The following is a 228,196-nucleotide window of genomic DNA, read 5'->3' as shown; positions in this document are numbered from 1 at the left end:
GGCCCCCGCGCAAGCTCTACCGCAGCAGCGACGGACGCTGGCTCGGAGGCGTGGCGCGAGGGCTAGCCGGACATCTCGGCCTGCCTGTGACCTGGGTGCGGCTCGTGTTCGCCGGCCTGTTCCTGGCCGACGGCCTGGGTGCCCTCGTCTACGCGGCGTTCTGGTTCGTCGTCCCGCTCGGCGTGGGAGGCGTCGACAATCAGCGGCCTCCGGCGATCGCCACCGAGACCTCACCCGACGGCCGCCGTCGGCTCGTGGCCCGCAAGCCCGACCGCGGCCAGATAGTCGCCCTTCTCCTCATGGTCGTCGTGGCCATGGTCTTCGTCGGCAATGTGAACCTGGGGGAAGGCGCCCGGGCCTATCTCTGGCCGACCGTGCTCGTCGCCGCCGGCGTCGCCCTGGTCTGGCGCCAGGCGGACAACGCGCGGCGGGCCCGCTGGGCCGAGGTCGGCCGTCGTCGGCGCACGATCACACTGCTGCGCTCCGTGGCCGGTGTCCTGCTGGTCACCGCGGGGGTCTCGGGGATATTCGTCCTCCAGGGCTCGGCCGCCCACCTCGGCTCGGTCCTGCAAGCAGCGCTCGCGGTCCTCGTGGGCATATCGCTGCTGGCCGGACCGTACCTCGTCCGTATGACCCAGGACCTCTCCGAGGAGCGCCTGATGCGCATCCGCGCCCAGGAGCGCGCGGAGGTCGCCGCCCATGTCCACGACTCGGTGCTGCACACGCTGACGCTGATACAGCGGAACGCGGACAAGCCGAACGAGGTCCGCCGCCTCGCCCGCGCCCAGGAACGCGACCTGAGGAACTGGCTGTACAAGCCCGAGGGCACCGGAAAGGACGAGGACGACGAGCCCGACACCCTCGCCGAGGCCGTACGGCGGAACGCGGCGGAGGTCGAGGACAAACACGGCGTCCCCATAGAGGTGGTGGTCGTCGGCGACTGCCCCCTCGACGAGGGGCTGACCGCGCAGATGCAGGCCGCACGCGAGGCGATGGTGAACGCCGCCAAGTACGGTGGCGAGGGCGGCGCCGTGCAGGTCTTCGCCGAGGTCGAGGGAAGGACGGTTTTCGTGTCCGTCCGCGACCGCGGCCCAGGCTTCGACCTTGACGCGATACCCGCCGACCGCATGGGCGTCAGAGAATCGATCATCGGCCGCATGGAGCGCAACGGCGGCACGGCACGGCTCCGCGCCGTGCCGGACGGCGGCACGGAGGTCGAGCTGGAGATGGAGAGGGCGGAGACGACGTCATGAGTGACGCGAACGGGGCGAACGACCTTGCCGCACAGGGCGGTTCGGGCACAGCGCCGAACGAGGGCCAGGGCGGTTCGGCCACGCGGGGCACAGGTTCGCCCGAGAACCTGCCCGGCGGGCCCGACCGGCCGGCGGCGCCCGACCAACCCACCATGCCCGACCGCACCACCCCGTCTGCCGCCCCCGCCGCCCCCGCGGCATCCGGCGCGGCTGCCGCACCCGTGCCGACCGGGCCCGGTCGGCATGTCCGGGTCGTGCTGGTGGACGACCACCGCATGTTCCGTACGGGGGTGCAGGCCGAGATCGGGCAGACGGACCGTACGGGGGTGGAGGTGGTCGGCGAGGCCCCCGATGTCGATCAGGCGGTCTCGGTGATCACGAGCACGCGGCCCGAGGTGGTGCTTCTCGATGTGCACCTGCCCGGTGGCGGTGGTGTCGAAGTCCTGCGCCGCTGCTCGGCGTTGATGGCGGATGCTGAGCAGCCCGTCCGCTTCCTCGCCCTGTCCGTGTCGGACGCGGCGGAGGATGTGATCGGGGTGATCCGGGGTGGCGCGCGCGGCTATGTCACCAAGACGATCACCGGCTCCGACCTGGTCGACTCCATCTTCCGGGTTCAGGAGGGCGACGCGGTCTTCTCTCCCCGCCTGGCCGGCTTCGTCCTGGACGCCTTCGCCTCCACCGACGCCCCGCCCGTCGACGAGGACCTCGACCGTCTCACCCAGCGTGAGCGCGAGGTGCTGCGGCTCATCGCCCGTGGCTATGCGTACAAGGAGATCGCCAAGCAGCTCTACATCTCGGTGAAGACGGTGGAGTCCCATGTCTCCGCCGTCCTACGGAAGTTGCAGCTCTCCAACCGCCACGAGTTGACGAGATGGGCGACGGCACGCCGCCTGGTGTGAGGTCGGGGCGCCCCCGACGCCGACGTGCCGGTCGTGCGGCTGCCGGGGAGAGACGGCGTCGTAGGCGACGGCGGTTGCCGGGGCGGTGCGGTCCGCGTGGTCCCGCCGGCGATGGGCAGCCGCACGACCGGCACAGGGACGCCTCCCAACGGTCCCACTCGGGGCACCTGGCCAACGCCACCGCCCACCAACGCCACCGGCGACCGGCCACCCGGCACAGAGCCCCGCTCAAGCCACCCGCGTAGCCCCCACGTACGGCATCTCGTCCAGTGGTGCCACGCGTACCGGGGCCGAGGGGTTGGGGGCGTGGATCATCTGGCCGTTGCCGATGTAGATGCCCACGTGGCTGATGCCGGAGTAGAAGAAGACGAGGTCGCCGGGGCGGAGTTCGGAGCGGGCGATGCGGGGGCCGGCGTTGATCTGGGAGTAGGTGGTGCGGGGGAGGGAGACGCCGGCGGCGCGGTACGCGGCGAGGGTGAGGCCGGAGCAGTCGAAGGCGTTGGGGCCGGTGGCGCCCCAGACGTACGGGCTGCCGATCTTGGAGTACGCGTAGGAGACGGCAGCGGCGGCGCGGGAGTTGGGGGCGTCGGCCGTGGTGGAGGCGGGGGAGACGGGGCCGGAGAGGCTGCGCTGGGCCGTGGTGGAGGAGCGTGAGGCGTGTCCCGTGGTGCCGTCCCGGGAGTCGAAGCGGGTGCGGTCCTCGGTGGTGAGGCGGCCGAGCAGTTGACGGGCGTCGGTCAGTTTGGAGGTGACGGTTTTCTTGTGGCGTTTCAGTTCCGTCTGACGGGTCTTGAGCGTGCCCAGTTCGACGCGGGCGGCCCCGCGCAGCCGTTCGATCTCCAACAGCTGTTTCCGTACGCTCGCCACGTCCGCCGAGTGGCGGCTGCCGACGCGCTCGGCGAGGGCGGCGCCGTCCAGGTACTGGTCGGGATCGGCGGAGAGGGCGAGCTGCCAGGAGGGGTCGATGCCGCCGCCCCGGTACTGCGCCGCGGCTACCGAACCGAGTTCGTCACGGGCGGTGTTGAGCCGCTCGGTGCGGCGGGCGGCCTGGTCGCGCAGTTCCTCGAGGTTCTCCTGCGCCTTGTCGGCCTTCTCCTTCGCGCCGTTGTACTTCTCGGTCGCGACCTCGGCCTGCTGGTACAACTTGGCCACCTTCGCCCTGACCTGCTCCGGCGTGAGCTGGGGGTCGGCGTGCCCGGTGCCGTCGAAACCGGTCGCGGTCGCCGCGCCCGCGAGGGCGATCGTCGCGGCCGTGCGGGCCGTCTGGCCGCCGAGCGAGCGCTGTCTGGGCTTGCGGTGCGCTGCCACGTGGAGTCCACGTCCTCTCCGTACGACCGCCGTCCGCAGTACGAACATCGTCTGTCCGTACGGACCGCCTGGGGGGAGCGGTTACGCGTCCGGCGGCGGCCCGCACAGGGGGAGCGGGACGCCGCCGGACCTTTCTCGGCGGTGGTGGCCGACTGCCGCCCCTGGCCCGGGCGGCGGTGGGGAGCCGGTCACCTGAGGGAGGACGCTAAACCTGGCTGTGAGGGCTCGGTAACGCGTTGTACGGAAGTGGCGCGCACCGACAATGAGGTGACCGTATGTGACCGGAATCCTGGCCTGGCGCCGTCGACTTCACGCTGTGCGATGACCGATGCGACGATTTCGGACCGGGCGGGGGAAGGGCGGTGCTATGGAGCGCATATATGCAAGATCATTCGGGATCGTTCGGGGGCGCCGTTGGCGGTGTCCGGGAGGGCCCGCCCCGGTGCCCGAGGAGTCCCGGGCCCCTCATTAGGCTCCGCGCATGGACGTACTCATCCACATCCTCGTGGCCCTCCACATCATCGGCATCGCCTCCCTCCTGGGTGGGTTCCTCACCCAGATGAAGGCCATGGGGCAGGGCACCGCCCGCTTCGTCCCCGCCATGCTGCACGGCGCTCTCACCATGCTCGTGACGGGCATCCTCCTGGTCGGCCTCAACCAGGCCGACGACCAGCCCGTCAACAACATCAAGATCGGCATCAAGCTCGCCCTGCTGATCGTGATCCTCGGTCTGGTCTATGTGAAGCGCGACGAGGAGACGGTGGAGAAGCCGCTCTTCGCCCTGGTGGGCGCGCTGACCACGGCGAACGTCTTCATCGCGGTGCTCTGGACCTGAGAGGAGCCGCTCGGCCGAGCCCGTGGGACGGGCCCGGCCGGGGTCACGCCGGCCGCACCACGCTGTGGATCGAGGACTCGCCGTCGTAGAAGATCGACTCCTCGCGGACGTAGGTGCCCGGCTTGGGGGCGTGGATCATCATGCCGTTGCCGATGTAGAGGCCGACGTGGCCGATGTTGTCGTAGAAGAAGACGAGGTCGCCCGGCCTGGCGTCGGCCAGGGGGACGGTGGTGCCCGCCTCGACCTGGTCGTAGGTGGTGCGCGGGAGGTCCACGCCGGCGGCCTTCCAGGCGGCCTGGGTGAGGCCGGAGCAGTCGTAGGAGCCGGGGCCGGTGGCGCCCCAGACGTACGGCTTGCCGATCTGCGCGCGGGCGAAGGCGAGCGCCTTGGTGGCCTTCGAGGCGTACGTGGAGTCCTCGACCGGAGCGGTGGTCCCGGTGGTGCCCGGTGACGTCTCCGTGCCGGTGGCGGTCCCGCCCTGGGTGCCCTGGGTCTCCTGGGCGTTCTGGGTCTCCTGGCTCGCCTGCGCCGCCTGCTGCCGCGCCAGCTCCTCCGCCTTGCGGTCGGCCTCCTCCTGCTCGCGCTGTTCGATCGCGGCGAGCCGGGCCTTCTCCTGGGCGGTGAGGGTGGAGAGCAGTTCGCGGGCCTCGGCGAGCTTCGCCTGGACCTTGGCCTTGCTGGTCTTGAGGGCGTTCTGCGACTCGGTGAGCTTCTCGAGGCTGTCGCTCGCCGTCCGGCGCTGCTCCGCCGCGTCGGCCTGCTCGGTGACGTACGCGTCGACCGCTTGCTGCTGACGGCCCGTCAAGCGGTCCATCAGCTGGTTCTGGTCGAAGTAGTCCTGCGGGTTGTCCGCCAGGAGCAGCGAGGCCTGGTCGGGGGTGGCCGCGCCGGTGCGGTACTGGGCCGCCGCGAACGAACCCAGCTCCTCCCGCGCCTCGTTCAGCTTCTCCGTGCGCTTGGCGACGTCGTCGAGGAGGGTGTCGACCTTCTTCTTCTGCTTGGTCGTCCTCTCCTTGGCCGCGTTGTAGTTCTCGGTCGCCGACCCCGCCTGGCGGTAGAGGTCGTCGACCTTCTTCTCGACCTCCTCCAGGCTCGGCCTGTCGTCGGTGGAGGGTGCGGCGGTGGCCGTCTGGGAGAGCAGTGCCACGGAGGTCAGGGCGGCCGTGGCGAGAGCGGGGGTGCGTATGCCCGCGCGCGTCCGGCCGGCCGGACGCGGCTTGCGGTGCGGCGCCATGGTGCGGCGTCTCCTTCCGTTGTCCGCCTACCGAGTTAGCTGTCGGGTTCGGGCGCAAGCTTCGGAAGGTTGCCCTACGGCCCTCGCCGCGTGCGGCGGTCGGGTCGATTCACCCCGGAGGTCGGTGGGTCCCCGGCTCCGGCGCCGGGAGAGGCGTGCCGGACTCGGCGGAGGCCGTGCGGCCCGGCGACGTTCGCCGGTTGTGTCGTACGGCCCAAGAAGAAGCTAGCCAACTCGTGTGGTCCGTGTGAAGGTTGATGTTCGATATGCCCGATACGTTTTCGTGACCTTAGCCTCTTTCGTGCGACAGGCGGTACGCTCGATCGCTCACCGTCGTGAGGTGGGCGCGGTGAGTGGTGGGGTGTGGACTTCCCGGGGCGGCCTCTCGCTGTCAGTGGGGGCGCCTAGACTCGGAGAGCGATGAGCAGCCTCTTTGACGACAGCTTCCTGGCGGACCTCCAGGCCCCTCGCGGCCACGCGGAGGAGCCCCCGCCGCCGCCCGAGGACGATCACGTACCGGAGTCGCTTCCGGACGATCTGTTCGGCGGGAAGTTCGACGTGCCACCGGACCGTGACGAGTACTACCGGGACGGCGCCCCGCGCCCCGCCCTCGACGCGGCGGCCCTCCTGGACGGGCTGAACGAGAACCAGCGCGCGGCCGTGGTGCACGCCGGATCCCCCCTGCTCATCGTCGCCGGCGCGGGCTCCGGCAAGACCCGGGTGCTCACCCACCGCATCGCCCACCTGCTCGGCGAGCGGCAGGTCCACCCGGGGCAGATCCTCGCGATCACCTTCACCAACAAGGCCGCCGGCGAGATGAAGGAGCGCGTCGAGCAGCTCGTCGGCCCGCGCGCGCACGCGATGTGGGTCATGACCTTCCACAGCGCGTGCGTCCGGATCCTGCGGCGCGAGTCGAAGAAGCTCGGCTTCACGTCCTCCTTCTCGATCTACGACGCCGCCGACAGCAAGCGGCTGATGGCGCTCGTCTGCCGTGATCTGGACCTCGACCCCAAGCGCTTCCCGCCCAAGTCCTTCAGCGCCAAGATCTCGAACCTGAAGAACGAGCTGATCGACGAGGAGGACTTCGCCGCCCAGGCCGCCGACGGCTTCGAGAAGACCCTCGCCCAGGCCTACGCGCTCTACCAGTCCCGCCTCCGCGAGGCGAACGCGCTGGACTTCGACGACCTGATCATGACGACGGTCAATCTGCTGCGCGCCTTCCCGGACGTCGCCGGGCACTACCGCCGTCGCTTCCGTCACGTCCTCGTCGATGAGTACCAGGACACCAACCACGCCCAGTACGCCCTGGTCAGAGAGCTGGTCGGCACCTCCGAGCACCCGGTCGACGTACCGCCCGCCGAGTGGGACGTGCCTCCGGCCGAGCTGTGCGTCGTGGGTGACGCGGACCAGTCGATCTACGCCTTCCGCGGTGCGACCATCCGCAACATCCTCCAGTTCGAGGAGGACTACCCGAACGCGACCACGATCCTGCTGGAGCAGAACTACCGCTCCACGCAGACCATCCTGAGCGCGGCCAACGCGGTCATCGAGCGCAACGAGTCCCGCCGCCCGAAGAACCTGTGGACCAACGCGGGCGCGGGCGCGCAGATCACCGGCTATGTCGCCGACACCGAGCACGACGAGGCCCAGTTCGTCGCCGACGAGATAGACCGCCTGACGGACGCGGGCGACGCGAAGGCCGGCGACGTCGCCGTCTTCTACCGGACGAACGCCCAGTCCCGCGTCTTCGAAGAGGTGTTCATCCGCGTCGGCCTGCCCTACAAGGTCGTCGGCGGCGTCCGCTTCTACGAGCGCAAGGAGGTCCGGGACGTCCTCGCGTATCTGCGGGTCCTGGCCAACCCGGAGGACTCAGTCCCGCTGCGCCGCATCCTCAACGTGCCCAAGCGCGGCATCGGTGACCGTGCCGAGGCGATGATCGACGCCCTCTCCCAGCGCGAGAAGATCAGCTTCCCGCAGGCGCTGAAGCGGGTGGACGAGGCGTACGGCATGGCGGCCCGGTCGACCAACGCGGTCAAGCGGTTCAACACGCTGATGGAGGACCTGCGGACCGTCGTCGAGTCCGGCGCCGGACCGGCCACCATCCTGGAGGCGGTCCTCGAACGCACCGGTTATCTGGCCGAGTTGCAGGCGTCCACCGACCCGCAGGACGAGACGCGCATCGAGAACCTCCAGGAACTCGCCGCCGTCGCCCTGGAGTTCGAGCAGGAGGCCGGTGCGGGGGAGGGCGGGGCCGAGGGCGAGGCCGTGGGTACCACCTCGGCAGGGCTCTCCGACTTCCTGGAGCGGGTGGCGCTGGTCGCCGACTCCGACCAGATCCCCGACGAGGAGGAGGACGGCTCGGGCGTGATCACGCTCATGACCCTCCACACCGCCAAGGGCCTGGAGTTCCCGGTGGTCTTCCTCACCGGCATGGAGGACGGCGTCTTCCCGCACATGCGCGCCCTCGGCCAGACCAAGGAGCTGGAGGAGGAGCGCCGCCTCGCGTACGTGGGCATCACCCGTGCCCGGGAACGGCTCTACCTCACCCGTTCGACGCTGCGCAGCGCCTGGGGCCAGCCCTCGTACAACCCGCCGTCCCGGTTCCTGGAGGAGATCCCGGCGACCCATCTGGAGTGGAAGCGCACGGGTGCCTCCGCGCCGGTGTCCTCGGGCCCGGCCGCCGGGATCGCGGCGTCGCTGTCGTCCTCCCGGTCCCGTTCCTCGGCCTCCGGCGCGTCCGGCTTCGCGACCCGCCGCGGCAGCGAGAAGCCGGTGGTCTCCCTCGCCGTGGGCGACCGCGTCACCCACGACCAGTTCGGCCTCGGCACGGTCGTCGGCGTCGGGGGTTCGGGAGCGAACGCGGAGGCGACGATCGACTTCGGCGACACCAAGCCCAAGCGCCTGCTGCTGCGGTACGCGCCGGTGGAGAAGCTGTAGCGGAGGGAGCCGCGCCGCGCGACGACGGCGGGCCCCTGCTCGGCAGGGGCCCGGTCTTCGTGTCTGTGCGCTGCGCCCGTGAGGCGTGACCGTTACGTCGGGTCCAGTCCGTGGCTGCGCAGCCACGGGAGCGGGTCGATGGCGGAGCCGCCCGCCGGGTGGACCTCGAAGTGCAGGTGCGGACCGGTCGAGTTGCCCGAGTTGCCCGAGTAGGCGATGGTGTCGCCGGCCTTGACGGTCGTACCGGAGGCGACCTTGTACGTGGAGAGGTGGCAGTACCAGGTCTCGGTGCCGTCCTTGGCGGTCACGATGACCATGTTGCCGTAGGCGCTGTTCCACTGGGTGCGCACGGTGCCGTCGGTCGCGGCCATCACCGGGGTGCCGTACGAGACGGGGAAGTCGATACCGGTGTGCAGGGACATCCAGTTGACGCCGGACTGCCCGTAGTACGCGCTCAGCCCGTGCTTGGCGACCGGCAGCGCGAACTTCGGCCGCAGCCGCTCCTTGCGGGCGGCCTCGGCGGCGGCCTTCTTCTGCTCCAGCTCCTGCTGGGCCTTGAGGTCGATGCGCTCCTGCGTCCGGCTGGCCCGGTCGGCGAAGTCGTCGGCCTCGGCGGAGAGGCTCTCCAGCTGGGTGTCGAGCTGGTTGTTGGCGGTGGACGGCTTCACGGCGGTGGCGTCCGACTTGACCGACGCCGTCGTCTCCGTGTCGTCCGACGTGGCACCGACCGAGGCGGCCGCGATCCCCGCGACCCCCATGACACAGGCCGACGGAACGGCCACGGTCAGCAGGGCGGAACGTTTGGCCGGAGCCTTCCGGCGCGACCGCGATGCCGCGCGGGTGGCGGCCCGGCCGGGGCCGGCGCTCCTGGTGGCCGCCGCGGTGACCTCTTCCTCCCCGTCGAGGAGAGCCGCGCGGTCCGCGCCGTCGGTCTCGGACTCGCCGTCCGCCGACCGGTGTTCGTCGTGGTCGTACGGGGCGATCTGTTCGAAGGTGGCGGTCGCCTGCTGGTGGAAGTCCGCGGCCTCGGCCGAGAGGTCCACCACGACGGTCTGCGGGTGATCGTGGGCGTCGTACGACTCGGGGGCGCCGCCACCGTGCTCGTCGCCGACGGGGGTGCCGTCGCTGTTCCACTGGGTGGCGTCGAAGGCGCCCGTGTCGAAGTGCTGGGTGCCGATCCACTGCTGGGTCTGGTCGGTCTGCCCCAACTGGTCCGCGTCGTCGGACTGTTCGGGCTGGAGCCAGCCACTCGCGTCCCACTGGCCGCTCGCGTCGGGGCCGGTCGGCTGCGTCGGGACCTGGGAGAGGTGCTCGTAACCGGACGACCAGGACGTCGAGTCGTAACTGCCCGTGTCGTACGCGGCCTGGTGCTGTGCGGCGTACGGGTCGTAGTTCAGCGTCTGGTGGCTGCCCGTCGACCACTGGGTGGCGTCGTAGGAGCCGGTGCCGTTGTCGTTGCCCGGCATGTCGCCGAAGAGGGGGTCGACCGCGAAGGTGCCCGTGGCGTTCGCCGGGGTGCCGGTTTCAAAACCGGTGGCGGGGTAATCGCCGTACGTGGTGAAGTCGCCGTAGCCGGCTTCCTGGTGGCCGTACGACGCGTACTGCGCCGGGTCGGCTTCAGAAGCCGGAGTCGGGGGTGTTGCGGTCCCCGACGGGTGACGATCGTTCACCAACTTCTCTTTCGCCTCGACGACAGGGGCTGGCAGAGCAGTGCGGTGACTGTACCCGGCGGTATGCGGGCGCGACAATCTTCAACGGGTTTCGCGCGCGCAGGAAACGGGCATTCGAGCGTCTTTCGGCGGTCTGTGGGCACGACTTTGGCCTGGCGTTCGAAGGTTGTTCGATAGTCGACCACGGTGTGCGGCATGCGGGACGCCCGTGGGGACGGGGGCGAGACGTTTCTCCGGGTGATCGCGGGTCGAGTGTGGGGCGCATGGTTGCCGTCGGGAGGGGTGTCGCGAGTCGGGCGCGTGGCGGGGGCGCGTGGGAGTGCGCCGCGTTTATCGCCTTACGTCCGTGTTCTCCTCGCCTGTGGCGAGCGTCACTGTCGCGCTTCGGTTCAGGCCACCGTGAGGCCGCCCGGGCGGGCGGCGGTGCGGGTGCCCGTCCGCGAGGTGTCGAGGGCCTCCCGGACTCCGGTGGCCACGGCGGGGTGTACGGGCAGCGCGAGGTGGCCGATCCCGGTGACCCTGATGTTCTGCGCCATCAGGTCCGGATGGTCGACGCAGGCGCTCTCCGGCGGAGTCATCACATGGTCGAAATCGCTCCAGAACGCCACGAAATGGGTACGGCAGCCCGGCGCCGGCTCCCGTAGTTCCTGCATGACCTCCGAACCGGGTCGCATCTGCCGGACGATCGGATGGGCGTCCGCCAGCGGCACGGCCCGGGTGCCACCGTGCGGGGTGCCGAGCGTGACGAGCGTGCGGACGCGGTGGTCGCCGCCGAGCCGCTGCACGTAGTACCGGGCTATCAGCCCGCCCAGGCTGTGGCCGACGACATCCACCCGCTCCTGGCCCGTGCGCTCGCAGATGTCCTCGATGTGCCGGCCGAGCAGATCGGCGGCCGCGCGGATGTCGCAGGTGAGGGGCGAGTAGTTGAGCGACTCGAGGTGGCGGCCGCCGTGCTGCGCGAGGGAGCGGCGCAACAGGACGAAGACCGAGCGGTTGTCGATGAAGCCGTGCAGCAGGACGACCGGGGGCTTCTCCTCGGTCGGGAGCCGGGGTGCGTCGGACGGGGGGAGCTGGGGGGTGATCCTCCGCTCCTGCGTCATCCCCGACGGATAGAGCAGCAGATGCCCCGCGAGGATCGCCAACTCCAGGGCGGTCGCCTTGAGAAGGGCCGCGGAGAGGCCTGTCAGCCGGGTCGGCAGGAACCGCTCGCAGAGCGGAACCAGGGGCGCTATCGCGCTGGTGACCTTCATGCCCGACCTCCCGTCGGCAGACGGGAGGACGCCTCTGTCCCCCGTGTGCCCTAGTGGAGATGACGGCGGTGCGGGCGGCGGACGGCGGGTGCGATGCGACGTGACGCGGTGCGTGTGGCATGCGCGACGTGCGGTGCGTGTGCGGCGTGTGAGGCGCCGATCACGCGACGCGGGGTCCGGCCCTCCGGCTCCCCGCTGCCCTGCCCTCTGCCGTCTGCCGGGTACCGATCCGTCCCGCCACCGTGGCCTCCCGCGGACGGTGGGTCGGTGCGGCCCCTTCCGACGACTCTCCCTTGCGCATGCCTCCCCGTGGCGCGCACGCCACGGGGAGCCTCTGGCCGGCGGCCCCCGGAAACGGTCCGGATGCCGCGATCACCTCCGTGATCACCTCGGTCCCCGCGACGCGTGAGCCGCGGAATCCGGGAGCAGTGCGCGGCGAACGTGTCCCACCGTGTGATTTCCCCCTCGCTCTCCACCGCGAAACTGCCCGGTTGCGGGATCCTGGAGATAACGTTCGTTCACTTCCCCGGTGTGCGGTGTGGGTAGGTGTTCCATGGACCCGGGCCGAGATGTGTGCGGTTCGCCTGGTTCGTGCGGCAGATTCCGCCGCGTTCGTCATGGGTTGGTGCAGTCGTTTCATGGAGGCAGTGATGGGTGTGGCAGCCGGTCCGATCCGCGTGGTGGTGGCCAAGCCGGGACTCGACGGCCACGATCGCGGGGCCAAGGTGATCGCGCGGGCGCTGCGCGACGCCGGTATGGAGGTCATCTACACCGGCCTCCACCAGACTCCCGAACAGATCGTCGACACGGCGATCCAGGAGGACGCCGACGCGATCGGCCTCTCCATCCTCTCCGGCGCCCACAACACACTCTTCGCGGCCGTCATCGAACTCCTCAAGGAGCGCGACGCCGAGGACATCCTCGTCTTCGGGGGCGGCATCATCCCCGAGGCGGACATCGCTCCGCTGAAGGACAAGGGCGTGGCCGAGATCTTCACGCCGGGGGCGACGACGGCGTCGATCGTGGAGTGGGTACGGGCGAACGTGAGGCAGCCGGCCGGGGCGTGAGGGGGCGCGGCGTGCGTGGTCGGGTGCGGGTCCGGTGGGGCTTCTCGCGCAGTTCCCTGCGGGCCTGAATCCTTCAGGGGCGCGGGGAACTGCGCGACCAGCCCCGACTCACCCGCACCCGACCACGCGCCCAGCCCGCTCCCGTCCTAGTCGGCGGCGGTCCCCTCCACCCGTGCCAGCTCCGTTCTCATCGTCGCTCGTAGGCGCAGTGTCGTCGCCAGCCGCTGGAACGCCTCGGCCCAGTACCCCCCGGCGCCGGGCGCCGCATCCTCCGCGGCCTCCGGGGTGGCCGTCAGCGGTTCGAGACGGACGGTCTCCGCAGGGTCGAGGCACCGCTCGGCCAGCCCCATCACCCCGCTGAAGCTCCAGGGATAGCTCCCGGCGTCCCGCGCGATGTTGAGGGCGTCCACCACGGCCCGCCCCAGCGGCGGAGCCCACGGCACCGCGCAGACCCCGAGCAGCTGGAACGCCTCGGACAAGCCGTGCGTGGCGATGAACCCCGCCACCCACTCGGCCCGCTCCTCGCCCTCCAAGGTCGCCAGCAGCTTCGCCCGTTCGGCCAGCGACACCGCTCCCGGCCCGCCGGCCTCCGGCGTGGACGGCGCCCCCAGCAACGCCCGCGACCACCCGGGATCCCGCTGCCGCACCGCCGCCCGGCACCACGCCCCGTGCAGCTCGCCCTGCCAGTCGTCCGCGACCGGCAACGCCACGATCTCCTCCGGCGTACGCCCCCCGAACCGCGGCGACCAGGCCCCGAGCGGCGCCGCCTCCACCAGCTGGCCCAGCCACCACGACCGTTCTCCCCGGCCGGCCGGAGCCTTGGGCAGCACCCCGTCGCGCTCCATGCCGGGGTCGCACTCGTGCGGGGCCTCGACCACGATCGTGGGCACCCCGGGCGCCGTGGACGCGCCGCCGGTGCGGTCGACGGCCACGCATGCGGTGGCCCGCTTCGCCATCCGCCGTGCGAGCGCCGAGTCCGGCAGGGCCGAGAGCAACTCCGCCGCCGTGGCACGCACGTTCCGGCTGCGGTCGGTCAACGCCGCCTCCAGGAAAGGCTCGTCCGCCGCCCCCAGTCCCGTACGGAGTGTGTCGAGGAACATGAGCCGGTCCTCTGCCCGCTCCGTCGACCACGTGGACGACAGCAACGTACGTGCAGAGGCGGCGTCCCGCGCCCGTACCGCCGTGAGCAGGGCGACGCGCTCCGCGAACAGGCCCTCCTGCCACAGCTGCCGGACCCGTTCGGGCTCGTCCGGGCCGGGGAGCGCCGCGCCGCCGCCGGGCGCCGCGCGCAGGGCGAAACGCCAGTCGGGGTTCAGCCGGGCCAGCCACAGGGCCCGCGCACCCGCGAAGGCCAGCACGGCCGGACGTAGATCCGTACGGCCGCGGGCCGCGTCCAGCAGGGCGGGCAGGACCTCCGGAGGCGCCGCGTACCCGTAGGCGTTGGCCAATGCCAGCCATTGGGGGAGGAGTTCCATCAGATCGGGTGCCGCGCCCCGCCGTCCGCCACCGGTGCCGGGCCGGTCGGTCAGCAGCGTCGTCAGCCGGCGCGTCGCGGCCGGCGGCAGGGGCGGACGCGGGTCCGCAGCCGCCGGTGCGGGCCGCGCCGCCGCCCGCACCGGCCGTATCCCCGCCCTGCGCCGTACGGTCGCCACGGCCGCCGCGTCCAACAGCGCGACCGGCGCCTCCCGGCCCGAGACGGCCCCCGGGGGCGTACGCCGGTCCGTCCCGAGCAACGCGGTGGTGACCAACTCCTCCCAGGCGAGCGCGGGCGCGGCCGCCGTGGGGGAGGGAGAGCCTGTGGTGCCGGTCATGTGGGGTCCTTCCGTACGGCGACGGTGCGGTGCGGCCGAAGGAGCGCGGCGGGGCCGAGGAAGCGAGCGGGCCGCCGGCGGGGGAGGCGGGGAGCGGCCGTGAGGGCTTTCCCTGACGGTCCGCCAACCGCCCTGCCACAGCTGCCGTGTGCCGTAGGGGTCTCGTTCCGCCGCCCGCCGTCTCGGCTCAACACAGCGGCACCGCCTGTCCTGTGGGCTTCTGCGCGCCGTCTCGCTCGGCGGGCCATGCCGTCAGGGGCGTGAAGCCGTGGTGGCCGCACTCGCCGAAGACCGTCAGCGGTGCCCCGCCGGAGAGCGCGACGAGGCGCCAGAGGCCGGGGCGGGAGCGGGCGGACGAGGTGAGAGGAAGCGCGAGATCGCTGTCGGCGTCGATCAGTTGCCAGGAGTCGCCGTCCGGGGCGGGTATCACGCGGGTGAGCGTGACCGGGTACGAGTCGAGCCAGGGGTCGTCCTGGAGGGCCGTGCCGTACCGGGCCGCCGCCTCGGCCGGGGTGATGCCCGGCGGTCGCACGGACGAGGGCTCGGGCGCGGTGTACCGCTCGCCCAGGGCCGCCCGCAGCTGTCCCGCACCCGGGTACGCCGCGACCTCCGCCTCGACGGCGAGCCCGACCGGGAGCGACAGCTCGGGGGCGCGGCCGGCGGCTCCGTAGGAGAGGAGCAGTGCCGTACGGCCCGACCCGGTGCCGTACAGCCAGATGCGGCGGGTGGTGAGGCGGGAGTCGGAGGTGTCGTACTGGGCGAGGGTGAGCCAGTGGTCGCGGACTGGTGGGCCGTCCGGGGAGCCGGACAGGCCGATCCGGGAGCGGACCGTGGCCGCGAGGCCCTCCGGGAGGTCTTCGCGGCGCAGCCAGCCCTGGTCCAGCAGATGGAGGAGCGCGCACTCCTCCAGGAGGCGGACCGGCCACCCCGGGCCCGAGCCCGGTATGGCGCCCAACTCCCGCACCCGAGACGCCAGTCCGGGCGCCTGGGCGTCGACCATGCGGGCCGCCGTCTCCTCCCAGAGCGCGTATCCCGCCTGTTCCGCGGCGGCCAGACCGCCGCGGAACAGGTCGGCCAGGCGCTGTTCGAGCTCTGTCGCGCCCGCCGTGATCCGGTCGGCGCGCCGCTCGGCTCGGCGACGCGCCGCCTCGGGGTCAGCGGACGTGGCCCCAGATGCCGCGTCCGTCCTCGTCGCCCTCTCCGCTGCGCGCGTGCGGCGGCCGGCAAGCCACTGCTCCGCCCAGTCCGGCGCCTGCCCAGGAGGCACCGCGGTGTCGTCGCCCGCCCAGAGCAGGAGCAGCCCCAGCGCATGCTTGCACGGGAACTTCCTGCTCGGACAACTGCACTTGTAGGCGGGCCCGGTGGAGTCCGCGACGTCGATCACTGTCTGATACGGCTTGCTGCCACTGCCTTTGCATAGTCCCCACACCGTCCCCACGTCCGAAGTGCCCGCCGCCGACCAGGGTCCGGCCACGGCGAGTTTGCTTCCGGCTTTGCGCGACGCTGCGTCAGGCGCCAATGCCAGCACCTGCTCAGCTGTCCAGCGCACCCCCTGCTGAGTCATGTTCCGAAGGTAGATCCCACCACTGACAATTGGCTTGCACGATCCAATTTCCCCAGGTCAGACTGGATTGTCAGTGGCGTGGTGCAGTGTGGTCAGCAGATCCGAACCGGCCGAGCTGGAGGGGGACTCAGCCATGCCTGCGTCTGCTGGAACGACCACTGCCGACCCGAGCCACAACCAGTCCGCGCCCGCGAACACGGACACGAGCGCGCACCCGGACACGCGTGAGGACGCGCGCCCGGGCACACCTCCGGACGGCGAGGTGCTGCGGGCGCACGCCGAGCACGCCTACGCCCATGAACTGACCGCGCTGGCCGCCCAGGACGACCGGCCGCGGCCGGCCCGCTGGAAGCTCTCGCCGTGGGCCGTCGCCACCTATCTGCTCGGCGGGACGCTGCCTGACGGCACGGTGATCACACCGAAGTACGTCGGACCGCGCCGCATCGTCGAGGTGGCCGTCACCACGCTCGCCACCGACCGCGCGCTGCTCCTGCTGGGCGTGCCCGGCACCGCCAAGACCTGGGTCTCCGAACACCTGGCGGCGGCCGTCAGCGGCGATTCCACACTGCTCGTGCAGGGCACGGCGGGCACACCGGAGGAGGCGATCCGGTACGGCTGGAACTACGCGCAGCTGCTGGCCCACGGCCCGAGCCGCGACGCCCTCGTGCCGAGCCCCGTCATGCGGGCCATGGCGGAAGGCATGACGGCGCGGGTGGAGGAGCTGACCCGGATCCCGGCCGACGTCCAGGACACGCTGATCACGATCCTGTCCGAGAAGACGCTGCCGATACCGGAGTTGGGGCAGGAGGTGCAGGCCGTCCGCGGCTTCAACCTCATCGCCACGGCCAACGACCGCGACCGAGGGGTGAACGACCTGTCGAGCGCCCTGCGCCGCCGGTTCAACACCGTGGTGCTGCCGCTGCCGGAGAGTGCCGACGCCGAGGTCGACATCGTCTCGCGCCGCGTCGACCAGCTCGGCCGGTCGCTCGACCTGCCGGCCGTGCCCGACGGCGTCGACGAGATCCGCCGCGTCGTCACGGTCTTCCGCGAGCTGCGCGACGGGGTCACGACGGACGGCCGGACGAAGCTGAAGTCGCCCAGCGGCACGCTCTCCACCGCCGAGGCGATCTCCGTCGTGACCGGCGGACTCGCCCTCGCCGCGCACTTCGGCGACGGCGTCCTGCGGCCCTCCGACGTCGCCGCCGGCATCCTCGGCGCCGTCGTCCGAGACCCCGCCGCCGACCGCGTCATCTGGCAGGAGTACCTGGAGGCCGTCGTCCGCGAGCGCGACGGCTGGACCGACTTCTACCGCGCCTGCCGGGAGGTGAGCGTGTGAGCGAGCGGGGGGAGGCAGCGGCTGCGGGCGGCGGGGGCGGTCCCTTGCTGCTGGGCGTGCGGCATCACGGGCCGGGGTCGGCCCGGGCGGTGCGGGCCGCGCTGGACGCGGCGCGGCCCGGGGTGGTGCTGATCGAAGGACCACCCGAGGCGGACGGACTGATCCCGCTCGCGGCCGACGAGGACATGCGGCCGCCGGTCGCGCTCCTCGCCCACGCGGTGGACGAGCCCGGCCGGTCCTCCTTCTGGCCCTTCGCCGAGTTCTCCCCGGAGTGGGTGGCCATGCGCTGGGCCCTGGCCCACGGCGTACCGGCCCGCTTCATCGACCTGCCGGCCGCGCACTCGCTGGCCCGCTCGCGCGAGGAGGACACCGACGCCGAGCCGGGGGAGTCGACCGCGCCGCCCGGGGAGGAACCGCTCCGGGGCGACCCGCTCGCCGCGCTCGCCGAGGCCGCCGGGTACGACGACGCGGAGCGGTGGTGGGAGGACGTGGTCGAGCACCGGGGGACGGGCGGGGACGCCTTCGCGCCGTTCGCCGTGCTGGAGGAGGCCATGGGGGCGCTCCGGGAGGCGTACGGCACCGGGGGACGCGCTCGGGACCTGGTGCGCGAGGCGTACATGCGCTTGCAGGTCCGGGCCGCGCAGAAGGAGTTCGGGGACGACGCAGTGGCCGTCGTGTGCGGGGCCTGGCATGTGCCTGCCCTGCGGCAGAGGCGGACCGTGGCCGCCGACCGGGCGTTGCTGAAGGGGCTGCCCAAGGTCAGGACCGACATGACCTGGGTGCCGTGGACCAACCGGCGACTGGCCCGCGCGGGCGGATACGGCGCGGGCATCGACTCGCCGGGCTGGTACGGACACCTGTTCGGCGCGCCCGACCGCCCCGTGGAGCGGTGGCTCACCAAGGTGGCCGGACTGCTGCGCGAGGAGGACCGGATCGTCTCCTCCGCGCACGTCATCGAGGCGGTACGGCTGGCCGAGACGCTCGCCGCGATGCGCGGCCGCCCGCTGCCCGGCCTGACCGAGACCACCGACGCCGTACGCGCGGTGATGTGCGACGGCTCGGACGTACCGCTGTCGCTGGTACGGGACCGGCTGGTCGTCGGGGACGTGCTGGGGGAGGTGCCGGAGTCCGCGCCGGCGGTGCCGTTGCAGCGGGACCTCACCCGGCTCCAGCGGCGGCTGCGGCTCAAGCCGGAGGCGCTGGAACGGGAGTTGGAGCTCGACCTGCGGAAGGAGAACGACGCCGAACGCAGCCGGTTGCTGCACCGGCTGCGGCTGCTCGGCGTGGCCTGGGGCGAGCCGTCCACCTCGCGCGGCAGCACGGGCACGTTCCGGGAGACCTGGCGGCTGCGCTGGGAGCCCGAGCTGTCCGTGCGCGTCGCCGAAGCCGGGGTCTGGGGTACCACCGTGCTCGCCGCGACCACCGCGAAGGCCGAGGCGGACGCCGTCACGGCCCGCTCCCTCGCCGACATCACCGGCCTCGCCGAGCACTGCCTCCTCGCGGAACTCCCGGACGCCCTGCCCGTGGTGATGCGCGTCCTCGCCGACCGCGCCGCCCTCGACGCCGACGTCGGCCACCTGGCCCAGGCGCTCCCGGCCCTCGTCCGCTCCCTCCGCTACGGCGACGTCCGCGCCACCGACACCCGCGCGCTGGCCGAGGTCGCCGCCGGGCTCGCGGAACGCGTCTTCGTCGGACTGCCGCCCGCGTGCGCCGCGCTCGACGCGGAGGCCGCACAGGAGATGCGCCGCCATGTCGACGCCGTGCACGGCGCGGTGGGGCTCCTGGGGGACGCCGTGCAGGGCGAGGGCCCGGCACGGGACGACGCCGTGCAGGGCGAGCGGGCGGCACGGGGTGGCCGCCTGCGATCCCGCTGGCACTCGGTGCTCCGCGTCCTGTCGGTCCGGGACACGGTGCCCGGTGTCGTTCGAGGGCGGGCCGTACGACTCCTGCTGGACGACGGGGCGTTGGCGCAGGACGAGGCGGCCCGGCTCATGGGGCTCGTGCTCTCGCCGGGCACGGCACCGGGCGACGCGGCGGCCTGGATCGAGGGCTTCGTCGGCGGAGGCTCCGGTGGCGGAATGCTGCTCGTCCACGACGAACGGCTCCTGGGATTGGTGGACGCCTGGCTGACCGGCGTGCCGGGGGACGCGTTCACGGACGTACTGCCCTTGCTGCGCCGGACGTTCTCGGAGTACGAGCCGGGGGTGCGCCGCACGCTCGGCGAGCTGGTCCGCCGCGGGCCCGGCCGGCGGGTGAGTGCGGCGGCCGGCGGTGACGGCACGGCGGGTCACGCGGACGAACTCGACAGTGACCGTGCCGATGCGGTGCTGCCGGTGGTGCGGCTGCTGCTGGGCCTGGACGACGAGCCCGAGGGCGCTCGGGGAGATCACGGCGATCGGGAGGACGCCGAGCGGGAGAAGACCGGCGACAACGACCTTGTGGGGGTGGCGGGATGACGAGTGACGGACTGCGCGAGCCGGGGCGGGTCGTGGGGGCGAGGGACGGCAGGGACGGGCACGGTCATGTGCGGCGGCGCGGGCCGGGCGCGGGCGACGGGCCGACGACCATCACGGTGATGCCTCTCTGGGTCCGGTTCCGTACGGGGGTGCGGCGATGACGACAGCGCGGCCCGAGGTGGATGTGGCCGCCGAGCGGTTGCGGCGTTGGCGGCTCGTTCTGGGTGGGGAGTCGGCGGACGGCACCGGGTGCGCGCTCGGGGGGCGGGACGCGGCGATGGACCAGGCGTTGACCGCCCTGTACGGGAAGGGCGACAGGTCGGGGGCGGGGCAGAATCGTTCGGCGGGGCTCGGGGCGTCGGCGCCGTCCGTGGCGCGGTGGCTGGGGGACATCCGGACGTACTTCCCCTCCTCCGTCGTCCAGGTGATGCAGCGGGACGCCATCGACCGGCTCGGACTCTCAGCGCTGCTGCTGGAGCCGGAGATGCTGGAGGCGGTCGAGGCCGACGTCCACCTCGTCGGCACGCTGCTCTCGCTGAACAAGGCCATGCCGGAGACGACGAAGGAGACCGCTCGGGCCGTCGTGAGGAAGGTCGTCGAGGATCTGGAGAAGCGGCTCGCGACCCGCACCCGGGCCACCCTCACCGGCGCCCTCGACCGCAGCGCCCGCGTCAACCGGCCGCGCCACCACGACATCGACTGGAACCGCACGATCGCGGCCAACCTCAAGAACTACCTGCCGGAGTACCGGACCGTCGTACCCGAGCGGCTCATCGGGTACGGCCGGGCCTCGCAGTCGGTGAAGAAGGAGGTCGTCCTCTGCATCGACCAGTCGGGATCCATGGCGGCGTCCGTCGTCTACGCCTCGGTGTTCGGGGCGGTGCTGGCGTCCATGCGGTCCATCAGCACCCGGCTCGTCGTCTTCGACACGGCCGTCGTCGACCTCACCGACCAGCTCGACGACCCGGTCGACGTCCTCTTCGGCACCCAACTCGGCGGCGGCACCGACATCAACAGGGCCCTGGCGTACTGCCAGTCGCAGATCACCCGGCCCGCCGACACCGTCGTCGTGCTGATCAGCGACCTCTACGAGGGCGGTATCCGCGACGAGATGCTGAAGCGGGTGGCGGCGATGAAGGCGTCGGGGGTGCAGTTCGTGACGCTGCTCGCCCTCTCCGACGAGGGCACGCCGGCGTACGACCGCGAGCACGCGGCGGCCCTCGCGGCGCTCGGCGCACCGGCGTTCGCCTGTACGCCCGACCTCTTCCCGGAGGTGATGGCGGCCGCGATCGAGAAGCGGCCGCTGCCGATACCGGACCGTGCGTGAACGGCGGCACGGGTGGTGACACCGGCGGCGACCGTTGCGGCAGGCGGTAACCGGACAAGGGAGATTGAAAAGCGGACATGAGAACGCGTCGGTGACAGGGGGGTTGCGCGACGCACGGCGTCCCGTGCGAGGATCGGCGACACTTCACAGCCTTCACACGACTGTTCGCATCTCGCGCATGTTCACCCCGTACTCCGCCGTTCCGCCGCACCGGAGGATCTTCCCGTCGTGACCTCAGCGACCCCGCTTCCCGGCGCTGGTGCCGGTGCGGCCCTGCGCGGGGCCGCCGGGTGCCGTCTGGTGCGGGTGGCGCTGTTGTTGGGTGGGCTGTTCGTGCTGGGCGTCCTGTGCGGGGAACGGGCGAACGCCGCTGACGGCGCGCCGACTTCGCCGCCACCGCTCACCGCCGTCACCCACCACGTCCTGCGGCCGGCCACCGGGCACACGGCCCGACCGGCCACCGAGCACTCCGCGCGACCGGTCACCGAAACCGTCGGCCAGCCGGTGCCTCAGCAAGCTGTCCGGCGGTCCGTGACCGAGGGAGCCCTGGAGCCGGTCGTCGGAGAAGTCGTGCGGCCGGTCGTCGAGAAGGTCGTGCGGCCCGTCACCGCATCGGTCGTGCGGCCCGTCACGGACGGTGCCGCGGTGCCCGTCACCGAGGGCGTCGTCGTGCCGGTGGGGGACCTCGTCGAGTCGGTGACCGAAGGGCTGGGCGGAGTGACGTCGCAGCTGCCGTCGGTGAGTCTGCCGTCGCTGCCCGGGGTGGTGCCGGGGCTTCCTGAGCTGCCGCAGTCGCCGGAGCCTCCGGATCTCCCCCATCTCCCCCATCTCCCCGATCTCCCGGGGGTGCCCGGGTGGAGCACCCTGCCGGTGGAGTCGCTGCCCGTCGGCGAGGGGCCGCAGGAGTCGGGGCCGACGGAGGCCGAGAAGCCGGACCAGGTCCCGGACGGTGACGGCGGGCGTGACGTCGGGCGTGACGCCGCACGGGTCTCCGGCCAGGCCCGCGGCCCGTTACCCGTCGCGTACGGGCCGACCGTCGTGGTCGGCGGTGCGGTGGCTGTGCCGGCACCTCACCGGACCGCCGGCGCCGACGTAGGCGCCGACGATTCGCCTGGTGTGCGTACGCCCGTGCGACAGAGCCAGGACGGGCTTCCGACGGGCGCCCTCGGCCGGCACTCCGCCGTCGACAACGGCGGGCCGCGGCACGCCGAGCCGCACGCCCTCGCCGCCCTCCCCCACACGCCGCTGGGCCTCGTGCCAGGCGCTCCCGTGGCCGACGCCGCGGGCGGGACCCGGGAGCGGCACCGGGACGTCCCCGTCTTCCCCGGCTAGGAAACGGGCTCCTCACACCGCCGGGCCTGTGGCTCCGCGCGGGCCGACCACGTCCGCCGCCCGTCCGGGCGCCCCTCCGCAGCGCGGGGGAGCGCCGGATCACGAAGACGCGGAAACGACGTCACCGGTCGCGCTCCGCGCCGCACAGGTCACCCCGGTCCCCCTTTCGTCCACCGCGCGCCCCTACGCCGTAGCGGCCCTACGCCGTAGCGATCTCCAGGTCCGTAGGAGACGCGGTCACAGTCGACCGACCCTCAGGCGATACCCGGACGGCCGAAAGCCGTCGGCCCGGTCCGCGCGGATGCCGAGGGCGGTGACGGTCGGTCTCCCTTGGGGAGGAGATCGCCCGTCGGGGCCCTTCGACATAGGTGAAGGGCCCTCAGGGACCTCACCGGACGTACCCCCGTCCGGTGAGGTCCCGCACGCGCGGCACGCCGTGCCAGTGAGCGCGGCATCATGTGACAGGTATCACCGCTCAGGTGTGACCCGCGATTTAGGGGGCTCCCGGAAGCAGCGATAACCTGCGAGACGGACATGCCGCGCGCTCGGACACCGTGTGCGCCTCCCTTGTGACTCTCGGCGGACGTCACGTTGCCCTTCGCGGCACGCCCACGCATCAGACGAACCGCGATCACTGATAGGGACGGAAGCGCGTGGACCTGTTCGAGTACCAGGCGAGGGACCTCTTCGCCAAGCACGGTGTACCGGTGCTGGCCGGTGAAGTCATCGACACGCCTGAGGCGGCGCGCGAGATCACCGAGCGGCTGGGCGGCAAGTCTGTCGTCAAGGCGCAGGTGAAGGTCGGTGGTCGAGGCAAGGCCGGCGGCGTCAAGCTCGCCGCCACCCCGGACGAGGCCGTCGCCCGTTCGACGGACATTCTCGGGATGGACATCAAGGGCCACACGGTCCACAAGGTGATGATCGCCGAGACCGCTCCGGAGATCGTCGAGGAGTACTACGTCTCCTACCTCCTCGACCGCACCAACCGCACCTTCCTCTCCATCGCCTCCGTCGAGGGCGGCATGGAGATCGAGGAGGTGGCGGCCACCCGCCCCGAGGCCGTCGCCAAGACCCCGATCGACGCCAACGTCGGTGTGACCCCCGAGGTCGCCCGTGGCATCGTCGAGGCCGCGAACTTCCCGGCCGAGGTCGCCGACAAGGTCGCCGACATCCTCGTCACCCTGTGGAAGACCTTCATCGAGGAGGACGCCCTCCTCGTCGAGGTCAACCCGCTGGCGAAGGTCGCCTCCGGCGATGTCATCGCCCTCGACGGCAAGGTCTCCCTGGACGAGAACGCGGACTTCCGCCACCCCGACCACGAGGAGCTCGTCGACCACGCGGCCGCGAACCCCCTCGAGGCCGCCGCCAAGGAGAAGAACCTCAACTACGTCAAGCTCGACGGTGAGGTCGGCATCATCGGCAACGGCGCGGGTCTCGTCATGAGCACCCTGGACGTCGTCGCGTACGCCGGTGAGAACCACGGTGGCGTCAAGCCCGCCAACTTCCTCGACATCGGCGGTGGCGCCTCCGCCGCCGTCATGGCGAACGGCCTGGAGATCATCCTCGGCGACCCGGACGTCAAGTCCGTCTTCGTCAACGTCTTCGGTGGCATCACCGCCTGTGACGAGGTCGCCAACGGCATCGTGCAGGCGCTGCAGCTGCTGAAGGACAAGGGCGAGGAAGTCACCAAGCCCCTCGTCGTCCGCCTGGACGGCAACAACGCCGAGCTGGGTCGCAAGATCCTCTCCGACGCCAACCACCCGCTGGTGCAGCGCGTGGACACCATGGACGGCGCGGCCGACAAGGCCGCCGAGCTCGCGGCTGCGAAGTAAGGGAAGAGGGACAGAACAGCCATGGCTATCTTCCTGAACAAGGACAGCAAGGTCATCGTCCAGGGCATGACCGGTGCCACGGGCATGAAGCACACCAAGCTCATGCTGGCCGACGGCACGAACATCGTCGGTGGCGTGAACCCCCGCAAGGCGGGCACGAGCGTCGACGTCGACGGCACCGAGATCCCGGTCTTCGGCACCGTCGCCGAGGCGATCGAGAAGACGGGCGCGAACGTATCCGTCCTCTTCGTGCCGCCGGCCTTCGCCAAGGCCGCCGTCGTCGAGGCCATCGACGCCGAGATCCCGCTCGCGGTCGTCATCACCGAGGGCATCGCGGTCCACGACTCCGCCGCGTTCTACGCGTACGCCGTGTCGCAGGGCAACAAGACCCGGATCATCGGCCCGAACTGCCCGGGTCTGATCACCCCCGGTCAGTCGAACGCCGGCATCATCCCCGGTGACATCACCAAGCCGGGCCGCATCGGTCTGGTCTCGAAGTCCGGCACGCTGACGTACCAGATGATGTACGAGCTGCGGGACATCGGCTTCTCCTCGGCCGTCGGCATCGGTGGCGACCCGGTCATCGGTACGACGCACATCGACGCGCTCGCCGCGTTCGAGGCCGACCCCGACACCGACCTGATCGTGATGATCGGTGAGATCGGTGGCGACGCCGAGGAGCGTGCCGCCGACTTCATCAAGGCCAACGTGAAGAAGCCGGTCGTCGGTTACGTCGCCGGGTTCACCGCGCCCGAGGGCAAGACCATGGGCCACGCCGGCGCCATCGTGTCCGGCTCCTCCGGTACGGCCGCCGCCAAGAAGGAGGCCCTGGAGGCCGCCGGCGTCAAGGTCGGCAAGACGCCGACCGAGACGGCGAAGCTCGCGCGCGAGATCCTCAACGGCTGATCTTCGGCTCGGCCGAGCCTTCTGTGGGCCCGCACCCCTGTTCGGGGTGCGGGCCCACTGGCGTGTCCGGGCGTAGCGACCGCGTCGGCCGCGCCGCTCAGCCGGCCTCCGGTCGGTGGGTCTCCGCTCAGAGGGCCGCGGGCCTCCGGTCAGTGCGGTTCGGGGTGCAGGCGTTCCGGGCCGGCCGTCGCCTCCGATCTGAGCTTGGCGCGGAGCTTCTGCTCGGTCTTGGAGAGGGGGCCCGGGGCCGCTCTCGGGGGGATGCCCTGGACCGGGGCGCCCGGGGGGACCGGGGGCTCGTAGTGGTCGGGGGCGGTGTGGAGGGTGAGGGCGGTGGTGGTGAGCAGCAGGGTGGTGAAGGCGATCGCGGCGTGGATCCAGCGCCGGGCCCGCAGATCGGCCCGGGCGCGGAGGGCGAGCGGCTTGGTCGGGCCGGGGCGGACGCCGGCCGGGAGCGCGGCGAGGAGGCGGTTGAGGTCGTCGGGGGCGACCGGCTGGGGGAGTCGTGCGGTGACGGTCGCGCGGGCGTAGAGGAGGCGGCCGGCCGCGGCGGGTGTGCTGGCCTCCGTCTCGGCGGCCGTGTCGGGCAGGTCCAGGCCCACGCCGTCGTAGAGGAGCAGGGTCCGGCGGTACGGGGGCGGCAGTTCCAGGAGGGCGGTCAGCAGGGCGCGGCCGGTGGGGTCGGCCGGCGGTGGTTCGCGGCGCTGGAACGGGCGGGGGTGCACACGGCGCCACGGGGAGAGGGCGTAGTCGTGGGCCGCGGCCCGCACCCAGCCCGCCGGGTCGCGGTCGACCGCCACCTCCGGCCAGCGGTGCCAGGCGAGCTGGAAGGCACGCTCCACGGCCTCCTGGGCGAGCCGACGCTGCCCGGTGAGCAGATAGGTCTGCTGTACGAGGGTGGGGGCGCAGTACGCGTAGAGCGCGTCGAAGGCCTGGGCGGGCGTCAGGCGGGGCCGGGTCGGGGCCGCGGCGGCCGGATCGCCGGTGTCGGGGCCGGTGCCCAGGGGCTGCTGGTACCACTCGGTCCCGCGCTGGGCGTACGGCTCATCGGTGGCGGCTCCGGGGCCGGCCCCGGGCGCGGTCACCGGATCGCCTCCCGCCGTAGCGGCCTCCGTCGGACCCATCCGCGTACGAAAAAACACATAAGCACATATTGAGCGACACGTGCAGAAAACGTCCGTTACGCCGGTAAAGCGCGTGTCGTTGGGAGCATGGCCGACGTGACGCACGCGACCGACCCGAACGACCCGACCGCGGGGCCGGGCCACCCCTCCGACCACGGCTGGCATGCCTCCTCCACGGCACCCGGGGTGCCCCTGAGGCAGGGGGCGCCGACGGCGTCCCTGTACTCGTCGTCGCCGCGCTCGCCGCTGTCGCCGTTGCTGCGGCGGGCCCGTCGCCGATCGTCCAAGCTGCTCTCCGGGGTGCTGGGCGGGGTCCTCGCGGCGGGCCTCGGATGTGCGGTGTTCACCGCGCTCGTGACCGTGCTGTGGATCAGTTCGCCGTACCCGGACAGCGGGCCCGGCGGGGCGCTGCACGTGGCGGCGGCCCTGTGGCTGCTCTCCCACGGCGTGGAACTCGTCCGCACCGACACACTCTCCGGCGCCCCCGCCCCGGTCGGGCTCGTCCCCCTCCTCCTGCTCGCGCTGCCGGTGGTCCTGCTGCACCGTTCGGCCCGCGACCACGCGGGGGACGGCTCCGGGGTGAGCGCACGGGCGACCTGGGCCGGACTCGTCATCGGCTACGCCGCCGTCGGTGCGGTGGTCACGCTGTACGCCTCCGGGGGCGCGCTGCGCCCGTCGTGGCTGTGGGCCGCGCTCTGCGTGCCCCTGCTGGCGGCGCTCGCGGCGGGCACGGGGGTGTGGGCGGCGCGCGGGCGCTCCCGGCTGCCCCTGCCCGCGCTCCTCGGAGGCGCCCCGGGGACCGAAGGGCGGCGGCAACTGGCGGCCACCGCCGGGCGGGCCGCCGGGGCGGGGGTGCTCGTGCTGACCGGCGGGGGTGCCCTGCTGGTGGCGGTCTCCCTGGTCTGGCACGGAGCGGCGACCCGTGACTCCTTCCTCCAGCTCACCGAGGGGCTGTCCGGGCGGTTCGCCGTCCTGCTGCTCTGCGTCGCCCTCGTCCCGAACGCGGCGCTGTGGGCGGCTGCGTACGCGCTCGGCCCCGGGTTCGTGCTGAGCGCCGGGCACACCGTCGCGCCGCTGAGCGCGGCCGCTCCCGCCCCGTTCCTGCCGTCCTTCCCGTTGCTCGCCGCCGTTCCGGCGGGCGGGGGTGCCCCGGTCTACTGGGTCGTGGGGGCGGTGCCCTTCGCCGCGGGGGTGACGGTCGGGTGGTTCGTCGCGGCGCGGGCCGCCGCCGACCGGTCGGCGCGGTGGTCTGTGCGGCGTACGGCCGCCGCGGCTCTCCTCGCCGCGCTGCTGTGCGTCGCCGCGGTCGCCCTCCTCGTCCACCTCGCCGGCGGCCCCCTCGGCGTCGCCGCGCTCACCGACTTCGGCCCGGTGGGGTGGCGAGCGGGCGGCGCGGCCGGCGCGTGGGTGGGCGCGGTGGGGGTCCCGGTCGCCCTGACGGCCCGCTGGGCACGGACACGCGCCCCCAAGCCCACGGCTACCGCGTCGACGACGGGACGGCGCACGGGTGCGGGGGTGCCGGGCGCCAGGGGGGCTGGTGGGGCGAGTGCGGTGGGGGCGACGGGGGCCGAGACCAGGCGGGAGAAGGGGCCGGAGGGCGGGTCCGGGCGGGAGTCGGCGTCGGGTGTGCCAGGGGCCGGGACGGGGCGAGAGTCGGTCTTGGGTGTGCCGGGGGTCGAGACGGGGCGGGAGTCGGCGTCGGGTGTGCCGGGGGTTGAGACAGGGCAGGAGGGGTCCGTCGGGACGCCTGCGGCTGAACCGCGGACCACGACGGTTTCCACGCCTGCCGTCGGCACCGGCTCAGGAGACGGCCCCTCCGACGCCGTGGCGCCGTACGACGCCCTCGACCCGTACGCGAACAAGCCCGCCGCCCCCACGACCCCGCCCGTCTGGGACCCGGCTTCCCGCGAGGCGCGCTGGGCGGCGCTGCGCGAGGCGTTGACGGCCCGGATCGAAGGCGAACGAGCTCCTGAGCCCGCCCCGCCCCCGGCGCGTGCTTCGGGCCCGAGCCCCACCCCCGCATCAGGGCCCACCCCCGCATCAGGCCCCGACGCGGACCCCGACCCCGACCCCGACCCCGACTCCGACCCCGGCCCCGACCCCGTATCCGTACCCACCACCGGCTCGTCGTCCGACGGCGTGGCGGGGCTCGACACCGGCACCACCCAGGACCCTTCCGAGGGCGCGGTCTGACAAGGCGAAGGCGCCGCCCGTGCGTATCGGCGGCGCCTTCGTGGGCGTATCGGCTGGTGTGCCGGGCGGCTACTGCGCGCCCAGTACCTCCCGCAGCGGGCCCTCCGGGAGGAGGTCCTTGCAGGACTTGGCGGAGACCGTGGTGAGGGAGTCGTCGACGCAGGTGTAGTAGTCGCGGTAGACGAACTGCGCCGTGAAGGTGACGGCGACGATCGCGAGCGCGAGCGTGGAGGTCACCAGGCCGCTGATGGCCGCCGTCCGCTGCGGGCGACCGCTCGGCTCGGGCGCCGCCGGGCGCGACGGATCCGGCGTGGACGGCTTGGCGCGCAGCGCGCTCACCGCCCAGTACACGGCCAGCGAACCGAGCAGCAGGGCCACGTACGGCCAGGCGAAGAGCGCGAAGAAGAAGGCCCACATGCCGCAGAGCAACGAGTACCGTGCACGGCGCTGGGCCGGGTCCGTCGGGTCCCAGCGGAGCCCGCTGCCGGGCCCGCCCTCCGGACCCTGGCCGGAACCGCCGGGCCCACCCGGTCCGCCCTGGCCACCGGGACGCTCACCGAAGGGTCCACCGGACGAGCGGCCGGGCTGCCGGTCGCTCCACTGGCTGCCCCACGGCGAGTGACCACCACCGCGCCCCGCTCCGTCGTCGGAACCCCGGCCGTCGGGCCGGCGCGGCTGCCACGGCCGGTCGGGCGCGCCCTCGGGCGGCGGCGCGAACGGATTGTCGTCCGAAGAGCCTGAACCCTGGCCCCGCCCGGGCTGCCCGGACTCGGGGGTGTCCTCGCTCTCGCGCGGAGGCGTGGGCGAGGAACTCCGCTCGCGCAGCAGGAGCGAAGGAAGGCGGAGGCTGCGGTCCGGCATCAGGAGTAAGTCTTCCCCTTGGTGAGTACGGCGATGAGTCAGCGGTGAGTCAGCGGCGAAGTCTGGCGAGAGAGGCTGAGAGAGGCTGGTGGTGAAATCTACTGGTAGGGCATGAGCTGTCACTCCGTGAACGCCCCGCACACCGACCGCGTTCCCGAGCCCACTCCCGGCAGACGCTACCTCCCGGCCACGCCCCCGTCCCACGGGGGCCGTCCGATGTGCCGGTATCGTTGCTGCCGGTCGGCCGCTTCGTAGAGTTCCCCGTATCGGGGGACGCGAAGCATTCGTATGAATGCACAAGCGCGCAGTACCCGTGTCACCCGACGAACCCGTAGAAAGGGCCCCACCGTGGCCGCCAAGCCCGTGGCCAAGCGCCTCGTCGTGCTGGTCTCCGGATCCGGCACCAACCTCCAGGCGTTGCTGGACGCCATCGCGACGACCGGCGCCGAGGCCTACGGCGCCGAGATCGTGGCCGTCGGAGCCGACCGCGGCGGCGTCGAGGGGCTCGCCCGCGCCGAGCGCGCCGGACTGCCGACCTTCGTCTGCCGGGTCAAGGACCACGAGACGCGCGAGCAGTGGGACGCGGCGCTCGCCGAGGCCGTCGCCGCGTACGAGCCCGATCTCGTCGTCTCCGCCGGGTTCATGAAGATCGTGGGGAAGGAGTTCCTGGCGCGGTTCGGCGGCCGGTTCGTCAACACCCACCCGGCTCTCCTCCCCAGTTTCCCCGGGGCCCACGGCGTGCGGGACGCGCTCGCCTACGGCGCCCGGGTCACCGGCTGCACCGTCCACTTCGTCGACGACGGCGTCGACACCGGGCCGATCATCGCGCAGGGCGTGGTGGAGATCCGGGACGAGGACGACGAGAGCGCTCTGCACGAGCGCATCAAGGAAGTCGAGCGAAGGCTGCTCGTCGATGTCGTGGGGCGGCTCGCCCGCAACGGCTATCGCATTGAGGGACGAAAGGTAGTTATCCAGTGACCGCCGAGAGCAACGCCAAGCGGGCCATTCGCCGTGCGCTTGTCAGCGTCTACGACAAGACCGGCCTCGAGGACCTCGCGCGTGGGCTGCACGAGGCCGGTGTCGAGCTCGTCTCCACCGGCTCCACGGCCGCGAAGATCGCCGCCGCCGGCGTCCCCGTCACCAAGGTCGAGGAACTCACCGGCTTCCCCGAGTGCCTGGACGGCAGGGTCAAGACCCTGCACCCCAGGGTCCACGCGGGCATCCTCGCCGACCTCCGGCTGGAGGACCACCAGCGCCAGCTCGCCGAGCTGGGCGTCGAGCCGTTCGACCTCGTCGTCGTGAACCTCTACCCGTTCCGGGAGACCGTCGCCTCCGGCGCCACCCCCGACGAGTGCGTCGAGCAGATCGACATCGGTGGCCCCTCGATGGTCCGCGCCGCCGCCAAGAACCACCCCTCCGTCGCGGTCGTCACCAGCCCCGCCCGGTACGCGGACGTCCTCGGCGCGGTCAAGGACGGCGGCTTCGACCTCTCCACCCGCAAGCGGCTCGCGGCCGAGGCCTTCCAGCACACGGCCGCGTACGACGTCGCCGTGGCCTCCTGGTTCGCGTCGTCCTACGCGCCCGCCGACGACTCGCAGTTCCCCGACTTCCTCGGGGCCACCTGGGAGCGCGCGCACACCCTGCGCTACGGCGAGAACCCGCACCAGCCGGCCGCGCTGTACGTCTCCGGCACCGGCGGTCTCGCCGAGGCCGAGCAGCTGCACGGCAAGGAGATGTCGTACAACAACTACACGGACACGGACGCCGCGCGCCGTGCCGCGTACGACCACGACGAGCCCGCCGTCGCGATCATCAAGCACGCCAACCCCTGCGGTATCGCGGTCGGCGCGGATGTCGCCGAGGCGCACCGCAAGGCGCACGCCTGTGACCCGCTCTCCGCGTTCGGCGGTGTGATCGCCGTCAACCGGCCGGTCAGCAAGGAGATGGCGGAGCAGGTCGCGGAGATCTTCACCGAGGTCATCGTCGCGCCCGACTACGAGGAGGGGGCCCTGGAGGCCCTCGCCAAGAAGAAGAACATCCGCGTGCTGAAGGCGCCGGGCGCGCCCGCGGCCCCGGTGGAGCTGAAGCCCGTGGACGGCGGTGCGCTGCTCCAGGTGACCGACCGGCTCCAGGCCGACGGGGACGACCCGGCGAACTGGACCCTGGCCACCGGTGACGCCCTCTCCGCGGAGGAACTGGCCGAGCTGGCGTTCGCCTGGAAGGCATGCCGCGCGGTGAAGTCCAACGCGATCCTGCTCGCCAAGGACGGCGCGTCGGTCGGTGTCGGCATGGGGCAGGTCAACCGCGTCGACTCCTGCAAGCTGGCGGTGGAGCGGGCCGGCGCCGAGCGCGCGCGGGGCTCGTACGTCGCCTCGGACGCCTTCTTCCCGTTCCCCGACAACATCGACGTCCTGGGCGCGGCCGGCGTCAAGGCCATCGTCCAGCCGGGCGGTTCGGTCCGTGACGAGCTGGTCGTCGAGGCCGCGCAGAAGGCCGGCATCACGATGTACTTCACGGGGACGCGGCACTTCTTCCACTGAGGTGCCCCCTGAGGTGCTGAGCTGAGAGCGCGCTGCGCGGGGCCCGTCGGACGACGTTCCGACGGGCCCCGCGTCGTACGCGTCCGCGGCGGCCGCACCGCTACGTCGTGCCGCGCAGTGCCGCCCAGGTGTCGGGCCCCACCTGGCCGTCGACCTCCAGCCTCTTCGCGGCCTGGAACTGCTCGACCGCCGACTCCGTGTCCTTGCCGAACTTGCCGTCCACGCCCGAGCCGCCGACGCTGTAGCCGCGCTTCTGGAGCATGCACTGCACCTGTACGACGCGTTGCCCCTCGTCGCCCCGGTCGGTGAGTTCGGTGCCGGAGTAGTACGTGCACTGGGAGATCCAGGCGGGGGTGGCGGGTTTCGTCGCGGTCTTGGTGGCGGTGGGGGCGGGGGTGGGCGCCGCCGAGCCGCCTTCACCGCCCGAGGAACCTTCGGCGCCGGGGGTGGGGCCGGCCGTGTCGCCGGGGGTGGCGTCGGCCGTCTCCCGCGAGGGCCCCGGGGTCGGGCTCGCCCCGTCCCTCTTCTCCTTGTCCTTCTCGGCGGAGGGCGACGGCGAGTCGGAGGAACCCGGCAGGGGGGCCGCGGCCTTCCCGTCGGGCGCCGTGGTCGTACCGGCGGTCGGCGCGGCGGACGCGGAGTCCTCGACGGGCGCCCGGGTGACGAAGTACGCCCCCACGGCCACCGCGCACATCGCCGACGCGGCCACGACGGCGAAGTACGCCCCCTTGCGCCGCCGGGGTGCCACCGACGTGACGGTGGGCCCCTGACCTCCGCCCGAGGTCGGCGGCGCTCCGTACGGGCCGGGCGCCGGCGCGTGCGGCCCGTACGTCCCGGCCGGTGCCGGGACGCCGTACTCACCGGGAGGTGTGGAGGCTCCGTACGCACCGGCCGGGGTGGGGGTTCCGTACGCCGTGGCCGGCGGTGTCGGCGGCCCGTACGTCCCGGCCGGTGTCGGTCCTCCGTACGGACCGCCCGGTGTTCCGGCGTGACCACCCGGGAGGCGGGGCGCGGGCGTGTCGACAGCACCCGGCGCATCGGCGGCCCCCTGCGCCTGGACCCCGGCCGGTACGGCCGCCGAGGGCTTGGCGCGCCGGGTCGGGAGGCGGAGGTGGGCCGTCTCCCGGACGGTGGCGTGGGCCAGGGACGCGCAGGACTGCCGGCGGGCGAGGAGGCGGGAGTGCAGGGGGTCGGGCCAGGGGCGACCGGTGTCGGCGGCGGCCTCGGTGAGGTGGGCCGGGGTGGGACGGTCGGCCGGGTTCTTGGCGAGGCAGGCGGTGAGCAGGGCGGCCAGCGAGGGGTCGGCCGAGGCCAGTTCGGACATCAGCGCCGGCTTGGGTTCCTCGAAGGCAACCCGGTGCATGACGTCGACGCCGGTGCCGTCGCCGAACGGGGCGTGGCCGGTGACGGCGTACACGAGGGTCCCGGCGAGGGAGAAGATGTCGGAGGCGGCGTCGCAGCGGCCGTCCCTGAGGTACTCCGGCGACATGTACGCGGGCGTGCCCACCCGGCTCCCGGTGATGGTGATCGCACTGCTGTCCACCGCCTGCGAGATGCCGAAGTCGATGACGTGGACGCCGTCGGCGGAGACCAGGACGTTGGAGGGCTTGAGGTCGCGGTGGACCACCCCGGCCGCCGCCAGCGCCGACAGGGCCCGGCCGAGTTCGCCCACCAGACGCCAGACCGCGGCGGGCGGCAGCGTGCCGCAGTCGCGGACCGCGTCCGTGAGGTTGAGGCCCGGCAGATACTCCGTGGCCATCCAGAGGAGTTCGCGCCCGTGCTCGTCCTCGGGCTCGAAGCCGGTGCCGAGCAGCTGGGGCGCGTACGGCGTACGGATCCGGTCGTGCACGCCCGCCTCGCGCTGGAACCGGCGCCGGAACTCCGTGTCCTCGGCGTACTCCGGCCGGATCACCTTCACCGCGGCGAGCCCGGGGCCGTCGTCGGCCGGCCGGGCCAGATACACCCGGCCCATTCCGCCGCTGCCGAGCAGCCCGAGCGGTACGTACGGCCCGAGGCGCGCGGGGTCCGACGGCCGCAGCGGGCTCGCGCCGGTCGGCTCCAGCGCGAGGTCACCCGACGCCGGGGCGTGCGGCGGCGGTCCGGGCCGCTGGTCTGACATGGGTCCCCCGGGTGGTGTTCTCTCTGGTCGTGCGCTGCCTCAACGGTCCCATGGGCAACAGGAGTTGACGAGAGACTACCGCGCGGGCCCAGCCGTGTACGGCCCGCCGGAGCATGTCCGGCGGGCCGTACCGAAGGGCGGCTCGGATCAGCAGTTCTTGCTGACGACGTCCTTCCACGTCTTGCTCTTGCCCGTGTAGGACTTGCCGTTGAAGTGCACCGGCTTGCGGTGCTTCTCGGTCGGGACCCCGTTGGTCCGGTACCGCTGCTCGTAGTGCAGGTGGGCGTGGTTGCCGCTGTTCTTGCCGGTGGCCCCGATGCGGCCGATCTGCTTCTTCGCGCCGACGGTCTGGCCCACCTTGACGTACTTGGTGGCGCTGTCCTTCAGGTGGTAGTACGCGGTGTACCAGCCGCCGCCGTGATTGATGATGATCATGTTGCCGGCGCCGGAGTCCTTGTAGGCCTTGACGACCTTGCCCTTGTAACCGGGGTAGACGGGCTTCCCGGAGGAGCCGGTGTTCCCCTTCACCACCATGTCGATGGCCGGGTTGTGGCCCCAGGTGTCGATCCGCCAGTGCGTGTTGCACTGGAACGGCATCTGGAACCTCGGCTTGGCCGCCGCCGCCACGTCACCCGCGTCGGACGTGGACGTGGACGCCGGTGCGGCCGCGGCCGAACCCCCGGCCGTCAGGCCGAAGGAGAGCGCCACGGCGGTCGCGGCGAGCGCGACGGCCGTCCTGCGCCGCGCGGGCGTGTCGGTGGCCGTCGCGGTTGTCGTTGTCGTCGTCATCTTTTCCCCGTTTCCCCGTGTTCCCCGTGGTGTTCTCGTGGTTCTCGCGGTGCGCGTGATTCGTGTTGCTGTCGTGCTGTTCGCTGCGAACGCCTCAAGCATCCGGGTCCGGCCCGCGTCCCGGTACCTCGAAGGTCATAGGGTCGGCCGGGGCGATGGGGTCGGCCGGTCGGTGGCCCGTCGTTCAGCACGACTCCACCCACTCGTGGGAGCGGAGCACCAGGCCGCCCGGGTAGTTGACCTTGGCGTTCTCCTGGACACAGCCGAACGGTTCCTCGCGGTTCGGCTCGCGGAACAGTTCGACGTCGGCGTGCGGGTCGCCGGAGTAGCCGTTGTTGAAGACCGACCTGGGCCGGGTGTCCTTCGCCCAGTCGCAGGTGATGATCCCGCCCAGCCAGTCGTCGTCGTACTCGTACCAGGCGCACATCTCGCCCTGTCCGTCCGCCTCGGTGAAGAAGCAGACGTCACCCCGGTCGCAGCGCTCGTAGCCCTGCGGGGCCGGTTCGCGCAGGGCCAGCAGGCCGGCCGTGGCGAGGGACACGACCGTGAGCGCGGCCAGTCCGCCGAGGAGGGCCGGATGGGGGCCGCGCCTCGGCCGCAGCCGGGGGAGGCGCGGGGAGCGTGCCGCCCCGGCCGCCGTCTCGACGCGGCGGAGCAGGGACGACGCGGTGTGCGGGGCGCGGGCGGCGTGGGTCGGGGCCAGGCAGTCGGTGACGATCTGCCGCCAGGGGCCGGGCAGTTCGGGGGAGAGCCGTAGTTCCTCGCGGCCGCTCGCGTAGCGCAGGACCGCGTCCCGCCGGGCCGGCGGGGCGGCGCCCGGGAAGGGTGGACCGCCGGTCAGGACGAGATGGGCGAGGACGCCGAACGCCCAGATGTCGGCGGTCGGGCGGGTCCGGTGCCCGTGCTCGCCGACCTCGGCCCAGAGCAGCTCGGGCGGGGTGTAGTCGGGAGTGCTGAACGCCGGGGAGTAGGCATGGGTGCCCTCCAGTTCGGCGGCCAGGTTGAAGTCGGCGAGCCGTACCGAACCGTCCGCCATCAGCAGCACGTTGGCGGGCTTGAGGTCGCCGTGCACCCAGCCCGCGTGGTGGAGGTGGGCGATTCCCTCGCAGATCTGGGCGAGGAGCGAGGGCCCGCCCGGCAGGGCGACGGCCCGCTGTCCCCGCGCCCGTGCGGCCAGTTGGTCGATGAACTGGTCGAGGGAGCCCTCGGCGCGTTCCAGTACGAGGACGGAGGCGCCGTCGAGCAGGGGTTCCGACGGGTCGTCCACGGTGAGCGTCTCGTACATGCGGATGAGGCGCGGACGGCGCAGCCGGAGCAGCAACTCCTTCTCGCGTTGGGCGAGTTCCTGGAGGTGGCGCAGCTGGCGCGGGGTGCGGGTGCCGGTGGGGTGGAACTTCAGGGCGGCCTCGGCGGGCAGTCCCTCGGCCGGTTCGGTGCGCCGCGCGGCGTACACCGTTCCGAAGGCCCCGGAGGCCAACGGCTCACGGATCTCCCAGACGCCGACGCGGTACCCCTTCGGCACCGGCACGGCGTACGGCTCCCGTGTGCTCATCGGTCCGCACCGGCCTTCAGCACCGTCAGGTCGGACTCGCGGACGAGGTCGAAGCGCAGGGCCAGGGAGACCAGGCGGTCCTTCTTGCCGTTGAGGCGGGCGCCGCCGGGCGGCGCGGACTCCGGGGCCGGTTTCAGCCGCAGCTTGACGGCCAGGTAGTCGATGTTCCACTGCACGGCGGTGCGGGACACCGACGGCCAGCCGGGGCGCAGCAGTTCGACCAGTTCGTCGGCGGTGGCGAGCGCGGCGTGCGGTTCGCCGCGCAGCCGTGGGGCGCACAGGGCGGCCAGCACCTGGAAGTACCGTTTGCCCCGGTCGAGCGGGAACGCGGACGCGGTGGGCGAGCCGTCACGGGGGCCGGCCTGGTCGAGGAAGTCGTGGCGCGGGGCCCAGACGTCGAAGCTGAGCAGTTCGCTGCCCGCGGGCAGCACCACCCGCGAGAACTCGAACGGCACCGGCGCGTCCAGCCGCCCCGGCGCGACCTTGATGTGTTCGCCGGCGCCCTCCGGGTTCTCCACCACGTACGTCTGCGCGCGGCTCAGATTGCTGAGCGTCCAGTAGGCGCCCGTGGCCGTGATCTCCCCGGCCTCCCGGGACACGCCCTCGTGCGCGATGGTCAGATGCGGCGTGCCCGGCCGCCGCGTACGGCCGAAGGGCAGGGACTCGCCGGGTGCGAGCCGGACCTGTTCGCCCGGTCGTCCTCCGTCGACGGGCACGGGCACGGGCACGGGCACGGGCACGACGATGATGCTGTGCATGACTGGTTCCTCCCCCGAGGCAGACATGGACGCGTCAGAGTACGGGCCGGGGAGGCAAACACCACAGGTCCGGCGTAAGCGGCGTTTCCGTGACACCTGCGACGGCGGTATGCGGAATGGCCGATACCCCGGTGCAGAGGCGGGCGTTCCGCTGCGAGGGTCGAGGGGCCGGTCCAATCGCTCGGGACTCAGGGGGTCAGTCATGCGCAACAGGTCGGGGCGGACACGCCGGGGCGCCGCCGTCGGGGCGGCACTCGCGGTGGCGCTCGGTACGGGGGTGGGCGGCGCCGCGGCCGCCGAGGACGAGGCCGTGGTGATCTGCCAGGTCGGGTACGTGTGTCTCCAACCGCTGCTGGGCACGCAGCCGGTCCTGGTCAGGGAGGGCGAGCGGGCCACGTTCGACCCGGCTCTGCGGGTCACCGAGGTCACCAACATGACCCGCGTCACCTACTGCGTGACCGGCGGTTTCAGCTACGCGCTCCGGCCCGGTGGGACGCAGACCTGGGACAGCTCCGTGAACACGGTGGGGCCCATGCCGGTGCCCGGCGCCTGTCTGGCGTGAACGCGCCGAAGGGCCGTGCCCCCGGTGTGCGGGGGTACGGCCCTTCGCTGTGTTCGGCGGTTCAGTTCAGTAGCGCGGGCGGTTGAACCACGCCTTGCCGGCCGCGTTGCCGACGAAGACGGCGATCAGGATGCCCAGCACCAGGTGGACCAGGCCGATCAGGAAGAACGGGAAGACGCCCAGGACGGCCGTGATGATGCCGAAGACCAGTGCGGCGACGCGTACGCCGTTGCCGCCGGACTTGAACTTCACGGCCAGCATGATCGCGTAGACGAGCCAGGCCACCGCGAAGACGGCGATCGCCACCATCTGGCCGGTGGGGATGTTGCCCAGCGCCTCCGCCAGGGCCGGGTCCTCGGTGCTGTCGCTGGCCGCCGCCACACCGATCGCGCCGATGCCGTACAGGAGCACGCCGACGACCTGGAGGCCGACGATGACCCAGAGCATGATGCGGGCCGCGTTCACCGAGCTGGGCATGGTCTCGGGCGCGTTCGGGTAGCCGCCGTAGCCCTGGGAGACCGGCGGGGCGGCCGGGTAGCCGTACCCCGGCTGCTGGGGCTGGTTCTGCTGCGGGTAGCCGTAGCCCTGGGCGGGCTGCTGCTTGGGCTGGCCGTACGGGTTGTTCGGGTCGCCGAAGCTCATGGCGGGGTTTCCTCCGTTGCCTGGTGCGGGGACGCGCGGCACGGTTCGGAGGAATGCCCTGCTCTGGTAATGGTCACGCCCCCCGGCAGTGCCCGCGGCACTGTGTCTCAATCGTTTTATATGCCCGCCCGGATGTCCAGGGCGATTCGCCGGGTGTTGTGCAAGTGCAACACATCCGATCTTGCCCGGGAACGGACCGCGATCCGGCTCGGCACGGGTCGGAGGGCGTCCGCCTGGTGACCGGATTGGAACCCGGCGCCGGTCATCCGCGAAGATTGGGGCCATGAGCGCCCAGATTCTCGATGGCAAGGCCACCGCAGCCGCGATCAAGTCCGATCTGACCGCCCGCGTGGCGGTGCTGAAGGAGAAGGGCGTCACGCCCGGACTCGGCACGATCCTGGTCGGGGACGACCCCGGCAGCCAGAAGTACGTGGCGGGCAAGCACCGCGACTGCGCGCAGGTCGGCATCGCCTCCATCCAGCGCGAACTGCCCGCGACCGCCACGCAGGAGGAGATCGAGGCGGTGGTGCGGGAACTGAACGAGGACCCCGCGTGCACCGGGTACATCGTGCAGCTGCCGCTGCCCAAGGGCATCGACGAGAACCGCATCCTCGAACTGATGGACCCCGACAAGGACGCGGACGGACTGCACCCGATGAACCTCGGGCGCCTCGTCCTGAACGAGCCCGCGCCGCTGCCCTGCACCCCGAACGGTGTCCTCACCCTGCTCCGGCAGTACGGCGTCGAGATCAAGGGCGCCGAGGTCGTGGTCGTCGGGCGCGGTGTCACCATCGGGCGCCCGATGCCACTGCTGCTGACCCGACGCAGCGAGAACGCGACGGTGACCCAGTGCCACACCGGCACGCGGGACCTGGCCGCGCACCTCAAGCGCGCCGACATCATCGTCGCCGCGGCGGGCTCGGCCCACCTGATCCGGCCCGAGGACGTGAAGCCGGGCGCAGCCGTCCTCGACGTCGGTGTCTCCCGCTCCGCCGAGGGCAAGATCGTCGGCGATGTGCACCCCGGTGTCGCCGAGGTCGCCGGCTGGATCTCCCCCAACCCCGGGGGTGTCGGGCCGATGACCCGCGCGCAGCTGCTCGTCAATGTGGTCGAGGCGGCGGAGCGCAGTGTCGGCTGACGGCAGGGCGAGGGGGACGTCCGGACCACCGGGGTCCCCGTACCGAGCCGGACCACTCGGGGCGTCGGCCGCCGGCGTCCCCGGAAAGACAGCGGCCGAGCCCGCCGAGCCGCACCGCGAGAACGGCGCGCGCGACGGGGCGGCGCCGTCGGAGAGGGCACAGATGTCGAGGACGACGGAAACGACCGGCTCCGCCGCGGTGAACGGGCCGGCCGGGGCCACCGAGACGGTGGCGCCGGCGGACGCGGCTGGAACCACCGGGCCCGCCGAGGCGACCGGGTCGGCTGCGCAGGCGGGGGCGGCTGGCGTGGAGGGGGCGACCGGGGCGGCCGAGGCTGGCGGTGCCGCAGAGCCGACTGGGGCGGCCAAAACCGCCAAGGCTGCTGAGACGACCGAGGCTGCTGAGGCGGCCGAGGCGGCCGAGGCGGCTGAGGCGGCCGAGACGACCGAGACGACCGAGACGACCGAGACGACCGAGACTGCCCGGTCCACCCCGCCCTCCGGGGAATCCGGGTCGAACACGGCTGCCAAGGCAACCCAGCCCTCCGGCGACGCCGAGTCGGGCAGTGCTTCCCGGGCTTCCGGGGCGGGTGAGGCCGGCGGTGGGCCGGAGTCCGGGGCGGGCGCCGGTGAGATCGAGGTGTCGGATCACATCAGCGTGCCCGGGGCCGATGGGAAGCCCGTGCGTGGCACCCGGCGGTTTCCCATGTTCACCAAGGACACCGCGCCGCCCGAGGGCGGTGGCCGGGCCGCGTCGCGCGAGGCGCCGGCCCCTGTCCGGCAGTGGCCCATCCTCGCCGTGCTGAGCACCGTGGCCCTCGGGCTCCTGCTCACCGCGCTGGACGCGTTCCGGGCCGGCACCATCCTGATCGGCGTCGCGCTGCTCGCCGGTGCCGCGCTGCGCTGGGCCGTCCGGGACGTCGGCATGCTCGCCGTCCGCTCCCGCTTCACCGACATGGCCACGTACATCGTCCTGGGCACCACCATCGTGCTGCTCGCGCTGATGGCCCAGCCCAGGCCGCTGCTGGAGATCCCGTTCCTCAAGGACACGCTGCACTTCACGGTGGGCGACGAGGAGACCGGCTGAGCCCAACCGCCTCGCCCCCGGCCCCGGCACGGTGCGACGGCGGTCCGTCCCCTCCCCCGAGTAAGGACGGACCGCCGTCGCACTCCACGTTCCTGCACGGCGAACAACCTGTTCAACACCTGGCAGGCCGCTGTGTCACGGAAGTGACCATTCCGCCAAGGTGTCCGCATCAGGCCACGGCGACGGCACCCGGACGTCATCCGGGCATGGCAGCACAACGCCGGAGCGTGGGCCCTGCCACGCGCCCCCGTCGCGCTCCTCGCTTCGCCTCACGCCTCCGCCCCCGTCACTCCACGCCCCTCCAGGACACCCAGGCCCACGCTCCGAACGTCACAGCTCCGACGCCCGTACTGGTGGGAACCGGTGCACCCACGACCGTCGTCACCTGCTCAGACCCGCCCTCGAGCCGAGGAGGCAGCCCGATGAGCGCCTGGCAGCCGCTGCCGGACGAACTCCCCCCGGAGGTACAGCACTTCGTCGAACAGCTGCGCCTGCTGAAGGACCGCACGGGACTGAGTCTCGTCGCACTCGGCGCGCGCACCGCGTACAGCAAGTCCTCCTGGCAGCGGTACCTCAACGGCAGCCAGCCCCCGCCCCGGCAGGCGGTCGTGGCCCTGTGCCGGGTCGCCGGGGAGGACGCCGAACGGTTCGGGGCGCTCCGGGAACTGGCCCTACGGGCCTGGCCGCGCCCGGCCCCCCAGACGGTGCCGCCGGCCCCGCCGTCCGACCCCGGCACCGCGGGGGAGCGGGCGGAGAACGCGGCGGAGGCCTACGAGGACGACCCCACGCTCCCCTGGTGGGACACCCCCGCCGACGAACCGGCCCCCCGCCCGCCCGGCCGCATCGCCCTGTACGCCGCCCTCGCCGTCCTGGTCGCCCTGCTCCTGGTCGCCGCCGCGCTGATAGGGGCCGTCACGCTGTCGTGACGACCCCCGTCGGCGGCCGGGGCGCCCGCGGGCACCGGCGGCACGCGCCGTCACCGGTCGGCGCCGGTCGGCCCCTCAGCCGCGCCAGTCGTACGCGGCGACCTTCCACTTCGAGCCGATCCTGACGTAGTAGTCCCCGTCGAGGCGCTTGAAGTCCACCTCGTGCGCCAGGCCCGCGTACGTCACCCCGCCGTCGCCGGCCGGCCCGTCGAGGAAGCCGTCGGCCTGACCGAAGGTCTCCTTGCCGACGATGCCGTCGACGTCCTCCAGGTCTTCCTGGGCCTGCCAGTACTTGGTCGCCGAGCGGGTCTTCCAGCCGAAGACCCCGTCGATGTCCCACGCGGTGAAGGTGTGCAGAGTGCCGCTGGAGTCCTTCCACTTGGCGCCGTCGGCGTACAGGACGCTCTGCCACAGCCGCGTCGCGTTGCTCTCGGAGTGCGAGTTGACGGACAGCGTGCCCTCGTCGCCCCAGTCGTTGTACGCGGCACCGGAGCCGTCGACGACGTGCGGCGAGGACGCCGCGGCGAGCGGAACGGCGGTACCGAGCGCGAGCCCGGCCGAGGCCGTCACGGCGACGGCCGCGAGCAGCAGCCTGGCCTTGAGTTGCATGTGATCCCCCTGGTCCCCGTTGACCTGTCGACGTTCACTGACGCACACGTCCCCCGTCGGTGTGTACGAGGCGCACGAGCCCCTGTTCGACTCGGGTGACCGTGCCTGTGTGATCGGTGTGTCGATGTGTTGACAAGTTCGAGGATGTGCGGCCGACCCGCTCGACACCAGGGCTAACGTGGGCATTTGGGATGGGCCGGGACGTCCCGTGCCTGGACCTGCGATTCCGCCCGGAAATCCGGGATGCCGGTGGGACACTGGACCGCAGACCGTTGGGGGGCGTGCGACGGCGTATGAGCAGGTCCGAAATGCTCCCGCGCGCCCCTTTTCGGGGAACTGGCATCCCCGCTGGGCGCATCCCAGTGGGTAGGCCAGAACGGGGCTTCGGAGAGGGCCCCGGGTCGTACGGAGAGACGTACGGGGGGAAGAGGGGGAAGTAATGCCTCGTTGGAGGGCCTTGCCGGATGAACTCGATCCACAGGTCAGGGAGTTCGCGGGCCAGCTCCGTCGGCTCGTCGACCGCGGTGGGCTGAGTGTCGCCGCGGTGGCCGACCGCACGGGCTACAGCAAGACGTCCTGGGAGCGGTATCTCAACGGCAGACTCCTCGCGCCGAAAGGCGCGATCGTCGCGTTGGCCGAGGTGACCGGTACCGATCCCGTCCATCTGACCACCATGTGGGAGCTGGCCGAGCGGGCCTGGAGCCGTTCGGAGATGCGCCACGACATGACCATGGAAGCGATCCGTATCTCGCAGGCCCGCGCCGCCCTCGGCGAGACGGGCGGTCAGGCCACCGTCAAGGGCGGCGGCGGCCGGAACGCCCGAGCGGGCCGCAGCGTCACCGCGACTCCGGGCGTGGCGGGCCCGGCGGGCGTCTCACCGACCGTCCCGGTGCAGCCGCGCTCCCCGAGCGATCGCATCCCGCGCGCGCCGTACGGGGGTGCGCACACGCCGTCCACCTCGTCGCCGTCCGCTCCCTCCGTGTCCTCCTCCGCCCCTCCGTACGGCGGGGCCGGTGGGGCCGGGGCGGTCGCCGGGGGCGCGTCCCGCATCAGCTGGGGAGCGGCGCCGTCGCAGCCGTCACCGTCGTCGGTCTCGTCGGGGGCCGCCCCGGGCTCCGCCCCGGTGTCGTCGGCTTCGTCGGTGTCGTCGTCCCGGGGCCCGGCCGGTGCCGCGGGCTCCGGTGGCGTCCGGGCCGGCGGTGACGCCTCGGCTCCCTCCGGTGCCTTCGGGCCGCCGCCGGGCGGTGGCGGCCGCCCCGACGAGGGCGACTCGCAGCCGAGACGGCGCGTGACGATGTTCCTCGCCGGAGCCGTCGGCGCGCTCGTCGTGATCGCGGCGGCCTTCTTCCTCACCAACGGTGACGGCAAGGACCAGGCGGAGGGCACGCCGTCGACCTCCCCGTCGACCTCGCTCGGCGCGAACCCCGACCTCCCGGCCGGCGTGAAGTGCAGCGGCAAGGACTGTGCCGGCAAGGACCCCGAGACCATGGGGTGCATCGGCAACCTCGTCCGGACCACCGACGAGGCCACGATCGGCACCACCCGGGTCGAGGTCCGCTACAGCAAGGCCTGCCAGGCCGCCTGGGCGCGCATCACGGGCGCCACCCAGGGCGACGAGGTCCAGGTCACGGTCGGAAAGACCAAGCAGACCGCCGCCATCGAAGCCGCCGGCGACAACATCGCGTACACGCAGATGATCGCCGTCAAGGACGCGGGCGAGGCCACGGCCTGCGCGACGCTGGCATCGGGGCAGAAGGGCTGCACGGGGTAGCGGGCCGTGCGGGAAGAGGCCGGTGAGGGAGTGGTCCGGCGCGCGCCCCCGGAAGGGGCGCGCGCCCGTCACGTTCGGTCACCACTCCTGCCGGAAAAGTAATCACGGCGTAAGTGGAATGTTCGACGAACTCCGGGGCAGGCGGAGAGTACCCCCACGGGAGTCCGGCCCGCCCGGGAGACGCGCACCGTCTTCCCGGCCCGGCACCCCCACAGGCGGCCGCCTTGGTCCCACCCCCCGGACCGGCGGCCGCCTCTTTCGTGTGGTCCTCCCCGCGGCGCGACTTGTGGGGTGGGCCACACGAACCCCGGCCGTCCGGGATCCCGGATGCGCGATAGCCTGACCACCGATCTCTTGATGCCGAGAGATCGATCATTTGTACGTCCCGCAGGGGCAGGGACGCCCCACCGCCAGCTGTCATACGGAGAACGCCATGACCCGCACTCCCGTGAACGTCACCGTCACCGGCGCGGCCGGCCAGATCGGTTACGCCCTGCTCTTCCGCATCGCCTCCGGCCAGCTGCTCGGCGCGGACGTGCCGGTCAAGCTCCGCCTCCTGGAGATCACGCCGGCGCTCAAGGCCGCCGAGGGCACCGCCATGGAGCTGGACGACTGTGCCTTCCCGCTCCTTCAGGGCATCGACATCACGGACGACCCGAACGTGGCCTTCGACGGCGCCAACGTCGGTCTGCTCGTCGGCGCCCGCCCCCGCACCAAGGGCATGGAGCGCGGCGACCTGCTCGAGGCCAACGGCGGCATCTTCAAGCCGCAGGGCAAGGCCATCAACGACCACGCGGCGGACGACATCAAGGTCCTCGTCGTCGGCAACCCGGCCAACACCAACGCCCTCATCGCCCAGGCCGCCGCGCCGGACGTCCCGGCCGAGCGCTTCACCGCGATGACCCGCCTGGACCACAACCGCGCGCTGACCCAGCTGTCGAAGAAGACGGGCGTCCCGGTCTCCGAGATCAAGAAGCTCACGATCTGGGGCAACCACTCCGCGACCCAGTACCCGGACATCTTCCACGCCACGGTCGCCGGCAAGAACGCCGCCGAGGTCGTGGGCGACGAGAAGTGGCTCGCCGAGGACTTCATCCCGACCGTCGCCAAGCGTGGCGCCGCGATCATCGAGGCCCGTGGCGCCTCGTCGGCCGCCTCCGCCGCCAACGCCGCCATCGACCACGTCTACACCTGGGTCAACGGCACCGCCGAGGGCGACTGGGCCTCCATGGGCATCCCGTCCGACGGTTCCTACGGTGTGGCCGAGGGCCTCATCTCCTCCTTCCCCGTCACCGTCAAGGACGGCACGTACGAGATCGTCCAGGGCCTGGAGATCAACGAGTTCTCCCGCGCCCGGATCGACGCCTCGGTCCAGGAGCTGGCGGAGGAGCGCGAGGCGGTTCGCGCGCTCGGCCTCATCTGAGCAGCCCTCCCGGGGACGACCTCCCCTTAGCTCACCCACGCAGGCCCTGTCCCGGTTTCAGCCAGGACGGGGCCTGTTCGGCGTGTTCGCCGCTATCGTCTGCCTACGCACGTCATGAGGAGCCGACGTCGGCAAGGGGGACGGGATGACGCGCTGGGACCCGCACCAAGGGCGCTGGGTGGACGAGCCTTCCGGAGGGGGCGGCAGCCCCTGGCCGCGCACGGCGGCCATCGTCGTACTGGCCGCGCTGCTCGGCGGCGGCATCGGATTCGGGGTGTGGTCCCTGGCCCGGGACGACGACCCGACCCGCACGGCGGCCACGGACACCTCCGCCTCCACGCCCCCGCCCTCCGTCTCGGCGGCGGGCTCCGAGGACGGCGGGACCACCGCCCCGGCCACCCCGAAGCGGTCGGACACCGGGGACGAGGACGACGCGGGGGACGGCGGTACGGTCCAGGGCGCGGACGGGGGCGAGGACGGGAGCGACGGCGCGGATGGCGCCCCCGGCTATGTACGCTCCGACGACCCGGCGGGCTTCACCGTCTACGTGCCCTCCGGCTGGGACCGGACCGCGAAGACGCCGGCGGGCAAACCCCCCGTCGTGACGTACGAGTCCCCGGACGGCAGCCGGATCCTCCAGCTCTTCCAGATCAGCGAGGGCAGTCCCGCCGAGTCCATGGAGCTGGCCGAGAACGAGAACTACGGCTTCGCCCGCCTCCCCGGCTACCGCGTCATCGACCGCGCCACCGCCGACGACGACAGCTTCGCCGAGGTCGTCTACCGCTTCGACGGTGACGGCGATCTGGGCCCCCGTCAGGTCGTCGACCACCGCTTCCGCACGGCCGACGACCAGATCTACGGCGTCCGCCTCAGCGCCCCCGAGTCGACCCCGCTCGACACACTGCGCAAACCGGTCACGATGGCGGTCGACTCCCTGTGCCCGGCGGGAGCGACCTGCGTACAGGGGTGAGCACGGGGGCGGCCTTCCGGAACACGAGCGCCCCGTGCGCGTCCCCGTCGTGGCCCTCCACCTGCACCTCCACCTCGACCTGCTTCACCTTCTCCGCAGGTCGCGGAAGAACTCCCGGACGTCCTCGACGAGTGCCTCCGGGGCCTCCAGGGAGAGGAAGTGGCCCCCGCGGTCGAGTTCGGTCCACCGCACGATGTCGTGGTCCCGCTCGGCCCAGCGCCGGACCGTCACATCGTGCGCCGAGACCAGCACGGCGGTGGGTACCTTCGCGCCCCCACCGCCCGCCTCGCCCCAGGAACTCGCGGAGATCTCCTCGTAGTAGATCTGCGCGGCCGACGCGGCCGTGCCGGTGAACCAGTACAGCGAGACGTTCGTCAGCATGCGGTCCCGGTCGACGCTGTCCTCGGGCAGCCCGTCCTCGGGATCCGTGAGTTCCTTGAACTTCTCGACGATCCAGGCCAGTTGCCCCACGGGGGAGTCCGTGAGCCCGTACGCCACCGTCTGCGGCCGTTTGGAATTGCACTGGAGATAGCCGTCGTTGAAGTCCTGCATGGCCTGCCAGCGCCGCTCCTCGACCTCGCTGAGGCCGTCCGTCTCGCCCTCCGCCCCGGCGGGGAAGGCGATCAGGGCGTTGACGTGGACCCCGACGACCCGGTCCGGTGCCTGCCTGCCCATCTCGGGCGCGATCCACGACCCGGTGTCGTACCCCTGGACCCCGTACCGCTCGTACCCCAGACGTGACATCAGCCCCGTGAGCACCGTGGCCGTGCGGGCCGCGTCCATCCCGGGCCCCGCCAGCGGTGTGGAGAGCCCGAACCCCGGCAGTGACGGAACGATCAGGTGAAACGCGTCTGCCGGGTCCCCGCCGTGCGCCCGGGGATCCGACAACGGGCCGATGACGTCCAGGAAATCCACCACCGAGCCCGGCCATCCGTGCAGCAGCAGCAACGGCGTGGCCCCCGCCTCCGGTGACCGCACATGCAGAAAGTGCACGTTCTGTCCGTCGACCTCGGCCGTGTACTGGTCGTACGCGTTGAGCGCCGCCTCCTGCGCCCGCCAGTCGAAGCCGGTGCGCCAGTACTCGGCGAGTTCCTTCAGATATCCGCTCGGCACGCCCCGACTCCAGCCCACACCGGGCAGTTCGTCGGGCCAGCGGGTGTCGGCCAGCCGTCGGCGCAGGTCGTCGAGCCGGTCCTGCGGGACCGCGATCCGGAACGGGGTGGGAGCGGGAGCGGAGGTGGAAGTGGGAGTGGGTGCGGGTGTGCCCGGGGCTGCCAGGCCGGGGTCGACGTCGAGGTGGGGCTCGGACGAGGGAAGGGCAGCTGCTGTCGGCTTCGTCATGGCTCCGACGCTACGAACCGGTTGGGTCAGCTCCGGTCCTAACTCTGCGGCACCCTCATGACCATGCTGGAGACCTCCGGACGACTGCTGAAACTGCTCGCCCTGCTGCAGAGCCACCGCGACCGTGACCGCTCCGGCGCGGAACTCGCCGAGCAGCTCGGCGTCAGCCGGCGCACCCTGCGGCGGGACGTCGAGCGACTGCGTGACCTCGGCTACCCCGTGCACGCCGCTCGGGGCGCCGCCGGATACCGGCTCGGCGCCGGCGCGAGCCTGCCGCCCCTGCTGCTCGACGACGAGGAGGCCGTCGCGGTCGTGGTCGGACTGCGCACCGCCGCCGAGGGCACGGTGACCGGCATCGAGGAGGCCTCGCTGCGCGCGCTCGGCAAGCTGGAGCAGGTGTTGCCGTCCCGGCTGCGACACCGGGTGACCACCCTGCACCACGCCACCGACCGGGCCGGTGCTGCCCCGGCCCCCAAGGTCTCGCCGGACACCCTCATGGCCATCGCCGAGGCCTGCCGCCGCCACGAACGCCTCCGCTTCGACTACACCAGCCCCCACACCTCCACCCCCGATCCCCACCCTCACCCTCCCCGATCCACCGCCGCTCCCACCGCCACCGCCACCCCCACTCCCGCCCGCCGCGTCCGCACCGTCGAGCCGCACAGGCTCGTCAGCTTCGACCGGCACTGGTATCTCGTCGCCTGGGACCTGGACCGCGCCGACTGGCGCACCTTCCGCGTCGACCGCCTCGTGCCGCGCACACCGACGGGACCACGCTTCGCCCCGCGCGCTCTGCCCGACGGCGACGCGGCGACCTATCTCGCGCACCGCCTGTCCTCCCGGGCCTGGCCCTTCCGGGCCACCGTCACCCTGCACGAGCCGGCCGCGTCGGTCGCCGAACGGCTCTGGCCCGGCATGGGCGTCCTCGAACCCCTCGACGACGACCGCTGTCTGCTGCACCTGGGCGCCGAGACCCCGCGCGACCTCGCCTGGATGATCACCTCGGTCGACACCGACTTCACCCTGGACGCATCGGCCTCCCCCGAACTCGCCGACGTCCTGCGCGCCCAGGCCGTCCGCTCGCTGGCGGCGATCCGCCGCCCGTAACCGTCGCTCCGCACCCGGTTGGCCCTCTGCGGGAGTCGATCACTAGTCTGAGCGCCGGCAAAGCGCACATAAGTGGGTGGCCGGTTCTCGCGTACGCATCGCGGGCCGGCCCCGGTACAACGGGACTCACGAGTCCTACGGGGGAGCACACATGGGAGAACAGCGCAGGCGGCTGCGGTCCAGCACGGTCGTACTCGGGGGAATGGGCGTCGTCGCGGCGGCCCTGACCTCCTGCGGTTCCGATCCGGACCGCCGCTGCGTGGACCGCGACAGCTACGACTACGCCAACGGCTACAAGATCATCGCCGACAAGAACTGCAACTCGGGCTCCAGTTCCTCCTCGTACGGCAAGAACCGCAAGAGCAACAGCAGCGGCAACCGCAGCCAGTCCGGCTCGGTCGACGCCGCCTGGTACTACGACGCGGACGTCAGCGGCGGCCGCGCCGACTACGGCACCTTCAGCCGCAGCGAGGCCGTCGACCGGGACGGCTTCGGCTGCTCGGGCGACGGCGACGGCTCCGGCTCCAGCGGCGGCTGAGCCGGCGGACGAGGCAGCACCATGGAACGCCGCACCATCGAACCCCGTCCGGGCTGGCAGGAGACCGTCGAGGAACAGGGCCTCATCTATCCCCTGACCCGCCACCCCGACGGCTCCCTGCGTCCGTACTGGGACGAGAGCGCGTACTACGTCTTCTCGCTGCCCGAGGTCGAGGCGCTGGAGGAGGTCGTCGAGGAACTGCACGGGATGTGCCTGGCGGCGGCCGAACACATCGTGACCGAGGACCGCTTCGCCGACCTCGGCATCACCGACCCACGCCTCGCCGGCCTCGTCGCCGAGGCGTGGCGCCGACGGGCCGAACTGCCGTCCCTCTACGGCCGCTTCGACCTCCGCTACGACGGGACCGGCCCCGCCAAGATGCTGGAGTACAACGCCGACACCCCGACCTCGCTCGTCGAGGCGGCCAGCCCTCAGTGGTTCTGGATGGAGCAACGCTTCCCGGGCGCCGACCAGTGGAACTCCCTCCACGAACGCCTCGTCGACGCCTGGAAGAAGCAGGCTCCCCTCCTTCCGCCGGGCAGCCCCCTCTACTTCGCGCACTCCGCCGGCGACGAACTCGGCGAGGACCTGATGACGGTCGCCTACCTGAAGGAGACCGCCGAACAGGCCGGACTCGCCACCGACTGGATCTCCATGGAGGACATCGGCTGGGACCGCCTCTCCGAACGCTTCGTCGACAAGAAGCTCCGCTTCATCCGCAGCATCTTCAAGCTCTACCCCTGGGAGTGGCTCACCACCGACCGCTTCGCCCCCCATGTCCTCGCCACCCTCGACAACGGCGGCGGCACCGGGACCACGATGTGGATCGAACCCGCCTGGAAGATGCTCCTCAGCAACAAGGCCCTCCTCGCCGTCCTCTGGGAGCTGTTCCCCGGCCACCCCAACCTCCTCCCGGCCTATCTCGACGGCCCCCGCGAACTGGCCGCCACCACCGGCTACGTCGCCAAACCCCTCCTCGGCCGCGAGGGCGCCGGTGTCACCCTCCACGCCCCCGACACGGCCGTCGTACTCCGTGAAGAGCCCTGCTGCTACCAGGAGTTGGCACCCCTCCCGGCCTTCGACGACAACCACGTCGTCCTCGGCGCCTGGGTCGTCGAGAACGAGTCCGCGGGGCTCGGTATCCGCGAGTCCTCGGGCCTGGTCACCGACGAGTACGCCCGCTTCCTCCCGCACGTGATCCTCTGACCCACGCCCCCTCCTCCCGTCGTTCGAATGGTGGACGTCCCGGCCCGCCGCTCCCTGCCGCCCGATAGGGTGGACAGCGGGTCGTGACTGGCGCGCTGGGATGGGATGGACCATCAGGGAGCGGCCCGGGGAAGATGAGTGCCGTGCGCCTGGGCCGTACCGTGAACGCTGAACGCAACGTCCGGAGGTCCCCATGTCAGCCGAGCCCCTCTCCCACGAGTCCACCGCCTTCCGTGCCGCCCTCGATGTGATCCGCGCCGTCGAGCCGCGGGTGGCCGACGCCATCGGCCAGGAGGTCACCGACCAGCGCGAGATGCTCAAGCTGATCGCCTCCGAGAACTACGCCTCCCCGGCCACCCTCCTGGCCATGGGCAACTGGTTCAGCGACAAGTACGCCGAGGGCACCATCGGCCGCCGCTTCTACGCCGGCTGCCGCAACGTCGACACCGTCGAGTCCCTCGCCGCCGAGCACGCCAAGGAACTCTTCGGCGCCCGCCACGCCTACGTCCAGCCGCACTCCGGCATCGACGCCAACCTGGTCGCCTTCTGGTCCGTCCTCGCCGACCGCGTCGAGGTCCCCTTCCTGGAGAAGGCCGGCGCCCGCCAGGTCAACGACCTCTCCGACGCCGACTGGGCCCAGCTCCGCCAGGCCTTCGGCAACCAGCGCATGCTCGGCATGTCCCTGGACGCCGGCGGCCACCTCACCCACGGCTTCCGCCCGAACATCTCCGGCAAGATGTTCGACCAGCGTTCCTACGGCACCGACCCCGCCACGGGCCTCATCGACTACGAGGCCCTGCGCGCCTCCGCGCGTGACTTCAAGCCGCTGATCATCGTCGCCGGGTACTCCGCCTACCCCCGTCTGGTGAACTTCCGGATCATGCGCGAGATCGCCGACGAGGTCGGCGCCACGCTCATGGTGGACATGGCGCACTTCGCGGGCCTCGTCGCCGGAAAGGTCCTCACCGGCGACTTCGATCCCGTACCGCACGCCCAGATCGTCACCACGACCACCCACAAGTCGCTGCGCGGCCCGCGCGGCGGCATGGTCCTGTGCGACGACTCCCTCAAGGACCAGGTCGACCGAGGCTGCCCGATGGTCCTCGGCGGCCCCCTTCCGCATGTCATGGCCGCCAAGGCCGTCGCCCTCGCCGAGGCCCGTCAGCCCGCCTTCCAGGACTACGCCCAGCGCATCGTCGACAACTCCCGCGCCCTCGCCGAGGGGCTGATGCGCCGTGGTGCCACCCTGGTCACCGGCGGCACCGACAACCACCTCAACCTGATCGACGTCGCCACCTCCTACGGTCTCACCGGCCGCCAGGCCGAGGCCGCGCTGCTCGACTCCGGCATCGTCACCAACCGCAACGCCATCCCGGCCGACCCGAACGGCGCCTGGTACACCTCCGGCATCCGCATCGGCACGCCCGCGCTGACCACGCGGGGGCTGGGCACCGCCGAGATGGACGAGGTCGCCGGCCTCATCGACCGCGTCCTCACCACCGCCGAGCCCGGCACCACCAAGTCCGGCGCCCCCTCCAAGGCCCAGCACGTCCTCGACGCGAAGGTCTCCGACGAGATCTCCCGTCGCGCCACCGACCTCGTCGCCGGCTTCCCGCTGTACCCGGAGATCGACCTCGGCTGACCCGGTCGACCCTCTGACCGCCGCCCCGGTGGCGGGCGCCTCACGACCGCCGCCGCTCAGGCGTCCAGCAGCTCCTGACGGGGCTCCCGCGGCGGCCCGGACCCGTTCCGGGCCGCCGCGCGGCGCAGCAGGGCCGTGGCACCGCCTGCGCCGAGGAGCAGGCCCAGGGCCAGGGCGGGTATCGCCCAGTGGGCGCCGTCGGCCGGACCGGGCGCGTCGGCCGCGGACCTGACCTCGGCGGCTGCCCCGGCCGTCACGCTCGCCCCGGCCGTCGTGTCGCCCGCCGGCGGCTCGTCCTGCTCCGGGGCTCCGGGGGCCGGATCACCTCGGGTCGGGCCCACGATCTCCAGGCCGGAGAGAAGCCTCCGCAGCTGGTCCGGCTGCTTCGCCCTGTGCCAGACGCCGACGCCCGGGGAACCCGACGGCTCTTCGCCGGTGAGGAGCGTCGTGTGGATCCAGATGCCCTTGGTGTCCGGCGCGGCGGTGTAGACCCGGTCCAGCCGCCATGGCGTCACGTCGTGGAGCATCCACGTCACGCTGACGGTGCTTCCGATCCGCTGTCCCCATATCTCCTCCCGGCCCCACTCCGGGGCCTCCTCCCGGCTCCGGTCGAGCTCGCCGCCCGTACGGGCGAGGAGCCGCTCCAGGTCGTCGTACTCCTCGTGTGTGCCGTACAGCGAAGCCGTCCGCTGGCTGGTCGGAGAGACCAGCAGGACGCTGGTCGGCCCGCCGGCCGCCGAAGGCGGAGCCCCCAGCAGCACCAGGGCCAACGCCGTCAGCAACGCGCCCACCCCCGCCGTCAGTTGTCGCAGTCCACGCATCCGACACCCCCCGATCGATTCCGGTGCGGCCCTTCCGCACTCGCGGTGTCATTCCTGGTACACCGCTCGAACCGCCGGGGTTCCCATCCGGCCGGGACCGATCAGTCCAGCGAGTTCGCGATCTCCCGCGCCCGTGTCTTCGACTCCACGCCCTCCAGCCGCAGCGTGAACGCGTCGTCGTGGACCCACAGCAGGGTGGGCCCCGCCGTACGCTCGGAGCGGGTGAAGCGGGAGCCGTCCTCCGAGGTCATCCAGAAGCGCAGCAGGTGCGGCTCGGGGAACCACAGCGCGTCGTACGCGACCCCGTCCAGCGCGACCCACTCGACGGCCTGCTCACCGGCCACGGTCTTGCCGTACTCGGGGGCCAGCCGGGCCGCGTACTCGTCGAGCCGGACGGTCCCTCCGCGCTCGTCCCAGCAGAGGGTGATCACGAAGCGGTCCTTCGGCGCGCGGGTGACGGACACCACGTCCGGACGGCCGAGCGCGCCCGGCACGAGCGGAGCGAACCCGGCCCGCCGCCCGGCCTCGGCGAGCGAGACAGGCTCCGGGCAGCCGGGCACCCTCGCGCGCGGCGACGGTGTCGCCGACGGGTCGTACCGCACCTCGACCCCGCCGAAGCGGAACCAGTCGGCGACCGCCGCCCGCACCGGAGGGGTGAGAACGAGGGCCGTGAGCAGCCCGCACAGCGCGGCGATCAGCGCCCGCCACCGTGTCCGGGCCCACCGGCGCACCGCCCGCAGCCGCTCCCCGGGCCCCGGCGGCTCGGGCACCGGCGTGGGCACCCGCTCGGCGAGTATCTGCTGGAGGACGCGCTCGACCATGGTCTCGTCCCCGTCGCTCCCCGGCCGGTCCAGCGCCCGCCCGAGCGCCCGCAACTCCCCGGGCAACCGGGCGTCACGCACCTCACCCTCAGTGTCCCCACCGCCCGGCCACCGTCCTCGACCCCACGCCTCGGCACGACCCAGGCCCTCGCCCGGTCCCCACTCCTCGTCCCCGCCCGGTTCACGCACGCCCCTCACCCCCTCCCCCCTTCCGGCCCATCGCTTCCCCCGGCTCGCATTCCGGCAGGAGGCGGCTCAGCTTGCGCAGCGCTCGGCTCAGGCGGGATTTCACCGTGCCCCGGGGCCAGCCCAGGGCGGCCGCCGTCTCGGGCTCGTCCATCTCCAGCAGGTAGCGGTAGGTGACGACCAGCCGGTGTTCCTCGCTCAGCCTCTCCAGGGCGCCCAGGAGCGCGACACGCCGCTCTATCTCCAGCGCGGCGACCGCCGGGTCGGCCGAGGGCGGTATCAGCGGCTCGGCCTCGACGAAGGCGGCCTCCCGGTCGGCCAGCGACCGCTGGCGCCCCGCTGTCCGCACTGTGTTCCTCGTCTCATTGGCCACGATCGACAGGAGCCACGGCCGGAACGCGGCACCGTCCCGGAAGCGGCCCAGTGTGCAGTAGGCCTTGAAGAAGGCCTGCTGCACCACGTCCTCCGCGTCCGCACCGGCGCCGAGCGCCCGCGCCGCCCGCAGCGCGATGCCCGTATGGGCGCGCACCAGCTCCGCATAGGCCTCCGGCTCCCCGGCGCGTACGCGTGCGATCACCGCGGCCTCATCGACGATGCGGCCCCCCTCCCGCGTTCTCACATCATGGGTACACCGCCCGGACCGGATCGGTTCCCACCCGTGTCACATCTGTTTCCGGTCGGTTCCGGAACGCCCCCCGACACCTGAGAGAATGGTGAGCATGGCCTCTGACCGACCCCGCGTGCTCTCCGGCATCCAGCCCACCGCCGGCTCGTTCCACCTCGGCAACTACCTCGGCGCCGTCCGCCAGTGGGTGGCCCTCCAGGAGTCCCACGACGCGTTCTACATGGTCGTCGACCTGCACGCGATCACCATCGCGCAGGACCCCGCGGACCTGCGCGCCAACACCAGGCTCGCCGCCGCGCAGCTGCTCGCCGCCGGTCTCGACCCGGAGCGCTGCACGCTCTTCGTCCAGAGCCACGTCCCCGAGCACGCGCAGCTCGGCTGGGTCATGAACTGCCTCACCGGCTTCGGCGAGGCCTCCCGCATGACCCAGTTCAAGGACAAGTCCGCCAAGCAGGGCGCCGACCGCGCGAGCGTCGGCCTCTTCACGTACCCGATCCTCCAGGTCGCGGACATCCTGCTCTACCAGGCGAACGAGGTGCCGGTCGGCGAGGACCAGCGCCAGCACATCGAGCTGACCCGTGACCTCGCCGAGCGCTTCAACGGCCGCTTCGGCGAGACCTTCACGATCCCGAAGCCGTACATCCTGAAGGAGACGGCGAAGATCTACGACCTCCAGGACCCCGCGATCAAGATGAGCAAGTCGGCGTCGACCCCGAAGGGGTTGATCAACCTGCTCGACGATCCGAAGGCCACCGCCAAGAAGGTCAAGAGCGCGGTCACCGACACCGACACGGTGATCCGCTTCGACGCCACGGAGAAGCCGGGTGTCAGCAACCTGCTGAGCATCTACTCGACCCTCACGGGGACGGGTATCGCGGAACTGGAGCAGAAGTACGTCGGCAAGGGCTACGGTGCGCTCAAGACGGACCTCGCCGAGGTCATGGTCGAGTTCGTGACGCCGTTCCGGGAGCGCACCCAGCAGTATCTGGACGATCCGGAGACGCTCGACTCGATCCTGGCCAAGGGGGCCGAGAAGGCGCGCGCGGTCGCGGCGGAGACGCTCGCCCAGGCGTACGACGCGGTGGGTTTCCTGCCCGCCAAGCACTGAGCCGCACCACCTCTGCCCCCGAGCGCCTGCCGCACCACCCGTCGCACCACCGACAGCGCCGCACATCACTCCCGCTGCGCCTGCCCGGAGGACCGCCGTGGCCGTACAGTCGATAGCCGGTACGACGGACAGCCGGTACGACCGACAGGCCGTACCACCGATCGTCCGTACGACCGACAGGCTGTACGACCTACTGTCCGTACGACCGGCGACAGGCACGACGGACCGTGGCTGACAAGGACTACGACAACTCGCATGACACGACGACAGGAGACGACGTGGGGACCGTAACGATCGGTGTGTCGATCGCGGTCCCGGAGCCCCACGGCAGCCAGCTCCAGGAGCGGCGCGCGGGCTTCGGCGACGCCGCGGCTCACGGCATCCCCACCCATGTCACGCTGCTGCCGCCGACCGAGGTCGAGGACGCCGACATCCCGGCGATCGAGCAGCACCTCCGGGAGGTCGCGGCGGCCGGGCGGCCCTTCCCCATGCGGCTGTCCGGCACGGGCACCTTCCGCCCGCTGTCGCCCGTCGTGTACGTGCGGGTCGTCGAGGGCGCCGAGGCCTGCAGCTGGTTGCAGAAGCAGGTCCGGGACGCCTCGGGGCCGGTGGCACGCGAGTTGAACTTCCCGTACCACCCGCATGTCACCGTGGCGCACGGCATCGCCGAGGAGGCGATGGACCGGGCGTTCGAGGAGCTCGCCGGGTACGAGGCGCAGTGGCCGTGCACCGGGTTCGCACTCTACGAGCAGGGGTCTGACGGGGTCTGGCGCAAGCTGCGGGAGTTCGCGTTCGGCGGGTCCGTGGTGCCGCCGCAGGCGGGGGCGCCGGTCGGGGACACGACGCTTCCCGCGCGCTGAGGTCGGTCGCGGGGCGGTGGGGGTTGTTCGCGTGGTTCCCCGCCCCCCTGAAAACAGGGGGCTCGGCCCTCCTAGAGCGGCAGGCGACGGAAGAGCGTCCTCGGTACGTGCCTCAGGGCCGTCATCACCAGGCGTAGCGAACCGGGGACCCAGACCGTCTCCGAGCGGCGGCGCAGGCCCAGTTCGATGGCGGTGGCCACGGCCTCCGGCGTCGTGGCGAAGAGGCTCTCATGGCGGCCCGCCGTCATGCTCGTGCGGACGAAGCCGGGGCGGACGAGCATGACGTGGGCGCCGGTGCCGTGGAGGGCGTCGCCGAGGCCCTGCGTGAAGGTGTCGAGGCCGGCCTTGCTGGAGCCGTAGATGAAGTTGGAGCGGCGGGCCCGCTCGGCGGCGACGGAGGACAGCACCACCAGGGAGCCGTGTCCCTGCGCCTGGAGCGCCCGCGCGCAGACCAGGGCGGACGAGACGGCGCCGGTGTAGTTGGTCTGCGCGACGCGCGCGGCGGAGACCGGGTCGCGCTCGTCGTTCGCCTGGTCGCCGAGGACCCCGAAGGCGAGCAGGACCATGTCGATGTCGCCCTCGGCGAAGACCTTGCCGAGGATCGCCTCGTGGGACTCGGGGTCGAGAGCGTCGAAGGTGATGGTGTGGGTCTCCGCGCCGAGGCCGCGCAGATGGGTGGCCGCGTTCTCCAGGGCCTGCGACGGGCGCCCCGCCAGCCACACCGTGCGGGTGCGGCGGGCGATCAGCCGGCGTGCCGTGGCGAGCGCGATGTCCGACGTACCGCCGAGGATCAGCAGGGACTGGGGGGTGCCGAAGGCGTCCTTCATGACAGCTCCTGGGTGTGGGGGACACAAGGGGTGCACCGCGCTCACGGCACGGCGTTCACAGGCCGAGACGGCGGGCCAGGTCCGAGACGAAGACCCCGCCCGGGTCCAGCTCCTCCCGCAGCGCGCGGAATTCGGGGAGCCTCGGATACATCGAGGCCAGCAGTTCGGGCCGAAGACGGGCGTCCTTCGCCAGGTAGACGCGGCCCCCGGCGGCGGCGACCTCCTCGTCGAGCGAGTCCAGGAAGGCGCCGAGACCGGGCAGGCTCGCCGGGATGTCCAGGGCGAGGGTCCAGCCGGGCATCGGGAAGGACAGCCAGCCGGGGTCGCCCTCGCCGAACCGCTTCAGGACGGCGAGGAAGGAGGGGCAGCGGCGCGCCGAGATCCGGTCCACGATCCGGCGCAGGACCTCCTCCCGGCCGTGTCCGACGACGAACTGGTACTGCACGAAGCCGGACCGGCCGTAGATCCGGTTCCAGTGCGGGACTCCGTCGAGGGGGTGGAAGAAGGTGGAGAGCCGCTGGAGTTCGTCGGTGCGGGCCCGGGGCGCCCGGCGGTACCAGAGCTCGTTGAAGAGGCCCACGGCCGTACGGCCGAGGAGGCCGTCGGGGACGAAGGAGGGGGCAGCGGGCAGGCGGGGGGTCCGAAACTCCAGCGGATCGGCGGTCATGTCCCGCCGGCACCGGAACGCGTCACCGAACGAGGAGCGGCGGCCCCCACGCGCGCGCGTGGACGCCCTCCCCACCGATCCTGACGACGGTGCCCAGCCCATCGATCCTGACGACGGAGCCCCCGCCGATCCCGAGGACGGGGCCCAGCCCGTCGATCGCGACGACGGATCCCAGCCCGTCGACCGTGGCGGCTCCAGTGCCTCCAGTGGCGCGTGGTCGCCGCGTGTGAGGACCGCCCGGCCCGTCGCGGCGCCCCTGGCGAGCAGGTCGATCCAGGCGACCGAGTAGCGGTAGTAGCGGTCGGTGGCGGTCAGGCGGGCGAGGAGGTCGTCGAGGTCACGCGCGCGCTCGGTGTCGACGGACATCCAGGACGTCTCGACGGGCAGGAGGCGGACGGTCGCGGTGAGGACGACGCCGGTGAGGCCCATGCCGCCGGCCGTGGCGTCGAAGAGCGGGGTGCCGGGGACGACCGTGTGGATCTCCCCGTCGGCCGTGAGCAGCTCGAAGGAGAGGACATGGCGGGAGAACGACCCGGAGACATGGTGGTTCTTGCCGTGGATGTCGGCCGCGATGGCACCGCCGACGGTCACCTGACGGGTCCCCGGGGTCACCGGCACGAACCAGCCGAGGGGGAGCAGGACCTCCATCAGCCGGTGCAGCGAGACGCCCGCGTCGCACAGCACGGTGCCGCCGTCCGCGTCGATGGCGTGGACGCGGTCGAGGCCGGTCATGTCGAGGACGGCGCCGCCCGCGTTCTGCGCCGCGTCCCCGTACGCCCGCCCCAGCCCCCGGGCGATCCCGCCCCGCGCCCCGTGCGCCCCGCACGCCCGTACGACGGCCGCGACCTCCTCGTACGTACGCGGGCGGAGCACCCGGGCGGCGGTCGGGGCGGTGCGGCCCCAGCCGGTGACCGTGACAGGAGCGGCGGGGCCCGGGCCGGGGGGCGCGACGGGGCGGCGGGGTCCGGCGGGCGGGGGAGCCGGGGATGTCGAGGCGGCGTCGGCTGGCATGCTCGCGACCGTATCGCCGCGTACCGGGAGGAGCCGGGCGCATCGGCACGCCCGCTCTGTCGCCTCACCGAAATGGGTGATTAGTGGGATGTCGTTCAAGATTGCCGTAGCTCCGGGCCGGTCACCTAGAAGAGTGGCGTCGCATGGATGAAGTTGACGTCGTCGAAGATGTGCGGGGGCTGGACCGGCGGCTGCTCTCCGCGCTGCACGCCCGTGGTGCGGACCCGCGTGTCGCGAGCGCCGCGCGCGGGCTGTCCCGGGTGGGGGAGCACGGTCTGTTGTGGCTCGCGGCCGGACTGGCGGGCGCCGCCGTCGACCGGGAGCGGCGTCGCGTGTGGCTGCGCGGCACGGCACTGACGGCCGGGGCGCATCTGGCCAGCATGGGCGTCAAGCGGGTCGTACGGCGGCCGCGCCCCGCCCATGTCCAGCCCCTCGTCCGCACGGTCGGACGGCACTCCTTCCCCAGCTCGCACGCGAGTTCGGCGGCGGCCGCGGTCGCCGTCGTGGCCCACGGAGCCCCGGGCGCCGCCGTGCTGCTGTCCGCCGCCGCGCCGCTCGCCGCCGCGATGTGCCTCTCCCGGCTCGTCGTCGGCGTGCACTACCCGTCGGACGTGGCGGCGGGGGTGGCGCTCGGGGCGCTCACGGCACGACTGGGCGCGCGCTGGGTGGTGAGCGGCGATGGCTGAGCGCACGGTGGCGGGACGCACGCCGACCGGGCGCGCGACGGCCGGCCCCGCGACGGCCGGCCACGCGGTGACCAGCGACACGGCGGCCGGTCACGCAACGGCCGGTCACGCAACGGCCGGTCACGCAACGGCCGATGGCGCCACGACCGGCCACGCGCCGACCGGCCACGCGCCGACCGGCCACAGAACAGCCGACGGCACCACGACCGGCCGCACCACGACCGGCCGCACCACGACCGACCTCGCGACGACCGGCCGGACCGCGACCGGCGCCACGACGGCCGGCGCCACGCCGACCCTCCGCACCACCGGCCCCATGACAGCAGGGCGCGCCGTCTTCCCCGGGCGCCGGGCGATTTCCGGACACGCGCCCCCGACGGCCGGCATCCTCCGCGGCCTCCTCCGCGGGCTCCTCCGGACCACCCGCCCCCGGCAATGGATCAAGAACACCCTCGTCGTCGCCGCGCCCGCGGCCGCCGGGGAGCTCTTCACCCACCGCGCGCTCGTCCAACTCCCCCTCGTCTTCGCCCTCTTCACGGCCTGCGCCGCCGCCGTGTACCTCGTCAACGACGCCCGGGACGCCGACGCCGACCGCGCGCACCCCGTCAAGCGCCACCGCCCGGTCGCCTCGGGGCAGGTGCCCGTGGCGGTCGCGTACGGGGTCGGAGGCGCCCTGGCCGTGCTCGCGCCGGCGGCCGCCGCCTGGCTCTGCTCGCCGTACACCGCTGCGCTGCTGACGGCGTACCTCGGTCTCCAACTCGCCTACTGCGTCAGCCTCAAGCACGTCCTGGTCGTCGATCTCGCGGTCGTCACCACCGGGTTCCTGATGCGGGCCATGATCGGCGGGATCGCCCTGGGCATCCCGCTCTCGCGCTGGTTCCTGATCACCACCGGTTTCGGCGCGCTGTTCATGGTCGCCGCCAAGCGGTACTCGGAGGCCGTCCAGCTGGCCGACCGGGCGGGCGCGACCCGGGCCCTGCTCGCCGAGTACACGGCCGGATACCTCCGCTTCGTCTGGCAGTTGGCCGCCGGTGTCGCCGTGCTCGGCTACTGCCTCTGGGCCCTGGAGGAGGGCGGCGTCCCCACCACGAGCGTGCTGCCCTGGCGGCAGCTGTCCATGGTCGCCTTCGTCCTCGCCGTCCTCCGCTACGCCGTCTTCGCCGACCGGGGCACCGCCGGCGAACCCGAGGACGTCGTCCTGCGCGATCGTGCCCTCACCGTCATCGGCGTCGTGTGGCTGACGATGTACGGGCTCGCGGTGGCGGACTGGTGAGCCGGTCACGGTGAGCTGTTCACGGTGAGTCGGTCGTGGTGAGCCGTCACGACCGTGGCGGGAGTGATGCCGTCAAGAGGGGATCCGTGAACTGGTGTGGGGGTACCCGGTATCGGGTGTCGACGACTGGGGCAGAGTTCGGATCATGGACTGGCTGAAAAAGCTTCCCGGGGTGGGTCCGCTGGTGGAGCGTCTGATGACGACGCACGCGTGGCGGTCGTACGAGCGGCTGGAGCGGGTGAAGTGGACCCGGCTGGCCGCGGCGATGACGTTCATCAGCTTTCTCGCGCTGTTCCCGCTGCTGACCGTGGCGGCGGCCGTCGTCGCGGCGACCCTCGGCAAGGACCAGCAGCGGGAGTTGGACGACCGGCTCGCCGAACAGGTGCCCGGTATCTCCGACCAGCTCGACATCGCCGGCCTCGTCGACAACGCCGGCACGGTCGGGATCATCGCGGGCGCGCTGCTGCTGTTCACCGGCATCGGCTGGGTCGGCGAGATGCGCGGCTGTCTGCGCGCGGTCTGGGAGAAGGAGGACCCCGAGGAGAACCCCGTCGTCGCCAAGGGCAAGGACGCCGGCCTCCTGGTCGGTCTCGGCGGGGCGGTCCTCGTCTCCCTGGCCGCTTCCGCCGCCGCCTCCTGGGCCGTCAGCCGGTTCGCCGACCAGCTCGGCATAGACCGCGACGGCTGGGGCGGTTTCCTGCTCCGCCTCGCCGCGTTCGCCGTCGCCGTCCTGGCCGACTTCCTGCTCCTCCTCTACGTCCTCACCCTGCTGCCCGGCGTCCAGCCGCCGCGCCGCCGTCTCGTCGTCGCCGCCCTCATAGGAGCCGTCGGCTTCGAACTCCTCAAGCTCCTGCTCAGCGGTTACATCCAGGGCGTCGCCTCCAAGAGCATGTACGGCGCCTTCGGCGTCCCCATCGCCCTGCTGCTCTGGATCAACTTCACCACCAAGCTCCTGCTGTACTGCGCGGCCTGGACGGCGGAGGGCAGCAAGGAGAGCGCGCACACAGGGGACCTGGCACCCCCGGCCGGGAACGGCGCCCCATAAGGGGCGCGGTGAACTGCGCGACCAGTCACGACGAGACCCGCACCCCGCATCCCCCACCAGCGAGGCGGACGCTCCCGGGCCGCCGCTACTTCTTCGCCCGCAGCGGCCACTTCCGGTTCACCAGGAACACCGCTCCGGCCACCAGCACCAACACGCCCCCCATGATCCCGAGGGCGATCCCGACCCCGCCGCCCCCGCCGGAGGCCCGCGCGGCGACCGACTTGCCGCCTGCCCCGCCGGAGGCGGACGCCGACGCGGTGGCACCGGGCTGCGCACTCGGCTCGTCGGCACCCCCGCCGGAGGTGTCCGCGCTCTTGGGCGGCACCAGCTCACCCACCGGCGTCACCTTGCCGGCCGCCTTGAACCCCCAGTCGAGGAGGCTCGCGGTCTCCTTGTAGACCTGGTTGTGCTCCTCCTTCTCCGGATGCATGACGGTGACGAGGAGGACCCGGCCGTCGCGCTCGGCGACCCCGGTGAACGTGGCGCCCGCGTTCGTGGTGTTGCCGTTCTTCACACCCGCGATGCCCTGGTAGGAGTCGAGGCCGCTGTCCCCGGTGAGCAGTCGGTTGGTGTTCTGGATCTCGAAGGACGAACGGCTCTTCTTGCCGTTCTTGCCCTTCTTCGTCTCGCCGGGGAACTTCGCCCGGACGGTCGAGCAGTACTCCCGGAAGTCCTTCTTCTGTAGCCCCGACCTGGCGATCAGCGTCAGATCGTAGGCGGACGACACCTGCCCCTTGGCGTCGTACCCGTCCGGGCTGACCGCGTGCGTGTCCAGGGCCTGGAGCTCCTCGGCGTGCGCGTTCATGTCCGCGACGGTCTGCTTCACCCCGCCGTTCATGGCCGACAGGACGTGCACCGCGTCGTTGCCGGAGCGAAGGAAGACACCGAGCCACAGATCGTGGACGGTGTACGTCTCGTCCTCCTTTATGCCGACCATGCTGGAGCCCGAGCCCACGCTCGCCAGATCGGCGGGCACGACCTTGTGCTCGTCGTCCTTGTTGAACTTCGGCAGCAGCGTGTCCGCGAACAGCATCTTCAGGGTGCTCGCGGGAGCCAGCCGCCAGTGCGCGTTGTGCGCGGCCAGCACCTCGCCCGACTCGGCGTCGGCGACGATCCAGGAACGGGCGCTGATGTCCTTGGGCAGCACGGGCGCGTCGCTGCCGAGACTGGCCTGGGTGCCGGGCTCGCCCAACAGTTCGCCGCCGACGGTCGACATGGTCGCCGGGGGTGTCGCGGACGGCGAGGCGCTCGAACTCGGTGACGGCTTCGCCGCGAAGGCCGGGCCGGCCGTCAGCATCGGCAGGGAGGTCAGGGAGAAGGACAGCAGGGTGGCTGAGGTGACCAGCAGGGGGCGCCTGGCGGTCTTCTTGGAGGCGGGCACGATCGAGAAAGTACATGGCTCCGACCGGTAAATCCCACTGCAGCGCTCCGTGGCGCTCACACTCCTGCTCACGCCCCCGCACGCACCCCGGCGCGATACCGGGACGGTCGGCGGCGATACTGAACCCATGAAGCTCAGCCGCCCCCTCTCCTGGTTCCTGCTCGCCTTCGGGGTGTGGAGCTGGGTCATCTGGATCACTTTCGTCAAGAACCTCTGGAAGGACGGCAGCGGGCTCGCGTTCGACGACGCGGGTGATCCGACGGCGTACTTCTGGGTGCATCTGACGCTCGCCGTCGTCTCCTTCGTACTGGGGACGGCCATCGGGGTCATCGGGTTGCGCGGACTGCGGGCCCTTCGCCGGGCCGCCGCAGGGAGTGCCACGTGATGATCGCCGTCTTCGTTCTGGTGCTCCTGCTGGTGCTGACCCTCTTCGGGGCGCTCCACTGGTACGCGTGGCGCCGCCTGGTGCGTGACACGACACGCGGACCGGGCCCGGCCAGACGCGTGGGCACGGCGGTGTTCGTCGCGGGACCGGTGCTGATGATCGCCGGCTTCGCGGCCGAGCGCATGCACGCGCCCTTCTGGCTGCAACAGACGCTGACCTGGCCGGGCTTCATGTGGCTCGCCTTCGCGCTGTACATGCTCCTCGCCCTTCTGGTGGGGGAGCTCGTACGGCCCCTCCTGCGCCGTGCGGTGGAGCGGCGCGCTCCGGAGCCCGCGGTGCGCGAGCCGGAACCCGCGGTGCGCGAGCCGGAGCCCGTCCCGGCGGGCGCGCAGCCCGCACCGTCCGCCGACTCCGCATCGCCCGCCGACTCCGCGGAGACCGCCGAGCCCGGCCGGCCGGCCCCGCCCCACTCGGCGGAACGCCCGCCCCACTCGGCGGAACCCCCGGCCCCGAGCACCCCCACACCCTCGGCCGATCCCTCCCGCCGCCTCTTCGTCTCCCGCGTGGTGGGCGGGGCCGTCGCCGCCGCGGCCCTGGGCACGGTCGGCTACGGCACCTACGGCGTCGTACGCGGTCCCAGGCTCAAGCGGGTCACCGTGCCGCTGGCGAAGCTGCCGCGCGCCGCGCACGGTTTCCGGATCGCGGTGGTCAGCGACATCCACCTCTCGCCGATGCTGGGCCGCGGCTTCGCGCAGAAGGTCGTCGACACGATCAACTCCACGCAGCCCGACCTGATCGCGGTGGTCGGCGACCTGGTCGACGGCGACGTGGCGGACCTCGGCCCGGCGGCGGCACCGCTCGCCGGGCTGAAGGCACGGCACGGCAGCTACTTCGTCACCGGCAACCACGAGTACATCTCCGGCGCCGAGCAGTGGGTCGAGGAGGTGCGCCGGCTGGGCCTGACACCGCTGGAGAACGCCCGCCGCGAACTGCCGTACCTCGACCTCGCCGGAGTGAACGACATCGCGGGCGAGGACGAGGGCCAGGGCCCCGACTTCGCCAAGGCGCTCGGCGACCGGGACACCTCACGGGCGGTGGTGCTGATGGCCCACCAGCCCGTGCAGATCCACGACGCCGTCGACCACGGCGTCGACCTCCAGCTCTCCGGCCACACCCACGGTGGCCAGATGTGGCCCATGACCTATGTCGCCCAGGCCGCCAACCCCACCCTCGCGGGGCTGGAGCGCTACGGCGACACCCAGCTCTACGTGAGCCGCGGCGCGGGTGCCTGGGGGCCGCCGGTGCGGGTCGGGGCGCCCTCGGACATCACCGTGGTGGAGCTGGCCTCGAAGCAGGCGTGACGGTTCGTCATGCGTCAGGAAGGCTCCCGCTCCTGGTACGGGAGCCTTTCGGAAACAAAGGGGCGGCAGACTTACTGAGTTCTTTCTCAACTCAACAAAACCTGTCTTCCGTCAACACAACCGACTGTGGTTAGGTGATCCGCGCCACCGCGGAACCACTGTGCGTAGTGGGCCGGGTGGGGTCCTTGGAAGGGGCGCCGATGCGGTCGGTTCGCTTGCGGATTCTCGCGTCGCTGCTGGTGGTGGCGATCGCGGCGATCGGCGGCTGGCAGTTGCTGCCGGCCCAGCGGGACGGGAACAGGACGATCGTCGTCGGCACCACCGACAAGGTCACCTCGCTCGACCCGGCCGGCGCCTACGACGCCGGGTCCTGGGCCCTGTTCAACAACGTGTTCCAGTCACTGCTGACCTTCGAACCGGGCGGCGCCGCACCCGTGCCGGACGCCGCGCGCGGCTGCGGGTTCCTCGGCGACGCGCTCACCGTCTACCGCTGCACCCTGCGGCCGGGCCTGACATTCCCCAGCGGACGCGAGGTCACCGGGAAGGACGTCAAGTACTCCTTCGACCGGGTCAAGCGCATCAACTCCGACGTGGGACCGGCCGCGTTGCTCGCCACCCTCCGGTCGGTCAGCGCGGACGGGCTGTCCGTCACCTTCCACCTCTCCTCACCGGACGCCACCTTCCCGTTCAAGGTGGCCACCGGCGCCGGGGCGATCGTCGACCGGACCAGATACCCCGTCAACCGGCTGCGCACGGACGGCGGCGCCGACGGCACCGGCCCCTACACCCTGACGTCGTACCAGGACGGGCAGGCCCGCCTCACCCCCGACGAGAACTACCGGGGCGCCGCCGAGGGCGCCCGCAGCCCGGTCCTCATGCGGTACTACGAGAACTCGGCGGCGCTGCGCACGGCGTGGAAGGAGCGCCGGGTCGACGTCGCCACGCGCACACTGCCCCCCGCGACACTCGCCGCCCTCTCGCCCAGCGACCCCGGCCAGCGGGTCGTCGAGGCCGACAGCACCGAGACCCGCAACCTGGTCCTCAACGTGCGGGCGGGCTCGCCGTTCCACGACCGCCGGGTGCGGCAGGCGCTGGCCGCGCTGATCAACCGCGAGAAGCTGGTCGCCGAGGTCTACCGGGGCACCACCGAACCCCTGTACTCGCTCATCCCGGCCGGCATCACGGGCCACACGACCTCGTTCTTCGACGCGAACCCCCGCCCCGACCCGCAGCGGGCCCGCCAGCTGCTCGACGAGGCCGGCGTCGGCATGCCGGTGCGCTTCACCTTCGGCTACGCCGAGGGCAGTGGCTCGGCCGCCGCCGAGGCCGCCGAGCTGAAGGAGCAGCTGGAGGCGAGCGGGCTGTTCTACGTGACGACCAAGGCGTACGAGTGGACCGCCTTCCAGAAGCGGTACGCCGAGGGCAAGCTGGACGCGTACGGGGTGGGCTGGGTCGCCGACTACCCCGATCCCGACACCTTCAGCGGGCCCCTCGTCGGCACCGGCGGCTCCCTGGACAACGGCTACGGCAGCGCGCGGGCCGACCGGCTGATCAAGGACAGCCGGCGCTACGAGGACCGCAGCCGGGCTGCGACGGACTTCAAGGAGCTGCAGGAGGTCGTGGCCCAGGACGTGCCGTTGATCCCGCTGTGGCAGCGCAAGGAGTACGTGCTCAGCAGCGAGGACGTCGGCGGGGCGCAGTACCTGTCCGACGGGACCGGTGTCTTCCGGCTGTGGCGGCTGGGGTGGATATGACAGACGCCGCGTGACAGCTGACGCGAAGTCGCGGGCCGGACGTTCGCGGGAGTGACACGGCGTGCCCGCCCCACGCATCGTTCTGTGTCGGGGGCGTGTCCGGGGTGAGGAGCGAATGTGCTGAGACGCAACTCCTTCCGGCTGCCCCGCCATCCGGCGTCCGTGGGGCTCGCCCGGCTGCGCGTGCGGGAACATCTGATCGACTGGGGGCACAAGGAGGGCTCCGCGGCCCTGGAGGACGTCGTCCTCGTCGTCTCCGAGCTCGCGACCAACGTCGTCCGCCACGGCCCCCTGCTGGAGCGGGAGTTCGAGGTCGCCGTGACCGCGCTGGCGGACGGGACCTGCCTGGTCGAGGTCTCCGACGAGAGCATGACCGTGCCCCGGATCAGAGAGGTGGGGGACTGGGAGGAGACGGGGCGGGGGCTGCGGCTCGTGGAGCACCTCGCCGCGGCCTGGGGGGTGTGGAGCCGGGGACGGCACGGGAAGACGGTCTGGGCGCTGGTGGGAGGGTGACCGTCACTTTCAGGCCATCACCCGGGGCCGTGCTCACCCCGCGGTCGCCCTGGCTGTCGGCGGGGCTGGAGCGGAGGCTGCCGCATCTGGCGGTGGAGCCGAGGGAGGAGGAGCCGTCGCCGGTGCCGCATCCCGCCGGTACCGCCTCCGTGGTCCACGGGTTCGTCCGCACGCCGGACCGTGAGCCGCTGGCGGAAGTGGAGGTGACGCTGCTGTCGCGCGGCGGGCGGGAGTTGGACCGGGTGAGGTCCCTCGCGGACGGTTCGTACATCGTCGCCGGGCCCGGGGCCGTATCTGCTGGCGACGACCACCTCACCGCCGCACGTCTCGCGAGCGCGTCAGGTGGTCGTGGGGGAGGGGCCGCTGGTGTGCCACGTGGAGCCGGCGGGGGTGGCTGAGGGGGAGGTGGACGTGGTCAATTAGTTTTCGGCTGACCTGCCTTGAGGATCGCCTCGACGTCCAGGGCGACTTTGGCGCCGATGGACTCGGGCAGGGTGACGGTCTCGCCGGGGGCGTGTACGCGGTGGCTGGCGTACGTGTCGCCGGCGGGGTCGGTGAGTACGTGGAGGCGCTGGTGCTGGCGGTTGACGATGACGTAGACCGGGATCTTCGCCTGGGCGTACGCGGTGACCTTGGCGCGGAGGTCGTTCTGGTAGTTGCTGGAGGTGACCTCGAGAACGAGACGGAAGGCGATCGGGTCGTAGCAGTTGTTCTCGACGAGGTGATCTTCGATGTCGGCGTCGACAACCACGAGGTCGGGGATCGCGTAGTCCTCGGCACCACCCGGCAGCCAGAGCCCGACACCCTCGGTCACCTCGGAATCCCCGTCCCCCAGCCCTGCGGCGATGAAGGGACCCCGCAACCTGGACAGAGCACGGGCGTGGGCGAAGTTGGCGGGCGGCGTCACGACGATCGTGCCTCCGATGATCTCGACGCGATACCCCGGAAGGCGGTCCATGACCTGGTTCGCCTCCGCGATGAGCGGACGGTCGCCATGGGGCCGCTCGACGGATGCTGTGGACATCACGTGCCTCCTGTGGGCTGGTGTCGAGGCCATCATCGTAGGCAGGAGCGGGACCAGGTGTCCCGTTCGAGTCCGATCACCCGAAAGTGATCACTCCGCCGCCCGCGCCTCGCCGCCCGCCCCCGCCGCCCCCCTCGTCATCCCCGGCAGGAAGTCCGTGAACAGCTCGTGCACCTCGCGGACGAGGGGGCGCAGGGCGCGGAACCGGGCCAGCGAGACGCCGCGGGTGGTCAGCCGGGCACCGCGCTCGGCCAGCCGGTAGCTGCGGGCGCGCCCCTCGCTCCGGTCGAAGACCCAGTACAGGACGAGCCCCATCAGGGAGAGCCACATCAACTCGGGGAGGATGTCCCGGAGTTCGTCCGGGACCTTGGCCTTGGACCCGGCGAGCACCTCGCGGTGGATGGCGATGGACTCCTCGCGCGGCCCCTGCGACTCGGGGGAGAAGGGGCTCAGCGGGCTCTGCGGATCGGCCGCGTTCTTGAAGAACTGCGCCGCGAACTCGTGGTACGGCTCCGCCACGTCCAGCCACGCCTTGAGCACCCCGGCGATCCGCGCCTCCAGATCCTTCTCCCGCTCCAGCACGGGCCGCACGGCCACCAGGTGTTCCGCGCCGATCCGGTCGTAGAACCCCTGGATCAGGTGCTCCTTGCCGGCGAAGTAGTAGTACGCGTTCCCGACGGAGACCCCGGCCTCCTTCGCGATGGCCCGCATCGTCGTCTTGTCGTACCCGCGCTCCTGGAAGAGCCGCAGCGCGGTCTCGAGGATCAGCGCGCGGGTCTGCTCGGACTTGGCGGTGCCCCGGGGGCCGGTTTGCTCCGTGCCGCCCCCGGGGCCGCCGGCCTCCGCGTCTAGCTGGTCGGCAGAGGACTCTGGGTTGGGGCTTTCGTTCGCTGCGGGCACGGGCAGAGCCTAACGAGTCGGGCAGGTACCGGAGTCGCAGTCACCCGGAGGCCGGTACACCCACCCGTACCGCCGGTCGTACGCCCAGCCCTTCAGCTCGGCGCCTCCGCTCCCGCAGCCCGAGCCGGGCTGCCGGTGGGCGCCGCGCCACTTGGCGGCGGTGAGTACGGCGGTGCGCGCGAGCCTGGCTCCCGCCGGGGTGCTCAGCCGGTGCGCGAGCGGCCGGTGCTCGCGCAGAGCCCACAGACACACGATCCAGGCGGCGGCCCCCCGGTACACCTGCCCGCCGTCCCCCACGAGCGTGATCTCCTCCAGCGTCGCCCCGTGATCGAGCGACGGGAACAGCCGCCGCGCCTCCTGCGAACCCGCCGCCACGAAGGTCAGCGGAACCAGCTGCCGCTGCCTTCCCAGCCACTCCCGCAGGAAGGCGCACAGCCCGCACCCGGCGTCGTACAGCACGGTGAGCCCGAGGACCGGGACGCGCTCGGCGCCCCGGTCGACGGCGGCCGGTCCGGCCACGGCGCTCATACGCGCCCGGTCGGGGCGGCCCAGCCCTGCGGCGCGACCGGCGGCAGCTGCTCCCGTTCCATGACGCCCCGCCGCCGGAACCTGTTCAGCACGAACACGTTCCCCAGGTGCAGCCCCCCGAGGACGAGCAGCACCACGCCGAGCTTCGCCGACACCGCCTCGAACACCTCGCGTGGGCTGGTGATGGCGCCGTCGGCGTTCAGATACAGCGCCACGAAGCCCAGGTTCACGAGATAGAACCCGACCACCAGGAGATGGTTCACCGCGTCCGCGAGCGCCTCGTTCCCCCGCAGCACGTCCGAGAGGAAGATCCGCCCGTTCCTGCTCAATGTGCGTGCCACCCACACCGTCAGCCCCACGCTGACCAGCGCATAGACGACGTACGCGACGACCGTGAGATCCATGTCCCCACCCCTCAGTGGCATTCTTGAACGCGTTCAAAGCGTCCTGGGGGAGACTGTAGCGCTGTTTTTGAACACGTTCAACCGGTCATCCGGTGCGGGCCAGCTCCGGCCGCTTGCTGTAGTCCGTGAGCCCGATGACGTTCCCCCAGGGGTCCGCGAACTCGACGGTCCAGCCGGTGGCGACGGAGAACGGGGCGTCGAGCGGCGCCACTCCCGCCGCCGCGAGGGCCCGCGCGGCGGCCCGCGCGTCGGGCACCTCCAGCCACACCCGCGCGGACGCCCACGCGGGGGGCCGCTGCCGCAGTTCCTCCTCCACCCGCAGCAGCAGCCCCGGCGTCTCCTTGCCGACCTTCAGCCCGGCGATCCCGGCCTCGTCCAGCCGGAACGCCACGCCGAATCCGGCCCGCTCGTAGAAGGAGACGGCTTCGCCGAGGTCGCCGACGGGGAGCAGGACGTTGTCGAAGCCGAGCAGGTCGTACGACTCATTGTCTGACATGTCGTCAGATTAGATCGACGGAGTCCGTATCGGTGGGAGCGACAGCCCTCGCGCCGTCGGCCGAAGCGCCCTGACGCGACGAGGGGCTCAGCAGGGTCACCCCGTGCTGAGCCCCTCGCCCGGTACTGCGGTCAGCCGATGGCGATGCGGGTCTTCCAGTAGCTCGCGGGAGCGACGACCTCCGTACCCGAGCCCGCCAGGACCGTCCTGCCACCTGCGTAGAAGCGCACCGAACCGTCGGAACGCACCGTCCACACGTCGGGAACGCCGTCCCCGTTCGCGTCCGGGATCCCGATCAGCAACGGGATGTTGGCGTTGGACCAGCCGGCGGAACCGTACTCGAGGTCGGTGCCGCCGGAGGAGTCGGCCCCGGAGGACAGGGAGTCCAGGTCGGTACCGCCGCCGCTCGCCGCCTTGCCCTTGCGGAGCATGAGCTGGGCGTGGACGTCCGTGCGGTACACCATGTCCGTCACACCGTCTCCGGTGATGTCCAGGACGGTGACGATGTCGCGCTCGGTCCAGGCGGAGCCCGACAGGCGGATCGCCTGGTCGATGGTGGCGCCGTGGTACCCGGTGAGGGCCCAGAGTTCGTCGCCCGCGGTGGCGAAGAAGTCGGTACGGCCGTCGCCGGTGGCGTCACCCGTGGACACGATCTGCGTCAGCGAGGCCGGGCTGGGAGCCCCCTCGGGCAGCAGGATCTCCACGCGCTTGTCGATGTTGACGGCGCCGTAGCCGTCGCCGGGATACACCCACAGCTTGCCGCCGACGCGCACCACCAGGTCCTGGAGGCCGTCACCGCCGTAGATGTCCCCGTTGTGGGTGATCAGAGCGCCCTTGAAATGGCCGGAGGGCGCGGCGACAAACGGTGGCAGGTCGTCGCCGTTCGGATCCTTGGCCGGGTTGGACCGATAGGCGCCGGCCATCGAATAGTCCAGGTCACCGGAGCCCTTGGTGAGGTCGTTGGTCGCCTGGGAGGGGTACAGGGCCAGGTTGCCGGCGTCGGTGACGACCATCAGGTCCGGGAGCTTGTCGCCGGTGAAGTCACCGGGCGAGTCGGCCTGGTCGCGGGGGCTGACGTAGAAGAAGTACTTGGTGGGTTGCGACACGTTGCCCGCGCTGTCCACTGTCCGCACATACAGGACGTTGGGACCGGCGGTGGGGGGCTTGGCGTTGGTCAGGGTCGCGCCGACGGTGGTCGCGGTGCCGGCCTTGCGGTCCAGGTGGAAGGGATAGCTGGGCGCGTTGAAGCCGTACTCGTACCGCACCACATCCGTGTTGAGGGCACGCACGGTGAAGGTGCCGGCCGTGCCGAACTTCTTGGTGCTCCACTTCGAGTCGTCGGCGCCGCTGCCGAAGCCGTTCTCCTCGGTGTCGGCGTTGGGGAAGTCCGTGGAACCGACCTTGGGCGATTTCGGCGCGGCGGTGTCGAGGACGAAACGGCACGGCGTCTTGGCCGGGGAGAACGAGGAGGACGCGTCCGCGTCGTCCCAGGCTCGCACCCGCCAGGAATAGAGGGTGCCGTTGGTCAGCTTGCTGGTGGGGAACTCGTCGGTCGTCCTCAGCGCGGTGTCCTTGTCCGCTCCCACGGTGACCTTGCCGGTCTTGCCGAGAAGGTCACCGGTGGTCGCCCACTTGCCGTGCGGCCACAGGTCGAAGTCGAGGTACTCGAGATTCCTGTCCTTGTCGGACGCCTTCGCGGTGAACGTCAGACTTCCCGATCCCATCCGGGCGTAGGGCTGGGTGGTGGTGCATTTGGCGTCGGGGCCGAGGTCGAGGGAGGTGGGAGCGCTCGGTCTGCGGTTGTAGACGAGTTCGAGCGCAGGCGGGTGTTCGCCGTTGGCCTGGAACTTCTTCCATGCGTACTGGGAGTTCTCGTCCCGGGCGCGCATCCCGAACGTGATGCTGTCCCGCCCTTCGTCGGCCTTCTTCTGTGCGGCCGATCGCACGTTGAAGGCCTCCCAGGCGTCCCGGCAGCCGGACTTGTAGCCGTGCGCGAAGCTCTTGGTGGTGATCTTGTTGCCGTCGTGCAGCTTGGGCGCGTTCTTCCAGTTGGTGCGTCCGTTGACCTTGCCGGTGAGGTGCACGCTCATCGAGCGGGCGCTGCACGACCAGGAGTACGTCTCCAACATGTACAGCTTCGCCGACTCGATCTTCGTGCCCTTGAGGTCCTTGTCGAAGTCCATGTTGAAGTACGAGCGCGACGTGCCCCAGGTGTCCGACTCGAAGCCGACCCTGGCCTCGTGCGTACCACCCTTGTTGAAGCCCTTGCCGTTGTAGAACGTGGCGTTGGGGTGTCGGCTGTACGCGGTGGTCCAGTCCTGGATGTCTTTCGTCACCGACGGGTCGACGAAGACCGGGTACGTGGTCGTCGGGTCGGCGAGAAAGTCCTGGTCGGGTGTGAGGAGCCAGTTCGACCCGCGGAGGTCGGTCTCGACGAGTTCGCCCCGGGAGTCGGGGGAAGGGCCGTCGAGTCCGGGCAGGCTGAGGGTGGCCGCCGAGCCGGTCCGGGAGGGCTCGGGTGTCGGCTCGGCCGGGGCGGACGGCGGCGGGGAGTCCGACGGAGTGGGCGCGGGGCCGTCGGTGGCCACCGGGAGCTCTTCCGGGTCGGGGTCGATCTGCTCGTCCGTCTCGACGAGTTCTTCCTCGGTGGTACTCGCGTCACCGCTCGGCGTGGGGCTGGACGAGTCGACGGGGTCCGGGCTCTCATCGTCGGTCGGTTGGGCAGAGGCGCCGACCGAGCCGTCGGTGACCGCCGGGGCGCCGCTGCTGTCCCACATCAGCGGCGTCGGCGACAGCGCGACCTCTTCGCCGTCCGCGTCCTCGGCGGAGAGAACACCGGTGATCGGGTTCAGCCGGAACGACAGGTCCGCGGAGGTGATGCCGTAGGTGAGCTGCTTGGTGCGCGGATCGGCCGCGGCCTGCCGGTTCTTGAGGACGAGCAACTGCGCGAAGCCGTCGTCGTCGGCCGTGAGGACCAGATCGGCACCCGGGAAGATCTCCGGGTACAGGGCGCGGGAGCCGTCGATGATCGGTGCGGGGACCGTGCCGGGCCAGGTGAGGTGGATGTCGTGGCCGTCGACGGTCAGGGTGACGAGGGTGCTCGACTCGGCGGCAGCCGCCTTGACCCCCCTGAGCAGGGAGACCCGGTGGACCGCGGACCGGGAGGTGCGCTGCCCGCCGTCGCGGGCCGCCTCGGAGCCGGCCGAGAACACCATCTCGGTGTTGGTGGCCTTCGGTGCCCACCCCTTCTCGGTGCGGTGGAGGTCGTAGTCGATGTCCTTCCACGCACCGTCCACCTTGGCTCGGACGGGGGAGGAGTAGAGCTTCTTGGTCATCTTGCCGTCGGGTCGCGCCCAGGTGGTGGACCGCGTGGTGCGCAGTGCCGTGACCTCGACGGACTTTCCGGTCTTCGAGGCCCGCGTGAGCGCGGCGGTTTCGGTGACCGTCCTGGCCTTGGGGCCGTCACTCGACGTGCCGCGTGAACCAGGTTCGTCCAGGCCGAGTCCGACGAACGTGATGCCGGTGGCCGCGAGCACCGTGGTGAGTACGACGGCGGTCGTCCGTCCGCCGGGCACGCGACGCCGGTTGCGCTCCTTGCGCGTCATCGGGCGAGTTCCCCTTCCCCCCTTGGAACCGGCGCGGGACAGAGCTCGGCCGGGCCAGCCGATGATGGCTCAAGAGAGGGCTGCCGTCACGCTTCGCAAGCGGGGGGAGCCGATTGAGTCCGACAACAGAAGGATGCGTAAAGGAGGTTGGTGGCGAGGGGCGATAACGGTTCTGTGAGCGGGCTATTTTGGGGTATAGCGCAGCAGAATGCATCGCAACTACCGTACTTAGCTGCGTAATTGCGAAGAGAACCAGCGAATTGCACGCTAGATCACAGAGGGGTGACGGATTCCGAAACCTCGGGTAAACGAAGATTCGGGCTTCACTTACCGTTACGTTGCGCTACATACCGTGACGATCATCACATCCGCACAGACGATCTAGCGGAACTCCACAAGAGCGACACAGAATCTCCCGCATCTGATACGCCATCATGCGTGGTCCGTTCCTGGTCCCGCCTCGAATGGTCCGGGGGGACCTCGCCGTGTTCGGTCGCTTCTTGCCTGTCCGCTCGCGTCGGCTGCGCCGGGTGCGCGCCGCTGTCGTGCCCACTGTCGGGGCGGCACTTCTCGTAGGTCTTCTACCGGCGCAGTCGTTCGCGTTGCCGCCCGATCCGGCCGTGGCCGAGAAGGGCCGTGAGAGCCTCAGTCTGGAGACTCTCGACCAGGACGAGACCGTTCCCGGAGCAGTCTCCGAGCCCGACCTGGAGACCCTGAAGGTCGACGTCCCCCCGGACCAGCAGCAGGCCGGGACGGGGACGGTCACCGCACCTGCCGCGGGGACAGAGTCGGTCGACCTCGGCTCGCCCGCGACCGCGACCCCCGCCTCGGCCCGCACGACCACGGCTGCCCGACAGGTCGCCATGACTCCCGCAGGAAAGCTCCCCGTGAGCCTCGGGCAGGCTCCGGACCAGGCCGCGCCCACCGGTACCTGGCAGGTCCAGGTCTACGACCGCGCGGCCGCCGTGTCACAGGGAGTCGACGGCACAGTCGTGGCGGTCCAGGCCCCGGCGACCGGCTCCGTGCCGATCGCGGTCAAGCTCGACTACGCGAAGTTCAAGAACCTCTACGGCGCCGACTGGGCCTCTCGTCTGCGCTTCGTCCAGTTTCCCGAGTGCTACCTGACCACGCCCGACGTCGAGGCCTGCCAGGAGTACGAGGAACTGGAGACAACCAACGACATCGAGACCCAGTCGATCACCGCCACGGTCGACACGGCGGCGGACGGAACCGTCACTCCGGCGTCGGCGAAGACGACAACGGGCGACGGATCGGCGATCGCCCAGGCGGCCTACCGTACTTCGGGCGCAGGGGTCACACCGGTCGCCGCGACCGGCGATACGGCCGTCGTCGGGGCGGTCGACTCCGGCGGCGGCGCCGGCGGCACGTTCAAGGCCACCCCGCTGTCCGCCAGCGGCAAGTGGTCGGCGGGTGGCTCGTCCGGTGCGTTCACCTGGACGTACCCGCTGACGGTCCCGGCGGCCCCCGCCGGCCCGGCACCGAACATCGAGTTCACCTACAACTCCCAGACGGTGGACGGCCGTACGGCCGTCGCCTCACCCCAGGCCTCCTGGATCGGCGAGGGCTGGGACTACGACGCCGGGCACATCGAGCGCCGTTACCGCGCCTGCCAGGACGACCGCAAGAAGATGAAGTCCGGCACCGCCAACAACACGGCCAAGAAGGACAAGACGTCCGACCTGTGCTGGGTGTCGTACAACGCGGTGATGTCCCTGGGCGGCAAGACGACCGAGCTGGTGCGCGACGCCGCTTCCGGCAGCAACCCCGAGACCGACACCGAGATCTACCGGCCCGAGAGCGACGACGGCACCCGGATCGAGCACCGCGTCGGCGGCACCAACGGCGACAACAACGGCGAGTACTGGATCGTCACGACCACGGACGGCACGAAGTACTACTACGGTCTCAACCAGGTCGGCGGCGGCCACGCCGACACCGACTCCGTCTCCGCCGTCCCCGTCTTCGGCAACCACCCGGGTGAGCCCTGCCACGCCACCACCTTCGCCGACTCCCGCTGCGGCGCGGGCAAGAAGCAGGCCTGGCGCTGGGGTCTGGACAAGGTCGTCGACGTGCACGGCAACACCCTGGTCGTCACCTGGAAGCAGGAGACCAACTACTACGCCGTCAAAAAGAAGTTCAAGTCGCCTGAGCAGTACGACCGTTACGCCTACCCGAAGACCATCGAGTACGGCATGCGCTCGGACCTCACCACACCGTCCGCGACCGTTGAGTTCGGTGTGGCACAGCGCTGCCTGAAATCGGCCACGGCCTGCGACGCGGCGAACTTCGCCAAGACCTCCGACCCGGGCGCATACCGTCCCTGGTGGGACACCCCCGGAAACCTCAACTGCAAGTCGACGTCGAAGCTGTGCCCGGCCTTCCCGTCCTTCTGGACGCAGCTGCGCCTCGACTCGGTGACGACGAAGGCCGCCCGTGCCGGCCAGTCCGGCCTGGGAAAGGTGGACACGTACGAGCTCCACCAGTCCTTCCCCGCGGACTGGTACTACTCGTCGCCCGGCCTCTGGCTGAACTCGATCACCCGTCGCGGCTTCGCTCCCGGCGACACTACCGGCACCCTCCAGCACAAGGACGGCGTCAGCTTCGGCGAGTACACGGTCGGCTCCTCGTCACCCTTGAGGAAGCGCCTGAGGGACCGTCAGCTCCCCAACCTGGTGTCGAGCGGGCCGAAGGACCAGCGCCCGCCCTTCACCCGTCCCCGCATCGGCACGGTCGCCACCGAACACGGCGGCGACATCGAGATCGAGTACAAGGGCGGCTGCGCGAGCGAGCCCTCGGAGGACAAGGGCAAGAACAACGGCACCTGCTATCCCGTCCGCTGGTCACCGGACGGCGACGAGAAGAAGCCGGCGAAGTCCTGGTTCAACAAGTACGTGGTGCACTCCGTGACGGAGAACGACAAGGTCACCTCGCGGGGCAAGCTGATCCACACCAAGTACAACTACTCGGACCCCGCCTGGGCGAAGTCCGACGACGAGTTCACCCGCCCGTCCCTGCGCACGCACAACGTCTGGCGTGGCTATCGCCAGGTGGCGGTCACCAAGGGCAGCAAGACCACCTCCTCGACAGGAGCGCCGCAGCCACAGTCGTACTCCGAGACGCGCTACTTCCAGGGCGTCGGCGGCGAGGTCAAGGACTCCACAGGCAAGTACACGCTCGTCGCCGACGACGAGCCGCAGTACGCCGGCATGACGGCGGAGAGCCTCACTTACCTCGACTCGGACAAGGGGACACCGAAGAAGCGCACCCTCAACTACCCCTGGTCGAAACAGACCGCGTCCCGGTTCCGTGAGGCCGAGGACGGCGCCGACATGGATCCGCTGCTCGCCCACCGCAGTGGTGTGAAGCGCACGGACGAGATCCAGAAGGTCGACGACAGCTGGCAGGCCGTCCGAACCCTGACGACCGTCGACGACACCTACGGCATCCCGATCCAGGTCGAGACGGCGGTGGTCAAGCCGGACGGCTCCGGCGAGGCCTTCTCCGACCAGATCTGCACCAAGACGTCGTACGTGCACAACACGTCGGCCTGGCTGATCGGCCTGCCGAAGCAGCAGCGCACCACGGGCACGACCTGCGCGGCCCATGACATCGCCGACCCGGCCACGAAGCTGATCAGCGCGACCCGCACCACCTACGACAACCTGTCGTACGGCGACGCCCCGACGAAGGGGCTGGTCACGGCCGCCGCCGGTGTGGACGGCGCCGGGACCTCGTACTCGGTCGTCACCAAGACGACGTACGACCCGCTGGGCCGGGTCCGTACGGTCACGAAGCCGGGCGCGGGGACGACGGAGATGCAGTACACCCCCGGCGACACGGGCGGTCCCGTCACGTCCGTGAAGGCGATCAACGCCAAGGGCCACGCCGTCACCACGACCTTTGACCCGGGTCGCAGCCTGGCCCTGACGGTCACGGACGCCAACAGCCGGGTCGTCCGGAACGAGTACGACGCACTCGGTCGATTCGTACGGGGGTGGTCCCCGTCCCGTTCCTCGGGCGGCAAGTCGCCGAACGTCGAGATCGAGTACCAACCGGCGATCGCCACCTCGAAAGAGTCCCGACCCGCCGCCGTCACGACCAGGACGCTGAAGGACGACGGCACTTACAGCCGTCAGGTGACGATCTTCGACGGCCTGATGCGCCAGGTCCAGACCCAGGCGGAGGCGCACGGTCCCGGCCGCGTCGTCACGGACACCACCTACAACGATCACGGCTTGGTCGACGAGCAGACGAGCGCCTACCTCGCGAAGAACGAACCGGCCGGCGAACTCTTCTCCCCCAAGTCGAAGTCGCTCGTCCCGAGTCGGGTCAAGTTCCGGTACGACGGCCTGGAACGGCCGGTGAGCGAGTCGAAGTACCACGACGAGAACGTGGTGCACGCGACGAAGACGGAGTACGGCGACACCAGCACGTACGTGGACCCGGCGGGTTCGACGTCGCCGCGGACCCGGACGCACACGGATGCCCTCGGCCGGGTCAGTTCGATCGTCCACTACAAGGACGACAGCACGACCGCCGGACGCGTGACCACCTACGGGTACGACGCCCGCGGTCAGCGCACCAGCGTCACGGATCCCGCCGGCAACGAGTGGACGTACACGTACGACGCCCGTGGGCGAGTGACCTCCACGACCGACCCGGACGTGGGTAAGACGGACACCTGGTACGACGAGGCCGACCGCCCGAACAAGGTAAAAGACGCGGAGGAGCGGACGACGTACACGGAGTACGACGAGCTGGGCCGCATCAAGTTCGTCCGCGAGAACTCCGAGACCGGCACTCCGGTCAAGTCGTTCACGTACGACTCGCTGCCGGGCGCCCTCGGCCAGCCGGTGGCCTCCACCAGGCACACCGTGAACGGCGACTACATCAGCCGCGTCACGGGATATGACAGCGAGTACCGTCCGACGGGCACCGAGACGGTGATCCCGGCCAACACCATGACGACGGGGGTCTCCGGGACGTACGCGTACAAGTACACGTACACGCCGACCGGAAAGCCGCAGACGGTCACACTCCCGTCGGTGGGCGGACTGGCCCAGGAGAAGGTCGTCACCCGCTACAACAGCGACGGCCTGGCCGAGTCGACCTCGGGCCTCGCCTGGTACACGTCCGACATCACCTACTCGCCCTACGGCGAACCCCTTCGGACGGTGTCCGGCTCCCAGCCGAACCGCGTCTGGACAACCAACTTCGTCGACCCGTACACCGGACGTCTCCAGCGCACGGTCGCGGACCGGGAGACGGCCGGCCCGCACCGGATCTCTGACAGCCACTACGCGTACGACAAGTCCGGCCTCATCACGTCGAACGCCCGTCAGCTGTCGGACGCTTCGGGTGACACCTGGGACACGCAGTGCTTCACGTACGACGTGATGGGTGAGCTGGTCAACGCCTGGACGTCGAACGTCACGCCCACCGGCAGCGGCACGGGGTGCAAGTCGGCGGACGGGACGACGTGGGGCCCGCGGACGGACTACGCGGCCTCGTCGGGGCCGGTGGCCGACGCTCCGGACACGGCGACCGACGCGTCCGCCCCGGACACCTCGCTGAAGTCGACGCTGACGGCCACGGCCCCGGCGGCGAACACGATCGGCACCGGCGCCACCGCCTACCACCAGTCCTTCACCTTCGACTGGCTGGGCAACCGGGCCACCCTGACCGAGGCGAACCCGGCAAACCCGGCGGACGCGACCAAGAACGTCACCTACACCTACGGCTACAACCCCAAGCAGCCGCACACGATGACGTCGATCGACTCCAGCCCGGCGGGACAGGGCAGCACGTACACGTATGACGCGGTGGGCAACACGAAGCTCCGGGAGCTGCCGGCCGGGGCCCAGGACCTGAAGTGGACGTCGGAGAACAAGCTCGACACGATCACGGTCGGCGGCAAGAAGACGACGTACGTCTACGACGCCGCGGGTAACCGCCTCCTGGAGAACTCTCCCTCCGGTTCGACCCTGTACCTGGGCGAGACGGAGGTGACGACGGGGAGCTCCGGTGCGGTGACCCGCGCTTCGCGGTCCTACGCCCAGCCCGGCGCCCCGGTGGTGACGCGCACCGCGACGAGCGGCTCGACCACGGGGCACCAGCTCTCGGCCCTTCTCGCGGACCACCTGGGCACGGCGAACACGGCGGTGGCGCTGTCGAGCGGCCAGGCGGTCACCCGCCGAGCCGCCAAGCCGTACGGCGAACTCCGCGGCCCGAAGCCGGCGTCCTGGCCCAACAAGCGCGGCTACATCGGCGTCGGCATCGACGACACGGCCACCGGCCTCACCCACATCGGCGCCCGCGAATACGACCAGAACTCGGGCCGCTTCATCTCGGCGGACCCGATCATCGACATCGCGGACCCGTTGCAGATGAACGGGTATGCGTACTCCAACAACAGTCCGGTTTCCAAGTCCGACCCCACGGGTCTGTGCCTGACCTGCGGTGTTGGATATCCGATCGGCGGAACGGGGAGCACCAAGGACAACCCCAAACGCTTTGTGGGTGCTTCGCAGGGCGCTTCTCAGGGAGGGGGCGGGGTCGGCGATCCGGGCTATTCCGGTGCTGGCTACACCGGACAGCTACCTAAGGCTGCGAACGGCGATGCGAACCAAATAGTGCGCATCCAAAAGAACTGGTATTTGACCATCTATCCGGGCATCTACCTGCCTGTCGGGCACAAGGACATCGATCGAATTGCGCGGGAGATACGTGAGCAGATGACGGAGTCGTGCAGCGGCTTCGACTACTACTGCAACGCGCCGCGTGAGGATGGCACTGACCCCGGGGCGTGGGCCCGCACAGTGGCGAAGATATATGCCTGCCCCAAGAGCTGTGATGGTGGAAAGCTGTGGCTCAATCCCGGTGACATGGGGGCCGCTGCTGCGGCAAGTAGCCTAGCGGGACTGGGTGGTGGTGGCGCGAGGGGCCTTAGTGGAGTACTCGCGAATGCTCAGAAATCTCTTGCAGGTAGGCGCCTTACTACCGGGCAGATATTCGACTCCAATGGCAAAACGATCGGGGGTGAAATAACTAGCGGTGGAGACGATTTGGCCAAGCGCGCCCAGGAGTATCTGTCAAGCTCCCCCAATATTCGAAATCTTCCCAAGGGGGCGAAATATGCCTCGGCTGATCATGTTGAGACAAAATATGCGATGATGATGCGAGAAAAGGGGATCAAGAATGCGCATGTGATGATCAACAACGACCACGTTTGCGGAGCTCCGCTAGGCTGCCAGGTGGCAGTTCGTGCGATTCTTCCTCAAGGTTCGAGTATGACTGTGTATTATCCTGGCACTGGCGGTCCAGTCACGTTGCGAGGGTTGGCGGATCAGTGATTCTTAATGCTGTAATCCATGGTGTATATCATTACGCTCGGACGCGGTCGGAGATGGCCGAGTTGATTGCGGAGGTGACAGAGAATCTCGCTTCGGAGAGAGGATATTCTGCTCAAATAAGTCCTGGCGAGAGTGCGTGCTTCATGTTTGCAGATGGCCGGCATACCGCAGACACCGTTTCTTGGTGGCCGGATAACTTTCTGCAGATTTCTGTCAATTCGGTGACGGGGTATGGTGGACTTATTTGGTATGTTGGTGAGGAGCGGGCCGAAGCCTCGATGGATGCCATCTCGGAGCATGTCTGGGTTTCTGACAATCCGGAGCCGCCCGAATTTGACCCTCGAGTCGTTTCTGATCCCGGTTTTCCGCTTTTCTTCGATCGGCGGAGTGTTCTCCCGGTCTCGCAAGTGCGCGCGGCGCTAGAGGAATTCTGTCGTGCGGGGACAGGTAGCCGACCCGAGTCGATTGGCTGGGTTCGAGGTGAGACATCCGGGCGGCGACTCAACTGAATCTCTTAATTCGATGCGTCGGCGATGGTGTCGACGGGTGAGATCAAAACGGCGCGAGAGATCGCGTGCGGTTGGGGGATATGCCTCGTCGTGTCGTGTGCAGCAAGGCGGTGAGTTCTCGGGGCTGGAAGGTAAGAGCGACCGTGGGGTTGTCGGACTCGCGGAGGTGGATGGTTCCGTCCGGGGTGGAGGCGACTTCGAGGCAGTTGTTTCCCTCGCTGCTGTAAGACGACTTCTGCCAGTGGAGGGTGGGCACTTCGGATCCTTTCAGAGGTCGTTGATGATCTCGCGGATCAGGTCTTGGGAAGCGGACTCCTTGAGGGCGACCGCTTCGAAGCGGGTCATGAACGTGCGGTACTTCTCCAGCTGGAGGTCAGCGTGGAGGAATACGGACCCATGTTCGGCGTCGAGTTGCACGGTGTCCAGCTGAGGGACAGGGCCGTCGGCATAGAGGACAGTCTGCCCGGCGCCGGGGAAGATGCCCGCTGCGTACGGGATGACCAGCACGGTCACGTGGTCCAATTCGCTCATCTGCATGACCTGCTCCAACTGTCCGCGCGTCACGTCTCGGTCGCCGAATCGCATGCGCAGAGCTGCCTCGTGGATGACCGCGGTGAACGGGGTCGGGTTGGCCGCGAAGAGGATGCCCTGGCGCTTGATGCGGTGGGAGACGCGGTACTCGATCTCTGGTGGGGACAGCTGCGGGATGGACTGCCGGAAGATCAGGCGCGCGTAGTCGATGGTCTGGAACAGGCCTGGGATGTGCGCGACTTGGGCGGTGCGGATCGCCGTTGCGTGGTATTCGAGCTCGGACAGGTCGAGCAGGCCGGGCGGGAGGGTCTCGCGATACTCGTCCCACCAGTTGCGGGCCCGGCCTGCGGTCATGGCGGCCAGGGCCTCAATGTATGTCTCGTCCGAGCAGCCGTAGCTGTGGGCGAACATGCGAACCCGGTCCGCGCTGACCCCGAAGCGCCCTGCTTCGATGGAGCTGATGCGCGCCGAGTTGACGTTGAGCAACTCCCCTGCCTCGCGGGAGTTCAGGCCGGCGCGTTGCCTCAGTTTGCGCAGCTCAGCGCCTAGACGCTGCTGTCGTTCCGTCGCTGCTGCCCTTGGCGGCATGCTGCCCGCCTTTCACTCGTTGGGGTAATGGTTTGCCGTAATGGGTAGCAACCCTACTCCTGAATCTCTACTTTCAGTGGTGCAACAGCTACTTAAAGTAGCGATGGGTTTCAGGAAGTGCACCGCCTTGCCCGCCCAGAGCGCGCGTATGGCGGCAGAGCCACCGCCCACGCCACCCGAGTCATCCGTCCATCTCGGCCCCCTTGTGGCCCCTCCGTACATGCCATTCATCCCCTCCGTGCCTCACAGAGGAGTTGCGTCCATGACCGAACTCGCCCGCAGGGCACTCTTCGTAGACGCCCCATTGGCCAACGACTGGGAGTACGCCCTCCGAATCCCCCACTCGCCCCTTGGCCCTCGCATCGTTCGCGCCCACGTGCGAGCCGTGCTCACCTGCTACGAGGCCGGTCCCACCGTCCTCGACAATGCTCAACTCGTCGCCTCTGAGCTGGTCACGAACTCCCTTGCTCATACGAGGGATTCGGTCGCCGTACGGCTCCTACGTGCCGATGGGTGCCTACGGCTGAGCGTGTGGGACAGCAGCCCATCTCTGCCGCGAGAGAGGCCAGGGCCGGCGGCCGACGCCGAGAGCGGGCGGGGGCTGTGGCTGTCGAGGGCGTGTGCCGACGAGTGGGGGCAGCATCTTGTGGTCAACGGGCGGCGTGACGGCGGTGGCAAGGAGGTGTGGGCGGAGTGGCGTTTCCCGGGCGTATAGGCGAGGGGGCCGTCCGTTCACAGAGAACCGGCGGCCCCCTTAGTCAGGCCTTGCAGCTGCCCACCCGTCGGCTGCTCACCGCGAGGTCGTCCAACCTCATCTCGAACGCCGCCGGTGCCGGGTTCGCCTGGTACAGCTGCCAGCCCAGCTTCAGCTTGTCGAAGGTGGGGAAGACGAAGTCGTCCGTCGTGCCGCCATGGTTCTTCGTGGAGACGGTCAGGTCGGGCTGTTCCAAGCCGTCGAAGTAGACCGTGACGCGGTTGTCCGTGGCGTCCAGGTGGAATTCCACGCACTGCCACTTGCCCGCGACCGCCGGGGCCGACGTCTTCCAGTTGGTCCAGTCGCCCGTCGGGCCCAGGTCCGAGCCGACGCCCCAGAAGTTGCCCTTGTCCGTGGGGGCGTACTGGCCGCCGAGAGGGCGGACCAGGGTGGGGGAGTCGGGGCCCGAGGCTTCGGCCAGGGTCCAGTGGGCCCAGTCGGGGGCCGTGGGGAACTCGGTCACCCGCAGTCGCATCCGGGCCCAGAAGCTGTTGCCGCGCGGGGCGAGGTCGGAAAGGACCATGAAGGCGCGGCCGTTGCCCTCTGTGCGGATGCGGAGTTCACGGCCGTCGTTGTCGGAGCTGGGCGCGACGGTCAGGGTGCCGTTGGAGGTGTCGGTGGTCCAGCCTCTGCCCTTCGTCACCGGGCCGAGGGGGAGGCGGTCGAAGTTCTCCCGGACGAGTGTGCCTCCGTATGCGCCGCCGTATGTGCGGCCGGACGTGTCGTGCGGGGCGGGCGTCGCCGAGGCTGTGGGGGGTGTCGCGATCAGGATCGCGGCCGCGGCCGTAAACGCGGCTGCGGCTTTCCTCAGGAGGTTCATGGGGTCAGTGTGTGATCAACCTCCCCATCCGTCACGGGAGTTGGGTGCGATCCGGCCAAGCGGAGACGCTTGGCGCCCGCTGGGCGGTGCCCGGAAGACCGCGCTCGTGGCCCTGCTGAACCAAATGGAGTAGTGCCTGGTCAGCGACCTGTGTCGTACAGTACGCGCACATGTCAGGCCCTGGGGGGTTCGGGGCGAGGGCGACGGGTGTCGAGGGAGGGGAGCCGCGCAGGCTGTGATCCGGCCCTTCGGTTCGTGGTGGAGGGTGGGCGTCGATGGTGGGTGCGCGGAGAAGACGGATGACGGCCGTGGCGGTCGTCGCGATCGGGCTGCTGCTCGGCGGATGCGGTGAGCGGCCCGCCTGGGCGGAGCGCAGGCCCGCCTACGGCGACCTGCGGGAGCTGCCGGAGGAGCTGGACGCCGACGGCACGACGATCCGTGTCGGGGATCCGCACGCGCTGGTCACCCTCCGCCTCTACGAGGACATGCGCTGCCCCGTCTGCGAGGAGTTCGAGCGGACCGGCGCTCCGGCCGCGCTGGAGCGGACGCTGGCGCGCAAGGTGGTGACCGAGTACACCCTCGCCTCCTTCCTGGACGACAAGCTGGGCGGCAGCGGCTCGAAGAAGGCGGCGAACGCGCTGCGGGCCGCGCTGGAGGAGGGCAAGTTCGCCGAGTACCACGCCGTGCTCTACGAGAACCAACCCGAGGAGATCGTCGACGGCTTCACCGACGCGTATCTGCTCGAACTCGCCGCCGAGGTGAAGGGGCTGCGCGGTCCGGCGTTCGACTCCGCCGTCAGGACCATGAAGTACCGCGACTTCGTGGCGAGGTCCCAGAAGGCCTTCGACCGGGCGGCCTCCGGTACGCCCACCGCCGACATCAACGGGAACCGGGTCCGTGAGGCGTACTCCGGGGTCCTCTACGAGGAGGTGGCGTTGGGCCGGCTGCTCGACGCCGTGGAGAAGGACCCGGAGGGGTGGGAGGAGTACGGGCCCATGTCGGAGGACCTGGGCTGACTGTCGGTCCGGAAGCGCGGCCTGACTGTCGGTCCGGAAGCGCGGCCTGACTGCCGTCCGGCGGTGCGGGCTGAGCGTCGGTCCCGCCGGACGCTGCTGGAGCGGCTCGTGCCGCGGCTCGCGATCGCCGACCGGTGCACGCTGGAAGGGCGGTTCCTCCAGGTCGAGGGCGCACTGCACACGTACCGGATCCATCTCGGGTCCGGCAACGTCCTGATGTCCCCGAACGACCGCTATCCGTGCATCGTCCCCAGGTCGACCGTCACGGGCGGGAACGGAACCACGCAGACCGGCTATCTCCCTTTCGAGGGCGACCGTATGCTCGCAGTCATCCTCAGCAAGGCGATGCTGCTCGCCAAGGACTCGGAGATCACGGACCCGACCATTGTCAGCCAGCTGTGAGACGTCTGTGACGGTCGACGACGAGGCGATGTGACTCCGCCCACATGCGGGAGCCGGCGGGTGCCCGGCCGAAGTAACAACTTCTCTCCGGGCCCTTCCCTCCTGCAATATGACGGACAGCCCATAGTGAGTTTTTCAGCCGCTCAAGCAAACAACACGCAGGAGTCAGTACCGTGACCGAGCAGCCTCAGCAGCCCGCTCAGCCCCCGCAGCCGCCGCAGCCCGGATACGGGTACCCGAACGCCGCCCCCGGCCAGCCGGCCGCGGGCCCGTACGGGGCTCCGCAGGGCGGCTACCAGCAGCCGGGCGCGGGCCAGCCCGGCTACGGCTACCCCCAGCAGGGCGGCTACCCCCAGGGTGGCTACCAGGTGCCCCCGACGCCGGGCGGCGCGTACACGGGTGACCCCAACGCCCCCTACGGCTACGACCCGTACGGCCGTCCGTACTCCGACAAGTCGAAGATCGTCGCGGGCATCCTCTCGCTGTTCCTGGGCGCTTTCGGTGTCGGCCGCTTCTACATCGGCCACGTCGGCCTCGGCGTCGCGCAGCTCCTCACCTGCGGCGGCCTCGGCATCTGGTCGCTGGTCGACGGCATCATCCTGCTGACCAGCAGCAACACCACGGACTCCAACGGGCGTGTCCTGCGTGGCTGAGCGCGGCCTCAGCACCCTCCGGCATCCGGCGGCGGCCCCCCTCGCGGTGGCCGCCGCCGGGCTGGCGGGCGCCGCGTACCTGTACGGCACCAACCCGCACGAGCCCGGCCATCTGCTGCCCCAGTGCCCGTTCCGCTATGTCACCGGGCTGCTCTGCCCCGCCTGCGGCGGCACCCGCATGGTGTACGACCTGATGCACGGACAGTTCGCCGCCGCCTGGCACGACAACCGGGCGCTGCTGCTCGCCGCGCCCTTCGCCCTCGTGCTGCTCGGCCGCTGGTCCGTCGAGGGGCTGCGCGGCCGCCGCTGGCGCCCCGAACTGAAGCCCCGCACCCAGGCCCTGATCCTGGGCATCGCGGTGACCTGGACGATCGTCCGCAATCTGCGCTGAGTCGGCCCGCGCTGACCCCACGCGGCACCCGTAAATCCCTTACGCCCGCTTTATGTTGCTCAGTTGTCGCAAGTTGGCTGGAATCGGATCACGGAATCGGAACGATCGCCGGGATCCACTCCCATCCGCCCCTCGCGTCTCATTACGCTGCAACGGCTACAGGGGGGATGACGGGGGATCACGTCGTGCTCGATCGTCGGCCGGTGTTCGCCGTGCCCGATCGCCGAAGGTTGTCCGCAACGCCTTCTCTCCTGTGATCGCTCCCGGAGCAATCCGCTTCGGTATCTCAGTCAGTACATCCAGGAGTTACTTCCATGACCGTCCCCACCCCTGACGCTCCCTTCGGCCACGACCCGCAGGGTCGCCCGTACTCCGACAAGTCGAAGATCGTCGCCGGTGTTCTGCAGCTCTTCCTCGGCACGCTCGGCATCGGTCGTTTCTACGTCGGTTCCGTCGGCGTGGGTGTCGCTCAGCTCCTCACCTGCGGTGGTCTGGGCTTCTGGTCCCTGATCGACGGCATCCTGTTCCTCACGAGCAACGACCGCACCGACTCCCAGGGTCGTGTCCTGCGCGGCTGATCAGGCCGCGGATCGCCCCCGAGGTGATCGACCGAAGGGCCTCGTCCGCCGCGGAGCCATCCCCAAGGCTCCGCGCGGGGACGGGGCCCTCGTGCGTGTGTCCCGCCGCCGTGGAGACCGGCTACGGCAGTCTCCGCAGCGGCGCCCCCGAGCCCGCCGTATTCCGTCGGCCGGAGCGCCCCGACCGCTGACGCGCGCCCGGTGGCGCCCCAAGACGGGTCACGGAGGGGGACGATGACGGCCTCGCAGATCGTCGGCCGGCTCGCCGCCGCCCACCTGCCCGTCGCCGCCACCACGGGCACGGCGATGCGGGGGGAGGCGCTGGAGGCCGTCGCCGCCCGCGGCTTCATCGAGAAACGCGGCCGCGCCACCGACCGGTGCGCGTGCCGTACCAGCAGCGTTCACGAACGGCGGTGGTACGCCGACGCGCACCTCGCCGCGTACTTCCTGGACGACCTCGACCTGAACCCCCTCCTCGGTGAACGGCTGCGCCATGCCGACCAACAGCTCCTGGAAGCGCTCGCCCGGGGCGAACCGCATGGAGGACATCGCGGCCGACGCCTGCGGCCACTGATCGCCCGCCACCCGCTGGGCCTGGGAACTCGGTTACTGCCGACGGTAGCCGCGGCCCGCGACGGGCGAAGGTGGAGCGGACGGGGGACAAGGGGGGCGGCCACGGGGGACGCCGGAAAGACGGAAGGCCCGCGGACGAGTCCGCGGGCCTTCCGGCGCGAGATCCGGTGCGGGACACCGGTGGAGGACGCCGGTACGCCGACCGGCGGTGGATCAGAAGCGGCGCGTGATGAGCGCCCGCTTCACCTCCTGGATCGCCTTGGTGACCTCGATACCGCGCGGGCAGGCGTCCGTGCAGTTGAACGTCGTCCGGCAACGCCACACGCCGTCACGGTCGTTGAGGATCTCCAGCCGCTGCTCACCGGCCTCGTCGCGCGAGTCGAAGATGAAGCGGTGGGCGTTGACGATCGCGGCCGGGCCGAAGTACTGGCCGTCGTTCCAGAACACCGGGCACGAGGACGTGCACGCGGCGCAGAGGATGCACTTCGTGGTGTCGTCGAAGCGCTCGCGGTCCTCGGCGGTCTGGAAGCGCTCGCGCGTCGGCTCGTTGGTGTCCTTCGTGATCAGGAAGGGCATCACGTCCCGGTACGCCTGGAAGAACGGCTCCATGTCCACGACCAGGTCCTTGAGGACCGTGAGGCCCTTGATGGGCTCGATCGTGATCGGCTTCTCGGGGTTGATGTCCTTGATCAGCGTCTTGCAGGCCAGACGGTTCTTGCCGTTGATCCGCATGGCGTCCGACCCGCAGATGCCGTGGGCGCAGGAACGGCGGAACGTCAGCGTGCCGTCCACGTCCCACTTGATCTTGTGCAGACCGTCGAGGACGCGCTCCTTGGGGTCGATCTCCAGCTGGAAGTCCTGCCAGCTGGCCTCGGCCGAGACCTCGGAGTTGAAGCGACGGACACGGAAGGTGACCGTGATGTACGGGGAGTCGGCGAAACCGGGCTCGGGGCTGCCGGCCGCGTCCGCCTTGTCCAGGGTCGGGGTTGCCATCAGTACTTACGCTCCATCGGCTGGTAGCGGGTCTGGACGACCGGCTTGTAGTCGAGGCGGACGGTCTCGGAGCCGTCGTCGCCGACCTCGCGGTACGCCATGGTGTGACGCATGAAGTTGACGTCGTCGCGGTTGGGGTAGTCCTCGCGGTAGTGACCGCCGCGGGACTCCTTGCGGGCGAGCGCGGAGACGGCCATGACCTCGGCCAGGTCGAGCAGGTTGCCCAGCTCGACGGCCTCCAGCAGGTCGGTGTTGAACCGCTTGCCCTTGTCCTGGATCGCCACGTTCTTGTAGCGCTCGCGCAGCTCGGCGATCTTCTCGACGGCCGTCTTGATCGTCTGCTCGGTGCGGAACACCATGACGTTGGCGTCCATGGTCTCCTGCAGCTCGCGCCGCAGCTCGGCCACGCGCTCGTTGCCCGTGGACGAGCGCAGCCGCTCGATCTGCTCGACGACCAGCGACTCCGGGTTCTCCGGCAGCTCGACGAAGTCCGCCTTCTGGGAGTACTCGGCGGCCGCGATGCCCGCCCGGCGCCCGAACACGTTGATGTCGAGCAGCGAGTTGGTGCCCAGACGGTTGGCGCCGTGCACGGAGACACAGGCGACCTCACCGGCGGCGTACAGGCCGGGGACGACGGTGGTGTTGTCGCTGAGGACCTCACCCTCGACGTTCGTCGGGATGCCGCCCATGGCGTAGTGCGCGGTCGGCTGGATCGGGATCGGGTCCGTGTAGGGCTCGATGCCGAGGTACGTCCGCGCGAACTCGGTGATGTCCGGGAGCTTGGCGTCGAGCTGCTCCGGCGGGAGGTGCGTGAGGTCGAGGTAGACGTGGTCGCCCTCGGGACCGCAGCCGCGGCCCTCACGGATCTCCGTGTAGATGGAGCGGGAGACGACGTCACGGGACGCGAGGTCCTTCATGACCGGCGCGTACTTCTCCATGAAGCGCTCGCCGTCCTTGTTGCGGAGGATGCCGCCCTCACCGCGGGCGCCCTCCGTCAGCAGGATGCCCATGCGCCAGATGCCGGTCGGGTGGAACTGGAAGAACTCCATGTCCTCCAGCGGCAGCCCGCGGCGGTACACGGCGGCCTGGCCGTCACCGGTCAGGGTGTGCGCGTTGGACGTCACCTTGAAGAACTTGCCGCAGCCGCCGGACGCGTAGATCACGGCCTTCGCCTGGAAGATGTGGATCTCACCGGTGGCGAGTTCGTACGCGACGACGCCCGCCGACTTCTTGACGCCGTCGACCTCGGTGATCAGCTGGTCCAGGACGTAGAACTCGTTGAAGAACTCCACGCCGTGTTTGACGCAGTTCTGGTACAGCGTCTGGAGGATCATGTGGCCGGTGCGGTCGGCCGCGTAGCAGGAGCGGCGGACCGGGGCCTCGCCGTGGTTCCTGCTGTGACCGCCGAAGCGGCGCTGGTCGATCGTCCCGTCGGGCGTCCGGTTGAACGGCAGGCCCATCTTCTCCAGGTCGAGGACGGAGTCGATGGCCTCCTTCGCCAGGATCTCGGCGGCGTCCTGGTCGACCAGGTAGTCACCGCCCTTGACCGTGTCGAAGGTGTGCCACTCCCAGTTGTCCTCCTCCACGTTGGCGAGCGCGGCGGCCATGCCGCCCTGCGCGGCGCCCGTGTGGGAGCGGGTGGGGTACAGCTTGGTCAGCACGGCGGTGCGGCTGCGCTGCGTGGACTCGATGGCCGCGCGCATACCGGCGCCGCCGGCGCCGACGATGACGGTGTCGTACTTGTGGATCTTCATGATCGGTTGCCTCAGCCCCGTGCCTAGCGGATGTTCGGGTCGAAGGTGAAGATCACCAGCGTGCCCAGCAGGATGGTGAACACCGTGGCGGTGTAGAGCAGGCCCTTGAGCCACAGCCGCGTGTTCGGGCGCTCCGCGTAGTCGTTGATGACCGTGCGCAGGCCGTTGGCGCCGTGCAGCATCGCGAGCCACAGCATCAGCAGGTCCCAGGTCTGCCAGAACGGGGACGCCCAGCGGCCCGCGACGAACGCGAAGCCGATCTTGGAGACGCCGCCGTCGAGGACGAGCTGGATCAGCAGGTGGCCGATGACCAGGACGACCAGGACGATGCCGGACAGACGCATGAAGAGCCACGCGGCCATCTCGAAGTTGCCGCGGGTCGACTTCGGGCTCTTCTTGGTGCGCTTACGGGGCGGCTCGATGAGGGGGGCCGGGTTGTCGGGGCTGTAGCCCGACAGTTCCCCGGTGCCCTCGACGGGGCCGATGCCGGATGCGGTGGTTTCAGTGGCGGACATCTGTCTCAGCTCCCGAAGACTTCACGAGCGGCGTGGCCGAGGACGGGGTACAGGGCCCCGATCATCAGGACGAGCCAGATGCCGACGACGGACCAGAGCATCGTCTTCTGGTGTCGGGGGCCGTTGGACCAGAAGTCGACGGCGATGACCCGAAGACCGTTGAGCGCGTGGAAGAGGATGGCGGCCACGAGGCCGTACTCCAGCAGCGCGACGATCGGCGTCTTGTACGTGGCCACGACCTTGTCGTAGGCGTCGGGGGAGACACGTACGAGAGCGGTGTCCAGCACGTGTACGAACAGGAAGAAGAAGATGAGGACGCCGGTGACTCGATGAGCCACCCAGGACCACATTCCTTCCCGGCCGCGGTACAGCGTTCCAGCCGGCACGGAAGAACCCTCCGGGAGCGGGGATTGGGGCCGGCCGGCTTGCTTGTCGGTCTGACCCGGCCGGGTACGGTCCACCGGCCCCGGCCATGGTAGCGACGTCGTTGCGCTTGGCTTAAGCCGGGAGGGTTGGTGTGATCAAACTGGCATACAAAGGTGCACGTAAGGGTGAGTAGCGGGCGGCATCCGGGCCGGTCGCGCGGTTTCCCGTGGCCCTAGAGGACCGCATGGCTCCCCGCGCCCCTGAGGAGGTGGCCCGTCAGGCGTTCTCGCGCCAGGCGGCGCAGCTCCTCCCCGACCACCACGCGCTCCTCCTCCGGGTCGTTCGAGAGGCGGGAGCGGATGCCCTCCAGGGTGCGGTCGAGGAGTTCGTCGGGGTGGGCGGTGCCGCGGGCGATGACGAAGACGTGGCCGAAGCGGGCCTCGTACGCGGCGTGCGCGGCGTCGAGGGCGGTGTGGGCGACGCCGTAGATGTCGTCGGGGAGGACGGGGAGGGTCTCGCCCGCCAGCGCCTCGGCCAGGTCCGCCGCCGTGAGGTCGTACGCGGCCTCGTCGGAGGCGGCGAGGAGGGCGTCGACGTCGGGGTAGGGGCGGTGGTCGGTGAGGCGGTGCGCCCAGCGCAGGCTGCGGAGGCAGCCGAGGAGGTCCTGCCGGGCGGTCTCGGCGGGAGCGTGGTTGAACCGCTCCAGGGGCGAGAGGCCGGGAGTGGGGGCCTGCTCCGGAACGGCGACCTGGCCGGGGAGGTGCGGGAGACGGTGCGGAGGCAGCGTGGGTCCTCGGCGGTGCGTAGGGGTCGGCTGGGCAGGCTGTGCGAAAGGTGCCACCACGTTATCGAGGCGGTTCATGGGCTGTCCGTTCGATGCCCGAAATTCACCCGGACGGGAGAGTTTCGGAACCTGTGGTGGACGGTTCGGGCGGTGGGACGTCGTAGGTTCGAGAAGGGGGCTCGGTGGAGAGCCGGGTGTGGGACCGGGGGCAGAGCGTGGCGAGAGGTGTGTGAGATGTCGTGGACGGTGAGCGGGACCAGGACCGGTACGGGGACCGGGGGCGTGTCGTGAACCGGGGCCGGCGCAGGGCACCCCGCAGGAAGACGGCGATCACGTCGAAAGGGTTGCTCCTGGGCACGGGAGTCGTGCTGGCGGGCGGCGCGGTCGCGGTGGCCGTGACCGTGTGGCCGGGCGACGGGACGTCGACGTCCGGTGGATCGGGCCCGTCGCCGGAGCAGACGGCCGTGGGCGCCCCCCGGACCACCCCCTCCGCGTCCCCGTCGCCGTCGCGCACCTATCCCCTGTCGGCGAAGCCGCGGACCGTCCCCGCCGTCCGGCAGCACGAGGCCGCCCGCGGCCCCGGCTGGAAGCCCGCCGACGGGGGCCGGGTCGTCGTACGGAACGCCGCCCTGGCCGACGAGGGGCGGCTGACCGCCGGGGAACTGGGCCTGACGTACGCGGGCGAGACGCGGCCCCGGGACGGTGACGTGGAACTGGCGCTCACCGGGGCGGACGCGCCGCGGTCGGAGGCGTACACGCTGACCGTGAAGGACGGCCGGGCGCGGATCGCCGCGCCCGCCGAGGCGGGCGTCTTCTACGGCACCCGCACCCTGAAGCAGGAGGTGCGCGGCGGCGGTACGGCGCCGGAGGGCGTCGTCCGGGACGAGCCGGCCAAGCCGCAGCGCGGGTTCATGCTCGACATCGCGCGCAAGCACTTCACGGCGGGCTGGATCGAGGACCGCGTCCGTGAGCTGGGCGACCTGAAGTACAACCAGCTCGGTCTGCACTTCTCCGACGACCAGGGGTTCCGGATCGAGTCCACGAGCCACCCCGAGGTGGTGTCCCGGCAGCACCTCACCAAGGCCCAGGTGAGGAAGATCCTGGACCTCGCGGAGAGCCGCCACATCGAGGTCGTGCCCGAGATCGACTCGCCGGGGCACCTGGGGGCCGTGATCGCGGGCAACCCGGGGCTCCAGCTGAAGAACGCGCAGGGCGAGGCCGCGAGCGGCGCCGTCGACATCTCCAACCCGCGTTCCGCCGTGGTCGTGGACGAACTGCTCGACGAGTACGCCGACCTGTTCGACGGGGCGGACTGGCACCTCGGCGCCGACGAGTACCGGGCGCTGATGTCCTCGAACCCGGAGGCCTCGTATCCGCAGCTGGCCGCCGCCGCGCGCCAGAAGTACGGCGCCGGCGCGACCGTCGCCGATCTCGCCACCGGCTGGCTGAACGACCGCGCCGCGGTGATGCGCGGCCACGACCGGACCGTACGGGCCTGGAACGACGGGTTCTTCCGGGGCGGCTCGGTCCAGGCGGACAAGGCGATCCAGGTCGCGTACTGGACGGGCAAGGAGATCGGGGCCCGGCCGCCGGTGGAGTATCTGAGCGCCGGTCGCCAGGTGATCAACTACAACGACGAGTACCTGTACTACGTCCTCGGCGAACCCAACCAGTTCGTCTACCCGACCGGGCAGCGCATCTACGAGTCCTGGACCCCACGGGTGCTGCGCGGCACCACCGCCGTGCCCGCCCAGTACGACTCCCAGATCCTCGGCGGCTCCTTCGCCGTCTGGTGCGATCTCGCGAACAGGCAGACCGAGGCGCAGGTCGCGGCGGGCGTCCGGATGCCGCTGCGGGCGCTTTCGCAGAAGCTGTGGGACCCGGGGAAGCCGGCCCTGACCTGGGCGCAGTTCCGGGAGCTGGCGGGGAAGGTGAGCTGACCCTCCGGGGGCGGAACCGGGTGGACGGGCGGGACGGGGGAGTCGTAGGGTCCGCCTGTTCTTGTTGCTGCGCGTGAGGTTCTGGGGAGGAATCCGCGCTTCCATGGCCGGTCGGGGGATCTGAATGACGTGCACGCGCTGTCGGCAGTTCGACGCGGCGCCCGGGGGAGAACTCTGCCGGGCCTGCGAGGCCGAGGACCAGCATCCGGATGTGGGTGCGGGCCTCCCGAAGGCTCCGCCTCCGGGTGTCGGTGTGCCCCTGGGCCCGCCGCCCCTGTTGCAGTCGCCGGTGGGGCTGGGGCGGGCGGTGGCGATCCTGCTCGGGGTGGTCGCCGTGGCCGACCTGGTCGCGGTGTGGGCGGATCTCTCGCTCCTCGACGTGATGAACCGGATGCTGGCCGACGACTGGAGCGTTGCTCTGGAGCGTGATTCCGACCGGGCGGACGGGCTGATGGCGCTGGCCGCCGCCCTCCAGACGTTCACCTACCTGGCCACGGCCGTCGTCTTCTTGGTCTGGTTCCACCGGGTGCGGGTCAATGCCGAGGTGTTCGACCCCTTCGGGCATCGGAAGAAGCGAGGCTGGGCGATCGGCGGCTGGTTCGTTCCGGTGGTGAACCTGTGGTTCCCACGCCGGATCGCCGTCGACTGCTGGGAGGCGAGCGGCCCCTGGGGGAAGCCGAGGTCGCACGCGCTCGTCAACACCTGGTGGACGCTGTGGCTGCTCAGCCTCGTCGCGGGGGAAGTGGGCGACCGGGCGTACCTGCGGGCGGAGACGGCGGAGGAGTACCGGCCGGCCGCCCAGCAAATGCTGTTCGCGGACTCCCTGGAGATCGTGGCCGCCGTGTTCGCGGCCCTCTTCGTCCTCGCCCTCACCCGGATGCAGGACGACAAGGCGCGGAGCGGGCCGCGTGATCCGGAGCCGGTCGCCGGGCTCTGAGGCGTAGGCCGTCGCCGGTTTCTGTGCCGCAGAGCGTCTCGGTCCGGTCGGTCCGTCTCGGTCCGGTCGGTCCGTCTCGGTCTGTCTCGGGGCAACCGTGCGGATTGCCCGATTCCGGGGGCGGACCGCCGTACGGCTGTGGTCTATTCCCGGTATGGGGTACTGGGGGTACTACGTTGTCGGCAGGAGCGAGCGGCCGCTCAAGGAGCTGGACGCGCTGGCCGGAGCCGAGGCCCTGACGTTGTGCATGACGGCGGACGAGGGCTGGCAGATCTGGGCGTACCCGACGGGCGCGCCGGGCGCCGAGGCGGCCGGGGGCTCCGGGGGCACCGCCGATGTCGGCAACATGAACACGCTCGCCCGGGAGACGGGGGCGCCAGCGCTGTTCGGCTATGTCATGGACAGCGACTGCGTGGTCGTCGAGGCCGCCGGGCCGGAGAGCGGGGCGTGGACGACGTGTCTCGCGCGCCGCGCCATGGCCGCGTATCTGGGAGACGGGGACGGGCTCACCGTCGAGGACTACTTCCTCGAACCGCGCGACGCCGCCGGGCGCGCCGTCGCCTGGGCCGCCGAGGCGGGGCGGGACGTCGTCGAGCGGTCCCTGGTCGAGGTGTTGACCGCGGAGCCTGGACCGGCGGACCCCCTGGCTGAAAACATTCTGTTCCGGTTGCTCGACCGGCTCGGGGTCGTCCCTCTGTGACACTCCCGCGTCGTCGCACGCAGTAAGGGGAAGTGCGGGCTCCGTATAACCGGGGCGCGATCGAGCGGGATCTAGGGGAGGCGCGATGAGCCTGGTGGAGCTGATGGCCCAGGCCGACGAACGTGGTCTGGCGGCCGGGGGTCTGGCTTGTTTGGACCGCTGCGTACCGCTCCTCGGGGGCGACGACGAGGTCCTGCGTCCGCTCTGGGCGGGACTCGTGGACGAGGGGGAGGAGTGGGGCGAGCGCCTCGCGAAGATACGCGGCGAACTGGCACCACCGGGCCCGCCCGAAGCCGGCTCCGGCGTGAGCGGCGGTGAGGAGATCGTCGTGCTCGCCCGCGGGATGCTCGACGCGGTTCCCGAGGAGCCGTCCGGCGAAGGGCTGCGGGAGTGGGCGGAGGTGTGCTCCGTCGCCGCCCTGCGGATCCATCAGCTGCTCGACCCGCTGGACGCCGGGAACGCCGCCTCCGTGGCGGCGTGCCGCGAGGGCCGCACCGAGGGTGCCTCCCATCTCGTCGCCGCCGAACTGCGCCGTCAGATCGTGGTGTTGGAACTGCTCGCCCAGCACGGCGCGGCGGGACTGCGGCAGGCGCTCGGGGTGGCCACGGAGGGGCGGCGGGTGCTGCGGGCGGTCGTGTCGCGGCGCGCGCGGGGGGCGCGGCGGTAAACCTCGTTTCCTGGCGGGTCCTGTGGGTGTCCTGGGGCCGGGTGTGGCGGTCCTGCGCCGGTGTCGAGGACGGGCCCGAATCGCGAAACGTCTCGTGCCGGGCGGGCGCTTTCCCGAGTGTGAGCGCACAGCAGACATTCAGTTCGGTCGGTACCACCAGCGCACCGGGGAGCCGTGGGAACCGGCCCGGTAGCGCGGCGAAGCCCCTGCGGTGGGCGGCCGACGCGGTGGCGATGATGCGGGAAGGGGCGCGGGTGCGCCTCGACTACTCGACGCAGAGCCTGTGGCGGGTGGACCGGATGATCGAGGAGATCCGCCGGGAGGGGGCGCCGTACGCCGCCGTGGAGGGGGCGTTGCGGGGTTTCGGGGCGTACGGCGGAGAGGTCGTCGTGCGCTGGGCCGGCGGTGAATGGGTCGAGGCGGAGGGCGGCTACTGGGTGCGTACCCGGGACGGCCGCTTCTGGGACCCCTTCGACGAGGCCCGCCGCTGCTTCACGGGCGACGGGTCACTGCGGCTGCTGTGCCACGACGCGATGCCCTCCGGGTGAGGGCGGTTGTTCGTCTGCGGGTGCGCGGGGCTTCTCGCACAGTTCCCCGCGCCCCTGAAAAGCGGGGGCTGCGCCCCCTGCTTCTCATCGGAGGGCCCCCACCGGACCCGTACGTGGGATCACGGCGTCAGCAGTTGTCCCAGGCGGCTTCCCGTCGGCGCTCCCAGTTGCGTCACCCCGTAGTACACGGACCGTGAAGCCACCGGCACACCGCCCACCGACGGCACGAACAGGACCGTTCCGTTCCCGGTGTCCTCGCCCTCCACGCCGACCAGCACATCGGCATACCCGTCCCCGGTGACATCCGTCCCCGACACCGCCGACCCGAACCGGTCCCCCGCCTCGGTGGAACCGGCGACATCCGGCGCGTCCTGCGAGAGCGCCAGCGACCCCGCCCCGCTCACCCCGGCCGCGGCCCCCTTCAACAGCCACACCGACCCCGCGTCGGCCCGGTTCTTCCCGTCCCGCGTGATGTCCTCGCCCGGCGCGCCGGTGAGCACGTCGGCGTACCCGTCGGCGTCGACATCGCCGACGGACACCGTCGAGCCGAAGCCGTCCGAGGTCTCGGAGGCACCCTCCACCCCGGCCGTGGCCTGGTGCACCGTCCGCGTCCCCGTCGCACCGAGGCCGGTGGAGGTGCCGGGGACCACGGTCACCTGACCGCCCGCGTTGCCGCCGGACTCGGAGGCGTACGGCTGCCCGACGACCAGGTCGTCGTACCCGTCGCCGTCGATGTCGCCCGCCCCGACGGCTCGCCCGCCCTTCACGGTCAGCGTTCCGACCTTCGTCAGCCCCAGCGACCGGGAGCCCTTGAACCAGACGACCCGGCCGATGCCGGACGCGTCACGGTAGGTGAGGGCCACGTCGGCGTAGCCGTCCCGGTTGAAGTCGCCGGTCGCGGCGTCCGCGTACGCCAGGGACCCGGTCGCCGTGGTGAGGTCCCCGGCGACCTCGTGGCCGTCGCCGAAGCGGGCCGCCCAGTTGCCGCCCGTACCGGTCGCGGCGGTGAACACGTCCGCCCTGCCGTCCGCGTTGAAGTCCCCGGCCGCCACCGTCGCGCCGAACCGCGCGCCGGCCGGCTCGTAGTCGTCGCCGAGGGCCATCGTGTCGGCGTCGGCGGTGAACGACGGCCCGTAGAGGATCGTCACCGCGCCCCGGTCCGCGTGCCCGGTGGTGTCGTCCTCGCCGGGCGCGCCGACCACGAGATCCGCGTCCCCGTCGCCGTCGACGTCGCCCCACGCGGTCGCCGCGCCCCACTGGTCGCCGGACTCGGCGGCGCCCGGCACACCCGCGCTCGCCTGGTCCAGCCGGAGCCTCGCGGTCGCCACGGGGCCGTTCGCGCCGCCCGGCACCAGGGTGACCCAGCCGCTGCCGACCCGGGGCGTCGGCGTCACCAGGTCGCTCACGCCGTCCCCCGTGTAGTCGGCGGTCGGGATCGCGGAGGAACGGCCCGCGGAGGCGGCGTAGCGACGTATCTCGGGGAGTTCGGAGTAGAGGCCGGCTCCCGGGGACGTGAGGGACGCCGCGTCGCTGCCGCCGGAGATCACGTCCAGCTCCGCGGACTCGCCGTGCGTGTACACACCGGTGTCCTCGGACGCCGTGAGCGTCACCTTGCCCGTGGGGTCGCCCGCGTACTGGCCCAGCTTCCACGCCGCCAGCCGTGCCACGGACTCCACGGCCGCCCGGCTCGGCCCGCCGCCGTCGAAGTCGCCGAGGACCGCGATGCCCGTCGACTCCCCGTCGAACCCGGGGGTGTGGGCGCCCCGCACCGGCAGGTCCGCGCCGCCCGCCCGGCCCTCGTAGATCCGGCCGCACTTGTCGACGACGAAGTTGTAGCCGAGGTCGCCCCGGCCGGCCGTCCCGATGTCGTCCGCCATGAGCGCGCGGATCAGGGCGGGCGACTCGGCGCAGCTGTAGTCGTCGGTGCCGCCGGTGTCGTGGACGAACACCGCGCCGATCCGGTCGACGTACTCGGCCGTCCCCGTCACGGCCGACTCGTCCGCGCCCCACGCCGCCCGGCTGACGATCGGGGGACGGGTGACGGTCGAGGGGCGGGCGGTGGGTCCGTCGGCGGCGGCGGTACCGGCGCCCGGCCCGACCACCGTGTACGACACCAGGCCCGCGCCGCCGGCCACGACGGCCCCCAGCGTCCGCCAGACCCTCCGCTTCGGCCCCACCGGCTCCGACACATGGCTCCTACGGCGACTCAAATACCCCACCCCTGTAAGAACGGTACGAAGACACCACCCGGCACACGGGTGACCCTTCTATTCAGCGCACAGGGGTCCGCGCAGATCGACATCGGGGGGTGCGGGTGTGCCCTATGTCACGGAGGAGGCCGGTGTTTCCGCTTCCGGGTGATGTGGGCCGCCCCGCGGACGCTCTCCGGGGGCGCGCCCGGGCCGCAGTGACACTTCCGCGAGCCGCGACGCAGAGGAGCGTGGGGGCTTGGCGGCGGTCGGGACGGCCCCCGGGACGGCGATCCCGGCACTGATGTGGCGCTGTCACGGACAGGTGTGGAGCCAGGGAGGGGAACCTCGGCGCGTGCAGGCGTACGACGCGGAACTGGGCGCGGCCGTCGCGCGGGCCCAGGCCGGGGACGAGGCCGCGTTCGCGGTGGCCTACCGGCTCGTGCAGCCCGGGCTGCTGGGGTATCTGCGCGGCATCGTCGGGGACGACGCGGAGGACGTCGCCTCGGACGCCTGGCTGGAGATCGCGCGGGACCTCGGCCGGTTCAAGGGCGACGGGGCGGGCTTCCGGGGCTGGAGCGCGACCATCGCCCGGCACCGGGCCCTGGACCATCTGCGGCGCCAGCGGGTCAGACCCCGGGCGACCGCGCTGGAGAACGACCTGCTGGAACTGCCGGGCGCGCACAGCACCCAGGACCAGGCGCTGGAGAGCCTCTCCACCGAGCAGGCCCTGGCGCTGGTCGCCCGGCTGCCCCGCGACCAGGCCGAGGCCGTCCTGCTGCGCGTGGTCGTCGGCCTGGACGGCCCCGCCGCCGCCCGCGTCCTCGGCAAACGCCCCGGCGCGGTCCGTACCGCCACCCACCGGGGCCTGAAGCGTCTCGCCCAGCTCCTCCGGAGCGAGGGTGTGACGGATGACGGCCCCCGGACGCTGGGGGAGTCGAGATGACCGACAGCGACGTCGGGACCCATGGGTGGAGGGAAGGGCGCGAGATGCCGTCGGGCAGGACGGAGCCGGAGATGAGCGACCGGCCTGACAACGGAGAACGGCACGACACCGTCTCCGCTGCCCCCGACACCGTCTCCCCTGCCCCCGTCCCCGCGCCCCCTGCGGCCACGGGCACCCCGTCCGCCGCGTTCCGTGAGGGCGCCTCCGTCGATTCGCTCCTCGCCGCCGCCGTGCGCGCGGCCGCGTCGGACGACCGTGCGGGGGAGGCGCGCGCCGTGGCGGCCTTCCGGGCGGCGCGGGAGAGCGGGGGCCGTACGGCCCGTACCCGGCGGCGCGACGACTGGCGGCCGAACGCCCGGCGCCGCGTCCAGCTCTCCGTCCGCACCACCCTGGCGGTCCTGCTGGCCAGCCTCACCCTCGGCGGAGCCGCCTTCGCGGCGATCGGCTCGGCCACCCACGGCGACAAGGGCGCCGACCGTGACTCCGGGGAGTACGGACACCGTGAGCGTCCCGCCCGCCCCGGCGGCGCCCCGACCCCGCCCGGCCCCGCGGACGTCCCGCGCCCCGGTACCGCGAGCCCGGACACCTCCGCCCCGGCCGAACGGGGTGGCGCGTCCCGGAGCCCGGACGACTCCCGCCGACAGGCCGACCGACGCGACGAAGGCAAGCCCTCCGACGACAGCCGACGCCAGTCACCCCGGCCCGCCGAACCCAACGGGCCGAACGAACCGAACGGGCAGAGCGAGGAGAACGGGCAGAGCGAGGAGAGCGGGCAGAACGGGCCGACCGGTTCGAAGGCGCCCGACGAGGCGGGGCGGTCGCACGTGTCCGGCGGCGATCGACCGGAGCCGACGGCCGGGGACGAGGACGAGATCGAGGGCGGCGCCCCGCAGAACGCGCCGCAGAAGGCCCCGCAGACCTCGCCGCAGAAAGCCGCCGGAACGAAGTAAGGCCGGCGTGCTCGCAAGACCCCCGTACTCGCAAGACACCCGGCCACTCCGCCGATGGCAACGGTCGGGGCCGCCACCCCCCACAGGAGAGGCCCCGACCGTCGCGCGGCACGGGCCGCGCGGCGACCCGTACTACCTACAGCGCCGCGTCCCCGTTTTCTGTCACACCTCGCCGCATCACGAGTTAGTTGCATGTTCTACGGACATGGACGCCCAGCGGTTTCAGGCCGTAACGTGCCATTCGCGCCGGATCGTGGATGGCGGAAGACGACCACAACCATCGACGGCCCGGCACCGCACGATTCATTGAGGACCACGAGAGCGAGAAACCCGGTCCGCGAGAGCGGCGCCGGTCGAGGCGCAAAGAGGGGCGCGCGCGGGTGCTGGGGGACGACGCGGAGCTGACCGCCGCGGTGCTTGCGGCACAGGACGGGGACGAGACCGCGTTCCGGACTGTGTACCGCTCGGTGCACCCACGGCTGCTCGGGTACGTGCGGACGCTGGTCGGCGATCCGGACGCGGAGGACGTCACCTCCGAGTCCTGGCTCCAGATAGCCCGTGACCTGGAGCGGTTCAGCGGTGACGCCGACCGGTTCCGCGGCTGGGCCGCGCGGATCGCCCGCAACCGGGCCCTCGACCACATACGGATGCGGGGACGCAGGCCCGCGATAGGCGGCGACGAGACCGAGCTGACCGGCAGGGCCGCCGAGTCCGACACGGCCGGCGAGGCGATGGAGGCCCTGGCCACCGGCCACACGCTCTCGCTCATCGCCCAGCTGCCGCAGGACCAGGCGGAGGCGGTGGTCCTGCGGGTCGTGGTCGGCCTCGACGCGAAGACCGCCGCCGAGGCCCTGGGCAAGCGCGCGGGAGCCGTACGGACGGCCGCGCACCGGGGGCTGAAGCGGCTCGCCGAACTGATCGGGGAGAATCCGGAGACGGCCGGCGAGGCCGACCCGGAGACCGGCGATCCGCTGGACGCCGTGCCCCCACCGAGAGAGCCGCGTGCACGCGCGGCTTCGTCCGCCGGTGTGACGCATATGCGTTCGCGGACGCAGAAGGATGTGTGATGGCCGACGAGCAGTACAGGTGGCTCACCCGCGACGCCGCGGAGCGGCTGCTGCGCGGGGAGCCGCTCGAAGCCGTCGACGCCGACACCCGTGACCGTGCCGCCCGGCTCGCCGAGGCGCTCGGCGCGCTGACCGCCGAGGTCGCTCCGGGGGCCTCGGGGAGCGCCGAACTCCCCGGCGAGGAAGCCGCGTTGGCCGCCTTCCGCAGCGCGCGAACAGCCCGCACGGCCCGTACGCCCGGCTCGGCCGCCGCCCCCTCCGCGTTCCCGCCCGACGGCGGGCGGGCTGCCGAGACCGGCCGTGGCAGCCGTACGCACACCGCCGCCGATGCGGGACTCGTCCACCTCGGACGGCCCGCGCGGCCGGGCGCCGGGTCGGCCGCGCGCCGGGCCCGCTGGGGCCGGCCCGTACGGTTCGGGCTGGTCGCGGCGGTGGCCGCCGGGATGCTCGGCGGGGTCACGGTGGCGGTCGGCGGCGGCGCGCTGACCGCGTTCCACGACGACCGGCCGGAACCCTCCGCCACCGTCTCCACCGGCGGGTCCCCGGACCGGCCGCTGCTGTCGCCGTCACCGGACCCGCAGGACGGCGAGGGCCGCCGGCGGGCGTGGGGCGACATGAAGCCCGAGGAGACCCCGGACGGCTCCGCCCGGGGCGAGGGCACCGGCGGTACCGACGAGGACGGGTGGACCGGCGACGGCGGGAAGAACGACACCCCCGACCAGGAGTGGTGGAACAAGGTCCTCTCCGCCTGCCGTGACGTACGCGACGGCAAGGAGCTGGGGTCCGACCGTCGGCGCGACCTGGAGGACGCGGCGGGCGGCAAGGGCAAGGGACAGCTGAAGCGGTACTGCGAGGGCGTCCTGGCCGGCGGCTCCGACAACCCCGGCACGAAGAAGCGGCCGGGCGGGGGCACCGGGGCGGGCCGGAGCAGCGGGGCCGGGGCCGGTGCGTCGGACTCCGGTGACGCCGACGGCTCGGCCGGCGGCGGTGCCGGCAAGCCGCGTTCCGGCAGCGACCCCGACGAGGACGACGACTCCCACCCCGGCAAGGGCCGCCACGGAAACGGCACCGGCACCGGCACCGGCGGCGGTGCCGGCAAGAACCGTCCCGGGCACGGCAAGGGCGGCCAGGGGCATGGCAACGGCAAGGGCAACGAGGGCAACGGCCACCGGAGTCAGCTCGCCGCGGCGGCGCGGATCGACCTCGCCGTCCGCGTCACCCCCTCCTGACCTGCGCTTTCTCCGCTGTTACGAATTCTTTCGCGGAACGGGTAACACTTTTGGCCGCCCCGGCGCAGTAATGAGTGAGCCGACTGGTCATCGGCCGTCGCACAGAGCCGGGGTTCCCCCCGTACCTACGGCTCGTGCACCTCGGCGCGGGCGGGACACGTTCCCCCGGTCCCGCCCGCGCCCCATTCCCCCGTGGTCCCCCGTGACCCCGTACTCAGGCTGACGCGGTGGACACCCTCCCGCTATGCCTCATGTGACGCACGTCACGACATCTCGTGGGCGCCCCTCACCCCTCACCAGTACACGACGACCTTGTCGCCGTTCCTGACCTGCTCGAACAGTCGCGCGATCGCCGCCTTGTCCCGGACGTTGACACAGCCGTGCGAGGCCCCGTAGTACCCGCGGGCCGCGAAGTCGGCGGAGTAGTGGACGGCCTGGCCGCCGCTGAAGAACATCGCGTACGGCATCGGGGTGTCGTACAGGGTCGACCAGTGGTCGCGGGACTTGAAGTAGACGCTGAAGAGCCCCTCCCGGGTCGGCGTGAACTCCGAGCCGAACCGCACCTCGACCGTCGTCAGCGTCCTGCCGTCCACCATCCAGCGCAGTGTGCGGCTCGTCTTGCTGATGCACAGCGCCCGGCCCGTCATACAGCGCGGATCGGGTGACGCGGCCGGCTGCCCGCCGTACGCGTACAGGTCCCACTTGCCGGGCTCCCGCGTCATGTTCAGCAGCCGCGCCCAGGTCACGCTGTCCGTCTTGCCGGTCCGCGGGAGCCCACGCTTGCCCTGGAAGCCCTTGACCGCCTGGACCGTCAGGTCGTCGTACGTCCCCGTGGGCCCCGTGAAGAGCCACGCGATCTGCCGCAGCCGCGCCTGCAACTCGCGTACGTCGAGGCCCTCGTCGCCCTGGGACCAGAGCACCGGGGGCGGGGGCGAGGGCCTGGGGGAGGGTGGGGGAGCGGGGGAGGGCGGCGCGGTCGTCGGGGCCTGCCCGGGCGCCCCCTTCCCGTCGCCCTCGTTCCCGCCCGCGGCCCGGTCGCCGCCGTCGACGCCGTCGCCGTCGTCCTGCTTCGGGGTGCCGTTCGGCGTGCTGCTCCCGTCGATGCGTACGGGCTGGCGCTGGCCGCCGTGCACCTCGATCCCCTGGGCCGTGCAGGCGCCGGCCATGGCGAGTGCCGCGATCGCGGCCACCGATCTCCGCATGTCCTTGATACGCATCGGGGTCCCCGTCGTCTCATGATCGCCGCGTCCGGTCGCTCTCCCGGACAGGTTGCCCGGACGTGACCCTTCGCGAACAAACGGGCATGGTTGTGAGCAAGGTCCCGGCCAGGGGCACTCCACCGGCCCAACGGCCGCCGCTGCAGTCCGCCGGCGAGGCCGTCGGGCTCATGAGTAACAAGCGAGCATCCGAGCGACGAGCAAGACGGAGGCACACACCATGACGCGCGAGTCGGAGTCCGGGCTGCCCATCGAGCCGTTGTACGGGCCGGAGGTGCTGGAGGGCTGGGATCCGGCGGAGCGGCTGGGGGAGCCGGGGGAGTATCCGTTCACGCGTGGTGTGTACCGGTCGATGTACACGGGGCGCCCGTGGACGATGCGGCAGTACGCGGGTTTCGGGACGGCGGTGGAGTCCAATGCCCGCTACCGGCAGCTGATCGCGAACGGCACGATGGGGTTGTCGGTCGCGTTCGACCTGCCCACCCAGATGGGCCACGACTCCGACGCCCCGATCGCGCACGGTGAGGTCGGCAAGGTGGGCGTGGCGATCGACTCGGTCGACGACATGCGGGTGCTGTTCGACGGTATTCCGCTGGACAAGGTCTCCACGTCGATGACGATCAACGCCCCGGCGGCCGTGCTCCTGCTGCTGTACCAACTGGTGGCCGAGGAGCAGGGCGTCAGCGCGGAGAAGCTGACCGGCACGATCCAGAACGATGTGCTGAAGGAGTACATCGCGCGCGGGACGTACATCTTCCCGCCCAAGCCCTCGCTGCGGCTGATCGCGGACATCTTCCGGTACTGCGGGGCCGAGATCCCGAAGTGGAACACGATCTCGATCTCCGGGTACCACATGGCGGAGGCGGGGGCCTCGCCGGCGCAGGAGATCGCGTTCACGCTGGCCGACGGGATCGAGTACGTGCGCACGGCGGTCGCGGCCGGGATGGACGTGGACGACTTCGCACCCCGGCTGTCGTTCTTCTTCGTCGCCCGTACGACGGTCCTGGAGGAGGTGGCCAAGTTCCGTGCGGCGCGCCGGCTCTGGGCGCGGGTGATGCGCGAGGAGTTCGGGGCGAAGAACCCCAAGTCGCTGATGCTGCGTTTCCACACGCAGACGGCCGGGGTGCAGCTGACGGCGCAGCAGCCCGAGGTGAACCTGGTGCGGGTGGCGGTGCAGGGGCTGGCGGCGGTGCTGGGCGGGACCCAGTCGCTGCACACCAACTCCTTCGACGAGGCGATCGCCCTGCCGACCGACAAGAGCGCCCGCCTCGCCCTGCGGACGCAGCAGGTGCTGGCGTACGAGACGGATGTGACGGCGACGGTCGACCCGTTCGCCGGCTCCTATGTCGTGGAGAAGATGACGGACGACGTGGAGGCGGCCGCGGTCGGGCTGATGCGGAAGGTGGAGGACCTGGGCGGCGCGGTGGCGGCCATCGAAGTCGGGTTCCAGAAGGGCGAGATCGAGCGCAGCGCGTATCGCATCGCCCAGGAGACCGACTCCGGTGAACGGGTCGTGGTCGGCGTCAACCGGTTCCAGCTCGACGAGGAGGACCCCTACGAGCCGCTCCGCGTCGACCCGGCCATCGAGGCCCAGCAGGCGCAGCGACTGGCCCGGCTGCGCGCGGAACGCGACCGGTCGGCGGTGGACACCGCCCTGGCCGCGCTGAAGAAGGCCGCGGAGGGCACGGACAACGTCCTCTACCCGATGCGTGAGGCGCTGAAGGCCCGCGCGACGGTCGGCGAGGTCTGCAACGCCCTTCGTGAGGTCTGGGGCACCTACGTCCCCAGCGACGCCTTCTGATCGCTCGCGCTCGCCCCGCGGTCGACTGTGATCGGCCGCGGGTCGCCCTCCCTCGTCTTTTCGCCACCTTTTCGTCGGGCTTCCTCCGGGCATGTCGGGATGTCGGACCCCCGTGCGACACTCCTTTGCATGTTCGGCGTCATCGACCTCCCCACCTATCTGGCGGGCCTCGTCCTGATCGTGCTCCTGCCCGGGCCCAACTCCCTCTACGTGCTGTCCGTGGCCGCCCGGCGCGGCATACGGACCGGGTACCGGGCCGCCGCCGGCGTGTGGGTCGGGGACACCGTGCTGATGACGTTGTCGGCGGCGGGGGTGGCCTCGCTGTTGCAGGCCAACGCCGTGCTCTTCGGGATCGTGAAGTACGCGGGCGCCGGCTATCTGTCATGGCTGGCGCTCGGGATGCTGCGGGCCGCGTGGGGGATGTGGCGCAGCCGCCGGGAGCGGGTCGTGGAGGGGCCGGGCGAGGAGGTCGCCGAGGGGGAGCGGCCGTTCCGGCGGGCCGTGGTGATCAGTCTGCTGAACCCGAAGGCGATCCTGTTCTTCGTCGCCTTCTTCGTGCAGTTCGTGGACCCCGGGTACGCCTACCCGGCGCTCTCCTTCGTGGTCCTCGGCGCCTTCGCCCAGCTCGCCAGCTTCCTCTACCTGAGCGCGCTGATAGTCAGCGGCACCAGGCTGGCCGCCACGTTCCGCCGCCGCAGGCGGCTGTCGGCGGGGGCCACCTCGGCGGCGGGGGCCCTGTTCCTCGGGTTCGCGGTCAAGCTGTCACTGGCGAGCAGCGCGTAGGCGGACTGCCCTCCTGATCGCCCGCGTCACCACCGGGGGCAGCAGGTCCACGGCCAGCCTGCGGGCCGTGCTGCGGGGTGGTCGGCGCCCGGCCGGGGGCCGGGGTGCGGGTGTCGTCGCGGCGGGGGCCGGCGGGGCGGGGGTCGGCGGCTCGGTCCAGTAGCGGGACTTCGGGAAGGCCGGGGCCTTCATGCCCCTGGACTTGAGGCGCAGGATGCGGTGCCCCGCGGCCCGCTGGTCGCTGAGGTGGCAGTCGTCCCGGTCCGCCACCATGGCGAGCAGCGCCTCCTGGAGCGGCTCGGGGTCGTCCCAGGTGCCGTAGAGCTTCTGCGTGCTGAGACAGACGGGGTTGAGGCCCCGGTTGAGGACGGCCTCCCACGCGGCGATGGAGACGCCCGGCGTGTGCTCCGAGCGGAAGTCGTCGAGGACCACCAGCCCGCCGGGGAGGAGTACGTCCCGGGCGGCGGTGATGTCGGCCTCGACGTGCTCGTACAGATGCGAGGCGTCGATGTGCACGAACCGGCACGAGCGCGGCTTCACCTCGCCCGGGACGATCGAGCTGGGGCCCTGGAGGACCCGGGGCAGCTCGTCGTGGAAGGAGAGGTAGTTCGCCTCGAAGGCCCGACGGGTGAGCGTGCTGCGGTACGACTTGGTGGCCTCCGCCGCGTTGGCGTCGTCCGGTGCGTCGCTCTCGAAGAGGTCGCAGACCGTGTAGGCCTCGCCCTCCTGGAGATGCCGGCCGAGGAAGATGGCGCTCTTGCCCATGTAGACGCCGACCTCCAGGAGGTCGCCCCTCTCGCCCCTGGCCTCCTGGCGGTTCAGGAACCAGTCGAAGAGCAGTTGGTCGAGCACCGGGAACCAGCCGGGGACGTCGTCGAGTTCCCGGGGGAGTCGGATCGTGCCGTGTTCTGAGGTCATTTCAGAGGTCATGAGGACGGACCTTCTTGCGTCGACGAGGCGAACAGGCGAACGGGCCTGGAACCCATGAGATGCCTCCGGCCCGGTCAAGGATGCTGCGGAGCCTCTCCGTGCAGGGGTTTTCGAACCCTCGGGCCGGATGAACAGTGAGCCAATTCCGGGTTCAGGGACCGTTCAGCGGCGGCGTCCACCGAGTGACGCCCGCAGCAGCGGCTGCAACGGACGTTCGACCCACTGGTGCAGCAGCCGGGCGAGCCCCAGCATCAGCGCCACGGTGAGCGCGACGGTCAGGGCCGACGGCACGCCCAGCCTCTGGTGCAGTACCTGCACCACCGGCCAGCCCAGGTGCTCGTGCACGAGGTAGAACGGGTACGTCAGGGCCCCCGCGGTGGTCAGCCAGGGCCAGTCGACCCGGTTCAGCAGGCCGAGCGCCACGGCGCCCACGGCCACGAAACCGACGGTGACGGCGAGGACGATGCCGAGCTGGGAGCGGTAGGAGAAGTAGTCCGCGTTCGGGGCGTGCCACATCGCCTCGACCGTCTGGTACTGGCTCAGCAGCAGACTGAAGACCACGATCAGCCAGGCGGCGGTGTCCCGGCGGTCCCGGTGCACCAGATACAGGCCCATGCCACCGATGAACAGGGACGCGTACTCCGGCATCAGGACCATGTCCAGCAGCGGTTCCCCCGCGCCCTGCGCGACCACCGAGGCCAGCGTCCAGCCGCCGCAGAACCAGAGCACCCGTCTGCGGGTCACTCCGGGCAGCACCACGCACAACGCGAACAGGACGTAGAAGCGGACCTCCGCCCACAGCGTCCAGCACACGCCGAGGACGCGGTCCGCGCCGAGCGGCATCTGCAGCATCGTGAGGTTCACCAGGAACTCACTGACCGACACCCGCGCGAAGGCGACCCCCGGCAGCGCGAACACCACCGCCACCAGGATCACCGCCGCCCAGTACGCCGGCAGCAGCCGAGCCGCCCGGGAGGCGAAGAACGCCTGCACCGAACGGCCCCAGCCGCTGGCGCAGATCACGAACCCGCTGATCACGAAGAAGGCCTGCACACCGGCCCAGCCGTAGGCGAGCCAGCTGTGGGCGGTGGGGAACTGCACGGAGGGCGACGCCCCCCAGGCCTTCGCGATCTCCCCGTCCCGCCCGCCGTAGTGATAGGCGGCGACGGCGAGAGCGGCGATCAGCCGTAGCCCGTCGAGCGCGTAGAGCCGGGGCGCCGATCGACGGTCGCCCGCTGCGGCGCCCCCGAAGGGGCGCGGGGCTGCATCGATGTGCGGCTCCGCCGCGGGGCGCGACCGGCCCCCACCGGCCCGCACTTGAGACTCGACACGATCGTCGGTCTGCGTAGAAGAGGTCACCGCAGAGCTCATCCCAGCGTCGCCCGCTTGAGCGACCTGGCCCGCCGAGCGACTCGTCGCACCGTCGCGTTGCGCGGAATGAACGCGAGCTGCACCGGGATACCGCCGGGCAACCCCAGCGAGGTCAGCCGCCGCCGCTTGAAGTACCGCAGCGTGTGGGTGCTCAGATGCCGCGTCAGATACGCCTCGGTCTCCGCCCGCAGCGACGGATAGATCTTCGACTGCATCGCGAACCCCACCGCCCGGACCAGGCCGTCGAGGTCGGACACCTCGATGCCCGGCCGCTGCGCGGCGACCGCCGCCGCGTCCCCCAGCTCCGGCAGCAGCGCGTCCACGATCGTGACGGGCACCCGGTTGCTGTTCTCGTACGGGGCGAGCCGGTCCAGCAGCGTGCCCGTGCCGACGCGGGCGACCGGGAGGTCGTACAGCGCGGAGGCGGTGAGCAGGGCCGTCGAGAAGCAGCCGACGACCAGGGCCGGACGCATCCGCTGGTAGAGCACCTCGGCGAGCACCGGTGTGTCCAGCACGGTCAGGTCGGCGCCGAGCCGCTCCGCCTCCTTCTCCAGGCCGCGCGACCAGCGGGCCGGGGCACTGGGGTGCGGCTTGAACACGACCTCGGTGTGTCCGCGCGCGACGGCACCCTTCAACATCCGTACGTGGAGGGCCTCCTCCTCCTCGGCGGTGAGGATGCCGAGCGCGGAGAGGTACTGGCCGAGCAGCAGCGCCGGCTTCTCGATCGCGGGCAGCTCGTCACCGGTGTCGACGAGTTCGGCCAGCACCTTCACGAAGGCGTCCGTCGGCACGATCTCCGCCTCGACGCCGAACTCGGTGAGCAGCAGCGGCTTGAGACCCGGGACGAGGTCCAGGTGGAGCAGACGGTCGATCCGGGTGCCGACCAGCGGGTCGATCTTGTTGCGGGTGGGGCCGTAGCTCATCAGACCGTCGGCGTACACCGTCACGGGCGCGCCGGTGAAGATCTGGGCGAAGCCGAGCGCCGGGTGGACCTGGATGGACTCCACGGCCAGTTCGACGTCGTCGTCGCCGAGGTTCCACAGCAGCCGCAGGTGCCGCTCCCACAGCGGGACGTCGTCCGTGCGTGGGGACCAACCGCCGGGGTGGAAGGGGGAGATGGTCTCGTTCCAGGAGATCACCTCGTCGAAGCGGGAGCGCAGCCGCTCGAAGCCGGGCATCTCGTCCGGGCCGGGGGCCGTCTCCGGGGTCGCCGCGTTGTTGGAGACCAGCAGGATGCGCCGGGAGGCGGGGCGGAAACACTCGGTGTCCAGGGCGGCGGCCAGCGTGGCCGCGCCGTACAGCGTGGACGCCATGAAGATCTGCGTGGTCATGCGGCGACCCCCGTCGCGGCGGGACGGCGGCGCAGCCGGCGCAGCCGGGTGGCACGTTGGACGTCCATGGAGTCGAGGGCGTCGTCGAGCACGTCCTGCGGCATTCTGCGCAGCGCGACCGCGCTCATCGACTTCAGTTTCCGTGCCACCGCCGGCTCGAACCTTTCGATGGATCCCAAATGGTGGGAGATGATCGCGCAATAGGTGCGCACGGCCTTGGGAAGAAGTCTGTCCGCGTCCCGGTCCTGTGCGGTCTCCGCGATGACCTGGTCGAATGCGCGAATGAAATCGAGCTGTCGTACGTCGCCGATCTGGGTCAGCGAAGAAGCCACACCGCGCCGGTAGAAGACGCCCAGCAGCCCCACCGTGGCGAAGGATTCGGCCTCCCGGTGGAGCTTCCAGATCCACGGCCGGTCCTCGGCCGTGCGCAACCCGTGGGTGAAGTGCAGCACACCCCTGTCGACCAGCCGGCGGTGGTAGATGCCCGCCCAGGCGAACGCGTAGTCGACGGAGGTCGAGCGGTCGGCGGGCAGGATCGCGTCGCGCGGGTTCATCACCACGCCCCGCCGCCCGTTGGGCACCCGGTGGATCGAGCGGGCCCGCGCGGTGCACTGGACATGGTCCGTGCGCACGAAGTCGCAGCCCAACTCCTCGATGGCACCCAGCAGTTGAGGGTAGTAGCCGGGGGCGAGCCAGTCGTCCCCGTCGAGGAACGTCAGGTACTCGCCGCGGGCCTTGTCGATGCCCGTGTTGCGCGCGGTCGCCAGTCCTCCGTTCTTCTCGTGTCTGACGTACACCGCCCCCGGCAGCTCGCGCTCCGCGCGCGCGAGAATGTCCGGTGTCTCGTCGCGGGAACAGTCGTCGACGAGAATGAATTCGAAGTCCTCACGAGCGTTGGCTCCGAGGCTCTTCAGGGTGTCGGGCGCGTATTGCTGCACGTTGTAGAACGGCACGATGACGGAGAGCTTGACCACCCCCGTGACGTTAGGCGGCCCTCCGGCATTCGTCTTGACCAGCTGCTTGATGTCAGGTTAACGACGCGTGGCGGAACCGTGAACCAGATGATTTCCGGTGCCATTCGCTTCTCGATTCGCCGTTCGGCGATGTGCTGTTAACCCTTTGTTGCATTCGGGTTGGGCCGTTCAACGGAATCGCTTCCTAGCGTCTTCGATGTGCCAGCAAGTGCTAAGAACGGCCTGCGAGTCGCCGTACTCGCGGATTCCGACACCCGGTGGAAATGGGGCGCGCTCACCGCGAACCGTCTCGCTCCGGAGGATGCGGACATCCGCCTGGACGGCTTCCTCCTGCGTGGCCGAGCGACCCCCACCGCCCGCCAGCTCCAGGAGGTCGGCGTCCGCCCCGACTCCCTGCGCGAGGTGACCGGCCTCGAGTTCCTGCGCGCCATGAAGGAGGCCGCGTACGACGTCGTCCTGCTCTCCCTGGTCGGCGGGGGCGTCCAGGCGATGCTGCACGGCCTGCGCCGGGTCTGGGACGGGCGTTCGAAGCGGCCCGTGGTCGTCACCGGGTACGTCGGTGTCGTCTACGAGAAGCTCGCCGACGGTCTGCTGTTGCGGCACGGCGCGGACCTCGTCCTCGCCAACTCCCGCCAGGACGCGGAACGGTTCCGCGCCGTGTACGAGGGTGTGGGCGCCGACGCCTCCTCGGTCACCGAGGTCGCGCTGCCCTTCCTGGGCGGCAGGCCGTACGCCGGCCCCGCGGACCCGTCCGCGGAGCAAGGGCGCAGGCCCTACACGGTCGTCTTCGCCGTACAGCCGTCCGTCCCGGACAACCGGCGGGACCGCACGTATCTGCTGAACCGCCTGGTCCAGCACGCGAGGCTGCACCCGGACCGCCAGGTGCTGCTGAAGCTGCGCTCCAAGCCCGGCGAGCACACCACGCACATCGAGGAGCTGCCCTACCAGAAGCTGGCGGAGAAGCTGCCCGGCGGTATGCCCGCCAACTTCCGCCTCGCGTACGGGAACATGGGCGAGGTCCTCGACACCACCGACCTGCTGGTCACCGTCAGCTCCACGGCCGCCCTGGAGTCGCTGCACCGCCGGATCCCCACCGTCGTCCTCACCGACCTCGGGATCCGCGAGACCCTCGGCAACCACCACTTCGTGGGTTCCGGCTGCCTCGCCTCCTGGGACCAGCTGGACGCCGGGTACGAGCCGGCGCCGGACCCCGAGTGGGTCGCCCGCCAGGGGGTCGTAGCCGGGGGCACCTCCCGGACGAAGTCCGGGGGAGGCTCGTACGGCACCGCCTTCGACACGGCCCGCGCCCGCATCGCGAAGCTGGTCGCGGCGCCCGAACTGCCGCCCCTCGCGCCGTACTACACGCCCGTCACCGCGCCCGGCTACCTCCCCGGCATCCTCGCCCGCCACCACCTCGGCCCCGACGGCGCACCGCTGCCGGGGGCGCCCGCCGCCGCCGACCGGCAGGCCGGCCCCGTACGGCAGATCGTGCGCCGGGCCGCACGCGGCGCCTACCGCCACGGGGTGCAGCGCGTGGCGCCCGTCATCCGCCGGATGGGGGAGCTGTGAGCCGCCGCCCCTCCGCCTCGCAAGAGCCGCAAGGAGTCCCCGACATGTCCCACCCGGAAGCGGGCCAAGCGCCATCCGCCCGCCGCGTCCTCGCCGTGATCCCCGCGCGCGGCGGCTCCAAGGGCGTCCCCGCGAAGAACCTCGCCCCCGTCGGCGGCGTCCCGCTGGTGGCCCGCGCGGTCCGCGAGTGCCTCGCCGCCCGGCTGGTGACGGACGTCGTCGTCTCCACCGACGACCACGCCATCGCCGCCGCCGCCCGGGAGTCCGGCGCCGAGGTGGTGCTGCGCCCCGCCGCCATCGCCGGCGACACCGCCACCTCCGAGGCCGCCGTCCTGCACGCCCTGGACGCCCAGGAGTCCCGGCACGGCGTCACGGTCGACGTCGTGCTCCTCGTCCAGTGCACCAGCCCGTTCATCCTCCGCGAGGACATCGACGGCGTCGCCCGGGCCGTCGTCGAGCACGGCGCCGACACCGCCCTCACCGTCGCCCCGTTCCACGGCTTCATCTGGCGGGACACGGCGGACGAGTCCGCCGACGGCGAGGCGAACCACGCCGACGAGACGGGTGAAGTCACCGCGGGCGGCTACGGCGTCAACCACGACAAGTCCTTCCGCCCCCGCCGCCAGGACCGCCCCCAGGACCTGCTGGAGACCGGTGCCGCCTACGCCATGGACGCGGCCGGACTGCGCAAGCACCAGCACCGCTTCTTCGGCCGTACGGAGCCCGTCCGCACCGACCCCGCCCGGGTCCTGGAGATCGACGACCCGCACGACCTCGCCCGTGCCCAGGCCCTCGCCCCACTCTTCGACGCCGACCGGCCCGGCGCCCTCCCCACCTACGACGACATCGACGCCGTCGTCCTCGACTTCGACGGCACCCAGACCGACGACCGGGTGCTGATCGACTCCGACGGACGGGAGTTCGTCTCCGTGCACCGCGGCGACGGCCTCGGCATCGCGGCCCTCCGCAGGAGCGGCCTGAAGATGCTCATCCTGTCCACGGAACAGAACCCGGTCGTCGCCGCACGGGCCCGGAAGCTCAGGCTCCCGGTCCTCCACGGCATCGACCGCAAGGACCTCGCACTGAAGCAGTGGTGCGAGGAGCAGGGCATCGCGCCGGAGCGCGTGCTCTACGTCGGCAACGACGTCAACGACCTCCCGTGCTTCGCCCTCGTGGGCTGGCCCGTGGCGGTCGGCAGCGCCCACGACGTCGTACGCGGCGCCGCACGCGCGGTCACCACCGTCCCCGGCGGTGAAGGCGCGATCCGGGAGATCGCCGGCTGGATCCTCGGTCCCTCTCTCGACTCTCTCGACCCCCTCGACAAGTAAGGAACTGGTCCCACCATGAGCACCAACTCCCGTCTGCGCACGTTCGGTTCGAAGACCGCCGGCCCGGGTCACCCCGTCTACGTCGTCGGTGAGATCGGCATCAACCACAACGGTGAGCTGGAGAACGCCTTCAAGCTGATCGACGCCGCCGCCGAGGCCGGCTGCGACGCCGTCAAGTTCCAGAAGCGCACCCCCGAGATCTGCACCCCCCGCGACCAGTGGGACATCGAGCGCGACACCCCCTGGGGCCGCATGACCTACATCGACTACCGCCACCGCGTGGAGTTCGGTGAGGACGAGTACCGCCAGATCGACGAGTACTCCAAGGAGAAGGGCATCGACTGGTTCGCCTCCCCGTGGGACACCGAGGCCGTCGCCTTCCTGGAGAAGTTCGACGTCCCCGCCCACAAGGTGGCCTCCGCCTCGCTGACCGACGACGAGCTGCTGCGCGCCCTGCGCGGCACCGGCCGCACGGTCATCCTCTCCACCGGCATGTCGACCCCGAAGCAGATCCGCCACGCGGTCGAGGTCCTCGGCTCCGACAACATCCTGCTCTGCCACGCCACCTCGACGTACCCGGCGAAGGCCGAGGAGCTGAACCTCCGCGTCATCAACACCCTCCAGGCCGAGTACCCGAACGTCCCGATCGGCTACTCCGGCCACGAGACGGGCCTGCAGACCACGCTCGCCGCCGTCGCCCTCGGCGCCACCTTCGTCGAGCGCCACATCACCCTCGACCGCGCCATGTGGGGCTCCGACCAGGCCGCCTCCGTCGAGCCCCAGGGCCTGACCCGCCTGGTCCGCGACATCCGCACCATCGAGGCCTCCCTCGGCGACGGCGTCAAGAAGGTCTACGAGTCCGAGCTCGGCCCCATGAAGAAGCTGCGCCGTGTCACCGGCGTCGTCGCCGAGGCGGAGATCGCGGTGGCGGCGGGCGAGCCGGTCGGCGTCTGACCCCGGACCCCTGTAGATCCGTACTCACGGAAGCGACGGACACGTCGATGAGCCCCCGCACCGGAACCGCCGGCCCCCGCACTCTCGCCTTCGTCGAGAGCCCGGTACAGCTTCTGAACGTGCTGGAGTGGGCGCACACCCACGCCCTCGGCACCCCCGAGGACCCCGCCGCGGGGCCCTTCGGTTCCGGTGGCGCGGGGCTCACCGTGGTGGTCCTGTCGCCCAACGACCCCATGACCCGGGGCCAGCTGCGCCGGATGGCGGAGCTGGCCCGGGACGAGGGCCACGACGTGCGCTGGGAGGAGGCGCGCGGCGGCACCGCCGCCCCCTTCCGCACCGTCGGCGGCCTCGCCCCGCTGCTGCGCGCGGCGAGCCGCATCGTCCTGGGCGACCCCTTCTCCCGGTACGTCCAGCTGCTGCTGACCATCACCCGGGCACCGGACGTGGTCGTCGTCGACGACGGCACCGCGACCATGGAGTTCGTCTCCCAGCTGGCCCGGAGCGAACGCCTCGTGCGCTGGCACCGCAAGGGCGGCCGCCCCGGCCCCCGCGACCTGATCTTCGCCCCGGTCTCCGCCAAGGCCCGCAGGCGCCTCACCCCGGCCGCCGGCCGTCGCGTCGAGGTCTTCTCCTCCATGCCGATCGACGAGACCCCCGAGGGCGTCTTCGTCACCGCCAACGCCTTCGCCTGGACCCGCTCCCGCTTCGGTCCGCCCCGCATCACCAAGGGCGCCGACCTCGTGGGCACCTCCCTGGTGGAGACCGGAGTGGTGGACGGCGACCGCTATCTCGAAGCCGTCCGCTCCCTCGCGAAGACCCACGGCGCCACCCGCTACTTCGCCCACCGCCGCGAGAGCGCCGAGAAACTCCACACCCTCGCCGCGGAGACCGGCCTGGAGATCGTCCGCCCCGACCTCCCCCTGGAACTCATCGCCCGCCGCGGCCCCATCGGCCGGACGATCCTGAGCTTCCCCTCGACGGTCGTCCACACCCTGCCCCTGGCCCTGGCAGGGACGGACGTGCGCGTCGCCGTCTGCGACATCGACCCCGGCTGGCTCACCGAGAACGCCTCCCCCCGCGCCCAGGGCTTCCTGTCCGGCGTCACGGGTACGGCCCGGGACGTCCACCGGCTGTCGTCGGTGGCCTCGGCCTGAGGCCGGCACGACCCGCCGGGGCCGTGATCCCCGTCACCCTCGGCACGCGTACACCACCCGGTCGATCTTCCGGTCGCGGACACTCCCGTACACCCGCACAACCGCAGGCCACCGCACCCGTTCCACCCGGTCGCAGCAGTGTTCCGGCCGCATGATCGAACACATGACGTAGCCGACCGGTCGCGCGGTGGTGACGGTTCCGGCACCGTGGGACGACGGATACGTGGTAAGGGTGGAGTGTGGGAATCGTCCGGGCACCCCCGGACGTTTAGACGATGGGATTCGCGGGCAAACCCGGCGCTCCCGTCTCCGAGGGCCACCCGCACCGAAAGACGGACGGGTATACCCATCCCTGCCAATACGTATGCGTTGTGCGGCCGGAAAACTTCCCCTTACAGGCTGATTTTTTGTTGATCGAGGGTTAGAAGGTCGCCCGATCGCCCTACCCTTCAGAGGGTGAACCAACTGATGTCCCGAGAGTCCGAGGCCGATCTGCCAGGGGAAGCCGAAGCGTCGCTCCCCGGCACGTTGCCGGAAGCCCTGCGTGCCGAACTCGTCGCGTTCCGCCGCGACTTGCACATGCACCCGGAGCTCGGCAACCAGGAGTTCCGTACGACCGCCGCGATCAAGGCCCGCCTGGAGAAGGCAGGTCTCAGGCCGCGCGTGCTCGACAGCGGAACCGGACTCATCTGTGACATCGGCGACTGGAGCGGCGCCGACCACTCCGCGCTCGCGCTGCGCGCCGACATCGACGCCCTCCCCATCCCGGACACCAAGGTGGACTGCGACTACCGCTCCACCGTCCCGGACCGCGCCCACGCCTGCGGCCACGACGTGCACACCACCGTCGTCCTCGGCGCCGGCCTCGTCCTCGCCGACCTGCACCGCAAGGGGGAGCTGCCCCGCCCCGTCCGGCTGATCTTCCAGCCCGCCGAGGAGGTGCTGCCCGGCGGCGCCGCGGACGTGATCAGGACCGGCTCCCTCGAAGGAGTCGGCCGCATCATCGCCGTGCACTGCGACCCCCGCGTCGACGCGGGCCGCATCGGCCTGCGCCACGGCCCCATCACCTCGGCCTGCGACCGGCTGGAGCTCTCCCTGGACGGTCCGGGCGGCCACACCGCGCGCCCGCACCTCACCACCGACCTCGTCACCGCCGCCGCCCGGGTCGTCACCGACGTGCCCGCGCTGGTCGCCCGCCGCTTCGACGCCCGCGCCGGACTGGTCGTGACCTGGGGACGCATCGAGTCGGGCCACGCGCCGAACGTCATCCCGCAGCACGCCGAGCTCTCCGGCACCGTGCGCTGCCTGGACATCAACGCCTGGCGGCAGGCCCCCGACCTGATCCACGAGGCGGTCCAGGAGGTCGCGGTCATGCACCGCGCCAAGCCCGAGATCAACTACATCCGGGGCGTCCCGCCGGTCGTCAACGACCCGGTCGTCACCGAGCTGCTGCACGACTCGATGGTGGCCCGCCGCGGCGTGAAGTCCGTCGAGGACACCGAGCAGAGCCTCGGCGGCGAGGACTTCTCCTGGTACCTGGAGCACGTCCCCGGCGCCATGGCCCGCCTCGGCGTCCGCCGTCCGGGCGACCTCACCGTCCGCGACCTCCACCAGGGCGACTTCGACGCCGACGAGCACGCCATCACCGTGGGCGTCGAGCTCTTCACCGCCGCCGCCCTCCTCGACGCGCGCATGCGCGTCCTCGACGCGGCCGCCCGGTAACCCCTCCGGCCCGCTCGGTTTGCGCCCCGCCGGCGCTCACGGCAGCCTGGTGCGCGTGTCCGTACGAGCCCCGTACGGACCGCGCGCCTTCACGCTGAGGTCACCCCTGGTACACGGATCGCGAGGGACGGCGAAGGCGCGGCGCCCGACACATCCCTTTCGATCCCCTGGTTCACGAGGGCGTAACGGCCACCGGCACGAATGGATAACGGCCGGTCGAAACCCCGTTCCCAGGAGTGTCTACGCGCGTTAATGTGCGCCGAACTGAGCACCCGGCTGCGGGGCTTTGGAGAAGATGGGGAACTTCAAGATGCGTCGGATTTCCAAACTGACCCGCGTCGCGGTGGGGGTCGCGTCGCTGGCGCTGGCCGCCACGGCCTGTGGTGGCACGAGCAGCGAGAGCGGCGGCGGCAGCGAGACCAGCAAGGGCGAAAAGGGCCTCGCGATCGCGTACGACATCGGCGGCAAGGGCGACCAGTCCTTCAACGACGCCGCGTACGCGGGCCTGCAGAAGGCTCAGAAGGAGTTCGGTTACCAGACCGAGGACATCGAGCCGACCGAGGGCGAGACGGACGCCGACAAGCAGCAGCGTCTGGAGTCCCTGGCCAAGCAGGGCTACAACCCGGTCATCGGCGTCGGCTTCGCCTACGGCCCCGCGATGGAGGCCGCGTCCAAGCAGTTCCCGGACACCACCTTCGGCATCGTCGACTCGGTCGTCGAGGGCGACAACGTCGCGTCCCTCGTCTTCGCCGAGCAGGAGGCCTCGTACCTCGCCGGTGTCGCGGCCGCCAAGGCCACCAAGACGAACACCGTGGGCTTCGTGGGCGGCGTCGACATCCCGCTCATCCACAAGTTCGAGGCCGGCTACAAGCAGGGCGTCGAGGACACCAGCGGCGGCAAGGTCAAGGTCCTCTCGCAGTACCTGACCCAGACGGCCGAGGAGGGCGGCTTCTCCAGCCCCGACAAGGGCAAGGCCGCCGCCGAGGGGCAGATCGAGAAGAACGCCGACGTGCTCTACGCGGCCGCCGGCCTCTCCGGTCAGGGTGTCATCGAGGCCGCCGCCAAGGCCAAGGTCTGGGCGATCGGTGTCGACTCCGACCAGTACAAGCAGGAGGCCCTGGCCCCCTACAAGGACTTCATCCTCACCTCCGCCCTCAAGGACGTCGGCGGCGCGGTCTACGCCCTCGCCAAGTCCGTCGAGGACGGCAAGCCCCTCAAGGGCGTCCAGACCTTCGACCTGAAGGTCGACGGCGTGGGCCTCGCCGACTCCAACCCGAAGATGGCCGAGATCGCCGGCCTCACGGACGCGGTCGCCAAGGCGAAGAAGGAGATCATCGACGGCACGATCAAGGTCAAGACCGAGTAACGGTCACAGGTCTGCAAGTGCTGACGGGCGGGGCGGGTGTACACGTACACCCGCCCCGCTCACTTGTCCCGCCGGTCAGGGGCAGCGGACCTCAAGGGGGGCGGGGCTGAATCGATGTGCGGCTCCGCCGCGTGGGCGCGACCAGCCACAACGCACCCGCACCCGACACTCCACCCCCAACACCCCCGCACCGCACCAGGACACCCTTGCAACACGGCCCCATAACAACGTGGTCCACCAGGCTTCACCCGGAGGGTCTACGCGCGTTACTCTGCGGCGAAAGCCATATAAGGCGCCGATGCTGTGAAGCACTACTGGTCAGTACCCTGATCCGTACCCCCGGCGCTGTACGACAGGAGCACCACAACATGCGCCGGGTTCCCCGCCTCGCGGTCGCGGGCGCAGCGACCGCCTCCCTCGCCCTCGCCCTCTCCGCCTGCGGCGGTACCTCGACGGACGCCTCGTCGTCCGCCGACTCCAAGGGCGACCTGGGCCTCGCCATCGCGTACGACGTCGGCGGCAAGGGTGACCAGTCCTTCAACGACGCGGCCTACGCGGGCCTGGAGCAGGCGAAGAAGGAGTTCGGGTACAAGACGCAGGACATCGAGCCCACCGAGGGCGAGACGGACGCCGACAAGGAGCAGCGCCTGGTCTCCCTGGCGAAGCAGGGCTACAACCCGGTCGTCGGCGTCGGTTACGCCTACGCGACGGCCGTGAAGGCCGCCGCCGAGCAGTACCCGGACACCACCTTCGGCATCGTGGACGACTCCACGGTCCAGCTGGACAACGTCGCGGACCTGGTCTTCTCCGAGGAGCAGGCCTCGTACCTCGCCGGTGTCGCGGCGGCCAAGTCCACGAAGACGAACACCGTCGGCTTCGTGGGCGGCGTGGACATCCCGCTGATCCACAAGTTCCAGGCGGGCTTCGAGCAGGGCGTCAAGGACACCAACCCCAAGGCCAAGGTGCTCACCCAGTACCTCACCCAGACGGCCGAGGAGGGCGGCTTCTCCAGCCCTGACAAGGGCAAGACGGCCGCCGAGGGCCAGATCGAGAAGAAGGCCGATGTCATCTACGCGGCGGCAGGCCTGTCCGGTCAGGGCGTGATCGAGGCCGCCGAGGTCGACCAGATCTGGGCGATCGGCGTCGACTCCGACCAGTACAGGCAGGAAGCCCTCGCGAAGTACAAGGACTTCATCCTGACCTCGGCCACGAAGGACGTCGCCAAGGCGGTGTACAACCTGGCGAAGTCGGTCGAGGACGGCAAGCCCACGACCGGTATCGTCAGGGGCGATCTGAAGACCGGCGAGGTCGGCCTCGCCGACTCCAACCCGAAGTTCAAGAGCGACACCGAGCTCCAGGAGGCCATCGCCACGGCCAAGGAGAAGATCATCAGCGGCGAGATCAAGGTCAAGACCAGCTGATCCAAGGTCGAGACCGACCCAGCACACCATGAGCAGCCGGGCGGCCCCAGGGGGGTCTCGGACGCCACCGAGGCCCTCCCGAAGTCGCCGGTAACCGCGGGGTTACGTCCGCTCAACGGGGCACGGGGAGTATCGCTCCCTGTACCCCGTTGTCCCGGTGCGTCGCCGCCCATTTTCGATGCCGTAGGGGCGCTACGCGCGTAGACGACCCCCCTTTCCCAGGAGAGTGCGCCATCAACGCGTCCAGCAGCCCTCCGGCCGACGCGGCGGTCAACGACTCGGTGACCGCCGTCGAACTCGCCGGGATCACCAAGCGATTCCCCGGCGTCGTGGCCAACCACGACATCCACCTGACCGTCCGCAAGGGCACCGTCCACGCCCTCGTCGGGGAGAACGGCGCCGGCAAGTCGACCCTGATGAAGATCCTCTACGGCATGCAGAAGCCGGACGAGGGCACCATCGCGGTCGACGGCGAGCAGGTCTCGTTCTCGTCCCCCGCCGACGCCATCGCGCGCGGCATCGGCATGGTGCACCAGCACTTCATGCTCGCCGACAACCTCACGGTCCTGGAGAACGTGGTCCTCGGCAGCGAGAAGCTCCACGGCATCGGCGCCAAGGCCCGCCGCAAGATCAAGGAGATCTCCGAGCGGTACGGCTTCGGGGTCCGCCCCGACGTCCTGGTCGAGGAGCTGGGTGTCGCCGAGCGCCAGCGCGTGGAGATCCTCAAGGTCCTCTACCGGGGCGCCCGCACCCTGATCCTCGACGAGCCGACGGCCGTCCTGGTGCCCCAGGAGGTCGACTCCCTCTTCGTCAACCTGCGCGAACTGAAGGCACAGGGCCTGGCGGTCATCTTCATCTCGCACAAGCTGGGCGAGGTGCTGTCCGTCGCCGACGACATCACCGTCATCCGGCGCGGCACGACCGTCGGCACGGCCGTCCCCGCCGAGACCACCCCGCGCCAGCTCGCCGAGCTGATGGTCGGCAGCGAACTGCCCACCCCGGAGACGGCCGAGTCGACGGTCACCGACCGCCCCGTCCTGACCGTCAAGGACCTCCGTCTGGAGGCCGTCGGCGGCAAGGCCCTGCTCGACGACATCAGCTTCACCATCCACGCGGGCGAGGTCCTGGGCCTGGCCGGCGTCGAGGGCAACGGCCAGACCGAGCTGGTCGACGCCCTCATCGGCCTGAAGGCCGCCGACTCCGGCACGATCTCGCTCGCCGACGAGGAGATCACCACCTGGGCCACCCGCAAGCGCCGTGAGCAGGGCGTCGGCTACATCCCCGAGGACCGCCACCGGCACGGTCTGCTCCTGGAGGCCCCCCTCTGGGAGAACCGTATCCTCGGCCATGTGACCGAGCGGCCCAACGCCAAGGGCGTCTGGCTCGACCCGAAGGCCGCCCAGGAGGACACCCGCCGGATCGTCGCCGAGTACGACGTCCGCACCCCCGGCATCGACGTCACGGCCGCCTCCCTGTCCGGCGGCAACCAGCAGAAGCTGATCGTCGGCCGCGAGATGAGCCACAAGCCGCGCTTCCTGATCGCCGCCCACCCCACCCGCGGTGTGGACGTCGGCGCGCAGGCCCAGATCTGGGACCAGATCCGCGAGGCCCGCCGCGAGGGCCTGGCCGTGCTGCTGATCTCCGCCGACCTCGACGAGCTGATCGGCCTGTCCGACACCCTCCGGGTGATCTACAACGGCAAGCTGGTCGCCGACGCCGACCCGGCCACCATCACCCCCGAGGAGCTGGGCTCGGCCATGACCGGCGCCGCCACCGGCCACCTCGAACACGAGGAGACCCCCGAGTCCCCGCAGCCCCCGGCCGACGGTCCGTCGAAGACCCTGGACGCCCCGGAAGACGAGGCCCGCTGATGAAGAAGTTCGACAAGGAGCGCGTGCTCCTCGCGGTGGCCGGACCGGTCCTCGCGCTCGCCGTGGCCTTCGTGCTGACCGCCATCGTGCTGCTGGCCTCCGGCAAGAACCCGGTCGAGCCGTTCACGATCATGTTCGAGCAGGCCACGTTCTCCGACATCCAGGTCCGGATCATCAACCAGGCCTCGCTGTACTACATCGCCGCCCTCGCGGTGGCCATCGGCTTCCGGATGAACCTGTTCAACATCGGTGTCGACGGCCAGTACCTCCTCGGTGCCATGATCACCGCGATCGTCGGCGCCCACGTCGACCTGCCCGCGTTCCTCCAGATCCCGCTGCTGATGCTCACCGCGATCAGCACCGGCGCGTTCTGGGCCTCCATCGTCGGTGTCCTCAAGGTCACCCGCGGCGTCAGCGAGGTCGTCTCCTCGATCATGCTGAACGCGATCGCGACCTCCGTCATCGGCTACCTCTGGCTGCCGAACGTCTTCGGCGTCAAGGTCGGCAACAACAACACCACCGGCGAGATGGCCGAGTCGGGCTGGGTGCCCGGCATCGACCTGGGCAAGGCCGGCGAGATCTACGGCCTGGTCCTCCTCGCCGTCCTCCTCGGCATCGGCTACTGGATCGTCATCAACCGCACCCGCTTCGGCTTCGACCTGCGGGCCTCCGGCGCCTCGGAGTCGGCCGCCGCGGCCAGCGGTGTCGACCCCAAGCGCATGATCCTCACCGCCATGCTGATCTCCGGCGGTGTCGCGGGCCTCGCGGGCCTGCCGATCCTGCTCGGCGACACCCACACCTACAGCCTCAACTTCCCCACCGGTATCGGCTTCCTCGGTATCGGCATCGCTCTCCTCGGCCGCAACAGCCCCGTCGGCATCGCCTTCGCCGCCCTGCTCTGGGCCTGGCTCGACAAGGCCTCCCCGGAGCTGGACTTCCACGGCTACGACAAGGAGATCGCGGTCATCATGCAGGGCCTGATCGTGCTCTCGGTCGTCGTCTCCTACGAGACCGTCCGCGAGTGGGGCCTGCGCCGCCAGCAGCGCCGCGTCGGCGCCGAGCTCGCCGCCGGGAACGTCCTCGGCGCGGACAACAACACCACGAAGGAGGTGGCTGGCCGATGACCACGAGCACCACCGCGACCGACCTCAACCAGCCCTCGCTGGAGCCGACCGCCCCCACCGGGCGCAAGATGTCGCTGCCCGTGCTGCTGCTGGTCATCGCCGGCGTCCTGGCACTCACCTCGATCGTCCGCATCATCACCGGCGCCGACGGCATCACCAACGTCAGCCAGATGTCCACCGCGCTGGAGCTGGCCGTCCCGATCGGCCTCGCCGGCCTCGGCGGTCTGTGGGCCGAGCGCGCGGGCGTCGTCAACATCGGCCTCGAAGGCATGATGATCCTCGGCACCTGGTTCGGTGCCTGGGCGGGCTTCCAGTACGGCCCGTGGACCGGCGTCCTGGTCGGCATCGCCGGCGGCGCGATCGGCGGTCTGCTGCACGCCTTCGTCACCGTCACCTTCAACGTCAACCACATCGTCTCCGGTGTGGCGATCAACATCCTCGCCCTCGGCGCCACCCGCTACCTCGCCCCCCTCGCCTTCGAGGGCCACCAGGGCGGCTCGGCCAAGCAGTCCCCGCCGGTCGAGTCCATCGGTGACTTCACCGTCCCAGGACTGTCGGACGCGCTGACCGAACTGAACTCCAAGGGCTGGTTCTTCGTCTCCGACCTCGCCGGCCTGCTCGGCGGTCTGGTCACCAACGTCTCGTGGCTGACCCTCGTCGCCGTCGCCCTCATCCCCGCCACCTGGTGGATCCTGTGGCGTTCCGCCTTCGGTCTGCGGCTGCGCTCCTGCGGTGAGAACCCGGTCGCCGCCGAGTCGCTCGGGGTCAACGTCTACAAGTACAAGTACCTCGCCGTGATCATCTCCGGCGGTCTGGCCGGCCTCGGCGGAGCCTTCCTCTCCATCGTCGCCAACCCCTTCTACCTGGAGGGCCAGACCAGCGGCCGCGGCTTCATCGGCCTCGCCGCGATGATCTTCGGCAACTGGATGCCGGGCGGCCTCGCCCTCGGCGCCGGCCTCTTCGGCTACACCGACAGCCTCAACCTGCGCGGCGGCTCCGAGAACGTCCACGCCCTGCTGCTGCTCGGTGCCCTCCTGCTGGTCATCGGCGCGATCTGGCAGGCCGTGCGCAAGAAGTACGTCGCCGCCGCGATCACCTTCGTCGTCGGCGCCCTGGTCTTCACCTGGTACGCGACCACCAACGAGGTCCCGAACCAGGTCGTCGCCGCCACGCCGTACGTCATCACCCTGATCGTCCTCGCGCTCTCCGCCCAACGCCTGCGGATGCCGAAGGCGGACGGACTGCCGTACCGCAAGGGACAGGGCAAGTGACCGCCGGCGCACCGGTCGAGGCCGACTGGGACGAGCTGCGCGCGCTCGCGCGGGACGCCATGTCCCACGCGTACGCCCCGTACTCGGGCTACCCGGTGGGCGTGGCCGCCCGCGTCGACGACGGCCGCACGGTCTCCGGCTGCAACGTCGAGAACGCCTCGTACGGTCTCGGCCTGTGCGCCGAGTGCGGACTGGTCTCGGAGCTGCAGCGCACGGGCGGCGGGCGGCTGACGCACTTCACCTGCGTCGACGGCAAGGGCGAGATCCTCGTGCCCTGCGGCCGCTGCCGACAGCTGCTCTACGAGTTCGGCGGCCCCGGACTCCTCCTGGAGACCCCGGCGGGGATCGTCCCCCTCTCGGAGATGCTGCCACAGGCCTTCGGCCCGGACCATCTCACCAAGTGACTCCCGTGCGGCCCCTCCTGACGAACGGTCGGAGGGGCCGCACACTTCCCAGACTCTGGAAGGACAGCCATGACGTCTCTGTCGATGGATGCCATCTCCGTCATCCGCACCAAGCGGGACCGCGGCGAGCTCAGCGACGAACAGATCGACTGGGTCATCGACGCGTACACCCGTGGCGAGGTCGCCGACTACCAGATGGCCGCCCTCAACATGGCGATCCTCCTCAACGGCATGGACCGCCGCGAGATCGCCCGCTGGACGGCCGCGATGATCGCCTCCGGCGAGCGCATGGACTTCTCGTCCCTCTCCCGCCCCACCGCCGACAAGCACTCCACGGGCGGCGTCGGCGACAAGATCACGCTGCCCCTGGCGCCCCTGGTGGCGGCCTGCGGCGCGGCCGTCCCCCAGCTCTCCGGCCGGGGCCTCGGCCACACCGGCGGCACCCTGGACAAGCTGGAGTCCATCCCCGGCTGGCGCGCCCTGCTCTCCAACGAGGAGATGCTGAACGTCCTGGACGAGGTCGGCGCGGTCATCTGCGCGGCGGGCGATGGCCTGGCCCCGGCGGACAAGAAGCTCTACGCCCTCCGCGACGTCACGGGCACGGTCGAGGCCATCCCGCTGATCGCCTCCTCCATCATGTCGAAGAAGATCGCGGAGGGCACCGGCTCGCTGGTCCTGGACGTGAAGGTGGGCACCGGAGCCTTCATGAAGACCATCGAGGACGCCCGTGAGCTGGCGTCGACGATGGTGGGCCTCGGCACCGACCACGGTGTGAAGACGGTCGCCCTCCTCACGGACATGTCGACCCCGCTCGGCCTCACCGCCGGCAACGCCCTCGAGGTCCGCGAGTCGGTCGAGGTCCTGGCGGGCGGCGGCCCGGCGGACGTCGTGGAACTCACCGTCGCCCTGGCCCGCGAGATGCTCGACGCGGCCGGAGTGAAGGACGCCGACCCGGCGAAGGCGCTGGCCGACGGCTCGGCGATGGACGCCTGGCGCCGCATGATCGCCGCCCAGGGCGGCGACCCGGACGCCCCGCTCCCCACCTCCCGTGAGCAGCATGTGGTGAAGGCGACCGCCTCCGGCGTCCTGACCCGTCTCGACGCGTACGACATCGGCATCGCCGCCTGGCGTCTCGGCGCCGGACGCGCCCGCAAGGAGGACCCGGTCCAGGCCGCGGCGGGCGTCGAGCTGCACGCCAAGCCCGGCGACACCGTCACCGAGGGCCAGCCCCTGCTGACGCTGCACACCGACACGCCCGAGCGCTTCGACTACGCCCTGGAGGCCGTGCGGGGGTCGTACGACATCGGGGCCCCCGGCACGGCGTACACGCCGACCCCGATCGTGCTGGACCGCATCGCCTGAGACACGGCAGCGTCCCGGGCGAGCCGCGCCCGGGACGGCCGAGCCCGAGGGACCCGGGCAGCCCACGGCGGGGGTGGTCGCCTCCGCGATGAGTTCCGGGACTCTTCCCGGTCTACAGATCGTGGACGCGACGACACCCGCCGTACTCGTGCTGCCAGGCCCCGTCACCCGGGACGAGGTGCCTCGGCTCTGTGCCGAGGTACGCGCGCGACTGGAGGGGACCGGGGGCGGGATCGTGCTCTGCGACGTCGCCGGAATCGGCCCACCGGGCCTGGCCGCCGTCGACGTACTGGCCCGGATGCAGCTCACCGCCCGCCGGGCCGGGGGCCGGATACGGCTGCGGGACCCCGACCCGGCGCTGCGCGCGCTACTGGGCCTGGTCGGGCTTGCCTTCGAGGTGGAGGGGCAGGTCGAAGAGGGGGAACCAGCGGGCGGTGTCGAGAAAGCAGTGGAATCCGGCGATCCGGCCCGCTGAGATCTCCAGCACCTGCACGGCCCACGCGCTGAAGCCGCCCTTCTCCGGATCCGGTTTGTACTGCGCGAAGCCCGGCAGCCCGTTGACCGCGACCGGCACCAGATGGGATCCGGCGCAGGGCGCGCCGAGGGTGGTCATGAACCCGGTGATGTCGCCGGTGCCGGTCAGCCACAGGTCGAACGGCGGCATCGTCATGACCGCGTCCTCGTGCAGCAGGGCCGTCAGCGCCGCCATGTCGTACCCCTCGAAGGCGGCCACATAGCGCTCCAGCAGCTTCTGCTGGTCGTCGTCGAGGGGGTCGGAGACATCGGCCGGCGCGACCTTCCCGTCGCCCTCGGCGAGGGTCGCGCGGGCCCGCTGGAGCGCGCTGTTCACCGAGGCCACGGACGTGTCGAGCAGCTCGGCGACCTCACTGGCCCTCCACGCCAGCACCTCACGCAGGATCAGCACCGCCCGCTGCTTGGACGGCAGCTTCTGCAGCGCCGCGACGAACGCCAGCCGCACCGACTCCTTGGCCACGGCGGCCTCCGCCGGGTCGTCGGTGGTCGGCAGCACCCGGGCGTCCGGCACCGGCTCCAGCCAGGTGTTGTCGGGGCGGGGGGAGAGGGCGGCCTGCGCAAGCGGCGTCGAGTCGGTGAGGTCCATGGGCCGTGCCCGCTTGTTCCCCGCGGTCAGCATGTCGAGGCAGACGTTCGTGGCGATGCGGTAGAGCCACGACCGCAGGGAGGACCGCCCCTCGAACTTCTCGTAACTCCGCCAGGCCCTGATCATCGTGTCCTGCACGGCGTCCTCGGCCTCGAAGGACGACCCCAGCATCCGATAGCAGTACCCGGTCAGCTCGACCCGGTGTTTCTCCAGCCGGACGTCCAGTTCCGCCGTCGCCGTACCGTCGCTCATGGCCAACCCACCCCTGTGGCTCACTCCGTCGCGCGCACCCTTGCGCACCACCTCGGAAGCTACCGCAGCCCACTGACAACGGCCCGGCGAAGGGGTGAAGGAGCAGGTCAGGGGTTCGTGGGCCCCGGGGCGAAAAGCACGGGGCGCAGCCCCTGCTTTTCAGGGGCGCGGGGAACTGCGCGAGAAGCCCCACCGGACGCGCGCCGACCCACCAACCCCGCGCGGAGCGCGAAGCGAAAAACCTCAGTGAACCGGCACCGGCGCCCGCCGAGCCGCACGCGACCCCACCACAGTGATCCCCACGACCCCCACCACAGCCAGCAGTCCCAGCGAAACCGTCCCGCCCCAGCCGCCCGCGTGGAACGCCACCGCACCCAGCGTGCTGCCCGCGCTGGAGCCCACGTAGTACGCCGACTGGTACAGCGCCGACGCCTGCGCCCGCCCCTCCTTCGCCGTGTGGCTCACCGACGACGACGCGGCGGCGTGCCCCGCGAAGAAGCCGGCGGTGATGAGGACGAGGCCGAGCAGGACCAGCGGCAGCGCGTCGGAGAGCGACACCAGCAGTCCGGCGGTCGTCGTGCCGCCCGCCAGGTACAACGCGCCCCTGCGCCCCAGCCGGCCCACCAGCTTCCCGGCGGTGGACGCCGACACCGTCCCCACCAGGTACACGAGGAAGATCGACCCGATGACGCCCTGCGGCAGCGAGAAGGGAGCCTCGGTCAGCCGGTAGCCGATCACCGTGTACACGGCGCCGAAGACCGTCATGAACAGCGCGCCGATCGCGTACAGCCGCCGCAGCAGCGGGTTGGCGAGGTGCGCCCGGACCGTGCGGGCCAGGACCCCGGGCCGCAGCGACCCGGCGACGAAGTGCCTCGGCGCGGGAAGCAGCAGCCGGAACGCCACAGCGCACCCGACCGCGATCACCCCGAGCACGCCCAGCGCGACCCGCCAGCCCCACTCCTGGGCGACCCATCCCGTGACGACCCGCCCGCTCATGCCGCCGACGCTGTTGCCGGCGACGAAGAGACCGATCGCGGTGATGAGCGCCTTGGGCCGCACCTCCTCGGCGAGGTAGGCGGTGGCCGAGGCCGGCACCCCGGCCAGCGCGGCGCCCTGCACGGCCCGCAGCACCACCAGCGCTCCCAGCGAGGGCGCGAAGGGGATCAGCAGCCCGACCGTCACCGCGACCGCCAGCGAGCCGGTCATCACCGTACGTCGCCCGAACCGCTCCGACAGCGCGCTCATCGGCAGCACGAACAGCGCCAGCGCGCCCGTCGCCGCCGACACCGTCCAGCTGGCCGCGCTCGCCGTCGTCCCGAAGCCGTCCGAGACCAGCGGCAGCAGCGCCTGTGTGGAGTAGAGGAGAGCGAAGGTGGCGACACCGGCGAGGAACAGCGCGAGGCTCATCCGCCGGTAGCCGGGCCCGCCCGGGGCCACACGGGAATCGACGGGGGTGCTGACTGATCCGGCGCCCACCCTGGTGGACGCCTCGGTACTCGCGGAAGGCATGCCTCGAAACTACGTACGCCGTTCCTCATCCGTCCAATGCATGGAACGGTCATAATCGTTCCCGTGATGCATCAGCAGAGGTCAGGGCCGCGGCTGTCACCGTCCGGTGACACAGAAGACATCGAGCGCACCGAGCACACCGAGGACATCGAGGACATCGTCCTGCGCCTCGCCCCCCGCCTCGCCTACTTCGCCGGGGTCGCCCGCACCGAGCACGTCACCCGTGCCGCGCAGGAGATGCAGGTCCCGCAGTCGACGCTGTCGCGGGCGATGGTCCGCCTGGAACAGGACCTGGGCGTCGACCTGTTCGCCCGCCGAGGGCGCACGGTCTCCCTCACGCACGCCGGCCGCACCTTCCACGCCTCCGTCGAGCGCGCACTCACCGAGATCGAACGCGCCGCCGACGAGGTCCGCGCCGACGCCGACCCCGCCACCGGCAAGGTCGCCTTCGGCTTTCTGCACACCATGGGCGCCGAGACCGTCCCCGGCCTCCTCCAGGCCTTCCGCGCCGAGCACCCCCGGGTCCGCTTCAGCCTCGTCCAGAACTACGGCGAGGCCATGCTCGAACGCCTGCGCGCGGGCGAACTCGACCTCTGTCTCACCTCACCCGTCCCGGACGCCCCCGACCTGGTGGCCCGTCGGCTCGACGAACAGAAGCTGCGCCTCGTCGTCCCCGCCGACCACCGCCTCGCCGCCCGCAAGCGCGTCCGCCTCGCCGAGGCCGCCGACGAAACCTTCGTCACCCTCGAACCCGGCTACGGCATGCGCCGCATCACCGACGACCTCTGCAAGGAGGCCGGCTTCAAACCCCGCATCGCCTTCGAGGGAGAGGAGGCGGAAACACTGAGGGGCCTCGTGGCGGCGGGCTTGGGCGTGGCCCTCCTGCCCCCACCCGCCGTCCCACGACCGGGCGTCGTCGAGCTGACGGTCACCGCCCCGAGAGCGGCCCGCGAGATCGGCGTGGCCTGGCTCGACGGCCACCCGGACACACCCCCGGTGGCGGCCTTCAAGAAGTTCCTGCTGTCGAGAAGGGGCCGCCTCCTCCACGACTGACGCGAGCCGCAGCCGCGCCCCTCCAGAGGGCGCGGGGAACTGCGCGACCAGTCACCCACGGCCCGCAGCCGCGAGACGACATCAACCAGCTCGACGCGAGCGCTGCCGCCCGAAGCCGGAGGCAAGCGGCATCCGCAACCCCAGCGGCGGCGGCGCCGCGAGCGCGTCCTCCACAGGCCGGGCGAACGCCCTCCCGAACAGCACCCCCATCACGAAGTCCGCGGCCAGCGCGTGCACCTCGTCCCGGTACTGCGTCAGCCCGTGGCGATCCGCGTGCACCTCGAACCGGCAGATCCCGGGGTTCGTCTTCTTCGCCCGCGCCGCGAACCGGAACGACAACTCGGGATCCACCCGCTCGTCGTTGGTCCCGTGCACGATCAGCACCCGCCGCCCGGCCAGCTGTTTCACCGGTTCGGGCGGCGCCGCGACATCCTCCTCGGGCAACCAGGGAGCGATGGCCAGCACGGAGTTGACGGCCTCGTGCCCGCCCGCGTGCAGCGCGGCCCGCGCCCCCATGTGGAGCCCGGCCAGACACACCGGGACGTCTCCGTAGCGCCGGACGACCTCGTCCACGGCCCACTCCGCGTCCCGCGCCAGCCGCGCCTGCGACCCGTTCCACCCCCGGTAGCGGTAGTGCACGACATGCGTGGCCAGTCCCTCCGTACGGCCCGCGCGGGCCAGCCGGCGGCCGAGGGCGCGTACGGAGGCCGTGGCCATCACGGAGGAGGGTCTGCGGGTGGATGCCTCGTCGCCAGCCGGCAGGAGCAGGACGACCCCGCCGACCGTGCTCGGCTCCGGGCCGATCGTCCGCCCAAGTCGGGGCGTACGTACCGGCATTGCTTGCTGCGCCATGACAGAACAGTGTCAGAAGAGATGGTGTACGCCACCCGTCGTGTGGGTCACCGTTGGGTATCGACGACACCGCCCGACAGGCGCTCTACGCGCGTAGGCTTTATCGTACGAAAATGACGAACCAGACCGACCCGACCGGTAACACCCCGGACTCGGACCAGATCCGCCGGGCGCCCAAGGTTCTGCTGCACGACCACCTCGACGGCGGCCTGCGCCCCGGAACCATCGTCGAGCTCGCCCGCGACTGCGGGTACCCCCACCTCCCCGAGACCGACGCCGACCGCCTCGGCACCTGGTTCAGCGAGGCCGCCGACTCCGGCTCGCTGGAGCGGTACCTGGAGACCTTCTCCCACACCGTCGCCGTCATGCAGACCCGCGACGCCCTCGTCCGCGTCGCCGCCGAGTGCGCCGAGGACCTCGCCGCCGACGGCGTCGTCTACGCCGAGATCCGCTACGCCCCCGAGCAGCACCTCGAAGGCGGGCTCACCCTCGAGGAGGTCGTCGAGGCCGTCAACGAGGGCTTCCGGGAAGGCGAGCGTCGGGCCAGGGCCGACGGCCACCGCATCCGCGTCGGCGCCCTGCTCACCGCCATGCGGCACGCGGCCCGCGCCCTGGAGATCGCCGAACTCGCCAACCGCTACCGCGACCTGGGCGTCGTCGGCTTCGACATCGCGGGCGCCGAGGCCGGTTACCCGCCCACCCGCCACCTCGACGCCTTCGAGTACCTCAAGCGCGAGAACAACCACTTCACCATCCATGCCGGGGAGGCCTTCGGGCTCCCCTCCATCTGGCAGGCCCTGCAGTGGTGCGGCGCCGACCGGCTCGGCCACGGCGTCCGCATCATCGACGACATTCAGGTGCACGAGGACGGCTCCGTGAAGCTCGGCCGCCTCGCCTCCTACGTCCGAGACAAGCGCATCCCGCTGGAGCTGTGCCCCAGCTCCAACCTCCAGACCGGTGCCGCCCGTTCGTACGCCGAGCACCCCATCGGACTGCTCCGGCGACTGCACTTCCGGGCCACCGTGAACACCGACAACCGGCTGATGTCCCACACCAGCATGAGTCGCGAATTCGAGCACCTTGTCGACGCTTTCGGTTACACGCTCGACGACATGCAGTGGTTCTCGGTCAATGCTATGAAGTCAGCATTCATTCCTTTCGATGAACGACTGGCCATGATCAATGACGTGATCAAGCCCGGATACGCCGAGTTGAAATCCGAATGGCTGTTCCGTCAGACCGCCTCCACCAGCGGTTCTGTAGGCGAACAGGGCTGAACAACGGCATCGGGAAGCGGTCGCGCCGACGGCGACGCGGCCGCTTTTCGATGTTTGCCTCCGGCGGGACTTTGGTGTTTACGTTTCGGCACCGCTCACCACCCGTCAAACGCATTCCAAGGACGCATTCAACATGAAGCAGTCTGCTGCCAAGACCCTCGGTGTCGCCGTCGTCGGTGCCGCCATCGCCGCCGCCGGCGCGGGCGCCGCGAACGCCGCACCGGGTGCCCCCGACGCCTCCCAGGCCCTGGGCACCGTCACCCAGGCACTGCCCGTGGAGAACGTCACGAAGGTGCTGCCGGCCGCCTCCGGCGCCCTCGCCCAGGGTCAGAGCGCGCTCGGCGCCGGCCTCGAAGCCGCCCAGCCCGCCGTCACCAACGTCCTCGCCGAGGGCCCCACCGCCCCCGTCGCCGGACTGCTCGGCGGCCTCCCCGTCGGCAAGACCCTCCCCGCCAAGGGCCTCGGCGTCAACGGCCTGCCCCTCGGCGGTGGCGCCGCCTGAGGCGCGTCATCACAGCCGTACGGGGCGCACCCAACGGAGGGTGCGCCCCGCCGGTGTGCGTGTCACCAGGCCGCGCGGGCCTTGCCCTCGGCGGGGAACAGGATCCACAGGGCTATGTACAGCAGGAACTGCGGGCCCGGAAGCAGACACGACACCAGGAAGATCACGCGCATCGTGGTCGCGGAGGTGCCGAAGCGCCGTGCCAGCGCGGCGCACACTCCGCCGATCATGCGGCCTTCGGTGGGGCGGGCAAGGCGGCTCATGGGGGCTCCTTCGTCAGCGTAGGGCGTCGACCGCGGGCCGACGGTGGGACGGGGCCTCCAAGCGGCCACCGCTCTCTTTTCCACACCTTCGACGCTACGGTGACGAAGCGGACGAAGCGTCCCTCTACGGGGCCATCCCGACCCTGGGAATCGTCGGGGTCCGACCCTGAGGCAGCTCCTCGGGGCGCGACCGGTCCTCCCGCACCCGGGTCGCGGCCCTCCGCCGCAACGCCGACCTGACAGCCGGGACGACCGCGAGATGGGCGAGTCCCACGCCGACCGAGTTCAGCAGGATCGAGTCGATGTCGACGACCTGGCCGGGCACCCCGGTCTGCAGCAGCTCGATCGCCAGCGACAGCAGCGCCCCCGCCGCGACCGACCGCGCCAGCGAGGCGAACGGTGACCCGGCGAGCCTGCCGTGCAGCATCGGCAGCAGGACGCCCAGCGGGGCGAGCAGCGCCAGCCCCTCACCGATGCGATGGGCCGCCTCCGGCCAGCCGAGCGCCAGATCCGCTCTGATTCCGGCGAACGGCCGCAGATTCGCGGGACTCATCCAGGTGACGTCCAGCGGACGCAGCGTGATCCAGGCAACGACCGCGAGATGTGCGACGAGGAGGACACCCCCCGCCGCACGGACACGGACCCCGGCGCTACCGCCGTTCGTACCTTGAGGCTGCACGCCCCCCAAGACGCGGCCCCTGGCACGATCGGTTGCACCTTCTTTTTTTGGGGCTCGGTTCGCCTCCGGGGCGCAGAAGCCTGTGTCGAGAGCGCGACCGTGCTCGACCCCTCCTTCGTCGGGGCCCGCGCGCGCTCACGCTCTCGACACAGGCGCGCCCCTTCGGCTCACTCGCCGGCCCCTGTTGCAGTGGCCCTGCCAAGGCGCTGTGGGTCGGAGAGGCGCCCGGCGCGTGAAGCCGGGCCGGTGGGCGTCCGTCAGGAGCCGTTGATCTCCTCGGAAGGCGGGTTGCCCTCGCCCGGGTCCGACTGGGTCTCCTGGGTGCACTCGTAGCGGCGCAGGGACTCGGCGCTCGTGCTGCCCAGGACCACCGAGCCGTTGTCGCCGGCCGCGGCGGAGTCGGCGAAGGTGCAGACGATCTGGGCGAGGGCGTACCTGGGGAGGGAGTCGGGGGAGGTGGACAGGCGGAGCGTGTCCTCGGGGTCGCCGGGGGAGGGGCCCGTGACCGTCAGGCCGGGCGGGACGGCCGTGCTGTAACCGGCCTCGTCCTCGACCTCACTGGGGTCGCCGGCGAGGGCGTCCAGCAGGCCCTGTGCGACGACGACACGCCGCTGGGCCTCCCCGGCGCTCTCGGCCACCTGCACCGAGCGGTTGACGCGGACCAGCGCGCCGGAGCAGAGCAGGAACACCTCGACCGGCATACCGGAGGGCGTCGCCTGGGTCGCCAGGTCCGTCGCCGACAGCTCGCACGGGACCATCGACGGCGCCGGCCCGAAGTCCGTCGGCACCTGGGTGGCGCGGATGCCGCAGCCCGCGAGGAGACCGGCGAGCGCCCCGGTCGCGGCCAGGACCCGGACGCGGCGCCCGCGCGAGCGCCGTATCTGTACGTCCGGCACGGGCGTCCCCCGGGGTACGGCGTCCGCTCGTCCTCGTGCGCCTCGTATCGTCACTTCCCGTCCCCCTCGGTGTCCTGCGTGCCGCCGTCGCTCTCGCCGTCCCGTTCCTTCGCGACCAGGGAGGCCGCGTCGCGGGGCAGGCGGAGGGTGAACACGGCGCCGCCCTTGGGGGAGTTGGCGGCGGTGATCTCGCCGCCGTGGATGTGGGCGTTCTCCAGGGCGATGGACAGGCCGAGGCCGCTGCCCTCGGAGCGGGGGCGGGAGGCGCTCGCCTTGTAGAAGCGGTCGAAGACGTGCGGGAGGACGTCCTCGGGGATGCCGGGCCCGTGGTCCTGCACCTCGATGAACAGGTTCTCGCCCTCCGTACGCACCGAGACGCGCACCGGGGAGCCGCCGTGCTTGAGCGCGTTGCCGATCAGGTTCGCCAGGATCACGTCCAGACGACGCGGGTCCAGGTTGACGATGATGCCGCGCTCGGCGTCCAGGTCCACCGCGTCCAGCCAGGCGCGGGCGTCGATGCAGGCGGTGATCTGGTCGGCGATGTCCACGTCGTCGAGGACGAGCCGGGCCGTGCCCGCGTCGAAGCGGGTGACCTCCATCAGGTTCTCGACCAGGTCGTTCAGGCGCCGGGTCTCGCTGACGACGAGCCGCACCGCCGGTTCGATCATGGGGTCGAGGCTGCCCGTGTCGGCGTCCAGCTCCTCCTCCAGCACCTCCGTGACGGCGGTGATCGCCGTCAGCGGCGTACGGAGTTCATGGGACATGTCGGCGACGAAGCGGCGGGAGGCCTCCTCGCGGGCGCTCATGTCGTCGACCTTCTTCTCCAGGGACTCCGCCGCGAGGTTGAACGTCCGGGAGAGGTCGGCCAGTTCGTCCGTGCCGGAGACGCGCAGCCGGGTGTCGAGCTTGCCCTCGCCGAGGCGCCGGGCGGCCACCCCGAGGCGTTGCACCGGCTTCAGCACGGTCGTCGCGGCGGCCTGCGCGAGCAACGCCGAGCCGATCAGCGACAGGCCCGTGGCGATGCCGAGGGACCAGGCGAGGGAGTTGAGGTCCTTCGCCTCCTCCGCGAGTGACTTGCGCATGTAGCCGGTCGGCCCGCCGCCGATCATCTTCGCGCCGCCCACCAGATACGGGGTGTCGCCGTCGATGACCCGCTGCCAGTACACGTGGTACGCGTGCTTGTTGCCCGAGGTGAGCTTCTGCCGCTTGTTGACGGCCTTCTGCAGCGACGCGGGCACGTCCTCCAGCGAGAAGCCGGTGAGCGCGTTGTCGGTCGAGGACCCGGAGACCTCCTCGCCGTCGGCGCCCCGGGCGATCAGCAGCACGCTGGAGCGCTCGCCGCCGTCGGCCATCTTCCGTGCCGCGACCCGCAGTTGGTCCTGCGTCGGGTTCGGGCGCAGGGTGCTCACATGGCTCTGCATCTCGCGCTCGAAGTCGTTGAGCGCCGCGTCCTGCGCACGCGTCTGCACGGCCTCGCGGTTGAGCCAGTACGCGATGGCGGACGCCGACACGGCGGCCGTGAGCGCCACCAGACCGAAGACGACCACCAGACGCAGCCGCAGACTGGTGAACCGGATCCGGGACTGCACTGTCCTGCGAGCCGCGGCCCAGCCGCGGATCCCCCCTGGAGCCTTCGTCACTGAGGCGTGTCCAACCGGTAGCCCACGCCGCGCACGGTACGGATCAGGGTCGGCGACGACGGCACGTCCTCGACCTTGGCGCGCAGCCGCTGCACACACGCGTCCACCAGACGGGAGTCGCCCAGGTAGTCGTGCTCCCACACCAGACGCAGCAACTGCTGCCGGGACAGGGCCTGTCCCGGGCGACGGCTCAGCTCCAGGAGCAGCCGCAGCTCGGTGGGCGTCAGTTGGAGGTCCTCGCCGTTCTTCGTCACGGTCATCGCCGCGCGGTCGATCACGAGGGAACCGAAGGTCGCCGCGTCATTGGCCTCGCGCTCACCGCGCCGCAGCACCGCGCGGATCCGGGCGTCCAGCACCCGACCCTGCACGGGCTTGACCACATAGTCGTCCGCGCCCGACTCCAGCCCCACCACGACGTCGATGTCGTCGCTGCGCGCGGTGAGCAGGATGATCGGCAGCTGGTCGGTGCGCCGGATCCGCCGGCACACCTCGAAGCCGTCGATGCCAGGCAGCATCACATCCAAAACGATCAGATCCGGCCGCTGTTCGCGCAGCAGCTTGAGACCATCCTCGCCGGTGGCGGCGGTGGCGACACGGTGCCCCTGGCGCGTCAGTGAGAGCTCCAGGGCCGTGCGGATGGCGTCGTCGTCCTCGATCAGCAACAGGGAAGGCACGGGCTCATTCTGGCCCATGGCATGGCGCCGAATCGACCGTTGGAGCGCTCCCACCCGACACCCGCACACGATCGTGCCGTTCGCGTAGCCGTACGACTCTTCTCTGTGATCGACCTGTGCCCCCGCTGGGCCGCGCCCAGGGGTCCGGCCCCTGTGACAGGTCTGTGACAGTCGGCGGACAGAGCCATGAAAGTGAACCGGCAATCTTCTCGGCACAGGCAAGAAAGCACGCCGAAGACCGGAACTCCACGACGGGGGGCGCGAGATGAACACGCTGCACAGCACCAGCACTAGCGCAGTTGTCACGCGGCTCCACGACGTCGTCGTCCGGAACGCGGAGAAGTCCGGTGCCGTGAGCGGGCGGGGGTGCGCTCGCGGCACCGGGCGTCAGCACACGACGTTCATGTCGGTCGTTGACGCACACGTGGGGGGAAGCACCACGGGGGCGACGGGGGTCGCCCACGGGGGAACGGGGACCGCGTACGGGGAGGGCACGGGGGAACGCCGGTCTGTGTCGGAGGCGGAGTTCACCGCCTACGTCCAGGAGCGTCGTGCCTCCCTGTACGCAACCGCCTACCACTTGACCGGAGACCGCTTCGAGGCCGAGGACCTGCTGCAGAGCGCGCTGTTCTCGACCTACCGGGCGTGGGACCGGATCAGTGACAAGGCCGCGGTCGGGGGCTACCTCCGCCGCACCATGACCAATCTGCACATCAGCGCGTGGCGCCGCCGCAAGCTGAACGAGTACCCGACCGAGGAACTGCCGGAGACCGCCGGTGACACGGACGCGATGCGCGGCACCGAACTGCGCGCCGTCCTGTGGCAGGCGCTCGCCCGGCTCCCCGAACTCCAGCGGACGATGCTGGTCCTTCGTTACTACGAGGGCCGCACCGACCCGGAGATCGCGGAGATCCTCGACATCAGTGTCGGCACGGTGAAGTCCAGCATCTGGCGGTCCCTCCGCCGGCTGCGCGAGGACGAGGTCCTCAGCTTCGGCCGTGACGAGGAGGAGTCCTTCGGGGAGCTTGTCGCCTGAGGGTCTGTGGGGGGGAGTAAGTAACGGGGGAAAAGCGGGGGGAGCACGGGGGAAAGCGGGGGGTACGGGGGAACGGGGAATGTCACGGTGGCGCGGGGGAGCGTCGGTGTGACGCGTGGGGGGATCACGGGGGAAGCGGGACTGGAGGGCCGGGGGGTCCGTCCAGTCCCGCTTTCATGTGCGCCTCACGTCCGCCCCCGGGGCGGGTCCGTGTTCGGGCGCGGGCTCAGGCCGGCGCCTTCGCGACGCGGCCCGCCGCGGCCGCCGCCAGACGGCCCAGGGCCTCGTCGCGGTCGCACGGGTGGGCACCCAACTCCGTCTGCCGGGCCACGATCGAACGCTCCAGCCGCATCAGCCGCCAGCCGCGCCGCAGCAGGAACGGCACCGACTTGCGGCCCTCCCTGAGGTCGCGCAGGAAGCGGCGGCGGAACGTCTTCACCGGACCTCGGGTCAGACACAGCGCGTCCGCCAGCAGGCCGAGTTCACGGCAGCGGCCGACTATCTCGGCGGCGAAGATGCCCTCGGCGATGAACACCGGTGTCCGCCCGATCCGCAGGGCCTCCGCGCCGGTCCGCGCGCTGAGGGAGATGTCGTACGCCGGGACGGTCGTCCGGCTCGTGCGGCACAGTTCCTCGATCGCCGCGACGGCGGTGTCCGCGTCCCACGACAGAGGGTGGTCCCAGTCGATGTCCGTGCTGCCCTCCACCTGCGGCAGTGTCGGGTCGTGGCCCTCCTTGTAGAAGTCGTCGAGCCGCAGCACGGGCAGGCCGGAGCGGGCGGCGAGGAGGGACTTGCCCGAGCCGGACGGACCGGACAGCAGGACGACTCGGGTCGGTATCGGAGGATGCGAACTCACGAGAGTCCAGTGTGAGGCATCGCGCGGCTCCCGCCGAGACGGCGGGTCGCCCTTGGAGCGCACATCACACCTCAACTACCTTACGTGTTGCCATGATTACTTTCCGGAGCGGGAAGTGATCGTAAAAAGAGAAGGTGACAACGCTGATGGCTCGACACTCGGCCCTCCAGAACTCCACCGCCCGGCGCGCGTTGCTGGCCGCCGCCACCGCCGGGGTCGCGCTCGGCGCGGGCGCGGGTACGGCCGCCGCCGCGGACGACGCGGCCCCGGTCGTCGACGTGCTGCGCACCCGGCCCACGTCGCTGGGGAAGATCGACCCGCAGGCGGGCCTCCAGGCCCTGACCGGCACGGTCGGTTACGTCACCGGGCCGGTCGCGGGGCTCAAGCCCAACCCGCTGGCGGGCACCGGGGTCGATCCTCTCGACAACGGGGTGGGCACGCAGCTCGCCGACTTCCGGCCGCTGACGTCGACGACACTGACCGGGCCGGTGGCCCAGGCGCCGTCGGTCGGGAGCATTCCGCTTCTGGGGCCGGTGGTGGGTGGGTTGAAGGGCTGAGGGGAGTCGAGGGCTTCGACGGACGGGGGAACCGCGCGGGCCGTGGGACGGTACGGGCCGTCCGTGGCCGGTCGCGCAGTTCCCCGCACCCCTCGCGGGACTCTCCCCTCAGTACGCCGAGCCCGAAGCCCCCAGGGAGCCTGTCGGGTGCCAGACCGTCTTCGTCTCCAGGAACGCCGTCATGCGGTCGATGCCGGGTGTGGCCGACCAGTCGTCCACAGGCTGTGGACGCAGGACGCGCTTGAGGTTGTCGGCCGCGGCGATCTCCAGCTCCTTCGCCAGGACCTCGTCCGCGCCGGCCAGGTCGATCGCGTTGACGTCCTGGTGGGCCGCGAGGGGCGTCGCGATCTCCGACGTACGGCCCGAGAGGACGTTGACCACGCCGCCGGGGACGTCGGAGGTGGCCAGGACCTCGCCGAGGGAGAGGGCCGGGAGCGGGGACTTCTCGCTCGCCACCACGACCGCGGTGTTGCCGGTCGCGATCACGGGGGCGAGCACCGAGACCAGGCCCAGGAACGACGACTCCTGGGGGGCCAGGACGGCGACCACGCCGGTTGGTTCGGGGGAGGAGAGGTTGAAGTACGGGCCCGCGACCGGGTTCGCGCCGCCGACCAACTGGGCGATCTTGTCGGTCCAGCCCGCGTACCAGACCCAGCGGTCGATCGTGGCCTCCACCTGGGCCGCCGCCTTCGACTTCGACAGGCCCTCCGCGTCGGCGACCTCCGAGACGAACTGTGCCCTGCGGCCCTCCAGCATCTCGGCGACGCGGTAGAGGACCTGGCCGCGGTTGTACGCCGTCGCGCCGGACCAGCCGCCGAACGCCTTGCGGGCCGCGACGACCGCGTCACGGGCGTCCTTGCGGGAGGAGAGCGGCGCGTTGGCCAGCCAGTTGTCCTTCGCGTCGGTCACTTCGTACACCCGGCCGCTCTCGGAACGCGGGAACTTCCCGCCGACGTACAGCTTGTAGGTCTTGAAGACGCTCAGGCGGTGCTGCTCGGTCTTGTCGGTCTTGTCAGACATCGAGGTACGCCTCCAGGCCGTGGCGGCCGCCCTCGCGGCCGAAGCCCGACTCCTTGTAGCCGCCGAACGGCGACGTCGGGTCGAACTTGTTGAACGTGTTGGACCAGACGACGCCCGCCCGCAGCTTGTTCGCCACGGCCAGGATCCTGGAGCCCTTCTCGGTCCAGATGCCCGCCGAGAGGCCGTACTGGGTGTTGTTGGCCTTGGCGACCGCCTCGTCCGGGGTGCGGAAGGTGAGGACGGAGAGGACCGGGCCGAAGATCTCGTCGCGGGCGATGGTGTGCGCCTGCGTGACGTTCGTGAAGAGCGTCGGAGCGAACCAGTAGCCGGAGGTGGGCAGTTCGCAGGCCGGGGACCAGCGCTCGGCGCCCTCCGACTCGCCGCGCTCGACGAGCGAGGTGATCCGGGTCAGCTGCTCCTCGGAGTTGATCGCGCCGATGTCCGTGTTCTTGTCCAGGGGGTCGCCGAGGCGGAGGGTGGAGAGCCTCCGCTTCAGGGAGTCGAGGAGTTCCTCCTGGATCGACTCCTGGACGAGGAGGCGGCTGCCCGCGCAGCAGACCTGGCCCTGGTTGAAGAAGATGCCGTTGACGATGCCCTCGACGGCCTGGTCGATGGGGGCGTCGTCGAAGACGATGTTCGCGCCCTTGCCGCCCAGTTCGAGCGTGAGCTTCTTGCGGGTGCCCGCGACCGTCTTCGCGATCTGCTTGCCGACCGCCGTGGAGCCGGTGAACGCCACCTTGTTCACGTCCGGGTGCGCCACCAGGGCCGCGCCCGTGTCGCCGTACCCGGGGAGGATGTTGACGACGCCCTTCGGGAGGCCCGCCTGGCGGCAGACGTCCGCGAAGAAGAGGGCCGAGAGAGGGGTCGTCTCGGCGGGCTTCAGGACCACCGTGTTGCCGGTCGCCAGGGCCGGGGCGATCTTCCACGCCAGCATCAGGAGCGGGAAGTTCCAGGGGATGACCTGGCCCGCCACGCCGAGCGGCCGGGGGTTCGCGCCGAAGCCGGCGTGGTCGAGCTTGTCGGCCCAGCCCGCGTAGTAGAAGAAGTGCGCGGCGACCAGGGGGAGGTCGGCGTCGCGGGTCTCCTTGATCGGCTTGCCGTTGTCGAGGGTTTCGAGGACGGCCAGCTCGCGGGAGCGCTCCTGGATGATGCGGGCGATGCGGAAGAGGTACTTCGCGCGCTCCGCGCCCGGGAGGGCCGACCACTTCTCGAACGCCCTGCGGGCGGCCTGCACGGCGCGGTCCACGTCCGCCTCGCCCGCCTGGGCGATCTCGGAGAGGACCTCCTCGGAGGCGGGGCTGACCGTCTTGAAGACCTTGCCGTCGGCGGCCTCGGTGAACTCGCCGTCGATGAACAGGCCGTAGGAGGGGGCGATGTCGACGATCGCCCGGGACTCGGGGGCCGGTGCGTATTCGAATGCGGAAGCCATGGGGATCAGTCCACCGTCACGTAGTCGGGGCCGGAGTAGCGGCCGGTGGCCAGCTTCTGCCGCTGCATCAGCAGGTCGTTGAGGAGCGAGGACGCGCCGAAGCGGAACCAGTGGTTGTCCAGCCAGTCCTCGCCGACGGTCTCGTTGACCAGGACGAGGAACTTGATCGCGTCCTTGGTGGTGCGGATGCCGCCGGCGGGCTTCACGCCGACCTGGACGCCGGTCTGGGCGCGGAAGTCGCGGACGGCCTCCAGCATGAGGAGGGTGTTGGCGGGGGTGGCGTTCACCGCGACCTTGCCGGTGGAGGTCTTGATGAAGTCGGCGCCCGCGAGCATGCCGAGCCAGCTGGCGCGGCGGATGTTGTCGTACGTCGAGAGTTCGCCCGTCTCGAAGATGACCTTCAGGCGGGCCGAGGCGCCACAGACCTCCTTCACCGCGGTGATCTCCTCGTGGACCTTGAGGTAGTTCCCCGCGAGGAACGCGCCGCGGTCGATGACCATGTCGATCTCGTCGGCGCCGGCGGAGACGGCCTCGCGGACGTCCGCCAGTTTCACCGCGAGGGGGGCGCGGCCGGCCGGGAAGGCGGTGGCGACGGAGGCGACCTTGACCGTGGAGCCGGCGACGGCCGCCTTGGCGGCGGGCACCATGTCGGGGTAGACGCAGACCGCGGCCGTGGCGGGTGTGGTGCGGTCGGTGGGGTCGGGGAGGACCGCCTTGGCGCCGAGGGACCGGACCTTGCCGGGAGTGTCCGCGCCTTCCAGGGTCGTCAGGTCGACCATGGAGATGGCCAGGTCGATGGCGTACGCCTTGGCGGTCGTCTTGATGGAACGGGTGCCGAGGGAGGCGGCGCGCGCCTCCAGGCCGACCGGGTCGACGCCGGGCAGCCCGTGGAGGAAGCGGCGCAGCGTGCTGTCGGACGCGGTGACGTCGGCGAGAGCGTGGGGTGCAGCTGTGGACATGGTCACCAGACGAGCATATCTACGCGCGTAGCGGGTGTACAGCCCTCGGAATGTTCGAACGGGCGGGTGCGGGGGTGCTTGTCGGGTGGCGGGCGCGGGTGGTGTGTGACTGGTCGCGCAGTTCCCCGCGCCCCTCACGGGGCGCGACCTCGACTGCGGACAGATGTGCGGCGTCGGGCAGAATCGGACGTATGAGCACCTCGGATCAGGCCTCCGCGTCGACGCCCGGCAAGCCCGGTACGCCCGGCAGGCCCGTGTACAAGGACCGGGTGTACCGGTCGCCCGCCGGGCTGGCCGGCGGGGTGTTGCTGCTCGGGCTGTTCGCCTGGCTCGGTGGGGACGCGATGGTGTCCGGCGAGGGGCGTACGCCCTGGCTGGCGCTGGCCTCGCTGCTGCTCGCCGCGCCGCTGGTGGTCGCCTTCTCGCTGCGGCCGGCCGTGTTCGCCAACGAGGACCGGCTGCGGGTGCGCAATCCGTTCCGGGTGATCGAGCTGCCCTGGGCGAGCGTGGTGTCGCTGCGGTCCGGTTACACCAACGAGGTGATCGACGAGAGCGGCACCAAGTACCAGCTCTGGGCGATCCCCGTCTCGCTGCGGGGGCGCAAGAAGGCCGCCCGGCAGCAGATGCGGGAGGACCGTCGGGCCGCCAGGGGGGAGGGCGGCGGCCGGACCGCGCCCGCGCGGGCGGAGGCCGATCAGGTCATGGCCGATCTGCGGGACCTGTGCGAGGCGCGGGCGAAGGCGGCCGGATCGCAGGGAGAGCCGAGTGTGCGCTGGGCCTGGGAGATCGTGGGGCCCGCCGCGGCCGGCGCCGTGCTGCTGGCGGTGCTGATCGCCGTGGGGTGACCCCGGTGCGGCGGGCGGGGTGTGTGACATAGGGCTCCGGGAGTCCGTTCGGCCGAGGAACTCCGGACGTCTGTTCTATGGTGGCGCTGCTCGTGTGTCCCGCCTTCACAGCCTGGTTCGCTTGGATCGTGTCGGACCCGCGCGCGGCGCATTGACGACGGCGGCCGGAGTGTCCAGAGAACGATGAGTACCGAGCTTGAGTCCCAGGTCCCGCCCGGGGGCTCCCCGCCGCCGCGTCCGCTGCCCGCGTACGCCGTGCCCGAGGGGTGCGTCGCCTGGAGCGGGGAGAAGGTGGAGGTCTGGGCCCGGACCCGGCCGCCCCTGTGGGTGCCCGCGCGGACGCGGCCCCTGCAACTGCTCGCCGTCGTCCCGGGCGGCCTGATCGTCGGCTTCTGGCTGGCGAACTTCGTGGAGCTGCCCGCCGCCCTCGCCGCGCTGGTCCCGCTCCAGCTGGTGTGGACCCTGGTCAGGCCCGAGGTCGTACGGTTCTCGGCGCCCGCCCTGCTGCTCCTGCTGGCCTGGTTCGGCGGCCCGCACGACGTGCCGGCCCTGGTGGGGATCGTCGCCGCGACCTTGACATGGGCCATGGCCGAGATCCGGCTGAGCAAGCGCCGGCTCCAGCGGCAGTGGGCCCTGGCCGCCGCCGAGGGCGTCACCGCCACGGTGCCGGACGAGGCCGGGCCGGTGCGGCGCGGACGGTTCCTCATGGGGTTCGGGTGCCTGCTGACCGTGGTGGGAGCGGGGGTGCTCTCCACCGTCTCCGGCTGGGACGTCGCCACCGACCGGCACGAGGTCACGCTCGTCCTGTGGTTCGTGGTCGGCTGGGGGCTCACCTCGCTGCTCTCCGGCCGGCTGGGCCGCGGGCGGGCCGCCGCCCTGCGGGGCGCCCCGGTGCCGGTGTTGCGGGTGCTCGTCCGGGACGGCGCCGACGGCGACGCCGAGGTCTTCGCCGCCGACGATGTGGACGCGCTGCGGCCGTTGTTCACCGTCGCCACCGAGGAGTGGTACGGCGACGAGGACGTTGACGAGGACGAGGAGGAAGAGGGCGAGGAGCGTGAGGGTCCGGAGGCCCGGGACGCGCTTCTCGACGCGGTCGACGATGACGACGATCAGCCCGGGCCGCTGCGGGAGGCCGTGCTGTACGGGCCGCCCCACGACGGCGCCGAGATCGTGATCGTCAGTGCCGCCGAGACTCCGGAGGAGCCGGTCGGAGCGGAGGCCGCCGAGGGCGGTGCGGCCGTGGAGCTGGTCGTGGAGTCGTCCGACGGGCCGGTGCGGCCCCTGTCCGACCGGGTCGTACGGCACCGGGCCGCCGCGCAGCGGGCCAGGGCGAAGCGGCACACGGTCCACGAGGAGCTGCGGGCCACGGCCGTCACGGAGAGCCGGGCGCGGCTGGGGGACGAGCCGGTGCCCCTGCGGCGCTGGCGCGCGGGCTGGGCCGACTGGGCGGCCGCCCTGTTCATGACCGTCGCGATGGCCGCCGTGGGGCTGTACCCGGACGGACTGACGCAGTACGTCCTCGGTGGGGTCCTCGGTCTCCTGGGCGTCCTGACGCTGCCCCAGATGCTCACCTGGCGGATCACGGCCGACCGATCGGGGCTGTGGCTGAGCGGCTGGAGCCGGCCCCGGCACGTCGGGTGGGACGACCTCGCGACCGTGCGGTGCGCCGGCGCCGTGCTGACGGTGGACAGCCGCAGGGCGTCGTTCCCGGCCTGGAGCGTCCGGGCGGAGCGCTGGCGCTGGCTGGAGCGGAAGCTGCGGCTCGTGCACCCCTACGAGAGGACCGCCGCCGAGATCACCGCCATGTGGCGGGAGCCCGCGCTGCGGCCCGAGGGGGAGTACGCGGGCCGGAGGCTGCCCCTGTGGCCGCTGAGTGCGGCGCTCGCCGTGGTGTGGGCGGTGGTGTTGGTGCTGGTGCCGTAGGGCGGTGCCCCGGCCGGCGTCGGCCCTGGACGTGGCGAAGGCCCCGGTCGGTGATCCGGCCGGGGCCTTTCGTGGGCGCGGGGCGGGTCAGATGCCCGCTGCCGCCGAGAGGTCCCGCTTGATGCCGGCCAGCAGGTCCGTCGCCTTCGCGCGGGCCGCCGGGAGGTCGGCGAGGTCGGCGACGGGCACCACGACCTCCAGGTAGCACTTGAGCTTGGGCTCCGTGCCGCTCGGGCGGACGATGACACGGGCGCCGTCGAGCGTGTAGCGCAGCCCGTCCGTGGGCGGGAGCCGGTCCGTGCCCCGGGTCAGGTCCTCGGCCTTGGTGATGGCCAGACCGGCCAGAGCGGTCGGCGGCTGCTCGCGGAGCCGGTCCATCGCGCGGGCGATGAGCGAGAGGTCCTGGACGCGGACCGAGAGCTGGTCGGTGGCGTGCAGACCGTGCTCGACGGCGATGTCGTCCAGCAGGTCGAGCAGGGTGCGGCCCTCCTCCTTCAGCCGCGAGGCGAGTTCCGTGATCAGCAGCGCCGCGGTGATGCCGTCCTTGTCGCGCACGCCCTCGGGGTCGACGCAGTAGCCGAGGGCCTCCTCGTAGCCGTAGCGCAGGCCCTCGACGCGGGCGATCCACTTGAAGCCGGTGAGGGTCTCCTCGTAGGGGAGGCCCGCCTTCTCGGCGATCCGGCCGAGGAGGGAGGAGGAGACGATCGACTCGGCGAAGGTGCCCTGGACACCGCGTGCGACCAGGTGGGCGGCGAGGAGCGCGCCGACCTCGTCGCCGCGCAGCATGCGCCAGTCGGCGCCGTCCTTCACGGCGACGGCACAGCGGTCGGCGTCCGGGTCGTTCGCCACGATCAGGTCGGGGTCCGTGTCGCGGGCCTTGGCGAAGGCCAGGTCCATCGCGCCGGGCTCCTCCGGGTTGGGGAACGCGACCGTCGGGAAGTCCGGGTCCGGGTCCGCCTGCTCGGCGACGAGGACGGGCTCAGGGAAGCCGGCCCGGGCGAAGGCCGCGAGCAGGGTGTCCTTGCCCACGCCGTGCATGGCCGTGTAGACCGTGCGGGCGGTCCGGGGGGAGCCGGGGGCGAGGACCGCGTCCGTGCGGGCCAGATAGGCGTCCAGGACGCTGTCGTCGAGGGTGTCCCAGCCGGACTCCGGGCGGGGGACGTCGTCGAGGGAGCGGACGGCGTCGATCTCGGCCGCGATGCCGGCGTCGGCCGGGGGCACGATCTGGGAGCCGTCGCCCAGGTAGACCTTGTAGCCGTTGTCGCGCGGCGGGTTGTGGCTGGCCGTGACCTCCACGCCGGCCACCGCGCCCAGGTGCCTTATGGCGAAGGCCAGGACGGGCGTGGGCAGGGGGCGGGGGAGGACGGCCGCGCGCAGGCCCGCGCCGGTCATCACGGCGGCCGTGTCGCGGGCGAAGTCGGCGGACTTGTGGCGGGCGTCGTAGCCGATGACGACGAGGCCGCCGGTGGCGCCCTGCTTGTTCAGGTACGCGGCGAGGCCGGCGGCCGCGCGGATGACGACCGAGCGGTTCATGCGCATGGGGCCGGCGCCCAGTTCGCCCCGGAGGCCGGCCGTGCCGAACTGGAGGGTGCCGGAGAAGCGGGTGGTCAGTTCCGCCGTGTCCGCCGCGTCGATCAGCCTGCCGAGTTCGTCCCGGGTCTCCGGGTCGGGGTCCTCGGCCAGCCACGCCTTGGCGCGGGCGATCAGGTCGTCGTGCACGGGGGTCAACCTCTCGTCTCGTTCTTTGTTTGTGGGGGGCGCTTGATTGTCCCGGGGAGGGGCGCGCTGTCGGGTGCGGGTGCGTGGGGCTTCTCGCACAGTTCCCCGCGCCCCTGAAAAGCAGGGGCTGCGCCCCGTGCTTTTCGCCCCGAAAGGGCCGCGGGCCTCTTTCAGGGGCGCGGGGAACTGCGCGACCAGCCCCCACTCACCCGCACCCGACGACGAGACCCGCGCCCGGCGTCCTACAGCCGGTTCAGGACCTGCGTCAGCAGCGCGCCCATGCGAGTCGCCGAGTCGCGGCCCGCCTGGAGGACCTCCTCGTGGTTGAGGGGCTCGCCCGTCATGCCGGCCGCCAGGTTGGTCACGAGGGAGATGCCCAGGATCTCGGCACCCGCCTCGCGCGCGGCGATGGCCTCCAGGACCGTGGACATGCCGACGAGGTCCGCGCCGATGACGCGGGCCATGCGGATCTCCGCCGGGGTCTCGTAGTGCGGGCCCGTGAACTGCGCGTAGACGCCCTCCTCCAGGGAGGGGTCGATCTCCTTGCACAGGGCGCGCAGGCGGGGGGAGTAGAGGTCCGTGAGGTCGACGAAGTTCGCGCCGACGATCGGGGACGTCGCCGTCAGGTTCAGGTGGTCGCTGATCAGCACCGGCTGGCCCGGGCGCATGCCCTCGCGGAGACCGCCGCAGCCGTTGGTGAGGACGATCGTCTTCACCCCGGCGGCGACGGCCGTACGGACACCGTGCGCGACGGCGGCGACGCCGCGGCCCTCGTAGTAGTGGGTGCGGCCCAGGAAGACGAGCGCGCGCTTGGCACCGATCCGGTACGAGCGGACCTTGCCGCCGTGCCCCTCGACCGCCGGCGGCGGGAAGCCGGGCAGCTCGGTGACCTGGAACTCCGCCTCGGGAGCGCCGAGGGCGTCCACGGCGGGGGCCCAGCCGGAGCCCATCACGAGGGCGACGTCGTGGGTCTCGGCGCCCGTCAGCTCGCGCAGGCGCGCGGCGGCGGCGTCGGCGGCGGCGTACGGGTCGCCCTGGATGTCGTCCGGAAGAAGAGATGCGTTCACGCGACGAGGGTATCCGGTCAGAGCCTACGCGCGTAGATGACGAGGCTCCCGGGATCGGGATCGTTGCCTTGTCGTTTCCAACGCGGGGGCGCGCGCGTGGGGCGTGCCCCCGCCTCGGGGTCGGTCCCTCAGCAGGGGCGTTTGCGCAGTTCCATCACATAGTCGTGGGGCGCGCCCGCCGACTCCGCCGCGTCCGCCACCTCGCCCAGGTAGCGGGCGGAGGGCAGACCGCCCTCGTAGCCGTTGAGGACGTAGACCCAGGCCGGTTCCTCGCCGTCCAGCGTGTGTACGCGGACCCGCATCCGGCGGTATATGTCCAGGCCCACGCCGACCCAGCGGTCCATCGCGTCCTCGTCCATGGGGGCGATGTCGTACAGGGCCACGAAGACCTGGGAGCGGGGGGCCTCGACGACCGTGGCCAGGGCGCCCTCCCAGCCCATGTGCTCGCCGCCGAAGGTCAGCCGCCAGTCGTTCAGCCAGCCGGTTGCGCGCAGCGGGGAGTGGGGGGCGCGGCGGGACATCAGGCGTGAGTCCAGGTTGCCGGCGTAGGCGGCGTAGAGCGACATGGGGAGAGGGTAAGCGCTCCGCTTGGGGCGGGGGGCGCCTAATGGGGGTGGGGTGCCTTGGGTGTGTGGCGGGTGCGGGTGCGTTGTGGCTGGTCGCGCAGTTCCCCGCGCCCCTGTGATGGCCCTGCGGGCCGATCACCTGCGGCCCGCACCCCCCGACTCGTTGCCACCCGCGCTCGTGCGGGACAATGGGGCATGTGACTCGGATCGTGATCATCGGTGGCGGACCCGGCGGATACGAAGCGGCGCTCGTGGCCGCTCAGCTCGGTGCGGAGGTGACCGTCGTGGACTGCGACGGTCTGGGCGGGGCGTCGGTGCTGACCGACTGCGTGCCGTCGAAGACCCTCATCGCGACGGCCGAGGTGATGACGACCTTCGACTCCTCGTACGAGGAGTTGGGGATCATCGTCGCCGACGACACCCCCCACATCGACACGCCCGCGCGTGTCGTGGGCGTGGATCTCGGCAAGGTCAACCGGCGTGTGAAGCGGCTCGCGCTGGCGCAGTCGCACGACATCACCGCCTCGGTGACACGCGCCGGCGCGCGGGTCATGCGCGGGCGCGGGCGACTGGAGGGCCAGCAGGACCTCGACGGGTCGCGCAAGGTCGTGGTGCGGGTGGCGGACGGGTCCGAGGAGACCCTGACCGCCGACGCCGTGCTCATCGCCACCGGCGGACACCCGCGTGAGCTGCCCGACGCGCAGCCGGACGGGGAGCGCATCCTCAACTGGACGCAGGTCTACGACCTCGACGAGCTGCCCGAAGAACTGATCGTCGTCGGATCGGGTGTCACCGGCGCCGAGTTCGCCGGCGCCTACCAGGCGCTCGGGTCGCGCGTCACGCTCGTGTCCAGCCGTGACCGGGTGCTGCCGGGCGAGGACCCGGACGCCGCCGCCGTCCTGGAGGACGTGTTCCGGCGTCGCGGCATGAACGTCATGGCGCGGTCCCGGGCCCAGTCCGCCAAACGGGTCGGGGACCGGGTCGAGGTCACGCTCGCGGACGGCCGGGTCATCACCGGCTCGCACTGTCTGATGGCCGTCGGTGCCGTCCCCAACAGCGCCGGGATGGGCCTGGAGGAGGCCGGGGTCAAGGTCAAGGAGTCCGGGCACATCTGGACCGACAAGGTCTCGCGGACCACCGCTCCCGGTGTGTACGCCGCCGGTGACGTCACCGGGGTGTTCGCCCTGGCGTCCGTCGCCGCCATGCAGGGCCGTATCGCCATGTACCACTTCCTCGGCGACGCCGTGGCCCCGCTGAACCTGAAGACCGTGTCGTCCAACGTCTTCACCGACCCCGAGATCGCCACCGTCGGCTACACCCAGGCCGACCTGGACGCCGGGGTCATCGACGCCGTCGGGGTCAAGCTGCCGCTGTTGCGCAACCCGCGCGCCAAGATGCAGGGCATCCGGGACGGCTTCGTCAAGATCTTCTGCCGGCCGGGCACGGGCATCGTCGTGGGCGGTGTCGTGGTCTCGCCGCGCGCCTCCGAGCTGATCCACCCGATCTCGATCGCGGTCGACAACAACCTGACCGTCGAGCAGATCGCGAACGCGTTCACCGTGTACCCGTCGCTGTCCGGCTCCATCGCCGAGGTCGCGCGCCAGCTCCACACGCGCAAGGCGGGTGACGGGGTCTGACGGTCCGACGGTCTGATGATCCGACGGTCTGTCTGACCGGTATGTGACGGATTCCGTCCGGGATCGTCCCTATATCACTTCTCGCCCCACCCTGCGAACAACTTCTGCTATTCGGCGCAAACTGCTGAAAGCAGATGGTCGTTGGCGTTACTGTCAGTTTCGTGTTCGCTGCAGAACGTCGCCAATTGATCCTCGAAATGGTGCGCGCCAATGGAGCTGTGTCGCTCCGTGAGCTCGCCCGCGTCGTCCAGACCTCCGAAGTGACCGTACGGCGGGACGTGCGCGCTCTGGAGGCAGAAGGACTCCTCGACCGCCGACACGGCGGTGCGGTATTGCCGGGCGGGTTCACGCGGGAGTCCGGCTTTCCGCAGAAGTCTCATCTCGCGACCGCCGAGAAGACGGCCATCGCCGATCTCGCCGCGAGCCTCGTCGAAGAGGGCGAGGCCATCGTGGTCGGGGCGGGTACCACCACGCAGGAGCTGGCACGCCGGCTCGCGCGGGTCCCCGGGCTGACCGTCGTCACCAACTCCCTGTTGGTGGCCCAGGCGTTGGCCCACGCCAACCGTGTGGAGGTCGTGATGACCGGCGGCACCCTGCGCGGTTCCAACTACGCCCTGGTCGGCTCCGGAGCCGAACAGTCCCTCCAGGGGCTGCGTGTCTCCAAGGCCTTCCTCTCCGGGAGCGGACTGACCGCAGAGCGCGGCCTGTCCACGTCCAACATGCTGTCGGCGTCCGTCGACCGCGCGCTGGTCCAGGCAGCCGCCGAGGTCGTCGTCCTCGCCGACCACACCAAGCTCGGCACCGACACCATGTTCCAGACGGTGCCGACGGATGTGATCACCCGGCTGGTCACCGACGACCCGCCGGGCCACGACGACCGCGCGGTCACCGAGTTGCAGGCGCTGGCCGACCAGGGCGTGCAGATCTCCGTGGCCGGGGCGTCGGGCGGCGGTGGTACGGGAGGCGATCCCGTCCCGGCGCGCCCCTCGCGCCGGGACGTGCCCCTGCCGGGGCCTCGCCGCAACCAGGTCCACGGCACCGCGCCCCAGTTGCGCACCGCCACGGTCCTCGGGGATCAGCCGCCCGCCGGTGAACGGGAGCGGGAGCGCGCGGCCCGGGTCGCTGATCTGCGGCGCCGGTAGGGAGCGGGGCTGCTCCGCGTGGGCTGAGCTTCATGGGCTGCGGTTCATGGGCTGCGCCCGGTGGGCCGAGCCGTGTGGGGTCAGCCGTGAGGGCTGGGCCGTGTGGGGTCGGTTCGGCGGGTTAGGGCTTCAGGCCGCGCAGGGTCAGTGTCAGCAGGCGGTCGGCCAGCTCCGGGTCGTCCGGGGTCTCCTCGGCCGCCAGCGCGATCGCGTGGGTGAGCTGGAGCAGATCGCCGATGGACACGTCCTCGCGTACGGCGTGAGCGTCCTGCGCCCGGCGGAGAAGGGCGGTGCCCGCCTCCCGGATGGGGGCGCAGCACCGGGCCAGGTCCGAGGGGTTCTCGTCCGCGGCGCGGGAGTCCGCGTACGAGACCGTCATCAGGGCCTGCGCCAGCCCGCGGTACTCGCCCGCGTGGGTGATGATGTCGCGCAGCCAGGCGACGAGCGCCGCGCAGGGGCGGTCCGCGTGCAGGTGTGCCTGGGCGCGGGCCAGCAGATCGGCGACCGCTTCCTCGAAGACCGCGCTCAGCAGGGCCTCTCGGTTGGGGAAGTGGCGGTACAGCGTGCCGATGCCCACATCTGCCCGGCGGGCGATGTCCTCCAGCGAGGCGGTGGTGCCGTGCGCCGCGAAGGCGAGGCGGGCCTCGGTGAGCAGGCGGTCGTGGTTGCGGCGGGCGTCGGCCCGCAGGGGCCTCCGGCCTGCTGCGGTGGGCTTGGCCGGGGTGGGGCTCACTCTGGCGTCACCTGCTCTCGTGTGGCGGGGGCGTCTTCAGCCTAAGAGCTCGGGTGACGGGGGTGGTTGCGCGGGTGCGGGTGAGTGGGGGCTTCTCGCGCAGTTCCCCGCGCCCCTGGAGGGCCTACGGCCCTTTCGGGGCGCGGGGGTTCGCGTGTGGGTCAGTCCTTGATCTCGCAGATGACCGCGCCGGAGGTGAGGGCGGCGCCGACCTCGGCGGTGAGGCCCTTGATGGTGCCGGAGCGGTGCGCGTTGAGGGGCTGTTCCATCTTCATGGCTTCCAGGACGACGACGAGGTCGCCTTCCTTGACCTCCTGGCCCTCCTCGACCGCGACCTTGACGATCGTGCCCTGCATGGGGGAGGCGAGAGTGTCGCCGGAGGCGGCGGGGCCGGACTTCTTCGCCGCGCGGCGCTTGGGCTTGGCGCCGGCGGCCAGGCCGGTGCGGGCCAGGGTCATGCCCAGCGCGGCGGGCAGGGAGACCTCCAGGCGCTTGCCGCCGACCTCGACCACGATCGTCTCGCGGTCGGTGTCGTCGTCGGCGTCGGTGTCGGCGGGGGCCGCGAAGGGCTTGATGTCGTTGACGAACTCGGTCTCGATCCAGCGGGTGTGGACCGTGAACGGGTCGCTGGAGCCGGTCAGTTCGGGAGCGAACGCCGGGTCCTTGACCACCACGCGGTGGAAGGGGATCGCGGTCGCCATGCCCTCGACGGTGAACTCCTCCAGCGCGCGGGCGGCCCGCTGCAGGGCCTGCTCGCGGGTGGCGCCGGTGATGACCAGCTTGGCCAGCAGGGAGTCCCAGGCGGGGCCGATCACGCTGCCGGACTCCACGCCCGCGTCCAGGCGGACACCGGGGCCGGTGGGCGCGGTGAACGTGGTGACCGTGCCGGGAGCCGGGAGGAAGCCGCGGCCGGGGTCCTCGCCGTTGATGCGGAACTCGAAGGAATGGCCCCGCAGCGGCGGGTCGTCGTAGCCGAGTTCCTCGCCGTCGGCGATGCGGAACATCTCGCGGACCAGGTCGATGCCGGTGACCTCCTCGGTGACCGGGTGCTCGACCTGGAGTCGGGTGTTGACCTCCAGGAAGGAGATCGTGCCGTCCACGCCGACGAGGAACTCCACCGTGCCGGCGCCGACGTAGCCGGCCTCCTTCAGGATGGCCTTGGAGGCGGCGTACAGCTCGGCGTTCTGCGCCTCGGACAGGAACGGGGCGGGGGCCTCCTCCACCAGCTTCTGGTGGCGGCGCTGGAGGGAGCAGTCACGGGTGGAGACCACCACGACGTTGCCGTGGCTGTCGGCAAGGCACTGGGTCTCCACGTGGCGGGGCTTGTCGAGGTAGCGCTCCACGAAGCACTCGCCACGGCCGAACGCGGCCACCGCCTCGCGGACGGCCGAGTCGTACAGCTCGGGGACCTCCTCCAGGGTGCGGGCGACCTTCAGGCCGCGTCCGCCACCGCCGAAGGCGGCCTTGATCGCGATCGGCAGACCGTGCTCCCGGGCGAACGCCACGACCTCGTCGGCGCCGGAGACCGGGTCCGGGGTGCCCGCGACCAGCGGGGCGCCCGCGCGCTGGGCGATGTGACGGGCCGCCACCTTGTCACCCAGGTCGCGGATGGCCTGCGGCGGCGGGCCGATCCAGATCAGACCCGCGTCCAGGACCGCCTGCGCGAACTCCGCGTTCTCCGAGAGGAACCCGTAGCCCGGGTGGACCGCGTCCGCACCCGCGTCCTTCGCCGCCTGGAGGACCTTGCCCATGTCCAGGTAACTGGTCGCCGGAGTGTCACCGCCCAACGCGAACGCCTCGTCCGCGGCCCGCACATGCAGCGCGTCCCGGTCCGGATCGGCGTACACGGCCACGCTCGCGATCCCGGCGTCCCGGCACGCCCGGGCGACGCGGACAGCGATTTCGCCTCGGTTGGCGATCAACACCTTGCGCACGATGGCTCCCTCTCCTTGAAACAAGCCGAGTTTAGGGACTGCCGACACGGCGTTTCGACCCGTCCACAATGGTGAGCTTGCCCACACGGAGCGTGAATCGAGGCTCACTCAACCCGCGAAATCCCTTGTCGCACAGCATGGCGCAGGACTCCACACGAAAACCCTAGCCCTCTGATGTGGTCAAGGTCTCTGTGCGGCCGCGCTGCGGCCGGTTGGGTTTCTTTGTGGAGTCCCTACTAATGGCCCAACGATTCTTTGCTCTCGTATGAACCCTTGTCCCGAGGTTTACCCGTTAGTAGCGTTCGCGATGTCTCGAACACCTACCTGGGGTAACGAGTCGGGGCGGCGAGGCGCTGAGAGCAGCGGGACGAGATCGGAAGTGGGTGAGGTCGGGTGATCCGCAGACCGGTGGCGGTGACGACGGCGATCGTGCTGTTCGTGGAAGGGCTCGGGATCGCCGGAGTCCAGTGGCTGCTCGGCACCGTCGTCGACCGGCAGAAGATGTCGCTCGCCGGGCTCGACTCCGAGGCGATGTCCGTCTCCACCAAGGCCGGGGGTGTCCTCTTCGGTCTCTACTTCGTCTTCTGCGGCGTGGTCGCGCTGCTCGTGGCCCTGCGCAACCGGCCGCCCGCCGGACTCGGCAGGATCCTGCTCATCAGCGTCGCCGTCGTGCACGGGTTGCTCGGGGCGCTCACCGTGGGGCTGGTCGGGTGGGGCGCGTTCGCGTTCATGATGGTGGTGCTGGGGCTGGTGCTGCTCACGCTGATGACGTACGACCGGCAGGGCGGGGTCGCTGACGCGGTGCCGGGTGAGGGCGACGGGGGCGCAGGGGGTGCCGACGGGCAGGGGAGTGCCGACGGGGCCGGGGGGCCGGAGCAGGCCGCTCCGGCCGCGCCCGGGGCCTCGTGAGGGGGCTCGTCAGTCGGTGCGCGGGGTCCACAGGTCGGTGATGGCCACGCCGAGTTGGGCCAGCAGGCGGCGCAGGAGGGGGAGGCTGATGCCGATGACGTTGCCGTTGTCGCCCTCGATGCCGTCGATGAACGGGGCCGAGCGGCCGTCGAGGGTGAACGCGCCCGCCACGTGGAGGGGCTCGCCGGAGGCGACGTACGCGGCGATCTCCTCGTCCGTGGGGTCGCCGAAGTGGACGACCGTGGAGGCGGTCGCGGAGGTGTAACGGCCGGTGGCGGTGTCGTAGACGCAGTGACCGGTCTGGAGGGTGCCGGCGCGGCCGCGCATGGACTTCCAGCGGGCGGTGGCCTCCTCGGCGTCGGCGGGCTTGCCGAGGGCCTCGCCGTCGAGGTCGAGGACCGAGTCGCAGCCGATGACGAGGGCGCCCTTGACCTCCGGTCTGGCCGCCACGACCGATGCCTTGGCCTCGGCGAGGGCGAGGGCCAGGTCGGCGGGCGTGGGGGCGGTGACGGCGTCCTCGTCCACTCCGCTGACGATCACCTCGGGGGTGAGGCCGGCCTGGCGCAGGAGGTTCAGGCGGGCGGGGGACTGGGAGGCGAGGATCAGGCGGCGGCGGGGGTGTGGGGCGGTCATGGGGGTCAGGGTATTGCCTGGGGTTGTCGGGTGCGGGTTCGGTGGGGGGTCTCGCGCCCACGCGGCGGAGCCGCATGTCGGTACAGCCCCGCGCCCCTGAGGGGGTGCGGCCCGTCCGTCGGGTGCGGGGGTGGGTGGGTCGGGGGCGTGCCGGGGGGTGTCCGTCCTCGGAACGGCGCGGAACGGGTCGGCTGGGAAGCGGGGCGAGTCGACGCGCCAACCGCTGCGGGCGGACACCTCCCGAGCCGCCCCCTGCTCGCCGTACTCGACTTTCCTGCCGTCGGGGTGCGTCAGAGGATGCCCAGGACGAGCATGGCCACGAGCATGGCGCAGGCCATGAGCACGCCGAGCCGCCGAAGCATGGCCTGCGTGTCGCGCAGTTCCTTCGGCGGCTCGTTCTCAGGGTCGGACCAGAGCATGCTGCGATGGTGCGCCGCCCGGCGGGCCGGGCGCCTGAGTACGCGTACTCAATTCGGTAGGAGAGGTTCCGCTCAGCCGGGCCAGTAGGTGCGGCTCCATGTGGTGGGGCCCGGGGCCGGCAGGCGGTGGGCGGCGATGCGGGACGGGTCGGACCACGCGTCGCGGGAGGCGGGCGCGCCGGGCGGCTCGGTGGCTGCCGCCGCGGCGCGGGCGCGGACCACCGCCAGGGCGGCGGCCAGCTCCTCCGGGGTCGGGTTGCCCCGTACGACCTTGATCGTCATGGCTGCGCTCCGGGGGCTAGAGGGGGATGTTGCCGTGCTTCTTCGGGGGCAGGGACTCGCGCTTGGTGCGGAGTTGGCGCAGGCCGCGGACGAGGTGGCGGCGGGTGTCGGAGGGGGTGATGACGGCGTCGACGTAGCCGCGTTCGGCCGCGGTGTAGGGGTTGAGGAGGGTGTCCTCGTACTCCTGGATGAGGCGGGCGCGGACCTCTTCACGTTCGGCCTCGGGGGCGGCGGCGATGGTGCGGCGGTGCAGGATGTTGACCGCGCCCTGGGCGCCCATGACGGCGATCTGGGCGGTCGGCCAGGCGAGGTTGAGGTCGGCGCCGAGGTGCTTGGAGCCCATGACGTCGTAGGCGCCGCCGAAGGCCTTGCGGGTGATGACGGTGATGAGGGGGACGGTGGCTTCGGCGTAGGCGTAGATGAGCTTGGCGCCGCGGCGGATGATGCCCTCGTGCTCCTGGCCGACGCCCGGGAGGAAGCCGGGGACGTCGACGAAGGTCAGGACGGGGACGTTGAAGGCGTCGCAGGTGCGGACGAAGCGCGCCGCCTTCTCGGAGGCGTCGATGTCCAGACAGCCGGCGAACTGCAGCGGCTGGTTGGCGACGATGCCGACCGGGTGGCCCTCGACGCGCCCGAAGCCGGTGAGGATGTTCGGGGCGAACAGGGCCTGGGTCTCGAAGAACTCCCCGTCGTCCAGGACGTGTTCGAGCACCGTGTGCATGTCGTACGGCTGGTTGGCGCTGTCCGGCACGAGGGTGTCGAGTTCGCGGTCCTCGTCGGTGACGGTGAGGTCCGCCTGCTCGGGGAAGGCCGGGGGCTCGCTGAGGTTGTTCGAGGGCAGGTAGGACAGGAGCTGCTTGACGTACTCGATGGCGTCTTTTTCGTCGCCCGCCATGTGGTGCGCGACGCCGGAGGTGGCGTTGTGGGTGCGGGCGCCGCCGAGTTCCTCGAAGCCGACGTCCTCGCCGGTGACGGTCTTGATGACGTCCGGGCCGGTGATGAACATGTGCGAGGTCTGGTCGACCATCACCGTGAAGTCGGTGATCGCGGGGGAGTAGACCGCGCCGCCCGCGCACGGGCCGACCACGAGGGAGATCTGCGGGATCACACCGCTCGCGTGGGTGTTGCGGCGGAAGATCTCGCCGTACATGCCGAGGGCCATGACGCCCTCCTGGATGCGGGCGCCGCCGGAGTCGTTGATGCCGATGACGGGGCAGCCGGTCTTGAGGGCGAAGTCCATCGCCTTCATGATCTTCTGGCCGAAGACCTCGCCGAGGGAGCCGCCGAGGACGGTGAAGTCCTGGGAGAAGACGGCCACCGGGCGGCCGTCGACCGTGCCGTAGCCGGTGACGACTCCGTCGCCGTAGGGGCGGTTGTTCTCCATGCCGAAGTCGGTGGAGCGGTGCCGGGCGAACTCGTCGAACTCCACGAAGGAGTCCTCGTCGAGGAGCAGTTCGATCCGCTCACGGGCCGTCAGCTTGCCCTTGGCGTGCTGCTTCTCCACCGCGCGCTCGGAGCCGGCGTGCGTCGCCTCGTGGATCCGGCGCTGCAGATCCGCGAGCTTCCCCGCGGTCGTGTGAATGTCGATGCTTGCTGACTCTTCCGGCTCGGACATCGGGATGCGGCTCCCTGCCTGCTCAAGGGGACGTGAGGGATCGGTCGTACGTGGTGCGTGGCGGTGCTCAGAAGTGGGCGTGGTTACTCATCCGTAGAGTAGTGCGGCGCCTACCGTTCGGCAGTGCGGCGTTTACCACACCTAGGGTGGGTTGCATGACGCCGCGAGATGCCTCAGACGACGGTAACGACAAGCCGGGTGGGCGCTGGTCCGACCTGGACCGGCCACCCCTCAACTCCGCCTCCCTGCGCCGGGCCCTGGTCCGGGAGGGCGGGCTGTGGAGCTCCCTGGACGTGGTGCCCGTCATCGGCTCCACCAACACCGACCTCGCGGGGCGGGCCGACCGGCTTCCCGAGGGCGCGGTGCTCGTCGCCGAGGAGCAGAACGCGGGCCGGGGCCGCCTCGACCGCGTGTGGACCGCGCCGCCGCGCTCCGGGCTGTTCTTCTCCGTCCTCCTCAAGCCGACCGAGGTGCCCGTCCGGCACTGGGGCTGGCTGCCGCTCCTCAGCGGCGTCGCCGTCGCGACCGGGCTGTCCCGGGTCGCCGGGGTCGACACGGCGCTCAAGTGGCCCAACGACCTGCTGGTGACCGTGCGCGGCGAGGAGCGCAAGGCGGGCGGCATCCTCGCGGAGCGCGCGGGCGCCGAGGGGGTCGTCATCGGGATCGGCATCAACGTCAGCCTGCGCGAGGAGGAGCTGCCGGTGCCGACGGCCGGATCGCTGGCGCTGGCCGGTGCGGAGACCACGGACCGTGACCCCCTGCTGCGGGCCGTGCTGCGGTCGCTGGAGGAGTGGTACGGGCGGTGGCGGGCCGCCGGGGGCGATCCGTCCGTGAGCGGCCTCCAGGAGACCTACGCCGCGGGCTGCGCGACGCTGGGGCGCACCGTGCGTGCCGAGCTGCCCGGGGACCGGTCGGTGGTGGGTGAGGCCGTGGCCGTGGATGGTGACGGGCGGCTGGTTCTCGCCACGGAGGACGGGGTGCAGGAGCCGGTGGGGGCGGGGGACATCGTGCATCTACGGCCCGTGTGACGGGGAGGACCGCGGAGACAGTGGGTGCGGTGGGTGTGCCGGGTGCTGCGTGCGGGATGGCGTGGGGCGTCTCAGGGCGGGTGCGGGCTGCGGGGAGTGGCCGGTGAGGGCTGTGGGGCGGGTGCGGGCTGCGGGGAGTGGCCGGTGAGGGCTGTGGGGCGGGTGCGGGCTGAGTGATGTGTGGGTGGGGTGGGGGCTGGGGACTCGGGTGGTGCGTGGGGAGGGCGGGTTCGCTCGCCGACTCCTGCCGGGTGCCGGTAGGGCCCGCTCGGGCGGCGTGACTGCCCGCAGCGGGCTTGGGGGTGTCCACCATCGGCCCCACCTGACGGAGTGAGCTGGCGCACACCTGCCGTAGAGTTGAGGCCGGTCGAGTACGTGACCGCGGGAGATCGGAAGGGCAGCAGGAGTGAGCGTCGAGGACACGGGCTCCGGCACGGACGCGGATGGCCGCGTGGAGCCGCCCCCTCTCTCGGCTTCGCTCGAGCGGGGCGAGCCCCATGACGTGGACGCCGACGAGGAGGACCCGCTGGCGTTGCGGCTCGAAGGGCTGATCCTCGGGGCCGAGCGCCGGTACACCCCCTTTCAGGCGGCGCGCAGTGCCGGGGTCTCCATGGAGCTGGCGTCCCGTTTCTGGCGGGCCATGGGCTTCGCGGACATCGGTCAGGCCAAGGCGCTGACCGAGGCCGACGTGCTCGCGCTGCGGCGCCTCGCCGGTCTCGTGGAGGCGGGGCTGCTGAGCGAGGCCATGGCGGTGCAGGTCGCCCGTTCGACCGGGCAGACCACGGCGCGGCTGGCCGAGTGGCAGATCGATTCCTTCCTGGAGGGGCTGACCGAGCCCCCGGAGCCGGGGATGACCCGGACCGAGGTGACGTATCCGCTGGTCGAGCTGTTGCTCCCGGAACTGGAGGAGTTCCTCGTCTACGTGTGGCGGCGCCAGCTGGCCGCCGCCACGGGCCGCGTCGTGCAGGCCGCCGACGACGAGGAGATGGTCGACCGGCGCCTCGCGGTCTGCTTCGCGGATCTCGTCGGGTTCACGCGGCTGACCCGTCGGATGGAGGAGGAGGAGCTCGGCGAGCTGGTCGAGGCCTTCGAGACCACGGCGGCGGACCTGGTGGCGGCGAACGGCGGGCGGCTCATCAAGACCCTCGGCGACGAGGTGCTGTACGCCACGGACGACGCGGGTGTCGCCGCCGAGATCGCGCTGCGCCTCATCGAGACCATGGCCAACGACGAGACCATGCCCGAGCTGCGCGTCGGCATGGCCTTCGGCACGGTGACGACGCGGATGGGCGACGTCTTCGGTTCCACCGTGAACCTCGCCAGCCGGCTCACCTCGATAGCGCCGAAGGACGCGGTCCTCGTCGACGGCGCCTTCGCCGAGGAACTGACCCGCACGGGCGAGGCGCCCGCATCCGAGGCCGAGGCCGCCGAAGCCGCGGCCGCCGCGGAGAAGGAGGGCGAGGAGCCCCCCACCTACCGTTTCGCCCTCCAGCCGATGTGGCAGCGACCGGTGCGTGGGCTGGGCGTGGTCCAGCCGTGGCTGCTCACGCGGAGGCCGGGGAAGGTGTGAGGGGCGGGGTGCCGCCGGGTGGGCGGCGCCTCCTCGTGTCACGGCTACGGCCATGGCTACGGATCCGGCTCCGGCTGTGCGGCCGCCCCTGTGGTCACGGTCGTCCCTCTGGCCACGTCCGTCCCTCTGGCTACGGCTGCGGTGGCTGATCTCCGTTATCCGCTCAGGGCGTCGTTGACGCACACGCCGACGATCGGGACGCACAGGCCCGGCTTCGTCGGCTTCGTGGGTGTGGTCGTGTCGTCGGGGGCCGTCGGCGTGGTCGGGGAGTCCGGTGCGGTCGGCTGCTGGGGGGCCGCCGCCGGGGGCTGGGTGGGTGCGGGAGCGGTGGGCCGCGAAGCCTCCGGCGCGCGGGGTGCCGTGGACGTGCCCGGGGCCGGCGGGGTCCTGGGGAGGTCGCGGGCGCCGGGAGCGGAGGGGAGGTCGACGCCGATGGAGGGGGCGGGCTGGTAGGCGGAAGGGGCCGGCGTGGGGGCGGGCGGCCCTCCCGGTGACGGGGGCCGCTGGGTGGGCGTGGGGTCGCCGCCGCCCATGGGGGCGTCGGCGGTCGGGGTGCCCGCGTCGGTGCCTGGCTCGCCGCCCACGGTGGCTCCCGCCTCGGTCGTGCCGTCCGTGACGTCGTCCGGCGCGCTCGGGGCCGGGCCCGCGGCGCCGACGCCGCCGACCGGGTCCGACGCCAGCCGTACGAGGCCCAGGGCGCCGGCGGCCAGTGCCATCCCGCCCACCGCGAACAGCAGCTTCCGGGGCCGAGGCCGGCGGTGCCGTCCTCGCGGGCGGGGAGCGGGCTGGTCGGGGGTGTGGGCGACCTGGTTCGGGGGGCCTGTCGAGATCCCGGACGTGGTCGGGGAGAAGGGCGTCGTGGGGGTGGCGGGGGCCGTGGAGGGCTTCCACGGGGGTGGGGGCGTCGCCGCGCCCGTCGACGGTGCCCTCTGTGGTCTCGGCGTCGTCGGTGGCTGCTGTGGCGCCCGTGGTGTGCTCTGCGTCGGCCTGGTGGCCGTGTTCGTCGTCATGGTCCGTCCCTCCCCTGCGCGCCCGTGTCCCTCGGTGCGCCTATGGCGGAGCGCAGGTTATGCGCCGGGGTGGGCGCTGTGGCCGGAGAAGGCCCGGATGTCACCCGTACGGGGAGAAGATCGCCGAGGTTCGTCAAGGGGGCGCGCCGTGGGGGCTCCCGTTGGGGTGGCCGCGGGGAGCACGGATGACGCCATCTGCCGCCGGGTGTCCGTCGGGGTGGAGGGGAGTGGGGAGGGACGGGGCTGGGGTGGCCGTGGCGCGGGCCGGGGTTTCGTCCGGCGGGGGTGGCTGGGATGATCGAGGCGGTGCTTGTTAACTGGCGTTAACCGGGAGGGTGTCATGGGTGACGGTGTGGCTGTGGGGGAGCGGCGGTTCGGGGAGTTCGTCGTGGTGCGGCGGCACGGGTACGTCGCCGAACTCGCGCTGGACCGGCCCAAGGCCATGAACGCCGTGTCGACCGACATGGCCCGCTCCGTCGCGGCGGCGTGCGACGCGCTCGCCGCCGACCGGGACGCCCGCGTCGTCGTGGTGACGTCGACGCACGAGCGGGCGTTCTGTGTGGGGGCGGACCTGAAGGAGCGGAACTCCTTCAGCGACGCCGATCTGGTGCGCCAGCGGCCCGTCGCCCGCGCCGCGTACACCGGCGTACTGGAGCTGCCGATGCCCACGATCGCCGCCGTGCACGGCTTCGCGCTGGGCGGCGGCTTCGAACTCGCCCTGTCCTGCGACCTGATCGTGGCCGACCGTACGGCGGTGGTGGGGCTGCCCGAGGTGTCGGTGGGGGTGATCCCGGGGGGTGGCGGTACGCAGCTGCTGCCGCGCCGGGTGGGGGCCGCGCGGGCCGCCGAGCTGATCTTCACGGCGCGGCGGCTGGATGCCGATGAGGCGCGGGAGCTGGGGCTCGTGGACCAGTTGGTGGAGGAGGGGCGGGACCGGGCCGAGGCCCTGGCGCTGGCCGAGCGGATCGCCGCGAACTCGCCCGTCGGGCTGCGCGCGGCCAAGCGTGCGCTGCGGCTGGGGCACGGTCTCGACCTGCGGGCCGGTCTGGAGGTCGAGGACGCGGCCTGGCGCTCGGTCGCGTTCTCTGGCGACCGCGCGGAGGGAGTGGCCGCCTTCAACGAGAAGCGGAAGCCCGCCTGGCCCGGGGAGTGAGCGGAAGGGGGCGGAGCGAGCGGACGGGGGCGGGTGGGGCGTGGGCGAGCGTCGGCTGTCCGGGGGCGTGGTGCCGGGCTTGCGGCCCTCGCGGGGGTGGCGTTGGCGCGTTCCGTCCGGCGCGGCCTGCGTGGCCCGGCGCGATCGGCGCGGTCCGTCCGGCTGGTTCGGCTCGGTCGTTCCGGGGGCGGGGCGACTCTCGGGCCGTACCCCTGTTCGCCCCACCAACGTCCCCAATCGGGGCAAAGCTACCTAGCCTGGGGTGATGGGAGAGGACAGGCGGCTGAGGGCCGTGGTGGCGTTGGCGCGGGGGATGGCGGGGGCGCGTACGTCGCGGGAGACCTGGTGGGCGGCCGCGGACGGATCGTGTCGCGCGCTCTCGGGGAGCTTCGCCGCGCTGTCCGTCTGGGAGCGGGAGCGCGGGCTGCTGCGGGTGCTGGTGAACGTGGGGAACCGGGCGCCCGACGAGGAGGAGTTCCCCGAGGACGAGACGTACCCGGTGCACGAGTTCCCGGAGATCGCGGAGTTCCTGCACGAGCGGTGGCTGGAGGGCGGCGAGCCCAACGCCTGGGTGGAGACGGCCGCGGGACCGGTCGGCGGGCGGCGCCCCGGCGGCTACTGCCATCAGCGGGTCGCGGCGCTGCGCCGGCGCGGGCGCGGCTGCTGCGTGGTGGCGCCCGTCGTGCTGAACGGCAGGGCGTGGGGCGAGCTGTATGTGGCCCGGCCCGCCGGGGAGCCCGTCTTCCACGGTGACGACGCCGCGTTCGCCACCGTGCTCGCCTCGGTCGTGGCGGCCGGGCTCGCGCAGTCCGAGCGGCTGGAGGAGGCCCGGCGGCTCGCCTTCACCGACCCCCTGACCGGGCTGGGCAACCGGCGCGCGGTCGACCTCCGGCTGGACGAGGCGATGGAGGCGCACCGGCGTGACGGCACGGTGATCAGCCTCGTCGTCTGCGACCTCAACGGACTGAAGAAGGTCAACGACTCCTACGGGCACGCGATGGGGGACCAGCTGCTGGAGAGGTTCGGTTCGGTGCTGTCGCGGTGCGCGGCCGAACTGCCCCGTGTGCTGGTCGCGCGGCTCGGCGGGGACGAGTTCTGTCTGCTCGCGGTGGGCCCGTCGGCGGACGACGTGGTCCGGGTCGCCGGGGATCTGTGTGTGCGGGCGCGCGAACTGGAGCCGGGGGACGGGGTGGCCTGCGGGGTCGCGTCCACCGGGGACCCGATCGGACCCCTGCGCTCGGCCCGGCGGCTCTTCCGGCTGGCCGACGCGGCGCAGTACCGGGCCAAGGCCGCGGGCTCCGTCGAACCGGTCGTCGCGGGGCGCGAGGGGGAGGGTGCGGAGGACCCGGTGGTGAGCCTCGCCGACCGGCCGCCCGCGCCGGTGGACCCCGCGCACCCGGGGGACCGGCGCCGCATTCGAGGGCGCCGGTCCTAGGGCGGGCCGCGCGGCGGGTCGAGTCGGCGCGCGGTCCTGGGCTGCCCACGGCCGAGGGGGAGTGGGCCGTGGGCCGGTCCGAGATCTCGACCCTACTCGCCCGTCGCGACCCCTACGGCTCTGACCTGGGGGTTCTGACCAATCTCTGAGCAACCTCCGATCGTTCTCCGACCGGATTCCGATCTACGCGGATTGCGGATCGCGGTGGGTAAGGAGCCCCTCCGCCCTTCGGTCGTGACATTCGGCGATTCAGTCCCTACGATCCTGAATATGGATATGCACTCTGTGGACACGGTGGTCCTCGGGACGTCCGGGGTCACCGCGGCCGACGTCCTCGCCGTGGCGCGCGCCGGCGCCCGGGTCGAGCTCTCCGACGAGGCGGTGACCGCCCTCGCCGCGGCGCGCGAGATCGTGGACGCGCTGGCGGCCAAGCCGGAGCCCGTCTACGGCGTCTCCACCGGCTTCGGCGCCCTCGCGACCCGGCACATCAGCCAGGAGCTGCGCGCCCGGCTCCAGCGCAACATCGTCCGCTCCCACGCGGCCGGCATGGGACCGCGCGTGGAGCGCGAGGTCGTGCGCGCGCTGATGTTCCTGCGGCTGAAGACCGTCTGCTCCGGCCGGACCGGCGTACGGCCCGAGGTCGCGCAGACCATGGCCGACGTCCTCAACGCCGGCATCACCCCCGTCGTCCACGAGTACGGCTCCCTCGGCTGCTCCGGCGACCTCGCGCCGCTCTCGCACTGCGCGCTCACCCTGATGGGCGAGGGCGACGCGGAGGGCCCCGACGGGGTCGTACGGCCCGCCGGTGAGCTGCTCGCCGCACACGGCATCGCCCCCGTCGAGCTGCGCGAGAAGGAGGGGCTGGCCCTCCTCAACGGCACCGACGGCATGCTCGGCATGCTGGTCATGGCGCTCGCCGACCTGGACATGCTGTACACCTCGGCCGACATCACCGCCGCGATCTCGCTGGAGGCGCTGCTCGGCACGGACCGCGTCCTCGCGCCCGAGCTGCACGCCATCCGCCCCCACCCCGGTCAGGCCGCCTCCGCGGCCAACATGCTCGCCGTGCTGAAGGGGTCGGGACTCACCGGGCACCACCAGGACGACGCGCCCCGGGTGCAGGACGCCTACTCCGTGCGGTGTGCTCCGCAGGTGGCCGGCGCCGGGCGGGACACGCTCGCGCACGCCCGGCTCGTCGCGGAGCGGGAGTTGGCCGCGGCGGTCGACAATCCCGTGGTCCTGCCGGACGGGCGGGTGGAGTCCAACGGGAACTTCCACGGCGCGCCCGTCGCGTACGTCCTCGACTTCCTCGCCGTCGCGGTCGCGGACCTCGCGTCGATCGCGGAGCGGCGGACGGACCGGCTGCTCGACAAGAACCGGTCGCACGGGCTGCCGCCGTTCCTCGCGGACGACGCCGGGGTCGACTCCGGGCTGATGATCGCGCAGTACACGCAGGCGGCTCTGGTGAGCGAGCTGAAGCGGCTGGCCGTGCCGGCCTCGGCCGACTCGATCCCGTCCTCCGCGATGCAGGAGGACCATGTGTCGATGGGCTGGGCCGCGGCGCGGAAGCTGCGGACCGCCGTGGACGGGCTGACGCGGGTGCTGGCGGTGGAGCTGTACGCCGGGACGCGGGGGGTCGAGCTGCGGGAGGGGCTGGTGGCGGCGCCGGCCACGCGAGCCGTGGTGGAGGCGGTGCGGGCGGCCGGGGTCGAGGGGCCCGGGCCGGATCGGTTCCTCGCGCCCGATCTGGCGTTGGCCGAGGGGTTCGTGCGGGACGGGCGGTTGGTGGCGGCGGCGGAGTCCGTCGCGGGGGTGCTTGCCTGAGGACTTCGGGTGCGGGGCCGGGGGGCTTCTCGCGCAGTTCCCCGCGCCCCTGAAAGGCAGGGGCTGCGGCCCGTGCTTTTTCGGCCCGAAAGGGCCGTAGGCCCTTAGGGGCGCGGGGAACTGCGCGACCAGCCCCCACCGGACCCGCGGGTGACCGCAGGCGACTACACGCCCCGTACCGGCCCGAGATCCTCCCGCTCGCGGCGGATCGCGTACGCGAGGAACCCCGCGCCCACGCCCAGCATCGCGGTGCCGCCGATGACGTAGGGGGTCGTGTTGGGGCTGCCGGTGTCGGCGAGTTCGCGGCTCTCGCCGCCGGTCCCGTCCGCGTCCGTCTCCGTGGTCGCCGAGTCGGTCGTCGTGGTCGTCCGGTCGCGTATGGCCGCCGCGTCCTGGGTCGCGTTGGCGGACGGCACGAACCAGAGGGCACCCAGGAGGGTGCCCGCGGCGGTGGCGGTCAGCAGCGATCGGCGGGCGGTGGACGACGCGCGACGTGCGACGGACACGGAATATCGATCCCCTTGTGGCGCTGGCGAATTGGCCGTAGGGGGCGATGCTAATGAAAGGCGCGGGTCGCGGGAAAGTCGCGTGACCTGTGAGCCGTACGCTCCGGAGCATGAGTACAACGGAGACATCACAGTTTGTCCGCCTTCGCGTCGACTTGGTGGTCGAAGTCGAGAACGTCGAGGCCGTCACCGGGGCCGCATTGCGGCGGATCGCGGACGACTCCGATATGCCCGCCGATGAACGGGTACACGCCGAGAACGCGGTGACGGAGGACACGGCGGAGGCCCTCGCCTATCTGGTCGACCCGTTCGACCTGGTCGGGGACGTGCCGGGGGTCGAACTGGCCCAGGCCTCCTGGAGCAGCGAGGGAATCGACTACGACCCCGATTCGCCGGAATGGGGTCTGGACGAGGATGATGACCGGGAGGACGAAGAGGAAGACGGACTCGGCTGAGCGGCTCGGGAGATTGATTGCCCCGGGCGGCAACCGCCGCCCGGGGTTCTTTCGTCTCATGGGTCGCACCAGTCACTAGTGCACCGCCGCCGGGTCGCCGTCGATCCGTTGCGGGTGGAGTGGCGTATCCCACATATCCGCTTCGGCGGAACGGCTCGGTGCCGTAGTGGTGTTTAAGTGCTTACGGGGATCTTCGGCGTTTTGGGGATTCGGCAACGATGGAGAAGCGTGTGATGACGAACAGTAAGCGGCGCAGGGGCCTGACGGTCGCGTCCGCACTGCTCGGTGGGGTGCTGGTGCTCTCTGCGTGCAGCGGGGGTGACAGCGACAACGCGTCCGGGAACGACGGCGGGGACTCCTCGCAGGCCCAGGCCGACAAGGCGGCGGCCGAGAAGACCTCCGAGGCCGACATCAAGATCGCGCCGAAGGACGGCTCGGACAACGCCTCCATCAACAACTCGGCCAAGGTCACCGTCAGCAAGGGCACGCTCACGGAGGTCAAGATGACCACCTCCGAGGGCGCCGCCGTCGAGGGCGAGATATCCGCGGACAAGAAGAGCTGGGCCCCGAGCGTCCAGCTGGAGCGGTCCACCAGCTACAAGATCACGGCCGCGGCCGAGGACTCCGAGGGTCGCGAGGCCCACGAGAACTCCGCGTTCACCACGGTCTCCCCGGCCAACAGCTTCATCGGCAACTTCACGCCCGAGGACGGCTCCACCGTCGGCGTCGGTATGCCGGTCTCGATCACCTTCGACAAGGCCATCACCAACAAGGCCGAGGTCCAGAAGGGGATCACCGTCTCCAGCAGCTCCGGCCAGGAGGTCGTGGGGCACTGGTTCAACGCCAACCGCCTCGACTTCCGCCCCGAGGACTACTGGCAGGAGAACTCCACCGTCACCCTGAAGCTCGCGCTCGACGGGGTCGAGGGCGCCGACGGCGTCTACGGTGTGCAGCAGAAGACGGTCACCTTCAAGATCGGCCGCAACCAGGTCTCCGTCGTCGACGCCAAGACCAAGACGATGAAGGTCATGCAGGACGGAAAGGTCGTCAAGACCATCCCGATCTCCGCCGGTTCGCCCGAGAACAAGACCTACCAGGGCGTCATGGTGATGTCGGAGAAGTTCAAGGAGACGCGCATGAACGGCGCGACCGTGGGCTTCACCGACGACGACGGCAAGGGCGAGTACGACATCAAGGACGTGCCGCACGCCATCCGCCTCACCACGTCCGGGACGTTCATCCACGGCAACTACTGGGGCGCCGACTCCGTGTTCGGCAACGTCAACACCAGCCACGGCTGTGTCGGCCTGAACGACACCAAGGGTGCCAACGACAAGGGCACGGCGGGCTACTGGTTCTACAACAACTCGATCGTCGGTGACGTCGTGGACATCCGGAACACCGGTGACAAGACGGTCGCCCCGGACAACGGCCTCAACGGCTGGAACCTGAACTGGGCCGACTGGAAGGCGGGCTCGGCGGTCTGATCCGCCGTCAGCCGCAGGACACCGACGCCAGTCGCACGACACCGATGCCGTCCCCGGGGTGCACCCGGGGGCGGCATCGTCGTCCGCGGGGTCGCCGTCCGCGGGGTCGTCGTCCGCGGGGTCGCGCACAGCCTTCTCATCAGGCTCTTATGCAGGGCTTATGCCTTCATCACGCGGCGTCCCTAGCTTGCCGCCATGTTCTTCACCTACCTGAGGCGCGAACTGCGCCGCCGCAGAAAGGCGGCGCTCGTCGTCGCCTCCGGCCTCGCCCTGGGCATCGCGCTGGTGATCGTGGTCAGTTCCGTGTCCTCGGGCATGGAGAAGGCCCAGGCCACGGTGCTCGAATCCCTGTACGGCCTGGGTACGGACATGACCGTCACCAAGGCCGCCGCCGCACCCGGCGACAACGGCGGCCAACGTCCCCGGTTCGAGTTCGACGCCCAGGACGACGACTCCGACGAGGAGCAGAGCAGCGACCTCGTCCGGGTCCAGGGCTTCCAGACGCTGGCGAGTTCGACCGTCACCGAGGTCGGTGAGCAGGAGGGCGTCGCGGAGGCCGTCGGTGGTCTCAGCCTCCAGGTCGTCAAGGTCGACGGGCAGTTCCGGCGCGGGCAGTTCCAGCAGGACGAGGGGGCCGGGGGCGAGCAACAGGGCGGCCCCGGCGCCGGCCGGAACGGCGGCACCGGGCAGCCGCAGGGGCGGGTCGAGGGCGGCGGCGCCGAGTTCGACGTCGACAACTACTCCGTCTACGGCACCGACGTCACCGAGCCCGAGCTGGGCCCGCTGACCTCCTCGAAGATCACCAGCGGTCGTACGTTCAAGACGTCCGAGACGAACGCCCAGGTGGTCGTCGCGGACAAGTCGTACGCCAAGGAGAAGGAGCTGAAGGTCGGGGGCAGCGTCACGATCAACAGCGTCAAGTACGAGGTCATCGGGATCGCGACGCCCGACAGCGGGGACGCGGCGGCCAACCTCTACATGCCGCTGAAGCAGGCGCAGACGCTCAGCGAATCCCCGGACAAGATCACCACGATCTATGTCAAGGTGAGCGACTCGCAGCGGATCGACAGCGTGAAGGCGGCCATCCAGAAGAACATCTCCGGGACGACCGTCACCACCTCCGCCGACCTCGCCGACACGGTCTCGGGGTCGCTGTCCACCGCGTCCGACCTCGCCGCGAACGTCGGCAAGTGGCTGTCGGTCGCGGTGCTCGTGGCCGCGTTCCTGGTGGCCGGGCTGCTCACCTCCTCGGCCGTGTCGCGGCGCGTGCGGGAGTTCGGCACGCTCAAGGCGCTCGGGTGGAAGTCGGGGCGGGTGACCCGGCAGGTCGTCGGCGAGGCCGTCGTCAACGGACTCGTGGGCGGCGCGCTCGGGATCGCGCTGGGCCTCGGCGGGGCCTACCTGGTGACCGCGATCAGCCCGACGCTCCAGGCGGAGATCGGCGCGAGCGGCGGTGGGTTCGGCGGTGGACCCGGCGGCGGGCCCGGCGGCTTCGCCGGTGGTGCCGGTGGTGGACGCCAGGCCGCCTCGAACGCGCTGGACGTGGCGCTCACGGCACCCGTCAGCGTCACGACGATCGGCGTGGCGGTGGGGCTCGCCGTCGCGGGCGGCTTGATCGGGGGGGCGTTCGGCGGCTGGCGCGCCTCCCGGCTGCGGCCGGCGGACGCGCTGCGGCGCGTGGAGTAGGCGGGCCCGGCGGCACGACCGTCCGCGTCCGGCCCGGCCACCAACCCTTCTGTCTCTTCCGGGAGTTGCACATGTACGTACTCAGCGGCGTCACCAAGCGGTACGCGCGGGGCAAGGACACCGTGACCGCGCTCGACGCGGTCGACCTCACCATCGCCGACGGGGACCGGCTGGTCATCCAGGGGCCCACCGGCGGCGGGAAGTCCACGCTGCTCCAGATGCTCGGCGGGTTGGACAAGCCGTCCGGCGGGAGCATCGAACTCGACGGCACCGATCTGGCGAAGCTGTCGGAGGCGAAGCTCACCAGCGTGCGGAGCCAGACCATCGGGTTCGTGTTCCAGAGCTTCAACCTGATCCCGACCCTGACCGCGCAGGAGAACGTGGAGACGGCTCTCGTGCCGCTCGGGGTGAAGGCGAAGGAGCGGCGGGAACGGGCCGCCGAGGCGCTGGAGTCGGTGGGCCTGGGCGAGCGGCTGGGGCATCTGCCGGCCGAGCTGTCGGGCGGTCAGCAGCAGCGCGTCGCCATCGCCCGCGCGCTGGTGAAGCGGCCCAAGGTGCTGCTCGCCGACGAGCCCACCGGCAACCTCGACGAGTCCACGCGCGACGAGATCATGGAGGTCCTCCAGACGCTGTGGAAGGAGCACGGGCTCACGTTCGTCATGGTCACCCATGACTCCGTCCTGGCGAAGCAGGCCCCCCGGGTCGCGACGATCCGCAAGGGGCGGATCACGGTGAAGGAGAACGCCGGGGCGTGAGCAGGGCGGCCGTTCCAGGGGCACAGAGAAGTGTCGGCACGGGGCGCCGGGGCGCGGAGTCCGGGGCGCGTGCGGATCGCGCGTGGCCCGGCGTTCGCCGCTGTGCGCCCGGCCGCGAGCCGTGTGGCACGAGTTGACCCCCGGTCATACTGCGTAGACCGGGGGGAATTGACGCGTATGTGTGCGGACAGTCCCCTGGCCGGATGAACCGGGTCAACCGGAACAGCGGACTCGAGGGGGAGACTTGCGCAGACATGTGAAGCGTGCGCGTACGGCTGCGACCGCCCTGGCGTCGGCCGTGGTGGTGACGGCGGGAACGGCCCTGGGGACGACGGCGGGCCTGACCGGCGCGGCGTCGGCGATATCCGGGCGCACCACCGGCACGACCCTGGCCGGCCCCGACACCCGGGGCGCGGGAGCGGGGGCGAGCCACCGCATCACCCTGGTCACCGGCGACCGCGTGCGCGTCGACGCCGAGGGGCGGGTGCTGGGTCTGGAGCGGGCGAAGGGCCGGGAGGGCGTACCGGTGCAGCTGCGCCGGGCCGACGGCCACACGTATGTGCTGCCGGCCGACGCGTCCCGGCTCATCGCCACCGGAAGGGTCGACAAACGGCTCTTCGACGTCACCGTGCTGAACCGCTCGGCGACCCGCACCTCCCAGCAGCAGGGCCTCAAACTGATCGTCGGCTACTCGGGGACCGCCGCCGGGGCCCGCGCCGACGTGCGGGAGGCCGGCGACACCGAGGTCCGGCGCACGTTGAAGACCCTGAACGCCGACGCGGTGCTCACCCCGAGGGACGATGCCGCCGAGCTGTGGAAGGCCGTCACCGACGCCGACGGCACCACCGCCACCGGGGTCGCGAACCTCTGGCTGGACGGCGTCCGCACGGTCAGCCTCGACACCTCGGTCGCCCGGATCGGCGCCCCCAAGGCCTGGAAGGCGGGCTTCGACGGCAAGGGCGTCACCATCGCCGTACTGGACACCGGCATCGACACCACCCACCCCGACCTCAAGGGCCGGGTGAGGGCCGCAAAGAACTTCTCCGCCTCGCCCGACACCACCGACAAGTACGGTCACGGCACGCACGTCGCCTCCATCGCGGCGGGCACCGGGGCGAGGTCCAAGGGCAGGTATCGGGGCGTCGCTCCCGGAGCCGAGCTGCTCAACGGCAAGGTGCTCAGCGACGAGGGCTACGGCGACGACTCCGGCATCATCGCGGGCATGGAGTGGGCCGCCGAGCAGGGCGCCGACGTGGTCAACCTCAGCCTGGGCGGCGGCGACACCCCCGAGGTCGACCCGATGGAGGCGCAGATCGACAAGCTCTCCGCCGAGAAGGGCATCCTCTTCGCGGTCGCCGCCGGCAACGAGGGCGACGGGCCGCGGACGGTCGGCTCGCCGGGCAGCGCGGCCGCCGCCCTCACCGTCGGCGCCGTCGACGACAAGGACAGGCTCGCCCCGTTCTCCAGCCGCGGCCCCACGGCGGACGGCCGGATCAAGCCCGACGTGACCGCGCCCGGTGTCGCCGTCACCGCAGCCGCGGCCCCGGGCAGCGTCATCGAGGAGGAGGTCGGCCAGAAACCCGAGGGGTACCTGACCATCTCGGGCACGTCGATGGCCACCCCGCACGTCGCGGGCGCCGCCGCCCTGCTCAAGCAACAGCACCCGGACTGGACGTACGCCGAACTCAAGGCCGTCCTCGTCGCGTCCGCCAAGGGCGGCCCGTACACGCCGTTCGAGCAGGGCTCGGGCCGTATCCGCGTCGACCGGGCGATCAAGCAGCGCGTCGTCGCCGACCCGGTCTCGGTCGACTTCGGCGTCCAGGAGTGGCCGCACACCGACGACAAGCCGGTGACCAGGAAGCTCACCTACGAGAACCTCGGCGGCAAGGCCGTCACCCTCGCACTCTCGGTGACCGGCACCGCCCCGGACGGCAAGCCCGCCCCGGCCGGCTTCTTCAGGCTCGGCGCGAAGAAGGTCACCGTCCCGGCGCGCGGCAGGGCCTCCGTGAAGGTCACCGTCGACACCAGGCTCGGCGGCCGCGTCGACGGGGCGTACTCGGCGTACGTCGTCGCCGAGGGCGGTGGCCAGGGCGTACGCACGGCGGCGGCCGTGCACCGCGAGGCGGAGTCGTACGACGTCACGCTGAAGATGATCGGCCGGGACGGCGGGCCCGCCGAGCACCACATGCTCGATCTGACCGGCGTCTCGGGGCTCGCCGAGGACACCTGGTTCACGCCGTACGACAAGGACGGCACGGTCGAGCTGCGGGTGCCGGAGGGGACGTACATCTTCAACGCCGGGATCGTCGTGGATCCGAAGGACTACGGCAAGGGAACGGCCTGGCTGTCCCGGCCGAAGCTCACCGTCGACCGGAAGACGTCCCTGGTGCTGGACGCGCGCAAGACGGAACCCGTGGACATCACCGTGCCCGACACGGCCGCCGAACCGGCCTTCGCGGCACCGGAGTTCACCCTGCGGGTCGGCGGCGGCGGATACACCTTCGGGTGGCTGCTCGACACCTACGAGGGGTTCCGCACCGCACACCTCGGTCCGCCGGTCACCGGCGGCAGGCTCAGCCAGAACTGGGTGGGCCAGTGGACCGAGGGCGACACCGAACAGTGGGCGGTCGCCACCGGGGGCGAGGTCGCGAAGCTCGCCACCGGCTTCACCAAGCGCTGGAAGGAGGGCGAACTGTCCACCGTGCGGACCGGCCTGGGCTCCTCCGCCGAGGGGAAGACGGGCGCCGTCATCCCCTGGGCCTGGCTCCCCGGCAGCTCCGGCTCACCCGCCGTCGGCGTCCCGCAGCCGCTGCCCGGCACCCGCACACTGCACCTGTCCGCCGTGCGCGGGGTGAAGTGGAGCCTGGACTTCGAGCAGTACGGCGCCGAGGACGAACAGGGCTTCCCGCTCCTGGACGCCTACTACACGACCGGCGACAGCCACACCTTCAAGGCGGGCCGGACCTACGAACAGACCTTCAACGTCGGCGTCCTCGGCCCCAGGATCGCCGGGTTCCACGGCATCCGCCGTGACGGGAACACGCTGTACGGGCTGCTGCCGATGTTCGCCGACGGACGCGGACACGCCGGGGCCTCCTTCTACGAGAAGGTCACCACGGTCCTCCACCGAGACGGGGTGAAGCTGGCCTCCGGCGAGGACGCGCTGGACGGGTCCGGGCAGTTCAAGGTGCCGGCGGGCCCCGCCACCTACCGTCTGACGACGTCGATCTCCCGCTCCGCCGACCTGGCCAGGTCCTCCTCCCGGATCGACGCGAGCTGGACCTTCAGGTCGGAGAAGACCGCGAGCGACAGGAAACTCCCGGTCTCCACCGTCCGGTTCGGCGCCCCGTTCCTGGGGCTCGACAGCACCGCCCCGGCCGGCACCGAGGGCACCGTCCGCGTCAGTGTGCAGGGCGCGGCCAGGGGCGGGAACCTCAAGTCGCTGGCCGTGTACGTGTCCGGGGACGGGAAGAAGTGGACGAAGGTGGCCCTGAAGAACAGCAGGTTCACCCAGCGGGCTCCGGCCGCGGGCAGGAGCGTCTCCCTGCGAGCCGTGGTGACCGACAAGAAGGGGAACAGGTCCACGGTGACGATCCACGACGCGTACTTCGGGAGGTGACGGACGCGCCGAGGGCCGTCACCGGCGCAGGGCGGCTTTCAGGATCGGGTGACGCCGTGGCCGGGTGGCTACGGCGTCGCCGTCGACGCGCGCGCCGCGTCCGTGCCCCAGCTGGCCAGGAGACGCAGGGCGTCGGCGGAGGGGGAGCCCGGTTCGGCGTGGTAGGTGATCAGGCTCTGCTCGTGGTCGTCGGGGAGGTGGAACGTCTCGAAGGAGAGGGTGAGTTCACCGACGAGGGGGTGGTGCATGCGCTTCACCCCGTGGCTCTTCTCCTTCACGTCGTGCGTCGCCCACAGCCGCCGGAACTCCTCGCTCTTCACCGACAGCTCGCCCACCAGCGCCGACAGCAGCGGATCGTCCGGATGGCAGCCCGCGTCCATCCGCAGATAGCTGACGATGTCGGCCGCCTTCTGGTCCCAGTCGACGTACAGATCGCGGTAGTCGGGCCGCAGGAACACCATCCGCGCCCAGTTCCGGTCCTGCGCCGGCAGCGCCGACCAGTCCCCGAACACCGCCGCCGCCATCCGGTTCCACACGAGGATGTCCGAGCGCCGGCCCGTGACGTACGCGGGAATGCCGTCGAGGGTGTCGATCAGCTGCCGCAGGGCGCCCCGCACCTGCTGCGGCCGGACCGACCGCTTCTTCTTGTGCGCCTTCGGCTTCGCGAGATGCGTGAGGTGGGCGTGCTCGGCGTCGGTCAGCCGGAGGGCACGCGCGATGGAGTCGAGCACCTCCGCCGACACATTGCGCCCGTTGCCCTGCTCCAGCCGCGTGTAGTACGCCACCGACACCCCGGCGAGCTGTGCCAGCTCCTCCCGGCGCAGCCCGGGGACCCGGCGGTGCCGTCCGAAGGCCGGCAGGCCCACGTCCTCCGGTTGCAGCCGGGCCCGCCGGGTGCGCAGGAACTCGCTGAGCTCGGCGCGCCGGTCCAGCGCCCCGGCGGCCTGTCCGGCCTGGGGGTCCCGCGGGGCTTCGGGCTGTTCGTCCATACGGCAAGTATTCATGGTCGTACGACCACACGGGCCGGTGAGCCTGACCCCGCCAGTGGTAGGACCGCCGGACGTACGCAAAGCCGTGACCTGGGTGATGCGCGGGATATCGGGCAGGCTGGTTCTCGCAGCCGGCCGGAAGGCAGGCCGGATGCGGGACGACGATCAGGAGAATTCCGGCATGACCACCACAGTTGCCGCCTATGCGGCGCCCGCCGCCAAGGCTCCGCTGGAGCGCACCACGATCGAGCGCCGCGAGGTCGGTGAGTTCGACGTACTGATCGACATCAAGTACGCCGGTATCTGCCACTCGGACATCCACCAGGCCCGCGAGGGCTGGGGCGAGGCGATCTTCCCGATGGTCCCCGGCCACGAGATCGCCGGTGTCGTCGAGGCCGTCGGCTCCGGCGTCACCAAGTTCGCCGTCGGCGACAAGGTCGGCGTCGGCTGCATGGTCGACTCCTGCCGCGAGTGCGAGAACTGCCGGGCGGGCCTGGAGCAGTACTGCCTCAAGGGCAACGTCGGCACGTACAACGCCGTCGGCAAGGACGGCGAGCCCACCTACGGCGGCTACGCGCAGAAGATCGTCGTCGACGAGGCCTTCACCCTGCGCATCCCCGACGGCATCGCCCTCGACGAGGCCGCGCCCCTGCTGTGCGCCGGCATCACCACGTACTCCCCGCTCAAGCACTGGAACGCCGGCCCCGGCAAGAAGGTCGCCATCGTCGGTCTCGGCGGCCTCGGTCACATGGGGGTCAAGCTCGCGCACGCGCTCGGCGCCGAGGTGACCGTGCTCTCGCAGTCCCTCAAGAAGCGCGAGGACGGCCTGAAGCTGGGCGCCGACCACTACTACGCGACCAGCGACGAGGCGACGTTCAAGGAGCTGGCGGGCACCTTCGACCTGATCGTGTCGACGGTCTCGGCGCCCCTGAACCTGGACGCCTACCTCTCCCTGCTGAAGACCGACGGCGCCTTCGTCAACGTCGGCGCCCCCGAGGAGCCCGTCGCCCTCAACCTCTTCTCCGTCATCGCCGGCCGCAAGACCCTCGCGGGCTCCGGCATCGGCGGTATCCCGGAGACCCAGGAGATGCTGGACTTCTGCGCCGAGCACGGCCTCGGTGCCGAGATCGAGCTGATCCGCGCGGACCAGATCAACGAGGCGTACGAGCGGGTGCTGGCCAGCGATGTGCGCTACCGGTTCGTGATCGACACCTCGACCATCTGAGCGGCGTCCCGTCGTGTGTCGCGGCGCCCGGATGCGGGTGCCGCGGCACGGCCGGACCATGGAGGCAGCGGGGGAGAGACAGGCGGCGCGACGCGATCACCACCCGGGGGGCCGACGAGGTGTGAGCGACATGCCCCTGCAGAAGACCCGTCCGGGCACGGTCCACAGGCTGCGCCCGGACATCAGTGTTCTCGCCGACAGCCTGGAGGTGCCCGGGATCGGGCACATCCCGGTCAACGCGTTCGTCCTGCTGTCCGCCCAGCCGGTCGTGGTCGACACCGGCCTGGGCCTGCCCGACCGGAACTTCGTCGAAGTGGTCAGTTCGGTGCTGGATCCGAAGGACGTGTGCTGGATCTGGCTCACCCACCCCGACCGGGACCACACCGGCGGCCTCTTCGACCTGCTCGCGGCGGCGCCCGGCGCCCGGGTCGTGACGACCTTCGTCGGCGCGGGGATCCTCTCCTGCGAACGCCCGCTGCCGCTCGACCGCTGCTACCTCCTGAACCCCGGCGAGACGATGGACATCGGCGACCGCACCCTCACCGGTTTCCGCCCGCCGCTGTTCGACAACCCCGCCACCGTCGGCTTCTTCGACGACCTCTCCGGTGTCTGCTTCAGCTCCGACTGCTTCGGCGCGCCGCTCGCCACGGCCGACCTCGCCCAGGCGGGCGACGTCCGGGACGTCGCAATCGACGATCTGCGGACCGCCCAGCTGCTCTGGGCCACGGTGGACAGCCCCTGGGTCAGGACGGTCGACATGGACAAGTACCTCGCGACCATGCAGCCGCTGAAGGACCGCAAGCCCGACCTGGTCCTCTCCACCCACCTGCCCCCGGCGGCGGGCATCACCGGGTCCCTCCTGGACACCGTCGCCACGGCCCCGGACGCCCCGCCCTTCACCGGCCCGGACCAGGCGGCCCTGGAACGGATGCTGGCGGAATTCGAGCCGAAGGGCGGCGGACACGGCCCCTGAGGGGCCGCGGCCCCTCAGGGGCCGCGCGCTTCTCTCCGTGCCGCACGACGGGACCGGCACGGAATCGCTCGAAGACCTCGTGCGTTGAGGACGGTGGGCATCGGACTGGCGGCGGTGTGCGAGACGAGTACGCCGAGTCACCGAGCTGACATGCATGGGAGGGTCGCGATGACCGCGCAGACGCAGAGGGCCGTGCTGGCGGGCGGATGTTTCTGGGGAATGCAGGACCTGATCCGCCGGCTCCCGGGAGTGACGGCGACCCGGGTCGGATACACCGGGGGCGACGTGCCGAACGCCACGTACCGGAACCACGGCACGCACGCGGAGGCCATCGAGATCCTGTTCGACCCCGAGAGGACCGACTTCCGCGCGCTCCTGGAGTTCTTCTTCCAGATCCACGACCCGAGCACCAAGAACCGCCAGGGCAACGACATCGGCCTGAGCTACCGCTCGGCGATCTACTACGTGGACGACGAGCAGAAGCGGATCGCCGAGGACACGATCGCGGATGTGGACGCCTCCGGCCTGTGGCCGGGCAAGGTCGTCACCGAGGTGGAGCCGGTCGGGCCCTTCTGGGAGGCCGAGCCCGAGCACCAGGACTACCTGCAGCGTTACCCGGACGGCTACACCTGCCACTTCCCGCGCCCGGGATGGCGGCTGCCCGCCCGCACGGAGGGCTGACCGCGAGAGCCCGCCCGCACGAGAGCCGACCGCGAGACGGCCCGACGCCCCGGCGGAAGGCGGGCTCCGCAGCTGGGCCGTGAACGAGCGGGCGGTGTCCGGAACGTTCCGGACACCGCCCGCACACCTGGGCCCCTGGGGCCCGTCCCGCTCAGTCGGCCGAGGACGCCGCGGCCACCGCCTGCGCCGAGGCGTTGCGGATACGGCAGTAGTACTCGGCCATCGCCGCGCCGTCGCCCTGATAGCGCCACGGCAGCGCGTTGACGTACCCGTCGACCAGCCTGAACTGTTCGAGGGCGGCGTCGTCGCGGTCCTGGAGGGCGAGGTAGTACGCGAGCAGGTGCCGGAGTTCCGGCAGGCGGGGGTGGGTCGGGTCGGCCGCGGCGGCGTCCGCGAGACCGGCGTCCACCCGGCCGATCATCGTCGGGGTGCGGTCCGCCTCCGCGTCGTCCGACGTGTCGTGCTCGAAGTGCGCGATCAGCGGCAGAACGGTCAGCAGGCCCCCCAGCGGCGCGTTCGCCGCGGCCCGCTCGGCGAACTCCGTCGCCAGCTTCTCCGAGCCCCGCCACTTCGCGCACCAGTACTGCAGCGCCGAGAAGTGGGCCTCGTAGTGGTGCGGCGCGCGGGCGGTGATCTCCGCCCAGAGCCTGTCCATCTCCGCGTGCGGATAGCCGAGCCCGAGGGCGACCGTGATCTCCGTGACGTACGGAGTGGGGTCGTCGGGGTTCAGCAGCGCGGCCCGCGCGATCTCCTCCCGGGAGCGCTCCAGCATCCGGTGGAATCCGGCGAACTGCTCCTGGGTCGTGTACTTGGCCTTCTTCGCGCCCCGCAGGGTCCCGGCGAGGAAGACCGTGCTGCGGGCGCGGACCACGGCCGCGTCCGGGTCGTCGGGGCGGTCGGCCTCCCAGGCGAGCAGCCACTCGTCGTCCTCGGCGGCGATGTCGGCGAGCAGGGCCGTCGCGCGGGAGCGCCGGTCCCAGTCGCGGCCGATGTCCTGCATCAGCTTGGCGCCCGCCTTCCAGTCGCCGCCGCGCACGGCCGCGAGCGTCGCGTCCCAGCCGGCGGGCAGCGCACCCGCGTACTCGGTGTTCTGCCGCTCCGCGGGCAGCAGCCCCATCGATTCGGCGACGCCCGGGTCGACGTCGCCGCTGGGGCGGAAGAACTCCTTGAGGAAGACCCCGGCGATCCAGAGGCCGAAGAGCAGGGTCGGCACCGCCAGGACGGCCAGTATCCACAGCAGTACGGTCATCGCGGGGCGTCCGTTTCTCTGGCGGCGGGGCCTTGGGGGGTGGGCAGCAGCATGCGCAGCGGGCGCGTGTCGGGGTGGTCGGCGACGGCCGCCTCGATCGCGGCGCCGAGGTCGGTCTCGGTGCCGTCCGGTGCGGGCGCCAGCCGGACCGCGGCCGGTTCCGACCAGGAGAACTCCCAGCTCAACCGGGAGTGCACGCTCAGTTCGGCCAGCACCATGCCCTGCAGCGCGTCGGCCAGCGCGGGCCGCACGAACTCACGGAAGGCCCGGCCCTTGGCCTCGGCCGCCTGGTCGGACAGGGGCAGCCGCCGCGCCAGCTGCCACAGCTGACCGTCGTCGATCACCTTGAGCAGCGCGGCCAGTGTCGGGTGCTCCTTGGTGTACATGGCGAGCGCCCGGTGCAGCGGGGTGTCGAGGGAGGCGAAGTTCGCGACCATCGACCCGTCGAGCAGCTCCTGCCAGTCGCCGGTGCGCCGGAAGCGCAGCACGTCCTCGGTGAGGACCGCGTCCTCCAGCGCCGCGAGGGTCCGGTCGGGGTCGGCGAGCAGGCCGAGCGCCGGGCCCCTGGCCTCGTCGGTGCGGCCGTCGGCGGGCAGCGCCTCGATCCGCTCGACGCGGTCCGCGATGGGCGGGTGCGAGTCGTACGGCGAGGCCGGCTCGGTCGGCAGGTCGGTGCGCAGGCCGACCAGTTCGAGCTGGCGGGCGGAGAGCATGCGCCCGTATCCGCCGAAGAACTCGCCGCGCGGGGGCATCAGCCGGGCCTCGGCGCCGAGCGTGGCGTAACTGTTCATGTAGAAGCCGAACGCCGCGTCCAGCGCCGGGATCTCGCGCAGGGCCGACGCGGTGGCGTCCCGGCCGGCGATGCGGGCGGACGCGAGGTCGGCGGCGTACTCCTGGCGGCGTGAACCGGCGAGCGTGGCGCGGATGTACAGCTTGGCGTAGCCGATGTAGATCTTCGCCATCGCGCGGTACGAGATGCCCGCGTGCCCGGTGTCGATCTCCCTGGTCTTCTTCCCCTTGGCCGCGGCCTTGGCGTTCTTCTTCTCCTGCCGGGCCCGCTCGCGTCCGGCGGTCCTGTCGGCCCGGTCCTCGAAGTGCCGGACGGTGCGCAGCACCTGGGCCCGGCCGCGCACGGTGAGGGCGGCGAGGCGGGTGTCGGAGTTCGAGTAGTGGCCCAGCTCATGGGCGAGGACCGCGCGCAGCTGCGCCTCGGTCAGGCCCTGGAGCAGCGGGACGCCGAGGTAGAGGCGGCGCGGGCCGGGGAGCAGGCCGAGCAGCCGGGCGTCCTCGCCGACCGCGGCGTTGACGTCGGCCGTCAGGACGATCCGGGAGGGCGCCCGGGTGCCGACCCGGTCGGCCAACTCCCGTACGGTCCGCCACAGTTCGGGCTCGTCGGCCTCGGTCACCGGCAGGCCGGGCGGTTCCTCGCCCTTGGGTGTCCGCAGCATGAACAGACCGCGGACCAGCGGGATCGCGAGCAGTACGGAGACCACGTACAGCTTGGCGGCGACGCCGGACGGAGCGTGCAGATGGAGCAGGTAGTCGGCGCCGACGAGCGCCGCGAGCAGGATCACGCCGAGCAGATAGAAGCCGGCGAGCAGCACGAGGGCGCGCAGTGCGCGCAGGGTCGCGCCCATTGGGCAGGTTTCCCCCCACGGAAAGATCGCGAACGATCATGTATACGGTGAAAACGGTCGGTCTAGGACGTGTCCATGACCAAAGGTGTGAGGGGCGGAGTATTTCGCACGGATGTGCGGGGTCGCAAGGGCTTACTGGACGGCCGGGTCGCTCAGGGGTTCAGTGCGGAAGAGTCGCCGGGCTGCCGCCGTTCGCCTCGTACCCCGCCACCGCCAGCGCCCGGTATATCGCGTAGTCCGCGGCCGGGTCGGAGGTGAGGGTCCAGGGCAGGGCGCCCACGTGGCCGTCGACGTGGACGAGCTGGTTCATCGCCTCGGACCAGCGCTCGGAGCGGACCAGGAAGAAGATCAGCAGATGGCGGACATGGGCCAGCATCGGATCGTCGGGGCGCGCGGCGTGCACCGCGAACAGGGCGCCGTGGATCGCCTTGGTCACGACCTCGCTCTCGTAGAAGCCCTGCACCAGGTTCACCTCGGGCAGGTGCTCGAAGACCGCGAAGAGCGGCATGGCCGCCAGGAGCGAGCCCTGCGGCGCCCGGGCGGCGGCCGCCTCCGCGAAGGAGTACGCCAGCTCCCGCGAACCGTGCCACTTCTCGCACCAGTAGTGCAGGGCCGCGAGATGGGCGCCCATGTGCGCCGGCGCCCGGTCCAGGATCTTCAGCCAGAGCTGCTCGAACTCCGCACGCGGGTACGCGAGCCCCCGCGCCACGGACAGCTCGATGAGGTACGGGATGGGGTCACCGGGGGCCAGCAGCGCCGCGTCGGCACACGCCGACCTGGCCTCCTCCATGATGATCCGGAAGTCGTCCGTGCCCGGGGTCGACGTCCGCCACGCCTGCTGCACCAGGAACTCCGCGTGCACCGCCGCGCCGCCCGCGTCCTTCGGCGCCTCCGCGCGCCACACTCGCAGCCACTGCCCGCCCGGCGTTGCGCCCACCCCGCCGGGCCGCTGCGCCAGCTCCAGCGCCGCCGCGCCCGCGAACGCCTGCACCCGCTGCCATCTGACCTCGCCGACCGCCTCCGTACCGGCCAGCAGCTGCTTCGCCGCGCGGTAGTCCTGGGAGCGCTGCACCACGTCCAGCACGTCCAGCAGATCCTGGTCGGGCCCCGGCATCCGCACGTCCAGCAGCTCCTGGCGCATGAACCCGTACTCCGCGGGGTCGGCCGCGTCCGGATGCCCCGCCTCGACCTGCTGAATGCCGGCCCGCCGCCGCGCCACGATCGGCCACACCACGAACCCGACCATGAGCATCGCCATCAGGACCCAGAGAATCTCCATGCGACAAGGGTTCCAGACGCCGCCGACAATTGCCCAACCCGGTCGCGGACCTGTGAACAACTCCTGAGGCGGACCTGTGGACAACTCCTGAGACCGCGCGATGGCCAGGGGCGCGGACCGTGTCCGACGCGCGGCCCCGCCACCTGGGCAGGACCGGCCACGAGCATCTGTCATCGACCGTTCACAGGCCCCCCGGGCCATTGGGCACCCAACACCCGGCGCACCGCTTAGGCTCGATACCCATGAGCGACACCCACACCAGCCAACACTTCGAGACCCTCGCGATCCACGCGGGCAACACCGCGGATCCCCTCACCGGCGCCGTCGTCCCGCCGATCTACCAGGTCTCGACCTTCAAGCAGGACGGCGTAGGCGGTCTGCGCGGCGGCTACGAGTACAGCCGCAGCGCCAACCCCACCCGCACCGCGCTGGAGGAGAACCTCGCCGCCCTGGAGGGCGGGCGCCGCGGCCTCGCCTTCGCCTCCGGGCTGGCTGCCGAGGACTGCCTGCTGCGCACGCTGCTCAGCCCCGGCGACCACGTGGTCATCCCCAACGACGCGTACGGCGGCACGTTCCGTCTCTTCGCGAAGGTCGTCTCCCGGTGGGGCGTGGACTGGTCGGTCGCCGACACCTCCGACCCGGCGGCCGTCCGCGCCGCCATCACCCCCAAGACCAAGGTCGTCTGGGTGGAGACCCCCTCCAACCCGCTGCTCGGGATCACCGACATCCCGGCCGTCGCCCAGGTCGCCCGCGAGGCCGGCGCGAAGCTGGTCGTCGACAACACCTTCGCCACCCCCTACCTCCAGCAGCCGCTCGCACTCGGCGCGGACGTCGTCGTGCACTCGCTCACCAAGTACATGGGCGGCCACTCCGACGTCGTCGGCGGCGCCCTGATCGTCGACGACCAGGAGCTGGGCGAGGAGCTGGCGTACCACCAGAACGCGATGGGCGCGGTCGCCGGTCCCTTCGACTCCTGGCTGGTGCTGCGCGGCACCAAGACGCTCGCCGTCCGCATGGACCGGCACAGCGAGAACGCCACCAAGGTCGCCGACATGCTGACCAGGCACCCGCGTGTGGCCGGCGTCTACTACCCCGGCCTGCCCGAGCACCCCGGTCACGAGGTCGCCGCCAAGCAGATGAAGGCGTTCGGCGGCATGGTGTCGTTCCGGGTCACCGGCGGCGAGGAGGCGGCCCTGGAGGTCTGCAACCGTGCCAAGGTGTTCACCCTCGGCGAGTCCCTGGGCGGCGTCGAGTCCCTGATCGAGCACCCGGGACGCATGACGCACGCCTCGGTGGCCGGCTCGGCCCTGGAGGTGCCGGCCGACCTCGTGCGCCTCTCCGTGGGCATCGAGAACGTCGACGACCTCCTGGCCGACCTCCAGCAGGCCCTGGGCTAGACACCCGGCCCGGGACCGGTCCCGGCCGCGGGCGTTCACCAGTCCGTCACCGGTGGGGTCGTCGTCGACGGCGGCTCCACCCAGGGACGCGTCGTCAGCGCCCACACGAAGAACGCGACCACGGCGGCCGTCAGCACCAGCCACAGCAGACGGCGGGCCACGGTCCGGCGCCGCAGCATGCGCCCGCCGCGCAGCATCGCCGCCGCGCACAGATCCGGCGGCACCTGGACCGGCCTGCGCTCCAGGATCCGCCGCACGGCCGTCTCACGCTCCCGCAGACTCATGACGGCGCCACCTCCACCACCTTCTTGGGGACAGGCTCACGCGGGGGATGCAGGACGGTCGCCATCGCGCGCAGACAGATCGTCCGCACCCGCTCGACGGGCAGCCCGAGCAGCGCCGCCGTCTGCTCCTCGGCGACCCCCTCGTAGAGCCGCAGGACCAGGATCAGCCGCTCCTGCGGGCTGAGCTCGCGCAGGACGCCCACGCGCGCGTGGCGGAAGAGAGCGTGGTGGTGCCAGGCCGCACGCGCGAAACGGACGGCCAGCTGCTGACGGGTCCGGTCGTAGGGGTCCTCGCCACGCAGCCGGTCCCACGTGGCGTACGTGTGCGCGAGGGCGTGCGTCAGCAGCCGCCGCGCGCGCGGGTTGTCGTCCGGCGCCTCCGCCGTGAACAAGGTGGCCGTCTGCAGCAGCCGCCCCGCCGCACCCGCGACGAACGCCTCGAACTCCCGTGCCCGGCGGGCGCCTTGGACTACTTGCCGATCTCGCACCGCGCCTCCCGCCTGAGGCCGGCCCTGACGGGAACAGGGCCCGATCTCATATGAGGCCAGGAGCGGGGGCGCGGTCAAGGGTCAGGAGGGCGACGGTGCCTCCGGCGCCGCCGCCATGCGGGTGGAGAGCGCCGTGTTGAAACGGGTGAGGAGCGAGCAGAACGCCTCGCGCTCCTCGGGCTGCCAGTCCTGGGTGAGTTCGGCCATCAGCTGACGCCTGGAGGAACGTACCTCCTCAAGGCGGGCGAGCCCACGCGGCGACAGCTGGAGCACCACCGCCCGGCCGTCCTCCGGGTGCGAGGTGCGCTTGACGAGACCGGTGTCCACGAGCGGCGCGACCTGACGGGTGACCGTCGAGGAGTCGATCCCCATGCTCGCCGCGAGCGCCTTGACGCCCATCGGGCCTTCGTTGTCGAGGCGATTGAGCAGCAGGTACGCGGCACGGTCCATGGAGTTGCGCACCTGCCCGACGCCGCCGAGCCGGGTCTGTTCGGCACGGCGCGCGAACACCGCGACCTCGTGCTGCAGCGTGTCGAGAAGACCGGTGTCACCGACGGTCGTCATGTCCATCGACATTTCAGGTGTTGTGGGCATGGCCAAAGGCTCAATTCATGCGTGGGGCGCTGGGTTGGGGGACAGAGTACGCGGACCGGGCGCGGGGTGTACCGGCGCCGCTGAAACCCGTCCCGCGCCTTGGTCACACCCGCGTTCCACCGCTGTGAACTGCGAGACTGGTGGTCATGAGCTACAGCACGGCTGACTCCTTTCCGGTGGTGACGCTCGACGACGTGCGAGGCGCCCAGAAGATGCTTACCGGCGTCGCACGTGTCACCGCGATGGAGGGCAGCAGGCATCTGTCGCAGCTCGTCGGCGCGCCGGTGCACTTCAAGTGCGAGAACCTCCAGCGGACGGGCTCGTTCAAACTGCGCGGCGCGTACGTCCGGATCGCCGGTCTGCTGCCCGAGGAGCGCGCCGCCGGTGTCGTCGCCGCGAGCGCCGGCAACCACGCCCAGGGCGTCGCCCTCGCCTCCTCCCTGCTCGGGGTGCGCTCCACGGTCTTCATGCCGAAGGGCGCCCCGCTGCCGAAGATCAGCGCGACCGAGGAGTACGGCGCCGAGGTGCGGCTGCACGGCACCGTGGTCGACGAGACGCTGGCCGCGGCCCAGGAGTACGCGGCCCAGACCGGCGCGGTGTTCATCCACCCGTTCGACCACCCTGACGTCATCGCGGGTCAGGGCACGGTCGGCCTGGAGATCCTGGAGCAGTGCCCGGAGGTGCGCACGATCGTCGTCGGGGTCGGCGGCGGAGGACTCGCGGCCGGTATCGCGGTCGCGGTGAAGGCGCTGCGGCCCGACGTGCGGGTCGTCGGCGTCCAGGCGGAGGGCGCCGCCGCGTATCCGCCGTCGCTGGCCGCCGGGGTGCCCGTGGCGGTCGCGAACCCGGCGACGATGGCCGACGGCATCAAGGTCGGGCGGCCCGGCGACGTGCCGTTCGGGATCGTCGCCGAGCTGGTGGACGAGGTCCGCACGGTCTCGGAGTACGACCTCTCCAGTGCCCTGCTGCTCTGCCTGGAGCGGGCCAAGCTGGTCGTGGAACCGGCCGGCGCCAGCCCCGTCGCGGCCCTGCTGCGCGAGCCGGGGTCCTTCGAGGGCCCGGTCGTCGCGGTGCTCTCCGGCGGCAACGTCGACCCGCTGCTGATGCAGCGCATCCTGCGGCACGGCATGGCCGCCGGCGGCCGCTACCTCCAGGTACGCCTGCGGCTCACCGACCGGCCCGGCGCCCTCGCGACACTTCTGGGGGTGTTGTCAGGGGTCGACGCTAATGTCCTGGACGTGAGCCACGTACGGACCGACCCCCGGCTCGGGCTCACGGAGGTGGAGGTCGAACTGCACCTGGAGACGAGGGGCCCGAAGCACTGCGCCGAGGTCAACCTCGCCCTGCGCGAGGCGGGTTACACCGTCATCGACTGAGGCCGGCGCCTTTTCGAACCGCACGCGTCACCCGTTCGGGTAAGTCCATTGAGAGACGCGATACATCGCGTTATGGTGTGTCTCGTGTCCGGTTCGTCGTTCTAGTCGCTCCGCCGTTCCGCTACTTCGCTGTTCGCTGTTTCGCTGTGAAAGAACCCCGACGACGTGGAGAAATCACATGCCAGCCGCCATCCAAGCCGAAGGCCTGGTGAAGACCTTCGGTGACGTAAGAGCCCTCGACGGCGTCGATCTCGACGTCCCCGAGGGCACCGTGCTGGGACTGCTCGGGCCGAACGGCGCGGGCAAGACGACCACCGTCCGCTGCCTCACCACCCTGCTGCGACCCGACAGCGGCAGGGCCGTGGTCGCCGGCATCGACGTGCTGAAGGACCCCGACGCCGTCCGGCGCTCGGTCGGGCTCTCCGGCCAGTTCGCCGCGGTCGACGAATATCTGACGGGCCGCGAGAACCTGCAGATGGTCGGCCAGCTCTACCAGATGCGGGCCAGGGACGCGAAGGTGCGCGCGGGTGAGCTGCTGGAGCAGTTCCACCTCGCCGACGCCGCCGACCGCCCCGCCAGGACCTACTCCGGCGGAATGCGCCGCCGGCTCGACCTGGCCGCCGCGCTGGTGGTGTCGCCGCCGGTGATGTTCATGGACGAGCCGACCACCGGACTCGATCCGCGCAACCGCCAGCAACTGTGGGACGTGATCAAGCAATTGGTCTCCGGCGGCACGACGCTGCTGCTCACCACCCAGTACCTGGAGGAGGCCGACCACCTCGCGCACGACATCGCCGTGGTCGACCACGGCCGTGTCATCGCCCGCGGCACCTCCGACCAGCTCAAGGCCCGCACCGGCGGCGAGCGCGTCGAGGTCGTCGTGCACGAGCGCGAGCGCATCCCGGCCGCCGTCGAGGTGCTGACCGGCTTCGGCAAGGGCGGGACCACCGTCGAGGAGCACACGCGCAAGCTCACCGTGCCCGTCACCGGCGGCGCCAAGCTCCTCGCCGAGGTCATCCGCGAGCTGGACACCAGAGGCATCGAGATCGACGACATCGGCCTGCGCCGCCCCACCCTGGACGACGTGTTCCTCTCCCTGACGGGACATCTCGCCGAGGTGAAGGACGAGACCGGGACCGAGGGGCAGGGGGAGGCGGCCGACGCGAAGGGGCGCGGCCGCAGGAAGGAGGGGTCCAGGTGAGCACCGCCACCGGAACCGCACGCGTCGCACCGTCCGGCAACCCGTTCACCCGGTCCGTCCGGGACTCGCTGGTCGTCGCCAAGCGCAATCTGATCCGTATGTCCCGCATCCCGGAAATGGTGATCTTCGGGCTCATCCAACCCATCATGTTCGTGGTGCTGTTCACCTATGTCTTCGGTGGCTCCATGAACATCGGCGGGACCACCGACCCCGATGTCTACACCGAGTTCCTGATGGCCGGCATCTTCGCGCAGACCGTCACCTTCGCCACCGCGGGCGCGGGAGCGGGCATCGCCGACGACATGCACAAGGGGCTCATCGACCGTTTCCGCTCGCTGCCCATGGCGCGCGGTTCCGTGCTCACCGGGCGGACGCTCGCGGACCTCGTCCAGACGGCGCTCACCCTGGCCGTGCTGGCCGTGGTCGCCCTGCTCGTCGGCTGGCGCACCCACACCAGTGTCGGCGAGGTGCTCGGCGCCTTCGGCCTGCTGCTCCTGCTCGGATACGCCTTCACCTGGGTCGGCGCGCTGATCGGGCTCTCCGTGCGCACCCCCGAGGCGGCCACCTCCGGTGGACTGATCTGGCTCTTCCCGGTCACCTTCATCTCGAACGCGTTCGTGGACTCCAGCAGGATGACGCCCTGGCTCCAGCACGTCGCCGACTGGAACCCGTTCAGCGCCACCGTCCAGGCCTGCCGCGAACTCTTCGGCAACCCGGGGGTCTCGCCGTCGGACGCCTGGCCCATGCAGCACCCGGTGTGGGCCTCGCTGATCTACTCGGTCCTCATCATCGTCATATTCCGAACCCTGTCCGTGCGGAAGTACCGCTCGGCGGCGGCATGAGCGGCCACCGCCCCCGTGCATGACCGGGCCCCCGGCGCCGAGGGGGCGCCGGGGGCCATGGGTCGAGCGGGGGACGCGCGGTCAGCTCTGGTAGGGCACGGCCTTGAGGATCTTCACCGAGGCGAACTTGCCGTTCGGCAGCTCGTACTGGGCGTCCTGGCCGACCTTCTTGCCGATCACGCCCGAGCCGAGCGGGGACTGCGGCGAGTAGGTCTCGATGTCGGAGCTGGCGTACTCCCGGGAGGCGAGCAGGAAGGTCACGGTGTCGTCCTCGTCGCCGTCGAAGGCGATCGTCACGACCATGCCGGGAGCCACCGCACCGTCCGCCGACGCCGGCGCCTCGCCGACCTTCGCGTTCTCCAGGAGCTGGGTCAGCTGGCGCACACGGAGCTCCTGCTTGCCCTGCTCCTCCTTGGCCGCGTGGTACCCGCCGTTCTCGCGCAGGTCGCCCTCCTCGCGCGCGGCCGCGATCTTGGCGGCGATCTCCGTGCGCGCAGGACCAGACAGGTAGTCCAGCTCGGCCCTGAGCTGGTTGTACGCCTCCTGGGTCAGCCAGGTGACGTTCTCGCTGGTCTGGGTCACAGGTGCTCCTCGTAGGTACTGGGAATACAAAGCATCGCCCTACACAGAAGAATGTTCCTTCACGAGTGGGCGAAACCACGAGCCTAACAATTCAGCGGCGTATGGGGGAGGACATAAACCACAAGCGTTACGTCGACGCAGGTCAGCGTCGCGTTCAGTCGGCGTGGCAGCCGAGCAGCTCGGCGGTGGTGCCGCGCGCGGTCGTCTTCAGGATGACGACCTCGTCGATGTCGGTGGTCGCGGCGGCGAAGCGGAAGTCGGCGCGGCCCACCTCGGCGCCGTCCTCGGACTGGGAGCGCACGGTGCAGTAGCCCGGGACACCGGCGTCCTTGTCGCCCCTGAGGTGCACCTTCACCGAATGCGCCGAGGTGTCGAAGGTGTAGATCTCGACGCTGATCCTGTTGCCGGCGACGTAGTGGTAGGCGAACCAGCCGATGAGGACGAGGAGGGCCGCGCCGAGGACGCTGCCGATGACCTTGAGCTTGCGGTCGGCGCGCTCGTCCGCGGAGCGGCCGTAGCGGCCCTCGGGAAGCCGCGTGCTCGCCGTCGTCATGGTCGCCCTCTCCGATCCGGCCTGATCCGGGATCCGGTCTGATCCGGCTGATCTCCGGACCGGGAATATCCCGCCCCCCGATGCCGTCACTATAGAAGCCCCCGCCCAGCGCCTGACGGCCGCCCCACACGCGTGTCCGAGCGGGACGGCAGTATGGACTCACCGGATCGCGCCGGGCCGAGTCACCGTAGTTCAGGCCGGGCGCCGAGTGACGAGGGAATGAGTCTTGACTGACCAGCTGCGACTGATGGCCGTGCACGCGCACCCCGACGACGAGTCGAGCAAGGGTGCGGCCACCATGGCGAAGTATGTGTCCGAGGGGGTGGACGTGCTGGTCGTGACCTGCACGGGCGGCGAGCGCGGCTCCATCCTCAATCCGAAACTGCAGGGCGACAAGTACATCGAGGAGCACATTCACGAGGTGCGCAAGAAGGAGATGGACGAGGCCCGCGAGATCCTCGGCGTCAGCCAGGAGTGGCTCGGCTTCGTCGACTCCGGCCTTCCCGAGGGAGACCCGCTGCCGCCTCTTCCCGACGGCTGCTTCGCCCTGGAGGACGTCGACAAGGCGGCCGGTGAGCTGGTCCGGAAGATCCGCGCGTTCCGTCCCCAGGTGATCACCACCTACGACGAGAACGGCGGGTACCCGCACCCCGACCACATCATGACGCACAAGATCTCGATGGTGGCGTTCGAGGGCGCGGCGGACACCGAGCAGTACCCCGAGGCGGAGTACGGCCCGGCGTACCAGCCGCAGAAGCTCTACTACAACCAGGGCTTCAACCGCCCGCGCACCGAGGCGCTGCACCACGCCCTGCTGGAGCGCGGTCTGGAGTCCCCCTACGGCGACTGGCTCAAGCGCTGGGACGAGTCCGACCACAAGGACCGCACCCTCACCACGCATGTGCCGTGCGCCGAGTTCTTCGAGATCCGTGACAAGGCCCTCATCGCCCACGCCACGCAGATCGACCCCGACGGCGGCTGGTTCCGGGTCCCGATGGAGATCCAGCGGGAGGTCTGGCCGACCGAGGAGTACGAGCTCGCGAAGTCCCTCGTGGACACCTCGCTCCCGGAGGACGACCTCTTTGCGGGCATCCGCTAGCCCTGGGGGACAATGCCAGGCATGAGCGTAAGCCTGGCAGTCACACACCTCGTCCCCCTCGCCAAGGAGGTGGACGAGGACAAGGTCACCCCCGGCGTCCTCGGTTTCATCGTCTTCGCGGTGATGGCCCTGGCCGTCTGGGGCCTGATGAAGTCCATGAGCAAGCACATGGGCAAGGTCGACTTCAAGGAGTCGCCGGACCCGGACGCCTCCGTCGAGGAGACGGCGACGGACACGGCCGGAAGGACGACCCCGGCGAAGGGCTGACCGCCGGCCGGACAGGCTCCAGGGGCGGACCGCGGGACACCGGGGAGGTGCCGCGCGGTCACGCCCTGTCGTCGTCCGGTGCCGGGGGGCGAGCCCGTGCTCATCCGTGGCCGCTCGACACCGGCACGCCCATCACCTCGCGCGCGTGGCGGTTCGGGACCATGCCGAGGGTCCAGGCGCGCCAGCCGCTCTCCAGGTTCACGCCGCGCTCCAGGAGGAGCTGGTAGGCCTCGATGTACTCGGTGAGTTTCTCGTCACGCAGAGGGTGGTCCGTTCGGGAGAGGTGGGCCAGGTCCTCCTGGGCGACGGCCGTGCCGATCTCGACGCCGCCGGGAGCCGCGTAGGGCAGCAGGGTGCACTTGAGGAAGCGGGCCCAGTCCTCGCCGCGCCGGTCGCCGTACGAGGCGAAGAGGCGGGCGGCCTCCTCGCAGAGGGCCAGCGCCTGGGGGGTGCGGTTGTTGCCCGCGTCCACGACCGCCAGTTCCAGGCAGGTCCAGGCCTCACCGTGGGCGACGCCGATGCGCTGGAAGTCGGCGCGGGCGTCGACGAGGAGCTGGCGCGCGAAGCCGGAGTTGCGCAGGGAGCCGGTCTGCACGGCGCGCTGGTCGCGGGTGACGCGGGCGGAGTGGTGGCGGGCGCAGGCCAGGCCGTAGACGTCCCGCATCCGGGAGAACATCGTGCGGGAGCGCTCCAGCTCGCGGACCGCCTGGTCGAGGTTGCCGGTCTCCTCCAGGGCCTGGCCCAGGTAGTAGCCGGACCAGGCCTCGCCGCGGGCGTCCTCGTTGTCGCGGTGACGCGAGGCGGCCTGGCGCAGCCCGTCGACGGCGGCGGAGGGGTCCCCGGCGATGAGGCGGGCGCGGGCCAGCTGGGTCATCGACCAGGCCTCGCCGCGCGGGTCACGGGTGCGGCCGAACAGGTCGAGCGCGGTGCGCAGTTCGGTCTCCGCGCGCGGTATCTCGCCCATGCGCAGCAGCAGTTGGCCGAGCTGGAAGTAGGCCCAGCCCTCGCCGTGCAGGGATTCCTGCTGGCGGTGCAGGACCAGTGCGCGGGTCAGCAGGTCCAGGGAGTCCGCCAGATGGGAGCGGTCGCGTTCCACCGCCGCGAGGGCGTGCATCGTCCAGGCGCGGTCCGCCGCCAGTTCGGGGGGCGACTGCATCTGCAGGGCCTCCAGGAGCTTCTCCGCCGCCTCGGTCAGATTGCCCTGGTGGTGGAGGGTGATGCCCAGGGAGCACAGGGCACGGGCGGCGCCCGCGTCGTGGTTGGTCTCCATGTACAGGTTGACCACCGACGCCAGCGTCGTGCGGGACTTGTCCAGCTCGCCCAGCTGACGGGCGGCGATACCCGTACGCCACTGGACGGAGCGGGTCAGCAGGCCCTGGTCCACCGACTGGGCCAGCTCGTTGAGTTCGCCGAGGCGGTAGAGGTCGCCGCGCAGCAGGCAGTAGTCGCACAGGGCGCCCAGCAGACTGAGGACGGCCGCCTGGTTCACGCCCTCCGCGTGCCGGAGCGTGGAGGTGATGAAGCTGGTCTCGTCGTCCAGCCAGCGCAGCGCCTCCTCCAGGGACACGAAGCCGTGCTGGCCGAAGCGGTCCGAGCGGGTCGACATGTTGCCGTCGACGAGGCGCAGGACGGAGTCGGCCAGGTCCGCGTACGTGACGATGAGGCGTTCCTGCGCGGCGGTGCGCTCGCTCGGCTCCTCCTCGTCGAGGAGGCGGGCGTGGGCGAAGGCGCGGACCAGGTCGTGCAGGCGGTAGCGGTTGCCGTGGACGTGGTCGATCAGGCCCGCGCGGGCGAGCGCGGTGAGGTGGCGGGTCGCCTCGGTCTCGTCGGTGGCGAGGAGCGAGGCGGCCGCCGCCGCGCCCAGGGAGGCGCGTCCCGCGAGCGCGAGTCGGCGCAGCAGCCGGCGGGAGGGCTCCGACTGGTCGGTGTAGCGGAGCCAGAGGGCCCGCTCGATCGGTTCGACCGGGCCGTAGGCGCCCAGCTCCGTGGCCAGCTGGCCGGGGGTGCGCGGGCCGAGGGACGAGCCGGCGATGCGCAGGGCGAGGGGCAGGCCGCCGCACAGGTGCCGGATCCGGGCGACGGATTCGGTGTCGTACGAGCCGGTGCGTGCCCCCGAGGACGGCCCGGCGGCGGCTCCTGTGGCCGTGCCCGAGGCGCCTGTGGCCGTGCCCCCGGCTCCCGTGGCCGGGCCCCCGGCTCCCGTCGACAGGGCCGAGCCGTCCTGGGCCGCCGTGCTCAGCAGTTCGTGCGTGCCGTCCCCGTCGAGTGCCTCGACGGGGAGCTGGTGGACCCAGGCGGGCAGGTCGGCGGGGAGGGCGAGCGGGGAACGGGCGGTGACCAGGACGAGGCTGTCGGAGCGCTCGGGCACGAGGGCGCGGACCTGCTCGGGGTCGGAGGCGTCGTCCAGGACGATCGTGACCGGCAGGGCGGTCAGATGCTGGTGGTACAGCTCGCTGAGCCGTTTGACCTGCTGGTCCTGGGAGGTGCGCTCGCGGAAGAGCAACTGGTCGCGGGGGGCGCCGAGACGATTCAGCAGATGCATCAGCGCGTCCCGGGTCGACAGCGGCGGCTCCTCCGGGCTGTCGGCGCGCAGATCGACCACGCAGGCGCCCCGGAAGTAGTCCCGCAGCTCGTGGGTGGCGCGGACGGCGAGAGCGGTGCGGCCGGAGCCGGACGCGCCGTGCAGCACGACGACGGTCGGCCGGGTCTCGGTCTCCGCGCGGGCCGCCTGCACCCACTGGCGGATCTTCCCCATCTCCGTCCGCCGGCCCGCGAACCGGTCGTCGGCCTCGGGGAGTTGGGCGAACGACTGCTCCAGTACGTTGCGTCGCCGGGCCGCCGCGCTCTTGTCGGCGCCGCGCAGTCGGGGCGCGTTCTTCTTCGCGGTCGCCGTCGACGCGGCGAGGACGCGCTGCTGGTCCAGGAACGGGCGGATCCCGCGCACCTCCAGTGCCGTGAGCCACTGCAGCCGTAGCTGCTCGGGGCCGCCGGGCTGGCTCAGGGCGCCCGCGTGGTGGTGGGCGGCCGGGAGGTGGGAGGCGGTGACCTTCAGGACGGTGGCCACGGCGCTCGCGATGCCGACGATCACCCCCGTGCTGACGGCGGTTCCGGCGTCGACGCCGAAGGAGAGGTCGGCGACGACCGCCGTGCCGGCGGCAACGGCCGCGACCAGCACGGGAGTTCCGGCGCCCTCCTTGGCGTAGCGCCGGCGGAAGGTGGGGCGGCCGGCCTCGGACTCGTCCAGTGCGCGGGTGTAGGTCTCGTACTCCTCGGCCGCGTTCTGCGCCATCGTGTCCAGGGAGGCGCGCGCCCGGCCGAGCAGGACGACGCCGTCGGTGCGGCCGCCCGACCTGCGGACCTCCTCCTCGACCGCCCGGACCAACAGCCGTTCGGCCTCCCCCCGGTGGCTGTCCCGCATCACACGTCCCCCTATCGCCGAAACGGTTGCCTCCGGCCAGTGTGCGGGGCGTGGTCCGACTAGGCGAGAGGGCGTGATCGTGGGCGGGGGCTCGGGTGCGGGGTTTCGCCGTGGGGGTCGGGTCGTCGGCCGGGTGCGGGTGCGTCGTGGTCGCCCGCGCAGTTCCCCGCGCCCCTTTCAGGGGCGCGCCCCGTGCGCGAGGTGGGCTGCGAGTGTCTCGTGGCCGGTCGCGACCGCTCGGCGCAGCCGCACGTCGACACGGCCCCGCGCCCCTTTCAGGGGCGCGCGCCCCGTGCTGAGCTGGGATTCCCGGGTACTGGTGAATGATGGTCACCATGGCGAACCGACTGGCCCACGAGACATCTCCCTACCTCCTCCAGCACGCCGACAACCCGGTCGACTGGTGGCCGTGGTCGGCCGAGGCGTTCGAGGAGGCGCGCAGGCGGGGAGTGCCGGTGCTGCTCAGCGTCGGGTACTCCAGTTGCCACTGGTGCCATGTGATGGCGCACGAGTCGTTCGAGGACCGGGAGACCGCCGGGTATCTGAACGCGCACTTCGTGAACGTGAAGGTCGACCGGGAGGAGCGGCCGGACGTCGACGCGGTCTACATGGAGGCCGTGCAGGCGGCGACCGGGCAGGGCGGATGGCCCATGACCGTGTTCCTGACCCCGGAGGGCGAGCCCTTCTACTTCGGCACCTACTTCCCGCCCGCCCCCCGCCACGGCATGCCCTCATTCCGGCAGGTGCTGGAGGGGGTGCGGGCGGCCTGGACGGACCGGCGCGACGAGGTCGCCGAGGTCGCCGGGAAGATCGTGCGGGATCTGGCGGGACGGGAGCTGAAGTTCGAGGCGCTCGACGTACCGGGGGAGGACGAGCTCGCGCAGGCGCTGCTGGGGCTCACCCGGGAGTACGACGCGGCGCGGGGCGGCTTCGGCGGGGCGCCCAAGTTCCCGCCGTCGATGGTGATCGAGTTCCTGCTGCGGCACGCCGCGCGCACCGGCTCCGAGGGCGCGCTCCAGATGGCGCGGGACACCTGCGAGCGGATGGCCCGCGGCGGCATCTACGACCAGCTCGGTGGCGGCTTCGCCCGGTACTCCGTCGACCGTGAGTGGGTCGTGCCGCACTTCGAGAAGATGCTGTACGACAACGCCCTGCTGTGCCGGGTGTACGCCCACCTGTGGCGGGCCACCGGTTCCGAGCTGGCCCGGCGCGTCGCCCTGGAGACGGCCGACTTCATGGTCCGCGAACTGCGCACGAACGAGGGCGGGTTCGCCTCGGCGCTGGACGCCGACAGCGACGACGGGACGGGTTCCGGCAAGCATGTCGAGGGCGCCTACTACGTCTGGACGCCCGAGCAGCTGACCGAGGTGCTCGGCGAACAGGACGCGGCGCTCGCGGCCCACTACTTCGGGGTCACGGAGGAGGGGACGTTCGAAGAGGGGGTGTCCGTTCTCCAACTGCCGCAGCACGAGGGCGTGTTCGACGCCGAACGGATCGAGTCGGTCAGGGCGCGGCTGAACGAGGCGCGTGCGCGCCGGCCCGCTCCCGGCCGCGACGACAAGGTGGTGGCCGCCTGGAACGGCCTCGCCGTCGCCGCGCTCGCCGAGACCGGGGCCTACTTCGACCGCCCCGACCTGGTGGACGCCGCCATCGCCGCCGCCGACCTCCTCGTACGGCTGCACCTGGACGAGCGGGCGCGGCTCGCGCGGACCAGCAAGGACGGGCAGGCCGGGGCCAACGCGGGGGTGCTGGAGGACTACGCGGACGTCGCCGAGGGGTTCCTGGCGCTGGCGTCGGTCACGGGGGAGGGGGTGTGGCTGGAGTTCGCCGGGTTCCTGCTCGACCATGTGCTCGCGCAGTTCGTCGACGAGGAGTCGGGGGCGCTGTTCGACACCGCGGCCGACGCGGAGAAGCTGATCCGGCGGCCGCAGGACCCGACCGACAACGCCACGCCCTCGGGGTGGAGCGCGGCGGCGGGCGCCCTGCTGAGCTATGCCGCGCACACCGGCTCCGAGCCTCATCGGACGGCCGCCGAACGGGCGTTGGGCGTGGTGAAGGCCCTGGGGCCGAGGGCGCCGAGGTTCATCGGATGGGGGCTGGCCACGGCGGAGGCGCTGCTCGACGGGCCGCGTGAGGTGGCGGTCGTCGGACCGGAGGGGCATCCGGGGACCAAGGAACTGCACCGGACGGCGTTGCTGGGGACCGCGCCGGGGGCGGTGGTGGCCGTGGGGACCACGGACAGTGACGAACTGCCGTTGCTCGCCGACCGTCCTCTCGTCGGCGGTGAGCCGACCGCGTACGTCTGCCGTAACTTCACCTGTGACGCTCCCACGACAGATGTCGACAGGTTGCGCACGGCGCTCGGATCGCCCGCTACGGGCGCAACCGGCTGAAACGCGCCGGTCCGGGACTAGGACAAGATCGAACAACTGGCTGGAAACGGGCCGGTGTACGGACACATCCGATTAGATGTTCCCCCGAACGGAAACACGGTTTTTATCGGAAGGGTCCCCGAGATTCACAGTTTCCCCCTAGGCTCTGCACAGTTACGCGGCGGGAGTAACTCACCGTCGTGCAGGGGGAATTGGGGATCTGGGGGGATCTTTCTTGCTGACTTCCGTCTTCATAGCCGTGGTCTCGCTCGTCCTTTTCTGGATGGCGGCCTTCACTCTGTGGTGGCAGATGCACGCGTGGCGAACGCCCGAAGTGCTGGCCTCCACCCGGTTCAGCAGACCGGACGGCGACGCACATGTGTCGTTCTCACTGCTGCTGCCGGCACGCCACGAACAGGCCGTGCTGGACCACACCATCCAACGACTGCTCGAATCCGGTCACGACGACTTCGAGATCATCGTCATCGTCGGGCACGACGACCCGGAGACCGCCGAGGTGGCCCGGGCCGCGGCGGGACGCGACCCGCGTGTGCGCGTGGTGGTCGACCACCACGAGAAGAAGAACAAGCCGAAGGCCATGAACACGGCGTTGCCCCACTGCCGAGGCGATGTCGTCGGGGTCTTCGATGCCGAGGACCAGGTCCATCCGGAGCTGCTGTCCCACGTCGACCACGCCTTCCGCACCACGGGCGCGGACGTCGTGCAGGGCGGGGTGCAGCTCATCAACTACAACTCCAGCTGGTACAGCCTGCGCAACTGCCTGGAGTACTTCTTCTGGTTCCGGTCCCGGCTCCATCTGCACGCGCAGAAAGGATTCATTCCGCTCGGCGGCAACACCGTCTTCGTCCGCACCGACGTGCTGCGCGAGGCCGACGGCTGGGACCCCGAATGCCTCGCCGAGGACTGTGACCTCGGCGTACGGCTGTCGAGCGTGGGCAAGAAGGTCGTCGTTGCCTACGACTCCGACATGGTGACCCGCGAGGAGACCCCCGGCAGCCTGATGTCGCTGATGAAGCAGCGCACCCGCTGGAACCAGGGCTTCCTCCAGGTCTACCGGAAGCGGGACTGGCGCCAACTGCCAGGATTCCGGCAGCGGTTGCTCGCCCGCTACACCCTGATGACGCCCTATCTCCAGGCCGTGTCCGGGGTGATCATCCCGCTCAACGTCGCCATCGCGCTCTTCCTCGACGTCCCCGTCGGCATCGCCTTCATCACCTTCCTGCCGGCCGTCACCGCCTTCGTCACCTTCGTGTTCGAGGTCGTCGGACTGCACGACTTCGGCAAGCAGTACGGACTCCGCGTCCGGTTCGTCCACTACGCCAAGCTCGTCGTGGGCGGCCCCTTCTACCAGGTGCTCCTCGCCTTCGCCGCCGTACGCGCGGTGTGGCGCGAGCAACGGGGCCGCAACGACTGGGAGCTGACGAGCCACGTCGGCGCACATCTCGCGAACGTCAACCGAGAGGACGTTCCTGCGTGACCTCCACACTTCCCGCGGCGGCCAAGACGGAAGTCAAGGTCCCCGCGCAGCGGACAGCTGCGCCCACAGCCGGTTCGACAGGTCGAACAAACGTTTCCTCTTCCGCTCCGCCCGCGCCCGAGGCGCCGCCGAAGCGCCTGCGGGACTCGCGCCCCGACCTGCTCCTGTGCGGTCTCCTCCTCGTCGCGATCATGATCGTGCAGGGCTGGAACATCGCCGACTACCCGACCCTCAGCGACGACGAGGGCACCTACCTCGCGCAGGCCTGGGCCGTCCAGGAGGGCCAGGGTCTCGCCCACTACACCTACTGGTACGACCACCCGCCCTTCGGCTGGATCCAGCTCGCCGTCCTGACCTGGATCCCCGCGCAGCTCGCCCCCGAGTCGATGACCGTCGGCTCGATGCGCGGGGTGATGCTGCTGATCAGCGCGGTCAGCGCCGTCCTCGTCTACGTCCTCGGCCGCCGTCTGTCGCTGCCCCGCTGGGCCGCCGGCCTCGGCATGGCCCTCTTCGGGCTGTCCCCGCTGTCGGTGGTGCTCCAGCGGGAGATCTTCCTCGACAACATCGCGGTGATGTGGACCCTGCTGGCGTTCTGCCTCGCCGCCTCGCCCAGCCGTCACCTCTGGCACCACTTCGGCGCCGGCATCGCCGCCGCCGCGGCCGTGCTCACCAAGGAGACGATGCTCCTCGTCCTGCCGGCCGTGCTGCTCACCATGTGGCGGCACAGCCACCGGGACACCCGGAAGTTCGCCCTCACCGGCGCCGTCACCGCCTGCACCCTGATCGGCGTCTCGTACCCGCTGTTCGCCCTGCTCAAGGGCGAGTTGCTGCCCGGCGCCGGCCATGTGTCCCTCTGGGACGGCATCGTCTACCAGATGAGCCGCCCCGGCTCCGGCTTCATCCTCACCGAGGGCACGGGCTCGTACGGCGTCCTCCAGTCCTGGCTGTACTACGACCGCGTGCTGCCGCTCGGCGGCCTCGCGGGCGCGCTGCTGCTGTTGCTGACCTGGCGCTGGTCGGTGACCGCGCGGGCCCTCGCCGGCCCCGCGCTCGCCGTCGCGATCCTCGCCGGGATGGCCCTGCGCCCCGGCTACCTCCCCGCCATGTACGTCCTCCAGGCGCTGCCCTTCCTCGCGCTCGTCCTCGCGGGCGGCACGGCGAGCGTCACCCACGGCGTCCTGCGCCGATGGCGCAGCCCGACCGAGCGCAGGCCCCTGACCTGGGCGCGGCACGTCCTCGCCCTCGCCCTGGCCGCCGCCGCGGCCGCGTACGTCGTCCCGCGCTGGTACGACGGCAACCACACCGCGATGACCTTCGACGCCAACGCGCCCTACCAGCGGGCCGCCGAGTGGCTCGGCCGGGAGGTCGACGACCCCGCGGACACCCGGGTCCTCGTCGACGACGCGCTCTGGCTCGACCTCGTCCACGAGGGCTACGAGCCGGGCCTCGGCGTCATCTGGTTCTACAAGGCCGACCTCGACCCGGCGGTGACGAAGACGATGCCGCGCGGCTGGCGCGACCTCGACTACGTGGTCGCGTCCCCGACGGTACGGCGCGACGCGAAGGACCTGCCCAACGTCAAGGGCGCGATGGAGAACTCGACCCCCGTGGCCACCTTCGGCACCGGCGAGGACCGGATCGAGATCCGCAGGATCGAGGGCGCGGGCACCGACGACCGGGCCCGCGACGCCGGGGCCGCCGAGGCGGACGACGACCCGATCCGCGAGACCGAGGCCGCTGGAGGCGACCGATGAGCAGCGGAAGCTACGAGTCCACCGCCCCCGAAGAGCTGGGCGACCCGGCGGTGCGCGGCGCCGAGGTGCCCGAGCCAGGGGCCGTCACCATCGTCGTACCGACCTTCAACGAGTCCGCCAACGTACGGGAGCTGCTGCACCGCATCACCGAGACGGTGCCGTCCCGGCTGCCCTGCGAGGTCGTCTTCGTGGACGACTCCACCGACGACACCCCGCAGGTCATCGACGCCGCCGCCCAGGACTGCCCGTTCCCGGTGACCGTGCTGCACCGCGACGAACCGGTCGGCGGGCTCGGCGGCGCGGTCGTCGAGGGCATCAGGGCCGCCGGCTCCGACTGGGTCGTCGTCATGGACGGCGACCTCCAGCATCCGCCGTCCCTGGTACCGGAGTTGGTCGCCACCGGGGAGCGGTCGGCCGCCGGTCTGGTGGTCGCCTCCCGTTACATCAAGGGCGGCAGCCGGGCCGGACTCGCCGGCACCTACCGCGTGGCCGTCTCGCGCGGCGCGACCTGGCTCACCAAGTCCCTCTTCCCGCGCCGGCTGCACGGCATCAGCGACCCGATGAGCGGCTTCTTCGCCATCCGCCGCAGCGCGGTCACCGCGGACGTCCTGCAGCCGCTCGGCTACAAGATCCTCCTCGAACTCGCCGTGCGCAGCCGCCCCCGGCAGGTCACGGAGGTGCCGTTCGTCTTCCAGGACCGCTACGCCGGCGAGTCCAAGTCGACCGCGCGCGAGGGGTTCAGGTTCCTGCGCCACCTCATGGGGCTGCGGACGGCCTCGCCGCTCGCCCGCATGATCGTCTTCGGACTGATCGGCGTCACGGGCTTCGTCCCGAACCTCGCCGGTCTCCACGCCCTGACCTCGGCCGGCCTGCACTACGTCCCCGCCGAGATCCTCGCCAACCAGCTCGGGGTGGTCTGGAACTTCCTCCTCATCGAGCACCTGTGCTTCCGCGAGCGGCGCAGGCACCGCAAGGGGTGGGACCGCATCGGCAGGTTCGCGCTGCTCGCCAACGCCGATCTGGTGCTGCGCATCCCGCTGATCGCCCTGTTCGTCGGCGAGTTCGGGATGGGGGCACTGTCCGCGACCGCGCTCGCCCTGGTGACGACGTTCGTGCTGCGCTTCGTGGGGACCGAGGCGCTCGTCTATCTGCCGCGCGGGACGTCGGGCCGCGGCAGGAGGTCTCGCCGTGGGGAGCGCGGCGAGAAGAAGAGGGCCGGTCGGGCGGAGCGGTCGGAGGAGGCCGGTCGGCCCGGCCGGTCCGGTCGGCCCGGGCAGCCCGAGGAGTCGGCAAGGAGAGCCGCGTGAACGACCTGCTGAAGAACCGCCGGTGGATCCGGAGCGGACCGAGACCGAGCAGACCCAGACGGAGAACCGCCCTGCTGGCGGTGGGGGCGCTCGCCTCGGGGCTGCTGTTGGTCTCGCCCCAGTCCGCGTCCGCCGCCAACCTCGTCCGGAACCCGGGCTTCGAGACGGCCGGCGGCGACATGCCGTACTGCTGGTCGAAGTCCGGCTGGGGCGACAACGACTTCACCTTCACCTCGGTGGCGGACGCCCACTCGGGCTCCAAGGCCATGAAGGTGGAGCTGACCCGCCGGGTCTCCGGCGACCGCAAGGCCCTGATCACCGAATCGGCGGCCTGCGCGCCGCCGGTCACCGTCGGCAAGCAGTACGACCTGGGTCTCTGGTACAAGTCGACGACCCCGGACACCTCCCTCACCCTCTTCCGGCACGACACCACCGCCGGCTGGCAGTACTGGACCGACCTCAAGACGCTGGAGGTGGCGGGGAGTTGGACCGAGGCGACGGTCCGCACCCCCGCGGTCCCGGCGGGCACCGACCGGATCACCTGGGGCGTCTCCGTGTACGGCACCGGCGCCGTCACCACCGACGACTACACGATGGACCAGGTCGCCGACCCGGTCCCGGACCCGGAGTGCACCGGCACACCGGCCGAGTGCCAGAACGGCCGCTGGGACGTCCTGCCGACCCAGAACCCCGTCCGCTCCATGCACTCCGTCGTCCTCAACAACGGCAAGGTGCTGCTGATCGCCGGCTCCGGCAACAGCGAGGAGATGTTCGAGGCGGGCACCTTCACGTCGGCGGTGTACGACCCGAAGCACGGCACGTACAAGCAGATCCCGACCCCGGACGACATGTTCTGCGCCGGCCATGTGCAGTTGGACGACGGCCGGGTGCTGGTGATGAGCGGCAACAAGGCGTATCCGGTGCCGGGCGGACACGGCTACGAGGGCTACAAGGACTCGTACGTCTTCGACCCGGTGACGGAGACGTACAGCAGGACGAACGACATGAACGACGGCCACTGGTACCCGTCGGCGACGATCCTCGGCAACGGCGACGTCATCTCCTTCGGCGGCCTGCGCGAGGACTCCACGGGTTCGGTGACGGCCGAGCTGTGGTCCGACGCCGAGCAGAAGTGGCTCGAACTCTGGAAGGTCAACCAGACCTGGTCGTACTGGGGCCTGTACCCGTCGATGATCCTCATGCAGGACGGCCGCCTCTTCTACTCGGGCAGCCATGTCTTCGGCAACAACATCCCGGGGACGGGTTCGGCGATCTACGACTACGGCGCCAACACCGTCACCTCCGTCCCCGGTCTGCGGAACAAGGACGAGCGTGACCAGTCCGCGAGCGTGCTGCTGCCCCCGGCCCAGGACCAGAAGGTCCTCACGCTCGGCGGCGGCAACATCGACTCCAACCCGGCGGCGAACCGTCTGACGGACGTCATCGACCTCAAGGCCGCGAACCCGGCGTACGTCGCCGGACCGCCGATCCCGCAGGGCACGGTGGACCTGGGAGCGGGCAAGGTCGCCCAGACGGGCGACCAGGGCAAGATGTACGTCTCGGCGGTGCTGCTGCCCGACGGCAAGGTCCTGGAGACGGGCGGCGCCCTGCACAACCGCGCCGACCCGGTCTACGAGACGTCGATCTACGACCCGGCGACCCACACGTTCGACCAGGTGGCGACGGATCCGGAGGAGCGCGGCTACCACTCCTCGGCCTTCCTCCTGCCCGACGGCCGCGTCATGACCACGGGCGACAACCCGGGCAACGGCACCTGGAACCACGACGTGTCGATCTACACCCCGCCGTACCTCCTGAAGGGCGACCGCCCCGCCATCACCTCGGTGATCGACAAGGAGTGGGTGTACGGCGACACGCAACGCATCACGGTCGACCGCCCGATCGCGAAGGCGGAACTCATCCGCCCCGCCGCCGTGACCCACTCCTCGGACCCGAACCAGCGCTTCGTGGACCTGCCCCTGTCGGTGGACGGCGACAACGTCGACCTGAACGTGACGAGCAACCCGAACCTGGCCCCGCCGGGCTGGTACATGCTCTTCGCGGTCGACGCCAACGGGGTCCCCTCGGTCGCCGAATGGGTCCACCTCCAGGGCCCGACCGCCCTCGCGCAGGCCTCCGGCGAGGCCCCGTCGGCCCACGTCCACGACTTCGCGGACGCCCCGAAGGGCAAGGTCACGGGTCCGGGCAAGAAGGTCAGGTCGAAGAAGGTCAGCCCGACCCTCTCCGGCTGCGACCGCCACTACGGCACCGCGAACGTCTGCGTCCCGACGACCTTCCCGTCCGAGGTCGCGAACACGACGGCCGCACGCTGCGCGTGGCTGACCCGGAACGACTACGGCCCGCTGAAGGTCAACGGCAAGGACGACCCCCTGAGGCTGGACCGTGACGGGGACGGCCTGGCGTGCGGGAAGGGGGACGCGGGCCGCCGCTGACGACCGACGGCTCGGCATGACCCGGCCCCGTACCGGTGGGTGGTCCGCCGGTACGGGGCCGGGGCGCGGTCAGGCGAGGATCACCTGGACGATCAGATAGAGATTCAGTCCGATGACGAGTGCGGCGATCACCGAGGCAGCGGCCGTGGTCAGCGGGCGGTTGACCAGAGAGCCCATGAGACTGCGTCTGCCGGTGAGCAGGATCAGCGGGACGAGCGCGAAGGGGATCCCGAACGACAGCACCACCTGCGACCACACCAGGGCCTGCGTGGGGTCGACTCCTGCCCAGAGGATGAGCAGGGCCGGCAGCAGGGTGATGGAGCGGCGCAGCGTGAGGGGGAGGGACCTGTCGAGGAACCCCGCCATGATCACCTGCCCCGCGTAGGTGCCGACCGACGAGGAGGCGATGCCGGAGGCGAGCAGCGCCAACGCGAAGGCGAGTGCCGCGTGGCCGCCGAGCATCGCCCCCAGCCCGGCGTGGACGTCGTCGATCGAGTCCGCCGGCCTGCCCGCCGCGTGGAAGGTCTGGGCGGCGATGACGAGCATCGCCGCGTTCGCGAGTCCGGCCAGGCCGAGGCCCGACAGGACGTCACGGCGCAGCGAGCGCAGGAGCGGCCGGGGCGAGAACGCGGGGGCCGACCGGTCCAGACCTCGCACATGTGCGCTGGTCAGGCTGGAGTGCAGATAGATCACATGGGGCATGACCGTGGCGCCGAGGATCCCCGTGGCCAGCAGGACGCTCTCCGCGCCCGAGAACTGTGGGACGGCGCCCGCGGCCATCGCGGGCACGTCGATGCCCGCGAGCACCGCGTCGACGAAGAACCCCAGCAGGATCACCAGCAACAGGCCGGCCACCGCCACCTCGAAGGGGCGGTACCCGCGTGTCTCGAGGCTCAGCAGTGCGAAGGCGGTGACGCCCGTGATCAGGCCGCCGACGGGCAGGGGGATGCCGAACAGCAGGTTGAGCGCGATGGCACCGCCGATCACCTCCGCCAGGTCGGTGGCGATGGCGACCAGCTCGGCCTGGAACCACAGCCCCAGCACCACCGGACGCGGGAACTGGGAGCGGCACATCTGCGGGAGGTCACGGCCGGTGGCCAGCCCCAGTTTTGCGGAGAGCGTCTGGACCAGGGCCGCCATCACGTTGCCCGAGATGATCACCCAGAGCAGCAGATGGCCGAACTGGGAACCCGCGGCGAAGTTCGTGGCGAAGTTCCCGGGGTCCACATAGGCGATGGCGGCCACGAACGCGGGCCCGTACATCATCGCCCGTCGCCGGGCGGAACCTCTGTCCTGTGCGACGGCCGTCGCTGTCATGGGGCGATCACCTCCGTCCTCGTTCGGCTTCCTCCGAGGGCGCCGGCGTGCCGTCGGCCGATGCGGGACCGTCGACCGACGCGGGCGCGCCCCGGGCCGCGAGCACCAGGCCGAGCGCCTCCCAGAGGACGAGACCCAGGCCCGCCGCCGCCACCGAGCCGCCGGCCCGCACCGCGCCCGCGACCGCGAGAACTCCGCCCAGGACCACGAAAACCACCCCGATGCCCGCGAACAGGCGCAAGCGGTGCACATGGTCCAGCGCCACGCGCCCGCGTGACCCACGCGATCGGCTCATCGGTCCGCCACCACCTGGTCGGCGATCCGCCGGCCGATCGCGAGCGCGGCAGTGGCGGCGGGCGACGGCGCGTTCAGCACATGCACCTGTCCGCGCGCCCGTACCAGGAGGAAGTCGTCGACGGGAGTGCCGTCGCGCCCCAGGGCCTGGGCCCGTACCCCGGAGCCCGCCCGGACGATGTCGTCGGTGCCGATGGCGGGCACGAGCCGGGCCAGGCTCCGGGCGAACCGCCGGGCGGACAGGGACCGCGCGATCTCGCTCACGGCGGTCCGCCGGTACCGTTTCGCGAACCGCCACAGGCCCGGAAAGCGGGCGGCCGACGCGAGGTCGGACGGCGAGACGTCCCGCCACCGGTAGCCCTCACGGTGCAGTGCGAGCACCGCGTTCGGTCCCGCGTGGACGCTGCCGTCGAGCATGCGCGTCAGATGGACGCCCAGGAACGGAAGACTCGGGTCGGGCACCGGGTAGACCAGCCCGCGGACCAGGTGCCGGGCGGCGGGGCGCAGTTCGTGGTACTCCCCGCGGAACGGCACGATCCGCACCGATGTCCGCAGACCCGCCAGCTCGGCGACCCGGTCCGCGTACAGGCCGGCGCAGTTCACCAGGCGCTCGGCGCGTATCACGCCGTCGGGGGTGGCGACCTCGAATCCGGTGCCCCGCTCCCGGATGCCCAGCACGGGCGTCGAGAGCCTCAGATCGGCTCCGTCGGCGACGAGTTCGCCGACCATGCTCGCGCAGACACCGGGAAAGTCGATCACCGCGGTGGAGTCGACGCGCAGCGCTTCCACACAGGCGACGTGCGGTTCCAGTTCGGCGGCCTCCCGCGGGCCGATCAACCGCGCGGGCACACCGTTCGCCTCCGCCCGTGCCGCCAGTGTCTTCAGCGCCGGCAGTTCGTCGGGCGAGGTGGCCACGATCAGCTTGCCGCACACGTCCACGGCGACGCCCCGGCTCTCGGCGTAGTCCACGATGGACCGGTTGCCCTCGACGGCGAGACGAGCCTTCTCCGAGCCGGGGGTGTAGTAGACCCCGGCGTGGGCGACCCCCGAGTTGTGGCCCGTCTGGTGCGCCCCCCAACGGTTCTCCTTCTCGCACAGGACGACGCGCAGTCCGCGCGCGACGAGTTCGCGCGCGACGGAGAGTCCGACGATGCCACCGCCGACGACCACGACGCGCGGGCGTGCGGAGTGTGGTGTCATCGGGTGGACTCCGCGAGCACCTTGTGGATGCGGGAGACGCCCTCGACCAGGTCCTCGTCGCTCAGCGCGTACGACAACCGCAGATAGCCGGGGGTGCCGAACGCCTCGCCCGGCACGACGGCCACCTCGGCCTCGTCCAGCAGGAGAGCGGCCAACTCGACGGTGGTGTCGACGCGTCGGCCGCGGATCTCCCGGCCCAGCAGTCGTTTCACCGAGGCGTACGCGAAGAACGCGCCGTCGGGCTCGGGGCAGTCGACGCCCTCGATCTCGTTGAGCATCCGTACGACGGTCCGGCGCCGCCGGTCGAAGGCGGTCCGCATCGACCGGACGGCCCGGAGATCTCCCGCGACGGCCGCGAGCGCGGCGGCCTGGGCGACGTTGCAGACGTTCGATGTGGCGTGCGACTGGATCCTCGTCATCGCACCGATGACATCGGGCGGGGCGATGGCCCAGCCGACGCGCCAGCCGGGCATCGCATAGGACTTCGCCACGCCGTTGACCACCACACAGCGGTCCCGGCTCTGCGGATGGACGACGGGGAGGGAGTGGAAGGCGGAGGCGCCGTAGACCATGTGCTCGTAGATCTCGTCCGAGATCACCCAGAGGTCGTGCTCCGCCGCCCAGGAGGCGATGGCCAGGATCTCGCTCCGCGAGTAGACCGCACCCGTCGGATTGGCGGGGGAGGAGAAGACGAGCATCGTCGTGTTCCTCGTGCGGGCCCGCTCCAACTGGTCGACCGTGACGCGGTAGCCGGTGGACTCGTCCGCGAACGCCGGGACGGCGGTCGCGGAGGCGAGCGTGATCGCCTCCGGATAGGTGGGCCAGTAGGGAGCCGGCACGATCACTTCGTCACCGGGGTCGAGGAGCGCGGCGAACGCCTGGTGGACCGCCTGCTTCCCGCCGTTGGTCACCAGCACGTCCGAGGCGTCGACGCGGTACCCGGAGTCCCGCCGGGTCTTCGCCGCGATCGCCTCTCTCAACTCCGGGAGCCCGGCGGAGGCGGAGTACCGGTGGTGGCGCGGATCGCGGCACGCGGCCACCGCGGCTTCGACGACATGCGCGGGTGTGGGGAAGTCGGGCTCACCGGAGGCGAAGCCGATGACCGGGACACCGGCCCGCCTGAGCGCCTTGGCCCTGGCGTCCACGGCGAGGGTGGCCGACTCCGTCGTCGCGGCGACGCGAGCGGAGATGCGGCCCCTGCTCGCCCCGTCGTCACCCCGTGTCCGGGGGGAGTGCGCCTTCATGACGCCGGCCCGTCGTAGAACCCTGTGTTCCGGTCGTGGTGCGGCATGCGGTCCTCCGCGCGAGAAGTGTGGGGGTGCTGGGAGCGGGGCGGGCCGGCGCGTGGTGCGGACTCCTGCCACGCGCCGGCCCGGTCGGGGCTGTCGCGGTCAGCGGGAGATGGTGTTGCTGAGCTCGATCAGGTTCCCGTCGGGGTCACGGACGTAGACGCTGTTGATCGGGCCGAGCGCGCCCGAGCGCTCCACCGGGCCGTCCTCGATGACCGCGCCGGCGCCGGTCAGCTGGGCCACCACCTTCTCGATGGGGTCCGTGACGATGAAGCACAGGTGCTCGGTCCCCGGCCCGGGGTTCTGCGCCGTCGGCTGGATCTCGTTGCCGTACTCATGCAGATTGATCTTGCTGTCGCCGAACAGGAGCGCCTTGCGGTTGTTGACCAGGCTGTTGAACGTCAGGACTTCCATACCGAGCACGCGGCTGTAGAAGTCGACGGTGGCCTCGATGTCGTTGACCGTGAGGACGGTGTGGTCGAGCCGCTCGTACTGCATGGTGGTTCCCTTCTTGACGTCGTGAGGCCTCGATGTCTCGTGGCCTCGGGGTCTCGATGTCCGATGCCGGGGGCATGGCTGAATCCGCCTCGACTCCGGGCGGGGCGCGTGACGACAGCCCGAACGGGGGCCTCACGCGTCGTAGGGCGTGGCGGAGACCGGGGCGATGCCCACCAGTTCCGCGATCCCACGGAGATCGGTCACGACCGACCCCAGCAGCGGGACGCCGTGGGCGCGCCGGGTCTGGGTGACGCGGCTGCGCCGGTCGCCGGGGACGCGTACGGGGTTCTCGGGGGCGACCGCGCGGCCCGCCCGGATCTCGTCGGACATCTGCGAGACCTCGGCGGCGAGCACCTCGGGGTCGCCGAGCGCGTCGAGTGCGAGACAGAGAACGAAGTGGCCCACCCCCGCCTCGCCCCCCTGATAGGTGTGGCGGCTCCACCGGGCGCCGGCGAGCGGACCGCACAGCAGTTCTATGAAGAGGGCGAGCCCTGAGCCCTTGTGGCCGCCCTGCTGCTGGGCGCCGCCGCCGAGGGGCAGCAGGGCGTAGCCTTTCCGGTCGATCAGCCCGGACACGGTTTCCGCGGGGTTCATGGACGGATCGCCGTCGGGCCCCAGGGCCCAGCCGGACTCCATGGGTTCCCCCAAGCGGTCCAGCTGCTCCAGCTTCCCCCGCGAGACGGTGCTGGTCGCGCCGTCGAAACAGAGTGTCCCGTCGGCGGTGGGCAGGGCGTAGCAGAACGGGTTGGTGCCGAACATGGGCTCGTTGGTGCCCATCGGGGCCACCTGCGGTACGGCGTTGGTGGAGACCAGCGCGAACATGCCGGCCCGCGCGGCACGTTCGGCGAACCATCCGGCGATCCCCATGTGGTTGGACCGCCGGACCATCACCGCGGAGGTGCCGTACTCGTGCGCCCGGTCCACGGCGAGATCGACGGCCGTCCGCAGGGCCGGCTGGCCGAGGCCGTTGTGGGCGTCGACGACACAGACGCTGCCCTTGCCGTAGACCACCTCGGGCACGGCGTGCCGGTTGATGTCGCCCTCCCGCAGGCCCTCGACATAGCGGCGCAGCCGGGCGACCCCGTGGCTGTCGACCCCGCCCAGGTCGGACGCGACCAGGACCTCCGCGGTCACCGCCGCGTCCTCGGCACTGGCGCCCGCGGCGCGCAGCGACTCCGCGGTGAACCGGGTGAGTTCGTCCGCCTCCACCAACCAGCGCCCGTCCAGGGCGTGTTCGGCAACAGTCATGGTGATCCGCCTCTCTGCCCGCAGGGCATGGAGTGTCTCTTCCAGAGGTTTCGGGGTGGGCTCGCGAAGACGTGCGGAGCGTCAGACCGACTGGAGTTCCTTCTCGTCCGACGTCTCGGCCGGGTCGGCCGGCTCTCCGAGTGGACGTCGGCGCTGCTCGACGAAGAGCTTCTCCGTGACGCGGTCCAGGCCCATGCGGTGGAAGATCACATCGGGGTCCGTCTCGACCCGCGTGCCGTTGTCGGCCAGTTCGTCGATCACGGTCTCGGCCAGGTCGCAGTTGTCCGCGAGGCGAAGACCGCCCCCCAGTTCCCCGCGGGCGTCGAACGAGTACGGAGTGTCCTCCATGCCGAACCGAACGACGTCGACACCGCTGTCCGGTTGGGCCGCGTACGTCGCGAGCCTGCGCAGGGCACAGGCCGGTTCGCCCCGCCGGGCTCCCACGTCCAGCGGTACCGCGTACCGCTCCGCCTGTTCCGGCAGCACGGCGGCCCCCACCGTGACGGTCACATGGCGCTTGCGCACACCGGGTTCGGCGAGGTCGTACTCCAGCGTGCGCGCCGCGTCCACCACCCGCTTGAACTCGGCGTAGCTCGTGGGGAAGGGCAGCCGCGGAGAGAATCCGAACAACAGCGTGATGTTCAACTGGCCGCTGCTGCCGAGACGCAGCCGGGGATGCTCGACCGCGTACCGGGTCATCGCGTAACTGCGCGGGAACTGGACCCACTCCACCTCGTGCAGAAGGGCCAGCCGCTCGCGGGCCCGGATCGCGTTGCGCAGGACCTCGAACTGGATCAGCGGCGAGGTCCGTCCGTAGTTCGCCCCACTGCTCGTCGAGTAGGTTTCGAGACTTGTGTCGGTGAGGCGATCGGACGGCTGATAGGCGAGGAGGGTCTCGCGGAAGCCCGGTGTGTCGATGGATTCGACGGTGGGGACACCGTGGTGACGTTCCAGCTCACACATCAACTGGAGCTCCACAGCCGCCTGGAGCGTGACGAAATGGGCGCCGCCGAGGTGCAGCGGAAGGCTGCTCTGACTGATGCGTTCCCACTCGCCGAAGCGCTGGATCGACTCCCGCACCTCCGCCCCGTTCCGGCTTGCGCCGAAACTGATCAGCATCTCCTTGTTGCGGAGTTGGAGGGGCCGGCTGATCTCCTGGTAGATCTCGTTGCTGGTGGACTGCTCGTGCGTTTTCTTGTTCCGCGCGTGATAGTGGTAGTAACGGCACCCCATACCGTAGAGGGATTCCGCTTCCGCGAGCAGTGCCAGAGGCGTCCTCTTGATGGTGGCACCGGTGCAGATCTGGTCGAGCAGCGCGTCACCGGTCATGCGGTGATTGCCTGGGGTGAACTTCGCTCCGGTCGACGCGCAACCAAGTATGATGCTTTTCTCGGCCGTCATTGCTGTCCGCCACTCCCTCGTTCTTCTCTGCGTCGCCCGCAGGAATTCTTCACGGATCGGGAAAATCAGGGATCGGTCTTTCTGGATCCTGCTGTCCACCGGCGCTCGGGAGGGAGGTCACAGGACCGTCCCGAAACCACCCCCGCATTTCGGGGCGTCTCAGTGCGTCGTCCACCGCATGCGCCACGTCCGTCGGTGACGAATCCTCGGGAAGCGTGAGGGAAAGGACGACCGTCGCCCTGACGCAGTCGATCAGAGTGACGTCCCACTGGGCCGGGAGAGAGGCGAAAAGTCTCACCGCGGTGGTCTCCGGCGCGGTCGTGGTGATTTCCGTGACCTGCACTTGGTAGGTGCTGGGCACGTCATGCTCCTCGCGATGTCGCCGGCAACAGGAACCTCATTCTTCTGCTGACCGACCCTCTCAGCCCCAGTCGTTGACATGGGCCGCGGTGAAGCCCTGTCTGGAATCGAGGAAACTGTGGCCGGCGAGGGAAGGTGTGGCGCATCGCATGGTGACTCCGGTCGACGGATATCGGCTGTTGCGAACTCCTTGCAGACGCAACTCTACTGTCCGATCACTGGTGGATCTCCGGTCCGGGCATTCCGCTTCCTGCACCTCTCGATACCACTTATTGCACGCCTGCCTGATGTGCTGGATCAGCGGTGCGGAACAGGGCGCAGCGCGGGATCGAAGGACGGGAACGTGCGGAATACGGCCCGGAATGCCTGACCGAAGAAAAGGTGAACAGCGACCGCCCGCCGACCTTTTCCGGCGGGCGGTCGGCCTGTCAGATCCAGCCGCGCTCGCGGGCCAGGAGCGCCGCGTGGAAGCGGTTGGCCGCGCCGAGGCGCTGCATGAGCGACGCGATGTACTTCCGGTAGGTGCGGACCGCGATCCCCAGTTCGCGTGCGCCGACCTCGTCCTTCTCCGCCGTCCGCAGCGACTGGAGGATCTGCCGTTCCAGATCGTTGGCGAGACCGGCCGTCCGGCTGTCGTCGTCCGCGTCCGGTGCGATCAGGTCGTGGGAGGCGTGCCACATGCGCTCGAAGAGCGCGACCAGCGCGGCCACCAGACCGGGGTCGCGGGTCAGGATCGCGCCCCGCGCGGTGTGGGCCGGGTCGATCGGTGTGAGGGCCGCGGCCCGGTCACAGATGATCAGCCGCTCCAGGGGCTGGTACGAGATGCGTATGTGCGCACCCTTCGACGCCAGCTCGCGGGCGTAGTTCATCGTCCCCGGATCGTCGAGGGCAGGCGAGGCCAGCAGGGTTCGCATGTGCACCCCCCGGCGCAGGATCCGCGTGTCCAGCAGCCGGGCGTGTCTGATGCTCTCCTCGTCGAGCACTCCCGTCGGGCTGGTGGTCAGGCTCTCGGTGCGCGTGAAGAACGTCAGTTCGTCGATGACGGCTCGTACCGCCGCCATGCCCTCGATGTGCTGGACGGTGCTGCCGACGTCGGGGGCCCGGTCGCCGTCCGGGAGGGACCTGTCGCGCTCGGCCAGCAGCGAGTCGACCACGGCGCTCCGGGCGACCTCCTCCTCCAGCTCCTCCCGCAACTGGCCGACCTTGCGGTCCATCAGTCGTTCCACCGCCTTGGCGGGCGACACGGGGGCCGGCGGCCCACCTCGGGTCTCGGTCGCCAGGCCCAGTTCGACCAGCCGTCGGTGGCTCGTCTCCAGGTCCTGAATGCCCCGGGCGTCAGCCGCCCGGCGATCGGGATCCCGCTGTCCGAAATGCTGGCGCCGCAGCAGGAGCCGATACGCCTCCTCGTCGTCCGGACCGACATCCAGGAACAGCAGATTTGCTCGTGTCACCACTTCTCCTCGGCTTGGCGAGGCACCCCCGTAGGTGCGTGGAGCTCACTTCGAGAACCGACGGACGGCGGACCTTCTCCCGCGGCGGCGAGGTCTCTTCATCCGTGATCTCTTCGACTTCCCGTCCGCATCAACACTGCATCTGATATCGAATCCTCTTGGGGCCACTGATGGATGTCGTGCGAGCACACAGAGTGATCATGTCGGTGATCGACCGTACTCAGCGGATGAATGGGTGTCAACTGATCCGCTGGCGGACTTCGTTGAACGCGGATGTGACCTGGTGGTGCCCCTTGTGCCGGGCAGGGACAAGATCGAGCCAAAGGCCCGTCGGAGGTCTTGGAAGCCTTGATCGGTATAGCGGACAACTGCTTGGGTGTGCGACGGCGTTCTGTCCGCACGGTGGCAGAATGCGACTTCTTCGCTCGGGAGTCTGGAATATGGTCGATCGCGGCGGCGCCGATGACGACGCGCGAGCCCTTCCCCCGCTCGCCCGGCGGCTCGACGATGTGATCAACGCTTTCTATCGGGGCAAGCGGCCTCCATACAGCAAGATCGCCGAGGAGATCGGGGCGAGCACGGGCCGCACCTTTTCAGCCACGTATCTCTGGGAACTGGCGACCGGCCGGAAACGGAACGTGGCCCGTGAGTATCTCCGAGCACTGGCGGAGCACTTCGGTGTGACCCCGGACTATTTCACCGACGAGGAGGTGTCCGAAAAGGTAAGACGTCAGATGGAGTTCGCGGTCGCCCTGTCCAACAGCAAGGTGCGGAAACTCGCATTTCGAGCCGACGGACTGACGGAGGTCGGGCTCGACGCCCTGCTCGCCGTTGTCAACGCCATGGCGACAGAAACAGACAGGTAGACGGCCGAAGCGGATCCCGCCGAACGATGAAGAAGAACGACAAGTACGTCGCACTGCGGCGAAAATGCCAGGCCACCCTCGACGACCTCGGGGTGCCGAGAACCGGTTCCCTCGGAGAGATCCTCCGCTGGGTCCAGGACCGCCGGGGCCGTCCGCTCGTCCTCCGGGAACTGCCCGAGCAGATCGCCGCGGCCGGTGCCTGCGGGCTGTGGATCGGCACGGACGACGCGGATTACGTGTTCTACGAACCCCGCGCCGCGGGACTGCACCAGGAGCACATCATCCTGCACGAGATCGGTCACATACTCACCGACCATCATCGGGGCGACACGGCCGTGGCCGCCGAGCAGGTCGGTCAGCTGCTGGGCGGCCTCCAGCCCCAACTGGTCAAGCGCCTGATGGCCCGCACGAGTTACACGACGGCCGAGGAACAGGAGGCCGAGATGATAGCCAGTCTGTTGCGCAGCGGCAGCAGGCCCGTGCGCCCCGGCGGCCGGCTGGGGCGGCTCGGTGCGTTCCTGGGAGTCCCGGTCGATGGAGCTGAATGACATCGCGGACCGACTCGGTCTGTGGAGCATCCTGGCTCTGTGGGCCGCCCTCGTCTGGCGGGCACGGCCGGCGCTTCGCCACCGTCACCAGCGGGGACTCTGGCTCACCGTCCTGGCCGCGGCGGTGGCCACCTCTCTCTTCCAGCCCGCGGTCGTCACCCTGGTGACGGGCCTGGGCGCCGACACCCACATGATCGTCCTGACCCGGAACCTGATCGGCGTCCTGAGCGCCGGACTGGTCCTGCTCTTCGTCATGGACGCCACCCACGGCCGTGGCCCGCACATCGCCGTGGTGACGGGGATGGCGGCGGTGGTGGTCGCCCTGTCGCTGCTGGGACTGTTCGAAGGGGCGCCGCCGGGCGCGCGGTCCGTCCAGAGCCCGGCAGCCCCGTCGACACCGTATGTACTGATCCTCGCCGGTGCCCATCTCGCCGGAGACATCGCCGCCGTCGCCGTCTGCCGGAAATACGCCCGGCGTACGAAGGATCATGAACTGAGCTGGTCCCTGCGGCTGTTCGCGGCGGGCAGCTGCCTCGCCGTCGTCTTCTGGACCGGCTATCTCGTCCACCACTACGTCTCCACCCCGGGCGGAATGGACGCCCTGTCGGTCGTCATCAGCGTGCACGGTCTCCTCCGTGCAGTCTCCCTGTCGGTGCCCACGGTCTTCGCGCTGGGCCGGGCCGCGGTGTCCCTGCGGACCGTCTGGGTGCTCTGGCCCCTGTGGCGCGACCTGACCGGCGCCGTACCCCATGTGGTCCTCGTCCCGCCGCGAAGGAGCCGGATCCGGCAGGTGCTGCACCCCCAGGGGCCGCTCGCGCTCCAGGCCCATCGGCAGACCATCGAGACGTACGACGCGATTCTGGAGCTACAGCGCTACGTCCCGGCGGGTGCGTACGAGCGGGCGGGCCGACGGGCTCGCTGCGCGGGCGTCGGCAGCGACCGCCTCGACGCGGCGGCGCTGGCCGGCGCGCTCGTCGAGGCCCGACAGGTCCGGCTCGACGGGACGGCGCCCGCCGCCGGCCCCTGCCCGCTGCCGGGCCTCGACCAGGGCACCCTGACGACGCTCCTCGTCCTCGCGGGTATGTGGCCGTCGACGGCGGACGCGGTCGGCCGACGGCCCCGGGCACGCGCCGCCCGCCGGCCGTGACCCGAGCCGTGCCGCGGTCATCGCCCCTCGGGGTTCCGGGCTTCGATACGGAAGTCGAAGGCGAGCGTTCCGGGATCGAGCGCCGTCGCGCCGCCGTCGACGGTCAGCACCGCCCCGTTGACGTACGAGGCGGCCGGAGACAGCAACCAGCCGACCGCCTCCGCGACTTCGGCCGGGTCGCCCGGGCGCCCCAGGGGCAGTGGCCGGGTCGCCTCGTCGTAGGCGGCCTCCACGCCCCCGTCGCCCAGCCCGGTCTCCGCGGCGAAGCGCGCCATCCGCCGGTCGGCCATCTCGCTGCGCACCCAACTCGGGCACACGATGTTGGCGCGCAGGCCTTGTCGTCCGTAGTCGACGGCCAGGGAGCGGCAGAGCTGGAGCAGGGCGGCCTTGGACGTCGCGTACGCGGCGTTGCCGGCGCCGTTGCGCAGGGCGGACACCGACGCGACGGCGACGACGGACCCGCGCGACGGCAGCAGATGGGGGATCGCCGCACGCAACAGCAGCAGGGGCCCGGTGACGTTCGTGCGCATCACGTCCTCCCAGTCCCGCATCGACAGGTCGCCGACGGCGCCACCGCGGCCGATGCCCGCGTTCAGGACGAGCCCGTCCAGCCGTCCGTAGGCCGCCAGGGCCGCGTCGACCAGGCCCGCGGCGGCGTCGGGGTCCCCGACGTCGGACGGATGGGCGAGGGCCCCGGTCTCCTCCGCCATGCGCAACAGGGGATCGGGGCGCCGCCCGGAGGCGACCACATGGTGACCCTCCTTCCGTAACAGCCGGACACAGGCGGCCCCGATGCCCGTGCCCCCGCCCGTCACGATGACCACACGCTGTTCCACCACGTTCGTCGAGCCTCTCTGTTTTCGGAGCATCACTACGAGTGACTTGATCATAGGTGCAGCTTTTTCGGCCAACTCCGCCGCCCTACAGGGGAGATGTCCCCTCAGGCAACTAGGTTGCTCTTGCAAGTAATATGCATCAAGCTGTTAAGGTCCTTACGGCCCACCGGTGCTCATCGGTGGCTCGATGGACGGCAGGGAAGGACCGGGATGGATCCAGAGATAGTCGCCGCGCTTCTGGTGGCCGCGACCGCGGCCGGGTGGGTGGACGCCGTGGTGGGGGGTGGCGGGCTGATCCTGATCCCGACGCTGCTGGTGGCGTTCCCGACCATGGCACCCGCCACCGTGCTGGGCACCAACAAACTGACGGCGATCACCGGCACCAGCGTCGCCGCCGTCACCTATGCGCGGCGCACCAAACTGGACCGGTCCGTGGCGCTGTCCGCGGCCGGACTCGCGATCCCCTCCGCCGGGGTCGGCGCCCTGTCCGCCTCGAGCCTGCCGGCCGACTGGTTCCGGCCCTTGATCATGGCCCTGCTGGTCGGCGTGGCGGCGTTCGTGACGTTGCGCCCGAGCTTCGGATCCGTGATCGAGACCGCCGACGCGGTCAGCCGACGACGCCGGCTGATGGCCATCGCCGTCGCGGGCTGCGGCGTCGGCTTCTACGACGGTGTCTTCGGACCCGGTACCGGAACCTTCCTCATCATGAGCTTCACCGCCCTGCTGTCCATGGAGTTCCTCCAGAGCTCGGCACTGGCGAAGATCGTGAACGTGGGGACGAACTTCGGCGCGCTCACCGTCTTCGCCATGCAGGGCCACATCCTGTGGACCCTCGGGGCCGGGATGGCCGTCTGCAACATCGCGGGAGCCACCCTCGGAGCCCGCACCGCGCTGAAGCGGGGCTCCGGCTTCATCCGCGGCGTCCTGCTCGTGGTCGTCACCGGGTTGGTGATCAAACTCGCGGTCGACCAGTTCGGATGAGGTCGACGCGCGAGGCGGTACGGACGCACGACCCCCAGGGCCGGCTCCTTCCCGACGTGGTGGGGCTGGGCCGGGTGGGCGACCTCGGCCCCCTGCGCGCCGAGTTGACCGCGCTGCGGTCGGCGGGCGCGCCGTCGCCCGACGCGGGCAGCCACCAGGTGCTCACCCTGCACAGCCCCGGGGGCGATCTCCGGCGTACCGGGTTCGCGGGGCCGGGACTGCGGACGTTCGCCGCCACCCGGTGGCTGGACCGGATGCCCCTGCTCGCCGGAATTCTCCGGGGCCTGCCCGCGCCGCTGCGTTCCGTGAACCTGGTGACCATGGCCCCGGGGGCCGTCCTCTCCGACCTCCGGACGGTCAAGAACGGCCCGCCGTGGGGCCTGTGCCGGCTGTACCTGCCGCTGGCCGGCGGAGCGGGGTCCCTGGCCGTGTTCGTGGACGGCAGGAGTCACTGGCCGCCGGGAACGCTGTGCTTCGCGGCCTCCTGGCGGCAACACGCCCTGGTGAACGGCGGGGCCGGGCAACTCGTCGTCGCGGTGATCGACCTGCACCACACGGCCGCCCTGGCCGACCTCTTCCCCGCGGATCTCCAGCCCCGTCTGCGCAGCCCCGCAGTGCTGGAACACCGCCCCGAGATCCCCTTGCCCCCGGCCGAACTCCACCGCTTCACCTGCCGTTTCCCCCTGCCCGAGGCCTTCGTCGACTGGGAGGAGCCCGGGCACTTCCTGGCGCGCGGCGCGCGACGGAACGTCGTCCCGGCCGAGATCGTCGTCCACGAGGGCACGCTGCGGCTGGTGACGGACGGCCGGCCGTTCTGCGCGCTGGAGCACCTCGGAGACGACGTGTTCCGCATGCGCGGGTGGAGCGAGGAGCGGACCCTGCGGCTGCGGGGAGCGGGGCGCCCGGCGACCGTGGTGCTGGAGGCACGCGAGGGCATGAACGCCTATCGGACATCGTTGTCCACGGCGGGGCTCCCCTGACCTGTCCGGTCGGGGTCCAGGGCGGCCCGGCTACCTCCCGCGCGTCTCCAGCGCCTCCCGCACGATCGCTTCCAGTTGTTCGTGGTGCGCGCCCTTCCAGTACGCCCGGCCGCAGGTGTCGCACTGGGCGAAGACGTCGTACGAGCGTTCCGTGCCGCCCTCCAGGCGGTCCGCCACCTCTTCCTTCGTGGCCGGTTTCAGGAGGCCGTTGCAGGCGGTGCAGCGGGTCCAGGGGTGGAGGGACGGGGCGAAACGGGCCAGTACGTCGCGGAGTTGTTCGTCCGGCTGGGTGCTGTAGACGTACGCCCCGGCCCACAGTTCGCGGCGCCGCAGCAGACCCCGGTCGCGGCTGAGCATCACCCGTCGCTCGGTGGCGGAGAGCGTGGCGAGGGCCGGGTCGCCGAGGTCCGTGGACTCGTACGCCGCGTCGACGCCCAGCAGGCGCAACCGGCGGGCCAGGGTGCCGAGGTGGACGTCGAGGAGGAAGCGGAGCGGGGCGCCCGGGACCTGCTGGGGGCGTTCCACCGGGCGTACGGTCACCGACTCGCCGTCGGCCGGGACGTGGGACACCCGGACCTCGCGGCCGTTCACGACCAGTGCGCCCACCTCCGTCAGCGGTACGCCCAGGGACTCCACGACATGGCCGAGCGTGGAGACCCCGTCGGTGGCCAGCGGCCTCGTCCCCGTGCGGTGGGCGTGGGGGACGAACAGGGCCAGTTCGGGGGCGACTTCGATATGGATCGCGGCGGGTTTCACCTGGTCAGGATGGCATGGGAGGCGGGCGGAGGCTCAGCGGTTTTCCGAGCCCAGGCCGTGCTGGAGGGTGTCCAGGGCGCGGTCCACCAGGTCGGCGAAGTCGTCGCGGTGGTCGTTCTCCGCCCAGTAGAGCGATGTTTCCAGCAGGCCGCCGATCAAGGACATCGCCCAGACCCTGACCTCCAGGCTGTCCGGGTCGCGGCCGGTGCGTTCGCCGATCGCGGCGCAGAGCACGCGGCCCGTGACCGACATGCTCTCCATCATGCGTGAGCGCACCGCCGGGACCTGGACCATCAGACGGGTGCGCAGCCGGGCGACCTCCGCGTCCTCCTCGACGCCCGTGCGGACGGCCTCCCGCATCACGTGCCGGATGCTGTCCGGCCAGGGTTCGTCCGCCGGGCGTCCCCGCAGTTCCTCCAGGAGGATCGGGTCGTACTCGTCGGTGAGGACGATGTCCTCCATGGTCGGGAAGTAGCGGAAGACGGTCGACGGCGAGACCTCCGCCCGGTCGGCGATCTGCTCGATCGTCGTGGCGTCGTAGCCCTGCTCCCGGACCAGCGCGTACATCGCCGAGCGGATCGTCTCGCGCGTCTTGATCTTCTTCCGCTCCCGCAGCCCGAGGCGGGGACGGTCGGCGGGGGGAGCGGGGGGCGCGGGGGCGGGAGTGGGGGTGGTGGGGCGTGCGGCCGTCATGCGGTCATTGTCGGGCATCGGCCTCAGGGGGAGCCAGGTCAGGGCCGTCGTCCCGCCCGGCCGTCCCCATGACGGTGCGCGCCGTGACGACCGCGTTCACGTCGTGGGCCAGGACGGCGTCGGTGGGCGCACGACGATGGCCACGGCTCGAGAGCCGTGGCCAGGGAGAGAGCGCGAGGAGTCGCGTACTACGCGTGCTGGTACGCCACCAGCGAGATCCCCACGTAGTGCGCGATGAACGCCGCCAGGGTCAGGGAGTGGAAGACCTCGTGGAAGCCGAACCAGCGCGGTGACGGGTCCGGGCGCTTGAGGCCGTAGATGACTCCGCCGACGCTGTAGAGGACGCCGCCGACGACCACCAGGACGAGGACGGCGATACCGCCGGTGCGCATGAAGTCGGGCAGGAAGAAGACCGCGGCCCAGCCCATCGCGATGTAGCAGGGGGTGTAGAGCCAGCGCGGGGCGCCGACCCAGAAGACCCGGAAGACGATGCCGGCGAGCGCCGCCGCCCAGATGCCCCACAGCAGCCACTGGCCCTTGGCGCCCGGCAGCAGCAGCATCGTCAGCGGGGTGTAGGTGCCCGCGATGATCAGGAAGATGTTGGCGTGATCCAGTCGGCGCAGGATGCCGTCCATGCGCGGGCTCCAGTCGCCCCGGTGGTACAGCGCGCTGACGCCGAACAGCAGGCAGGCCGTGAGTGTGAAGATCCCGCAGGCGATACGGCCGCGCGTGGAACCCGCGAGAGCGGTGAGCACCAGGCCGGCGACGAGGGCGGCCGGGAACATGCCGAGATGGAGCCAGCCCCGGAGTCTGGGCTTGATCTCGTCGGTGATCTGGTTGATCTCGTCGGTGATCTGGTGGGCGATCTGATGCGGTAGGGAGCGCGCGTCGGCCGGGCGGCCGTCGGCCGACGTCTCCTTGTGTGCATCGGGGACGGACGCAGTCATGTCTCGCATCGTACCTACGGAACCGTAACTTACGGGAGCGCGCGGACCGTTCGCGTATCCGGAAGTGGCCATCCTCTCACGCGGGGGCCCGCAGGGATGTTCGAACGCGCATTCCGCCACCCCTGGTGAGGTGGTGGTGACAGAGGGAAACCTCTTGGGCGAAATCGGGGGGAGTGGTGATGGTCACGATGCTCACGTGGGCGGCCCTCTGGACAGATGGGCGCTCCCATCGGATGATCAAATGAGTGCGGTCGGCACCGGATGAGCGCCCAGAGATCCAACCGTGAAGCATCCGGGTCGCAGCCCCCACGGGGCCTCCAACACAAAATCCCTCACTTAGGAGCAATCGTGGCGCGCGACATCGCGGCTCCCCCTTCAACCGTCCCGACCACCCACCGAGAACTCGTGGCGTGGGTGAACGAGATCGCCGAACTGACCGAGCCGGACAACGTGGTCTGGTGTGACGGATCCGAGGCCGAGTACGAGCGCCTGTGCGGGGAGCTCGTCGAGAAGGGCACCTTCCGGAAACTCGACCCGATCAAGCGCCCGAACTCCTACTACGCCGCGTCCGACCCGACCGATGTCGCCCGGGTCGAGGACCGTACGTTCATCTGTTCGGAGAAGGAGGAGGACGCGGGCCCGACCAACCACTGGAAGGCCCCCGCCGAGATGCGGGAGATCTTCCAGGGCGAGAAGGGCCTGTTCCGCGGCTCGATGCGCGGGCGCACGATGTACGTCGTCCCGTTCTGCATGGGCCCGCTGGGCTCGCCGCTCTCCGCCATCGGCGTCGAGATCACCGACTCCGCGTACGTCGCCGTCTCCATGCGCACGATGACCCGTATGGGACAGCCCGTGCTGGACGAGCTCGGCTCCGAGGGCTTCTTCGTGAAGGCCGTGCACACCCTCGGCGCCCCGCTGGAGCCCGGCCAGGCCGATGTGCCGTGGCCCTGCAACAGCACCAAGTACATCTCCCACTTCCCCGAGAGCCGCGAGATCTGGTCGTACGGCTCCGGGTACGGCGGCAACGCGCTGCTCGGCAAGAAGTGCTACGCCCTGCGTATCGCCTCGGTGATGGCGCGCGACGAGGGCTGGCTGGCCGAGCACATGCTGATCCTCAAACTGACGCCCCCGCAGGGCGAGTCGAAGTACGTGGCGGCGGCCTTCCCGTCGGCCTGCGGCAAGACCAACCTCGCGATGCTGGAGCCGACGATCTCCGGCTGGACCGTCGAGACGATCGGCGACGACATCGCGTGGATGCGCTTCGGTGAGGACGGGCAGCTCTACGCCATCAACCCCGAGGCCGGGTTCTTCGGTGTCGCGCCCGGCACCGGTGAGCACACCAACGCCAACGCGATGAAGACCCTCTGGGGCAACTCGGTCTTCACCAACGTGGCGCTGACCGACGACGGCGACATCTGGTGGGAGGGGATGACGGAGGAGACCCCGGCGCACCTGACCGACTGGAAGGGCAACGACTGGACGCCGTCCTCCGGGACGCCGGCCGCCCACCCCAACGCCCGCTTCACGGTTCCGGCCGCGCAGTGCCCGATCATCGCGCCGGAGTGGGAGAACCCCAAGGGCGTGCCGATCTCGGCGATCCTGTTCGGTGGCCGCCGGGCCACGGCCGTGCCGCTGGTGACGGAGTCCTTCGACTGGAACCACGGGGTGTTCCTGGGCGCGAACGTGGCGTCCGAGAAGACCGCGGCGGCCGAGGGCAAGGTCGGCGAACTGCGCCGCGACCCCTTCGCGATGCTGCCCTTCTGCGGCTACAACATGGGCGACTACATGGGCCACTGGGTCGACGTCGCCAAGGGCAGGGACCAGTCCAAGCTGCCGAAGATCTACTACGTCAACTGGTTCCGCAAGAACGACGCGGGCAAGTTCGTGTGGCCAGGGTTCGGCGAGAACAGCCGGGTGCTGAAGTGGATCGTGGACCGGCTGGACGGCAAGGCGGACGGGGTGGAGACGCCGATCGGCATCCTCCCGACGCGGGAGGCGCTGGACACGGAGGGGCTGGATCTCTCCTCGTCCGACCTGGACTTCCTGCTGACCGTCGACAAGGAGGTGTGGCGGGAGGAGGCGGCGCTCGTGCCCGAGCACCTCAACACGTTCGGTGATCACACGCCGAAGGAGTTGTGGGACGAGTACCGGGCGCTGGTGAGCCGCCTGGGCTGACGCCCTTTCGCTCCGCGGTCGGCCGGGTATGGGTTGCCCTGACCAGTGACTTTCTCCTTGGCCGACCGCGGGTTTTTTGTGTGCCTGTCAGCTCGGGGGTTGGGTTTCGTCGGCGAGTGCGGGTGGGTGGGGGTCGCTCGCGCAGTTCCCCGCGCCCCTGAAAAAGCGGGGCTGCGCCCCTGCTTTTTCGCCCGGAAATGGCCGTAGGCCTTTCAGGGGCGCGGGGAACTGCGTGACCAGCCCCCACCGGACGGACGCCTGGGGGTCGAAGGGGGCGAAAAGGGCTGCCGGGGGCCGGAATTCGCGGGACACTCGGGACATCCGCACCGAACCCCGAAATGAGGTGACCGGGGTGCGCACACCCGTAAGTGACCCCATGAAGATCGGCCCGTACAAGATAGTCGGCCGCCTCGGCTCCGGCGGCATGGGCTGGGTCTACCTCGGCCGCTCACCCGCCGGCCGAGAGGTCGCCGTCAAGGTCGCCCGCCCCGAACTCGCCGCCGAACCCGAGTTCCGCGAACGCTTCGCCCGCGAGGTCGCCGCCGCCCGCGTGGTCAGCGGCGCCTACACCGCCGCCGTCGTCGACGCCGACCCCACCGCCGAACTCCCCTGGCTGGCCACGATGTACGTCCCCGGCCCCTCCCTCTCGGAAGCGGTCCGCGCCGACGGCCCCCTCCCCGAGGCCCAGGTCCGCCCCCTCGGCGCCGGCCTCGTCGAGGCGTTGCAGGCCATCCACGCCGCCCACGTCGTCCACCGCGACCTCAAGCCGGCGAACGTCCTGCTCGCCCAGGACGGCCCCCGCGTCATCGACTTCGGCATCTCCCGCGTGGACGGCGCCCCCGGCCTCACCCGCGTCGGTGTCGTCGTCGGCACTCCGCCGTTCATGTCGCCCGAGCAGATCCGCGGCGACCGCGTCGGCCCGCCGAGCGACGTCTTCTCCCTGGGCGGGGTCCTGGTGTACGCGCTCACCGGCCGCCCCCCGCACGGCAGCGGGGAGGGCGTGCGCGTCGAGGTCGTACGGGGAGAGCCCCGGCTCGACGGCGTACCGCCCGGACTGCGGCCCCTCATCGCGCGCTGTCTGGCCAAGCGGCCCGAGGACCGGCCCCGGCTCGCCGAGATCCTGGCCGAGTTGGTGGAGGAGGAGACCCGCGTCGAGGTGTGGCCGCCGCCGCAGGTGGCCCGGACCATCGAGGTGCGGTACGAGGAGCTGAGGGAGCGTCATCTGCGCCGTACGACGAGTGAGTCCGTCCCCTCCTGCCTGCTGCTGCACGCGCAGGCGCTGCTCGACGCCGGGCTGACCGACGCCATGGTCGCCGGGGCGGTGGTCCGTGACGGTTCCTGACTCCTACCCGGGCCGTGACTCCTTCTCCGGTCGTGACGGTCGTGACGGTCGCGACTCGTATCCGGGGCGCAACGCCGAGATATACGACCTCGGTACGCACTGGCGGCAGTTGGTGCAGAACTGGGTGGCGCGGCGGAATTACCACACGGTCCACGACACCGTCTCCGTCTCCCTGCAATTCGATCTCCAGGAGGCGGGGCGGGTGGTCACGCTGCGGTTCATGACGACCAAGAGACTGCTCGTTGCCTTCGCGACGGACGGGAATTTCCTCCGGCAGGACCAACTCGCCATTGCCGCAGCCGCGTCGAACGCATGGAATACCGAACAATTGAACCCCATGCTTTCCGTGTGGGACGTCCGCGGGCCCCGCCCCTGTCTCGCCGGAGTCTGCGATCTGCCGTTGACATGTCGCATCACCCAGACGGATTTCGATGCCTTGGCCAATGACTGGGTGGAGCGGGCGCGGCAGATGTTCAGTCGTTGCCATCAGGTGTTCAAGTTGTGAAAGTGAAAAGCATACTGATCGAACGTCGGCGTAACTCGCCGTAATTCCATCGGCGGAATTCACCAAACCCTTCCGGCCGCCCGGCTGCCTGCTCCACTATGGGGTGGGCTTTTTCAGGGCCGCGGGGGCGTGCCTTTCAGGCCACGGGGGGTTGGGCGATGGGTGCGATCGGGCGTTTGTCGTTTCTCGGTGTGCTGCTGGGGTTGCTGGTCGGGCTGGTTCCCCCGGGGCCGTCGGTCGCGGCCGACGACCCGTGCCCGGACGACGGGTTCATGAAACAGCTGGCCTGCTGGGTCGGACGGACGGCCGAGGGACCCGTGGTGATCACCCTCAGGGAGCCGCTGGGCTACGAGGACCTCGGTGACGACCGCTCCACGGTCCTGGAGCAACTGAAGGACAGCACCCACCCGGTGGTGGTGCAGGTGCCGAAGGGCGCGCGCACGGGACAGGGCGGCACGGCGTTGCTCCTCGTCTTCGACGAACTGCTCATCCACCCCGACGCCACGATCGACCGGCTGACGGAACACACACGGGCCGACCTCAAGGCGAACGGTCTCTGTGCCGACGACAACCAGCTGTGCCGCGTGGTCAGCCCCGGCGAGGGGCGGTCGGCCAAGCTCAAGGGATCGGATCTGACGGACTTCGCCGCCGATCCCGACGCCAACAGCTTCACCGTCACCGAGGTCGACAAGGGCGGGAGCAGCACCCCCTCCACCTCGGCCGGCGCACTCGGTGGCCAGGGTGAAGGTGACGGCGACCAGGACGACAAGGCGAACAACGCGGTCGGCACCCCCGACGACGAGGACGCCGGATCCGGCTACAGCAGCGCCACCTGGACCGCCTTCTGGATGGCACTCCTGCTCGCGCTCCTGCTCCTCGCCTTCGTGATCGTCATCCGGAGGTCCAGGGGCCCGGTCGCCGTGGGGCACCGGGCGCCCTCTCCCGGCCGGGCGGTCGGCGGGTTCGGCGGGTTCGCGCGGGTCGCTCCCACCCGGACCACGCCGGCGCACGCGGCGCGCGGCGGGGGCGGCAGCGCCGGCGCCGGAGGGAACGGCAGCGGCGCGGCGGCCGGCCACGGGGGCGGTGACGGCGACGGCGGGGACGAGAGCACCACCCGGCTGCGGGTGGCCTCCGGGCCCCGCCACGGGCGGCAGGTGGGCGTCCGTGGCGGGGCCCGGACCGCGGTCGTCCGGACCGAACTGCACCCGCAGGGATACGTCGAGATCGACCGGGTGCTGCGCCGGGCGGTATGGGCCGAGCCGGGGCGACCGCCACCCGCGCCCGGCGGTCTCGTCGACGTCACCGACGCACCCGAACCCGACTCCGACGTCCTGTACGCCTTCCCGCCGACGGCGGCGCGGCACGCCAAGGGCACACCCAGGTGATCCCCACGGCG

At 71.3% G+C, this 228,196-nt stretch carries 199 protein-coding genes and 2 riboswitches (1 of these 201 running past the window's edge); of the genes, 111 read left to right on the top strand and 88 right to left on the bottom strand.

Annotated features, from left to right (window positions below):
• Positions 1-1,253 carry the 3' portion of a PspC domain-containing protein gene (locus ACZ52C_RS07830; protein ID WP_469073900.1) on the top strand. Its footprint begins 37 nt before the window's first position, so 1,253 of the gene's 1,290 nt are visible here — the last part of the coding sequence; the start codon falls outside the window, past its left edge; the stop codon is at positions 1,251-1,253.
• A gap of 152 nt (positions 1,254-1,405) precedes the next feature.
• The gene (locus ACZ52C_RS07825) at positions 1,406-2,152 is read left to right on the top strand and encodes a LuxR C-terminal-related transcriptional regulator (protein WP_469074173.1); all 747 of its coding nucleotides are present in this window, start codon (positions 1,406-1,408) and stop codon (positions 2,150-2,152) included.
• Between the two features lie 228 nt (positions 2,153-2,380).
• On the opposite strand, the gene ACZ52C_RS07820 is transcribed toward ACZ52C_RS07825, so the two are convergent.
• Positions 2,381-3,460 (bottom strand): NlpC/P60 family protein, encoded by a 1,080-nt coding sequence (locus ACZ52C_RS07820; RefSeq protein WP_469073899.1) that lies wholly within the window; start codon positions 3,458-3,460, stop codon positions 2,381-2,383.
• A gap of 481 nt (positions 3,461-3,941) precedes the next feature.
• Here ACZ52C_RS07820 and ACZ52C_RS07815 point away from each other — a divergent pair, with 481 nt between their 5' ends.
• Positions 3,942-4,295 carry a hypothetical protein gene (locus tag ACZ52C_RS07815; RefSeq protein ID WP_469073898.1) on the top strand — a complete coding sequence of 118 codons (354 nt, stop codon included), beginning with the start codon at positions 3,942-3,944 and terminating at the stop codon, positions 4,293-4,295.
• Positions 4,296-4,338: 43 nt separating this feature from the next.
• Here ACZ52C_RS07815 and ACZ52C_RS07810 read toward each other — a convergent pair whose 3' ends face one another.
• A complete protein-coding gene (locus tag ACZ52C_RS07810) occupies positions 4,339-5,529 on the bottom strand; it encodes a C40 family peptidase (RefSeq protein ID WP_469073897.1) in 1,191 nt (396 codons plus the stop codon).
• Between the two features lie 9 nt (positions 5,530-5,538).
• Positions 5,539-5,695, bottom strand: a riboswitch (cyclic di-AMP (ydaO/yuaA leader).
• A gap of 254 nt (positions 5,696-5,949) precedes the next feature.
• On the opposite strand from ACZ52C_RS07810, the gene pcrA reads away from it, so the two are divergent.
• On the top strand, positions 5,950-8,466 hold the full coding sequence (gene pcrA, locus ACZ52C_RS07805) for a DNA helicase PcrA (protein ID WP_469073896.1): 2,517 nt from the start codon (positions 5,950-5,952) through the stop codon (positions 8,464-8,466).
• A 92-nt stretch (positions 8,467-8,558) separates the two neighbouring features.
• On the opposite strand, the gene ACZ52C_RS07800 is transcribed toward pcrA, so the two are convergent.
• Entirely contained in the window at positions 8,559-10,136 is a 1,578-nt protein-coding gene (locus tag ACZ52C_RS07800; protein WP_469073895.1) for a M23 family metallopeptidase, read from the bottom strand.
• A gap of 389 nt (positions 10,137-10,525) precedes the next feature.
• Positions 10,526-11,386: an esterase/lipase family protein gene (locus ACZ52C_RS07795; RefSeq protein ID WP_469073894.1), complete on the bottom strand. Its 861-nt coding sequence runs from the start codon at positions 11,384-11,386 to the stop codon at positions 10,526-10,528.
• 650 nt (positions 11,387-12,036) lie between these two features.
• On the opposite strand from ACZ52C_RS07795, the gene ACZ52C_RS07790 reads away from it, so the two are divergent.
• Entirely contained in the window at positions 12,037-12,453 is a 417-nt protein-coding gene (locus ACZ52C_RS07790; RefSeq protein WP_230219653.1) for a cobalamin B12-binding domain-containing protein, read from the top strand.
• Between the two features lie 146 nt (positions 12,454-12,599).
• On the opposite strand, the gene ACZ52C_RS07785 is transcribed toward ACZ52C_RS07790, so the two are convergent.
• Together ACZ52C_RS07785 and ACZ52C_RS07780 are read right to left on the bottom strand one after the other, a co-directional pair.
• Positions 12,600-14,264, bottom strand: coding sequence for a DUF5691 domain-containing protein (locus ACZ52C_RS07785; protein ID WP_469073893.1), 1,665 nt, complete (start codon positions 14,262-14,264; stop codon positions 12,600-12,602).
• A 187-nt stretch (positions 14,265-14,451) separates the two neighbouring features.
• Complete coding sequence (locus tag ACZ52C_RS07780; RefSeq protein ID WP_469073892.1) at positions 14,452-15,828, bottom strand: SWIM zinc finger family protein; 1,377 nt, start codon at positions 15,826-15,828, stop codon at positions 14,452-14,454.
• 133 nt (positions 15,829-15,961) lie between these two features.
• Here ACZ52C_RS07780 and ACZ52C_RS07775 point away from each other — a divergent pair, with 133 nt between their 5' ends.
• The 7 genes from ACZ52C_RS07775 to sucD all read left to right on the top strand — a co-directional run bounded on the left by ACZ52C_RS07775 (position 15,962) and on the right by sucD (position 25,017).
• Complete coding sequence (locus tag ACZ52C_RS07775; RefSeq protein WP_469073891.1) at positions 15,962-17,164, top strand: ATP-binding protein; 1,203 nt, start codon at positions 15,962-15,964, stop codon at positions 17,162-17,164.
• A complete protein-coding gene (locus tag ACZ52C_RS07770) occupies positions 17,161-19,620 on the top strand; it encodes a DUF5682 family protein (protein ID WP_469073890.1) in 2,460 nt (819 codons plus the stop codon). The genes ACZ52C_RS07775 and ACZ52C_RS07770 overlap by 4 nt, the downstream gene beginning before the upstream one ends.
• The gene (locus ACZ52C_RS07765; protein ID WP_469073889.1) at positions 19,617-19,781 is read left to right on the top strand and encodes a hypothetical protein; all 165 of its coding nucleotides are present in this window, start codon (positions 19,617-19,619) and stop codon (positions 19,779-19,781) included. The genes ACZ52C_RS07770 and ACZ52C_RS07765 overlap by 4 nt, the downstream gene beginning before the upstream one ends.
• On the top strand, positions 19,778-20,947 hold the full coding sequence (locus ACZ52C_RS07760; protein WP_469073888.1) for a VWA domain-containing protein: 1,170 nt from the start codon (positions 19,778-19,780) through the stop codon (positions 20,945-20,947). Before ACZ52C_RS07765 ends, ACZ52C_RS07760 begins: the two co-directional genes overlap by 4 nt.
• A gap of 228 nt (positions 20,948-21,175) precedes the next feature.
• Positions 21,176-22,279: a hypothetical protein gene (locus ACZ52C_RS07755; RefSeq protein WP_469073887.1), complete on the top strand. Its 1,104-nt coding sequence runs from the start codon at positions 21,176-21,178 to the stop codon at positions 22,277-22,279.
• A gap of 653 nt (positions 22,280-22,932) precedes the next feature.
• Entirely contained in the window at positions 22,933-24,111 is a 1,179-nt protein-coding gene (sucC, locus tag ACZ52C_RS07750; protein ID WP_469073886.1) for an ADP-forming succinate--CoA ligase subunit beta, read from the top strand.
• Between the two features lie 21 nt (positions 24,112-24,132).
• Entirely contained in the window at positions 24,133-25,017 is an 885-nt protein-coding gene (sucD, locus tag ACZ52C_RS07745; protein WP_086804565.1) for a succinate--CoA ligase subunit alpha, read from the top strand.
• A gap of 149 nt (positions 25,018-25,166) precedes the next feature.
• Here the strand turns inward: sucD and ACZ52C_RS07740 are convergent, their stop codons facing one another.
• The gene (locus ACZ52C_RS07740) at positions 25,167-26,102 is read right to left on the bottom strand and encodes a SigE family RNA polymerase sigma factor (RefSeq protein ID WP_469073885.1); all 936 of its coding nucleotides are present in this window, start codon (positions 26,100-26,102) and stop codon (positions 25,167-25,169) included.
• Positions 26,103-26,228: 126 nt separating this feature from the next.
• Between ACZ52C_RS07740 and ACZ52C_RS07735 the strand changes: the two genes are divergently transcribed.
• Entirely contained in the window at positions 26,229-28,334 is a 2,106-nt protein-coding gene (locus ACZ52C_RS07735) for a cell division protein PerM (protein WP_469073884.1), read from the top strand.
• Positions 28,335-28,403: 69 nt separating this feature from the next.
• Here the strand turns inward: ACZ52C_RS07735 and ACZ52C_RS07730 are convergent, their stop codons facing one another.
• A complete protein-coding gene (locus tag ACZ52C_RS07730) occupies positions 28,404-29,195 on the bottom strand; it encodes a hypothetical protein (RefSeq protein ID WP_469073883.1) in 792 nt (263 codons plus the stop codon).
• 348 nt (positions 29,196-29,543) lie between these two features.
• Here ACZ52C_RS07730 and purN point away from each other — a divergent pair, with 348 nt between their 5' ends.
• Together purN and purH are read left to right on the top strand one after the other, a co-directional pair.
• Positions 29,544-30,173: a phosphoribosylglycinamide formyltransferase gene (purN, locus tag ACZ52C_RS07725; protein ID WP_060883574.1), complete on the top strand. Its 630-nt coding sequence runs from the start codon at positions 29,544-29,546 to the stop codon at positions 30,171-30,173.
• Complete coding sequence (gene purH / locus ACZ52C_RS07720) at positions 30,170-31,735, top strand: bifunctional phosphoribosylaminoimidazolecarboxamide formyltransferase/IMP cyclohydrolase (RefSeq protein ID WP_469073882.1); 1,566 nt, start codon at positions 30,170-30,172, stop codon at positions 31,733-31,735. The genes purN and purH overlap by 4 nt, the downstream gene beginning before the upstream one ends.
• A 100-nt stretch (positions 31,736-31,835) precedes the next feature.
• Here purH and ACZ52C_RS07715 read toward each other — a convergent pair whose 3' ends face one another.
• From ACZ52C_RS07715 to ACZ52C_RS07700, 4 genes are all read right to left on the bottom strand, one after another.
• Complete coding sequence (locus ACZ52C_RS07715) at positions 31,836-33,854, bottom strand: protein kinase domain-containing protein (RefSeq protein WP_469073881.1); 2,019 nt, start codon at positions 33,852-33,854, stop codon at positions 31,836-31,838.
• Positions 33,855-34,001: 147 nt separating this feature from the next.
• Positions 34,002-34,643 carry a M23 family metallopeptidase gene (locus ACZ52C_RS07710; protein ID WP_469073880.1) on the bottom strand — a complete coding sequence of 214 codons (642 nt, stop codon included), beginning with the start codon at positions 34,641-34,643 and terminating at the stop codon, positions 34,002-34,004.
• Between the two features lie 184 nt (positions 34,644-34,827).
• Positions 34,828-36,195 (bottom strand): protein kinase domain-containing protein, encoded by a 1,368-nt coding sequence (locus ACZ52C_RS07705; protein WP_469073879.1) that lies wholly within the window; start codon positions 36,193-36,195, stop codon positions 34,828-34,830.
• Complete coding sequence (locus ACZ52C_RS07700) at positions 36,192-36,953, bottom strand: FHA domain-containing protein (protein WP_469073878.1); 762 nt, start codon at positions 36,951-36,953, stop codon at positions 36,192-36,194. Before ACZ52C_RS07700 ends, ACZ52C_RS07705 begins: the two co-directional genes overlap by 4 nt.
• Before the next feature lie 202 nt (positions 36,954-37,155).
• Here ACZ52C_RS07700 and ACZ52C_RS07695 point away from each other — a divergent pair, with 202 nt between their 5' ends.
• The gene (locus tag ACZ52C_RS07695; protein WP_469073877.1) at positions 37,156-37,515 is read left to right on the top strand and encodes a hypothetical protein; all 360 of its coding nucleotides are present in this window, start codon (positions 37,156-37,158) and stop codon (positions 37,513-37,515) included.
• Positions 37,516-37,581: 66 nt separating this feature from the next.
• On the opposite strand, the gene ACZ52C_RS07690 is transcribed toward ACZ52C_RS07695, so the two are convergent.
• Positions 37,582-38,157, bottom strand: coding sequence for a hypothetical protein (locus ACZ52C_RS07690; protein ID WP_469073876.1), 576 nt, complete (start codon positions 38,155-38,157; stop codon positions 37,582-37,584).
• A gap of 283 nt (positions 38,158-38,440) precedes the next feature.
• On the opposite strand from ACZ52C_RS07690, the gene ACZ52C_RS07685 reads away from it, so the two are divergent.
• The 3 genes from ACZ52C_RS07685 (at position 38,441) to ACZ52C_RS07675 (ending at position 41,308) form a co-directional block, all read left to right on the top strand.
• Positions 38,441-39,295 (top strand): bifunctional methylenetetrahydrofolate dehydrogenase/methenyltetrahydrofolate cyclohydrolase, encoded by an 855-nt coding sequence (locus tag ACZ52C_RS07685; protein ID WP_469073875.1) that lies wholly within the window; start codon positions 38,441-38,443, stop codon positions 39,293-39,295.
• Positions 39,296-39,929: 634 nt separating this feature from the next.
• Positions 39,930-40,382, top strand: a complete 453-nt coding sequence (locus ACZ52C_RS07680; RefSeq protein ID WP_469074172.1) for a DUF3017 domain-containing protein — start codon at positions 39,930-39,932, stop codon at positions 40,380-40,382.
• A gap of 422 nt (positions 40,383-40,804) precedes the next feature.
• Positions 40,805-41,308 carry a helix-turn-helix domain-containing protein gene (locus ACZ52C_RS07675; protein ID WP_469073874.1) on the top strand — a complete coding sequence of 168 codons (504 nt, stop codon included), beginning with the start codon at positions 40,805-40,807 and terminating at the stop codon, positions 41,306-41,308.
• A gap of 75 nt (positions 41,309-41,383) precedes the next feature.
• On the opposite strand, the gene ACZ52C_RS07670 is transcribed toward ACZ52C_RS07675, so the two are convergent.
• Positions 41,384-41,917 (bottom strand): peptidoglycan-binding domain-containing protein, encoded by a 534-nt coding sequence (locus tag ACZ52C_RS07670; protein WP_469073873.1) that lies wholly within the window; start codon positions 41,915-41,917, stop codon positions 41,384-41,386.
• Positions 41,918-42,356: 439 nt separating this feature from the next.
• Here ACZ52C_RS07670 and ACZ52C_RS07665 point away from each other — a divergent pair, with 439 nt between their 5' ends.
• The 3 genes from ACZ52C_RS07665 (at position 42,357) to ACZ52C_RS07655 (ending at position 46,081) form a co-directional block, all read left to right on the top strand.
• Entirely contained in the window at positions 42,357-43,688 is a 1,332-nt protein-coding gene (locus tag ACZ52C_RS07665; protein WP_469073872.1) for a helix-turn-helix domain-containing protein, read from the top strand.
• Between the two features lie 433 nt (positions 43,689-44,121).
• Positions 44,122-45,111, top strand: coding sequence for a malate dehydrogenase (locus ACZ52C_RS07660; RefSeq protein WP_319102831.1), 990 nt, complete (start codon positions 44,122-44,124; stop codon positions 45,109-45,111).
• 145 nt (positions 45,112-45,256) lie between these two features.
• Positions 45,257-46,081 carry a hypothetical protein gene (locus tag ACZ52C_RS07655; protein WP_469073871.1) on the top strand — a complete coding sequence of 275 codons (825 nt, stop codon included), beginning with the start codon at positions 45,257-45,259 and terminating at the stop codon, positions 46,079-46,081.
• 84 nt (positions 46,082-46,165) lie between these two features.
• Here ACZ52C_RS07655 and ACZ52C_RS07650 read toward each other — a convergent pair whose 3' ends face one another.
• A complete protein-coding gene (locus ACZ52C_RS07650; RefSeq protein ID WP_469073870.1) occupies positions 46,166-47,422 on the bottom strand; it encodes an epoxide hydrolase family protein in 1,257 nt (418 codons plus the stop codon).
• Between the two features lie 63 nt (positions 47,423-47,485).
• On the opposite strand from ACZ52C_RS07650, the gene ACZ52C_RS07645 reads away from it, so the two are divergent.
• The 4 genes from ACZ52C_RS07645 (at position 47,486) to ACZ52C_RS07630 (ending at position 51,915) form a co-directional block, all read left to right on the top strand.
• Positions 47,486-48,529 carry a helix-turn-helix transcriptional regulator gene (locus ACZ52C_RS07645; protein ID WP_469073869.1) on the top strand — a complete coding sequence of 348 codons (1,044 nt, stop codon included), beginning with the start codon at positions 47,486-47,488 and terminating at the stop codon, positions 48,527-48,529.
• A 151-nt stretch (positions 48,530-48,680) separates the two neighbouring features.
• On the top strand, positions 48,681-49,067 hold the full coding sequence (locus ACZ52C_RS07640) for a hypothetical protein (RefSeq protein WP_045559552.1): 387 nt from the start codon (positions 48,681-48,683) through the stop codon (positions 49,065-49,067).
• Positions 49,068-49,088: 21 nt separating this feature from the next.
• The gene (locus tag ACZ52C_RS07635) at positions 49,089-50,273 is read left to right on the top strand and encodes a glutathionylspermidine synthase family protein (RefSeq protein ID WP_469073868.1); all 1,185 of its coding nucleotides are present in this window, start codon (positions 49,089-49,091) and stop codon (positions 50,271-50,273) included.
• A gap of 73 nt (positions 50,274-50,346) precedes the next feature.
• Positions 50,347-50,435, top strand: a riboswitch (ZMP/ZTP riboswitch).
• Positions 50,436-50,466: 31 nt separating this feature from the next.
• Positions 50,467-51,915: a glycine hydroxymethyltransferase gene (locus ACZ52C_RS07630; RefSeq protein ID WP_469073867.1), complete on the top strand. Its 1,449-nt coding sequence runs from the start codon at positions 50,467-50,469 to the stop codon at positions 51,913-51,915.
• 56 nt (positions 51,916-51,971) lie between these two features.
• Here the strand turns inward: ACZ52C_RS07630 and ACZ52C_RS07625 are convergent, their stop codons facing one another.
• From ACZ52C_RS07625 to ACZ52C_RS07615, 3 genes are all read right to left on the bottom strand, one after another.
• Positions 51,972-52,736: a hypothetical protein gene (locus ACZ52C_RS07625; protein ID WP_469073866.1), complete on the bottom strand. Its 765-nt coding sequence runs from the start codon at positions 52,734-52,736 to the stop codon at positions 51,972-51,974.
• Positions 52,737-52,837: 101 nt separating this feature from the next.
• Positions 52,838-53,638 (bottom strand): hypothetical protein, encoded by an 801-nt coding sequence (locus ACZ52C_RS07620; RefSeq protein ID WP_469073865.1) that lies wholly within the window; start codon positions 53,636-53,638, stop codon positions 52,838-52,840.
• Positions 53,639-53,738: 100 nt separating this feature from the next.
• Positions 53,739-54,362 carry an RNA polymerase sigma factor gene (locus tag ACZ52C_RS07615; RefSeq protein WP_469073864.1) on the bottom strand — a complete coding sequence of 208 codons (624 nt, stop codon included), beginning with the start codon at positions 54,360-54,362 and terminating at the stop codon, positions 53,739-53,741.
• Between the two features lie 100 nt (positions 54,363-54,462).
• Here ACZ52C_RS07615 and trpS point away from each other — a divergent pair, with 100 nt between their 5' ends.
• On the top strand, positions 54,463-55,476 hold the full coding sequence (gene trpS / locus ACZ52C_RS07610) for a tryptophan--tRNA ligase (protein ID WP_469073863.1): 1,014 nt from the start codon (positions 54,463-54,465) through the stop codon (positions 55,474-55,476).
• Between the two features lie 278 nt (positions 55,477-55,754).
• On the top strand, positions 55,755-56,336 hold the full coding sequence (locus tag ACZ52C_RS07605; protein ID WP_469073862.1) for a 2'-5' RNA ligase family protein: 582 nt from the start codon (positions 55,755-55,757) through the stop codon (positions 56,334-56,336).
• A 71-nt stretch (positions 56,337-56,407) separates the two neighbouring features.
• Here the strand turns inward: ACZ52C_RS07605 and ACZ52C_RS07600 are convergent, their stop codons facing one another.
• Positions 56,408-57,163 carry a decaprenylphospho-beta-D-erythro-pentofuranosid-2-ulose 2-reductase gene (locus ACZ52C_RS07600; RefSeq protein ID WP_469073861.1) on the bottom strand — a complete coding sequence of 252 codons (756 nt, stop codon included), beginning with the start codon at positions 57,161-57,163 and terminating at the stop codon, positions 56,408-56,410.
• Between the two features lie 55 nt (positions 57,164-57,218).
• On the bottom strand, positions 57,219-58,841 hold the full coding sequence (locus ACZ52C_RS07595) for an FAD-binding protein (protein ID WP_469073860.1): 1,623 nt from the start codon (positions 58,839-58,841) through the stop codon (positions 57,219-57,221).
• A gap of 143 nt (positions 58,842-58,984) precedes the next feature.
• Between ACZ52C_RS07595 and ACZ52C_RS07590 the strand changes: the two genes are divergently transcribed.
• From ACZ52C_RS07590 to ACZ52C_RS07580, 3 genes are all read left to right on the top strand, one after another.
• Positions 58,985-59,527, top strand: a complete 543-nt coding sequence (locus ACZ52C_RS07590) for a phosphatase PAP2 family protein (protein WP_469073859.1) — start codon at positions 58,985-58,987, stop codon at positions 59,525-59,527.
• A gap of 316 nt (positions 59,528-59,843) precedes the next feature.
• On the top strand, positions 59,844-60,800 hold the full coding sequence (locus tag ACZ52C_RS07585) for a decaprenyl-phosphate phosphoribosyltransferase (protein ID WP_469074171.1): 957 nt from the start codon (positions 59,844-59,846) through the stop codon (positions 60,798-60,800).
• Between the two features lie 145 nt (positions 60,801-60,945).
• Positions 60,946-61,845, top strand: a complete 900-nt coding sequence (locus tag ACZ52C_RS07580; protein ID WP_469073858.1) for a YihY/virulence factor BrkB family protein — start codon at positions 60,946-60,948, stop codon at positions 61,843-61,845.
• 85 nt (positions 61,846-61,930) lie between these two features.
• Here the strand turns inward: ACZ52C_RS07580 and ACZ52C_RS07575 are convergent, their stop codons facing one another.
• Complete coding sequence (locus ACZ52C_RS07575; RefSeq protein WP_469073857.1) at positions 61,931-63,226, bottom strand: D-alanyl-D-alanine carboxypeptidase family protein; 1,296 nt, start codon at positions 63,224-63,226, stop codon at positions 61,931-61,933.
• Positions 63,227-63,353: 127 nt separating this feature from the next.
• Between ACZ52C_RS07575 and ACZ52C_RS07570 the strand changes: the two genes are divergently transcribed.
• From ACZ52C_RS07570 to ACZ52C_RS07550, 5 genes are all read left to right on the top strand, one after another.
• The gene (locus ACZ52C_RS07570) at positions 63,354-63,611 is read left to right on the top strand and encodes an SCO4848 family membrane protein (protein WP_045559564.1); all 258 of its coding nucleotides are present in this window, start codon (positions 63,354-63,356) and stop codon (positions 63,609-63,611) included.
• On the top strand, positions 63,611-64,972 hold the full coding sequence (locus tag ACZ52C_RS07565; protein WP_469074170.1) for a metallophosphoesterase: 1,362 nt from the start codon (positions 63,611-63,613) through the stop codon (positions 64,970-64,972). Before ACZ52C_RS07570 ends, ACZ52C_RS07565 begins: the two co-directional genes overlap by 1 nt.
• A gap of 200 nt (positions 64,973-65,172) precedes the next feature.
• Positions 65,173-66,726 (top strand): ABC transporter substrate-binding protein, encoded by a 1,554-nt coding sequence (locus ACZ52C_RS07560; protein ID WP_469073856.1) that lies wholly within the window; start codon positions 65,173-65,175, stop codon positions 66,724-66,726.
• 117 nt (positions 66,727-66,843) lie between these two features.
• On the top strand, positions 66,844-67,239 hold the full coding sequence (locus ACZ52C_RS07555; protein ID WP_469073855.1) for an ATP-binding protein: 396 nt from the start codon (positions 66,844-66,846) through the stop codon (positions 67,237-67,239).
• A 29-nt stretch (positions 67,240-67,268) separates the two neighbouring features.
• On the top strand, positions 67,269-67,637 hold the full coding sequence (locus ACZ52C_RS07550) for a peptidase associated/transthyretin-like domain-containing protein (RefSeq protein ID WP_469073854.1): 369 nt from the start codon (positions 67,269-67,271) through the stop codon (positions 67,635-67,637).
• Positions 67,638-67,654: 17 nt separating this feature from the next.
• Here the strand turns inward: ACZ52C_RS07550 and ACZ52C_RS07545 are convergent, their stop codons facing one another.
• The 6 genes from ACZ52C_RS07545 to ACZ52C_RS07520 all read right to left on the bottom strand — a co-directional run bounded on the left by ACZ52C_RS07545 (position 67,655) and on the right by ACZ52C_RS07520 (position 74,196).
• On the bottom strand, positions 67,655-68,263 hold the full coding sequence (locus ACZ52C_RS07545; protein ID WP_469073853.1) for a Uma2 family endonuclease: 609 nt from the start codon (positions 68,261-68,263) through the stop codon (positions 67,655-67,657).
• 90 nt (positions 68,264-68,353) lie between these two features.
• On the bottom strand, positions 68,354-69,163 hold the full coding sequence (locus ACZ52C_RS07540; RefSeq protein WP_469073852.1) for a TetR family transcriptional regulator: 810 nt from the start codon (positions 69,161-69,163) through the stop codon (positions 68,354-68,356).
• A 9-nt stretch (positions 69,164-69,172) separates the two neighbouring features.
• Positions 69,173-69,691, bottom strand: a complete 519-nt coding sequence (locus ACZ52C_RS07535; RefSeq protein WP_469073851.1) for a thiol-disulfide oxidoreductase DCC family protein — start codon at positions 69,689-69,691, stop codon at positions 69,173-69,175.
• Positions 69,688-70,095, bottom strand: coding sequence for a hypothetical protein (locus tag ACZ52C_RS07530; protein ID WP_469073850.1), 408 nt, complete (start codon positions 70,093-70,095; stop codon positions 69,688-69,690). The genes ACZ52C_RS07535 and ACZ52C_RS07530 overlap by 4 nt, the downstream gene beginning before the upstream one ends.
• Positions 70,096-70,180: 85 nt before the next feature.
• Positions 70,181-70,591, bottom strand: a complete 411-nt coding sequence (locus ACZ52C_RS07525) for a VOC family protein (RefSeq protein ID WP_469073849.1) — start codon at positions 70,589-70,591, stop codon at positions 70,181-70,183.
• Between the two features lie 131 nt (positions 70,592-70,722).
• Complete coding sequence (locus tag ACZ52C_RS07520) at positions 70,723-74,196, bottom strand: DNRLRE domain-containing protein (protein ID WP_469073848.1); 3,474 nt, start codon at positions 74,194-74,196, stop codon at positions 70,723-70,725.
• A 485-nt stretch (positions 74,197-74,681) separates the two neighbouring features.
• On the opposite strand from ACZ52C_RS07520, the gene ACZ52C_RS07515 reads away from it, so the two are divergent.
• Together ACZ52C_RS07515 and ACZ52C_RS07510 are read left to right on the top strand one after the other, a co-directional pair.
• On the top strand, positions 74,682-81,569 hold the full coding sequence (locus tag ACZ52C_RS07515) for a DddA-like double-stranded DNA deaminase toxin (protein ID WP_469073847.1): 6,888 nt from the start codon (positions 74,682-74,684) through the stop codon (positions 81,567-81,569).
• A 53-nt stretch (positions 81,570-81,622) separates the two neighbouring features.
• Positions 81,623-82,078: an Imm1 family immunity protein gene (locus ACZ52C_RS07510; protein WP_469073846.1), complete on the top strand. Its 456-nt coding sequence runs from the start codon at positions 81,623-81,625 to the stop codon at positions 82,076-82,078.
• A gap of 43 nt (positions 82,079-82,121) precedes the next feature.
• Here the strand turns inward: ACZ52C_RS07510 and ACZ52C_RS07505 are convergent, their stop codons facing one another.
• Positions 82,122-82,334 (bottom strand): DUF397 domain-containing protein, encoded by a 213-nt coding sequence (locus ACZ52C_RS07505; RefSeq protein WP_469073845.1) that lies wholly within the window; start codon positions 82,332-82,334, stop codon positions 82,122-82,124.
• Positions 82,335-82,345: 11 nt separating this feature from the next.
• Positions 82,346-83,197, bottom strand: coding sequence for a helix-turn-helix domain-containing protein (locus tag ACZ52C_RS07500; RefSeq protein ID WP_469073844.1), 852 nt, complete (start codon positions 83,195-83,197; stop codon positions 82,346-82,348).
• Positions 83,198-83,459: 262 nt separating this feature from the next.
• Here ACZ52C_RS07500 and ACZ52C_RS07495 point away from each other — a divergent pair, with 262 nt between their 5' ends.
• Complete coding sequence (locus ACZ52C_RS07495) at positions 83,460-83,912, top strand: ATP-binding protein (protein ID WP_469073843.1); 453 nt, start codon at positions 83,460-83,462, stop codon at positions 83,910-83,912.
• 43 nt (positions 83,913-83,955) lie between these two features.
• Here the strand turns inward: ACZ52C_RS07495 and ACZ52C_RS07490 are convergent, their stop codons facing one another.
• Positions 83,956-84,771 (bottom strand): hypothetical protein, encoded by an 816-nt coding sequence (locus ACZ52C_RS07490; protein WP_469073842.1) that lies wholly within the window; start codon positions 84,769-84,771, stop codon positions 83,956-83,958.
• Positions 84,772-85,070: 299 nt separating this feature from the next.
• Between ACZ52C_RS07490 and ACZ52C_RS07485 the strand changes: the two genes are divergently transcribed.
• From ACZ52C_RS07485 to ACZ52C_RS07465, 5 genes are all read left to right on the top strand, one after another.
• On the top strand, positions 85,071-85,787 hold the full coding sequence (locus ACZ52C_RS07485; protein WP_469073841.1) for a DsbA family protein: 717 nt from the start codon (positions 85,071-85,073) through the stop codon (positions 85,785-85,787).
• Positions 85,788-85,850: 63 nt separating this feature from the next.
• On the top strand, positions 85,851-86,189 hold the full coding sequence (locus tag ACZ52C_RS07480) for a DUF7737 domain-containing protein (protein WP_469073840.1): 339 nt from the start codon (positions 85,851-85,853) through the stop codon (positions 86,187-86,189).
• 173 nt (positions 86,190-86,362) lie between these two features.
• A complete protein-coding gene (locus ACZ52C_RS07475; RefSeq protein ID WP_045562917.1) occupies positions 86,363-86,842 on the top strand; it encodes a TM2 domain-containing protein in 480 nt (159 codons plus the stop codon).
• On the top strand, positions 86,835-87,233 hold the full coding sequence (locus ACZ52C_RS07470) for a DUF2752 domain-containing protein (RefSeq protein ID WP_469073839.1): 399 nt from the start codon (positions 86,835-86,837) through the stop codon (positions 87,231-87,233). The genes ACZ52C_RS07475 and ACZ52C_RS07470 overlap by 8 nt, the downstream gene beginning before the upstream one ends.
• Positions 87,234-87,547: 314 nt before the next feature.
• Positions 87,548-87,811, top strand: a complete 264-nt coding sequence (locus tag ACZ52C_RS07465; protein WP_326578332.1) for a TM2 domain-containing protein — start codon at positions 87,548-87,550, stop codon at positions 87,809-87,811.
• Between the two features lie 219 nt (positions 87,812-88,030).
• Here ACZ52C_RS07465 and ACZ52C_RS07460 read toward each other — a convergent pair whose 3' ends face one another.
• The 6 genes from ACZ52C_RS07460 to ACZ52C_RS07435 form a co-directional block, all read right to left on the bottom strand.
• Positions 88,031-88,396: a hypothetical protein gene (locus ACZ52C_RS07460; protein ID WP_469073838.1), complete on the bottom strand. Its 366-nt coding sequence runs from the start codon at positions 88,394-88,396 to the stop codon at positions 88,031-88,033.
• Positions 88,397-88,597: 201 nt separating this feature from the next.
• Positions 88,598-89,377, bottom strand: coding sequence for a succinate dehydrogenase iron-sulfur subunit (locus tag ACZ52C_RS07455; RefSeq protein ID WP_239756853.1), 780 nt, complete (start codon positions 89,375-89,377; stop codon positions 88,598-88,600).
• Positions 89,377-91,131, bottom strand: a complete 1,755-nt coding sequence (sdhA, locus tag ACZ52C_RS07450; RefSeq protein WP_469073837.1) for a succinate dehydrogenase flavoprotein subunit — start codon at positions 91,129-91,131, stop codon at positions 89,377-89,379. The genes ACZ52C_RS07455 and sdhA overlap by 1 nt, the downstream gene beginning before the upstream one ends.
• Positions 91,132-91,154: 23 nt before the next feature.
• A complete protein-coding gene (locus ACZ52C_RS07445) occupies positions 91,155-91,646 on the bottom strand; it encodes a succinate dehydrogenase hydrophobic membrane anchor subunit (RefSeq protein WP_033525297.1) in 492 nt (163 codons plus the stop codon).
• A gap of 5 nt (positions 91,647-91,651) precedes the next feature.
• Positions 91,652-92,032, bottom strand: coding sequence for a succinate dehydrogenase, cytochrome b556 subunit (gene sdhC, locus ACZ52C_RS07440; RefSeq protein WP_078936941.1), 381 nt, complete (start codon positions 92,030-92,032; stop codon positions 91,652-91,654).
• Positions 92,033-92,244: 212 nt separating this feature from the next.
• Positions 92,245-92,874 carry a 2-oxo-4-hydroxy-4-carboxy-5-ureidoimidazoline decarboxylase gene (locus ACZ52C_RS07435; RefSeq protein ID WP_469073836.1) on the bottom strand — a complete coding sequence of 210 codons (630 nt, stop codon included), beginning with the start codon at positions 92,872-92,874 and terminating at the stop codon, positions 92,245-92,247.
• A gap of 266 nt (positions 92,875-93,140) precedes the next feature.
• Between ACZ52C_RS07435 and ACZ52C_RS07430 the strand changes: the two genes are divergently transcribed.
• From ACZ52C_RS07430 to ACZ52C_RS07410, 5 genes are all read left to right on the top strand, one after another.
• Positions 93,141-94,736, top strand: a complete 1,596-nt coding sequence (locus ACZ52C_RS07430; protein ID WP_469074169.1) for a beta-N-acetylhexosaminidase — start codon at positions 93,141-93,143, stop codon at positions 94,734-94,736.
• 124 nt (positions 94,737-94,860) lie between these two features.
• Positions 94,861-95,673, top strand: coding sequence for a DUF4328 domain-containing protein (locus tag ACZ52C_RS07425; protein WP_469073835.1), 813 nt, complete (start codon positions 94,861-94,863; stop codon positions 95,671-95,673).
• A gap of 154 nt (positions 95,674-95,827) precedes the next feature.
• Positions 95,828-96,373: a hypothetical protein gene (locus ACZ52C_RS07420; protein WP_469073834.1), complete on the top strand. Its 546-nt coding sequence runs from the start codon at positions 95,828-95,830 to the stop codon at positions 96,371-96,373.
• Positions 96,374-96,458: 85 nt separating this feature from the next.
• Positions 96,459-97,040 carry a hypothetical protein gene (locus ACZ52C_RS07415; protein ID WP_469073833.1) on the top strand — a complete coding sequence of 194 codons (582 nt, stop codon included), beginning with the start codon at positions 96,459-96,461 and terminating at the stop codon, positions 97,038-97,040.
• A 119-nt stretch (positions 97,041-97,159) separates the two neighbouring features.
• Entirely contained in the window at positions 97,160-97,588 is a 429-nt protein-coding gene (locus ACZ52C_RS07410; RefSeq protein WP_469073832.1) for a hypothetical protein, read from the top strand.
• Between the two features lie 119 nt (positions 97,589-97,707).
• On the opposite strand, the gene ACZ52C_RS07405 is transcribed toward ACZ52C_RS07410, so the two are convergent.
• Positions 97,708-99,777, bottom strand: coding sequence for an FG-GAP-like repeat-containing protein (locus tag ACZ52C_RS07405; RefSeq protein WP_469073831.1), 2,070 nt, complete (start codon positions 99,775-99,777; stop codon positions 97,708-97,710).
• A gap of 304 nt (positions 99,778-100,081) precedes the next feature.
• Here ACZ52C_RS07405 and ACZ52C_RS07400 point away from each other — a divergent pair, with 304 nt between their 5' ends.
• The 4 genes from ACZ52C_RS07400 to ACZ52C_RS07385 all read left to right on the top strand — a co-directional run bounded on the left by ACZ52C_RS07400 (position 100,082) and on the right by ACZ52C_RS07385 (position 103,969).
• Positions 100,082-100,723, top strand: coding sequence for an RNA polymerase sigma factor (locus ACZ52C_RS07400; RefSeq protein ID WP_469074168.1), 642 nt, complete (start codon positions 100,082-100,084; stop codon positions 100,721-100,723).
• A gap of 71 nt (positions 100,724-100,794) precedes the next feature.
• Positions 100,795-101,673 carry a hypothetical protein gene (locus tag ACZ52C_RS07395; protein ID WP_469073830.1) on the top strand — a complete coding sequence of 293 codons (879 nt, stop codon included), beginning with the start codon at positions 100,795-100,797 and terminating at the stop codon, positions 101,671-101,673.
• 380 nt (positions 101,674-102,053) lie between these two features.
• On the top strand, positions 102,054-102,740 hold the full coding sequence (locus tag ACZ52C_RS07390; RefSeq protein ID WP_045562906.1) for an RNA polymerase sigma factor: 687 nt from the start codon (positions 102,054-102,056) through the stop codon (positions 102,738-102,740).
• Positions 102,740-103,969, top strand: coding sequence for a hypothetical protein (locus tag ACZ52C_RS07385; RefSeq protein WP_469073829.1), 1,230 nt, complete (start codon positions 102,740-102,742; stop codon positions 103,967-103,969). The genes ACZ52C_RS07390 and ACZ52C_RS07385 overlap by 1 nt, the downstream gene beginning before the upstream one ends.
• 293 nt (positions 103,970-104,262) lie before the next feature.
• Here the strand turns inward: ACZ52C_RS07385 and ACZ52C_RS07380 are convergent, their stop codons facing one another.
• On the bottom strand, positions 104,263-105,186 hold the full coding sequence (locus ACZ52C_RS07380; RefSeq protein ID WP_469073828.1) for a L,D-transpeptidase family protein: 924 nt from the start codon (positions 105,184-105,186) through the stop codon (positions 104,263-104,265).
• 220 nt (positions 105,187-105,406) lie between these two features.
• Here ACZ52C_RS07380 and ACZ52C_RS07375 point away from each other — a divergent pair, with 220 nt between their 5' ends.
• Both ACZ52C_RS07375 and leuE read left to right on the top strand, forming a co-directional pair.
• Positions 105,407-106,987 carry an acyl-CoA mutase large subunit family protein gene (locus ACZ52C_RS07375; protein WP_469073827.1) on the top strand — a complete coding sequence of 527 codons (1,581 nt, stop codon included), beginning with the start codon at positions 105,407-105,409 and terminating at the stop codon, positions 106,985-106,987.
• A 129-nt stretch (positions 106,988-107,116) separates the two neighbouring features.
• The gene (gene leuE, locus ACZ52C_RS07370; protein WP_469073826.1) at positions 107,117-107,770 is read left to right on the top strand and encodes a leucine efflux protein LeuE; all 654 of its coding nucleotides are present in this window, start codon (positions 107,117-107,119) and stop codon (positions 107,768-107,770) included.
• Here leuE and ACZ52C_RS07365 read toward each other — a convergent pair.
• The 4 genes from ACZ52C_RS07365 to ACZ52C_RS07350 form a co-directional block, all read right to left on the bottom strand.
• Entirely contained in the window at positions 107,750-108,688 is a 939-nt protein-coding gene (locus ACZ52C_RS07365; protein ID WP_469073825.1) for a class I SAM-dependent methyltransferase, read from the bottom strand. The two genes, leuE and ACZ52C_RS07365, sit on opposite strands and share 21 nt — an antisense overlap.
• A gap of 174 nt (positions 108,689-108,862) precedes the next feature.
• Positions 108,863-110,059 carry an acyltransferase family protein gene (locus tag ACZ52C_RS07360; RefSeq protein WP_469073824.1) on the bottom strand — a complete coding sequence of 399 codons (1,197 nt, stop codon included), beginning with the start codon at positions 110,057-110,059 and terminating at the stop codon, positions 108,863-108,865.
• An 8-nt stretch (positions 110,060-110,067) separates the two neighbouring features.
• On the bottom strand, positions 110,068-111,402 hold the full coding sequence (locus ACZ52C_RS07355) for an alpha-2,8-polysialyltransferase family protein (protein ID WP_469073823.1): 1,335 nt from the start codon (positions 111,400-111,402) through the stop codon (positions 110,068-110,070).
• Positions 111,399-112,376 carry a glycosyltransferase family 2 protein gene (locus tag ACZ52C_RS07350; protein WP_469073822.1) on the bottom strand — a complete coding sequence of 326 codons (978 nt, stop codon included), beginning with the start codon at positions 112,374-112,376 and terminating at the stop codon, positions 111,399-111,401. Before ACZ52C_RS07350 ends, ACZ52C_RS07355 begins: the two co-directional genes overlap by 4 nt.
• 198 nt (positions 112,377-112,574) lie before the next feature.
• On the opposite strand from ACZ52C_RS07350, the gene ACZ52C_RS07345 reads away from it, so the two are divergent.
• The 13 genes from ACZ52C_RS07345 to ACZ52C_RS07285 all read left to right on the top strand — a co-directional run bounded on the left by ACZ52C_RS07345 (position 112,575) and on the right by ACZ52C_RS07285 (position 128,397).
• A complete protein-coding gene (locus ACZ52C_RS07345; RefSeq protein ID WP_469073821.1) occupies positions 112,575-113,945 on the top strand; it encodes a DUF6716 putative glycosyltransferase in 1,371 nt (456 codons plus the stop codon).
• 44 nt (positions 113,946-113,989) lie between these two features.
• Positions 113,990-115,273 carry a cytidylyltransferase domain-containing protein gene (locus tag ACZ52C_RS07340; protein ID WP_469073820.1) on the top strand — a complete coding sequence of 428 codons (1,284 nt, stop codon included), beginning with the start codon at positions 113,990-113,992 and terminating at the stop codon, positions 115,271-115,273.
• A 15-nt stretch (positions 115,274-115,288) separates the two neighbouring features.
• The gene (locus tag ACZ52C_RS07335; protein ID WP_469073819.1) at positions 115,289-116,227 is read left to right on the top strand and encodes an N-acetylneuraminate synthase family protein; all 939 of its coding nucleotides are present in this window, start codon (positions 115,289-115,291) and stop codon (positions 116,225-116,227) included.
• A gap of 47 nt (positions 116,228-116,274) precedes the next feature.
• Positions 116,275-117,381, top strand: a complete 1,107-nt coding sequence (locus ACZ52C_RS07330; protein ID WP_469073818.1) for a hypothetical protein — start codon at positions 116,275-116,277, stop codon at positions 117,379-117,381.
• Between the two features lie 468 nt (positions 117,382-117,849).
• Entirely contained in the window at positions 117,850-119,103 is a 1,254-nt protein-coding gene (locus tag ACZ52C_RS07325) for an amidohydrolase (RefSeq protein ID WP_239760505.1), read from the top strand.
• 310 nt (positions 119,104-119,413) lie between these two features.
• Complete coding sequence (locus ACZ52C_RS07320) at positions 119,414-120,469, top strand: BMP family lipoprotein (protein ID WP_469073817.1); 1,056 nt, start codon at positions 119,414-119,416, stop codon at positions 120,467-120,469.
• Between the two features lie 368 nt (positions 120,470-120,837).
• Complete coding sequence (locus tag ACZ52C_RS07315) at positions 120,838-121,890, top strand: BMP family lipoprotein (RefSeq protein ID WP_469073816.1); 1,053 nt, start codon at positions 120,838-120,840, stop codon at positions 121,888-121,890.
• 281 nt (positions 121,891-122,171) lie between these two features.
• The gene (locus ACZ52C_RS07310; protein ID WP_469073815.1) at positions 122,172-123,761 is read left to right on the top strand and encodes an ABC transporter ATP-binding protein; all 1,590 of its coding nucleotides are present in this window, start codon (positions 122,172-122,174) and stop codon (positions 123,759-123,761) included.
• Positions 123,761-124,885: an ABC transporter permease gene (locus ACZ52C_RS07305; RefSeq protein WP_469073814.1), complete on the top strand. Its 1,125-nt coding sequence runs from the start codon at positions 123,761-123,763 to the stop codon at positions 124,883-124,885. Before ACZ52C_RS07310 ends, ACZ52C_RS07305 begins: the two co-directional genes overlap by 1 nt.
• A complete protein-coding gene (locus ACZ52C_RS07300) occupies positions 124,882-126,156 on the top strand; it encodes an ABC transporter permease (RefSeq protein ID WP_469073813.1) in 1,275 nt (424 codons plus the stop codon). The genes ACZ52C_RS07305 and ACZ52C_RS07300 overlap by 4 nt, the downstream gene beginning before the upstream one ends.
• Positions 126,153-126,560, top strand: coding sequence for a cytidine deaminase (locus ACZ52C_RS07295; RefSeq protein ID WP_469073812.1), 408 nt, complete (start codon positions 126,153-126,155; stop codon positions 126,558-126,560). Before ACZ52C_RS07300 ends, ACZ52C_RS07295 begins: the two co-directional genes overlap by 4 nt.
• Positions 126,561-126,638: 78 nt before the next feature.
• A complete protein-coding gene (locus tag ACZ52C_RS07290; RefSeq protein ID WP_469074167.1) occupies positions 126,639-127,922 on the top strand; it encodes a thymidine phosphorylase in 1,284 nt (427 codons plus the stop codon).
• 88 nt (positions 127,923-128,010) lie between these two features.
• A complete protein-coding gene (locus ACZ52C_RS07285) occupies positions 128,011-128,397 on the top strand; it encodes an STAS domain-containing protein (protein ID WP_469073811.1) in 387 nt (128 codons plus the stop codon).
• Here the strand turns inward: ACZ52C_RS07285 and ACZ52C_RS07280 are convergent.
• Positions 128,290-129,294: a sigma-70 family RNA polymerase sigma factor gene (locus ACZ52C_RS07280; RefSeq protein ID WP_469073810.1), complete on the bottom strand. Its 1,005-nt coding sequence runs from the start codon at positions 129,292-129,294 to the stop codon at positions 128,290-128,292. The two genes, ACZ52C_RS07285 and ACZ52C_RS07280, sit on opposite strands and share 108 nt — an antisense overlap.
• Before the next feature lie 243 nt (positions 129,295-129,537).
• A complete protein-coding gene (locus ACZ52C_RS07275) occupies positions 129,538-130,803 on the bottom strand; it encodes an MFS transporter (protein ID WP_469073809.1) in 1,266 nt (421 codons plus the stop codon).
• A 63-nt stretch (positions 130,804-130,866) separates the two neighbouring features.
• Here ACZ52C_RS07275 and ACZ52C_RS07270 point away from each other — a divergent pair, with 63 nt between their 5' ends.
• The gene (locus ACZ52C_RS07270; RefSeq protein ID WP_469073808.1) at positions 130,867-131,856 is read left to right on the top strand and encodes a LysR family transcriptional regulator; all 990 of its coding nucleotides are present in this window, start codon (positions 130,867-130,869) and stop codon (positions 131,854-131,856) included.
• 81 nt (positions 131,857-131,937) lie between these two features.
• On the opposite strand, the gene ACZ52C_RS07265 is transcribed toward ACZ52C_RS07270, so the two are convergent.
• Positions 131,938-132,708 carry a prolyl oligopeptidase family serine peptidase gene (locus tag ACZ52C_RS07265; protein ID WP_469073807.1) on the bottom strand — a complete coding sequence of 257 codons (771 nt, stop codon included), beginning with the start codon at positions 132,706-132,708 and terminating at the stop codon, positions 131,938-131,940.
• A gap of 113 nt (positions 132,709-132,821) precedes the next feature.
• On the opposite strand from ACZ52C_RS07265, the gene ACZ52C_RS07260 reads away from it, so the two are divergent.
• Together ACZ52C_RS07260 and ACZ52C_RS07255 are read left to right on the top strand one after the other, a co-directional pair.
• Entirely contained in the window at positions 132,822-133,985 is a 1,164-nt protein-coding gene (locus tag ACZ52C_RS07260; protein ID WP_469073806.1) for an adenosine deaminase, read from the top strand.
• A 133-nt stretch (positions 133,986-134,118) separates the two neighbouring features.
• A complete protein-coding gene (locus tag ACZ52C_RS07255) occupies positions 134,119-134,487 on the top strand; it encodes an ATP-binding protein (protein WP_469073805.1) in 369 nt (122 codons plus the stop codon).
• Positions 134,488-134,549: 62 nt separating this feature from the next.
• On the opposite strand, the gene ACZ52C_RS07250 is transcribed toward ACZ52C_RS07255, so the two are convergent.
• The 5 genes from ACZ52C_RS07250 to afsQ1 form a co-directional block, all read right to left on the bottom strand.
• Positions 134,550-134,750, bottom strand: coding sequence for a PspC domain-containing protein (locus tag ACZ52C_RS07250; protein WP_045562882.1), 201 nt, complete (start codon positions 134,748-134,750; stop codon positions 134,550-134,552).
• Between the two features lie 124 nt (positions 134,751-134,874).
• Positions 134,875-135,429: a VanZ family protein gene (locus ACZ52C_RS07245; RefSeq protein WP_469073804.1), complete on the bottom strand. Its 555-nt coding sequence runs from the start codon at positions 135,427-135,429 to the stop codon at positions 134,875-134,877.
• A 257-nt stretch (positions 135,430-135,686) separates the two neighbouring features.
• Positions 135,687-136,325 carry a hypothetical protein gene (locus tag ACZ52C_RS07240; RefSeq protein WP_469073803.1) on the bottom strand — a complete coding sequence of 213 codons (639 nt, stop codon included), beginning with the start codon at positions 136,323-136,325 and terminating at the stop codon, positions 135,687-135,689.
• 50 nt (positions 136,326-136,375) lie between these two features.
• Positions 136,376-137,914 (bottom strand): ATP-binding protein, encoded by a 1,539-nt coding sequence (locus ACZ52C_RS07235; RefSeq protein WP_469073802.1) that lies wholly within the window; start codon positions 137,912-137,914, stop codon positions 136,376-136,378.
• 47 nt (positions 137,915-137,961) lie between these two features.
• Positions 137,962-138,639 carry a two-component system response regulator AfsQ1 gene (afsQ1, locus tag ACZ52C_RS07230; protein WP_013001223.1) on the bottom strand — a complete coding sequence of 226 codons (678 nt, stop codon included), beginning with the start codon at positions 138,637-138,639 and terminating at the stop codon, positions 137,962-137,964.
• A gap of 265 nt (positions 138,640-138,904) precedes the next feature.
• On the opposite strand from afsQ1, the gene ACZ52C_RS07225 reads away from it, so the two are divergent.
• Entirely contained in the window at positions 138,905-139,675 is a 771-nt protein-coding gene (locus tag ACZ52C_RS07225; RefSeq protein WP_078853941.1) for a SigE family RNA polymerase sigma factor, read from the top strand.
• A 226-nt stretch (positions 139,676-139,901) separates the two neighbouring features.
• On the opposite strand, the gene ACZ52C_RS07220 is transcribed toward ACZ52C_RS07225, so the two are convergent.
• On the bottom strand, positions 139,902-140,531 hold the full coding sequence (locus ACZ52C_RS07220; RefSeq protein WP_469073801.1) for a uridine kinase family protein: 630 nt from the start codon (positions 140,529-140,531) through the stop codon (positions 139,902-139,904).
• Between the two features lie 146 nt (positions 140,532-140,677).
• Between ACZ52C_RS07220 and ACZ52C_RS07215 the strand changes: the two genes are divergently transcribed.
• On the top strand, positions 140,678-141,088 hold the full coding sequence (locus ACZ52C_RS07215; protein WP_469073800.1) for a hypothetical protein: 411 nt from the start codon (positions 140,678-140,680) through the stop codon (positions 141,086-141,088).
• 108 nt (positions 141,089-141,196) lie between these two features.
• On the opposite strand, the gene ACZ52C_RS07210 is transcribed toward ACZ52C_RS07215, so the two are convergent.
• From ACZ52C_RS07210 to deoC, 3 genes are read right to left on the bottom strand one after another with little or no spacing between them, the layout of a single operon-like run.
• Positions 141,197-142,108, bottom strand: coding sequence for an aldehyde dehydrogenase family protein (locus ACZ52C_RS07210; RefSeq protein WP_469073799.1), 912 nt, complete (start codon positions 142,106-142,108; stop codon positions 141,197-141,199).
• Entirely contained in the window at positions 142,101-143,537 is a 1,437-nt protein-coding gene (locus ACZ52C_RS07205; RefSeq protein WP_045562875.1) for an aldehyde dehydrogenase family protein, read from the bottom strand. Before ACZ52C_RS07205 ends, ACZ52C_RS07210 begins: the two co-directional genes overlap by 8 nt.
• A 5-nt stretch (positions 143,538-143,542) precedes the next feature.
• Entirely contained in the window at positions 143,543-144,496 is a 954-nt protein-coding gene (gene deoC / locus ACZ52C_RS07200; RefSeq protein WP_469074166.1) for a deoxyribose-phosphate aldolase, read from the bottom strand.
• A 191-nt stretch (positions 144,497-144,687) separates the two neighbouring features.
• On the opposite strand from deoC, the gene ACZ52C_RS07195 reads away from it, so the two are divergent.
• Positions 144,688-145,341 carry a PH domain-containing protein gene (locus ACZ52C_RS07195; protein ID WP_469073798.1) on the top strand — a complete coding sequence of 218 codons (654 nt, stop codon included), beginning with the start codon at positions 144,688-144,690 and terminating at the stop codon, positions 145,339-145,341.
• 183 nt (positions 145,342-145,524) lie between these two features.
• On the top strand, positions 145,525-147,264 hold the full coding sequence (locus ACZ52C_RS07190; RefSeq protein WP_469073797.1) for a hypothetical protein: 1,740 nt from the start codon (positions 145,525-145,527) through the stop codon (positions 147,262-147,264).
• A gap of 87 nt (positions 147,265-147,351) precedes the next feature.
• Here the strand turns inward: ACZ52C_RS07190 and ACZ52C_RS07185 are convergent, their stop codons facing one another.
• From ACZ52C_RS07185 to ACZ52C_RS07175, 3 genes are all read right to left on the bottom strand, one after another.
• A complete protein-coding gene (locus ACZ52C_RS07185) occupies positions 147,352-148,983 on the bottom strand; it encodes a phospho-sugar mutase (RefSeq protein WP_469073796.1) in 1,632 nt (543 codons plus the stop codon).
• A 242-nt stretch (positions 148,984-149,225) separates the two neighbouring features.
• Positions 149,226-150,050 carry a purine-nucleoside phosphorylase gene (locus ACZ52C_RS07180; RefSeq protein ID WP_469073795.1) on the bottom strand — a complete coding sequence of 275 codons (825 nt, stop codon included), beginning with the start codon at positions 150,048-150,050 and terminating at the stop codon, positions 149,226-149,228.
• 128 nt (positions 150,051-150,178) lie between these two features.
• Positions 150,179-150,616, bottom strand: coding sequence for a gamma-glutamylcyclotransferase family protein (locus ACZ52C_RS07175; protein ID WP_045562870.1), 438 nt, complete (start codon positions 150,614-150,616; stop codon positions 150,179-150,181).
• 188 nt (positions 150,617-150,804) lie between these two features.
• Here ACZ52C_RS07175 and ACZ52C_RS07170 point away from each other — a divergent pair, with 188 nt between their 5' ends.
• Complete coding sequence (locus tag ACZ52C_RS07170) at positions 150,805-152,253, top strand: NAD(P)H-quinone dehydrogenase (RefSeq protein ID WP_469073794.1); 1,449 nt, start codon at positions 150,805-150,807, stop codon at positions 152,251-152,253.
• Positions 152,254-152,387: 134 nt separating this feature from the next.
• Positions 152,388-153,395 carry a DeoR/GlpR family DNA-binding transcription regulator gene (locus ACZ52C_RS07165; RefSeq protein WP_384004533.1) on the top strand — a complete coding sequence of 336 codons (1,008 nt, stop codon included), beginning with the start codon at positions 152,388-152,390 and terminating at the stop codon, positions 153,393-153,395.
• 121 nt (positions 153,396-153,516) lie between these two features.
• Here the strand turns inward: ACZ52C_RS07165 and ACZ52C_RS07160 are convergent, their stop codons facing one another.
• Together ACZ52C_RS07160 and ACZ52C_RS07155 are read right to left on the bottom strand one after the other, a co-directional pair.
• The gene (locus ACZ52C_RS07160; protein ID WP_469074165.1) at positions 153,517-154,083 is read right to left on the bottom strand and encodes a TetR/AcrR family transcriptional regulator; all 567 of its coding nucleotides are present in this window, start codon (positions 154,081-154,083) and stop codon (positions 153,517-153,519) included.
• Positions 154,084-154,289: 206 nt separating this feature from the next.
• Positions 154,290-156,062, bottom strand: a complete 1,773-nt coding sequence (locus ACZ52C_RS07155; protein ID WP_469073793.1) for an acetyl/propionyl/methylcrotonyl-CoA carboxylase subunit alpha — start codon at positions 156,060-156,062, stop codon at positions 154,290-154,292.
• Positions 156,063-156,455: 393 nt separating this feature from the next.
• Here ACZ52C_RS07155 and ACZ52C_RS07150 point away from each other — a divergent pair, with 393 nt between their 5' ends.
• Positions 156,456-156,971, top strand: a complete 516-nt coding sequence (locus ACZ52C_RS07150; RefSeq protein WP_469073792.1) for a hypothetical protein — start codon at positions 156,456-156,458, stop codon at positions 156,969-156,971.
• A 9-nt stretch (positions 156,972-156,980) separates the two neighbouring features.
• On the opposite strand, the gene ACZ52C_RS07145 is transcribed toward ACZ52C_RS07150, so the two are convergent.
• From ACZ52C_RS07145 to ACZ52C_RS07130, 4 genes are all read right to left on the bottom strand, one after another.
• On the bottom strand, positions 156,981-157,604 hold the full coding sequence (locus ACZ52C_RS07145; protein WP_469073791.1) for a Maf family protein: 624 nt from the start codon (positions 157,602-157,604) through the stop codon (positions 156,981-156,983).
• 290 nt (positions 157,605-157,894) lie between these two features.
• Positions 157,895-158,023 (bottom strand): morphogenic membrane protein MmpB, encoded by a 129-nt coding sequence (gene mmpB / locus ACZ52C_RS07140; protein ID WP_259407746.1) that lies wholly within the window; start codon positions 158,021-158,023, stop codon positions 157,895-157,897.
• Between the two features lie 72 nt (positions 158,024-158,095).
• Complete coding sequence (locus ACZ52C_RS07135; RefSeq protein ID WP_086804440.1) at positions 158,096-158,305, bottom strand: acyl-CoA carboxylase epsilon subunit; 210 nt, start codon at positions 158,303-158,305, stop codon at positions 158,096-158,098.
• 16 nt (positions 158,306-158,321) lie between these two features.
• Complete coding sequence (locus ACZ52C_RS07130) at positions 158,322-159,920, bottom strand: acyl-CoA carboxylase subunit beta (protein WP_469073790.1); 1,599 nt, start codon at positions 159,918-159,920, stop codon at positions 158,322-158,324.
• A 155-nt stretch (positions 159,921-160,075) separates the two neighbouring features.
• Between ACZ52C_RS07130 and ACZ52C_RS07125 the strand changes: the two genes are divergently transcribed.
• The gene (locus tag ACZ52C_RS07125; RefSeq protein ID WP_469073789.1) at positions 160,076-160,948 is read left to right on the top strand and encodes a biotin--[acetyl-CoA-carboxylase] ligase; all 873 of its coding nucleotides are present in this window, start codon (positions 160,076-160,078) and stop codon (positions 160,946-160,948) included.
• 406 nt (positions 160,949-161,354) lie between these two features.
• On the top strand, positions 161,355-162,518 hold the full coding sequence (locus ACZ52C_RS07120) for an adenylate/guanylate cyclase domain-containing protein (RefSeq protein ID WP_045563148.1): 1,164 nt from the start codon (positions 161,355-161,357) through the stop codon (positions 162,516-162,518).
• A 155-nt stretch (positions 162,519-162,673) separates the two neighbouring features.
• Here the strand turns inward: ACZ52C_RS07120 and ACZ52C_RS07115 are convergent, their stop codons facing one another.
• Entirely contained in the window at positions 162,674-163,234 is a 561-nt protein-coding gene (locus ACZ52C_RS07115) for a hypothetical protein (RefSeq protein ID WP_469073788.1), read from the bottom strand.
• A 652-nt stretch (positions 163,235-163,886) separates the two neighbouring features.
• Here ACZ52C_RS07115 and ACZ52C_RS07110 point away from each other — a divergent pair.
• The 3 genes from ACZ52C_RS07110 (at position 163,887) to hutH (ending at position 167,940) form a co-directional block, all read left to right on the top strand.
• Positions 163,887-164,681 (top strand): enoyl-CoA hydratase/isomerase family protein, encoded by a 795-nt coding sequence (locus tag ACZ52C_RS07110; protein WP_469074164.1) that lies wholly within the window; start codon positions 163,887-163,889, stop codon positions 164,679-164,681.
• A gap of 265 nt (positions 164,682-164,946) precedes the next feature.
• The gene (locus ACZ52C_RS07105; protein ID WP_045563149.1) at positions 164,947-166,116 is read left to right on the top strand and encodes a GGDEF domain-containing protein; all 1,170 of its coding nucleotides are present in this window, start codon (positions 164,947-164,949) and stop codon (positions 166,114-166,116) included.
• A 285-nt stretch (positions 166,117-166,401) separates the two neighbouring features.
• A complete protein-coding gene (gene hutH / locus ACZ52C_RS07100) occupies positions 166,402-167,940 on the top strand; it encodes a histidine ammonia-lyase (RefSeq protein WP_469074163.1) in 1,539 nt (512 codons plus the stop codon).
• Positions 167,941-168,104: 164 nt separating this feature from the next.
• Here the strand turns inward: hutH and ACZ52C_RS07095 are convergent, their stop codons facing one another.
• On the bottom strand, positions 168,105-168,446 hold the full coding sequence (locus ACZ52C_RS07095) for a hypothetical protein (protein WP_469073787.1): 342 nt from the start codon (positions 168,444-168,446) through the stop codon (positions 168,105-168,107).
• 110 nt (positions 168,447-168,556) lie between these two features.
• Between ACZ52C_RS07095 and ACZ52C_RS07090 the strand changes: the two genes are divergently transcribed.
• The 5 genes from ACZ52C_RS07090 to ACZ52C_RS07070 all read left to right on the top strand — a co-directional run bounded on the left by ACZ52C_RS07090 (position 168,557) and on the right by ACZ52C_RS07070 (position 176,448).
• Entirely contained in the window at positions 168,557-168,901 is a 345-nt protein-coding gene (locus ACZ52C_RS07090; protein WP_469073786.1) for a hypothetical protein, read from the top strand.
• 218 nt (positions 168,902-169,119) lie between these two features.
• Positions 169,120-170,388, top strand: coding sequence for a L,D-transpeptidase (locus tag ACZ52C_RS07085; protein ID WP_469073785.1), 1,269 nt, complete (start codon positions 169,120-169,122; stop codon positions 170,386-170,388).
• Positions 170,389-170,583: 195 nt separating this feature from the next.
• Complete coding sequence (locus ACZ52C_RS07080; protein WP_469073784.1) at positions 170,584-172,074, top strand: ABC transporter permease; 1,491 nt, start codon at positions 170,584-170,586, stop codon at positions 172,072-172,074.
• A 71-nt stretch (positions 172,075-172,145) separates the two neighbouring features.
• Positions 172,146-172,829 carry an ABC transporter ATP-binding protein gene (locus ACZ52C_RS07075; RefSeq protein WP_469073783.1) on the top strand — a complete coding sequence of 228 codons (684 nt, stop codon included), beginning with the start codon at positions 172,146-172,148 and terminating at the stop codon, positions 172,827-172,829.
• Between the two features lie 244 nt (positions 172,830-173,073).
• A complete protein-coding gene (locus ACZ52C_RS07070) occupies positions 173,074-176,448 on the top strand; it encodes a S8 family peptidase (protein WP_469073782.1) in 3,375 nt (1,124 codons plus the stop codon).
• A gap of 68 nt (positions 176,449-176,516) precedes the next feature.
• Here ACZ52C_RS07070 and ACZ52C_RS07065 read toward each other — a convergent pair whose 3' ends face one another.
• On the bottom strand, positions 176,517-177,437 hold the full coding sequence (locus ACZ52C_RS07065) for a helix-turn-helix domain-containing protein (RefSeq protein WP_469073781.1): 921 nt from the start codon (positions 177,435-177,437) through the stop codon (positions 176,517-176,519).
• A gap of 181 nt (positions 177,438-177,618) precedes the next feature.
• On the opposite strand from ACZ52C_RS07065, the gene ACZ52C_RS07060 reads away from it, so the two are divergent.
• The 3 genes from ACZ52C_RS07060 (at position 177,619) to msrA (ending at position 180,316) form a co-directional block, all read left to right on the top strand.
• Complete coding sequence (locus ACZ52C_RS07060; protein ID WP_469073780.1) at positions 177,619-178,662, top strand: NAD(P)-dependent alcohol dehydrogenase; 1,044 nt, start codon at positions 177,619-177,621, stop codon at positions 178,660-178,662.
• Positions 178,663-178,792: 130 nt separating this feature from the next.
• On the top strand, positions 178,793-179,635 hold the full coding sequence (locus tag ACZ52C_RS07055) for an MBL fold metallo-hydrolase (protein ID WP_469073779.1): 843 nt from the start codon (positions 178,793-178,795) through the stop codon (positions 179,633-179,635).
• 168 nt (positions 179,636-179,803) lie between these two features.
• Positions 179,804-180,316: a peptide-methionine (S)-S-oxide reductase MsrA gene (gene msrA / locus ACZ52C_RS07050; protein WP_230219778.1), complete on the top strand. Its 513-nt coding sequence runs from the start codon at positions 179,804-179,806 to the stop codon at positions 180,314-180,316.
• Between the two features lie 151 nt (positions 180,317-180,467).
• On the opposite strand, the gene ACZ52C_RS07045 is transcribed toward msrA, so the two are convergent.
• The 3 genes from ACZ52C_RS07045 to ACZ52C_RS07035 all read right to left on the bottom strand — a co-directional run bounded on the left by ACZ52C_RS07045 (position 180,468) and on the right by ACZ52C_RS07035 (position 184,481).
• On the bottom strand, positions 180,468-181,565 hold the full coding sequence (locus tag ACZ52C_RS07045; protein ID WP_469073778.1) for a hypothetical protein: 1,098 nt from the start codon (positions 181,563-181,565) through the stop codon (positions 180,468-180,470).
• Complete coding sequence (locus ACZ52C_RS07040; protein WP_469073777.1) at positions 181,562-183,202, bottom strand: M48 family metalloprotease; 1,641 nt, start codon at positions 183,200-183,202, stop codon at positions 181,562-181,564. Before ACZ52C_RS07040 ends, ACZ52C_RS07045 begins: the two co-directional genes overlap by 4 nt.
• 160 nt (positions 183,203-183,362) lie before the next feature.
• Positions 183,363-184,481 (bottom strand): hypothetical protein, encoded by a 1,119-nt coding sequence (locus ACZ52C_RS07035; RefSeq protein ID WP_469073776.1) that lies wholly within the window; start codon positions 184,479-184,481, stop codon positions 183,363-183,365.
• A 242-nt stretch (positions 184,482-184,723) separates the two neighbouring features.
• On the opposite strand from ACZ52C_RS07035, the gene ACZ52C_RS07030 reads away from it, so the two are divergent.
• Positions 184,724-185,878 (top strand): cystathionine gamma-synthase, encoded by a 1,155-nt coding sequence (locus ACZ52C_RS07030; protein ID WP_045563161.1) that lies wholly within the window; start codon positions 184,724-184,726, stop codon positions 185,876-185,878.
• 35 nt (positions 185,879-185,913) lie between these two features.
• Here the strand turns inward: ACZ52C_RS07030 and ACZ52C_RS07025 are convergent, their stop codons facing one another.
• The 3 genes from ACZ52C_RS07025 to ACZ52C_RS07015 form a co-directional block, all read right to left on the bottom strand.
• Entirely contained in the window at positions 185,914-186,162 is a 249-nt protein-coding gene (locus tag ACZ52C_RS07025) for a hypothetical protein (protein ID WP_469073775.1), read from the bottom strand.
• Complete coding sequence (locus ACZ52C_RS07020) at positions 186,159-186,650, bottom strand: sigma factor-like helix-turn-helix DNA-binding protein (protein WP_469073774.1); 492 nt, start codon at positions 186,648-186,650, stop codon at positions 186,159-186,161. The genes ACZ52C_RS07025 and ACZ52C_RS07020 overlap by 4 nt, the downstream gene beginning before the upstream one ends.
• 81 nt (positions 186,651-186,731) lie before the next feature.
• Entirely contained in the window at positions 186,732-187,226 is a 495-nt protein-coding gene (locus ACZ52C_RS07015) for a MarR family winged helix-turn-helix transcriptional regulator (protein ID WP_177261938.1), read from the bottom strand.
• A gap of 164 nt (positions 187,227-187,390) precedes the next feature.
• Here ACZ52C_RS07015 and ilvA point away from each other — a divergent pair, with 164 nt between their 5' ends.
• The 3 genes from ilvA to ACZ52C_RS07000 all read left to right on the top strand — a co-directional run bounded on the left by ilvA (position 187,391) and on the right by ACZ52C_RS07000 (position 190,663).
• On the top strand, positions 187,391-188,620 hold the full coding sequence (gene ilvA / locus ACZ52C_RS07010; RefSeq protein WP_469073773.1) for a threonine ammonia-lyase: 1,230 nt from the start codon (positions 187,391-187,393) through the stop codon (positions 188,618-188,620).
• Between the two features lie 178 nt (positions 188,621-188,798).
• A complete protein-coding gene (locus ACZ52C_RS07005) occupies positions 188,799-189,821 on the top strand; it encodes an ATP-binding cassette domain-containing protein (protein ID WP_469073772.1) in 1,023 nt (340 codons plus the stop codon).
• Positions 189,818-190,663 (top strand): ABC transporter permease, encoded by an 846-nt coding sequence (locus ACZ52C_RS07000; RefSeq protein ID WP_469073771.1) that lies wholly within the window; start codon positions 189,818-189,820, stop codon positions 190,661-190,663. Before ACZ52C_RS07005 ends, ACZ52C_RS07000 begins: the two co-directional genes overlap by 4 nt.
• Positions 190,664-190,744: 81 nt before the next feature.
• On the opposite strand, the gene greA is transcribed toward ACZ52C_RS07000, so the two are convergent.
• Entirely contained in the window at positions 190,745-191,245 is a 501-nt protein-coding gene (gene greA / locus ACZ52C_RS06995) for a transcription elongation factor GreA (protein WP_045563166.1), read from the bottom strand.
• A 154-nt stretch (positions 191,246-191,399) separates the two neighbouring features.
• A complete protein-coding gene (locus tag ACZ52C_RS06990; protein ID WP_469073770.1) occupies positions 191,400-191,798 on the bottom strand; it encodes a DUF4307 domain-containing protein in 399 nt (132 codons plus the stop codon).
• A gap of 247 nt (positions 191,799-192,045) precedes the next feature.
• On the opposite strand from ACZ52C_RS06990, the gene mca reads away from it, so the two are divergent.
• Positions 192,046-192,897: a mycothiol conjugate amidase Mca gene (gene mca / locus ACZ52C_RS06985; RefSeq protein ID WP_469074162.1), complete on the top strand. Its 852-nt coding sequence runs from the start codon at positions 192,046-192,048 to the stop codon at positions 192,895-192,897.
• Between the two features lie 21 nt (positions 192,898-192,918).
• The gene (locus tag ACZ52C_RS06980; protein ID WP_469073769.1) at positions 192,919-193,164 is read left to right on the top strand and encodes a hypothetical protein; all 246 of its coding nucleotides are present in this window, start codon (positions 192,919-192,921) and stop codon (positions 193,162-193,164) included.
• Between the two features lie 100 nt (positions 193,165-193,264).
• Here the strand turns inward: ACZ52C_RS06980 and ACZ52C_RS06975 are convergent, their stop codons facing one another.
• Entirely contained in the window at positions 193,265-196,582 is a 3,318-nt protein-coding gene (locus ACZ52C_RS06975; protein ID WP_469073768.1) for a tetratricopeptide repeat protein, read from the bottom strand.
• A gap of 335 nt (positions 196,583-196,917) precedes the next feature.
• Here ACZ52C_RS06975 and ACZ52C_RS06970 point away from each other — a divergent pair, with 335 nt between their 5' ends.
• The 5 genes from ACZ52C_RS06970 to ACZ52C_RS06950 all read left to right on the top strand — a co-directional run bounded on the left by ACZ52C_RS06970 (position 196,918) and on the right by ACZ52C_RS06950 (position 205,966).
• Entirely contained in the window at positions 196,918-198,975 is a 2,058-nt protein-coding gene (locus ACZ52C_RS06970; protein ID WP_469073767.1) for a thioredoxin domain-containing protein, read from the top strand.
• A 214-nt stretch (positions 198,976-199,189) separates the two neighbouring features.
• The gene (locus tag ACZ52C_RS06965) at positions 199,190-200,452 is read left to right on the top strand and encodes a glycosyltransferase (protein WP_469073766.1); all 1,263 of its coding nucleotides are present in this window, start codon (positions 199,190-199,192) and stop codon (positions 200,450-200,452) included.
• Positions 200,449-202,206 carry an ArnT family glycosyltransferase gene (locus ACZ52C_RS06960; RefSeq protein WP_469073765.1) on the top strand — a complete coding sequence of 586 codons (1,758 nt, stop codon included), beginning with the start codon at positions 200,449-200,451 and terminating at the stop codon, positions 202,204-202,206. Before ACZ52C_RS06965 ends, ACZ52C_RS06960 begins: the two co-directional genes overlap by 4 nt.
• Positions 202,203-203,513: a glycosyltransferase gene (locus tag ACZ52C_RS06955; RefSeq protein ID WP_469073764.1), complete on the top strand. Its 1,311-nt coding sequence runs from the start codon at positions 202,203-202,205 to the stop codon at positions 203,511-203,513. The genes ACZ52C_RS06960 and ACZ52C_RS06955 overlap by 4 nt, the downstream gene beginning before the upstream one ends.
• A gap of 80 nt (positions 203,514-203,593) precedes the next feature.
• A complete protein-coding gene (locus tag ACZ52C_RS06950; RefSeq protein WP_469074161.1) occupies positions 203,594-205,966 on the top strand; it encodes a galactose oxidase-like domain-containing protein in 2,373 nt (790 codons plus the stop codon).
• Between the two features lie 69 nt (positions 205,967-206,035).
• On the opposite strand, the gene ACZ52C_RS06945 is transcribed toward ACZ52C_RS06950, so the two are convergent.
• The 9 genes from ACZ52C_RS06945 to ACZ52C_RS06905 form a co-directional block, all read right to left on the bottom strand.
• Positions 206,036-207,283, bottom strand: coding sequence for an Nramp family divalent metal transporter (locus tag ACZ52C_RS06945; RefSeq protein WP_469073763.1), 1,248 nt, complete (start codon positions 207,281-207,283; stop codon positions 206,036-206,038).
• A 7-nt stretch (positions 207,284-207,290) separates the two neighbouring features.
• On the bottom strand, positions 207,291-207,578 hold the full coding sequence (locus ACZ52C_RS06940; protein WP_469073762.1) for a hypothetical protein: 288 nt from the start codon (positions 207,576-207,578) through the stop codon (positions 207,291-207,293).
• On the bottom strand, positions 207,575-208,777 hold the full coding sequence (lhgO, locus tag ACZ52C_RS06935) for an L-2-hydroxyglutarate oxidase (RefSeq protein ID WP_469073761.1): 1,203 nt from the start codon (positions 208,775-208,777) through the stop codon (positions 207,575-207,577). Before lhgO ends, ACZ52C_RS06940 begins: the two co-directional genes overlap by 4 nt.
• Positions 208,774-210,021 carry a pyridoxal phosphate-dependent aminotransferase gene (locus ACZ52C_RS06930; protein ID WP_469073760.1) on the bottom strand — a complete coding sequence of 416 codons (1,248 nt, stop codon included), beginning with the start codon at positions 210,019-210,021 and terminating at the stop codon, positions 208,774-208,776. The genes lhgO and ACZ52C_RS06930 overlap by 4 nt, the downstream gene beginning before the upstream one ends.
• A gap of 147 nt (positions 210,022-210,168) precedes the next feature.
• Complete coding sequence (locus ACZ52C_RS06925; protein ID WP_469073759.1) at positions 210,169-210,564, bottom strand: VOC family protein; 396 nt, start codon at positions 210,562-210,564, stop codon at positions 210,169-210,171.
• Between the two features lie 132 nt (positions 210,565-210,696).
• Positions 210,697-211,812 (bottom strand): Ldh family oxidoreductase, encoded by a 1,116-nt coding sequence (locus ACZ52C_RS06920; protein ID WP_469073758.1) that lies wholly within the window; start codon positions 211,810-211,812, stop codon positions 210,697-210,699.
• A gap of 81 nt (positions 211,813-211,893) precedes the next feature.
• Positions 211,894-213,141 carry a hypothetical protein gene (locus ACZ52C_RS06915; protein WP_469073757.1) on the bottom strand — a complete coding sequence of 416 codons (1,248 nt, stop codon included), beginning with the start codon at positions 213,139-213,141 and terminating at the stop codon, positions 211,894-211,896.
• A 121-nt stretch (positions 213,142-213,262) separates the two neighbouring features.
• Entirely contained in the window at positions 213,263-213,574 is a 312-nt protein-coding gene (locus tag ACZ52C_RS06910) for a hypothetical protein (RefSeq protein ID WP_469073756.1), read from the bottom strand.
• A 427-nt stretch (positions 213,575-214,001) separates the two neighbouring features.
• Positions 214,002-215,024: a helix-turn-helix transcriptional regulator gene (locus ACZ52C_RS06905; RefSeq protein WP_469073755.1), complete on the bottom strand. Its 1,023-nt coding sequence runs from the start codon at positions 215,022-215,024 to the stop codon at positions 214,002-214,004.
• A gap of 440 nt (positions 215,025-215,464) precedes the next feature.
• Here ACZ52C_RS06905 and ACZ52C_RS06900 point away from each other — a divergent pair, with 440 nt between their 5' ends.
• From ACZ52C_RS06900 to ACZ52C_RS06890, 3 genes are read left to right on the top strand one after another with little or no spacing between them, the layout of a single operon-like run.
• Positions 215,465-215,890 carry a hypothetical protein gene (locus tag ACZ52C_RS06900; protein ID WP_469073754.1) on the top strand — a complete coding sequence of 142 codons (426 nt, stop codon included), beginning with the start codon at positions 215,465-215,467 and terminating at the stop codon, positions 215,888-215,890.
• Between the two features lie 26 nt (positions 215,891-215,916).
• Positions 215,917-216,438 (top strand): regulator component, encoded by a 522-nt coding sequence (locus ACZ52C_RS06895; RefSeq protein WP_469073753.1) that lies wholly within the window; start codon positions 215,917-215,919, stop codon positions 216,436-216,438.
• Positions 216,425-217,585, top strand: coding sequence for an MAB_1171c family putative transporter (locus ACZ52C_RS06890; RefSeq protein WP_469073752.1), 1,161 nt, complete (start codon positions 216,425-216,427; stop codon positions 217,583-217,585). Before ACZ52C_RS06895 ends, ACZ52C_RS06890 begins: the two co-directional genes overlap by 14 nt.
• A 17-nt stretch (positions 217,586-217,602) precedes the next feature.
• On the opposite strand, the gene ACZ52C_RS06885 is transcribed toward ACZ52C_RS06890, so the two are convergent.
• Positions 217,603-218,424, bottom strand: coding sequence for an SDR family NAD(P)-dependent oxidoreductase (locus tag ACZ52C_RS06885; RefSeq protein WP_469073751.1), 822 nt, complete (start codon positions 218,422-218,424; stop codon positions 217,603-217,605).
• A gap of 207 nt (positions 218,425-218,631) precedes the next feature.
• On the opposite strand from ACZ52C_RS06885, the gene ACZ52C_RS06880 reads away from it, so the two are divergent.
• Positions 218,632-219,402, top strand: coding sequence for a TSUP family transporter (locus ACZ52C_RS06880; RefSeq protein ID WP_469073750.1), 771 nt, complete (start codon positions 218,632-218,634; stop codon positions 219,400-219,402).
• On the top strand, positions 219,399-220,382 hold the full coding sequence (locus ACZ52C_RS06875) for a hypothetical protein (protein WP_469073749.1): 984 nt from the start codon (positions 219,399-219,401) through the stop codon (positions 220,380-220,382). The genes ACZ52C_RS06880 and ACZ52C_RS06875 overlap by 4 nt, the downstream gene beginning before the upstream one ends.
• Before the next feature lie 30 nt (positions 220,383-220,412).
• Here the strand turns inward: ACZ52C_RS06875 and ACZ52C_RS06870 are convergent, their stop codons facing one another.
• The 3 genes from ACZ52C_RS06870 to trhA form a co-directional block, all read right to left on the bottom strand.
• Positions 220,413-221,138: a Mut7-C RNAse domain-containing protein gene (locus tag ACZ52C_RS06870; RefSeq protein WP_469073748.1), complete on the bottom strand. Its 726-nt coding sequence runs from the start codon at positions 221,136-221,138 to the stop codon at positions 220,413-220,415.
• A 33-nt stretch (positions 221,139-221,171) separates the two neighbouring features.
• Positions 221,172-221,831, bottom strand: coding sequence for a TetR/AcrR family transcriptional regulator (locus tag ACZ52C_RS06865; RefSeq protein WP_469073747.1), 660 nt, complete (start codon positions 221,829-221,831; stop codon positions 221,172-221,174).
• 188 nt (positions 221,832-222,019) lie between these two features.
• The gene (trhA, locus tag ACZ52C_RS06860; protein WP_469073746.1) at positions 222,020-222,778 is read right to left on the bottom strand and encodes a PAQR family membrane homeostasis protein TrhA; all 759 of its coding nucleotides are present in this window, start codon (positions 222,776-222,778) and stop codon (positions 222,020-222,022) included.
• Between the two features lie 348 nt (positions 222,779-223,126).
• On the opposite strand from trhA, the gene ACZ52C_RS06855 reads away from it, so the two are divergent.
• The 4 genes from ACZ52C_RS06855 (at position 223,127) to ACZ52C_RS06840 (ending at position 228,185) form a co-directional block, all read left to right on the top strand.
• Positions 223,127-224,953: a phosphoenolpyruvate carboxykinase (GTP) gene (locus ACZ52C_RS06855; protein ID WP_469073745.1), complete on the top strand. Its 1,827-nt coding sequence runs from the start codon at positions 223,127-223,129 to the stop codon at positions 224,951-224,953.
• A 352-nt stretch (positions 224,954-225,305) separates the two neighbouring features.
• Positions 225,306-226,295 carry a serine/threonine-protein kinase gene (locus ACZ52C_RS06850; protein ID WP_469073744.1) on the top strand — a complete coding sequence of 330 codons (990 nt, stop codon included), beginning with the start codon at positions 225,306-225,308 and terminating at the stop codon, positions 226,293-226,295.
• Entirely contained in the window at positions 226,282-226,800 is a 519-nt protein-coding gene (locus ACZ52C_RS06845; RefSeq protein ID WP_469073743.1) for a hypothetical protein, read from the top strand. The genes ACZ52C_RS06850 and ACZ52C_RS06845 overlap by 14 nt, the downstream gene beginning before the upstream one ends.
• Positions 226,801-226,976: 176 nt before the next feature.
• Positions 226,977-228,185, top strand: coding sequence for a hypothetical protein (locus ACZ52C_RS06840; RefSeq protein ID WP_469073742.1), 1,209 nt, complete (start codon positions 226,977-226,979; stop codon positions 228,183-228,185).
• Positions 228,186-228,196 lie beyond the last annotated feature (11 nt).

The organism is Streptomyces sp. NPDC034049, assembly GCF_055575575.1.
The sequence above is the reverse complement of the archived record's forward strand: the minus strand, read 5'-3'. Positions and strand labels throughout refer to the sequence as shown.

Bases quoted from the DNA above. Each gene is read 5' to 3' on its own strand.
- ACZ52C_RS07645 (WP_469073869.1), top strand. From the start codon at position 47,486: ATGCTGGAGACCTCCGGACGACTGCTGAAACTGCTCGCCCTGCTGCAG.
- ACZ52C_RS06955 (WP_469073764.1), top strand. From the start codon at position 202,203: ATGAGCAGCGGAAGCTACGAGTCCACCGCCCCCGAAGAGCTGGGCGAC.
- ACZ52C_RS07660 (WP_319102831.1), top strand. From the start codon at position 44,122: ATGACCCGCACTCCCGTGAACGTCACCGTCACCGGCGCGGCCGGCCAG.
- ACZ52C_RS07570 (WP_045559564.1), top strand. From the start codon at position 63,354: ATGAAGCTCAGCCGCCCCCTCTCCTGGTTCCTGCTCGCCTTCGGGGTG.
- ACZ52C_RS06930 (WP_469073760.1), bottom strand. From the start codon at position 210,021: ATGAAGGCGCACTCCCCCCGGACACGGGGTGACGACGGGGCGAGCAGG.
- trpS (WP_469073863.1), top strand. From the start codon at position 54,463: ATGGCCTCTGACCGACCCCGCGTGCTCTCCGGCATCCAGCCCACCGCC.
- ACZ52C_RS07650 (WP_469073870.1), bottom strand. From the start codon at position 47,422: ATGACGAAGCCGACAGCAGCTGCCCTTCCCTCGTCCGAGCCCCACCTC.
- deoC (WP_469074166.1), bottom strand. From the start codon at position 144,496: ATGTCCACAGCTGCACCCCACGCTCTCGCCGACGTCACCGCGTCCGAC.
- ACZ52C_RS07435 (WP_469073836.1), bottom strand. From the start codon at position 92,874: ATGAACCGCCTCGATAACGTGGTGGCACCTTTCGCACAGCCTGCCCAG.
- ACZ52C_RS07775 (WP_469073891.1), top strand. From the start codon at position 15,962: ATGCCTGCGTCTGCTGGAACGACCACTGCCGACCCGAGCCACAACCAG.
- ACZ52C_RS06900 (WP_469073754.1), top strand. From the start codon at position 215,465: ATGGTCGATCGCGGCGGCGCCGATGACGACGCGCGAGCCCTTCCCCCG.
- ACZ52C_RS07715 (WP_469073881.1), bottom strand. From the start codon at position 33,854: ATGTCAGACCAGCGGCCCGGACCGCCGCCGCACGCCCCGGCGTCGGGT.
- ACZ52C_RS06980 (WP_469073769.1), top strand. From the start codon at position 192,919: ATGAGCGTAAGCCTGGCAGTCACACACCTCGTCCCCCTCGCCAAGGAG.
- ACZ52C_RS07175 (WP_045562870.1), bottom strand. From the start codon at position 150,616: ATGTCGCTCTACGCCGCCTACGCCGGCAACCTGGACTCACGCCTGATG.
- ACZ52C_RS07165 (WP_384004533.1), top strand. From the start codon at position 152,388: ATGGTCGTTGGCGTTACTGTCAGTTTCGTGTTCGCTGCAGAACGTCGC.
- ACZ52C_RS06915 (WP_469073757.1), bottom strand. From the start codon at position 213,141: ATGACCGGTGACGCGCTGCTCGACCAGATCTGCACCGGTGCCACCATC.
- ACZ52C_RS07625 (WP_469073866.1), bottom strand. From the start codon at position 52,736: ATGCGTGGACTGCGACAACTGACGGCGGGGGTGGGCGCGTTGCTGACG.
- ACZ52C_RS07285 (WP_469073811.1), top strand. From the start codon at position 128,011: ATGAGTTCCGGGACTCTTCCCGGTCTACAGATCGTGGACGCGACGACA.
- ACZ52C_RS07115 (WP_469073788.1), bottom strand. From the start codon at position 163,234: ATGGCACTGGCCGCCGGCGCCCTGGGCCTCGTACGGCTGGCGTCGGAC.
- ACZ52C_RS07195 (WP_469073798.1), top strand. From the start codon at position 144,688: ATGAGCACCTCGGATCAGGCCTCCGCGTCGACGCCCGGCAAGCCCGGT.
- msrA (WP_230219778.1), top strand. From the start codon at position 179,804: ATGACCGCGCAGACGCAGAGGGCCGTGCTGGCGGGCGGATGTTTCTGG.
- ACZ52C_RS07695 (WP_469073877.1), top strand. From the start codon at position 37,156: ATGCGCAACAGGTCGGGGCGGACACGCCGGGGCGCCGCCGTCGGGGCG.
- ACZ52C_RS07600 (WP_469073861.1), bottom strand. From the start codon at position 57,163: ATGAAGGACGCCTTCGGCACCCCCCAGTCCCTGCTGATCCTCGGCGGT.
- ACZ52C_RS07690 (WP_469073876.1), bottom strand. From the start codon at position 38,157: ATGAGCTTCGGCGACCCGAACAACCCGTACGGCCAGCCCAAGCAGCAG.
- mca (WP_469074162.1), top strand. From the start codon at position 192,046: ATGGCCGTGCACGCGCACCCCGACGACGAGTCGAGCAAGGGTGCGGCC.
- ACZ52C_RS07675 (WP_469073874.1), top strand. From the start codon at position 40,805: ATGAGCGCCTGGCAGCCGCTGCCGGACGAACTCCCCCCGGAGGTACAG.
- ACZ52C_RS07760 (WP_469073888.1), top strand. From the start codon at position 19,778: ATGACGACAGCGCGGCCCGAGGTGGATGTGGCCGCCGAGCGGTTGCGG.
- sdhA (WP_469073837.1), bottom strand. From the start codon at position 91,131: ATGAAGATCCACAAGTACGACACCGTCATCGTCGGCGCCGGCGGCGCC.
- ACZ52C_RS07035 (WP_469073776.1), bottom strand. From the start codon at position 184,481: ATGGAGATTCTCTGGGTCCTGATGGCGATGCTCATGGTCGGGTTCGTG.
- ACZ52C_RS07255 (WP_469073805.1), top strand. From the start codon at position 134,119: ATGAAGCAGTCTGCTGCCAAGACCCTCGGTGTCGCCGTCGTCGGTGCC.
- ACZ52C_RS07545 (WP_469073853.1), bottom strand. From the start codon at position 68,263: ATGTCCACAGCATCCGTCGAGCGGCCCCATGGCGACCGTCCGCTCATC.
- ACZ52C_RS06890 (WP_469073752.1), top strand. From the start codon at position 216,425: ATGGAGCTGAATGACATCGCGGACCGACTCGGTCTGTGGAGCATCCTG.
- ACZ52C_RS07300 (WP_469073813.1), top strand. From the start codon at position 124,882: ATGACCACGAGCACCACCGCGACCGACCTCAACCAGCCCTCGCTGGAG.
- mmpB (WP_259407746.1), bottom strand. From the start codon at position 158,023: ATGCTCTGGTCCGACCCTGAGAACGAGCCGCCGAAGGAACTGCGCGAC.
- ACZ52C_RS07315 (WP_469073816.1), top strand. From the start codon at position 120,838: ATGCGCCGGGTTCCCCGCCTCGCGGTCGCGGGCGCAGCGACCGCCTCC.
- pcrA (WP_469073896.1), top strand. From the start codon at position 5,950: ATGAGCAGCCTCTTTGACGACAGCTTCCTGGCGGACCTCCAGGCCCCT.
- ACZ52C_RS07250 (WP_045562882.1), bottom strand. From the start codon at position 134,750: ATGAGCCGCCTTGCCCGCCCCACCGAAGGCCGCATGATCGGCGGAGTG.
- ACZ52C_RS07565 (WP_469074170.1), top strand. From the start codon at position 63,611: ATGATCGCCGTCTTCGTTCTGGTGCTCCTGCTGGTGCTGACCCTCTTC.
- lhgO (WP_469073761.1), bottom strand. From the start codon at position 208,777: ATGACACCACACTCCGCACGCCCGCGCGTCGTGGTCGTCGGCGGTGGC.
- ACZ52C_RS07510 (WP_469073846.1), top strand. From the start codon at position 81,623: ATGGCCGAGTTGATTGCGGAGGTGACAGAGAATCTCGCTTCGGAGAGA.
- ACZ52C_RS07330 (WP_469073818.1), top strand. From the start codon at position 116,275: ATGAGCCCCCGCACCGGAACCGCCGGCCCCCGCACTCTCGCCTTCGTC.
- ACZ52C_RS07630 (WP_469073867.1), top strand. From the start codon at position 50,467: ATGTCAGCCGAGCCCCTCTCCCACGAGTCCACCGCCTTCCGTGCCGCC.
- ACZ52C_RS07280 (WP_469073810.1), bottom strand. From the start codon at position 129,294: ATGAGCGACGGTACGGCGACGGCGGAACTGGACGTCCGGCTGGAGAAA.
- ACZ52C_RS07060 (WP_469073780.1), top strand. From the start codon at position 177,619: ATGACCACCACAGTTGCCGCCTATGCGGCGCCCGCCGCCAAGGCTCCG.
- ACZ52C_RS07080 (WP_469073784.1), top strand. From the start codon at position 170,584: ATGTTCTTCACCTACCTGAGGCGCGAACTGCGCCGCCGCAGAAAGGCG.
- ACZ52C_RS06970 (WP_469073767.1), top strand. From the start codon at position 196,918: ATGGCGAACCGACTGGCCCACGAGACATCTCCCTACCTCCTCCAGCAC.
- ACZ52C_RS07455 (WP_239756853.1), bottom strand. From the start codon at position 89,377: ATGGCAACCCCGACCCTGGACAAGGCGGACGCGGCCGGCAGCCCCGAG.
- ACZ52C_RS07075 (WP_469073783.1), top strand. From the start codon at position 172,146: ATGTACGTACTCAGCGGCGTCACCAAGCGGTACGCGCGGGGCAAGGAC.
- ACZ52C_RS07585 (WP_469074171.1), top strand. From the start codon at position 59,844: ATGACAGCAGGGCGCGCCGTCTTCCCCGGGCGCCGGGCGATTTCCGGA.
- ACZ52C_RS07015 (WP_177261938.1), bottom strand. From the start codon at position 187,226: ATGTCGATGGACATGACGACCGTCGGTGACACCGGTCTTCTCGACACG.
- ACZ52C_RS07640 (WP_045559552.1), top strand. From the start codon at position 48,681: ATGGGAGAACAGCGCAGGCGGCTGCGGTCCAGCACGGTCGTACTCGGG.
- ACZ52C_RS07320 (WP_469073817.1), top strand. From the start codon at position 119,414: ATGCGTCGGATTTCCAAACTGACCCGCGTCGCGGTGGGGGTCGCGTCG.
- ACZ52C_RS07425 (WP_469073835.1), top strand. From the start codon at position 94,861: ATGACGTGCACGCGCTGTCGGCAGTTCGACGCGGCGCCCGGGGGAGAA.
- ACZ52C_RS07365 (WP_469073825.1), bottom strand. From the start codon at position 108,688: ATGACCTCAGAACACGGCACGATCCGACTCCCCCGGGAACTCGACGAC.
- ACZ52C_RS07190 (WP_469073797.1), top strand. From the start codon at position 145,525: ATGAGTACCGAGCTTGAGTCCCAGGTCCCGCCCGGGGGCTCCCCGCCG.
- ACZ52C_RS07380 (WP_469073828.1), bottom strand. From the start codon at position 105,186: ATGCGTATCAAGGACATGCGGAGATCGGTGGCCGCGATCGCGGCACTC.
- ACZ52C_RS07385 (WP_469073829.1), top strand. From the start codon at position 102,740: ATGGCCGACGAGCAGTACAGGTGGCTCACCCGCGACGCCGCGGAGCGG.
- ACZ52C_RS07045 (WP_469073778.1), bottom strand. From the start codon at position 181,565: ATGACCGTACTGCTGTGGATACTGGCCGTCCTGGCGGTGCCGACCCTG.
- ACZ52C_RS07790 (WP_230219653.1), top strand. From the start codon at position 12,037: ATGGGTGTGGCAGCCGGTCCGATCCGCGTGGTGGTGGCCAAGCCGGGA.
- ACZ52C_RS07040 (WP_469073777.1), bottom strand. From the start codon at position 183,202: ATGGGCGCGACCCTGCGCGCACTGCGCGCCCTCGTGCTGCTCGCCGGC.
- ACZ52C_RS07135 (WP_086804440.1), bottom strand. From the start codon at position 158,305: ATGACGATCAAGGTCGTACGGGGCAACCCGACCCCGGAGGAGCTGGCC.
- ACZ52C_RS07825 (WP_469074173.1), top strand. From the start codon at position 1,406: ATGCCCGACCGCACCACCCCGTCTGCCGCCCCCGCCGCCCCCGCGGCA.
- ACZ52C_RS07785 (WP_469073893.1), bottom strand. From the start codon at position 14,264: ATGACCGGCACCACAGGCTCTCCCTCCCCCACGGCGGCCGCGCCCGCG.
- ACZ52C_RS07735 (WP_469073884.1), top strand. From the start codon at position 26,229: ATGGCCGACGTGACGCACGCGACCGACCCGAACGACCCGACCGCGGGG.
- ACZ52C_RS07065 (WP_469073781.1), bottom strand. From the start codon at position 177,437: ATGGACGAACAGCCCGAAGCCCCGCGGGACCCCCAGGCCGGACAGGCC.
- ACZ52C_RS07815 (WP_469073898.1), top strand. From the start codon at position 3,942: ATGGACGTACTCATCCACATCCTCGTGGCCCTCCACATCATCGGCATC.
- ACZ52C_RS07260 (WP_469073806.1), top strand. From the start codon at position 132,822: ATGACGAACCAGACCGACCCGACCGGTAACACCCCGGACTCGGACCAG.
- ACZ52C_RS07030 (WP_045563161.1), top strand. From the start codon at position 184,724: ATGAGCGACACCCACACCAGCCAACACTTCGAGACCCTCGCGATCCAC.
- ACZ52C_RS07025 (WP_469073775.1), bottom strand. From the start codon at position 186,162: ATGAGTCTGCGGGAGCGTGAGACGGCCGTGCGGCGGATCCTGGAGCGC.
- ACZ52C_RS06925 (WP_469073759.1), bottom strand. From the start codon at position 210,564: ATGCAGTACGAGCGGCTCGACCACACCGTCCTCACGGTCAACGACATC.
- ACZ52C_RS07655 (WP_469073871.1), top strand. From the start codon at position 45,257: ATGACGCGCTGGGACCCGCACCAAGGGCGCTGGGTGGACGAGCCTTCC.
- ACZ52C_RS06990 (WP_469073770.1), bottom strand. From the start codon at position 191,798: ATGACGACGGCGAGCACGCGGCTTCCCGAGGGCCGCTACGGCCGCTCC.
- ACZ52C_RS07305 (WP_469073814.1), top strand. From the start codon at position 123,761: ATGAAGAAGTTCGACAAGGAGCGCGTGCTCCTCGCGGTGGCCGGACCG.
- trhA (WP_469073746.1), bottom strand. From the start codon at position 222,778: ATGACTGCGTCCGTCCCCGATGCACACAAGGAGACGTCGGCCGACGGC.
- ACZ52C_RS07765 (WP_469073889.1), top strand. From the start codon at position 19,617: ATGACGAGTGACGGACTGCGCGAGCCGGGGCGGGTCGTGGGGGCGAGG.
- ACZ52C_RS07535 (WP_469073851.1), bottom strand. From the start codon at position 69,691: ATGAGCGCCGTGGCCGGACCGGCCGCCGTCGACCGGGGCGCCGAGCGC.
- ACZ52C_RS07490 (WP_469073842.1), bottom strand. From the start codon at position 84,771: ATGAACCTCCTGAGGAAAGCCGCAGCCGCGTTTACGGCCGCGGCCGCG.
- ACZ52C_RS07685 (WP_469073875.1), top strand. From the start codon at position 38,441: ATGAGCGCCCAGATTCTCGATGGCAAGGCCACCGCAGCCGCGATCAAG.
- ACZ52C_RS07530 (WP_469073850.1), bottom strand. From the start codon at position 70,095: ATGGATCTCACGGTCGTCGCGTACGTCGTCTATGCGCTGGTCAGCGTG.
- ACZ52C_RS07520 (WP_469073848.1), bottom strand. From the start codon at position 74,196: ATGACGCGCAAGGAGCGCAACCGGCGTCGCGTGCCCGGCGGACGGACG.
- ACZ52C_RS07055 (WP_469073779.1), top strand. From the start codon at position 178,793: ATGCCCCTGCAGAAGACCCGTCCGGGCACGGTCCACAGGCTGCGCCCG.
- ACZ52C_RS07810 (WP_469073897.1), bottom strand. From the start codon at position 5,529: ATGGCGCCGCACCGCAAGCCGCGTCCGGCCGGCCGGACGCGCGCGGGC.
- ACZ52C_RS06975 (WP_469073768.1), bottom strand. From the start codon at position 196,582: ATGCGGGACAGCCACCGGGGGGAGGCCGAACGGCTGTTGGTCCGGGCG.
- ACZ52C_RS07495 (WP_469073843.1), top strand. From the start codon at position 83,460: ATGACCGAACTCGCCCGCAGGGCACTCTTCGTAGACGCCCCATTGGCC.
- ACZ52C_RS07375 (WP_469073827.1), top strand. From the start codon at position 105,407: ATGACGCGCGAGTCGGAGTCCGGGCTGCCCATCGAGCCGTTGTACGGG.
- ACZ52C_RS07335 (WP_469073819.1), top strand. From the start codon at position 115,289: ATGAGCACCAACTCCCGTCTGCGCACGTTCGGTTCGAAGACCGCCGGC.
- ACZ52C_RS06945 (WP_469073763.1), bottom strand. From the start codon at position 207,283: ATGACAGCGACGGCCGTCGCACAGGACAGAGGTTCCGCCCGGCGACGG.
- ACZ52C_RS07595 (WP_469073860.1), bottom strand. From the start codon at position 58,841: ATGCCAGCCGACGCCGCCTCGACATCCCCGGCTCCCCCGCCCGCCGGA.
- ACZ52C_RS07265 (WP_469073807.1), bottom strand. From the start codon at position 132,708: ATGGCGCAGCAAGCAATGCCGGTACGTACGCCCCGACTTGGGCGGACG.
- ACZ52C_RS07205 (WP_045562875.1), bottom strand. From the start codon at position 143,537: ATGGCTTCCGCATTCGAATACGCACCGGCCCCCGAGTCCCGGGCGATC.
- ACZ52C_RS07225 (WP_078853941.1), top strand. From the start codon at position 138,905: ATGAACACGCTGCACAGCACCAGCACTAGCGCAGTTGTCACGCGGCTC.
- ACZ52C_RS07665 (WP_469073872.1), top strand. From the start codon at position 42,357: ATGCCTCGTTGGAGGGCCTTGCCGGATGAACTCGATCCACAGGTCAGG.
- ACZ52C_RS06920 (WP_469073758.1), bottom strand. From the start codon at position 211,812: ATGACTGTTGCCGAACACGCCCTGGACGGGCGCTGGTTGGTGGAGGCG.
- ACZ52C_RS07325 (WP_239760505.1), top strand. From the start codon at position 117,850: ATGTCCCGAGAGTCCGAGGCCGATCTGCCAGGGGAAGCCGAAGCGTCG.
- ACZ52C_RS07730 (WP_469073883.1), bottom strand. From the start codon at position 29,195: ATGCCGGACCGCAGCCTCCGCCTTCCTTCGCTCCTGCTGCGCGAGCGG.
- ACZ52C_RS07340 (WP_469073820.1), top strand. From the start codon at position 113,990: ATGTCCCACCCGGAAGCGGGCCAAGCGCCATCCGCCCGCCGCGTCCTC.
- ACZ52C_RS07125 (WP_469073789.1), top strand. From the start codon at position 160,076: ATGACGCCGCGAGATGCCTCAGACGACGGTAACGACAAGCCGGGTGGG.
- ACZ52C_RS06865 (WP_469073747.1), bottom strand. From the start codon at position 221,831: ATGACGGCCGCACGCCCCACCACCCCCACTCCCGCCCCCGCGCCCCCC.
- leuE (WP_469073826.1), top strand. From the start codon at position 107,117: ATGTTCGGCGTCATCGACCTCCCCACCTATCTGGCGGGCCTCGTCCTG.
- ACZ52C_RS07395 (WP_469073830.1), top strand. From the start codon at position 100,795: ATGAGCGACCGGCCTGACAACGGAGAACGGCACGACACCGTCTCCGCT.
- ilvA (WP_469073773.1), top strand. From the start codon at position 187,391: ATGAGCTACAGCACGGCTGACTCCTTTCCGGTGGTGACGCTCGACGAC.
- ACZ52C_RS07085 (WP_469073785.1), top strand. From the start codon at position 169,120: ATGGAGAAGCGTGTGATGACGAACAGTAAGCGGCGCAGGGGCCTGACG.
- ACZ52C_RS07710 (WP_469073880.1), bottom strand. From the start codon at position 34,643: ATGACGACGACAACGACAACCGCGACGGCCACCGACACGCCCGCGCGG.
- ACZ52C_RS07780 (WP_469073892.1), bottom strand. From the start codon at position 15,828: ATGACTCAGCAGGGGGTGCGCTGGACAGCTGAGCAGGTGCTGGCATTG.
- ACZ52C_RS07635 (WP_469073868.1), top strand. From the start codon at position 49,089: ATGGAACGCCGCACCATCGAACCCCGTCCGGGCTGGCAGGAGACCGTC.
- ACZ52C_RS07105 (WP_045563149.1), top strand. From the start codon at position 164,947: ATGGGAGAGGACAGGCGGCTGAGGGCCGTGGTGGCGTTGGCGCGGGGG.
- ACZ52C_RS07005 (WP_469073772.1), top strand. From the start codon at position 188,799: ATGCCAGCCGCCATCCAAGCCGAAGGCCTGGTGAAGACCTTCGGTGAC.
- ACZ52C_RS07415 (WP_469073833.1), top strand. From the start codon at position 96,459: ATGAGCCTGGTGGAGCTGATGGCCCAGGCCGACGAACGTGGTCTGGCG.
- ACZ52C_RS07590 (WP_469073859.1), top strand. From the start codon at position 58,985: ATGGATGAAGTTGACGTCGTCGAAGATGTGCGGGGGCTGGACCGGCGG.
- ACZ52C_RS07215 (WP_469073800.1), top strand. From the start codon at position 140,678: ATGGCTCGACACTCGGCCCTCCAGAACTCCACCGCCCGGCGCGCGTTG.
- ACZ52C_RS07705 (WP_469073879.1), bottom strand. From the start codon at position 36,195: ATGAGCACACGGGAGCCGTACGCCGTGCCGGTGCCGAAGGGGTACCGC.
- sucD (WP_086804565.1), top strand. From the start codon at position 24,133: ATGGCTATCTTCCTGAACAAGGACAGCAAGGTCATCGTCCAGGGCATG.
- ACZ52C_RS07090 (WP_469073786.1), top strand. From the start codon at position 168,557: ATGAGTACAACGGAGACATCACAGTTTGTCCGCCTTCGCGTCGACTTG.
- ACZ52C_RS07275 (WP_469073809.1), bottom strand. From the start codon at position 130,803: ATGCCTTCCGCGAGTACCGAGGCGTCCACCAGGGTGGGCGCCGGATCA.
- ACZ52C_RS06875 (WP_469073749.1), top strand. From the start codon at position 219,399: ATGAGGTCGACGCGCGAGGCGGTACGGACGCACGACCCCCAGGGCCGG.
- ACZ52C_RS07355 (WP_469073823.1), bottom strand. From the start codon at position 111,402: ATGACCACGCAGATCTTCATGGCGTCCACGCTGTACGGCGCGGCCACG.
- ACZ52C_RS07580 (WP_469073858.1), top strand. From the start codon at position 60,946: ATGGACTGGCTGAAAAAGCTTCCCGGGGTGGGTCCGCTGGTGGAGCGT.
- ACZ52C_RS07700 (WP_469073878.1), bottom strand. From the start codon at position 36,953: ATGCACAGCATCATCGTCGTGCCCGTGCCCGTGCCCGTGCCCGTGCCC.
- ACZ52C_RS07560 (WP_469073856.1), top strand. From the start codon at position 65,173: ATGCGGTCGGTTCGCTTGCGGATTCTCGCGTCGCTGCTGGTGGTGGCG.
- ACZ52C_RS07445 (WP_033525297.1), bottom strand. From the start codon at position 91,646: ATGTCCGCCACTGAAACCACCGCATCCGGCATCGGCCCCGTCGAGGGC.
- ACZ52C_RS07130 (WP_469073790.1), bottom strand. From the start codon at position 159,920: ATGTCCGAGCCGGAAGAGTCAGCAAGCATCGACATTCACACGACCGCG.
- ACZ52C_RS06940 (WP_469073762.1), bottom strand. From the start codon at position 207,578: ATGAGCCGATCGCGTGGGTCACGCGGGCGCGTGGCGCTGGACCATGTG.
- ACZ52C_RS07145 (WP_469073791.1), bottom strand. From the start codon at position 157,604: ATGACCGCCCCACACCCCCGCCGCCGCCTGATCCTCGCCTCCCAGTCC.
- ACZ52C_RS07485 (WP_469073841.1), top strand. From the start codon at position 85,071: ATGACGGCCGTGGCGGTCGTCGCGATCGGGCTGCTGCTCGGCGGATGC.
- ACZ52C_RS07670 (WP_469073873.1), bottom strand. From the start codon at position 41,917: ATGCAACTCAAGGCCAGGCTGCTGCTCGCGGCCGTCGCCGTGACGGCC.
- ACZ52C_RS06880 (WP_469073750.1), top strand. From the start codon at position 218,632: ATGGATCCAGAGATAGTCGCCGCGCTTCTGGTGGCCGCGACCGCGGCC.
- ACZ52C_RS07500 (WP_469073844.1), bottom strand. From the start codon at position 83,197: ATGCCGCCAAGGGCAGCAGCGACGGAACGACAGCAGCGTCTAGGCGCT.
- ACZ52C_RS07170 (WP_469073794.1), top strand. From the start codon at position 150,805: ATGGGGCATGTGACTCGGATCGTGATCATCGGTGGCGGACCCGGCGGA.
- ACZ52C_RS07210 (WP_469073799.1), bottom strand. From the start codon at position 142,108: ATGTCTGACAAGACCGACAAGACCGAGCAGCACCGCCTGAGCGTCTTC.
- ACZ52C_RS07525 (WP_469073849.1), bottom strand. From the start codon at position 70,591: ATGTCAGACAATGAGTCGTACGACCTGCTCGGCTTCGACAACGTCCTG.
- ACZ52C_RS07795 (WP_469073894.1), bottom strand. From the start codon at position 11,386: ATGAAGGTCACCAGCGCGATAGCGCCCCTGGTTCCGCTCTGCGAGCGG.
- ACZ52C_RS06895 (WP_469073753.1), top strand. From the start codon at position 215,917: ATGAAGAAGAACGACAAGTACGTCGCACTGCGGCGAAAATGCCAGGCC.
- ACZ52C_RS07465 (WP_326578332.1), top strand. From the start codon at position 87,548: ATGACCGTCCCCACCCCTGACGCTCCCTTCGGCCACGACCCGCAGGGT.
- ACZ52C_RS07420 (WP_469073834.1), top strand. From the start codon at position 95,828: ATGGGGTACTGGGGGTACTACGTTGTCGGCAGGAGCGAGCGGCCGCTC.
- ACZ52C_RS07400 (WP_469074168.1), top strand. From the start codon at position 100,082: ATGTGGCGCTGTCACGGACAGGTGTGGAGCCAGGGAGGGGAACCTCGG.